The 222917-nt window shown below is 71.2% G+C and carries 222 protein-coding genes, 1 tRNA gene and 2 pseudogenes (1 of these 225 running past the window's edge); 125 read left to right on the top strand and 100 right to left on the bottom strand.

The window, feature by feature from the left end; all coding sequences use genetic code 11:
• The 7 genes from ACFP2T_RS13760 to ACFP2T_RS13730 all read left to right on the top strand — a co-directional run.
• Nucleotides 1–1327, top strand: partial view of a Na+/H+ antiporter subunit D gene (locus ACFP2T_RS13760; protein WP_377421405.1) — the 3' portion only. Its footprint begins 260 nt before the window's first position; only the last 1327 of its 1587 coding nucleotides appear in the window; its start codon lies beyond the left edge, outside the window; its stop codon occupies nt 1325–1327.
• A complete protein-coding gene (locus ACFP2T_RS13755; protein ID WP_377421403.1) occupies nt 1324–1965 on the top strand; it encodes a Na+/H+ antiporter subunit E in 642 nt (213 codons plus the stop codon). Before ACFP2T_RS13760 ends, ACFP2T_RS13755 begins: the two co-directional genes overlap by 4 nt.
• On the top strand, nt 1962–2222 hold the full coding sequence (locus ACFP2T_RS13750) for an MrpF/PhaF family protein (RefSeq protein WP_377421401.1): 261 nt from the start codon (nt 1962–1964) through the stop codon (nt 2220–2222). The genes ACFP2T_RS13755 and ACFP2T_RS13750 overlap by 4 nt, the downstream gene beginning before the upstream one ends.
• A complete protein-coding gene (mnhG, locus tag ACFP2T_RS13745; protein WP_377421399.1) occupies nt 2219–2578 on the top strand; it encodes a monovalent cation/H(+) antiporter subunit G in 360 nt (119 codons plus the stop codon). Before ACFP2T_RS13750 ends, mnhG begins: the two co-directional genes overlap by 4 nt.
• Nucleotides 2579–2720: 142 nt before the next feature.
• Complete coding sequence (locus ACFP2T_RS13740) at nt 2721–3896, top strand: sensor histidine kinase (protein ID WP_377421397.1); 1176 nt, start codon at nt 2721–2723, stop codon at nt 3894–3896.
• Between the two features lie 59 nt (nt 3897–3955).
• Complete coding sequence (locus ACFP2T_RS13735) at nt 3956–4579, top strand: response regulator (RefSeq protein ID WP_377422797.1); 624 nt, start codon at nt 3956–3958, stop codon at nt 4577–4579.
• Between the two features lie 159 nt (nt 4580–4738).
• Nucleotides 4739–5368, top strand: a complete 630-nt coding sequence (locus tag ACFP2T_RS13730; protein WP_377421395.1) for a hypothetical protein — start codon at nt 4739–4741, stop codon at nt 5366–5368.
• Here the strand turns inward: ACFP2T_RS13730 and ACFP2T_RS13725 are convergent.
• A complete protein-coding gene (locus ACFP2T_RS13725; protein ID WP_377421393.1) occupies nt 5325–5705 on the bottom strand; it encodes a sensory rhodopsin transducer in 381 nt (126 codons plus the stop codon). The two genes, ACFP2T_RS13730 and ACFP2T_RS13725, sit on opposite strands and share 44 nt — an antisense overlap.
• Nucleotides 5705–6895: a D-arabinono-1,4-lactone oxidase gene (locus tag ACFP2T_RS13720; protein WP_377421391.1), complete on the bottom strand. Its 1191-nt coding sequence runs from the start codon at nt 6893–6895 to the stop codon at nt 5705–5707. The genes ACFP2T_RS13725 and ACFP2T_RS13720 overlap by 1 nt, the downstream gene beginning before the upstream one ends.
• Before the next feature lie 343 nt (nt 6896–7238).
• Here ACFP2T_RS13720 and ACFP2T_RS13715 point away from each other — a divergent pair, with 343 nt between their 5' ends.
• The 3 genes from ACFP2T_RS13715 (at nt 7239) to ACFP2T_RS13705 (ending at nt 10765) form a co-directional block, all read left to right on the top strand.
• A complete protein-coding gene (locus ACFP2T_RS13715) occupies nt 7239–8591 on the top strand; it encodes a hemolysin family protein (RefSeq protein WP_377421389.1) in 1353 nt (450 codons plus the stop codon).
• On the top strand, nt 8588–9652 hold the full coding sequence (locus ACFP2T_RS13710; RefSeq protein WP_377421387.1) for a hemolysin family protein: 1065 nt from the start codon (nt 8588–8590) through the stop codon (nt 9650–9652). Before ACFP2T_RS13715 ends, ACFP2T_RS13710 begins: the two co-directional genes overlap by 4 nt.
• A 105-nt stretch (nt 9653–9757) precedes the next feature.
• Nucleotides 9758–10765: a sporulation protein gene (locus ACFP2T_RS13705; RefSeq protein WP_377421385.1), complete on the top strand. Its 1008-nt coding sequence runs from the start codon at nt 9758–9760 to the stop codon at nt 10763–10765.
• 79 nt (nt 10766–10844) lie between these two features.
• Here the strand turns inward: ACFP2T_RS13705 and leuE are convergent, their stop codons facing one another.
• Both leuE and ACFP2T_RS13695 read right to left on the bottom strand, forming a co-directional pair.
• Complete coding sequence (gene leuE, locus ACFP2T_RS13700; protein WP_377421383.1) at nt 10845–11531, bottom strand: leucine efflux protein LeuE; 687 nt, start codon at nt 11529–11531, stop codon at nt 10845–10847.
• 7 nt (nt 11532–11538) lie between these two features.
• The gene (locus ACFP2T_RS13695) at nt 11539–12786 is read right to left on the bottom strand and encodes a bifunctional pyridoxamine 5'-phosphate oxidase family protein/GNAT family N-acetyltransferase (protein ID WP_377421381.1); all 1248 of its coding nucleotides are present in this window, start codon (nt 12784–12786) and stop codon (nt 11539–11541) included.
• Between the two features lie 39 nt (nt 12787–12825).
• Here ACFP2T_RS13695 and ACFP2T_RS13690 point away from each other — a divergent pair, with 39 nt between their 5' ends.
• The 9 genes from ACFP2T_RS13690 to rny all read left to right on the top strand — a co-directional run bounded on the left by ACFP2T_RS13690 (nt 12826) and on the right by rny (nt 23064).
• Nucleotides 12826–14166 carry an aminotransferase class I/II-fold pyridoxal phosphate-dependent enzyme gene (locus ACFP2T_RS13690; RefSeq protein WP_377421379.1) on the top strand — a complete coding sequence of 447 codons (1341 nt, stop codon included), beginning with the start codon at nt 12826–12828 and terminating at the stop codon, nt 14164–14166.
• Nucleotides 14167–14195: 29 nt separating this feature from the next.
• Nucleotides 14196–14894 carry a UdgX family uracil-DNA binding protein gene (locus ACFP2T_RS13685; protein ID WP_377421377.1) on the top strand — a complete coding sequence of 233 codons (699 nt, stop codon included), beginning with the start codon at nt 14196–14198 and terminating at the stop codon, nt 14892–14894.
• Nucleotides 14895–15034: 140 nt separating this feature from the next.
• Nucleotides 15035–16177, top strand: coding sequence for an acyl-CoA dehydrogenase family protein (locus ACFP2T_RS13680; protein WP_377421375.1), 1143 nt, complete (start codon nt 15035–15037; stop codon nt 16175–16177).
• Between the two features lie 90 nt (nt 16178–16267).
• Nucleotides 16268–17701, top strand: a complete 1434-nt coding sequence (locus ACFP2T_RS13675) for an MFS transporter (RefSeq protein ID WP_377421373.1) — start codon at nt 16268–16270, stop codon at nt 17699–17701.
• A 61-nt stretch (nt 17702–17762) separates the two neighbouring features.
• Entirely contained in the window at nt 17763–17963 is a 201-nt protein-coding gene (locus tag ACFP2T_RS13670; protein WP_377421371.1) for a DUF3046 domain-containing protein, read from the top strand.
• Between the two features lie 226 nt (nt 17964–18189).
• Entirely contained in the window at nt 18190–19236 is a 1047-nt protein-coding gene (gene recA, locus ACFP2T_RS13665) for a recombinase RecA (protein ID WP_377422796.1), read from the top strand.
• 23 nt (nt 19237–19259) lie between these two features.
• A complete protein-coding gene (locus tag ACFP2T_RS13660; RefSeq protein ID WP_377421369.1) occupies nt 19260–19988 on the top strand; it encodes a regulatory protein RecX in 729 nt (242 codons plus the stop codon).
• 84 nt (nt 19989–20072) lie between these two features.
• A complete protein-coding gene (locus ACFP2T_RS13655) occupies nt 20073–20579 on the top strand; it encodes a tetratricopeptide repeat protein (protein ID WP_377421367.1) in 507 nt (168 codons plus the stop codon).
• Between the two features lie 775 nt (nt 20580–21354).
• Nucleotides 21355–23064 carry a ribonuclease Y gene (gene rny / locus ACFP2T_RS13650; protein ID WP_377422793.1) on the top strand — a complete coding sequence of 570 codons (1710 nt, stop codon included), beginning with the start codon at nt 21355–21357 and terminating at the stop codon, nt 23062–23064.
• A gap of 109 nt (nt 23065–23173) precedes the next feature.
• Here rny and ACFP2T_RS13645 read toward each other — a convergent pair whose 3' ends face one another.
• The 7 genes from ACFP2T_RS13645 to ACFP2T_RS13615 all read right to left on the bottom strand — a co-directional run bounded on the left by ACFP2T_RS13645 (nt 23174) and on the right by ACFP2T_RS13615 (nt 29471).
• Nucleotides 23174–24070 (bottom strand): amino acid ABC transporter permease, encoded by an 897-nt coding sequence (locus tag ACFP2T_RS13645; protein ID WP_377422790.1) that lies wholly within the window; start codon nt 24068–24070, stop codon nt 23174–23176.
• Complete coding sequence (locus ACFP2T_RS13640; protein ID WP_377421365.1) at nt 24067–24741, bottom strand: amino acid ABC transporter permease; 675 nt, start codon at nt 24739–24741, stop codon at nt 24067–24069. The genes ACFP2T_RS13645 and ACFP2T_RS13640 overlap by 4 nt, the downstream gene beginning before the upstream one ends.
• A 75-nt stretch (nt 24742–24816) precedes the next feature.
• Nucleotides 24817–25689: a glutamate ABC transporter substrate-binding protein gene (locus tag ACFP2T_RS13635; RefSeq protein WP_377421363.1), complete on the bottom strand. Its 873-nt coding sequence runs from the start codon at nt 25687–25689 to the stop codon at nt 24817–24819.
• Nucleotides 25690–25751: 62 nt separating this feature from the next.
• Nucleotides 25752–26531, bottom strand: a complete 780-nt coding sequence (locus ACFP2T_RS13630) for an amino acid ABC transporter ATP-binding protein (protein ID WP_377421361.1) — start codon at nt 26529–26531, stop codon at nt 25752–25754.
• Nucleotides 26532–26764: 233 nt separating this feature from the next.
• Nucleotides 26765–26860, bottom strand: a tRNA-Sec gene (locus tag ACFP2T_RS13625).
• 110 nt (nt 26861–26970) lie between these two features.
• Nucleotides 26971–28374 carry a site-specific integrase gene (locus ACFP2T_RS13620; protein ID WP_377421359.1) on the bottom strand — a complete coding sequence of 468 codons (1404 nt, stop codon included), beginning with the start codon at nt 28372–28374 and terminating at the stop codon, nt 26971–26973.
• On the bottom strand, nt 28371–29471 hold the full coding sequence (locus tag ACFP2T_RS13615; protein WP_377421358.1) for a helix-turn-helix domain-containing protein: 1101 nt from the start codon (nt 29469–29471) through the stop codon (nt 28371–28373). The genes ACFP2T_RS13620 and ACFP2T_RS13615 overlap by 4 nt, the downstream gene beginning before the upstream one ends.
• Nucleotides 29472–29616: 145 nt before the next feature.
• On the opposite strand from ACFP2T_RS13615, the gene ACFP2T_RS13610 reads away from it, so the two are divergent.
• The 10 genes from ACFP2T_RS13610 to ACFP2T_RS13565 all read left to right on the top strand — a co-directional run bounded on the left by ACFP2T_RS13610 (nt 29617) and on the right by ACFP2T_RS13565 (nt 35983).
• Complete coding sequence (locus tag ACFP2T_RS13610) at nt 29617–29835, top strand: helix-turn-helix domain-containing protein (protein ID WP_377421356.1); 219 nt, start codon at nt 29617–29619, stop codon at nt 29833–29835.
• Nucleotides 29832–30065: a DNA-binding protein gene (locus ACFP2T_RS13605; protein WP_377421355.1), complete on the top strand. Its 234-nt coding sequence runs from the start codon at nt 29832–29834 to the stop codon at nt 30063–30065. Before ACFP2T_RS13610 ends, ACFP2T_RS13605 begins: the two co-directional genes overlap by 4 nt.
• Nucleotides 30066–30132: 67 nt before the next feature.
• Nucleotides 30133–30390 carry a hypothetical protein gene (locus ACFP2T_RS13600; RefSeq protein WP_377421353.1) on the top strand — a complete coding sequence of 86 codons (258 nt, stop codon included), beginning with the start codon at nt 30133–30135 and terminating at the stop codon, nt 30388–30390.
• A complete protein-coding gene (locus ACFP2T_RS13595) occupies nt 30387–30866 on the top strand; it encodes a hypothetical protein (protein ID WP_377421352.1) in 480 nt (159 codons plus the stop codon). The genes ACFP2T_RS13600 and ACFP2T_RS13595 overlap by 4 nt, the downstream gene beginning before the upstream one ends.
• On the top strand, nt 30863–32131 hold the full coding sequence (locus ACFP2T_RS13590) for a ParB N-terminal domain-containing protein (protein WP_377421350.1): 1269 nt from the start codon (nt 30863–30865) through the stop codon (nt 32129–32131). Before ACFP2T_RS13595 ends, ACFP2T_RS13590 begins: the two co-directional genes overlap by 4 nt.
• Entirely contained in the window at nt 32128–33063 is a 936-nt protein-coding gene (locus ACFP2T_RS13585) for a hypothetical protein (RefSeq protein WP_377421348.1), read from the top strand. Before ACFP2T_RS13590 ends, ACFP2T_RS13585 begins: the two co-directional genes overlap by 4 nt.
• Before the next feature lie 222 nt (nt 33064–33285).
• Nucleotides 33286–34296 carry a hypothetical protein gene (locus tag ACFP2T_RS13580; protein WP_377421347.1) on the top strand — a complete coding sequence of 337 codons (1011 nt, stop codon included), beginning with the start codon at nt 33286–33288 and terminating at the stop codon, nt 34294–34296.
• Nucleotides 34293–35654 (top strand): replicative DNA helicase, encoded by a 1362-nt coding sequence (gene dnaB / locus ACFP2T_RS13575; RefSeq protein ID WP_417629205.1) that lies wholly within the window; start codon nt 34293–34295, stop codon nt 35652–35654. The genes ACFP2T_RS13580 and dnaB overlap by 4 nt, the downstream gene beginning before the upstream one ends.
• Nucleotides 35655–35669: 15 nt before the next feature.
• Nucleotides 35670–35795: a hypothetical protein gene (locus ACFP2T_RS13570; RefSeq protein WP_377421345.1), complete on the top strand. Its 126-nt coding sequence runs from the start codon at nt 35670–35672 to the stop codon at nt 35793–35795.
• On the top strand, nt 35792–35983 hold the full coding sequence (locus ACFP2T_RS13565) for a hypothetical protein (RefSeq protein ID WP_377421344.1): 192 nt from the start codon (nt 35792–35794) through the stop codon (nt 35981–35983). Before ACFP2T_RS13570 ends, ACFP2T_RS13565 begins: the two co-directional genes overlap by 4 nt.
• A 59-nt stretch (nt 35984–36042) precedes the next feature.
• Here the strand turns inward: ACFP2T_RS13565 and ACFP2T_RS13560 are convergent, their stop codons facing one another.
• Nucleotides 36043–36501 carry a hypothetical protein gene (locus ACFP2T_RS13560; protein WP_377421342.1) on the bottom strand — a complete coding sequence of 153 codons (459 nt, stop codon included), beginning with the start codon at nt 36499–36501 and terminating at the stop codon, nt 36043–36045.
• 45 nt (nt 36502–36546) lie between these two features.
• Between ACFP2T_RS13560 and ACFP2T_RS13555 the strand changes: the two genes are divergently transcribed.
• The 4 genes from ACFP2T_RS13555 to ACFP2T_RS13540 are packed head-to-tail and all read left to right on the top strand — an operon-like array spanning nt 36547 to nt 37812.
• Nucleotides 36547–36774, top strand: coding sequence for a hypothetical protein (locus tag ACFP2T_RS13555; protein WP_377421340.1), 228 nt, complete (start codon nt 36547–36549; stop codon nt 36772–36774).
• Nucleotides 36771–37439, top strand: coding sequence for a hypothetical protein (locus ACFP2T_RS13550; protein ID WP_377421338.1), 669 nt, complete (start codon nt 36771–36773; stop codon nt 37437–37439). The genes ACFP2T_RS13555 and ACFP2T_RS13550 overlap by 4 nt, the downstream gene beginning before the upstream one ends.
• Nucleotides 37436–37627, top strand: a complete 192-nt coding sequence (locus tag ACFP2T_RS13545; protein WP_377421336.1) for a hypothetical protein — start codon at nt 37436–37438, stop codon at nt 37625–37627. The genes ACFP2T_RS13550 and ACFP2T_RS13545 overlap by 4 nt, the downstream gene beginning before the upstream one ends.
• Entirely contained in the window at nt 37624–37812 is a 189-nt protein-coding gene (locus ACFP2T_RS13540; protein ID WP_377421334.1) for a helix-turn-helix domain-containing protein, read from the top strand. Before ACFP2T_RS13545 ends, ACFP2T_RS13540 begins: the two co-directional genes overlap by 4 nt.
• Nucleotides 37813–37965: 153 nt before the next feature.
• Here ACFP2T_RS13540 and ACFP2T_RS13535 read toward each other — a convergent pair whose 3' ends face one another.
• Entirely contained in the window at nt 37966–38385 is a 420-nt protein-coding gene (locus ACFP2T_RS13535) for a hypothetical protein (RefSeq protein WP_377421332.1), read from the bottom strand.
• 438 nt (nt 38386–38823) lie between these two features.
• Between ACFP2T_RS13535 and ACFP2T_RS13530 the strand changes: the two genes are divergently transcribed.
• The 20 genes from ACFP2T_RS13530 (at nt 38824) to ACFP2T_RS13435 (ending at nt 56366) form a co-directional block, all read left to right on the top strand.
• Nucleotides 38824–39402, top strand: coding sequence for a hypothetical protein (locus ACFP2T_RS13530; protein ID WP_377421330.1), 579 nt, complete (start codon nt 38824–38826; stop codon nt 39400–39402).
• Nucleotides 39403–39451: 49 nt separating this feature from the next.
• Entirely contained in the window at nt 39452–40960 is a 1509-nt protein-coding gene (locus tag ACFP2T_RS13525; protein ID WP_377421328.1) for a hypothetical protein, read from the top strand.
• A gap of 10 nt (nt 40961–40970) precedes the next feature.
• A complete protein-coding gene (locus ACFP2T_RS13520; protein ID WP_377421326.1) occupies nt 40971–41150 on the top strand; it encodes a hypothetical protein in 180 nt (59 codons plus the stop codon).
• The gene (locus tag ACFP2T_RS13515) at nt 41147–42313 is read left to right on the top strand and encodes a phage portal protein (protein WP_377421324.1); all 1167 of its coding nucleotides are present in this window, start codon (nt 41147–41149) and stop codon (nt 42311–42313) included. Before ACFP2T_RS13520 ends, ACFP2T_RS13515 begins: the two co-directional genes overlap by 4 nt.
• The gene (locus ACFP2T_RS13510) at nt 42310–42972 is read left to right on the top strand and encodes an HK97 family phage prohead protease (protein WP_377421321.1); all 663 of its coding nucleotides are present in this window, start codon (nt 42310–42312) and stop codon (nt 42970–42972) included. Before ACFP2T_RS13515 ends, ACFP2T_RS13510 begins: the two co-directional genes overlap by 4 nt.
• A 143-nt stretch (nt 42973–43115) precedes the next feature.
• Nucleotides 43116–44516, top strand: coding sequence for a phage major capsid protein (locus ACFP2T_RS13505; RefSeq protein WP_377421319.1), 1401 nt, complete (start codon nt 43116–43118; stop codon nt 44514–44516).
• Nucleotides 44517–44594: 78 nt separating this feature from the next.
• Nucleotides 44595–44897 (top strand): hypothetical protein, encoded by a 303-nt coding sequence (locus ACFP2T_RS13500; protein ID WP_377421317.1) that lies wholly within the window; start codon nt 44595–44597, stop codon nt 44895–44897.
• A gap of 9 nt (nt 44898–44906) precedes the next feature.
• Nucleotides 44907–45491 (top strand): phage gp6-like head-tail connector protein, encoded by a 585-nt coding sequence (locus ACFP2T_RS13495; RefSeq protein WP_377421315.1) that lies wholly within the window; start codon nt 44907–44909, stop codon nt 45489–45491.
• Nucleotides 45491–45913, top strand: coding sequence for a hypothetical protein (locus tag ACFP2T_RS13490; protein WP_377421313.1), 423 nt, complete (start codon nt 45491–45493; stop codon nt 45911–45913). Before ACFP2T_RS13495 ends, ACFP2T_RS13490 begins: the two co-directional genes overlap by 1 nt.
• A gap of 3 nt (nt 45914–45916) precedes the next feature.
• Nucleotides 45917–46669 carry a hypothetical protein gene (locus tag ACFP2T_RS13485; RefSeq protein ID WP_377421311.1) on the top strand — a complete coding sequence of 251 codons (753 nt, stop codon included), beginning with the start codon at nt 45917–45919 and terminating at the stop codon, nt 46667–46669.
• A 69-nt stretch (nt 46670–46738) separates the two neighbouring features.
• Nucleotides 46739–47149 carry a phage tail protein gene (locus ACFP2T_RS13480; protein ID WP_377421309.1) on the top strand — a complete coding sequence of 137 codons (411 nt, stop codon included), beginning with the start codon at nt 46739–46741 and terminating at the stop codon, nt 47147–47149.
• Between the two features lie 16 nt (nt 47150–47165).
• Nucleotides 47166–47654: a hypothetical protein gene (locus ACFP2T_RS13475; protein ID WP_377421307.1), complete on the top strand. Its 489-nt coding sequence runs from the start codon at nt 47166–47168 to the stop codon at nt 47652–47654.
• 4 nt (nt 47655–47658) lie between these two features.
• A complete protein-coding gene (locus ACFP2T_RS13470; RefSeq protein ID WP_377421305.1) occupies nt 47659–48090 on the top strand; it encodes a hypothetical protein in 432 nt (143 codons plus the stop codon).
• A 120-nt stretch (nt 48091–48210) separates the two neighbouring features.
• Nucleotides 48211–50301 (top strand): phage tail family protein, encoded by a 2091-nt coding sequence (locus ACFP2T_RS13465; RefSeq protein ID WP_377421303.1) that lies wholly within the window; start codon nt 48211–48213, stop codon nt 50299–50301.
• A 1-nt stretch (nt 50302) separates the two neighbouring features.
• Complete coding sequence (locus ACFP2T_RS13460; protein WP_377421301.1) at nt 50303–53701, top strand: hypothetical protein; 3399 nt, start codon at nt 50303–50305, stop codon at nt 53699–53701.
• A gap of 10 nt (nt 53702–53711) precedes the next feature.
• A complete protein-coding gene (locus tag ACFP2T_RS13455; protein ID WP_377421299.1) occupies nt 53712–54422 on the top strand; it encodes a glycine-rich domain-containing protein in 711 nt (236 codons plus the stop codon).
• 12 nt (nt 54423–54434) lie between these two features.
• Nucleotides 54435–55289, top strand: coding sequence for a peptidoglycan recognition protein family protein (locus tag ACFP2T_RS13450; RefSeq protein ID WP_377421297.1), 855 nt, complete (start codon nt 54435–54437; stop codon nt 55287–55289).
• Nucleotides 55289–55711, top strand: coding sequence for a hypothetical protein (locus tag ACFP2T_RS13445; RefSeq protein WP_377421296.1), 423 nt, complete (start codon nt 55289–55291; stop codon nt 55709–55711). The genes ACFP2T_RS13450 and ACFP2T_RS13445 overlap by 1 nt, the downstream gene beginning before the upstream one ends.
• On the top strand, nt 55708–56067 hold the full coding sequence (locus ACFP2T_RS13440) for a hypothetical protein (RefSeq protein WP_377421294.1): 360 nt from the start codon (nt 55708–55710) through the stop codon (nt 56065–56067). The genes ACFP2T_RS13445 and ACFP2T_RS13440 overlap by 4 nt, the downstream gene beginning before the upstream one ends.
• 119 nt (nt 56068–56186) lie before the next feature.
• A complete protein-coding gene (locus ACFP2T_RS13435; RefSeq protein WP_377421292.1) occupies nt 56187–56366 on the top strand; it encodes a hypothetical protein in 180 nt (59 codons plus the stop codon).
• Between the two features lie 1066 nt (nt 56367–57432).
• On the opposite strand, the gene ACFP2T_RS13430 is transcribed toward ACFP2T_RS13435, so the two are convergent.
• From ACFP2T_RS13430 to ACFP2T_RS13420, 3 genes are read right to left on the bottom strand one after another with little or no spacing between them, the layout of a single operon-like run.
• Nucleotides 57433–57651 (bottom strand): hypothetical protein, encoded by a 219-nt coding sequence (locus ACFP2T_RS13430; protein WP_377421290.1) that lies wholly within the window; start codon nt 57649–57651, stop codon nt 57433–57435.
• Nucleotides 57648–57926 (bottom strand): hypothetical protein, encoded by a 279-nt coding sequence (locus tag ACFP2T_RS13425; RefSeq protein ID WP_377421288.1) that lies wholly within the window; start codon nt 57924–57926, stop codon nt 57648–57650. The genes ACFP2T_RS13430 and ACFP2T_RS13425 overlap by 4 nt, the downstream gene beginning before the upstream one ends.
• Entirely contained in the window at nt 57923–58303 is a 381-nt protein-coding gene (locus ACFP2T_RS13420; RefSeq protein WP_377421287.1) for a hypothetical protein, read from the bottom strand. The genes ACFP2T_RS13425 and ACFP2T_RS13420 overlap by 4 nt, the downstream gene beginning before the upstream one ends.
• Before the next feature lie 296 nt (nt 58304–58599).
• Here ACFP2T_RS13420 and ACFP2T_RS13415 point away from each other — a divergent pair, with 296 nt between their 5' ends.
• Entirely contained in the window at nt 58600–59319 is a 720-nt protein-coding gene (locus ACFP2T_RS13415) for an XRE family transcriptional regulator (protein WP_377422785.1), read from the top strand.
• The gene (locus ACFP2T_RS13410) at nt 59316–59786 is read left to right on the top strand and encodes an NUDIX domain-containing protein (protein ID WP_377421285.1); all 471 of its coding nucleotides are present in this window, start codon (nt 59316–59318) and stop codon (nt 59784–59786) included. The genes ACFP2T_RS13415 and ACFP2T_RS13410 overlap by 4 nt, the downstream gene beginning before the upstream one ends.
• A 55-nt stretch (nt 59787–59841) precedes the next feature.
• Here the strand turns inward: ACFP2T_RS13410 and ACFP2T_RS13405 are convergent, their stop codons facing one another.
• From ACFP2T_RS13405 to ACFP2T_RS13375, 7 genes are read right to left on the bottom strand one after another with little or no spacing between them, the layout of a single operon-like run.
• A complete protein-coding gene (locus ACFP2T_RS13405; protein WP_377421284.1) occupies nt 59842–60348 on the bottom strand; it encodes a hypothetical protein in 507 nt (168 codons plus the stop codon).
• On the bottom strand, nt 60348–60857 hold the full coding sequence (locus tag ACFP2T_RS13400) for a hypothetical protein (RefSeq protein WP_377421282.1): 510 nt from the start codon (nt 60855–60857) through the stop codon (nt 60348–60350). The genes ACFP2T_RS13405 and ACFP2T_RS13400 overlap by 1 nt, the downstream gene beginning before the upstream one ends.
• A gap of 44 nt (nt 60858–60901) precedes the next feature.
• Nucleotides 60902–61126 (bottom strand): hypothetical protein, encoded by a 225-nt coding sequence (locus tag ACFP2T_RS13395; protein ID WP_377421281.1) that lies wholly within the window; start codon nt 61124–61126, stop codon nt 60902–60904.
• Nucleotides 61126–61899: a DUF2637 domain-containing protein gene (locus tag ACFP2T_RS13390; RefSeq protein ID WP_377421280.1), complete on the bottom strand. Its 774-nt coding sequence runs from the start codon at nt 61897–61899 to the stop codon at nt 61126–61128. Before ACFP2T_RS13390 ends, ACFP2T_RS13395 begins: the two co-directional genes overlap by 1 nt.
• The gene (locus ACFP2T_RS13385; RefSeq protein WP_377421278.1) at nt 61896–62207 is read right to left on the bottom strand and encodes a hypothetical protein; all 312 of its coding nucleotides are present in this window, start codon (nt 62205–62207) and stop codon (nt 61896–61898) included. The genes ACFP2T_RS13390 and ACFP2T_RS13385 overlap by 4 nt, the downstream gene beginning before the upstream one ends.
• Nucleotides 62207–62752 (bottom strand): hypothetical protein, encoded by a 546-nt coding sequence (locus ACFP2T_RS13380; protein ID WP_377421277.1) that lies wholly within the window; start codon nt 62750–62752, stop codon nt 62207–62209. The genes ACFP2T_RS13385 and ACFP2T_RS13380 overlap by 1 nt, the downstream gene beginning before the upstream one ends.
• Nucleotides 62752–63906 carry a DUF6907 domain-containing protein gene (locus tag ACFP2T_RS13375; RefSeq protein WP_377421275.1) on the bottom strand — a complete coding sequence of 385 codons (1155 nt, stop codon included), beginning with the start codon at nt 63904–63906 and terminating at the stop codon, nt 62752–62754. Before ACFP2T_RS13375 ends, ACFP2T_RS13380 begins: the two co-directional genes overlap by 1 nt.
• Nucleotides 63907–64071: 165 nt before the next feature.
• Here ACFP2T_RS13375 and ACFP2T_RS13370 point away from each other — a divergent pair, with 165 nt between their 5' ends.
• Nucleotides 64072–64284: a helix-turn-helix domain-containing protein gene (locus ACFP2T_RS13370; protein WP_377421273.1), complete on the top strand. Its 213-nt coding sequence runs from the start codon at nt 64072–64074 to the stop codon at nt 64282–64284.
• 634 nt (nt 64285–64918) lie between these two features.
• Nucleotides 64919–65401 (top strand): hypothetical protein, encoded by a 483-nt coding sequence (locus ACFP2T_RS13365; protein WP_377421271.1) that lies wholly within the window; start codon nt 64919–64921, stop codon nt 65399–65401.
• Here ACFP2T_RS13365 and ACFP2T_RS13360 read toward each other — a convergent pair.
• Entirely contained in the window at nt 65350–65610 is a 261-nt protein-coding gene (locus ACFP2T_RS13360; RefSeq protein ID WP_377421269.1) for a DUF2277 family protein, read from the bottom strand. The genes ACFP2T_RS13365 and ACFP2T_RS13360 overlap by 52 nt on opposite strands.
• Before the next feature lie 80 nt (nt 65611–65690).
• On the opposite strand from ACFP2T_RS13360, the gene miaB reads away from it, so the two are divergent.
• On the top strand, nt 65691–67157 hold the full coding sequence (miaB, locus tag ACFP2T_RS13355; protein WP_377421267.1) for a tRNA (N6-isopentenyl adenosine(37)-C2)-methylthiotransferase MiaB: 1467 nt from the start codon (nt 65691–65693) through the stop codon (nt 67155–67157).
• 54 nt (nt 67158–67211) lie between these two features.
• Here the strand turns inward: miaB and ACFP2T_RS13350 are convergent, their stop codons facing one another.
• Nucleotides 67212–68588: a pectate lyase family protein gene (locus ACFP2T_RS13350; protein WP_377421265.1), complete on the bottom strand. Its 1377-nt coding sequence runs from the start codon at nt 68586–68588 to the stop codon at nt 67212–67214.
• A gap of 319 nt (nt 68589–68907) precedes the next feature.
• Nucleotides 68908–70116 (bottom strand): DUF349 domain-containing protein, encoded by a 1209-nt coding sequence (locus tag ACFP2T_RS13345; RefSeq protein WP_377421263.1) that lies wholly within the window; start codon nt 70114–70116, stop codon nt 68908–68910.
• 248 nt (nt 70117–70364) lie between these two features.
• Between ACFP2T_RS13345 and ACFP2T_RS13340 the strand changes: the two genes are divergently transcribed.
• The 3 genes from ACFP2T_RS13340 (at nt 70365) to dapF (ending at nt 73000) form a co-directional block, all read left to right on the top strand.
• Complete coding sequence (locus tag ACFP2T_RS13340; RefSeq protein WP_377421261.1) at nt 70365–71045, top strand: class III extradiol ring-cleavage dioxygenase family protein; 681 nt, start codon at nt 70365–70367, stop codon at nt 71043–71045.
• A gap of 44 nt (nt 71046–71089) precedes the next feature.
• Nucleotides 71090–72004, top strand: coding sequence for a tRNA (adenosine(37)-N6)-dimethylallyltransferase MiaA (gene miaA, locus ACFP2T_RS13335; RefSeq protein ID WP_377422783.1), 915 nt, complete (start codon nt 71090–71092; stop codon nt 72002–72004).
• 150 nt (nt 72005–72154) lie between these two features.
• Nucleotides 72155–73000: a diaminopimelate epimerase gene (gene dapF, locus ACFP2T_RS13330; protein WP_377421259.1), complete on the top strand. Its 846-nt coding sequence runs from the start codon at nt 72155–72157 to the stop codon at nt 72998–73000.
• 62 nt (nt 73001–73062) lie between these two features.
• Here dapF and ACFP2T_RS13325 read toward each other — a convergent pair whose 3' ends face one another.
• Entirely contained in the window at nt 73063–74544 is a 1482-nt protein-coding gene (locus tag ACFP2T_RS13325; protein WP_377421257.1) for an NAD-dependent malic enzyme, read from the bottom strand.
• A 475-nt stretch (nt 74545–75019) separates the two neighbouring features.
• Between ACFP2T_RS13325 and hflX the strand changes: the two genes are divergently transcribed.
• Both hflX and ACFP2T_RS13315 read left to right on the top strand, forming a co-directional pair.
• Nucleotides 75020–76486 (top strand): GTPase HflX, encoded by a 1467-nt coding sequence (gene hflX, locus ACFP2T_RS13320; protein ID WP_377421255.1) that lies wholly within the window; start codon nt 75020–75022, stop codon nt 76484–76486.
• An 81-nt stretch (nt 76487–76567) separates the two neighbouring features.
• Nucleotides 76568–78295, top strand: a complete 1728-nt coding sequence (locus ACFP2T_RS13315) for a hypothetical protein (RefSeq protein WP_377421253.1) — start codon at nt 76568–76570, stop codon at nt 78293–78295.
• A 238-nt stretch (nt 78296–78533) separates the two neighbouring features.
• On the opposite strand, the gene lexA is transcribed toward ACFP2T_RS13315, so the two are convergent.
• Entirely contained in the window at nt 78534–79319 is a 786-nt protein-coding gene (gene lexA / locus ACFP2T_RS13310; RefSeq protein ID WP_377421251.1) for a transcriptional repressor LexA, read from the bottom strand.
• 317 nt (nt 79320–79636) lie between these two features.
• Here lexA and ACFP2T_RS13305 point away from each other — a divergent pair, with 317 nt between their 5' ends.
• From ACFP2T_RS13305 to ACFP2T_RS13290, 4 genes are all read left to right on the top strand, one after another.
• Entirely contained in the window at nt 79637–79888 is a 252-nt protein-coding gene (locus tag ACFP2T_RS13305; RefSeq protein WP_377421249.1) for a LysM peptidoglycan-binding domain-containing protein, read from the top strand.
• Nucleotides 79889–80146: 258 nt separating this feature from the next.
• The gene (gene nrdR / locus ACFP2T_RS13300; protein ID WP_377421247.1) at nt 80147–80656 is read left to right on the top strand and encodes a transcriptional regulator NrdR; all 510 of its coding nucleotides are present in this window, start codon (nt 80147–80149) and stop codon (nt 80654–80656) included.
• 69 nt (nt 80657–80725) lie between these two features.
• Entirely contained in the window at nt 80726–83584 is a 2859-nt protein-coding gene (locus ACFP2T_RS13295; protein ID WP_377421245.1) for a vitamin B12-dependent ribonucleotide reductase, read from the top strand.
• A gap of 122 nt (nt 83585–83706) precedes the next feature.
• Nucleotides 83707–84657, top strand: a complete 951-nt coding sequence (locus tag ACFP2T_RS13290; protein ID WP_377421243.1) for a DUF2332 domain-containing protein — start codon at nt 83707–83709, stop codon at nt 84655–84657.
• 25 nt (nt 84658–84682) lie between these two features.
• On the opposite strand, the gene ACFP2T_RS13285 is transcribed toward ACFP2T_RS13290, so the two are convergent.
• The gene (locus tag ACFP2T_RS13285; protein ID WP_377421241.1) at nt 84683–85963 is read right to left on the bottom strand and encodes an MFS transporter; all 1281 of its coding nucleotides are present in this window, start codon (nt 85961–85963) and stop codon (nt 84683–84685) included.
• Between the two features lie 124 nt (nt 85964–86087).
• Nucleotides 86088–86582: an SRPBCC family protein gene (locus ACFP2T_RS13280; protein WP_377421239.1), complete on the bottom strand. Its 495-nt coding sequence runs from the start codon at nt 86580–86582 to the stop codon at nt 86088–86090.
• Between the two features lie 147 nt (nt 86583–86729).
• On the opposite strand from ACFP2T_RS13280, the gene ACFP2T_RS13275 reads away from it, so the two are divergent.
• Both ACFP2T_RS13275 and ACFP2T_RS13270 read left to right on the top strand, forming a co-directional pair.
• Complete coding sequence (locus ACFP2T_RS13275; protein ID WP_377421237.1) at nt 86730–87020, top strand: DUF5522 domain-containing protein; 291 nt, start codon at nt 86730–86732, stop codon at nt 87018–87020.
• 153 nt (nt 87021–87173) lie between these two features.
• Nucleotides 87174–87719 carry a hypothetical protein gene (locus tag ACFP2T_RS13270; RefSeq protein ID WP_377421235.1) on the top strand — a complete coding sequence of 182 codons (546 nt, stop codon included), beginning with the start codon at nt 87174–87176 and terminating at the stop codon, nt 87717–87719.
• A 98-nt stretch (nt 87720–87817) separates the two neighbouring features.
• On the opposite strand, the gene ACFP2T_RS13265 is transcribed toward ACFP2T_RS13270, so the two are convergent.
• The gene (locus ACFP2T_RS13265) at nt 87818–88507 is read right to left on the bottom strand and encodes a metal-dependent transcriptional regulator (protein WP_377421233.1); all 690 of its coding nucleotides are present in this window, start codon (nt 88505–88507) and stop codon (nt 87818–87820) included.
• A 97-nt stretch (nt 88508–88604) separates the two neighbouring features.
• Between ACFP2T_RS13265 and ACFP2T_RS13260 the strand changes: the two genes are divergently transcribed.
• Entirely contained in the window at nt 88605–89525 is a 921-nt protein-coding gene (locus tag ACFP2T_RS13260; RefSeq protein WP_377421231.1) for a sulfurtransferase, read from the top strand.
• Nucleotides 89526–89632: 107 nt separating this feature from the next.
• Nucleotides 89633–90814: an acetoin utilization protein AcuC gene (locus ACFP2T_RS13255; protein ID WP_377421229.1), complete on the top strand. Its 1182-nt coding sequence runs from the start codon at nt 89633–89635 to the stop codon at nt 90812–90814.
• Here the strand turns inward: ACFP2T_RS13255 and ACFP2T_RS13250 are convergent.
• Nucleotides 90750–90989, bottom strand: a complete 240-nt coding sequence (locus ACFP2T_RS13250) for a helix-turn-helix domain-containing protein (RefSeq protein WP_377421227.1) — start codon at nt 90987–90989, stop codon at nt 90750–90752. The two genes, ACFP2T_RS13255 and ACFP2T_RS13250, sit on opposite strands and share 65 nt — an antisense overlap.
• On the opposite strand from ACFP2T_RS13250, the gene ACFP2T_RS13245 reads away from it, so the two are divergent.
• The gene (locus tag ACFP2T_RS13245; protein ID WP_377422900.1) at nt 90945–91580 is read left to right on the top strand and encodes a hypothetical protein; all 636 of its coding nucleotides are present in this window, start codon (nt 90945–90947) and stop codon (nt 91578–91580) included. The two genes, ACFP2T_RS13250 and ACFP2T_RS13245, sit on opposite strands and share 45 nt — an antisense overlap.
• 78 nt (nt 91581–91658) lie before the next feature.
• Here the strand turns inward: ACFP2T_RS13245 and sigB are convergent, their stop codons facing one another.
• Nucleotides 91659–92642 carry an RNA polymerase sigma factor SigB gene (sigB, locus tag ACFP2T_RS13240; RefSeq protein WP_377422781.1) on the bottom strand — a complete coding sequence of 328 codons (984 nt, stop codon included), beginning with the start codon at nt 92640–92642 and terminating at the stop codon, nt 91659–91661.
• A gap of 377 nt (nt 92643–93019) precedes the next feature.
• Between sigB and ACFP2T_RS13235 the strand changes: the two genes are divergently transcribed.
• Nucleotides 93020–93808, top strand: a complete 789-nt coding sequence (locus ACFP2T_RS13235) for a sporulation protein (protein ID WP_377422779.1) — start codon at nt 93020–93022, stop codon at nt 93806–93808.
• Nucleotides 93809–93849: 41 nt separating this feature from the next.
• Here ACFP2T_RS13235 and dtd read toward each other — a convergent pair whose 3' ends face one another.
• The 3 genes from dtd to ACFP2T_RS13220 form a co-directional block, all read right to left on the bottom strand.
• Nucleotides 93850–94272 (bottom strand): D-aminoacyl-tRNA deacylase, encoded by a 423-nt coding sequence (gene dtd / locus ACFP2T_RS13230; protein WP_377421225.1) that lies wholly within the window; start codon nt 94270–94272, stop codon nt 93850–93852.
• A gap of 5 nt (nt 94273–94277) precedes the next feature.
• Nucleotides 94278–95762, bottom strand: coding sequence for a DUF7782 domain-containing protein (locus tag ACFP2T_RS13225; RefSeq protein ID WP_377421223.1), 1485 nt, complete (start codon nt 95760–95762; stop codon nt 94278–94280).
• A 124-nt stretch (nt 95763–95886) separates the two neighbouring features.
• Complete coding sequence (locus ACFP2T_RS13220; RefSeq protein ID WP_377421221.1) at nt 95887–96891, bottom strand: CPBP family intramembrane glutamic endopeptidase; 1005 nt, start codon at nt 96889–96891, stop codon at nt 95887–95889.
• 187 nt (nt 96892–97078) lie between these two features.
• Here ACFP2T_RS13220 and ACFP2T_RS13215 point away from each other — a divergent pair, with 187 nt between their 5' ends.
• Together ACFP2T_RS13215 and ACFP2T_RS13210 are read left to right on the top strand one after the other, a co-directional pair.
• Nucleotides 97079–99517, top strand: a complete 2439-nt coding sequence (locus ACFP2T_RS13215) for a histidine kinase (RefSeq protein WP_377421219.1) — start codon at nt 97079–97081, stop codon at nt 99515–99517.
• On the top strand, nt 99517–100176 hold the full coding sequence (locus ACFP2T_RS13210) for a response regulator (RefSeq protein ID WP_377421217.1): 660 nt from the start codon (nt 99517–99519) through the stop codon (nt 100174–100176). The genes ACFP2T_RS13215 and ACFP2T_RS13210 overlap by 1 nt, the downstream gene beginning before the upstream one ends.
• Nucleotides 100177–100317: 141 nt before the next feature.
• Here ACFP2T_RS13210 and ACFP2T_RS13205 read toward each other — a convergent pair whose 3' ends face one another.
• From ACFP2T_RS13205 to ACFP2T_RS13195, 3 genes are all read right to left on the bottom strand, one after another.
• Entirely contained in the window at nt 100318–100989 is a 672-nt protein-coding gene (locus ACFP2T_RS13205; protein ID WP_377421215.1) for a lytic polysaccharide monooxygenase auxiliary activity family 9 protein, read from the bottom strand.
• A gap of 307 nt (nt 100990–101296) precedes the next feature.
• On the bottom strand, nt 101297–101737 hold the full coding sequence (locus tag ACFP2T_RS13200; protein ID WP_377421213.1) for a cupin domain-containing protein: 441 nt from the start codon (nt 101735–101737) through the stop codon (nt 101297–101299).
• Between the two features lie 217 nt (nt 101738–101954).
• Nucleotides 101955–102536, bottom strand: coding sequence for a hypothetical protein (locus ACFP2T_RS13195; protein ID WP_377421212.1), 582 nt, complete (start codon nt 102534–102536; stop codon nt 101955–101957).
• A 407-nt stretch (nt 102537–102943) separates the two neighbouring features.
• Here ACFP2T_RS13195 and ACFP2T_RS13190 point away from each other — a divergent pair, with 407 nt between their 5' ends.
• The 5 genes from ACFP2T_RS13190 (at nt 102944) to ACFP2T_RS13170 (ending at nt 107860) form a co-directional block, all read left to right on the top strand.
• Complete coding sequence (locus tag ACFP2T_RS13190) at nt 102944–103342, top strand: RidA family protein (RefSeq protein ID WP_377421210.1); 399 nt, start codon at nt 102944–102946, stop codon at nt 103340–103342.
• Nucleotides 103343–103887: 545 nt separating this feature from the next.
• Entirely contained in the window at nt 103888–104208 is a 321-nt protein-coding gene (locus tag ACFP2T_RS13185) for a hypothetical protein (protein WP_377421208.1), read from the top strand.
• A gap of 512 nt (nt 104209–104720) precedes the next feature.
• Nucleotides 104721–106448, top strand: a complete 1728-nt coding sequence (locus ACFP2T_RS13180) for a hypothetical protein (RefSeq protein ID WP_377421206.1) — start codon at nt 104721–104723, stop codon at nt 106446–106448.
• Between the two features lie 370 nt (nt 106449–106818).
• Entirely contained in the window at nt 106819–107328 is a 510-nt protein-coding gene (locus ACFP2T_RS13175; protein WP_377421204.1) for a hypothetical protein, read from the top strand.
• Between the two features lie 166 nt (nt 107329–107494).
• On the top strand, nt 107495–107860 hold the full coding sequence (locus tag ACFP2T_RS13170) for a nuclear transport factor 2 family protein (protein ID WP_377421202.1): 366 nt from the start codon (nt 107495–107497) through the stop codon (nt 107858–107860).
• A gap of 135 nt (nt 107861–107995) precedes the next feature.
• Here the strand turns inward: ACFP2T_RS13170 and ACFP2T_RS13165 are convergent, their stop codons facing one another.
• Entirely contained in the window at nt 107996–108421 is a 426-nt protein-coding gene (locus ACFP2T_RS13165; protein ID WP_377421200.1) for a hypothetical protein, read from the bottom strand.
• A 171-nt stretch (nt 108422–108592) separates the two neighbouring features.
• Here ACFP2T_RS13165 and ACFP2T_RS13160 point away from each other — a divergent pair, with 171 nt between their 5' ends.
• From ACFP2T_RS13160 to ACFP2T_RS13150, 3 genes are all read left to right on the top strand, one after another.
• Nucleotides 108593–109213 carry a hypothetical protein gene (locus ACFP2T_RS13160; protein ID WP_377421198.1) on the top strand — a complete coding sequence of 207 codons (621 nt, stop codon included), beginning with the start codon at nt 108593–108595 and terminating at the stop codon, nt 109211–109213.
• A gap of 17 nt (nt 109214–109230) precedes the next feature.
• Nucleotides 109231–109809 (top strand): HhH-GPD-type base excision DNA repair protein, encoded by a 579-nt coding sequence (locus ACFP2T_RS13155; RefSeq protein ID WP_377421196.1) that lies wholly within the window; start codon nt 109231–109233, stop codon nt 109807–109809.
• A gap of 107 nt (nt 109810–109916) precedes the next feature.
• Entirely contained in the window at nt 109917–111242 is a 1326-nt protein-coding gene (locus ACFP2T_RS13150; protein ID WP_377421194.1) for a low temperature requirement protein A, read from the top strand.
• A gap of 59 nt (nt 111243–111301) precedes the next feature.
• Here ACFP2T_RS13150 and ACFP2T_RS13145 read toward each other — a convergent pair whose 3' ends face one another.
• On the bottom strand, nt 111302–111613 hold the full coding sequence (locus ACFP2T_RS13145; RefSeq protein WP_377422777.1) for a hypothetical protein: 312 nt from the start codon (nt 111611–111613) through the stop codon (nt 111302–111304).
• Nucleotides 111614–111701: 88 nt separating this feature from the next.
• A complete protein-coding gene (locus ACFP2T_RS13140) occupies nt 111702–111989 on the bottom strand; it encodes a hypothetical protein (RefSeq protein WP_377421192.1) in 288 nt (95 codons plus the stop codon).
• A 160-nt stretch (nt 111990–112149) separates the two neighbouring features.
• Here ACFP2T_RS13140 and ACFP2T_RS13135 point away from each other — a divergent pair, with 160 nt between their 5' ends.
• Nucleotides 112150–112506 (top strand): DUF3099 domain-containing protein, encoded by a 357-nt coding sequence (locus ACFP2T_RS13135; protein ID WP_377421190.1) that lies wholly within the window; start codon nt 112150–112152, stop codon nt 112504–112506.
• A gap of 60 nt (nt 112507–112566) precedes the next feature.
• A complete protein-coding gene (locus tag ACFP2T_RS13130) occupies nt 112567–112947 on the top strand; it encodes a DUF4259 domain-containing protein (protein ID WP_377421188.1) in 381 nt (126 codons plus the stop codon).
• A gap of 51 nt (nt 112948–112998) precedes the next feature.
• On the opposite strand, the gene ACFP2T_RS13125 is transcribed toward ACFP2T_RS13130, so the two are convergent.
• Nucleotides 112999–113913, bottom strand: a complete 915-nt coding sequence (locus ACFP2T_RS13125) for a carbohydrate kinase family protein (RefSeq protein ID WP_377421186.1) — start codon at nt 113911–113913, stop codon at nt 112999–113001.
• Nucleotides 113910–114830: a pseudouridine-5'-phosphate glycosidase gene (locus ACFP2T_RS13120; RefSeq protein WP_377421184.1), complete on the bottom strand. Its 921-nt coding sequence runs from the start codon at nt 114828–114830 to the stop codon at nt 113910–113912. Before ACFP2T_RS13120 ends, ACFP2T_RS13125 begins: the two co-directional genes overlap by 4 nt.
• A gap of 107 nt (nt 114831–114937) precedes the next feature.
• Here ACFP2T_RS13120 and ACFP2T_RS13115 point away from each other — a divergent pair, with 107 nt between their 5' ends.
• The 3 genes from ACFP2T_RS13115 to ACFP2T_RS13105 all read left to right on the top strand — a co-directional run bounded on the left by ACFP2T_RS13115 (nt 114938) and on the right by ACFP2T_RS13105 (nt 117759).
• Nucleotides 114938–115156: a DUF3039 domain-containing protein gene (locus ACFP2T_RS13115; RefSeq protein ID WP_121159119.1), complete on the top strand. Its 219-nt coding sequence runs from the start codon at nt 114938–114940 to the stop codon at nt 115154–115156.
• 40 nt (nt 115157–115196) lie between these two features.
• On the top strand, nt 115197–115859 hold the full coding sequence (locus ACFP2T_RS13110) for a trimeric intracellular cation channel family protein (RefSeq protein ID WP_377421181.1): 663 nt from the start codon (nt 115197–115199) through the stop codon (nt 115857–115859).
• A 178-nt stretch (nt 115860–116037) separates the two neighbouring features.
• On the top strand, nt 116038–117759 hold the full coding sequence (locus ACFP2T_RS13105; RefSeq protein ID WP_377421179.1) for a DEAD/DEAH box helicase: 1722 nt from the start codon (nt 116038–116040) through the stop codon (nt 117757–117759).
• Between the two features lie 225 nt (nt 117760–117984).
• Here ACFP2T_RS13105 and ACFP2T_RS13100 read toward each other — a convergent pair whose 3' ends face one another.
• Nucleotides 117985–118218, bottom strand: a complete 234-nt coding sequence (locus tag ACFP2T_RS13100) for a DUF7455 domain-containing protein (RefSeq protein ID WP_184533193.1) — start codon at nt 118216–118218, stop codon at nt 117985–117987.
• A gap of 245 nt (nt 118219–118463) precedes the next feature.
• Complete coding sequence (locus ACFP2T_RS13095; RefSeq protein WP_377421177.1) at nt 118464–120107, bottom strand: RNA polymerase sigma factor; 1644 nt, start codon at nt 120105–120107, stop codon at nt 118464–118466.
• Between the two features lie 288 nt (nt 120108–120395).
• On the opposite strand from ACFP2T_RS13095, the gene ACFP2T_RS13090 reads away from it, so the two are divergent.
• Nucleotides 120396–121220 carry an inositol monophosphatase family protein gene (locus tag ACFP2T_RS13090; RefSeq protein WP_377421175.1) on the top strand — a complete coding sequence of 275 codons (825 nt, stop codon included), beginning with the start codon at nt 120396–120398 and terminating at the stop codon, nt 121218–121220.
• A 115-nt stretch (nt 121221–121335) separates the two neighbouring features.
• On the opposite strand, the gene ACFP2T_RS13085 is transcribed toward ACFP2T_RS13090, so the two are convergent.
• Nucleotides 121336–121878: a LytR C-terminal domain-containing protein gene (locus ACFP2T_RS13085; RefSeq protein ID WP_377421174.1), complete on the bottom strand. Its 543-nt coding sequence runs from the start codon at nt 121876–121878 to the stop codon at nt 121336–121338.
• A gap of 423 nt (nt 121879–122301) precedes the next feature.
• On the opposite strand from ACFP2T_RS13085, the gene ACFP2T_RS13080 reads away from it, so the two are divergent.
• Together ACFP2T_RS13080 and ACFP2T_RS13075 are read left to right on the top strand one after the other, a co-directional pair.
• Nucleotides 122302–122598, top strand: coding sequence for a DUF4193 domain-containing protein (locus ACFP2T_RS13080; protein WP_101370510.1), 297 nt, complete (start codon nt 122302–122304; stop codon nt 122596–122598).
• Nucleotides 122599–122797: 199 nt separating this feature from the next.
• A complete protein-coding gene (locus tag ACFP2T_RS13075; protein ID WP_377421172.1) occupies nt 122798–123628 on the top strand; it encodes a hypothetical protein in 831 nt (276 codons plus the stop codon).
• Nucleotides 123629–123669: 41 nt separating this feature from the next.
• On the opposite strand, the gene ACFP2T_RS13070 is transcribed toward ACFP2T_RS13075, so the two are convergent.
• Nucleotides 123670–124161: a DUF3093 domain-containing protein gene (locus ACFP2T_RS13070; protein ID WP_377421170.1), complete on the bottom strand. Its 492-nt coding sequence runs from the start codon at nt 124159–124161 to the stop codon at nt 123670–123672.
• Between the two features lie 92 nt (nt 124162–124253).
• On the opposite strand from ACFP2T_RS13070, the gene dut reads away from it, so the two are divergent.
• The 4 genes from dut to ACFP2T_RS13050 all read left to right on the top strand — a co-directional run bounded on the left by dut (nt 124254) and on the right by ACFP2T_RS13050 (nt 126819).
• Complete coding sequence (dut, locus tag ACFP2T_RS13065; protein WP_377421168.1) at nt 124254–124778, top strand: dUTP diphosphatase; 525 nt, start codon at nt 124254–124256, stop codon at nt 124776–124778.
• A gap of 12 nt (nt 124779–124790) precedes the next feature.
• The gene (locus ACFP2T_RS13060) at nt 124791–125546 is read left to right on the top strand and encodes a DUF3710 domain-containing protein (RefSeq protein WP_377421166.1); all 756 of its coding nucleotides are present in this window, start codon (nt 124791–124793) and stop codon (nt 125544–125546) included.
• A 150-nt stretch (nt 125547–125696) separates the two neighbouring features.
• Nucleotides 125697–126077 (top strand): OB-fold nucleic acid binding domain-containing protein, encoded by a 381-nt coding sequence (locus tag ACFP2T_RS13055; RefSeq protein WP_196202034.1) that lies wholly within the window; start codon nt 125697–125699, stop codon nt 126075–126077.
• Nucleotides 126078–126120: 43 nt separating this feature from the next.
• On the top strand, nt 126121–126819 hold the full coding sequence (locus ACFP2T_RS13050; protein ID WP_377421163.1) for a DUF3159 domain-containing protein: 699 nt from the start codon (nt 126121–126123) through the stop codon (nt 126817–126819).
• 16 nt (nt 126820–126835) lie between these two features.
• Here ACFP2T_RS13050 and ACFP2T_RS13045 read toward each other — a convergent pair whose 3' ends face one another.
• Nucleotides 126836–127525: a potassium channel family protein gene (locus ACFP2T_RS13045; RefSeq protein WP_196202036.1), complete on the bottom strand. Its 690-nt coding sequence runs from the start codon at nt 127523–127525 to the stop codon at nt 126836–126838.
• 1 nt (nt 127526) lies between these two features.
• Nucleotides 127527–128192, bottom strand: coding sequence for a potassium channel family protein (locus ACFP2T_RS13040; RefSeq protein WP_377422775.1), 666 nt, complete (start codon nt 128190–128192; stop codon nt 127527–127529).
• A 245-nt stretch (nt 128193–128437) separates the two neighbouring features.
• Between ACFP2T_RS13040 and ACFP2T_RS13035 the strand changes: the two genes are divergently transcribed.
• On the top strand, nt 128438–130618 hold the full coding sequence (locus ACFP2T_RS13035) for an APC family permease (RefSeq protein ID WP_377422773.1): 2181 nt from the start codon (nt 128438–128440) through the stop codon (nt 130616–130618).
• Entirely contained in the window at nt 130615–131952 is a 1338-nt protein-coding gene (locus tag ACFP2T_RS13030; protein WP_377421161.1) for a class I SAM-dependent RNA methyltransferase, read from the top strand. The genes ACFP2T_RS13035 and ACFP2T_RS13030 overlap by 4 nt, the downstream gene beginning before the upstream one ends.
• Nucleotides 131953–131974: 22 nt before the next feature.
• On the opposite strand, the gene ACFP2T_RS13025 is transcribed toward ACFP2T_RS13030, so the two are convergent.
• Nucleotides 131975–132754 carry an RNA ligase family protein gene (locus tag ACFP2T_RS13025; RefSeq protein ID WP_377421159.1) on the bottom strand — a complete coding sequence of 260 codons (780 nt, stop codon included), beginning with the start codon at nt 132752–132754 and terminating at the stop codon, nt 131975–131977.
• 158 nt (nt 132755–132912) lie between these two features.
• Nucleotides 132913–133164, bottom strand: coding sequence for a hypothetical protein (locus tag ACFP2T_RS13020; RefSeq protein WP_377421157.1), 252 nt, complete (start codon nt 133162–133164; stop codon nt 132913–132915).
• Nucleotides 133165–133620: 456 nt separating this feature from the next.
• On the opposite strand from ACFP2T_RS13020, the gene dxs reads away from it, so the two are divergent.
• Nucleotides 133621–135621 carry a 1-deoxy-D-xylulose-5-phosphate synthase gene (gene dxs, locus ACFP2T_RS13015; protein ID WP_377421155.1) on the top strand — a complete coding sequence of 667 codons (2001 nt, stop codon included), beginning with the start codon at nt 133621–133623 and terminating at the stop codon, nt 135619–135621.
• A gap of 64 nt (nt 135622–135685) precedes the next feature.
• Here the strand turns inward: dxs and ACFP2T_RS13010 are convergent, their stop codons facing one another.
• The gene (locus tag ACFP2T_RS13010) at nt 135686–136876 is read right to left on the bottom strand and encodes a hypothetical protein (RefSeq protein WP_377421153.1); all 1191 of its coding nucleotides are present in this window, start codon (nt 136874–136876) and stop codon (nt 135686–135688) included.
• 199 nt (nt 136877–137075) lie between these two features.
• Between ACFP2T_RS13010 and ACFP2T_RS13005 the strand changes: the two genes are divergently transcribed.
• Nucleotides 137076–139073 carry a DUF6311 domain-containing protein gene (locus ACFP2T_RS13005; RefSeq protein WP_377421151.1) on the top strand — a complete coding sequence of 666 codons (1998 nt, stop codon included), beginning with the start codon at nt 137076–137078 and terminating at the stop codon, nt 139071–139073.
• Complete coding sequence (locus ACFP2T_RS13000; protein ID WP_377421149.1) at nt 139070–141055, top strand: DUF6311 domain-containing protein; 1986 nt, start codon at nt 139070–139072, stop codon at nt 141053–141055. The genes ACFP2T_RS13005 and ACFP2T_RS13000 overlap by 4 nt, the downstream gene beginning before the upstream one ends.
• Before the next feature lie 16 nt (nt 141056–141071).
• On the opposite strand, the gene ACFP2T_RS12995 is transcribed toward ACFP2T_RS13000, so the two are convergent.
• A complete protein-coding gene (locus ACFP2T_RS12995) occupies nt 141072–143000 on the bottom strand; it encodes a hypothetical protein (protein WP_377422770.1) in 1929 nt (642 codons plus the stop codon).
• 127 nt (nt 143001–143127) lie between these two features.
• Here ACFP2T_RS12995 and ACFP2T_RS12990 point away from each other — a divergent pair, with 127 nt between their 5' ends.
• The 3 genes from ACFP2T_RS12990 to ACFP2T_RS12980 all read left to right on the top strand — a co-directional run bounded on the left by ACFP2T_RS12990 (nt 143128) and on the right by ACFP2T_RS12980 (nt 146557).
• A complete protein-coding gene (locus ACFP2T_RS12990; RefSeq protein ID WP_377421147.1) occupies nt 143128–144495 on the top strand; it encodes an outer membrane protein assembly factor BamB family protein in 1368 nt (455 codons plus the stop codon).
• A 102-nt stretch (nt 144496–144597) separates the two neighbouring features.
• The gene (locus ACFP2T_RS12985; protein ID WP_377422769.1) at nt 144598–145284 is read left to right on the top strand and encodes a response regulator transcription factor; all 687 of its coding nucleotides are present in this window, start codon (nt 144598–144600) and stop codon (nt 145282–145284) included.
• Between the two features lie 73 nt (nt 145285–145357).
• The gene (locus ACFP2T_RS12980) at nt 145358–146557 is read left to right on the top strand and encodes a sensor histidine kinase (protein WP_377421145.1); all 1200 of its coding nucleotides are present in this window, start codon (nt 145358–145360) and stop codon (nt 146555–146557) included.
• Between the two features lie 45 nt (nt 146558–146602).
• Here the strand turns inward: ACFP2T_RS12980 and ACFP2T_RS12975 are convergent, their stop codons facing one another.
• Nucleotides 146603–147886 carry an MFS transporter gene (locus tag ACFP2T_RS12975; RefSeq protein WP_377421143.1) on the bottom strand — a complete coding sequence of 428 codons (1284 nt, stop codon included), beginning with the start codon at nt 147884–147886 and terminating at the stop codon, nt 146603–146605.
• 73 nt (nt 147887–147959) lie between these two features.
• On the opposite strand from ACFP2T_RS12975, the gene ACFP2T_RS12970 reads away from it, so the two are divergent.
• Entirely contained in the window at nt 147960–148514 is a 555-nt protein-coding gene (locus tag ACFP2T_RS12970) for an ArsR/SmtB family transcription factor (protein ID WP_377421141.1), read from the top strand.
• A gap of 40 nt (nt 148515–148554) precedes the next feature.
• Here ACFP2T_RS12970 and ACFP2T_RS12965 read toward each other — a convergent pair whose 3' ends face one another.
• Nucleotides 148555–149436: a DUF2637 domain-containing protein gene (locus ACFP2T_RS12965; RefSeq protein ID WP_377421139.1), complete on the bottom strand. Its 882-nt coding sequence runs from the start codon at nt 149434–149436 to the stop codon at nt 148555–148557.
• A 308-nt stretch (nt 149437–149744) separates the two neighbouring features.
• Between ACFP2T_RS12965 and ACFP2T_RS12960 the strand changes: the two genes are divergently transcribed.
• Entirely contained in the window at nt 149745–150125 is a 381-nt protein-coding gene (locus ACFP2T_RS12960) for a VOC family protein (RefSeq protein WP_377421137.1), read from the top strand.
• 23 nt (nt 150126–150148) lie between these two features.
• Here ACFP2T_RS12960 and pip read toward each other — a convergent pair whose 3' ends face one another.
• From pip to ACFP2T_RS12945, 3 genes are all read right to left on the bottom strand, one after another.
• Nucleotides 150149–151114, bottom strand: a complete 966-nt coding sequence (gene pip / locus ACFP2T_RS12955) for a prolyl aminopeptidase (RefSeq protein ID WP_377421135.1) — start codon at nt 151112–151114, stop codon at nt 150149–150151.
• A 137-nt stretch (nt 151115–151251) separates the two neighbouring features.
• Entirely contained in the window at nt 151252–153348 is a 2097-nt protein-coding gene (locus tag ACFP2T_RS12950; RefSeq protein ID WP_377422767.1) for a 3-hydroxyacyl-CoA dehydrogenase NAD-binding domain-containing protein, read from the bottom strand.
• Between the two features lie 61 nt (nt 153349–153409).
• Nucleotides 153410–154606 carry a thiolase family protein gene (locus ACFP2T_RS12945; RefSeq protein WP_377421133.1) on the bottom strand — a complete coding sequence of 399 codons (1197 nt, stop codon included), beginning with the start codon at nt 154604–154606 and terminating at the stop codon, nt 153410–153412.
• Between the two features lie 215 nt (nt 154607–154821).
• Between ACFP2T_RS12945 and galE the strand changes: the two genes are divergently transcribed.
• Nucleotides 154822–155856 carry a UDP-glucose 4-epimerase GalE gene (gene galE, locus ACFP2T_RS12940; protein WP_377421131.1) on the top strand — a complete coding sequence of 345 codons (1035 nt, stop codon included), beginning with the start codon at nt 154822–154824 and terminating at the stop codon, nt 155854–155856.
• A gap of 101 nt (nt 155857–155957) precedes the next feature.
• Here the strand turns inward: galE and ACFP2T_RS12935 are convergent, their stop codons facing one another.
• Both ACFP2T_RS12935 and ACFP2T_RS12930 read right to left on the bottom strand, forming a co-directional pair.
• Nucleotides 155958–157280, bottom strand: coding sequence for a ribonuclease D (locus tag ACFP2T_RS12935; RefSeq protein ID WP_377421129.1), 1323 nt, complete (start codon nt 157278–157280; stop codon nt 155958–155960).
• 153 nt (nt 157281–157433) lie between these two features.
• Nucleotides 157434–158006 (bottom strand): DUF3000 domain-containing protein, encoded by a 573-nt coding sequence (locus tag ACFP2T_RS12930; RefSeq protein WP_377421127.1) that lies wholly within the window; start codon nt 158004–158006, stop codon nt 157434–157436.
• Between the two features lie 191 nt (nt 158007–158197).
• Between ACFP2T_RS12930 and hemE the strand changes: the two genes are divergently transcribed.
• From hemE to hemQ, 3 genes are read left to right on the top strand one after another with little or no spacing between them, the layout of a single operon-like run.
• On the top strand, nt 158198–159280 hold the full coding sequence (gene hemE, locus ACFP2T_RS12925) for a uroporphyrinogen decarboxylase (RefSeq protein ID WP_377421126.1): 1083 nt from the start codon (nt 158198–158200) through the stop codon (nt 159278–159280).
• A 35-nt stretch (nt 159281–159315) separates the two neighbouring features.
• Nucleotides 159316–160794, top strand: a complete 1479-nt coding sequence (hemG, locus tag ACFP2T_RS12920) for a protoporphyrinogen oxidase (RefSeq protein WP_377421125.1) — start codon at nt 159316–159318, stop codon at nt 160792–160794.
• A complete protein-coding gene (gene hemQ / locus ACFP2T_RS12915; RefSeq protein ID WP_377421123.1) occupies nt 160791–161513 on the top strand; it encodes a hydrogen peroxide-dependent heme synthase in 723 nt (240 codons plus the stop codon). Before hemG ends, hemQ begins: the two co-directional genes overlap by 4 nt.
• On the opposite strand, the gene ACFP2T_RS12910 is transcribed toward hemQ, so the two are convergent.
• The 3 genes from ACFP2T_RS12910 to msrB form a co-directional block, all read right to left on the bottom strand.
• Nucleotides 161497–162021: a GNAT family N-acetyltransferase gene (locus ACFP2T_RS12910; RefSeq protein WP_377421121.1), complete on the bottom strand. Its 525-nt coding sequence runs from the start codon at nt 162019–162021 to the stop codon at nt 161497–161499. The two genes, hemQ and ACFP2T_RS12910, sit on opposite strands and share 17 nt — an antisense overlap.
• Nucleotides 162022–162086: 65 nt before the next feature.
• Nucleotides 162087–162347: a Prokaryotic metallothionein gene (locus ACFP2T_RS12905; protein ID WP_192767823.1), complete on the bottom strand. Its 261-nt coding sequence runs from the start codon at nt 162345–162347 to the stop codon at nt 162087–162089.
• A gap of 34 nt (nt 162348–162381) precedes the next feature.
• Nucleotides 162382–162816: a peptide-methionine (R)-S-oxide reductase MsrB gene (gene msrB / locus ACFP2T_RS12900; RefSeq protein WP_377421119.1), complete on the bottom strand. Its 435-nt coding sequence runs from the start codon at nt 162814–162816 to the stop codon at nt 162382–162384.
• A gap of 134 nt (nt 162817–162950) precedes the next feature.
• Here msrB and ACFP2T_RS12895 point away from each other — a divergent pair, with 134 nt between their 5' ends.
• Both ACFP2T_RS12895 and ligD read left to right on the top strand, forming a co-directional pair.
• Complete coding sequence (locus tag ACFP2T_RS12895; RefSeq protein WP_377421117.1) at nt 162951–163412, top strand: hypothetical protein; 462 nt, start codon at nt 162951–162953, stop codon at nt 163410–163412.
• A gap of 46 nt (nt 163413–163458) precedes the next feature.
• Nucleotides 163459–164490, top strand: a complete 1032-nt coding sequence (gene ligD, locus ACFP2T_RS12890) for a non-homologous end-joining DNA ligase (RefSeq protein WP_377421115.1) — start codon at nt 163459–163461, stop codon at nt 164488–164490.
• Nucleotides 164491–164542: 52 nt separating this feature from the next.
• Here ligD and ACFP2T_RS12885 read toward each other — a convergent pair whose 3' ends face one another.
• The 8 genes and pseudogenes from ACFP2T_RS12885 to ACFP2T_RS12850 all read right to left on the bottom strand — a co-directional run bounded on the left by ACFP2T_RS12885 (nt 164543) and on the right by ACFP2T_RS12850 (nt 174233).
• Complete coding sequence (locus ACFP2T_RS12885) at nt 164543–167779, bottom strand: S8 family serine peptidase (RefSeq protein ID WP_377421113.1); 3237 nt, start codon at nt 167777–167779, stop codon at nt 164543–164545.
• A gap of 235 nt (nt 167780–168014) precedes the next feature.
• The gene (locus ACFP2T_RS12880; protein ID WP_377421111.1) at nt 168015–168512 is read right to left on the bottom strand and encodes a GNAT family N-acetyltransferase; all 498 of its coding nucleotides are present in this window, start codon (nt 168510–168512) and stop codon (nt 168015–168017) included.
• A 167-nt stretch (nt 168513–168679) separates the two neighbouring features.
• Nucleotides 168680–168835 (bottom strand): annotated as a pseudogene (locus tag ACFP2T_RS12875) (DUF397 domain-containing protein); the annotation flags it as partial.
• 244 nt (nt 168836–169079) lie between these two features.
• On the bottom strand, nt 169080–169640 hold the full coding sequence (locus ACFP2T_RS12870) for a hypothetical protein (RefSeq protein ID WP_377421109.1): 561 nt from the start codon (nt 169638–169640) through the stop codon (nt 169080–169082).
• A 175-nt stretch (nt 169641–169815) separates the two neighbouring features.
• Nucleotides 169816–170283: a GNAT family N-acetyltransferase gene (locus tag ACFP2T_RS12865; protein WP_377421107.1), complete on the bottom strand. Its 468-nt coding sequence runs from the start codon at nt 170281–170283 to the stop codon at nt 169816–169818.
• 65 nt (nt 170284–170348) lie between these two features.
• The gene (locus ACFP2T_RS12860) at nt 170349–171347 is read right to left on the bottom strand and encodes an NAD(P)-dependent alcohol dehydrogenase (RefSeq protein WP_377421106.1); all 999 of its coding nucleotides are present in this window, start codon (nt 171345–171347) and stop codon (nt 170349–170351) included.
• Nucleotides 171348–171485: 138 nt separating this feature from the next.
• Nucleotides 171486–173048 (bottom strand): alpha/beta hydrolase, encoded by a 1563-nt coding sequence (locus ACFP2T_RS12855; RefSeq protein ID WP_377421104.1) that lies wholly within the window; start codon nt 173046–173048, stop codon nt 171486–171488.
• Between the two features lie 93 nt (nt 173049–173141).
• A complete protein-coding gene (locus ACFP2T_RS12850) occupies nt 173142–174233 on the bottom strand; it encodes an ATP-dependent DNA ligase (protein ID WP_377421103.1) in 1092 nt (363 codons plus the stop codon).
• A gap of 132 nt (nt 174234–174365) precedes the next feature.
• Between ACFP2T_RS12850 and ACFP2T_RS12845 the strand changes: the two genes are divergently transcribed.
• On the top strand, nt 174366–174590 hold the full coding sequence (locus ACFP2T_RS12845; protein WP_377421101.1) for a hypothetical protein: 225 nt from the start codon (nt 174366–174368) through the stop codon (nt 174588–174590).
• Nucleotides 174591–174736: 146 nt separating this feature from the next.
• Here the strand turns inward: ACFP2T_RS12845 and ACFP2T_RS12840 are convergent, their stop codons facing one another.
• Together ACFP2T_RS12840 and ACFP2T_RS12835 are read right to left on the bottom strand one after the other, a co-directional pair.
• Nucleotides 174737–174940 carry a hypothetical protein gene (locus ACFP2T_RS12840; protein ID WP_377421099.1) on the bottom strand — a complete coding sequence of 68 codons (204 nt, stop codon included), beginning with the start codon at nt 174938–174940 and terminating at the stop codon, nt 174737–174739.
• A 192-nt stretch (nt 174941–175132) separates the two neighbouring features.
• On the bottom strand, nt 175133–176314 hold the full coding sequence (locus tag ACFP2T_RS12835; RefSeq protein ID WP_377421097.1) for an FAD-dependent monooxygenase: 1182 nt from the start codon (nt 176312–176314) through the stop codon (nt 175133–175135).
• Nucleotides 176315–176406: 92 nt separating this feature from the next.
• Between ACFP2T_RS12835 and ACFP2T_RS12830 the strand changes: the two genes are divergently transcribed.
• Entirely contained in the window at nt 176407–177105 is a 699-nt protein-coding gene (locus ACFP2T_RS12830; RefSeq protein WP_377421095.1) for a TetR/AcrR family transcriptional regulator, read from the top strand.
• A gap of 130 nt (nt 177106–177235) precedes the next feature.
• Here the strand turns inward: ACFP2T_RS12830 and ACFP2T_RS12825 are convergent, their stop codons facing one another.
• From ACFP2T_RS12825 to ACFP2T_RS12795, 7 genes are all read right to left on the bottom strand, one after another.
• Nucleotides 177236–177394 (bottom strand): hypothetical protein, encoded by a 159-nt coding sequence (locus ACFP2T_RS12825; RefSeq protein ID WP_377421093.1) that lies wholly within the window; start codon nt 177392–177394, stop codon nt 177236–177238.
• Complete coding sequence (gene nrfD / locus ACFP2T_RS12820) at nt 177391–178416, bottom strand: NrfD/PsrC family molybdoenzyme membrane anchor subunit (RefSeq protein WP_377421091.1); 1026 nt, start codon at nt 178414–178416, stop codon at nt 177391–177393. Before nrfD ends, ACFP2T_RS12825 begins: the two co-directional genes overlap by 4 nt.
• Nucleotides 178417–178438: 22 nt before the next feature.
• Entirely contained in the window at nt 178439–179410 is a 972-nt protein-coding gene (locus ACFP2T_RS12815) for a 4Fe-4S dicluster domain-containing protein (RefSeq protein WP_377421089.1), read from the bottom strand.
• A gap of 5 nt (nt 179411–179415) precedes the next feature.
• Entirely contained in the window at nt 179416–182700 is a 3285-nt protein-coding gene (gene fdh / locus ACFP2T_RS12810) for a formate dehydrogenase (protein ID WP_377421087.1), read from the bottom strand.
• A 63-nt stretch (nt 182701–182763) separates the two neighbouring features.
• Entirely contained in the window at nt 182764–183054 is a 291-nt protein-coding gene (locus tag ACFP2T_RS12805; RefSeq protein WP_377421085.1) for a hypothetical protein, read from the bottom strand.
• 191 nt (nt 183055–183245) lie between these two features.
• Entirely contained in the window at nt 183246–184274 is a 1029-nt protein-coding gene (locus tag ACFP2T_RS12800) for a glutathione S-transferase family protein (RefSeq protein WP_377421083.1), read from the bottom strand.
• Nucleotides 184275–184407: 133 nt separating this feature from the next.
• Nucleotides 184408–185226, bottom strand: coding sequence for an isocitrate lyase/PEP mutase family protein (locus tag ACFP2T_RS12795; protein WP_377421081.1), 819 nt, complete (start codon nt 185224–185226; stop codon nt 184408–184410).
• A gap of 93 nt (nt 185227–185319) precedes the next feature.
• On the opposite strand from ACFP2T_RS12795, the gene ACFP2T_RS12790 reads away from it, so the two are divergent.
• A complete protein-coding gene (locus ACFP2T_RS12790; RefSeq protein WP_377421079.1) occupies nt 185320–186381 on the top strand; it encodes an ArsR/SmtB family transcription factor in 1062 nt (353 codons plus the stop codon).
• A gap of 30 nt (nt 186382–186411) precedes the next feature.
• Here ACFP2T_RS12790 and ACFP2T_RS12785 read toward each other — a convergent pair whose 3' ends face one another.
• The 12 genes from ACFP2T_RS12785 to ACFP2T_RS12730 form a co-directional block, all read right to left on the bottom strand.
• On the bottom strand, nt 186412–186831 hold the full coding sequence (locus ACFP2T_RS12785) for a GNAT family N-acetyltransferase (RefSeq protein WP_377422764.1): 420 nt from the start codon (nt 186829–186831) through the stop codon (nt 186412–186414).
• A gap of 257 nt (nt 186832–187088) precedes the next feature.
• Entirely contained in the window at nt 187089–188009 is a 921-nt protein-coding gene (locus ACFP2T_RS12780; RefSeq protein WP_377421077.1) for a DNA-3-methyladenine glycosylase family protein, read from the bottom strand.
• Nucleotides 188006–188887 (bottom strand): GNAT family N-acetyltransferase, encoded by an 882-nt coding sequence (locus ACFP2T_RS12775; protein ID WP_377421075.1) that lies wholly within the window; start codon nt 188885–188887, stop codon nt 188006–188008. The genes ACFP2T_RS12780 and ACFP2T_RS12775 overlap by 4 nt, the downstream gene beginning before the upstream one ends.
• Before the next feature lie 344 nt (nt 188888–189231).
• Nucleotides 189232–190146: a Pecanex-like protein 1 gene (locus tag ACFP2T_RS12770; protein ID WP_377421073.1), complete on the bottom strand. Its 915-nt coding sequence runs from the start codon at nt 190144–190146 to the stop codon at nt 189232–189234.
• A 718-nt stretch (nt 190147–190864) separates the two neighbouring features.
• A complete protein-coding gene (locus ACFP2T_RS12765; RefSeq protein WP_377422762.1) occupies nt 190865–191491 on the bottom strand; it encodes a hypothetical protein in 627 nt (208 codons plus the stop codon).
• Between the two features lie 280 nt (nt 191492–191771).
• Nucleotides 191772–192542 (bottom strand): anti-sigma factor family protein, encoded by a 771-nt coding sequence (locus ACFP2T_RS12760; RefSeq protein ID WP_377421071.1) that lies wholly within the window; start codon nt 192540–192542, stop codon nt 191772–191774.
• Nucleotides 192539–193243 (bottom strand): sigma-70 family RNA polymerase sigma factor, encoded by a 705-nt coding sequence (locus ACFP2T_RS12755; protein WP_377421069.1) that lies wholly within the window; start codon nt 193241–193243, stop codon nt 192539–192541. Before ACFP2T_RS12755 ends, ACFP2T_RS12760 begins: the two co-directional genes overlap by 4 nt.
• Nucleotides 193244–193432: 189 nt before the next feature.
• On the bottom strand, nt 193433–194290 hold the full coding sequence (locus tag ACFP2T_RS12750) for a spermidine synthase (RefSeq protein ID WP_377421067.1): 858 nt from the start codon (nt 194288–194290) through the stop codon (nt 193433–193435).
• A gap of 65 nt (nt 194291–194355) precedes the next feature.
• Complete coding sequence (locus ACFP2T_RS12745; protein WP_377421065.1) at nt 194356–195306, bottom strand: hypothetical protein; 951 nt, start codon at nt 195304–195306, stop codon at nt 194356–194358.
• Nucleotides 195303–197786: an AAA family ATPase gene (locus ACFP2T_RS12740; RefSeq protein WP_377421063.1), complete on the bottom strand. Its 2484-nt coding sequence runs from the start codon at nt 197784–197786 to the stop codon at nt 195303–195305. The genes ACFP2T_RS12745 and ACFP2T_RS12740 overlap by 4 nt, the downstream gene beginning before the upstream one ends.
• Nucleotides 197786–198934 (bottom strand): exonuclease SbcCD subunit D, encoded by a 1149-nt coding sequence (locus ACFP2T_RS12735; RefSeq protein WP_377421061.1) that lies wholly within the window; start codon nt 198932–198934, stop codon nt 197786–197788. Before ACFP2T_RS12735 ends, ACFP2T_RS12740 begins: the two co-directional genes overlap by 1 nt.
• 22 nt (nt 198935–198956) lie before the next feature.
• Nucleotides 198957–200714: an ATP-binding protein gene (locus ACFP2T_RS12730; protein ID WP_377421059.1), complete on the bottom strand. Its 1758-nt coding sequence runs from the start codon at nt 200712–200714 to the stop codon at nt 198957–198959.
• 214 nt (nt 200715–200928) lie between these two features.
• Between ACFP2T_RS12730 and ACFP2T_RS12725 the strand changes: the two genes are divergently transcribed.
• The gene (locus tag ACFP2T_RS12725) at nt 200929–202344 is read left to right on the top strand and encodes a glycerophosphodiester phosphodiesterase (protein WP_377421057.1); all 1416 of its coding nucleotides are present in this window, start codon (nt 200929–200931) and stop codon (nt 202342–202344) included.
• Nucleotides 202345–202398: 54 nt separating this feature from the next.
• Here the strand turns inward: ACFP2T_RS12725 and ACFP2T_RS12720 are convergent, their stop codons facing one another.
• Nucleotides 202399–203142, bottom strand: coding sequence for a pyrimidine reductase family protein (locus ACFP2T_RS12720; RefSeq protein WP_377421055.1), 744 nt, complete (start codon nt 203140–203142; stop codon nt 202399–202401).
• A gap of 149 nt (nt 203143–203291) precedes the next feature.
• Here ACFP2T_RS12720 and ACFP2T_RS12715 point away from each other — a divergent pair, with 149 nt between their 5' ends.
• From ACFP2T_RS12715 to ACFP2T_RS12690, 6 genes are all read left to right on the top strand, one after another.
• Nucleotides 203292–203837 (top strand): plasmid pRiA4b ORF-3 family protein, encoded by a 546-nt coding sequence (locus ACFP2T_RS12715; protein WP_377422759.1) that lies wholly within the window; start codon nt 203292–203294, stop codon nt 203835–203837.
• Between the two features lie 537 nt (nt 203838–204374).
• A complete protein-coding gene (locus tag ACFP2T_RS12710; RefSeq protein WP_377421053.1) occupies nt 204375–205688 on the top strand; it encodes an extracellular solute-binding protein in 1314 nt (437 codons plus the stop codon).
• 125 nt (nt 205689–205813) lie between these two features.
• Nucleotides 205814–206797 carry a carbohydrate ABC transporter permease gene (locus ACFP2T_RS12705; RefSeq protein WP_377421051.1) on the top strand — a complete coding sequence of 328 codons (984 nt, stop codon included), beginning with the start codon at nt 205814–205816 and terminating at the stop codon, nt 206795–206797.
• A gap of 5 nt (nt 206798–206802) precedes the next feature.
• Nucleotides 206803–207690 carry a carbohydrate ABC transporter permease gene (locus ACFP2T_RS12700; RefSeq protein ID WP_377422755.1) on the top strand — a complete coding sequence of 296 codons (888 nt, stop codon included), beginning with the start codon at nt 206803–206805 and terminating at the stop codon, nt 207688–207690.
• Nucleotides 207687–209120, top strand: a complete 1434-nt coding sequence (locus tag ACFP2T_RS12695; protein ID WP_377421049.1) for a GH1 family beta-glucosidase — start codon at nt 207687–207689, stop codon at nt 209118–209120. The genes ACFP2T_RS12700 and ACFP2T_RS12695 overlap by 4 nt, the downstream gene beginning before the upstream one ends.
• 82 nt (nt 209121–209202) lie before the next feature.
• Nucleotides 209203–210246, top strand: coding sequence for a LacI family DNA-binding transcriptional regulator (locus ACFP2T_RS12690; RefSeq protein WP_377421047.1), 1044 nt, complete (start codon nt 209203–209205; stop codon nt 210244–210246).
• 69 nt (nt 210247–210315) lie between these two features.
• Here the strand turns inward: ACFP2T_RS12690 and ACFP2T_RS12685 are convergent, their stop codons facing one another.
• Together ACFP2T_RS12685 and ACFP2T_RS12680 are read right to left on the bottom strand one after the other, a co-directional pair.
• Nucleotides 210316–211551 carry an acyl-CoA dehydrogenase family protein gene (locus ACFP2T_RS12685; protein WP_377421045.1) on the bottom strand — a complete coding sequence of 412 codons (1236 nt, stop codon included), beginning with the start codon at nt 211549–211551 and terminating at the stop codon, nt 210316–210318.
• A 65-nt stretch (nt 211552–211616) separates the two neighbouring features.
• Nucleotides 211617–212714, bottom strand: coding sequence for a phosphotransferase family protein (locus tag ACFP2T_RS12680; protein ID WP_377421043.1), 1098 nt, complete (start codon nt 212712–212714; stop codon nt 211617–211619).
• A gap of 170 nt (nt 212715–212884) precedes the next feature.
• On the opposite strand from ACFP2T_RS12680, the gene ACFP2T_RS12675 reads away from it, so the two are divergent.
• From ACFP2T_RS12675 to ACFP2T_RS12665, 3 genes and pseudogenes are all read left to right on the top strand, one after another.
• Nucleotides 212885–213343 carry a GNAT family N-acetyltransferase gene (locus ACFP2T_RS12675; RefSeq protein ID WP_377421041.1) on the top strand — a complete coding sequence of 153 codons (459 nt, stop codon included), beginning with the start codon at nt 212885–212887 and terminating at the stop codon, nt 213341–213343.
• Nucleotides 213344–213530: 187 nt separating this feature from the next.
• Nucleotides 213531–214238: pseudogene (locus ACFP2T_RS12670) on the top strand (ACT domain-containing protein); the annotation flags it as partial.
• 397 nt (nt 214239–214635) lie between these two features.
• Nucleotides 214636–215715, top strand: coding sequence for a GNAT family N-acetyltransferase (locus ACFP2T_RS12665; protein WP_377421039.1), 1080 nt, complete (start codon nt 214636–214638; stop codon nt 215713–215715).
• Between the two features lie 161 nt (nt 215716–215876).
• Here ACFP2T_RS12665 and ACFP2T_RS12660 read toward each other — a convergent pair whose 3' ends face one another.
• Nucleotides 215877–217454: an aldehyde dehydrogenase family protein gene (locus ACFP2T_RS12660; RefSeq protein WP_377421037.1), complete on the bottom strand. Its 1578-nt coding sequence runs from the start codon at nt 217452–217454 to the stop codon at nt 215877–215879.
• A gap of 599 nt (nt 217455–218053) precedes the next feature.
• Here ACFP2T_RS12660 and ACFP2T_RS12655 point away from each other — a divergent pair.
• Nucleotides 218054–221068: a glycoside hydrolase family 9 protein gene (locus ACFP2T_RS12655; protein WP_377422753.1), complete on the top strand. Its 3015-nt coding sequence runs from the start codon at nt 218054–218056 to the stop codon at nt 221066–221068.
• 120 nt (nt 221069–221188) lie between these two features.
• Here ACFP2T_RS12655 and ACFP2T_RS12650 read toward each other — a convergent pair whose 3' ends face one another.
• The 3 genes from ACFP2T_RS12650 to ACFP2T_RS12640 all read right to left on the bottom strand — a co-directional run bounded on the left by ACFP2T_RS12650 (nt 221189) and on the right by ACFP2T_RS12640 (nt 222853).
• The gene (locus tag ACFP2T_RS12650; RefSeq protein ID WP_377421035.1) at nt 221189–221878 is read right to left on the bottom strand and encodes an SMI1/KNR4 family protein; all 690 of its coding nucleotides are present in this window, start codon (nt 221876–221878) and stop codon (nt 221189–221191) included.
• A gap of 50 nt (nt 221879–221928) precedes the next feature.
• Complete coding sequence (locus ACFP2T_RS12645) at nt 221929–222234, bottom strand: hypothetical protein (RefSeq protein WP_377421033.1); 306 nt, start codon at nt 222232–222234, stop codon at nt 221929–221931.
• A 94-nt stretch (nt 222235–222328) separates the two neighbouring features.
• The gene (locus ACFP2T_RS12640) at nt 222329–222853 is read right to left on the bottom strand and encodes a permease-like cell division protein FtsX (protein WP_377421032.1); all 525 of its coding nucleotides are present in this window, start codon (nt 222851–222853) and stop codon (nt 222329–222331) included.
• Between the last annotated feature and the right edge of the window lie 64 nt (nt 222854–222917).

Below are 222917 nucleotides of genomic sequence, written 5' to 3'. Positions count from 1 at the left end.
GGTGACCCTGTGCGTGCTGCTCTACTCCATCGGCGAGGGCCGGGCGGACCCGGGCCAGCACGCCCCGGTGGTCATCTACCACCCGACCTATCTGGTCCTGACCGCCGGAGTGACCAACGCCTTCCTGTCCGGGGACCTGTTCAACCTCTTCGTCGGCTTCGAGATCCTGCTGGCGGCCAGCTATGTGCTGTTGACCCTCGGCGGCACCGAGGAGCGGATCCGGGCCGGCACCACGTACGTCGTGGTCAGCCTGCTGTCATCGATGATCTTTCTTACCGCGATCGGACTGGTCTACGCGGCGACCGGAACGCTGAACCTCGCCCAACTGGTGGAGCGGCTCGACGCGCTGCCGGCCGACCTGCAACTGGTGCTGCACTTCATGCTGCTGCTCGCCTTCGGCATCAAGGCGGCGGTCTTCCCGCTCTCCGCCTGGCTGCCGGACAGCTACCCGACCGCCCCGGCACCGGTCACCGCGGTCTTCGCCGGCCTGCTGACCAAGGTCGGCGTGTACGCGATCATCCGGACCGAGACGCTGCTCTTCCCGGACGGTCGCGCCGCCGAGGCACTGCTGGTGGTGGCGCTGCTGACCATGCTGGTCGGCATCCTCGGCGCCGTCGCCCAGTCCGACATCAAACGGCTGCTGTCGTTCACCCTGGTCAGCCACATCGGCTACATGCTCTTCGGGATCGCGCTGGCCTCGACGGCCGGGCTGGCCGGGGCGATCTTCTACGTGGTGCACCACATCACCGTCCAGACCACCCTGTTCCTGGCCGCCGGGCTGGTCGAACGCCGTACCGGCAGCACCCACCTGGACCGGATCGGCGGGCTGGCCCGGACGGCTCCGCTGCTCGGGCTGCTGTTCTTCCTGCCGGCGCTGAGCCTCGCCGGAGTACCCCCGTTCTCCGGTTTCCTCGGCAAGCTCGGCCTGTTGCAGGCCGGCGTCGCCGCCGGTGGGGTCCTGGCCTGGCTGCTGGTGGCCGGTGGAACGCTGACCAGCCTGCTGACCCTCTACGCGACGACGAAGGTCTGGAACCTGGCCTTCTGGCGCTCGCCCCGGACACCCGACCCCGAGGCGTCGAGCGGGCCGCCCGAGCCGGAAGCGTCGAGCGGTCCACCCGACCCGGAGGCGTCGAGTGGCCTGCCCGACCCCGAGGCGTCGGAGCGGTTGCCCCGACTGATGGTGGGGGCCACCGTCGCGCTGGTCCTGCTCGGCCTGGGGCTGACCGTGGCGGCCGGTCCGCTTTTCGGAGTCAGCATCGAGGCGGCCGAGGACCTGCGGCGACGTACGCCGTACGTGGAAGCGGTCTTTCCGGGCGGCCCACCGTGACCGGCCGTGACCTGCCGGGACGGTCCGGCCTGCCGGCCGGGCGCCGGAGGGTGCGGGGCTGGCGTGCGGTGCCGGGCTGGCGGCCGGACCGGCGCCGGTTCCGGGACCACCTGTTCACGGTCGCCTGGCTCGTCGCGGTCTGGAGCCTGCTGTGGGGCGAGTTCTCCCTCGGCAACCTCATCGGCGGGGCGTTGGTGGCCATGGTGGTGCTGGTCTTCATGCCACTGCCCCGGGTGACCTTCGGGGGCCGGCTCCGACCGCTGGCCCTGGCCGCCCTGGCCGCCTGGTTCGTCATCGAGCTTCTGGTCGCGAGCGTGCAGGTCGCCTGGGTCGCGGTGCGTCCCGGTGCGGCACCCCGGAACGCGATCATCGCCGTCCGGCTGCGGGTACGGAGCGACCTCAACCTGACCCTGACCGCCGAGGTGCTGTCGCTGGTTCCGGGAACGCTCATCGTCGAGGCGGACCGGGACACCGGAACGCTGTACGTGCACGTCCTGGACGTCCGCGGCGCCGGGCACCTGGCGGAGAGCCGGGCCCGGATCCTGGCGCTGGAGGCCCGCCTGGTCCGGGCGGTCGGCTCCGCCGCGGAACTGCGCCTGCTGTCGTCGCCCGACTCCGAACCGGAGGGATCCACATGACCGTCGCCGTCGTTCTCGTCGCCATCCTGCTCTCGGCCGCGGCGGGGCTGGCCCTGTTCCGCGTCGTACGCGGTCCCGCCCTGCTGGACCGGGTGGTCGCGGTGGAGGTGCTGCTCTCGATCATGATCGGCGCGCTCGGCGCGGAGGCGGCCGTCAACCGGCACGCCACCACCCTGCCGATCCTGATCGGCCTGTCGATGCTGGGCTTCGTCGGGTCGGTGACCCTGGTGCGGTTCGCCGCCGGGGAGGAGGCGTGAGTGGCTCGGAACTGCTGGACCTGCTCGTGTCGGTCTGCCTGGTCGCCGGGGGACTGCTGAGCCTGGTCGCCGGGATCGGCCTGGTCCGGTTCCCGGACGTACTCACCCGGATGCACGCGGCGACCAAGCCACAGGTGCTCGGCGCCCTGCTCATCCTGCTCGCGCTGGCGGTGAGTCTGCGCAACGGTGCCGACCTGGCCACGCTGGTGCTGATCGGCGGTTTCCAGTTGGCCACGGCGCCGCTGGCCGCCCAGATGATCGGCCGGGCCGCCTACCGGACCGGTCGGGTCCGGCGCGAACTGCTGGAGGTCGACGAACTCGCCGACCGGGACGCCGGACCCGGGGGCGCGGGCTGAGCGGGACGCCGTCGGATCCGGGGGTGCCGGCTGAGCGGGACGCCGTCGGATCCGGGGGCGCGGGCTGAGCGGGACGCCGGCTCGGGAGTGTCGCGACGGGCGCCCGGCGAAGATCCTCCGGGCCGCCGTTCCATACTTGGCCATGCCCGTTCCGCTGCCCGCCTGGTTCACCAGTGCCGCCCGGCTTCGGGTCAGGAATCCGTACCTCGCCGACGGCGCCCTCGCCGTCGCCGTCGCGGTGCCGCTGTCGGTGCCCTTCCTGACCTCCCCACCGGGGCACGTGACGCTGCTCGGCGGGGTACTGAACGCGGGTTCGGTGCTCCCGCTGATCTGGCGGCGGCGGGCCCCGTTCACCGTGGCGGTCCTGGTCTTCAGCTTCGCGTCGTTGGTCTCGCTGCACCATCGGCCCGGTCAGATGCTGCAGTACAGCGGGCTGGTCGCGATCTACACCATCGCCGATCTGGGGAAGCGTTGGCAGCGGCTCAGCTTCCTCTGGATGATCCTGCTGACCTTCCCGCCCGCCGCACTCCTGCTGAAGCGCAACACCGCGGCCGAGTTCATGTTCACCATCCTGCTGCCGCTGACCGCGTACCTGCTCGGCACCCTGGCCCGGACGAATCGGGCCCGCGCCGAGGCGGTGGCGGAACGCGCCGCCGAGCTGGAGCGGGGCCGGGAGGCCACCGCCGCCCGTGCGGCGGCGGAGGAACGGAACCGGATAGCCCGCGACATGCACGACGTGCTCGCACACGCGGTCAGCGTGATGGTCGTGCAGGCCGAGGCCGGTCCCGTGGTGCTCCGCAGCGACCCGGACCAGGCCGAACGGTCGTTCGACGTGATCGCCGAGGCCGGCAGGTCGGCGATGGCCGAGCTGTCGAGCACGCTGGGCGTGCTCAAGGAGGAGAAGGATCTCGGGGTACGCCTGCCGCCTCCGACGGTGGCGGCCCTGCCGTCACTGCTGGACCAGGTACGGCGGGCCGGCCTGTCGGTCCAGCTGCACACCGAGGGGCGACCCCGGCCACTGCCCACCGGAGTCGACACCGCCGGATACCGGATAGTGCAGGAGGCCCTGACCAACACGTTGAAGCACGCCGAGACCGCCTCGGCCTCGGTACGCCTGGAGTGGGCCGCCGACGATCTCGTGATCACCGTGACCGACGACGGACGGTGCCGGACCGGCGGGCCCGCTCCGTACGGCGGGCACGGGCTGGTGGGGATCCGGCAGCGGGCGGCCGAGTGTGGCGGGGTGGCGGACGCCGGACCGACCGCCACCGGCTTCCGGGTGTCCGCCCGGCTACCGCTCGGCGGGGAGCACCGGTGAGCCCCGCCATCCGGGTGGTGCTCGCCGACGACCAGGAACTCGTCCGCAGCGGATTCGCGATGATCCTCGCTGCGCAGCCGGACATCAGCGTGGTCGCCGAGGTCGGCACCGGCGTGGAGGCGGTCGAGCGGATCCGCTGGCACCGGCCGGAGGTGGCCCTGCTCGACATCCGGATGCCGAGCATGGACGGCATCGAGGCCGCCCGCCTGGTCTGCGCCGAAACGGATACCCGGGTCATCATGCTGACCACCTACGACCAGGACGACTACGTGTACGACGCGCTCTACGCCGGAGCGAGCGGGTTCCTGCTCAAGAGCGTCCGACGGGACGACCTGGTGCACGCCGTCCGGGTGGTGGCGGCCGGAGAGGCGCTGCTCGCGCCGCCGGTGACCAGGAGACTGATCGCCGACCTGATCCGGCACCGGCCCCGGCAGGGGCACCGCCCGGCGGACCGGCTGCGGGTGTTGACCGTACGGGAGCAGGAGACCCTGCGCCTGCTCGGGCGCGGGCTCTCCAACGCCGAGATCGCCGCCGCGTTCGTGGTCAGTGAACACACCGTGAAGACCCACGTGAGCAACGTGCTCGCCAAGCTGCATCTGCGGGACCGGGTCCAGGCCGTGATCGTCGCCTTCGAGACCGGTCTGGTCGTCGCGAACTCCGAACCCGATGGTGCCGGTACCTGATCCGGCGGCTCGGGCCCGGTGCCACGGCGTCGGGCTCGGCGGGCCGGACTCCGTCGCCCGGGGGAGTCGACCCGGCGAGATCGCTCCGTCGGGCGATCCGTTCCCGGGCGGGACTGCGCAGGATCGAGGTCCGAACCACCGGATCCCGAGGAGTACGACATGTTGATTCCCTACCTCGCCGCACCCGCGCTCCTGTTGGGGTACGGCCTGGTCCGGTTGCTGGACGGCCTGGACGGCAGCCACGGTCCGGGGATCGCCTGGACCATCGGCCACCTGCTGTTCCTGGCCGCCCTGGTGCTCTTCGGAGTGGTCATGGTCGGGCTGACCCGCGTCGCCTCCCGGCTTCGGCTCGCCCGCACGGTGGCGCTCGTCGCCGGCCTGATCGGGCTGATCGCGTTCGTCCGTGTCGTGGTCGTCGACCTCATCGTCGGCATCCAGGCCACGGATCGGGCCGGGATGAACCGGCTCTACCAGCGGTACGAGGACTTCCCCGGCCTGCCCGGCGGGTTCACCGGGGTACTCGACGAGTTCGGCGCGATGCTCTTTCCCCTCGGCCTGCTCGCGCTGGCGGTGCTGGCCGCCACCGTCCGGCCAAGGCGACTGCCCTGGTGGAGCCCGGTGCTGGCCGCCGTCGGGTTCGTCCTGATCACGGTCGACCTGGACCTGCTGCCCCTCGGCGGCGCCGCGTTGCTGATCGCACTGCTGCCGATGACCCGTCAGCGTCCGGCACCGACCGGCGGACCGGTCACGACTCGGCCGGGAAGGCCATGGTGCCGGTCAGCCCGATGACGCCGGGCAGCCGGGTGTCCTGCCGGCTGAACTGGACGACGACCGGGACCTGGGACCGTACGACGCAGCCGAACTGTCGCCCCAGGACGATCGCCTCCGGATCGACGAGGTCGTTGAGGCGTACGTGCCGGACGCGTCGCGCGCCGACCTCGATCGGGTACGGACCCACCGGCTCCCGGTCCTGGTAGTAGACCGTCAGCTCCAGTTCGGCGGTCTCGTCACCCGTGTTGAGCACGCACAACTGGTCGAAGCTGGTGAACTCCGGTTCGTCGCCGCTGCTCGGAAAGGGGATCCGGCCACCCGGGACCACCCACACCCGCCCGCCGAGCCCGGCCATCAGCGGTCCTCCAGCAGCCGGGCGAGGTCGGGGGTGAGGAAGACGTCGTCGGGGTCGAGCCGGCGGCGAACGTCCTGGAAGCTCTCCCACTGCGGATAGAGCCGACTCAGGTCCCGGGCGGTCAGCGAGTGCTTCTTCCCCCAGTGTGGGCGCCCGTCGTGCTGCCGGAACACGGCCTCGACGTCGTCGAAGTACTCCTGGTACGGCAGGGAGTTGTTCTGAAGACAGGCGATCGTCGTGGTGGACCGGTCGTACGCGTTGCTGAGCCAGATGTCGTCCTCGGCGACGGTGCGGACCAGTATCCGCCAGGCCACCCCGGCCCGGTGCCGGTTCAGGACCCGGCGTCGGATCTCCGCGAAGCAGGGATGGAACGCCTCCGACGGGATGGCGTACTCGATCTCGTCGAAGCGTAGTTCCCGGTGCCGGGGAATGGTCCGGTGACTCGGGCCGGTCTCGGTCGTCCGGGACTCCCCGGCGGGGGTGAGTGCCGGTTCCTCGCCGTGCAGGTTGAGCGTGCGGATCTGGGTGGTGTCGGTGCGCGGATACCAGTAGAAGTCCATGTTCCGGTTCTGCCGCTGCAACTGGTGCAGATGTTCGAGGGTCCAGGCGATGGACGAGCACCAGCTCCGGCGCCGCAGGTGGTAGGTCGGCGCGAGCCGAAGCGTCATCCGGGTCACCACGCCGAGGGCGCCCAGGGACAGTCGGGCCGCCGGGAGCAGGTCGGCGTTCCGCTCGGGGGAGATGTCCAGCACCTCACCGGTTCCGGTCACCATCCGTACGCCGGCGACCTGAGTGGACAGACTGCCGAAGCGGAGCCCGGTGCCGTGCGTACCGGTGGCGGTGGCGCCGGCGATCGACTGCACGTCGACGTCGCCGAGGTTGTCCATGGCCAGCCCCGCCTCGTACAGGGCCTCGCCGAGTTCGCCCAGCGGTACGCCGGCGCCCACCGTCGCCAGTTGCGGATCCTCGTGCCGCTGCATCGACCGCGCCAGCCCGGTCAGGCTGACCAGCACATCCTCGGTCCTGACCAGCGGACTTGACGAGTGACCCGATCCGACCGGCCGGAGCTTCGTCGACGTCCGGCGGGCCCGGTCGACCAGCGCCCGGAGCGCGTCCTCGTCGGCCGGCGTGACCTGCTCCCGGGGGGTGAAGCGCAGGCTCCCGGACCAGTTACGCCACTCGTGTCCCAATACCGCCTCCCGTTCTCCGGTGTCCGCTCCGTCGCCGGCCGCGCCGGTGGCTCCGTACGCGGGATCCGGCGGGCCGGCGGAACCGCCCGGGACACGGTTCCCTACCCGGTCACCGGCCCCGGAAACGGTTTCGGCTCCGGGTGGCCGACCTTCGCGCAGGCGCCGGGAGCCGGCGGCCGGAAGCCTGGCGGCGGGGAGCGGTGGTTGTCCGGGCAGGGAACAACGGGCCTGGATAAGATGGTCGGGTGATCGACTCAACTGCCCAGGAGGGCAGCTGTAGCCAGCCGGGTCAGACCCGGCAACCATCGCACCAGTCGCGACAACGGGGAGCGCTGAGCCACCCGTGTTGATCGCGCTCGGTCTTCTTCTGATCATCGTGCTCACCGCGGCGACGGGCTACTTCGTCGCCCAGGAATTCGGCTATGTCGCCGTGGACCGGGGCAAACTCCGCCAGCTCGCCGAGGACGGCGACATCGCCGCCCAGCGCGCCCTCACGGTCACCGGACGCCTCTCCTTCATGCTCTCCGGCGCCCAGCTCGGGATCACCGTCACCGCGCTGCTCGTCGGTTACGTCGCCGAGCCGTTCCTGGGCGACGGGCTGGCCGAGCTGCTCGGGGTGGCGGGGGTCTCGGCGGCGGTCAGCACCCCGGTCTCGGTCGCGCTGGCTCTGGTGATCGCCACCGTCGTACAGATGGTCTTCGGCGAGCTGGCCCCGAAGAACCTCGCCATCGTCCGGGCCGAGCCGTTGGCCCGGGCACTCAGCCGCTCGACCCTGATCTACCTCGCCGTCGCCGGTCCGGTGATCCGGCTGTTCGACGTCGCCGCCACCCGGCTGCTGCGCCGGTTCGGCATCGAACCCGTGGAGGAACTGCCGAGCGGGGCGACGCCGGAGGACCTGGAGCAGATCATCGCCGAGTCGCGCGAGGAGGGGCAGCTCGACGCGGAGATGTCCATCCTGCTGGACCGGGGTCTCGACTTCCGGCAGCTCACCGCCGCCGAGGCCATGGTGCCCCGGGTGGACGTGCACACCGTACGCGCCGACGAACCGGTCAGCCGACTGGTCGAGCTGCTGGACACCGGGCACTCACGTTTCCCGGTCCGGGGCGCGGAGGGGGTGGACGACCTGATCGGCGTGGTCGGCATCGCCGACGTGCTGGGGGTGCCGGCGGCCGAGCGGGCGACCACCCCGGTCGAGGCGGTGGCCGTACCCCCGCTGCTGGTGCCGGCCACGTTGCCGCTGCCGACGGTGCTGGACCGGTTGCGTGCCGGGCACCGCCAGCTCGCCTGCGTGGTCGACGAGTACGGCGGGTTCGCCGGCGTGATCACGCTGGAGGACATCGCCGAGGAACTGGTCGGGCCGATCCGGGACGAGGACGATCCGCCGGAGCGGGCCCCGATCCGCCAGGCCGACGGCTCCTGGGTCGTGCCGGCCCGGTGGCGGATCGACGAGGTCGCCGACAGCACCGGCATCACCCTGCCCGAGGCGCCCGAGTACGACACCCTGTCCGGACTGGTGATGCGGGAACTCGGTCGGGTGCCCGAGGTCGGCGACCGGTTGGAGATCCGGTTGTCCTCGGAGGGGGACGGCGAGCACCAGGAGTCGCTGCCCCGGGCCCACGTCGAGGTGCTGGCGGTAGACCGGCACGTCGCCGACTCCGTCCGCCTCCGGGTGCTGGCCAACGAGGCCGCGTCATGAGTACGACGTGGGCGTTGCTGATCTCCCTGTTGCTGCTCGCGCTCAACGGCTTCTTCGTGGCCGCCGAGTTCGCCCTGCTGGCGAGCAAGCGCTACCGGTTGGAGCAGGCCGCCGCCTCCGGCGGTCGGGCCGCCCGGGCGGCGCTGGACGGGGTCCGGGAGCTGACCCTGATGCTGGCCGGTGCCCAGCTCGGCATCACGGTCTGCACGCTGGGGCTCGGTGCGCTCGCCGAACCCGCCATCGAGCACCTGTTCAGCCCGGTGCTGCACGCGGTGGGCCTGCCGAACACGGCCAGCCACGTCATCGCCCTGCTGCTCGCGCTCGGAATCGTGACCTTCCTGCACCTGGTGGTCGGCGAGATGGCTCCCAAGTCGTGGGCGATCACCGATCCGGAGCGGTCCGCGCTGCTGCTCGCCCTGCCGTTCCGGGCCTTCGCCCGGGTCGCCCGGCCGGTGCTGGCCGCGCTCAACGGGCTGGCCAACGTCACGCTGCGGCTGGCCCGGGTGGATCCCGAGGAGCAGTTGGCGCAGGCGCACGGGCCGGAGGAACTGCGGATGCTGTTGCAGCAGTCCCGCGAGCACGGTCTGCTCGCCGCCGACCAGCACGAGATGCTGACCAGCATGCTGTCGCTCCAGGGCACCACTGTCGCCCAGGTGATGGAGCCGGTGGAGACGATCGTGTCGGTACGCCTGGACGACTCCGCCGAGCGGATCGAGGAGGTCTGCCGGTCCAGCGGCCGGTCCCGGCTGGCCGTCTTCGACCATCCGGGCGAGGTGGCCGGAGTGGTGCACGTCCGGGAGGCGGTCCGGATCACCACCGCCGGCCGTACGGCGACGGCCCGGGATCTGATGACCACCCCGTTCACCCTCGCGGCGACGGCGACGGTCACCGAGGCGGTCGCCGCGATGCGTGCCGACCAGGCGCAGTTGGCCCTGGTCAGCAACGGTGCCGGCACCCGTCGGCCGATCGGGTTCGTCGCCCTGGAGGACCTGCTCGAGGAGGTCATCGGGGAGTTCGACGACGAGACCGATCCGGTGCCACGGGGGCGGCGACTGCGCTGAGCGGTGCCACCGGGGGGTGGCGGCTGCGCAAAGCGGTGCCACGGGGGTGGTGCCCGTACGGCCGGCGGGGGGTCCGGGCGCTCGGGTGCGGAAGGGACGGCGGCGGTGGGCTTCGGAAAGCTCCTGCCCGGCTCGGGCGTGAGTGTGCGGACCGCGCTGCCCAATCCGAGCACCCGGCCGGGGCTGACCCTGCCGGGTCGGGTCGCCGTCACCGCCGGCCGATCCGGGGTGACGGTCGACAGGTTGACACTCGGCCTGGTCACCCGGGTCGAGCCGGCGGACGGTTCGGCCGAGTACGTACCGGTGGAGTTCCATCGGGTGCCCGTCACCGGGCCGTTCGGGCTGGATCCTGACGAGTGCCGGACCGTCGACTTCGGCGTACCGGTGCCCTGGGAGACCCCGGTGACGGTGGTCAACGGGGAGTGCCTGCTCAACCTGAGGATGGGCTTGCGGACCGAGGTCGCGGTCAGTCCGCTGCTGGACCGGGGCGACCTGCGCCCGGTGTACGTGCATCCGCTGCCGGCCCAGGAGGGCGTACTCGCCACGCTGACCGGGCTGGGTTTCCAGTTGCGCCAGGTCGGACTGCTCGCCGGTCGGCTGCCCGGAGTGGACCAGCGACTGCCCTTCCACCAGAAGATCGGCTTCTGGGCGGCGCCGCTGTACGGTGGCCCGTTCAGCGAACTCGAGGTGAGCTTCTTCGCCGATCCACTCGGGGTGGAGGTCGTCTTCGCGCTGGACCGTCGGATCGCGCTCGCCGGAGCCGGCCACGTCAGCCTCAGCCGGTTCCGGGTAGCGCACCAGGGCGCCGCCGAACTCGACTGGACGAGCGTGCTGGACGGCTGGATCCGGTACGCGGTCCAGCGGCATGCCGCGCTGGCCTCCGGCCTTCCGGTCCGGACAACCCGCCGCGACCCGTCCCCACGCCACCCCCCGCCCCCGCCCAGTACCGATCCACTACACCCCGGCCCCTCCGGCACCAACACCCCGGACAGCAACCCACCCGGCGCCGAACCATCCGGACACGCCTCCGGCGACGCGTCCGCACCCGACCGAGGCCCGCGGCAGGCCGACAGCGGCGGGGGCGGCATCGGCGGCGGTGGCGGCGGAACCTGACGGTAAGGAAGGGCCCCTTCTTATCGCTTTCTGTAGAACAAGGGCCCCCTTCTAACGCCTGACGCCGACGCCCGACGCCTCAGCCGACGGTGGCGGTGGCCAGTTTGAGGCTGAAGCCGAGGAAGAGGGCGCCGATACCGGTGGCCACGCCGGCGGTCAGCCGCCGCCGAGCGCGGAACTGGGCCGCCAGGTAGGTGCCGGCGAAGATCAGCGTGGTCAGGTAGAGCGCGCTGGTGACCTGGACGATCAGGCCGAGCAGCAGGAACGACAACGCCGGGTGCGGATATGCCGGGTCGACGAACTGGATGAAGAAGGAGATGAAGAACAGGATCGCCTTCGGGTTCAGCAGGCTGATCGCCGCCGCCCGCCGGAACGGCCGGTCGGCCGCGTCCACGCGCACCTCCACCGGCCGAGTGCCGGCCGGCGGGATGCCGGCCGGGCGCGGCGCCGCCGGGTCGTTCCGGGTACGCCAGCGCCGCCACGCCCCACGCAGCATGCTCAGCCCGAGATAACCGAGGTACGCCGCACCGGCGTACTTGATCACCATGAAGATCGGCGGGTGCGCCGTGAGCAGCGACGCCACCCCGGCGGCGGAGAGTGCCATCAGCACGGCGTCGCCGACGAACACCCCGGCGGCGGCGCGGTAGCCCGTCCGTACCCCGGTCTTGGCGGCCGTGGTGAGCACGAAGAGTGAGTTGGGTCCGGGCAGCAGGATGATGGCCACGGTGCCCAGCAGGTACGTCCAGATGTCGGTGATCCCCAGCACGCCTGGATCATCGCCCGGCCGGGACCGCCGAACGAAGCGATTTCCGCAGCTGAAGCTGTGCTTCCGGCCACTCGTCGGCGATCATCGCGTACTGCACGGTGTCCCGCCACGAGCCGTCCGGACGCTGCCGGTGGCGTCGGAGGACCGCCTCGCGCCGGGCGCCGAGCCGTTCGATGGCCCGCTGTGAACGCTCGTTGCGGATGTCGGTGTGCCAGACCACCCGCTCTGCGCCCAACTCCTCGAAGGCCCGGGTCAGCAGCATCAGCTTGGCCTCGGTGTTGACCCCGGTACGCCACCAGCGGCGTCCCAGGAAGGTGTGTCCGATCGCGACCCTGCGATGCTGCGGGTTGACCTCGTAGTAGGAGGTGGTGCCGATCACCTCTCCGGTACCGGCGTCGAGTTGTACCCAGGGCACCCGCTCGCCCTGCCAGCCGGCGTCGAGCGCCGCCCGGACCAGGTCGGCGACGTCGTCCGGGGTGGTCGGCGGCGCGACGCTCAGGTGTTGCCAGACCTCGGGATCGCGGGTGGCCGCCCAGAGCCCGTCGACGTGCGACTCGGCGAGTGGCTCGAGCCGGACGTGGGCGCCGGCCATCGGTGCCGGGGTGTGCCAGGGGGTCAGTTCCGGACGCAGGTGGTCGGGCAATGGCGCGGTCACCCCGGCGTCCGGCTGCGGTCGGCCGGTGACCATCCGCAGGGGCAGTACGCCGGCCCAGTGCGGCAGGGCGAGGTCCTCCGGCTCCTCGCGTACGCCGCCGGTGCGGGTCCGGACCGAGACCTCGCGCAGCGGCAGTGCCAGTACGGCGGTTTCGGCGAGTTCCCGGCGGTGCGGTGGTCGACTGGCGCCGGATCGTCCCCGGCCGACCTTCTCTACCAGCGCGGTCAGCACGGCCGCCTTCTCCGCCTCGGCGGTGACCAGGTGGGCGCTGCCGTGCACCACCACGGAGCGGTAGTTGGCGCTGTGGTGGAACTGGGAGCGGGCGTAGACCAGGCCGTCGAGGTGGGTGACGGCGACACAGACCGGCAGTCCGGCGTCGCCCCGGGCGGCCAGCAGTGGCCGGCTGCCGGTGGAGCCGTGCAGGTAGAGCGTCTCGCCGATCCGCACGTGCAGGGTGGGTAGCACCCGGGGCTCGCCGTCGACGGTGAACCCGAGATGGCAGTGGTACGCCTCGTCGAGAAGCTCGTGTGCGCTGTTCCGGCGGTAGTCGGTCCGGCCCCGGTCGCGGGTGGCGGTGGTCCGGTGCGTCTGCTCGTACATCTGGCGTCCGCCTCTTTGTTATAGTACAATCCTTTAACTGTGACAGCACATTATCAGATCACCGGCACGACGGCAGCCGAGATTTTGGCGAGCATCGAGACCGGCGTCCGGTTGGGAGAGTTGCCCGCCGGGGCGGCGCTGCCCGCCGTCCGGGCCCTCGCCGACCAGCTCTCCGTCGCACCCGGGACGGTCGCCAAGGCGTACCAGGGGCTGCGCCAGCGTGGCGTGGTGGAGACCGCCGGCCGCAACGGCACCCGGGTCCGGCCCAAGCCACCGGTCACCGCCGGCCGCGCCGAACTGCGGCTGCCGACGCCACCCGGCGCGCTGGACCTCTCCGTCGGCCAACCCGATTCCCGGCTGCTGCCCCCGCTCGGACCCCACCTGGCCGCCCTGGCGTCCGTCGCCGGACCTCCGGTCAACTACAGCGGTGGCCGGGTACTACCGGAACTGGTCGACGCGGCGCGGGAGCGACTGTCCGCCGACGGCGTACCGGTGGAGGCGGTGACGGTGACCGGAGGGGCGTCGGACGCCATCGAGCGGCTGCTCGTCACCAACCTCCGCCCGGGCGACGCCGTCGCCGTCGAGGACCCGGGCTGGGCCAACACCATCGACCTGGTCGCCAGCCTCGGGCTGCGGGTGGTGCCGATGGCGGTGGACGACGCCGGCCCGACCCCGGCCGGGCTGCGCACCGCGCTGGCCGCCGGAGCCCAAGCCGTGCTGGTGACCAGCCGAGCCCACAATCCGACCGGAGCGGCGGTCACCGCGCAACGGGCAGCGGCGCTACGCGAGGTGCTGGGCCGACATCCCGACCTGCTGCTCGTCGAGGACGACCACGCCGCCGAGATCTCGGTGGAGCCCCTGCACTCCCTGGCCGGCGCGACCACGACCTGGGCCTTCGTCCGCTCGGCGAGCAAGCCGTACGGGCCGGACCTGCGGCTCGCCGTCCTCGCCGGTGACGAGGCCACGGTTGCCAGGGTCGCCGGGCGGCTGCGCGTCGGCTCCGGTTGGGTCTCCACCGTGCTGCAACGGCTGACCCTCTCCCTCTGGCGGGATCCGGCGGTCGCCGAACAGATCGCCCTGGCCCGGCGGAGCTACGCCGACCGGGTGGCCGCGCTCCGTACCGCGCTCGCCGAACGCGGGCTGACCGGGCACGGCCGGACCGGCATCAACGTCTGGCTGACGGTGCCGGACGAGACCCGGGCGGTCGCCATGCTGCGCGACGCCGGGTACGTGGTGGCGCCCGGTGCGCTCTTCCGGTTGAACAGCGGACCGGGAATCCGGATCACGGTCAGTCCGCTCGCCGAGCGGGACATCGAGCCGCTGGCCGACGCGGTGGCCCGGGCCGCCGCGTCCGCCACGCCGACCAGCCTCAGTGCGTGACGTCGGGGGTAGCGGGTAGAACATGCGCTATGCCTGAAACGGAGAGCGCGCCCGGAGCGCAGGAGTTCATCCCACCCGGCACCGACGGCCTGGCCGCACTGCGCGAGGCCGCCAGCGGCTGCCGTGGCTGTGAGCTGCACCGGGACGCCACCCAGACGGTCTTCGGCCGGGGTGACGAGCACGCCCGGGTGGTCTTCGTCGGCGAGCAGCCCGGCGACGTGGAGGACGTGCAGGGGCTGCCCTTCGTCGGTCCGGCCGGACACCTGTTGCGCCGGGCCGTGGACGAGGCCGGCATCGACCCGAAGCACCTCTACATCACGAACGCCGTCAAGCACTTCCGGTTCGAGATGCGGGGTAAGCGCCGGCTGCACAAGACCCCCGACCGGGTGCACATCGTCGCCTGCCGCCCCTGGCTGGTCGCCGAGTTCGCCCAACTGCACCCCGAGGTCGTGGTGGTGCTCGGCGCGACCGCCGCCAAGGCGCTGCTCGGCCCGTCGTTCCGGGTCACCCAGTCCCGGGGCGTCCTGCTGCCCTGGCCCGAGTCGGCCCAGCGACCGCAGGACTTCGCCAAGGTACCGGTCGGGCCGACCGGGCAGCGGGAGTCCGTCCCGCCGACCCAGCTCGTCGCCACCATCCATCCGTCGGCCGTGCTGCGCGCCGACGACCGCGACGCCGCCTATGCCGGCCTGGTCGCCGACCTCAAGGTGGTGGCCGGCGCGCTCGGCTGACCGGGGTACGCCCACCCGGCGCCGCCGCTCTCCGGCTGCTCGGTCCGCGGCTGCTCGGTGCCCCGCCCACGGTCACCGTCACGGGCCCCGGTGCTCTCCGAGGGTTGGGTTCGCCGGAGCCCACGGGCAGACTGACCGGCATGGAACAGCACCTCTACGAGCCGGTACACGACGAGTTCCGGGCGCTGTGCCGGGCGTTCCTGGCCCGCGAGGCGGTGCCGCACCACGAGCGGTGGGAGGCCGACGGCATCGTCGACCGGGAGGTCTGGCGCCGGGCCGGTGCCGCCGGGCTGCTGGGCATGGACGTTCCCGAGGAGTACGGCGGAGGCGGCCAACGGGACTTCCGGTTCAACGCGGTACTGGTGGAGGAGGTCGTCGCCGCCGGCTGTTCCGGCCTCGGGTTCGGGTTGCACAACGACGTGGTGGCGCCGTACCTGACCGACCTGGGCACCGAGGAGCAGCGTCGGCGCTGGCTGCCCGGGTTCTGCTCCGGCGACCTGGTCACCGCGATCGCGATGAGCGAGCCGGGTGCGGGTTCCGACCTGGCCGGGATCCGGACCACTGCGGTCCGGGACGGTGACGCGTACGTCCTCAACGGACAGAAGACGTTCATCACCAACGGTGAGCTGGCCGATCTGGTGGTGGTCGCGGTGTTGACCGCCGCCGACCGGGGTGCGCACGGGGTCAGCCTGGTCGTGGTCGAGCGGGGCACGCCCGGCTTCGCCCGGGGACGTCGGCTGGCCAAGGTCGGCCTGAAGGCCAACGACACCGCCGAGCTGTTCTTCGACGACTGCCGGGTGCCGGCGGAGAACCTGCTCGGGATCGAGAACAAAGGCTTCTACCACCTGATGGGCAACCTGCCCCGGGAGCGGCTCGGTATCGCGGTCGCGGCGGTCGCCGCCGCCGAACGACTGCTCGCGGTCACCGTCGAGTACGCCCGCTCGCGGCAGGCGTTCGGCCAGTCGATCGGGGCGTTCCAGCACAACCGCTTCCTACTCGCCGAGCTGGACACCGAGATCACCATCGCCCGTACCTTCCTGAACCACTGTGTCGCCGAGTTCGGTGCCGGGCGGCTGTCCGCCGTGGACGCGGCGAAGGTGAAGTGGTGGACCACCGAGTTGCAGAACCGGGTCGCCGACCGCTGCGTACAGCTGCACGGCGGGTACGGCTACATGCTGGAGTACCCGGTCGCCAAGGCCTGGCTGGACGGCCGGGTGCAGACCATCTACGGCGGCACCACCGAGATCATGAAGGAGATCATCGGCCGCGAACTGGGCCTGTAGAGCCCGATCGTGTTAGGAAGGGCCCCTTCCTATACAGGAAACGCTAGGAAGGGGCCCTTCCTAACAGGGCGGACACACGGGGAGCAGTCGATGGCGACAGAGTTGAGCACCGGAACGGTCGGACGGGCGACGGAGCCGGAACGGATCGACGTCGCCCGGATCCAGCGGCGCACCCTGTGGCTGCTCTGTCTCACCCAGGTCATCGGCGGCATCGGCATGACCATCGGGATGACCGTGGGCGTCCTGCTCGCCGCCCAGGTCGGCGGCACCGCCATCTCGGGACTCGCCCAGAGCGCGTCGGTGGTCGGCGGTGCACTGCTGGCCGTACCGGTGACCCGGATCATGCGGACCGGCGGGCGGCGCCCCGGGCTGGTCGCCGCGTACCTGACCGGTGCGGTGGGTGGGGTCCTGATCGTCGTCGCGGCGGTGACCGGCTGGGTTCCGCTGCTGTTCCTCGGCATGCTGCTCTTCGGCGGCGGCACCGCGGCCAACCTCCAGTCCCGGTACGCCGCGGTCGACCTGGCCGAGCCGAACCGGCGGGGCCGGCAGTTGTCGATGGTCGTCTGGGCCACCACGATCGGTGCGGTGACCGCGCCGAACCTCGCCGCACCGGCCGACGACGTGCTCGGCTGGACCGGGCTGCCGTTGCTGAGCGGCCCGTTCGTGTTCAGCGTGCTGGCGTTCGTGCTCGCCGCCGGCGTACTCCTGGTGCTGCTCCGTCCGGATCCGCTGCTGACCGCGCGCCGGCTCGGGGCCGAGCGGGCCGAGGCGTTGCCGGCCGAGCGGGCCGAGGCGTTGCGGGCCGAGGCGTTGCCGGCCGAGCCGGTCGCCGACGCCGTCGACACCACCGGCGGCGGCGCGGCGGCCGGTGCGGGCGCGACGTCCGCCCGTGGCGCGGCCCGGACCGTCGCTCGCGGCGACGGGCTCCGCGCGGCGCTCCGGGTGGTACGCGAGGTGCCGGCCGCCCGGCTCGGCATCTCCGCCGTCGCAATGGGCCACCTGGTGATGGTCGGGGTGATGGCGATGACCCCGGTGCACCTCGGCGAGTGGCACTCCGATGCCGACGTGCTGCGGGTCGTCGGCATCGTGCTGAGCCTGCACATCGCCGGCATGTTCGCGCTCTCCCCGGTGGTCGGCTGGCTGACGGACCGGTTCGGGCGGCGGCCCGTGATCCTGGGCGGGATCGGCACGCTGCTCGCCGCCTGCGCGGTCGCCGGGACCGCCGGACACAACACCGCACAGGTGTCGGTGGGGCTGACGCTGCTCGGCCTGGGCTGGTCCGGGACCATGGTGGCCGGCTCCACCCTGCTCTCCGAGTCGGTGTCGGCCGACGTCCGGCCCGCCGTCCAGGGGCTCTCCGACCTGACCATGGGGCTGGCCGGTGCGCTCGCCGGGGCACTGAGCGGGTTTGTCATCCAGTTGGCCGGCTATGCCGTGCTCAACCTGCTGGCCGCGGTCGCCGTCGTCCCGCTGGTGGCGCTAGCGTTGCGGACGGCGTCGCGGGAGGAGCGCGCCGGAGCGTGAGGCGCGCCCGACGGGGTGGACCCGGCTCGTCGATGGATGGGATGGGAAGGGAAGTGTCTCGGTGCGGCTGACGGATTTCTGGACGCGCCTGGAGCAGACGTTCGGCCCGGCGTACGCCGGCAGCCTCGCCGCCGACCAGGTGTTGCCGCAGTTGGGTGGCCGGACCATCCGGCAGGCCCTCGAAGCCGGCGAGGAGACGGTGGTGGTGTGGCGGGCGGTCTGCGCCGCGTACCCGGACCGGGTCCCCACTCGGCTGCGGTGAGCGGTAGGGTCCCTGTCGGGATCAACTCCATGGCGTGATCAACGAGGCACTTACGGTAGTTTGGCGTGTCGTGCGTTGAGTCGTACACCTGTTCGGCTATTGTCCACAGCAGGGCGCCCGTCCACGGGTCGTGGCCAGCCGGCTGTTTTCTGTCGGACCGAGCGCCTAGCGTGTCCGCGTGACGAAAAGCTCAGCGAAGATGCCGGCGAAGGCAGGGGTGGCGACGATGGCGGCAGGTCCTGACCGGGAGAAGGCACTCGACCTTGCTCTCGCTCAGATCGACAAGCAATTCGGCAAGGGCTCGGTGATGCGGCTGGGGGAGCGGCCGGTCATCCAGACTGCCGTGATTCCAACCGGTTCCATCGCACTCGACGTGGCGCTCGGTGTCGGCGGTCTGCCGCGCGGCCGGGTCGTCGAGGTGTACGGGCCGGAGAGCAGCGGTAAGACGACCGTGGCACTGCACGCGGTGGCGAACGCCCAGCGGGCCGGGGGGATCGCCGCGTTCATCGACGCCGAGCACGCCCTCGACCCGGAGTACGCGAAGGCACTGGGCGTGGACACCGACGCGATGCTGGTCTCGCAGCCGGACACCGGTGAGCAGGCGCTGGAGATCGCCGACATGCTGATCCGGTCCGGTGCGATCGACATCATCGTGATCGACTCGGTCGCGGCGCTGGTGCCGCGCGCCGAGATCGAGGGCGAGATGGGCGACAGCCACGTGGGCCTCCAGGCCCGGCTGATGAGCCAGGCGCTGCGGAAGATCACCGGTGTGCTCAGCAACACCGGTACCACCGCGATCTTCATCAACCAGCTCCGCGAGAAGATCGGTGTGATGTTCGGCAGCCCGGAGACCACCACCGGTGGGCGGGCGTTGAAGTTCTACGCCTCGGTCCGGCTCGACGTGCGACGCATCGAGAGCCTCAAGGACGGCACCGACGTGGTCGGCAACCGGACCCGGGTCAAGGTGGTCAAGAACAAGGTCGCCGCTCCCTTCAAGCAGGCCGAGTTCGACATCATGTACGGCAAGGGCATCTCCCGGGAGGGCTCGCTGATCGACGTCGGAGTTGAACAGTCGATCATCCGCAAGTCCGGCGCCTGGTACACCTACGACGGTGACCAGCTCGGCCAGGGCAAGGAGAAGGCCCGCGAGTTCCTGCGGGAGAACCCCGACGTGGCGGCCGAGATCGAGAAGAAGATCCTCGAAAAGCTCGGTGTCGGAGCGGGTGCATCCGATGCGGCCGGCGGCCCCGAGCTGCCGCCGGTGGATTTCTGACGGTCGACTGAGTCCACAGAGACGTGGCTGGACGACGTGGTGCCCGTACGGGCCGGGGCTGGGATGCCGCCCCGTCGGCCCGTACGGGCGGCAGTGGCACGGGCCGCTCGCGCCGGGGTAGCTCCGGAGTTCCGGACGGCCCGACCGGTCAGCGGTCCGACGTAGCGGGCCGACCGGCCGGCGAAACGACCGAGCCGGCGAAGCCGCGCGACGAGGCGGAGCTGGCTCGGGAGATCTGCCTGCGCCAGCTCGCCGGACGACCCCGGACCCGGGCCGAGCTGGCGGTGGCGCTGGCCCGGAAGGGCATCTCGGCGGAGACGGCGTCCCAGGTGCTGGACCGCTACGACGAGGTCGGCATGATCGACGACGCCGCCTTCGCCCGAGCCTGGGTCACCAGCCGTCATCAGGGCCGGGGGCTGGCCCGCCGGGCGCTCGCCAACGAGCTGCGCCAGCGCGGGGTGGACGCCGAGACCGCGGCCGAGGCGCTCGGTGAGTTGGACGAGACGGCCGAGGCCGAGACCGCCCGCCTGCTGGTCGACCGGAAGCTGCGTACCGCCACCGGCACCCCGGACGCGGTGTTCCGCCGCTTGGTCGGCATGCTCGCCCGCAAGGGTTACCCGGCCGGGGTGGCGGTCCGGGCGGTCAAGGACGCGCTCGCCGAGCGGGACGCCGAGGCGGCCGAGTTCGCCGAGTACGTCGACGCCGACGCACTGGCCGACGCCGAGACGGAGTTCGACCGGGACGGGCTCTGAGTGGAGCGGCCCCGAGCGGGTGGGCGTGACCGCCCGGGGGAGCGCCACTGATCAGCAGGTTCAGCCGCCGGTTAGGATCGCCCAGTGGATCAAGAGGGCTGGGAACGGCGGTTATCCGATGCCTGGGCATCGATCGACCAGCGGAGCGAGGCGGAGTTCCGGTCCCTGATCGAGGAACTCGTCGCCGAACTGCCCGACGGGAGTGCCATCGGCACCTACGAGCGGGCGTCCTCGTTCGACGCGACCGACCGGCCCGATCTCGCCGTACCGCTCTATCGGGAGGCGCTCGACCAGGGGCTGACCGGCGAGCGGCGGCGCTGTGCGGTGATTCAGCTGGCCAGCTCGCTGCGGAACCTCGGCCGGTCGGAGCAGAGCGTCGCGCTGCTCACCGCCGAACTGGAGGCCGGCTCCGACCACCTGGACGACGCGGTACGGGCCTTCCTGGCGCTCGCCCTGACGGACCTCGGGCGGGAGCGTGAGGCGGCGTCGCTCGCGCTCGCCACGTTGGCCCCGCACCTGTCCCGTTACCAGCGCTCGGTGGCCAACTACGCCGGGCTGCTCGTCGAGCCGCAGCCGCAGCCGCAGTCGTAGTCGTAGCGCGCGACTGAGGCGCCGCTCGGCGGGACGCCTGCTGGGAGCGCTTCCGTCGGCCACCTCGGTCTCCGTCACGGGCCACTCGGGACCAGGTCGGATTCCGGACTCGCCCCCTTATGCCCGGCACGTCATCAGCGCCACGTAAGCGTTCCGGTGCCCTACGTCAGGTGCCGCGCCGGATCATGAGTTTCTTGACCGAATGCCCCATCGCGACCTAGCCTCGCCTTAGACGAGTTTTCCCGACCATCGCAGGCTAAGCGCACAACATAGAACGCGTAACAGTACGGCATCACTTCGGCCAGTTTCATCGGCCAGATAAGCGGTTACCGAGCGGGCCGGCCCGGTGACCGCAGCACCACACCCGGTCGTCAGCGGTGTCCCCGGGGGCACTGCCGGGCGGCCGTACCCTCGGCCAGCCGCCTCGGTCGGGCGTCGTGACAGCCGTAGGGCGCGCGCCTCACCCACAGGCGCAGCCCCTCCGGCGCCGGACGGCAAAGGGGAGGCGGCCATGACCGAGCGGGCCAGGGACAGTAGCGGAGCCAGTGGCGTCGAGGCGCCGGCATGAGCGAGCGCAGCGAGCGAGTCAGCCCGCTCAGCGCCTGGACTCACGGCGGCGCCGAGCGCAGCGAGGTGACGGCGTGAGCGAGCGAATCGGGCTGCTCGGTGTCGGGCCTCGCGGCAGCGCCGAGCGCGGCGGGGTGACGGCGTGAGCACCCTCGAATGGGCTCTGCTGGCCGCGATCGTCGGATTGGCGGTGCTGGTGCTCGCCGCGATGGCGCTGGGCGCCCGCGCGCTCCGCCGGATCGGCACGGTGAGCACCGCACCGGCCGTGGACGACCCCGCGTTCGTCGCCGAGAAGGACCGGCAGGAACAGTCGCTGGCGGCGTTGCGGACCGCCGCCGACGAGGCGTCGTCGAGCGTCGACACCGCCAAGTCCGCAGCCGCGTCGGCTCGGGCGGACGCCGCCGCCGCGAAGGCCGAGGCGAGCGCCGCGCGAGCCGAGGCACAGCGGGTGCTGGACGCGGCCCGCGCCGAGGCGGACACGGTGCTGGACCGGGCGCACCGGCAGGCCGAGACCGATGCCGAGCAGGTACGCGCGGCGGCCCGGCGCAGCGGCGAGCGGGAGATCTCCCTGCTCGCCTCCACCACCCGGGAGCAGGCCGCCGAGGTCGAGCGGCGAGCCCAGCGGATGGACGAGCGGGAGCGGCTGCATACCGAGGAGGTGGAGCGGCTCGCCGAGCGGGAGCGCAGGTTGACCGCGGCGGCGGCCGAACTGGCGGCCCGGGAGGCTGGGTTGGTCACCCGGGAGGCGGCCCTGGCCGAGGCGGAGGAGCAGCAGAAGCGGGAACTGGAGCGGATCGCCGGCCTGACCGCCGACGCGGCCCGGGTCGAACTGGTCGACGCGATCGAGGGCCAGGCCAAGCGGGAGGCCGCGATCCTGGTCCGGGACATCGAGGCCGACGCCCGGAACACCGCCGACCAACGGGCCCGGCACATCGTGGTCGACGCCATCCAGCGGGTCGCCAGTGAGCAGACGGCGGAGAGTGTCGTCAGCGTGCTGCACCTGCCCGGCGACGAGATGAAGGGCCGGATCATCGGCCGCGAGGGGCGGAACATCCGGGCCTTCGAGTCGGTCACCGGAGTCAACCTGATCATCGACGACACCCCGGAAGCGGTGCTGCTGTCCTGCTTCGATCCGGTACGCCGGGAGATCGGCCGGTTGACGCTGGAGAAGCTGGTGCTCGACGGCCGGATCCATCCGCACCGGATCGAGGAGGTCTTCGAGACCGCCAAGCACGAGGTGGAGCGGCTCTGTCAGCGGGCCGCCGAGGACGCCCTGGTCGAGGTGGGCATCACCGAGATCCATCCGGAGATGGTGAGCCTGCTGGGGCGGTTGCGCTACCGGACGTCGTACGGGCAGAACGTGCTCAAGCACCTGGTGGAGACCGCGCACATTGCCGGGATCATGGCGGCCGAGCTGCGCCTCGACGCACCGACGATCAAGCGGTGCGCGTTCCTGCACGACATCGGCAAGGCGCTCACGCACGAGGTGGAGGGCAGCCACGCCCTCATCGGCGCCGACCTGGCCCGCAAGTACGGTGAGGCCGAGGAGGTCGTGCACGCCATCGAAGCGCATCACAACGAGGTGCAGCCGCAGACCATCGAGGCGGTGCTGACCCAGGCTTCGGACGCCTGTTCCGGCGGTCGGCCGGGCGCGCGGCGGGAGAGCCTGGAGGCGTACGTCAAGCGGCTGGAGCGGATCGAGGAGATCGCCGCCGGCAAGTCCGGCGTGGAGAAGGTCTTCGCGATGCAGGCCGGTCGGGAGATCCGGGTGATGGTCAAGCCGGACGACGTCGACGAGATCGGCGCCGCGGTGCTGGCCAGGGACGTGGCCAAGCAGATCGAGGAGGAGCTGACCTATCCGGGTCAGATCCGGGTCACCGTGGTACGCGAGTCCCGGGTCACCGAGATCGCCCGCTGACATCCCGCGCCGCACCGGATCGTCGTACCGGAAGCGGGAAGGGCGGAAGCGGCACTGGCGGCCGACCGGGCTCGCGTCGCGGCGAGCGGGTCGACCGCCAGTACCGGCGTCAGTTGGTACCTGGAGTCGCCACGCTGACGGCGCCGCCGCTCTCCTGCGGCACCACCGGCAGGCCGGTGACCTTGGGCGTGCGTCCGCCCCGCCGGCTGCTCCGCCGGTCGAGCCAGTTGGCGAGCATGGTGAGCAGCGAGTTGATGATGATGTAGATCACGGCGATCACCATGGCGGCGGCGACGACGTTGCCGTAGTTGGCGGACAGGTCGTTGACGCCCCGCTGGAGCAGCTCGGGGAAGGCCACGATGTAGCCGAGCGCGGTGTCCTTGAGCAGGACGACGAGCTGGCTGACGATCACCGGCAGCATCGACCGGGCGGCCTGCGGCACCAGGATGTGCTGCATCACCAGGCTCTTGGGCATGCCGATGGCGTACGCCGCCTCGGACTGGCCCCGGGGGACGGCCCGGATGCCGGCCCGGAACGCCTCGGCGAGGACCGAGCCGTTGTACAGGGTGAGCCCGACGACGACCGCCCAGAAGGCGGAGACCGGTCCCTGGATCAGGAACGGCACGCCGAAGAAGATGAAGAAGATCATCAACAGCAGTGGTACGGCCCGGAAGAACTCCACCACCACGCCGGCCGGCACGCGGATCCACCAGTGCTCGGAGAGCCGGCCCACCGCGAAGATGATGCCGAAGTTGAGCGAGAGCACCATGCCGGTGACGGCGGCGAGGAGCGTCTGCCCGAGGCCGGGCAGGATGAAGTTCATCCAGGTGTTGGACTGGGCGAACGGCTCCCAGAGCGCACCCGCCCACTGGCCGGCCTCGTCGAACTTGCGGTAGATCCACCACAGCAGCGCGAGCAGGGCGATGCTGAAGACGACGGTCAGGACGGCGTTGCGGATCCGCGCGCGGGGGCCGGGGTGGTCGTAGAGGACCGTGTTGCTCATCAGCGCTTCACCGCCAGCCGGTTGGCCAGCCAACCGAAGAAGTATCCCGTCGGCACCAGCAGCAGCGCGAAGGCGCCGGCGAAGACCAGGAAGATGGGTACGACAGCGTCGCCGTTGGCGTTGATCAGGTCCTTCATCACGCTGGACGACTCCAGCAGGCCGATGGTGCCGACGATCGTGCTGTTCTTGCAGAGCGCGATCATGATGCTGCCCAGCGGTGCGACGACGGCCCGGCCGGCCTGCGGCAGGACCACGATCCGCAGGGTCTGGGCGAAGGTGAGACCGATCGCACGGGCGGCCTCGGCCTGTCCGGTCGGCACGGTGTTGATGCCGGAGCGGATCGCCTCGCAGACGAAGGCGGCGGTGTAGGTCGAGAGCCCGATGACCCCGAGCCAGTACGTGTTGCGGGCGAGATCGTCGGAGAGGGTCAGGCCGAGCGTGGTGTAGAGCCCGAAGTAGCAGAAGAAGACGATCAGGGTCAGCGGGGTGTTGCGGAAGATGTTGACCCAGCCGGCGCCGAACAGGCGCAGCACGGGAATGGGCGACACCCGCATCGCGGCCAGTATCACGCCGAGCACCAGCGCGAGCACCGCGGAGGCACCGGTCAGTTTGAGGATCCAGAGGAATCCCGCCACCGTGGCGTCGAGATTCGCCGAATCACTGAATACGTGCATTCCTCGCTCCTGAAGACCACATCAGTCCTGGACAACGACCGGGGCCGGCGGCGTACGCCGCCGGCCCCCGATCGATCAGACGGCGGGGCAGTTGGTCAGCTTGCTGGTGTCCAGGGTCGGGGCGGGGGTGCCGCTCTTGCCGAGGGTGTTGTCCCAGGCGGCTTTGTAGCTGCCGTCCGTCGCGGCGGCCTTGAGGATCTCGTTGACCTTCTCGCAGCCGGCCTTGTCGTCCTTCTTCAGGCCGATGCCGTACGGCTCGCTGGAGAAGGGCTTGCCGACCACCTTGAACTTGCCGGCGTACTGCGGCTGGGCGGCGTACCCGGCGAGGATGATGTCGTCGGTGGTGACCGCGTCGACCTTGCCGCTCTCCAGCTGCGGGAGGCACTTGGTGTACGCGTCGAACTGCTGCAGCTTCGCCTTCGGGTGCTCGGTCTGGATCCGCTTGGCCGGGGTCGAGCCGCTCACCGAGCAGACCGTCTTGCCGTCCAGCGACTCCGGACCGACGATCGTGGTGTTGTCCGACTTGACCAGCAGGTCCTGCCCGGCGACGTAGTACGGTCCGCCGAAGCTGACCTTCTGCTTGCGCTCGTCGTTGATGGTGTAGGTCGCGATGACCAGGTCGACGGTGCCCTGCTGGATGAACGGCTCGCGGTTCGGGGTGGTGGTGGTCTTCCACTCGATGCCGCTCGCCTCGACGCCCAGCCCCTTGGCGATGATCTTGCCGATCTCGACGTCGAAGCCCTCGTACGCGCTACCGGTCTGCAGACCCAGGCCGGGCTGGTCGGACTTGACGCCGATGACCAGCTTCTTGTTCGATTCGGCCTTGCCGATGATTCCGGATGCCGTGCTGCCGCCCGTACCGGTACCGCCGTCGTCACCGCCGCAGGCGGCGACGGTGAACGAGAGTGCCGCGACTGCGGCAATCGCCGCCACGCGCGTGATTCGCATACCCCTACCCCTTCTTCGACTTAGCGCGCCGGTCAACCGACCGGGCGCTCCACACTGGACGCCTAGTGCGTCAGAATCTTCGACAGGAAGTCCTTGGCCCGCTCACTGCGGGGGTTGGCGAAGAACTCCGCGGGCGGAGCGTCCTCGACGAGTTGACCGTCGGCCATGAAGATGACCCGGTTGGCAGCGTGCCGGGCGAAGCCCATCTCGTGCGTCACCACCACCATCGTCATGCCCTCCCCGGCGAGCGACGTCATCACCTCGAGCACCTCGCCGACCATCTCCGGGTCGAGGGCGCTGGTCGGCTCGTCGAAGAGCATCGCCTTGGGCTGCATGGCCAGGGCGCGGGCGATCGCCGCCCGCTGCTGCTGCCCGCCGGAGAGTTGCGCGGGGAACTTGTCCGCCTGGCTGCCGATGCCGACCCGGTCGAGCAGGGCGCGCGCCCGCTCCCGGGCAGCGTCCGGCTTCTCCTTGCGTACCTTGATCGGCCCGAGCGTGACGTTCTCCAGGATCGTCTTGTGGGCGAAGAGGTTGAAGGACTGGAAGACCATGCCGACCTCGCTGCGCAGCCGGGCCAGCGGGCGCCCCTCGGCGGGCAGCGGTCGTCCGTCGAAGGTGATCGTCCCGGAGTTGATCGGCTCCAGGCGGTTGATCGCCCGGCACAGCGTCGACTTGCCGGAGCCGGAGGGGCCGATCACCACGACGACCTCGCCGCGCTGTACCGAGAGGTCGACGTCCTGCAGCACGTGCAACGGGCCGAACCACTTGTTGACCCCGTCAAGCCTGATGAGCGGTTGGTCGGTCGTACCGTTCAATTCGCCCGCCTCGCTCCGCTCGGTCATGCCCCCACCCGTCTCGTCCTTGGTCTGTCACACCGGATTCCGCTGAATCGGTGACGCAACTCTAGGGGACCTGACGTGCTGGAACGCAATCGAGTTCATCACGGGGCGATAACAGCGGCAGCAAAGATCGGCACTGTCTGTTAAGGGCGACAACCCTCAGTAATCATCGATCGGACGCCCACGGAGGAAGGGGTCATCGGCACCGCACCGGGATGCCGCCGGCCGGACGCCGATGGCGGAGGCGTACGGGAATCGAACCCGCCCAACCGAGCTACTCGGTCACATCGGTTTTGAAGACCGTGAGGACCACCAGGCACCTGCCCGCCTCCCTGGCCAGCAGCGATGTTCCGTGCCTGATCGTAGGTGGTGCGCCGTTCCGAAGATCGCCGGGGGTCGAGATCAACCCCGCTGGCTGGACACACCATGGACACAGCGCGCATCAGCCTGTCGCCTTCCTGCGTCGCTGCTGCTTCGGGAGCAGCTCGATCACCGCGTCCGTCGCCTTGTCGAGCACCGCCCGGCGAACGTGCTGGTACAGGTCCCGGGTGATCCCCGTCTTGCTGTGTCCCATCTGCTCGGACACCACCCGGATGTCGGTACCCGCCTCCAACCGGAGGGTCGCCGCCGTGTGCCGACCACCGTGCAGCTTGATCACCGGCAGCCCCAGACCCCTGGCGAGATCCTTGAAGTGTCGGGAAACGTACTCGGGGGAGTAGGGCGTCCCGTCCTCGCGGCACCAGATCAGATCGTTATCTTCGTACGCCTCGCCGAGCAGCAGCCGGTTCCGTGCCTGCTGCGGCCGGAGTGACCGGATCCCGTCGCTCGTGCCCTCGTCGAGGAACAGCACCCGCTCACCGGCCCGGGACTTCGGCCGCGACTCGACCAGCCGCCCACCAACCTGCACCAGGGGCCGGATGACCCGCAGGATCCGCGTCGGGTGGTCGTAGCCAGCCCAGCGGGCGCCGACCGCCTCACCGCGGCGAGGACCGTGCAGCAGGACCAGGCGGTACAGGTCGTGGAGCGGGTCGTCGGTGGTGCCTTCCAGGAAGGTGCCGACCTGCTCCGGGTCCCACGTCAACTCCGGGTCGCGGTACTCGCCCGGCATCTCCACCCCGTCGCACGGGTTGAAGTCGACCAGGCGGACCGGCTTCGCCTTCATCGCCCAGTTGTAGGCGTTCCGCAGGGTGGCGAAGATCCGCCGCTGCGTCGCCACGCCGCAGTTCCTCGGCCGGGGCCGGCGGTCGCCCGGGAGCACCGGCGCCCGACCCTCCTGCTCAGCCTTGACGATCTCGGCGTTCCACTCGTCGATCATGTCGAACAGGTCGGTGATGTGCAGCGCGGACAGCCGCTCGGCCGGGAACTCGCCGAGGAACGGCAGCAGCCAGTTGTCCAGGTGGCCGCGCCACGTGTGCAGCGTCGAGTCCCGTTTCGCCCGCTTCTTCACCGCGTACCACTGCTCCAACAGTTCGGCGACGGTCGAGCTGCGGTCCAACTGGGTGCCGATGCCGAGCCGGCGCTTCACGTCCTCGACGGTGGGGAGCTGCCCGCCGCGCTTCGTCTTCTCGAACACGAAGTCGCCGAGCCGGTTCTCCGTGGCGGTGTCGCCCCGGGCGAGGTCGAGCAGGGCGTAGACGTCGCTGCGGAACTTGCCCGCCGCCGTCTTCGTGGCGAACCCGCGCCGCTGGAACGGCTTCGGCTTCACGCCGTCCGTCGTCGGGAGCCGGTCGCGGTAGGCCCACGATCCATGCTTGGAATCGGACTTGAGCGCCGGGCAGTTCGGGCTGAGCTGCCGGCCGGTGTCGGGATCGGTGCACGTGCAGTAACGCTTGATCGATCCTTTCATGCCTTCTTACGCCTCCGTCTCTCGATGCGCTTCAGATCGAGCTGCCCGCTGTCGATCAATTCGTTGAGTCGGTCAATGGCCGTGTCGACTACCTGATCCCGATCGAGACGCGCACTGTGGACCATCTGGTCGGCATCCTGGAGGGCGTCCATGGCATCAACCAGGCCAGCCCGCACCATGTCCAACTCAGCTTTCAGTCGCGCCAGTTCCTCCGGTGGGCTGCCATTCTCCCGTGCCTTTTCGCGCGCCCCGTACACGGCTTCGTAGAGCGCCGTGACATCCGTGACTCGCCTCTGTGCCTTGGAGTGCGCCGCATCAGCGAGGCGGATCTCCATCTCGGTGAGAAGCTTCCGCGTGTGGTGGCCCCGCGTGGCCTGGATCTGGCGTGGCGTCAGGCTGTCTAGGTCGTCGCCGATCGCCTTCAAGACCCGCTCGTCACGTTCTTGGGTGAGCGACTTCCCCCACAGTGCGGCAGCGATCCCAGCGATAACCGCCTTTGGCTCACCGAACTTCCGGGCCGCCTTTTCCTCGGCCTCACCCGAGAAGGCGGCTGCCCTCTGAAAGGCGTGGTAGCTGAGGTCAGCGAAACCTAGCTCGGCAATTCGCTTGATCGCGGCGTCCTCTTCGTCGGGATCAGGCAGGATGACGCGGGTTCCAGGCGCGACCGGAATCAACCCGAACAGAAGGCCGACTTCGGAGGGGTCCCGTGTAGGCGGGCGCGGCATGCCGCGCAGCATCCAAGCAATCTCCGATGGTCGGACAGGAAATGCCCTCCGAGTGAGGCCAACCATTTGGTCGGGCGGCCCGAATAGTTCCACGATGTCATGGAACTGAACCCCTGCGGTCTTGAGCACGTACGGCAGAAGAATCAGTTCCTCGGCAGTGATCGCCTTCTCGCCCCGCTCCAGCGCGGCCACCTTGGACCTGTCCCACGCCACTCCGGCCTCGCGAGCCGACCGCGCAACGTCGTCTTGAGTCCGGCCGGACTCCTGCCGCAGCCGTCGGATCGCCCCACCGACGGCTTGGCGGAAGGGGACGGGTGGCAGCCCCGGTCCCGACCAGTCCTCGGGGCGTACACCGTCGTCTGCTGCGTTCATGGCGTTCACCGTAGCAAGGTTGAAGCGCCGGGGACAGACCCGCTTGACGTCACGCGGTGAGCATGGTGAACTGATCTAGGTTCGAGCGGGGCTGAGCCTGATGCTTGACCGAGCGGTTCTGTGCGCGACGCCTGAAGGGGACGTTGTGAGCGACAGCGAGACCAGCGAATTGATGACGACAGAGCAGGTCGCGGCGGTACTCAACCGTCCGACCGGCACCCTCCGCCAGTGGCGGAGCCTCGGCAAGGGCCCGCGCGGCTGGTTCCGGATCGAGGGGCGGGTGGCCTACCCACGCACCGAGGTCGATCGGTACCTCGAAGAGGCGAAGGCATCCTCACCGCATCCGGCACCGGCTCAGCCGTGAGCGCCCGTACGGCTCCGACGTTCGAGCAGGTCGAGGCGCTTCCGGTCCGGATCGGCCTGGTCGAGGCGTGCCAGATCGCCCTTGGCTGCGGCAAGAACAAAGCCTGGGAGCTGTACCACGCGGGCGAACTGCCGTTCCCCGCGATCCGGGTCGGTCGCCGTGTCGTGGTGCCGACGTACGCCGTCAAGGCCCTGATCTTGGGCCCGGCCAATGACTCCGCCGCGCAGTAGCCGGCGGGAACGAAACGGCCCGGACGCGGTGTGCCACCACCGGCCGGGCCCAAACAAGGAGTTCGTGATGTCCAAGGTAACTGAAGAACAGCAGCCGGACCAGCGCAACCGTGTGCTGGACGCCCTGCTCGGCCCGGGTCACCCGGTGATGGTGAGCCTGTCGGCGGTGGGCACCGTCATCGCCGCCGTGGTCATCGTGGTGATGCTCGCCAACAGCCCGGACGTGAGCGTGGGCGACGGGATCGCCGCCGTCTTCGTCGGGGCCGCCGCCGCCGTGTCGCTGATCGGCGCCGTCGCCACCTTCTCCGGGCGGCGCGGCCGGTGAACATCACCTGCGACTACAACGCCGCCGACGTCGCCGTCTGGCACGTGCAGGCCGTCGGGGACGCCGACGACCTGCTCGCCAGCCGGTTCGTGTGTGGGTTGCACCTTGACCCCGCGAAGGACGTCGTCGGGCACGGTGGCCGGGAGTACCGGGTCACCGCGCTGGACGGGGACGTCGAGCTGACCCCGGCCGAGAAGTTCACGCGGTTCCACGAGAGCAACCCGGCCGTCTACCAGGTCATGGTCGGTCTGGCGCGGGAGTGGGTCAGCCGGACCGGTCGCCAGAAGCTCGGGATCAACAGCCTGGTCGAGCGGGTCAGGTGGGAGATCGCGATGAAGACCAACGACCCCGACTTCAAGATCAATAACAACCTGGCTCCGTTCTACAGCCGCATGATCATGAGGCAGGAGCCCGATCTGGCCGACCTGTTCGAGCTGCGGAAGTCGATCGCCGACGAGTGGGCGGCTGCGGCATGACGGGCAACGAGCCGTTCCAGGTGATGCCGGAGCTGACGGAGGAGGAGTACGCCAGCCTCCGGCAGGAGATCCAGGAGTTCGGCGTGCTGGTCCCGGTGGTGAAGGACCAGCACGGCCGGATCCTCGATGGCCACAACCGGGCCTGGATCGCCGACGAACTCGGTGTGGAGTACCGGGTCGACGTCGTCCAGGTCGCCGACGACGACCAGGCCCGGACGGTGGCCCGGACGCTTAACCTCGCTCGGCGGCACCTGTCTCGGGAGCAGAAGCGGAGGCTGATCGCCGACGAGATCGAGGCGAACCCGGACCGGTCCGACCGGGAGATCGGCCGGCTGCTGTCCTGCGACCACAAGACGGTCGGATCGGTCCGCCGGGAACTGCGCGGGGAAGTTCCCCAGCAGCCGGTCCCGGTCGACCCGAACCTGATGGCGGTTGCCCGTACCCGCCTGGCCCACCTGGAAGCGGCAATCCAGACGTCCATCCGGCAGCTCGACAAGAAGCTGCTCATCATGCTGATGAAGGGCCACCCCGTCAACGAGGTGGTCGGCTGGCTCACCACCGCGTGGCTCCAGTTCGAGCAGCAGTCCGGCGGGGACGAAGCGTTCCTCGGGCCGGTGCGGAAGGTGTTCTTCACCGACCGGGTGGGCGAGATCCTGAAGTGGCCCAATGGCGCGTATGGCGAGGACTGCCGGAGCCAGAACGACGAGCTGCGGGACATGTACGTGGCCGTCACGGGCGTGACGACCGACGCCGCCGGCGACGCGGCAGCCCGAAAAGATGCAAATTTGCAGGTTAACCAGGCTGCCGCATCCGAAGGTGGGCATACGTCCCGCGTTCAAGCGGCTGTCGACCAGGCCATCCGGGGCGCGCAGCGCATCGAGCAGCGCGGTGGTCGAGGCGGCGGTGACCGCTGCTCGGGCTGCGTGCTGTGCGAGGACACCACTGTCGCGCACTACCTGTTCGGCCGTCCGAGCCGTGACCTGGTCCGGTACGTGTACCGCGACAGCCACGGTGTGATCTTCGACCGGTACCTCCGGCTCGACGACATCCCGGACGACGTGCTCCCGCTGGAGGAGCAGAAGCTGCCCAGCGGGGAGACGTACTACGAGCGCCGCCGGCCGTTGGAGCCCTGCGGGGTCGACGGCTGCGACCCGTGCAAGAAGCGCGCCTTCTACCTGATGTCCCTTGAGACCCGGGACCCGGCGTACGCCCGCGCCGCCGACGCGTTCATCGACTCCACCCCTTCCGGAGGTACCCCGTCATGACCACGATCCTCACTCGGCCGAGCGCCGCACAGACCGCCGCCGACGACGAACTCACCGCCGCGATCACCCGGTACAACGGGATCCAGCGGGCCGAACTGGAGAAGGAGACCGGGCTCCGCTGGCTCGGCGGGATGGGCACGATCTTCGCGGCCGGAACCGTCCGGATCCGGGCGCTGTTCGTGGACCCCGTCGGCCGGCAGTGGGCTGATGCGTGTCTCGCCGTCGAATCCGCGTACCTCCGCCACCCCGCCCACGACTACTACGCGGACCAGCCGGGTGCATCCATGGAGCCCGCTCACGACCTGTGGGTGATGACGCAGTGGCGCGGCATGTGGAACGCGATCCTCGTGCCGATCGACGAGATTTGCTCTCGGCTCGACCTGCCTGATCCGGTCCCGGTGGCGCTCAGGGGGTACGCCCGGACGTGGGACACCATGCCGATGGTGACCGACGCGGAGGCGCTGGCCGCCGCCGCCGATGGTATCGGGCACCTGGTTGGACTCACGGCGCACACGACGCCGGACGGCCAGGAGTCGAACCACTGTCCGAAGTGCGCCAGCAGCAAGGATCGGGAGCGGTTCGACGACGGCAAGACGCTGTGGGCGCTCTGCGACTCCTGCATGGTCCGGTGGCCGATCGGCGCCGGTACGAGCGGCGCCCGCGTGTTCGACAGCCAGCGTCTCTACCTCGCCCAGTTCGCCGACTGGAGCAACTGGGAGGAGAGCACCACCACCGGATGGGTACACGACGCGACCGGTCACGCGTACTGCCGAGGTGAGGCCGGCTACGCCGACGACAACGGAGACGGTACCGCGCTCGTCGCCGTGCCGGCCGAGCCGATGGGCACCGGCCACAAATGCGGCAACTGCGGCCAGCGCATCGGCCAGACGACCACCACCGAGCGTCTGACGCGGTCGACCGACGCGTTCTGACCTGGCCACGGCCTGAGACCGGAGCAGGCCGCTGGAGCTACCTTTCGGCGCCTGTCTCGATTCCTTAGAGACGGATCGGACGGTGGCCCGTTCCACCCGAGCACCACGCCCTGATGCCGGAACCGGCCGGAGCGCCCGCAGTCAAGCTGCGGCAGGGCACGAGCACCACCACAGACGAACCGGTCGGCGGGGACACGCCGACGCAGGAAGCAGGGGGACGCCGTGGCGCGGATCAGGACCATTAAGCCGGAGGCGTTTCAGTCGGAGACGCTGGCCGAGGTGTCGATCGCGGCCGAGCGCACACTCTTCGGACTCTCGACTCAGGCCGACGACCGGGGCCGGCACCCGGACAAGCCGGCGGTCATCAACGGCGCGGTCTGGCCGCTGCGGCCGGAACACACCCCGGTCGACGTCGAGTCGGAGCTTGCCGAACTGGAGCGGGTCGGGCTGCTCTGCCGGTACGTCGGATGTGACGGCCGGCGGTACCTCCACCTCGTGTCGTGGGACCGGCACCAGAAGATTGAGCGACCGTCGAAGCCGAGGATTCCGCGCTGCCCGAACCACCCGGTGAGCGTGACCGGGTTGGTGGAGAAATGCGGGCGGCACGACGGGGACTGCCCTATCACCGAAGGCTCGGTGAACCCTCACCGAACCCTCACCGAACCCTCGGTGAGCCCTCACCGCACCGACGACCCGCCCACGGAAACCAGCAGGTCAGGGCCACCCTCACCGAACCCTCACCGAACCCTCGCTGAGCCGTCGGTGAGCCCTCACCCTCTGGACCTTGGACCTAGGACCTTGGACCGTGGACCTAGGACCGTTCCGCCTCCGGCGGACGCGCCGCAGGTCGACGACGAGAGTGCGGAGACCACTGCCCAGACGATCATCGGCGAGTACGTAGACCGGTGTAAGAAGCGACCGCCGGGTCAGGTGATCAGCCAGGTCGGCAAGTCGGTCAAGGCGATGCTCGCCGAGGGCATCGACCCTGACGACATCCGGCGCGGTCTGTCGGTGTGGATGAACAAGGGCTTGAACCCGTCGGTGCTGCCGTCGGTAGTCAACGAGGTCATGAACAGCCAGCCGGATCAACTGAGGGCGTCACGCCCACAGTTGCCGAACGCTCCGGCCGCGATCCCCCGGGCCGCGCAGTGCCCCGACCACCGAGGCCAGCCGGCCGACCGCTGCGGACTGTGCCGCGCTGACCGGATCACCCGGAAGCCGGTTTCGGCGTGACCGACATCGCGGAGCGGCGGCACCTCCACGTCGTCGACGAGGACACCCACACCAGCCGGGTCATGGCCGACGAGGACGCCGAACGGGTCCTGCTCGGCATGCTGATGTCCAGCAGCAAGGCGGTCGACGAGGCCACCGACATCCTGTCCGGGCAGGACTTCTACCTGCCGAAGCACGCGGTCATCTGGTCGACGGTCGTGGCGATGTGGGCCGACAACCAGCCCACCGAGCCGGGCGCCGTCCGGCGGGTGCTGGAGGAGGCCGGCGAACTCGCCCGAGCCGGTGGCGACCTGTACCTGTTCCGGTGCGTGGAGGACGTCCCGACCGCCGCCGGTACGGCCAGCTACTACGCCAGGGTGGTACGGGACTGGTCGAAGCGCCGGATCGTCGCCGAGTCCGGTATGCGGATCGTGCAGGGGTCGAAGAACCTACAGATCCCGGTGGATGCGCTCGTCGACTCCGCCCAGCGGGACATTCACCAGGCGGTCGTCGGCATGGAACAGCCGAACGTCTCCGCCGTTGCCGACCTGATCGACGACGAACTCGACCACCTGCAAGCCCTCGTGAATGGGGAAGTTCCCCGCGGCATCTCGACCGGGCTCGGTGCGCTCGACGAGCTGATCGGCGGCTGGCAGCCGGGCCAACTCGTGATCCCGGCCGGTCGACCCGGGATGGGCAAGTCGGTGGCCGGACTCGGGTTCGCCCGCTCCGCCGCCCGGCGCGGCATCCCCGCCCTCGTCTTCTCGCTGGAGATGTCGAAGCGGGAGTTGATGCACCGGCTGATCTCGGACGTCGGGGAGATCAACCTGTACCGGATCACCTCCGGCACCCTCGACCAGCACGACATCACCAGGGCCCGAGGCGCCCGAGACCGGATCGCGGGTTGGCCGTTGCACATCGACGATCAGGCCCGGACGGTGGCGCAGATCCGCTCGACCGCCCGCCGGTTCCGGCAGAAGCACGGCGCCCTCGGGGTCATCTTCGTGGACTACCTGCAACTGCTGACCTCGACGACGAAGTCGGACCGGCGGGACCTCGAGGTCGCCCAGTTCTCGAAGGAACTGAAGGCCCTCGCCAAGGAGTTGCAGACCACGGTGATCGCGGCCTGCCAACTCAACCGGAAGAACGAAGACCGGGGCGACAAGCGGCCCCAACTGTCCGACCTACGCGACTCGGGGTCGCTGGAGCAGGACGCGGACATCGTGATCCTGCTGCACCGCGACGACTACTACGAGAAGGAATGTCCTCGCGCTGGTGAGGCGGACTTCATCGTGGCGAAGCACCGTAACGGGCCCACCGACACCGTCCAGGTTGGCGCACCGCTCCACTACTCCCGCTTCGTCGACTACGGCTACTGACCGGAGGAGATCACCATGCCCACACCCACCACGGACCTGCTCGACGACCTGCGGCAGCTCCGTACCGAGCTGCGCGACCTGGCCGAGTACCTGCGCGACCTCGGCAGGCTGCTGCCGGCCGCGCCGACCGAGGGGGAATGACCATGCCCACCGCCGCCACGACCCGGCTCATCACCTGCTCCGTGATCGGACGCCACTCCGGGAACCGGTGCACCGCCGAAGCCCTCGACCCGGACGCCGAGGTGCTCATCTGCGCCCGGCACACCGGCCTCGTGATGGAGATGGTCAACGCCCGGATGCCCACTGCCCGGAAGCGGGTAACCCGGTGAGCGGCGAGATCAGCGGCAGCGTCCCGATGGTGTTCACCAGGAACATGCTGTCGGGATCGTCACGGCTCGGCCCGCGACGGCTGAGTCTCCTGCGCCCCGTCACCCGGACTCCGCAGGGACCCCGGCGGCCGTCCGGTCGCGATCGTCACCACCGCTGCCGCCAACATGCTGATCGCACCGTAGAGCAGCATCCACCGCCAGAAGGTGCTGCTCTGAAGCAATCCGGCAACGCCGAGAAACCCAGCGACGCAGAATTGCGCCAGGTCGAACAGTCGGCGCCCTATCCGACCTCGCGGTACCACCTGAGAGGCGACAACGAAGCCGATGCCTGCCATCCCGAAGATGACGAACAGCGCGCTACCGATGAGACGCGGGTCGGAAGGAAGGACACCGGCGGCGGTACCGAGGAGGTAAATGATCGCGGCGGCGACCAGGTTCGCCAGGACGTTGACGCCGACGTCATAGGCGAACTTCCGCAGTCCTCGGGCGTCCTGCCGTCTGCTGTTCTCGCTGATCACGGCCTCCCAGACTGGTCGCCCCGCTCCGACCGCAATGGTAGGCGGGTGGCGCGATCCCGATCTTCGACCGCCGGAAACATCGCGATGGAGAACACCACCAAGGCGCTGACGGAGCCGGTCGCCAACATGCCGGTGGTGAACACCAAGTCCGTGTTGGCGAACCGGCGCTTCCTGGCCCGCTGCTGGCGATCGTTCTGGTTCGGATTCACCCAGCCCGGGGCCGCGGCCCGGTGGCTGCTCACCGACCGACGAGCCTGGAGGCGCTCCGCATGACCGACAAGGCGTTGGCTGTCGCCAACGACCTCGACGAACTCGCCGATCTCTGGCCGCACCTCGCCGATGCCCTCGAACGCGATCACGCCCCCGGCGGCGGGGACAAGGTTGCGGTGTCGAACGGCGGCAACATCGGCCTGCCCGTCAACTCCGACGTTCTCGCCACCGTCAGGACCCTCGGCGACGAGATCCCGGCGACCGCCCGTTGGGCTGCCGGCATCCTCGGGGTGGACCACAACGCCCGCAGGGACGTCCCGGGGCACCTGATGCATGCACTGCTCCAGTACGACCGGCTGAACGCCCTCGGGGCCGCACAGGAGGCCGGGCAGCTCGCCCGGAAGGTCCGCGGCTGGCGCGACTCCGTCAAGGCCGCGTTGGGGCTGAAGGTCCCCGACCGGAAGCTCCCACAGTTCTGCCCTGTCCACGACGATCCGTTGGTGGCGCTGGTGACCCCCGGCGACGAGGGCTGGATCGTCCCGGGTGGCACCGGGCCGACGGTGACGTGGCGGCGTACCGAGGTGGTCCTCTGCCGGCACTGCGGAACCATCTGGGCACCCGGGCAGTACGCCCTACTGGGCCGACTCCTCCGGGACGCCGATCGCCGTCGAGTGGCCGAGATGCAGCATGCTGGGAAGCAGTACCAGACCGAAGGGACGGCGGCGTGAACGACCTCACCCCCGAACAGCACTACGCCGAAGCGCAACGGCTGCTCCGCATTGCACAGCAACCGATCCTGACGGGCGCCCCGGTCGGCCACAGCACGCACCGGGATGTCGTTGCGCTGGCGCAGTTGCACGCGACGCTGGCGCTGTACCGACCGCCGGCCGACGATCGGGAGGAGGCGCGGCCGTGACGAAGCGGCTCGTGCCTACCGATCTCGCCGCGCTCGCCCTCGGCGTGAAGGAGGCCACGGTGCGGAAGATGGCCAGCCGGGGCACCCTGACGCGGTACGGGACGAAGCAGCGCGCCAGGTACGACCTCGACGAGCTGCTCGACGTCCTCGAACGGCGTGACGCGCCCGCGACGTGTCCTGCTTGACCTTGGGCACGACGCCATGTCACGCTTTGTTACGGCGGAGCATCTTCACCGCCAGACAGTGCCGGCGTGAGGGCTTCGTACTCGCGACGACGAGGTCAAGGCCACCGGATAGGCCCGCCAGCGTGCGGGCCTTCTGCATATCCGCCCGCTCCATCAGCCGGTCAGCAGGTTGATGAAGATTCCAGTTGGGATCGAGGCGGCCCAGCCCGCGAGGAACCACACCAGTTCCATGTTTCGGAAGAGTCCGGACGACTGGGCCGGTGGACCCGCGTGGGTTCGAGTTGGGCGATTCGCCTCGCGAAGTTGACGGCGTACCCGCAGAGTTGCTGATTCGGGGAGCCGGTTGCGGGCCGCCTCACGAAGCCGTTTGGTCCGGGACTTCTTCTTCTTCGGTCGGCCAGTCTGCTGAAGAGAACGTCCGGCAAGAACCGCGAGGGGCGCTAGCAACACCACTAGCGGGCCTGTGAGCAGGTCAGGTTCCTGCGTTACTAAAAAGCTGATGACCAGCCCGGCCGCGAGGCCGACAGTCAACGCCCAAACCCGTCTGAATACGGTCCTTGCGTCCGTCGTCATACTCCCCATTGAATCGGACCACTGCTACCAGTGAGCGAGCGCGTGGGTCGATGTTGTGTCGGGTAGGTGACCGTGAGCCAGCACAGCGAAGACGGGTCGGCCTACCGGAGGATGCGCCGCGACTTCCTGCTCGACCACCCAGTGTGCTGGATCTGCGGACACGCAGGCTCTGACCAGGTTGACCACGCGATCCCTCGCTCGGTGCGCAGGACGAAGCTCGACGTGGACAACTGGCGACCAGCCCATGGGGTCAACGGCTGCCCGACCTGTCGACGTCGATGCAACCAAGAGCGTGGCACGAAGGCGCACGTCATCGTGTTCGTGCCGAAGATCCAGTGGTGACGCGGGACATCGGTCGGTTTTTTCTAAATCGGACATTGCGGAGACCCCGCGCCCAGTCGCCGCTATCTCCCCCCGCGACCGGATCTTGGAGGCGCGATGGTCGACGCGACCGCAGCGGAGCGTCAGCGCAGGTACCGGCGTCGGCAGGCCGCGCACAAGGCTGGTGACCACTCGGAATGCGATCCGGCGCGGTGCGACCCGTCGACCGTCACCGTCACGGCCACCGTTACGCAGGACCCTGTCACCGTTACGGCCCCGATCCTCGGCGTACGCGGCCGGCGGCTGTGGCGCCAGTTCACCGCCGATGGTTCCGAACTCCGCCCGGCCGAACAGGTGCTGCTGGAGGAAGCGTGCCGGCTCGCCGATCGGCTGGACCGGCTCGACGCGATGCTGCGCGGCGACGAGGACGCCTGGGCCCGGTTCCACTCGCTCAACGAGGACGGATCGATCGTCCAGGTCGTCATCAACAACCTCCTGTCGGAGGCGCGGCAGCAGCAGTCGGTGCTGAAGCAACTCCTGGCTGAGTTGAGACAGGCCCGGTCGGTCGGACTGGGCCTTCCTGGCGTCCAGCCGACACCGGAACCGGCGAAGGGAGGCGCAGCGGATGTCCCTGCTGGCGTCGCCAGTATCGCCGCTCGGATTGCCCGTAAGAGGGGCGACCAGGCCGCGGGTTGAGAGCCACCCCGACTACGCCTACAGCTTCGGCGAGGAGGGCGCCGAACTGATGCGACGGGCCCGCCAGCCGCTCGACGATTGGCAGGTCGACGGTCTGACGCTGATGGCCGCGTGTCGGAGTGATGGCCAGTGGGCCTGTTATGAGTACTGCGAGTGGGTGTCCCGCCAGAACGGCAAGGGCGGCATCCTCGAAGCGCGCGTACTGCTCGGGTTCCTCCTGCTCGGCGAGCAGCTCATTCTGTGGTCGGCGCACCTGTACAAGACCGCGATGGAGCTGTTCCGGCGGGTGCGGACGCTGATCCGGGCGTTGGGCCGGAGAGTCAAGCCGCACGACGACAACCTGTGGTTCGTGCCGGCGGTCGTCGTCGATCCGAAGACGGGCGAGCCGCGCGAGGACGTCGTCATCGTCAAAATCTCGAACACCAACGGCGACGAGGGTTTCGAGCGGCTCGACACCGGCGCCCGGATCCTGTTCCTCGCCCGGTCGGCCGGCGGTGGCCGGGGCATGTCCGGTGACGTCAACATCATCGACGAGACGTTCGCCTACACCCGCGATCAGCACGCGGCGCTGCTCTACACCCTGAGCGCCCGACCGAACGCCCAGATCATCTACACGTCGTCTCCGCCGCTCAAGGGCGATACCGGCGAGATCATGTACGACCTGCGCCGCCGTGGCGACCCCACCGCCCTGCGTGACCCGGAGGACGGGGCGTGGGAGCAAGACGACTCGCTCGGCTACCGCGACTGGGGGCATGCGGGCGACCTCGACGACATCCGGGTCGACATCGATGACATGGCGGTCGCCGCCGCCGCGAATCCGGCGCTCGGCGCCATCCGCAGCAACGGCAGCGGCCTGACGCTGGAGACCGTCCAGCGCGAGCTGAAGTCCGACCGGGCCGGGTACCCGCGTGAACGGCTCGGGATCTGGCCGCGCGAAATCCGGCAGGGCCGCCAGTCCGGACCGATCCCCGCCGAGCTGTGGCGGGACCTGATTGTCACCCCGGAGATTCCGGCCGACGTGGCGTTCGCAGCCGTGGTCAACCACAAGCGGACCCACACGGCGATCGTCGCGGTCGGCCGGCGTGAGGACGGCCGGTGGCAGGCGTCGATCGTGGCCTACCAACCGGGCACCCACTGGGTTGTCAACCGGCTGGTCGACCTGCGAAACCAGCGGAATCCGCTCGGTATCGCGGTGCAGGACAAGGGGCCGAGCGCCACGCTGATCGAGCCGCTGTCGGATGCCGGGATTGACCCACCCGAGGACCGCGACGAGCCCAGCCGCCGGGACCTGGCGGTGCCGTACTCGAACGACGTCGCCGTGGCGTACGGCATGACGATCGACGCACTCGCCCAGCGCCAGCTCGTACACCTCGACGAGCACCCGTTCAACGTCGCGGTGGCCGCCGCCGCCACCCGCTCGCTGCCGAGCGGCGGCACGACGTGGGACTACACCGCAGACGGGGCGGAGCTGCTCCAGGCGCTCTCGCTGGCGTACTGGCTGGCGGTTACCTGGGCCGGCGTCGACGACGACTACGAGATCGCGGATTCGTTCGCGTGAGGAGGGCCGGATGCGTGACCTCGTGACCACGATCCTCGACGTGCTCGGCCTGCTCCTGCTCGCCGCCGGACTGGCCGCCGCGGCGTACCTGCTGATCGGCTGGGCGTGCCTGGTCGTTGCCGGCGCCGTGGTGCTCGGCGGGTCGCAGCTCGCCGCGTACCTGACCCGGACTCGGCGGGCGGCGTCGTGAGCCTGTTCCGGCGGGAAGCCACGATCACCGGTCCGGACGGGCTGATTCCGTCCAGGGGCGGCAACAAGCGGTCCGGGGTGCCAGCGGTTACCAACGACAGCGCGATGCGTCACAGCGCCGTCTGGGCCTGCCTGCGGCTACGGGCTGACCTCGTCTCGACGATGCCCGTCGACGTATACCGCCGGATCGACGGCGTGCAGGTGTCCGTACCCCCGCCGCCGGTGCTGGTGAACCCGGGCGGCGAGCGGGTCGGGATCCAGGAGTGGCTGTACTCGACGCAGGTTGACCTCGACCGGGCGGGCAACTGCTTCGGCCTGATCACCGAGCGGAACGCGCTCGACCTTCCGGCCCGTATCGACCTGATCGCGCTGTCCGACGTGACGGTCCGGGCGAAGGGTTCGGAGATCACCGAGGTCCGGATCGCCGGCAAGAAGTACGACGGCGACCAGCTCAGGAACATCTGGCACGAGAAGCAGTTCACGGTGGCCGGCATCCCGCTGGGGCTGTCTCCGGTGACCTACGCCGCCTGGTCGATCGAGGAGTCGCTGTCCGCGCAGCAGTTCGCGCTCGACTGGTTCGGTGGCAGCGCCGTGCCAATGGCCGAGCTGAAGAACACCGCGAAGACGGTCAACCCGAAGGACGCCGCAGTCGCCCGTGACTTCTACCGGGCCGCCGTTACGACCGGGGATCTGTTCGTGCACGGCAACGACTGGGAGTACAAGCCGATCCAGACGGTGGCAGCGCAGACGGAGTTCCTGGAGTCGCGCCGGTTCGGGATCAACGACGTGGCCCGGTTCTTCGGCTGCCCGTCCGACCTGATCGACGGTGCGGTGTCCACCGGCAGCATCACCTACGGATCGATCACGCAGCGGAACCTGCAACTGCTCATCATGAACGTCGGCCCGGCCGTCAGCCGGCGGGAGACCGCGCTCGGTGCCCTGACCCCCAAGCCGCGATACGTGAAGCTCAACCGGTCCGCGCTGCTGGCGATGGACCCGGAGGCCCGCGCGCGGACGCTGAAGATCCGGCTGGACTCGCGGACCCTGACGCCGACCGAGGCCCGCGCGCTGGACGACCTGGCGCCGCTGACCGATGCCGACCTAGCCGAGTTCGACCGCGTGTACGGCGTACCCCGTACGACCCCGACGGGAGCGACAGCATGACCACCACCTTCCGCGATGCCGCCGCCGCCCGCGCTCAGGGTGTGCGGCAGCGGGCCGACCGGCCGTCCCAGCGTCGCTCTGCCGAGCCCGTCGGCTCCCGGGCGACCGCCCGCGCCGCGCTGTCCCGTGTCGAGCTGCGCGCGGCCGGTGACGGCGACGGGCTCGAATTCACCGGACATGCCAGCGTCACGGAGCACGCCTACGAGATGTGGGACTGGTACGGGCCGTACACCGAGGTTGTCTCTGCCGGGGCGTTCGACCAGACCCTGTCCCGCGCCGACCTGGACGTGCCGCTGGTGCTCGGCCACGACCAGTTGCGCCGGATGGCCCGGACCACGACCGGCACCCTGGATCTGACCGTCGATGAGGACGGCCTGGCGGTCGCCGCCCGGCTCGACCCGACCGATGCCGACGTGGCGTACATCGTGCCGAAGCTCCGGTCCGGCCTGGTCGACGAGATGAGCTTCGCTTTCCGGATCGAGCTGGGCACCTGGTCGCCGGACTACACCGAGTACCGCATCGACCGGGTGGACATCCACCGTGGCGACGTCGCGATCGTCGGTTACGGCGCCAACCCCGCCACCGACGCTGGGCTGCGGCAGACGAAGCCGGCATCGTCGCGCGCCCGCGCGTTCCTCGAGCTGGCCATCGCTCGCTGATCCATCCACCGACTACCTGCCTTGCGCGGGTGCTTTGCCCTGCTCTGCCTCGCACGAGTCCACCCGGCGCGTACGCCTCGGGTGGCCGTCTGACCTGGACACGGGCGTCTTCCAACCCAGATCACGAGACGAGGAGTACGAGCATGACGCTCGAACAGATGATCGCCGCCGCGCAGGAGCGAGTGCGGGCCGCGATCGCCACCCGGGCCACGGCGCAGGACGCGCTGATGGCGCTGCGGTCGGACCCAAACCTGACCGAAGAGGCCGTGGCCGAGCGGGTCGCCGCCCGTGACGCCGCCGACGCCGAGATCACCCGGGCGCAGGAGGCCCTGACCGGGTTGGAGGCGGAGCAGGCCCGAGAGACCGAGATCGCGGCGCTGACCGCCCGGGTCTCGCCGACCGGCACCCGCGCCCCGGCGTACGACCGGGTGGCCCGGGTCGGTGCCGAGGAGCGGACCTACCGGCCCGACACCGACAAGCGGGGCGCCGGCTTCCAGCGCGACGTCCTCGGGGCGTTCCTCGGTGACTACGAGGCGCAGAGCCGGCTGGCCCGGCACATGCAGGAGGAGCGGACCGAGCGGGGCGACCGGCTCCGGACGGACACGCGTGCGGTCGGCACCGGCGCGTTCGGCGGTCTGGTGATCCCGCAGTACCTCACCGACATGTACGCGCCGCTGGCACGGGCCAACCGCCCCCTCGCGGACGCGATGCGGCACCACATCCTGCCGGCGCAGGGCATGACGGTGGAAATCTCCCGGGTCACCACCGGGTCCAACGTCGACAACCAGGCCAACGAGAACGACGCGGCGGCCGAGACGAACATGGACGACACCGCGTTGTCGATCCCGGTCCGGACCGCTGCCGGTCAGCAGACCGCGTCGCGGCAGTCGATCGAGCGTGGCGCCGGAGTCGAGGACGTCATCCTGGACGACCTGTTCCGGGCGTACGGCAGCCGTGTGGACACCACGATCATCAACGTGGCGACGGTGGGTCTGTCGGCGGTCGCGGCGGCGGTCGCCTACACCGACGCCACCCCGACCACTGCCGAGCTGTACCCGAAGGTCATCGAGGGCCTGGCCGGTGTGGAGGGCGCGCTGCTCGACCAGGCGTCCGGGGACAACCTCGCGGTGATGCACTCCCGGCGCTGGTACTGGATGCAGAACGCGATGGGGACCAGCTACCCGCTGATCACTCAGCCGGGTGTGGTCGCGCAGACCCTCGGCGCGAACTACGCCGAGGCGTACGGCCGGGGCGTGCGAGGCATCCTGCCCAACGGCACGCCGGTCATCGTCGACAACAACATCGCGATCAACCTCGGCGCCGGCACCAACGAGGACGAGATTTACCTCGTGGACCGGATGGAGTCCCACCTGTGGGAGGACCCGGACGCCCCGGTGTACATCCGCGCCGAGCAGGCGAAGGCGGCGAACCTCGGCATCCTGCTGGTCGTCTACGGCTACTACGCGTTCACGTTCCAGCGGGCGCCGCACGCCCGGAAGATCGGCGGCACCGGCCTGATCACGCCGACCTTCACCGGCGCCTGATCCACCTGCTCCGGGGCTGGCCCGTCGCGGCTGGCCCCGGAGCGCCCATCCATCCAGCAACGAGCAGGAGGCTTCACGATGCCCCGCGGCACGCAGAACCAGAACGCGACCCAGACCGAGGCGCCGGCCACCCCGCCGGAGACGCCGAACCCTGCCGCTGACCCGACCCCGCCCGGCACACCGCCGGCCGCGCCGGAGCAGACCGCGTCCCGGGCCGCAGCCCGGCGGCGCGACGCGTACGAGGACGTCAAGCCGGCCGACCGGAACATGGTCGACGCGCTGCTGGTCGAACGGAACGGCTACGTCCAGCGTGGCGACCAGGCCGACCGGGTGAAGCAGGTCGACGAGCAGCTCAAGCTGCGCGGCTACCGGACCGCCTGAGATACGACGATGGCCACCGAGTACGCCACCCTGCCGGAGCTGAAGGCGTTCCGCCGCAAGTCCGGGGACACGGACGACGGGCTGTACCAGCCCCGGCTGATCGCGGCGTCTCGGGCCATCGACCGCAAGACCGGGCGCCGGTTCTACCTCGACGAGACAGCGACCGCCCGGACGTTCAACCCGCGCGGCCGGACCACCCCCGACGGTCTGCTGCTGGTCGACGACATCGGATCTGCTGCCGGGCTGGTCGTCGAGGTCGGCACCGGATCCTCGTGGACCGCGGTCACGAACTACGAGCCGTCTCCGGACAACGCCTTAGCCCAGAACGAACCCATAACTGGCCTGCTGCGGGCTACCCCGTTCTGGGGGTACGCCCCGGACCGGGTCCGGATCACGGCCCAGTGGGGCTGGCCGACGGTCCCGGACGACATCAAGGAGGCGACGTTGCTGCTCGCCAACCGGCTGCTGCTGCGCAAGGACTCACCCGAGGGTGTCGCGGCGTCGGGCGAGTGGGGCGCGCTGCGGCTGTCCCGATGGGATCCCGACGTCGAGGCGCTCGTCTCGCCGTTCATCCAGCCCGGGTTCGCCGGCTGATGGACCTCCAAGCCGTCCGCCAGGGCCTCGCCGACGCCGCCGCTACCGCCGACCCCGGACTGAACTGCACCGGCTACGTGCCCGACAGCATCAACGAGCCGGCGTTCTTCCCGGCCGAAGTCGACATCGACTACGACCAGACGTTCGGCGGCTCGGACACCATGACGATCACGTGCCGGCTGCTGGTCAGCCGGTCCGACGACGAGGCGGGCCAGAAGAACCTGAACGCCTACCTGTCCCGGGGCACCAAGTCGGTCAAGGCCGCGATCGAGGGCACGCCCGGCGTAGCGCAGACCCTCAGCGGAGCGTGTGACGACGTGCACGTAATGCGCGTGCAGGGGTACCGGTTCTACCAGCACAACGGCAGCGCGTACATCGGCGCCGAGCTGGTCGTCAAAGTCATCGGCGATCCGGAGGAGTAGACCGTGGCCAAGTTCGTGCTCAAGGGTGTCCGGCTGTTCACCGGCGGCGCCGACCTCACCAGCCGAAACAGCAAGCTTGAGCTGGCGTGTGAGGTCGAGTCGAAGGACGTCACAGCGTTCAACCCCGACTCCGACCAGGAAGTCTGGACCGAGCTGCTCGGCGGTCTCGCCAGCACGTCGGCCAGCGCCGAGGGCCAGTGGGAGGCCGGCGACCCGGGGAAGGTCGACGACGTGTCCTGGGCTGACCTGGGTGGCCTGTCGGCGTGGACGGCAACCCCGAAGGCGGCGACGGTCGGGAACCCGGCGTGGCTGCTGAACGCGATGCGCGGCAGCTACAAGGTCGGCGACCAGGTCGGCGAGGTCGCGCCGTGGGAAGCGGAAGCGAAAGGCACCTGGCCGCTGGTGTACGGGCAGATTGCGCACCCGCCCGGCACCGCCCGGACCACGACCGGCGACGGCACCGCCATCGAACTCGGCGAAGTAGCCGAAGGCCGGGCGCTGTACGCCTGCCTGCACGTCCTGTCGGTGGCCGGCACCACCCCATCCCTGACCGTGTCGATCGAGTCCGACGCCGCCGACGACTTCACCGGCGACGAGACCGCGCAGATCACGTTCGCCGCCGCGAACACCCGGGGCGGGCAGATCCTCCGGGCGCCGGGTGAGATCACCGACACCTGGTTCCGGCCGACGTGGACCATCTCCGGCTCCGGCGGCCCCAGCTTCCTCTTTGTCGTCGCCATCGGCGTCGGCGCGTAACCCATCCCTGATCCCGACCCGGCACCGCGTGGTGTCCGGGCTGTTCGTCGTGCCTGAAGGAGGCCAACCGTGGCGAAGATGGTGCTGAAGGCGTCCTACCTGGCGCTGAATGGCGTGGACCGGTCGAGCTGGACCAGCAAGATCGAACTGTCGACGGAGGTCGAGGACAAGGACGTCACGACCTTCGCCAGCCTCGGCTGGGTCGAGATCCTGGGTGGCCTGAAGTCTGGACAGCTCGCGGTCGGGTTCAAGCAGGACGTGGCCGCCTCTCAGCTCGACGCGACGATGTGGGCCCTGTTCGGCGAGATCGTCACGTTCGAGGTCCGGCTGTCCAACGCGGCGGCCGGCGCGAGTAACCCGGCGTGGACCGGGTCGGTGCTGATCAAGGAGTGGAAGCCGATCGCCGGTGCGGTCGGTGACGCGGCCGAGATGGACCTGACGTTCCCGACGTCCGGCGCCGTCGTCCGGGCGACGTCCTGATGGGGAAGTTCCCCACGTGATCGAGCTGTCCGTCGACGCACAGGCGTTGCAGGCGCTCGGCCGGCGGCTCCGCGACGAAGAGGACGGCAAGAAGCTCCGCCGCGACCTGGCGAAGAACCTGCGCGCGGCGCTGGAGCCGGCGAAAGACGAGGTCCGCTCCGCGCTGATGGGCATGGCGACCGCCGGTCTCGAGGTCGACGGGGCGCCGCTGCGGACCACGGTGCTGAAGGGCCTGAAGGCCGAGGCCCGGCTCACCGGCCGGAAGACCGGCGCCCGACTGAAGATCAAGAAGACGCCGGAGCTGCGGAACTTCAAGAACGCCCCTAAGCGGCTCAACAGCAAAAAGGGCTGGCGACACCGCGTATTCGGCCAGGACGTGTGGGTCACGCAGGTCGGCGAGCGGGAGTACTTCGACCGCACCATCCGGACCGGCCAGGGCCGCTACCGGGCCGCCGTTCGCGCCGCGATGGCCGAAACCGCTCGACGGATCACCAGGAAGGTGTGAACAGATGCAGGTCACATACAAGCCCGAGGACGGCGGCGTCCAGTCGTGGGAGTTCCTGCCCGGCCGGGTCCGGTCGATGGAGGCCGCGCTCGTCGAGAAGACGTACGGCAAGCCGTGGGAGCAGTTCTGCGCCGAGGTCCAGTCCGGATCGATGAAGGCCCGTCGGGCGCTGCTGTGGCACCTGATGCGCCGCGACCACCCAACCACCCGCATGGAAGACGTCCCCGACTTCTACGCCGACGAGGTTGTGATCGAGCACAGCCTGACCGAACTGCTGGACGTCCGGGACACGCTGAGCAAGGCCGACCTGCCCGAGGCGGAGCGGACGCAGGCGCTCGCGATGTTGGACGTCGACATCGCCAAGGCCGAGGCCCGGGGCGCTGAGCCCGAGGGAAAAGCGATCTCGAAGACCGCCTTGCTGCCCGAGCCGGCCTGATCTCGCACTACTGCGGTGTTCGGCCCTGGGAGCACGAGCTGCTGACCGTGGAGCAGGCCGAGGGATTGATCGCCTTCGTCGACAAGGCCAACGAGAAGCCAGAAGAGGGGAGCTGATGTCATGAGCGACACCTCCCTGGTGTTCAACATCCTGGCCAAGGACCGGGCGTCTCGGGTCTTCAGCAAGGTCCGCCGCGCCGCACTCGACGGCGGCTCGGCGATCCGAATGGCGTTCGGTCCGGGCGCCGCCCCCGTACTGGCCACGGCGACCGCCGGAGCGATCGGGCTCGGTGCGGCTCTGGCTGGTGCCGGCGCGGCGGCTGGCGTCTTCGGCGCGGTGACCGCCTCGGCGTTCTCCGAGGTGCAGGAGGCCAGCAAGAAGTCGGCCGACCTGGTCGACAAGGTGGCGCTGCTGGAGGAGCGGATTAGGGTCGCGAACGCCACCGGGGTCGGCGACGCCAAGAAGCTGGAGAAGGCCCGGGTCAACGCCCTCAACGAGCTGATGGCGCGGTACAACCAGATGCCGCCCGCGCTGCGTCAGGTCACTCAGGCGTACGACGGAATGGGACTGTCCTGGCAGCGGTTCGTCGACAAGAACAAGCCCGCCACGTACGGGATCATGACCCGAGGCTTCACCCTGATCAGCTCCATCGTGCCGAAGCTGCAACCGCTGTTCGACGTCGCCGCGAACGCTGCCGGCCGGCTGGTCAACTCGCTGACCAAAGCTGCCGGCGGCGGCGGGATCGAACGGCTCGTCGGCTGGCTGACGGCGCAGGCCGGGCCGGCGCTGACGAACCTCGGCACCATCGGGAAGAACTTCGCCATCGTCATGGGCTCCCTGCTGGGTGAGTTCGACTCCACCGGGCAGGGCATCCTGAAGTGGATCGCCGACGCCTCGACGAAGTGGGCAGCCTGGGCGCAGCAGACCGAAGGCGGCGGGCTCCAGGCATTCTCGGCGTACGTGCAGCAGCACGGCCCGCAGGTGTTCGAGCTGCTGTCCAACCTGGCGACCGCTGCGGTGAACATCGCGCAGGCGACCGCGCCGCTGGCTCCGATCTCCCTGGCGATCGCGGGGGCGCTGGCGTCGATCGTCGCGGCCCTACCGCCCGGTGTGATCACAGCCTTGGTCGCCGCGTGGATCTCGTACTCGGTGGCGATGAAGGGGTACCGCGTGGCGGCGACCGCCGCCGGTATCGCAACGAGCGTCGCCAGCAGCAAGGCGGTCACGGCGCTGGGCGGGTGGATGGTCGCTGGTGCCCGCTGGTCGGCAACCATGATCGCGTCCGCCGGGCGGGCAACCGCGACCTGGGTTGCGTCGATGGCCCGGTGGGTGGCCACGTCGACCGTTGCGGCGGCCCGGTCGGTGGCGACGATGGCGATAGCTGTGGCCACGACCGTGGGCGGCTGGATCGCGATGGCGGCGAGCGCGATGGCGTCGGCAGCGGTGATCGCGATTGCGTGGCTGATCTCGCTCGGCCCCATCGCCCTGATCGTCCTCGGCATCATCGCGTTGATTGCCATCTTCGTGTTGCTGTGGAACAAATGCTCTTGGTTCCGCGACTTCTGGATCGGCGCCTGGAACCTGATCAAGGGCGCCGTCATGGCCGCGTTCGGCTGGATCCGGGACAACTGGAAGCTCGTGCTGGCGATCATCACCGGCCCCGTCGGCATGGCGGTCTTCCTGGTCAATAAGTACTGGGGCCAGATCAAGGCGGGTGCCGGGGCGGCGGTCGACTGGGTGAAGACGAAGTGGAACCAGATCACCTCGTTCTTCACCGGCCTGCGGAACAAGATCGCCGGCACCCTGTCCGGGATGTTCAGCCCGTTGTGGAGTGGCTTCCGGAACACGATCAACAAGCTCATCGGTGGCTGGAACCGGCTCAGCTTCACCATCGGCGGCGGCAGCTTCGCCGGGATCAGCATCCCGTCGGCGAGCTTCGGCACCCCGAACATCCCGTACTTGTACGGCGGCGGCACGATCGCCAAGGGCGGCGCGGCGATGGTAGCCGACAAGCGCGGCCGGGGCGGCGAGATGGTGCACCTGCCGAAGTCGGCGCAGGTCACCCCGCTACGCAACGGTGCCGGCGGCGGGGCCGTCCGGGTCGACATGCACATCGAGCCCGGCGCAGAGCGGTTCCTCCACGAGACGATCCGCAAGTTCGTCACCTTCAAGGGCGGCAGCGTGCAGAGCGCCTACGGCTCGGGGAGCTGACGTGGCCTGGCCGTCGTCACCGCTCGGCGTGCGGGTAGAGATTTACCTCGGCCCGGCGCTCGGCTGGGTCGACATCACCGCCGACGTCCGGCTCGGCCGGGCCAACTCCGGCGGTGGGATCACCATCACCCGGGGTCGGCAGAACTGGGGCCAGGACGCTGACTTCTCCACGGTCGACCTGACCATCAACAACCGGACCGGGAAGTACACCGCCCGCAACCCACGTGCCGAGTACTACGGCATCATCGGCCGGAACACCCCGATCCGGATCCGGGTCAACGAACTGGCCGGCTCCGGCTGGGTGAACATCCCGACGGGAGGGCAGCTCACCACTCCCGACGTGGCCGCGCTCGACATCACCGGCGACATCGACGTGCGGGTGGACGCCGCGCTCACCGGCTGGGTCAGCGGCGCCACGCTGGCGAGCAAGTACTCAACCGCCACCGACGAACGGTCGTGGGCGTTCCTCGTCGATACGGGCGGCAACCTGGGGCTGTACTGGTCCCCGAACGGCACGTTCGCGTCCCGGTTGTACGCCGAGTCGACGGCCCCGGTGTCCGTGCAGCCCGGGGCCCGACTCGCGGTGCGGGTCACCCTCGACGTCAACAACGGGGCCGCGGGGAACACGACCACCTTCTACACCGCCCCGACGCTGGCCGGGCCGTGGACGCAGCTCGGATCGCCGGTCGTCAAGGTCGGCACGACCTCGATCCACCCGGGCGGCGACGTGGTCCAGGTCGGTCGCGAGGACGGGCTCACCGACCCGCCCGCCTGCGGCCGGCTGTACGGGCTGGAGATCCGTAACGGGATCAACGGCACCGCCGTGGCCAACCCGACGTTCGCCGACCAGGACCCCAGCGCCTTCACCATCACCGACGCCGCCGGCCGGGTGTGGACCCTCAACGAGGTCAACGTCGTCAACCCGGCGTACCGGATCGCTGGCGAAGTCGTGGCGTGGCCGCCCCGGTGGGACGTGTCGGAAAAGGACAAGTGGGTGCCGCTGGAAGCGACCGGCATCCTGCGGCGGCTCGGCGTCGGGGCCAGGCCCGTCCTGTCGCCGCTGCACCGGTACTGGCAGACACGCCCCATCCTCCGCTTCTGGCCGGTCGAGGACACGGCCGGCGCCGACCAGGTGTCGTCCGGGCTGCCCGGCGGCCAGGCGGCGGTGCCGTCCGGCGGGGTCAACTTCGCCGGAGACGACACCCTGCCGGGCGCGACCCGGGTAGCAACCCTGCCGGAGGGCGCCCAGATCCGGTTCCCCGGCGTGACGCAGGTGTCGGGCACGGCCTGGTCGGTCCTCTGGTACTTCAAGCTGCCGCAGGTGCCGACGTTCACCGCGCCGCTGGTGCAGATCCGGAGCAACGGCCGGGTGACCCGGTGGGAGGTGTCGGCGACCTCGACCGAGTACCTGATCACCGGGTTCGACGTCGATGGCAACTCGGTCACCTCGAACAACACCGGACACGGCACCGCGCCCACCGAGTGGATCGCCATGCAGTTGACGGTGATCCAGGACGGCGCGAACGTCGACTGGTACGGGTACTGGCAGGCCGTCTCCGACCCGGAAACCCTGTACTACACAGGCGACCCGCCACCGACGTACGCCGGTTCGATCGGCGCACCCGTGGAAGCCATGGCCGAAGGCGACGCGGACTCGATCGACATGGCGTTCGGCAGCCTGGTCATCGGCGAGGGCAACATCCCGTGGTCGACGAACCGCCGGGACGCGGCCGGCGGGCACCTGGGCGAGACCGCCGCCGACCGGATCCGCCGGGTCGGCGCCGACGAGAACGGCATCCCCATCTCGATCATCGGTGACCCGACCCATACCGCGCCGATGGGTCGCCAGCGGCCGGGGACGCTGCCCGAGGTGCTCCGCGACTGCGCACGCGCGGACGGCGGGATCCTGTTCGAGGACCGGGGCCGGGTCGGTCTGGTGTACCGCACCCGGGAATCCCTCTACAACCAGTCGTCGCTGACGCTGTCGTACTCGACCGGGCACGTCTCCCCACCGTTCGAGCCGGTCGACGACGACCAACTCACCCAGAACGACATCACCGCCACCCGGGCCGATGGCGGCTCGTACCGGACTGTGCAGGAGACCGGGCCGCTGAACGTCCAGGAGCCCGGCACCGACCCGGACGCGGTCGGCGTCTACGCCGCCACCCCGACGGTGAACGTCGCGGCGTCGAGCCAGCTACCCGACGTCGCCGGCTGGCTGAAACACCTCGGCACCTGGGCTCAGGGTGACCGCTACGCCTCGATCCACGCCGACCTGACGCACCCGTCCTACACCGGCGACATGGCGATGACCCGGGCGGTCGCCGCGCTCGACTCCGGCGACGTGCCGCAGGTCGACGACCTCCCGGACTGGGTTGCACCCGGGCCGGCGCCGGTGATGGTGCAGGGTGCCACCGAGGTCATCGACGCGTACGACTGGGACATCACGTTCAACGCCACCCCGGGCGGCCCGTGGAAGGTCGCGGTCGCCGACGGGGACCAGCGGGCACCGGCCGACGGATCCACGCTCGTCGCCGACATCACCGACACCGACACGGAGCTGCTGCTCGGCAGCACGATCCGGAACGGCCCGTGGCGGGTCGGCAGCAGCATCACCCTGCCCGACACCTTCCCCCTGCCCATGCGGCTGGGCGGGGAGATCGTCACCGTGTCCGAGATCGCGCCGAGCGTGGTCGACGCGTACGGGCGGACCTCCGTCAGTACCTGGGCGAGCCCGGACGTCGGTCCGGCGTACACCACTTCGGGCGGGGCTGCGTCGGACTACAACGTGTCCGGCGGGACCGGCCGGCATAGCAACACCGACGTCGGCATCCTGCGCCGATCGAAGCTCAACATCGGCAGCATCGACTGGGACCACACCATCGACGTGTCGTTCCCGATGACCAACGCGAACACCGCCCCGGTCACCGCCTGGTGCGCCGGGCGGCTGCTCGACGACGCGAACAACTACCTCGCGGTGTTGTCCCTCTCGACCGCCGGGGTGATGTCGCTGCGGATCGACAAGCGGGTGGCAGGTGCGCTGACCAACGTCACCGCGGCGCGCAACGTCGCCAGCAACTCGGCGAACAACTGGTGGCGCGTCCGGTTCCGGGGCAGCGGATCGACGATGTGGGCGACCGCGCAGAACATCACCACCGGTTCACGGTCGCTGTCGATGGCCGCTACCGACACGTCCCTGACCACCGGGACGCAGATCGGCGTGATGTCGCGGTTGGAAACCGGCAACACGAACTCGCTGCCGGTGCTGATCCAGTGGGACAACCTCACGGTCCACTCGCCGCAGCTCGTCACCGTCACCCGGGGCGTCAACGGGTTCACGCGGGCCTGGACCGCCGGCACACCGATCGACGTCGCCGACCCCGCCATCGCCGCCCACTGAGGAGATCGCCATGGTCGACGTCAACATCGCCTCCGGAGATCGGCTCACCCCGCCCGTCCTGCCGTTCCGGACCCCGGACCAGCAGATACTCGTGTCGTCGACCACCTGGGATCCGATCCCAGGAGCCAAGTACTACGTGGTGGAGGTCCAAGGCGGCGGCGGTGCCGGCGGCGGAGCCCCCGCAGCGGGGGCGGGGAATACCTCGTGTGGCTGCGGCGGTGAGGGCGGCTCGTACGTCCGGAGCCTGATCCCGGCGTCCGAGGTGACAGGCCCGGTAACCGTCACGGTCGGGGCTGGCGGTACGCCTGCCTCCGGAGCGACCGGCGGCAACGGCGCCACCTCCAGTTTCGGGTCGCAGGTGTCAGCAGCAGGCGGTGCCGGCGGCACCGTCAACGGGCCGAATACGTCGATCTTCGCGGTTCCGGGACCGCTGACCTCGTCTCCATCCATGACCGGCGACATCCAGATCAGGGGCGGCGGCGGGGGCGCTTCGGTCCGCTTCGGCGCCGCACAGGCTATCGGCGGCGCCGGTGGCACATCCCATCTCGGCGCCCCCGGACCGACGACCGGTAGCGGCAACTCCGGCGCGAACGGCATCGCGGGCGGCGGCTACGGCGCAGGCGGAAGCGGCGCCTGCAACAACGGTGGAGGAGCCGGAGTAGCCGCCCGCTCCGGCGGTGCCGGCGCACCCGGCGTCGTGATCATCACAGCCATCTTCTGAGCGGAGGGATTCATGGCACTGACCTGGCTCGCTGACGAGCTGCGCAAGGCTGGCCTGACCGTGGTCGAGCACTCCAACTGGAAGACCCACGACCGGCCCGGCTCCTGGTCGCCGACGTTCGGTGTCATCCACGCGACCGCCGCGCCGAAGTCGCAGGCGGACAGCGTGCAGATCAGCGTGGTCCGCAACGGCCGGTCCGACCTGCCGGGGCCGATCGCGAACGCAACCATCGACCGGGCCGGCGTCTGGCACGTCCTGTCCGCCGGCCGCTGCAACTCGACGCTGGCCGGCACCGCCGGTCCGTACAAGGGCAAGGGCAACACCTACGCCTTGTCGACCGAGGCGTGCAACGACAACCGATCCGAGCCGTGGCCGGACGTGCAGTACCGGTCGTACGTGCGGGGCTGGGCGGCATGGTGTCGCCGGCTCGGCTGGCCTGCCTCCCGGCTGGTCGGCCACAAGGAGCACACGCCGGGTCGGAAGACCGATCCGAGTTTCAACATGGCCACCTTTCGGCGGGACGTCGCCGCGGTGCTGGCCGGAGGAGAGGACGACGAGATGTCAGTTGAGGACGTAGAGAAGGGCCTGCATCTGGCCCTGATGCAGGCCGCCAACCCGCCCGCCGGGGTCGCCGGCCAGCGGGGGCGGCAGACCCGGGACGCCCTGCGCGCCATCCTCGCAACGGAGTCCACCAACCCGGCCGAGCTGAAGGCGGCGCTGGACGGGCAGGACGCTGACGTGGCGTCGATCGTCGCCGGGGTGCTCGCCGGGCTGTCGCCGGAAGCGATCGCGGCGGCGATCCCGCTGGACCTGGCCGAGCGGGTCGCGAACGAGCTCGGCCGCCGGCTGGCCACCCCGACCGGCTGATGCAGCCCGTCTCGGTCGTCACCGGCCGGCACCCGTACCAGGTCGCGATCCACGCCTCGGCGATCGTCTGCGGGATCGCCCTGGTGCTGACCGACCGGGTGCCGCGCTCGGCGGCCGAGTCGATGCCGTACCCGGTGCAGGTGCTCTGGGTGGCGCTGCTGGTGACCTCCGGGCTCGCCGCGCTGGTCGGCGCCTGGTGGCGGGGCCGGTTCGCCACCGGGCTCAAGGTCGAACTGGGCGGAGTACTGCTGCTGGCCGGCGGCACCGGCATGTACGGCGTCGCCCTGTTCGCTGTCAGCGGATGGGCCGCGGTCGTCGCCGGCTCGTTCGTCGTCGGCATCGCGCTGGGCTCATGGTGGCGGGCCGCCCAGATCCTCCGGGAGCTGCGGCACGTCGCGGACGCGGAGAGGAGCCTGCGGTGACCGGGCCGATGTGGGTGACCCTGATCGTCGGTGTGCTCGGCGGCACGGCCGGGCTCGCCGCGCTGGCGAACGCGTTCTTCGGCCGCAAGAAGACCACAGCGGAGGCGACACAGATCGTCGTCGGCTCCGTGGTCAGCGCGATGAACGAGTTCGAGGAGGCAGCCAAGGAGGCGAACGAGACCGCCCGCCAGGCGTACACCGAGCTGCGGACGGTCCGGGACGAGGCGGTCGAGCTGGCCAAGGAACTGCACCGGATCCGAATGGCCATCATGCGCCCGGACGCCACGATCGAGGGTCTGCGGGCGCTGGTTGCCTCCGGGCCTGGGCCGGGCACGAACGGCCGGTCGTACCCCTGAATTTCGTTACGAACGCGATCTTGGACGGTTATTTCGTTACACGCCCTGGTCAACCCCCCACGCACACCACCGGCCCGGCGTCCGCCCGGTCGGCTTCTGCACGCCCTGAGGAGGGCACCGTGAAGGTAGCGAAGTACGCAAAGACCATCGTGGCCGCGATCGTGGCCGGCGGCACCGCGCTGGCCGTGGCGATGGGCGACGACACCCTGTCCACCACCGAGGGCGTCACCATCGCGCTGGCGGTCCTCGGCGCGCTCGGCGTCTACGTGGTCCCGAACGCCCGGGACACCGACGTCTGATCCATCCGTACACCGACGGGCCCCGGCCTCCCGTGTGGAGGTCGGGGCCCGCTTCTTGCTGTGTCGGTGCCTTCCGAGCCTGGCGGTACCACCTGCCGTCGCCGTGGGCGGAGTGAGCCTTAGTCTAGGATTGGAAATGAAAGGCCGATCCAGTCACCGTTGGCCCACCCTTCCGCAACCACCTCGTAGGTGAATTGAAGGGTCGGTGAGAAACACACTTTCCACGTGCCCGCCGCAACCCCCGATGACGAACATACGTACTCGCCGATGATGGCGCCGCCGTTGTAAATATGGTACAGGCGCACTATTGCTGTCACGCTGGCGAGGGTGGTTCGGCTGTTGCGCACGATGACTGCCCCCTGTATGGAAGGCCCATTTGCCGACCTGATTGCGCAAGGCTGCGCCAACACACCCGCGTCGAACTCAATGGTGGGTCCACACTCCCACCTAGCGGGGCTGGAGCTGATCGGGTTTGTGCGGCCGTAAGCAACCCAGGTGCCGTCGGCCGGCACAAGTGCGGACGGCCGCATGCGGTCGCGCAAGGAGCCGCTTTCTGCACTGGCGGGGGCGGCGGTTGCCAGAGTCAGCCCGGAAACAGCCATGATGACGGCTGCCAATCCTGCGACCACCCGTGAAAATCGCATGTTGATCCCTTCTGAGGCAAGCGAGCCGACCGATCAGCCGCCCGCGTTCGACGCTCGGGAGTTGCGCTGTGGGGAAGTTAGAGGAGATGTGCGCCAGATGGGATCAGCCGCAGGTCGTACTACCCGTGGTTGGATGCGGGGCGCGGAGCCTCCGGGCGATGATGGCTCCGTCTCGCATCCAGCAAACAAGGGCGGCCCCGGCCGATCCCTCCGAAGGGGACCGGACGGGGCCGCATCTGTGTCGGTGCCTTCCGACCGGCTCGCCCCACCTGCCGTGGCCGTGGCCGGCGGACCGGAGGGTGGTCAACCCCGACACCGACAGCCTGCCCGGCCGGCGGCGCGACCGGCCACACCAGACTGCCGCGCTGTGGACAACCGGGGTGCCTGTGGACAAGCGCCTGATCAAGGGCCGCTGTGGTACGTCAGCCGAGCGGGGATCCCTCGGGGCCGCCGAAGACCGGGGGCGGCGGCATCGGTGGCAGGCCGTCGGGCCAGCAGATCGGGCACTCGCACAGCTTGGTCCGTACCTCCGCGCTGTCGCCGATGACGACCGCGCCGGGGCACCCGTGCGGTGTGTCGCCAGCCGTCGCCTGGTCGCCTCGGAAGCAGGGCATGCACACCGCGGCCGGGTCGATGGTCACAGCCGCACCGCGAGCTGGTCGGCCAGGCTCCGCAGGTCGACCGCCGTCAACGACCCGGGGTAGATCCCTCGGGTCAGGATCGCCGCAGCCTGCCCCGGCACCGGTTCCCCACCGTCGAACAGCAGATGCTCGACCGCCCACGACCGCCAGCGGCAGTACCCGGTGACCGGGTTGCAGTGCCAGCAGCGGCGCCCGTCGCGGTGCATGTTCAGGAACCGGGTGGCGGTGAGGTCGTTCAGGGTGGACCAGGCGGCGGGGTTGTACTCGCCGTTCACGACGTCGGCGCCATCGCGTCGAGGATGGCGCCGACCCGGGCCATCAGGGTGATGCACGGGCCGTGGTCCGGCGCGGTGCCGCAGTCGAAGGTATGTCCCCAAACCCGCACCCAGCCGACGTCTTGCCGGTACATGATCGGCAGGACGATGGTCGACACCACGAAGTCGAGCCGGCGGGTGATGGACCGGCCGTGCAGCTCCAGCCAGTCGGATGACTCAAGGTTGAGTTCGAGGCCGACGGGCACGTGCTGGATCACCACGTCTTCAAGCGCACGCCGCTGTGCCCGGTCGGCTTCGGCAGTCTCTTGGGCCTGGGCTTGTTTCAAGGTCCGTGCGGCCCGGTATCGGTCGAGTGCCGCTTTCCAGTTGCCGTACACGCGTATCACCCCTGCCCTGACCGAGGGGCGTGGCGACCAGGCCCTGACGTCGACCGCCACGCCCCCGTATGGGGGCACCGCCCGCGGTGTTGACGGGTCAGGCGGCGCCCGGCTGTTGGCCGTAGCGAGAGCCGGTTGCCGCCGGTCCACGCGCTGCGTCCGTGGGCCGGACGCTACGGACCGCGTCGGGACGGCTGAACGGCGCACAGGACGCATCAACGGACGTTTTGGAGTCCCGGAAACGTCCCGTTCGTAGTTGTACCGTCGTGGGTGTGAACGACAGGCTGCGGACAGCCATGCTGCGGGCCGAACTCGACTCGGCCGCGCTCGGCCAGCGGATCGGGGTCGACGGCAAGACCATCGACCGGTGGATCGGCGGCCGGGTGCCGCACCGCCGGAACCGACTCGCCGTCGCCGAGGCCCTGGGCGAAGAGGAGGCGGCGCTGTGGCCGACCGCCCGACCCGACCAGGCACCCGGGTTCGCATCCACCGGTGAGGTCGTCTCGGCGTACGCACACCGGGCCGAGGTGCCGACCGATCTGTGGGTCGGTCTGCTCACCGGGGCCCGGGAGCAGATCGACATCCTCGGGTACGCCGCGCCGTTCGTGTTCGAACTGACGCCTCATGTCCATGACCTGATCGCCGAGAAGTGCGCGGACGGCGCCCGGGTCCGGATCGCGCTGGCCGACCCGGACTGTGACCACGTCCGGGAGCGCGACGAGCTGGAGCAACTCGGCGGTACCCTGCCCGGCCGGATCCGGAACGCGTTCACGATGCTCGGCCGGATCGCCGACGTCGAGGGCGTACAGGTCGGCACCCACACCGTGCACCTCTACAACTCGTGGTTCCGGTTCGACAACCAAGCCATAGCCACGCCGCACCTGTTCCGGTACCGCGGCTACCAGCATCCCGCGTTGCACCTTCGCCGGCTGTCAGCCTTCGGTATCTTCGAAACCTTCGCCGAGCAGTTCCGTCAGGTGTGGGACACGGTGCAGATGCTGGAGGTCAGCCGGTGAGTCGCCGCGTGGACTATTTCGACGACCCGGACGCCCCGGCGCTGACGTCGCTGGTGCCGGGTGGGTCCGCGCTCGTCGTCGACGAGCAGGGCCGGATCCTGTTGCAGCGCCGGGCGGACTCCGGGAACTGGTCGCTGCCGGGCGGCACGATGGAACTCGGCGAGACGCTCGGCCAGGCGGTGGTGCGGGAGACCCGGGAGGAGACCGGGCTCGACGTCGAGCTGACCGGCATCCTCGGGATCTACACCGACCCCCGGCACGTGATCGCGTACGCCGACGGTGAGGTGCGGCAGGAGTTCGTGGTCGTGTTCACGGCGCGGCCGGTGGACGGCACGCTGGCCGTCTCCGACGAATCCACGGAGGTCGCGTGGATTCACCCGGACGACATGGCGGACATGCCGATGCACGAGTCGGTCCGGCTCCGGATCGGCCACTGGACTGCCGGCGGCCCACCGCACATCGGGTGATGGGGCGGCCAGGCTTTCAGAACTGAAAGCCTGGCCGGGGAACTTCCCCACCCGGTCAGCGGTTGCGCACCTCCCGGACCTCCCGGATCCGGCGCTTCACCGTCGCCTCGGAGATGCGGAACCGCTCCATCGCCTGGCGCACGATCTCGGCGTACGGCACACCCTCCAGGTCGAGGCGGTCGACAAACTCCGCCTGCGTCTCCGGCAGGTTGGCACTGGTGCCAACGTGTGGGTCCTCGTCGTCGAGGGCAAGGTCGATCTCGTCGTCCGGGAGCGACGACCCGGTCCGGAGCACGTGCTCGATCTGCCGGACCCGGCGGCCGTCCCGGTCGACGATCCGCCCCCACCACGAGGTGTCACGGTCGGTGTCATCGGTGTCAGACACCTCGTCGACCAGCGGGTTGATCCCATCGGTGTCGTCGGCCGGCGCGGTAGGGGAGGAGTTCCGGATCTTGAAGTACCGGTGCGCCTCGACGAGTCCCCAGAAGACAGCCACAGCGGCGAGTAGGCCGATCGGCCCGCCCCAGCCACGGTCAACCTGCTCGGCAGCGATAGTCAGCATCACGCAGCTCCAAACAGCCACTCGGGCAACGGGCTCACCAGGTTGGTGAGCAGGTCGATCGACCAGACCGTGACGTCACCGACCGCACCGCCGGGCAGGTCGGACAGCAGGCCGAGCAGGACCGCGCAGATCCACAGCTTCGTGTTGAGCCGGCCGGCGCTGGACGCGGGGAAGGTCAGGGCCGCGAACCTGCCCAACCTCTTGGACGCCTTGACCGGGAGCAGGCAGCCGACGGTGTAGAGGAACAGGCAGCCCACCGCGGCGCCGAGTACGGCGTTCACCGAGGCGCCCGCAATGTAGGCGCTGCCGGTCTTGTCGAGCAGGCCCTCGATCAGACCGGTCAGCGAGTCGACGGTCCACCGATCCAGCGGCGAATCGTTGAAGCCCTCCCTCACCGCCGGTACGGCCATGAGGAACGCCAACCGGTCACGCAGCGAGTTCGGGCCCACCGACATGTAGTCGACGACCAACGCCAACAACAGCAAGACAGCGACCGCAGTCGGGGACATCACGTGCTCAACCGCCGGGGGCGGCGCGGGAGCAGTCAGCACGGTCACGCCCCCGTCCAGTCGAGAACCTTGGTGTCGCCGTCCCACAGCTCGAGGCGCGGCACATCCATCGGCTCGTTGGCGGCGACCGCCTCGCGGGTGAGCGCGACGAGCTGCCGGTCGAGGATGCCGCCGTAGCCGGGACGGTCGAGGTCGACGTCGACCACGTACGTCCGCCCGGACAGCACCTCGTACGCGCCGTCGTAGATCCGGACCCGGTACTGACGCATCAGCCCTCGCCTCCCTGCGTCGCCCCAGCCATCGCCGGCAAGGGTGACGCGGTCTCGGTGGCCGGTGGACCCGATACGGGCGCGACGTCGGCCGGGCCGAGAGCACGCCGCACGGTCGCCTCCGACCGGCCTACCGCGACGCCGATCCGACGCGCGGACCAGTCCGGGTTGGCGACCCGGAGGGCGCGGATGGTGGCTGCCACGTCATCCGCCGCCCGCTCGTCGCGACGCACGCGCTGACCAGCAGTGACGGGCTCCTCGGGTGCGTCGGTCTCCTCGACGTCCGGTGTCGGCGGCTCGGCCGGCGGGTCCGGCTCCGGCGTCGGTGCGGTGACGGGCTCGGCGGCGGCAGCAGGCTGCGCCGTGCCGGCCGAGGTGGCTGCGTCGCGGAGCCGGCCACCCAACTCGACGAGGCAGATCGAGGCGACGACCACCAGCCCGTCGACGGACAGCGGCAGCAGGTACGGCGACGCGTCGGTTTCCCCGTACCGGGCTGCGACGCCGACCATGTGCCAGTACGAGATCCACGCCGCGATCCCGGCGAGGGTTGCCGTGGCGACCCAGCGCGTGAACGCCAGCGATCGGCGGTGCACCGGCACCCGAGAGATCAGCTCGACGGTGAGCAGCAGGGCCAGCGGCGGCCAGGCGGCGATCGCTTGCGAGATCGGGTTGTCGCGGGCATGAAGGACGTTGCCGGTGATCGACACGGCGACGCCGAGCAGCAGCACGGCGCGCACCGCCCACCGGATCCGCTTCAACTGTCGGGGGGTCATCGGGTCGGCTCCTTCGTGACTTCGGACCAGAGCACGTGTCCGTGAGGTAGGCGGGTGATGGCCGGCGGTCCGGGGACCTCGACGGCCAGGGGGTGGCGGTACTCCTGCCACCGGCGCCACGCGGCGCGTACGGCCCGGCGGAGCAGGCGCCAGACCCGGGGCGACAGCCACACGATCGCGGCGGCCAGCGCGATGGCGATCAGCCGAAGCAGTCGGGCGAGGGCGACGAGCAGCCACCAGACGGCCGAGACGAACAGGTTCCTGCCCTTCCCGGCCGGCTGGTGCTGGCACGGGGCGGTACGGGCCATCAGCCGGCCGCCGTCTGTACTGCCGTCCGGAGCTGCCGGCCGAGCGTGGCGGCGGCGTCGAGCGGGAACGACACGCCCCGGCGCTGGAGGCCGAGCATCAGCGTGATGACCGGCTCGGTCACGCGGTGGTCCTGCTGGATCTGGAGGGCGACCGAGCCGGTGACCGGGAACTCGGCCGAGTAGTGCATCGGCTGCTGCTCAGTGCCCACGCACCACGGCGGGTGTACGACCGGGCCAGGCTCCGGCAGCCGCATCGCGGCGAGGTAGGCAGCCACGTCCGCGTCGGTCGGCTCGGTCGGGCCAGTGAGCCGGCGCAGGGTGCCGCACACGGGCGACACGACGTCCTCGGGGTGCGGCTGGTACGGCGTCCGCTGCGGGCTCAGGCCAGCGTCGAAGAGCATCGCCACGACCGCCCCGGTGTGGCTGTCGCACGCGTACGCCACGGCGTCGAGGCTGGCACGGTCGCTGCCCAGTCCCGGGGAGTACACCTCGATCCGCACGGTGGCGGGCTGCCCGCAGCCGGGCAGGCTCGGCAGGGCGCGCATCAGGCACTCTCCGCCGTGTCCGCGTGCCGCAGGATCGCGGCGGCGTGCTGCCGGGCCTCGGCCGGGGTCATCTCGACCCAAGCCTCCTTGTCGACGTCGAGGCTGCGCGGCCCGGACACCTTGACGCACACGGCCGGCTTCCGGTCCTCGGTGATGATCGGGTACGACTCGGCGAGACCGACCCGGATCCCGCCGCCGTCGGTGTACGCCTTGTACCCGGCGGACGCGAGCACGTCGGTCGGGTTGCCCATGCACTCGCCGTCGCAGCCGCCCTCGTGGTGGACGCACCAGGTGGCGCAGTCGGCACCCCGGTTCTCGTTGCGGATCAGCATCGGCGCCAGGGCCGAGATCGCGGCGTTCCGGATCTGCTCGGCCAGCGCGATCGCGTTCTCCGGGGTGATGGTGAGGTCGCCGACCCGGACCTCCGGCGCCTTCCGGGTGCCGGACAGGAAGTCGGTGAACTGCACGACGCTGGCGCTGACCGTGCCGCCCGACAGGGCGGGGATCTCCTCGCCACCGGTCGAGCACTCCCGCACGTACTCCTCGTACTGCTTGGTGTGGTCGATGACGCACCAGTCCGGGCACGGCGTCTTCTGCTTCGCCTCGTCGAACAGGCCGGTGTCCTCGCCGAGGCTGGCCCGGAACGCGGCGTGGTCCTGCCGGCGCAGCTCCTCCTCTGCGATCTCGGCGGCGGGGGCGAGGGCGGCCGACGAGCCGGTGGCGGCGAGCGCCTGGGCGACCACGAGTTGGTCGGTGTACTCGCGGGTCTGGGCGGGGGTGAGCCCGTCGCCGACCTCCGTCATCACGACCGGCTTCGTGCGCTCCCCGGTGGTGAGGTCGTCGTTCACGACCACCGACACCGACGCGACGGTCCGCTCACCGTCCCGGATCGGCGGCAACGCCACCTCGTGGTTCCGCATCCGGAGTTCCTGCTCGATCTCGAAGTTCGCCACGTGGTTCGTCTGGCAGAAGTCGGGGCAGGGCATCGTGAGCCGGCGCAGGAAGGCCGTCACCGTCTCGGCGTTGTCCTCGGCCTCGCGGGAGATGGGCCGGTCGAGCACCCACTCGGCGAGCCAGCCGGCGGACTTCGCCACGTCCGGCAGGTCGACGGCCGGGGACCGTCCGGCGGCGTTCTGGCTGACATACTCCGTCATGGGTCAGGGCTCCATCCTGATCAAGTGGTCCCCGGCCGGCGTTGCGATCGCTTGGCCGGGGGCCCATCTGCATTTATGGGGGAGAAGCAGGGCTTGTTACTGGGTACATGTAAACACTAATGGCGGATGGTTGAGTGTGTCAAGGGGAACAGTTACCCTGAGCGCATGCCGCGACCGACCTTCACGCCCGACGACGCACAGCGGGCCACGCTCGACGCCATCGCCAGGCTCGCCCGCAGACGCGAGAAGCTGGACAAGGAGATGGACGAGTTGATCGCGAAGGCGGCCCAGCAGGAGATCCCGATTGCGACGATCGCGGACCGGGCCGGAGTCGAGCGGAAGACGGTGTACCGGCATCTCGGCCGACCGATGCGGTGATCGTTCGGTGTGCCCAATGGACACACCATGGACACGGACCGCGAGAGACTGGGGAAATCGGGCCGGGATGACCGATGACGGGGGAGTGCCGCTGAGCTGCCGAAACGGTCCCGAGAGGATCTAGCGGGTTTGAGCGGGGATGGCCCTAGCCGGTTTTGAAGACCGTGAGGACCACCAGGCACCTGCCCGCCTCCCTGGCCAGCAGCGATGTTCCGTCCCCGATGGTAGGGCGTGCCCCATCCGGAAGATCGGCCGGGGCGGCGGGCGGGTGGCGTCCCCGGGGTGCGGGAGCGGGCGTGGGGGTCCGGGCGGTTGTCCTGGCTCCAGGTCGGACCACGGCCAGGTCGAAACTGTCCGGTGCCTGACCCCACTGGTCCGAACGGACCACGCTCGGTGAGCGTGTCGGGCGCGCTGCGCTGGAAGGGCGGCATCCTCCGACTACAATAGGTAGTCAAGGGTCGTCTATTTCGGCGGATATGGTCACAGACCGGTAACTTAGCCGCGCTCGACCCGGTGTGCCCGGCACCATCGTGGGTGAGGCCGTACCGTCCGAGGACCGGGCGACCCGGCCCCGACCGGAACCCCGGCCGAACCCAGGCATTCGACCACGACGGAGCGCAGCGAGGAGGCGGCAATGATCGAGCTGTGGAACTGGAGGACCGAGGGGCGCCTCGCCGCCAGGGAGATCCGCCTCGCGCTCGCCGACGCGCTCGACGTACCGGTGTTGCCGCTCGGCGGCATCGACCTCGCGCGGCTGCCGCACGGTGCCCTGCTCGTCGACGTCTGGCACCGGCCGGGCGACTATCCCACCTCCGTCGACTGCTACGGGGTGCCGGCCGAGCTACCGGAGGTGACCGCCATCGCGGCGTTCGCCCGCCGGCTGGGCCGGTGCTGCCTGCTGGCGGACGACACCCTCGACGCCGGGCGGCACCTGCTGGTCTCGGCGAACGGCACGATGCGTCCGGTGCACCTCGACGTGCGGGACACCGAGGACGGGGAGATCCTTTCCAACCAACGGCTCTGTACGGTGCTCAGCCCCCGCTGCCGGGGCTGGTCGCCGTGTCATCAGTCCCGCTGGGTGCCGGACTCGGTCATTCCGGCGCTCGCCGCCGCCTGACCGTTCCCCCGCACCACGAGCTGATCGAGCAGGGTCCGGGTCGCGTCGGTCACCGCGGCCACCGCGGCCTGGAACGCCGGGGCGTTGTGCGCGGCTGGGGCGCGGAATCCGGAGATCTTCCGGACGTACTGCAGCGCGGCCGCCTCGATGTCCGCCTCGGTGACGATCTCGGCGTACGGCTGGCGAAGCGTCTTGATACTCCGACACATGGCGTTCCTCCTCATCCGGGGCTGAGTAGCCGTCCCACGGGACCGGGCTCCCCGGCCGCTACGGATACTCTGTCACTGTCATGACTACCGCAGCCCTCGGCAGCCCGCGTACCTATCAAGTGCGCACCTACGGCTGCCAGATGAACGTGCACGATTCCGAGCGGATCTCCGGACTGCTGGAGCAGGCCGGCTACATCCGGGCCGCCGAGGCCGACGATCCGGACGTGGTGGTCTTCAACACCTGTGCCGTACGCGAGAACGCCGACAATCGGCTCTACGGGAATCTCGGACATCTACGCCCGGTGAAGGACAAGCACCCCGGGATGCAGATCGCGGTCGGTGGCTGTCTGGCCCAGAAGGACCGGGGGGAGATCGTCCGTCGGGCTCCCTGGGTCGACGTGGTCTTCGGCACCCACAACATCGGGTCGCTGCCGGTGCTGCTGGAGCGGGCCCGGCACAACGCCGCCGCCGAGGTCGAGATCCTGGAGTCGCTGGAGGTCTTCCCGTCCACCCTGCCGACCCGGCGCGAGTCGACGTACGCCGGTTGGGTGTCGATCTCGGTGGGCTGCAACAACACCTGCACGTTCTGCATCGTTCCGGCGCTGCGTGGCCGCGAGAAGGACCGCCGCCCCGGCGACATCCTGGCCGAGGTACGCGCGCTGGTCGCCGAGGGTGTGCTCGAGGTCACTCTGCTCGGCCAGAACGTGAACTCGTACGGCGTGGAGTTCGGCGACCGGCTCGCGTTCGGCAAGCTGCTCCGGGCCACCGGCGAGATCGACGGACTGGAACGGGTCCGCTTCACCAGCCCGCATCCCAAGGACTTCACCGACGACGTGATCGCCGCGATGGCCGAGACGCCGAACGTCTGCCACTCGCTGCACATGCCGTTGCAGTCCGGCTCCGACGACGTGCTGCGGGCGATGCGCCGGTCGTACCGGGCCGAGCGGTACCTCGGGATCATTTCCAAGGTCCGGGCGGCGATGCCGGACGCGGCGATCACCACGGACATCATCGTCGGCTTCCCCGGCGAGACCGAGGCCGACTTCGTCCGCACCCTGGACGTCGTCCGGGAGGCCCGGTTCGCCTCCGCCTTCACCTTCCAGTACTCCAAGCGCCCCGGCACCCCGGCCGCCACCATGCCGGACCAGTTGCCCAAGCAGGTGGTCCAGGAGCGTTACGAGCGACTGCTCGCGGCGGTCGAGGAGATCACCTGGGCGGAGAACCGCAAGCTCGTCGGCACCCCGGTCGAGGTGCTGGTCGCGGTCGGCGAGGGCCGCAAGGACGAGCGCACCGGGCGGCTCTCCGGCCGGGCCCGGGACGGCCGGCTGGTGCACTTCGCCGCCGGCTCGTACGCCGGGCAGATCCGACCGGGCGACATCGTGCACACCACCATCGACTACGCCGCCCCGCACCACCTCAACGCCGACGGCGAGCCGCTCGCGCACCGCCGCACCCGGGCCGGCGACGCCGCCGAGGCCGCCCGCGCACCCCGCCCCACCAGCGTCCTACTGGGCCTGCCCACCGTCGGCGTCCCGCCCGCAGTGTAAGGAAGGGCCCCTTCTTATCGCTTTTTGCATAAGAAGGGGCCCTTCCTAACAGTTCTAGAGGCCGATGCGGCCGGTGCCGGCACCGCTGGTCACGATGGACTTCACGTTGCTGGCGGTGTCGAGCTGGTACGAGTACGGAATACCGGCGACGCTCCCGCCGGTCTGCCCACTCCCCGAGTTGACGAAGTGGTTGTTCCGGGCAACCAGGCTGCCCGGCCCCGAGTCACCCTCACCGAGGTGGTACGGGTCGTCGGTGTTCTCGAAGTAGTTCCCCTCGACGAGCACGCCGGCGTTCTCCGTCGAGGCGACGCCGTAGCCGCTGACGTTGTTGTAGTAGTTGTTGTAGACGTGCACGGGGTTGCCGAAGCGGACCCGGGGGTGGCGCTGGCCGGACCCGTCGAACCAGTTGTGGTGGTAGCTGACCCGCAGGTGTCCGTTGTCCTGGCTGGCGTTGTCGTCGCTGTGCCCGAGCAGCATGGACTTGTCGTGGCCGTACACCCGGTTCCAGGAGATGGTGACGAAGTCCGAGGCGCGCTTGACGTCGACCGCGCCGTCGTACCCGTCGGTGAAGCTGTTGTGGTCGATCCAGATGTTGGTCGCCGACTCCTGGACGTTGATCGCGTCGTCGTCCCAGCCGTGGAAGTTGATGTTGCGGATGATGACGTTGCGGTCGCCGTTGATGTTGAGTCCGCAGCCCGAGATGGTGGCGTTGGAGCCGACGCCGAGGATGGTCTTGTTGGACCGGACCCGCAGCATGCCGGAGCAGGAGATGGTGCCGGAGACCCGGATCACCGCCGCGCTGCTGGATCCGACGGCGGTGGTCAGCGCCGAGGCGCTGGTCACGGTCGTCGAGGCGGCGCTGCCGCCACCGGTGGTGCCGCCGTTCTGGGTGGCCCAGCCGACGAGTCCGGTCTGCGGCGGGACCGTCGGGCCGGTCGGCGGAGGCGTGGTGGGGCCGGGTGTGGTCGGCCGGGGCGTCGTCGGGTTCGGCCCCGGCGTGGTGGGCGCGGTCCCTCCGGTGCAGGTCACGTTGTTCACGCTGAAGCTGCTTGGTGCCGGGTTGCTGGAGTTCCAGGTGCCGTTGAACCCGAACGAGGCGGTGCCGTTGGTGCCGACGTTGCCGTTGTAGCCGACGTTGGTGGCCGTGACCTGGCTGCCGCTCTGCGACACGGTCGCGTTCCAGGCCTGGGTCACCTGCTGCCCGGCCGAGTACGACCAGCGAAGAGTCCAGCCGCCCAGCGGATCGCCGAGGTTGGTGATGGTGACGTTGGCACCGAATCCGCCCTGCCACTGCGAGGCGACCGAGTAGCTGACCGAACAGCCGACCGCCGCGTGCGCGGAGACGGCGGTGATGACCCCGACTCCGGCGAGCGCGGCAGTGGTGGCGGCAGTGGCGAGGATCAGCGCCGTCCGGCGCCGTCGTACGAGCATCGTGCTCTCCTTGTCGTCCGGATGCGACGCACGCTCCGCCGATCAGGTCCGGAGTCCGTGCCCAGCGGTTCCGGAGACCGGCTGGTCCGCGCCGCGGATCCAAGCCGTGTTCGAGACGATGGCCCCCGCGCTTGCTGTTGCCCTTGGCAAGCGCTTTCCTGGCAATGAAAGCACGGTTCCCGATGCTTGTAAACGGATGACAGTCGCCCGGCCCCGGCCGTCAACTCCGGCTGTCAGCCTCGGCCCGGCCGTACCCGTCGCGAGTGGACGGTGACGGCCGGGGTGCCCGAGGCTGAGCGGGGGGCGGGACGACCGTCGCTCAGCTCGCCTGCTCGGCGAGCTCGAGGAACCGGCGCTTGGCGGTCAGGGCCTGCTCGGCCTCGCGGATCCGCTTGGCGTCACCGGCGGCCTTCGCCCGCGCGAGTCGCTGCTCGGCCTCGGCGACCTGGTCACGCATCTGGGTCAGCAGCGGGTTGGCCGACGGCTCGGTCCGGCGCCACGCGGAGTCCATGGCCTGGCGGACCTTGTCGTCCACCGCGCGCAGCCGCCGGTCCAGGCTGGCGGCGGCCTCGCGAGGCACCCGGCCGGCCTCGTGCCACTGGCCCTGGATCTCCCGGAGCTTCGCCTGCGCGCCACGCGGATCGCCCTCGACGTCCAGCGCCTCGGCCTCGGTGATCAGGGCCTGCTTGCGGTCCAGGTTGCCGCGCTGTTCCGCGTCCCGGGCGGAGAACACCTCGCTGCGCCGGGAGAAGAAGCTGTCCTGGGCGCCCCGGAACCGCTCCCAGAGCCGCTCCTCGGCCTCCTTCGAGGCACGGGGTGCGGCCTTCCACTGTGCCATCAGCTCCCGGAGCCGGTTGGCGGTGGCCGCCCAGTCCGTCGAGTCGGCCAGCGACTCGGCCTCGACGACCAACTCCTCCTTGGCCGCCTGGGCCTGCTTACGCTGGGCGTCCAGGGTGGCGAAGTGCGCACCCCGGCGACGGGTGAAGCCGTCCCGGGCGGCAGCGAACCGCTTCCAGAGCTCACCGTCGGTCTTCTTGTCGACGCCGCGGATGGTCTTCCACTCGTCGAGGATCTCCTTGAGCCGGTCACCGGCGGTCTTCCAGCCGGTCGACTCGGCGGCCAGCTTCTCCGCCTCCTCGACCAGCGAGGTCTTCCGGGTCACCGCCTCCGCCCGGGCGGTCTCCCGGGCGGCCCGCGCCTCCCCGGCCTTGCCCTCCGCCAGGGTGGCCAACCGGTCCAACCGGGCGGCGAGCGCGTCGAGGTCACCGACCACATGCGCCTCGGCCAGCGAGCCGCGCAGCCGGCGAATGGTCGCCAACGAGCCGGACGGATCGGCGGCCCCGGAGTTGAGCCGGGCCTCGGTCAGATCCACCTCGGTGACCAGATCGGCGAAGCGGCGGGCGAAGTGAGCCAGGCCTTCTTCCGGTGCTCCGGCCTGCCAGGAACCGACCACGCGCTCGCCCTCGGCCGTCTTGACGTAGACGTTCCCGTCCGCATCCACCCGTCCAAAGGCAGTCCAGTCACTCATGAGCCCATCCTCGTTCTCCCGGCGCTACCGGGGTTGGGGGTCCCCGGCGGTCGCCGCCACGGCGCAGCGAAGTTTCTCCCGGCATTGTCACAGGTCCAACCCGGTCCGCGTCGAGCGCCTATCGTCGACCGTGACCATACGGTGTCCTAGACCGCACCCGGATCGCCTGGCTTCCGGGTGTACAGTCCGCTGCCCGCTACGGTGGACCCGTGCCACTGGTCGCCGCAGCCATCTGCCCGAATCCACCAATGATCATTCCGGAGCTCGCCAGTACGGCGTCCCGTGAACTGGACGGTCTCCGTACCGCCTGTGCCGAGGCGATCGGCCGGCTGTTGGCGGCCGAGCCGGACACCGTACTCGTACTGGGCTCCGGAGCCGGGACCATTCGGCACGGGGAGTCCGACCATGGCAGCCTACGGCCGTACGGGCTGGACCGCACCGTGTCACTGGGTGCGGCCGGCGACCCTACGGGCCGACCGGAGCTTCCGCTCAGCCTGCTGGTCGGGGCCTGGCTGCTGCACCGGGCCGGTGCGCAGGGTCGACGCGGCGGGCAGAGCATCGCGCCGGACGCCCCGGTGGACGAATGCCGGCGGATCGGTGGCGACCTGGTCGACGAATCGGACGACCGGGTCGCACTGCTGGTGATGGGCGACGGCTCGGCCTGCCGGGGCGAACGGTCACCGGGGTACGACGATCCGGACGCCGAACCGTACGACGACGCGGTCGCCGCGGCCCTCGCCGGAGCCGACGGTGCGGCCCTGCTCGGGCTCGACCCGGAGTTGTCGGCGCGGTTGCGGGTCGCCGGCAGGACGCCGTGGCAGGCGCTGGCCGGTGCGGTGGCCCGGACCGGACTGCCCTGGCAGGGCGACCTGTCCTACTACGCAGCGCCGTACGGGGTCAGCTACTTCGTCGCGAACTGGACGCCGTGACCGAGCGGAGCGAGGAAATCGGTGCTGAGCGGCGCAGGGACGTCATGACCGGTCGGGGCAGGGTGATCGCGATCGTCGGCCCCACCGCCGCCGGCAAGTCGGGGCTGAGCATCGAGCTGGCCCGGGCCCTCGGCGGCGAGGTGGTCAACGCGGACTCGATGCAGCTCTACCGTGGGATGGACATCGGCACCGCCAAGCTGACCCTGGCGGAGCGGGCCGGGGTGCCGCACCACCTGCTGGACATCTGGGCGGTGACCGAACCGGCGAGCGTGGCGGCGTACCAGGCACTGGCCCGAGCGGCGGTGGACGACATCCTGGCCCGTGGCCGGGTACCGCTGCTGGTCGGCGGTTCCGGGCTCTACGTGCGAGCCGTACTGGACGAGTTCGAGTTTCCCGGCACGGATCCCGAGGTGCGGGCGAGGCTGGAGGGGGAACTGGCCGAGGTGGGGGCGGCTCCGTTGTACGCCCGGTTGCGTGGCGCCGACCCGGCGGCGGCGGCGAACATCCTGCCCAGCAACGGGCGGCGGATCGTCCGGGCGCTCGAGGTGATCGAGCTGACCGGGGCACCGTTCACCGCGTCGCTGCCCCGACCCATCCCCTGGTACGACGCCGTCCAGCTCGGGGTCGACCTGGAGACCACCGCATTGGACGAGCGGATCGCCGTCCGGGTGGACCGGATGTGGGCGGCCGGGCTCGTCGAGGAGACCCGGTCCCTGGTCGGTCAGGGGCTCCCCGCCGGTCGGACGGCCAGTCGGGCCCTCGGTTACCAGCAGGTGCTGCGGCTGCTCGACGGCGAGTTGTCGGAGCCCGAGGCGCGGGCCGACACGGTCCAGGCGACCCGCCGGTTCGTCCGCCGGCAGCGTTCCTGGTTCCGGCGGGACTCCCGGATCAACTGGCTGGACGCGGACCGGGACGATCTTCTCGGGGCGGCACTCGCGGTGCTCGGCCGAACGGACTGAGGATCCGGGGCCGGGACCGGACGGATCGGGGATCCGGGGCCGGGACCGGACGGGTCGGGGATGCGGGGCCGGGACCGGACGGATCGGGCGGGCACGCCGGCCCCGGAGGGCGGCCGGAGGAGCCGGCGGCGGTTCGGGGATGATGGACGGGTGCAGTTCAGCAAGGGCCACGGCACCGGCAACGACTTCGTGCTCCTGCCCGACCCCGACGGTCAACTCGACCTGACCCCGTCGATCGTGTCCACGCTCTGCGACCGACGGCGCGGTATCGGCGCCGACGGCGTACTCCGGGTGGTCCGGGCGGCGAAGCATCCCGAGGCGGTCGAACACGCCGGTACGGCCGAGTGGTTCATGGACTACTGGAACTCGGACGGCTCGTTGGCCGAGATGTGCGGCAACGGGGTTCGGGTCTTCACCCGGTATCTCATCTCCACCGGACTGGCGGACCCGGTCGGCGGCACCCTGCCGATCGCCACCCGGGCCGGAGTGGTCCGGGCCGAGGTGGGGGACGGAGAGATCTCCGTCGACCTGGGGCCGCCCCGGATCGGCGGCGGTGGCGTGGCCACGCTCGGCGGGTTCACCCTGGCCGGTACCGCGGTGGACTGTGGCAACCCGCACCTGGTCTGCGTACTGCCGGCCAGTGTCGACCTGGCGAGCCTGGACCTCACCCGGTCACCGGGGTTCGATCCGGCGCTCTTCCCCTCCGGCGTCAACGTCGAGTTCGTGGCCTCCGCGCCACCGGTCGACGGCGCCGACCTGCACGTGTTGATGCGGGTCTACGAACGTGGTTCGGCGGAGACGCTGTCCTGCGGGTCCGGAACCTGTGCCGTGGCGGCGGTGGCGCTGCGCGACGCCGGACGGACCGCCGGGGTGGTGGCCGTCGACGTTCCCGGAGGCCGGCTGACGGTGACGGTGGACGAGCAAAGCTGCTGGCTCGCCGGTCCCGCCGTCCTCGTGGCGCACGGCGAGATCAACCTAGCGGGCCTGACCGCCTGACAAGTGTTAACAAGGGCCCCTTCTTCTACAGAAAACGATAAGAAGGGGCCCTTCCTTACACCTCAGCTTGAGAGTGGGCTGGCCGGTGCGGCGGCCTCGGCGGCGATCTCGGGCAGGTCGGCCGGACCGGGGTCGGCGGCCGGCGGGGGAGCCGGCGCCTGTGCGGCGGCCCGGACCGCGGCGGCGACCGCAGGGGCCACCCGGGGGTCGAAGACGCTCGGCACGATCACCGTCGGGTTGAGCTTCTCGGCGCCGACCGCGTCCGCGATGGCCCGGGCGGCGGCGATCGCCATCTCCTCGGTGAACTCCTCGGCGTGCGCGTCGAGCATGCCCCGGAAGACACCGGGGAAGGCGAGCACGTTGTTGATCTGGTTCGGCTGGTCCGACCGGCCGGTGGCGACCACGGCGGCGTGCTTGCGCGCCTCCCTCGGGTCCACCTCCGGATCCGGGTTGGCCAGCGCGAAGACGATCGAGTCCGGCGCCATGGTGGCGATGTCGTCGCCGGTGAGGAGGTTGGGGGCGCTCACCCCGATGAAGACGTCCGCGCCGCGCAGCGCGGCGCGGAGGTCACCCGAGAAGCCGCCCGCGTTGGTGTTCTCGGCCAGCCACTGCCAGGCGGGGTTGAGATCGGGCAGCCCGCGGTGCAGGGCGCCCTGGCGGTCGTACGCGATGATGTCGCCGACGCCCTGACGGAGCAGCAGCTTCATGATCGCCGTGCCGGCGGCGCCGGCTCCGGAGACGACCACCCGGACGTCCGCGAGCTTCTTGCCCACGACGCGCAGCGCGTTGGTGAGCGCGGCCAGTACGCAGATCGCGGTGCCGTGCTGGTCGTCGTGGAAGACCGGAATGTCCAGCAGTTCGCGCAGCCGGTTCTCGATCTCGAAGCAGCGCGGCGCGGCGATGTCCTCCAGGTTGATCCCGCCGTACCCGGGGGCGATCGCCCGCACGATGGAGACGATCTCGTCCGGGTCCTGGGTGTCCAGCACCACCGGCCAGGCGTCCACCCCGCCGAAGCGCTTGAAGAGCGCGGCCTTGCCCTCCATCACCGGAAGTGCCGCCGCCGGGCCGATGTTGCCCAGTCCCAGTACGGCCGAACCGTCGGTGACCACCGCCACGGTGTTCCGCTTGATGGTCAGTCGCCGAGCGTCGGCCGGGTTCTCCGCGATCGCCAGACAGACCCGGGCCACTCCGGGGGTGTACGCCCGGGACAGCTCGTCCCGGTTGCGGAGGGACACCTTCGGGGACACCTCGATCTTGCCGCCGAGGTGGAGCAGGAAGGTCCGGTCCGACACCTTCCGGACGTCCACCCCGTCCAGCGCGGTCAACGCCTCCACCACCTGGTCGGCATGGGTCGCGTCGGCGGTGTCGCAGGTCAGGTCGACGATCACCGTGGTGGGATCGGAGTCGACCACGTCGAGCGCGGTGACGATGGCGCCGGCCTCGCCGACGCAGGTGGTGAGGCGGCCGATGGCCGAGGCGTCCGCCGTCACGCTGATCCGGATGGTGATCGAGAATCCGGCACTCGGCAGTCGCGTGATCGCCACGTGGTCCTCCGTCGTCTTCCTGCGGCCTCGCTGCCGCCGTCAGCATTCTGACCTGTGGCCAGGGGTAGCCATCGCCCGGGCCGGCGTAGCTCGCCACCGGGCGACCCGGACCACCCTAGGCGGCCCCGAAACTGCCGCTGACGTCAGCCCTGAGCTGGGTGGTACCCCGGCCTGCCGGTCCGCCGGCTTAGGCGGGCGGGACACCGCCGGCCCAGGTGGGCGGGATATAGCGGGTGCGTCTGGCGGACGGGCATGTCACGATTGATTGCCAACAGAGCACACAGTGGCACCAAAGGGCGCAAAGGGTAACCAGGGCCTCTCCGGTGCCGCCACGTGCACGGAATCGTCGGCGGCGGCAGGGCGTTACACAGGGGTGCGCGACGGTGTCGCGGCCCGAGAGGCCCCACCGGCGCCGAGGATCGCGCGACAGTGACGGAAGCGGTCGCGCGACAGCGACGGAGAGCAGGAGGAACGCTTGCGAGACCAGGAAAGCTTCGTTCGACTGGCGGATGAGGACCTCGACGCCATCGTCATCGACGGCGATGTCAGCAGCGGCGATGTCACCAGCGGCGAGCTGGAACTGGAGGACCGGCAGGCGCTCCGCCGTGTCGCGGGCCTGTCGACCGAACTCGCGGACGTCACCGAGGTCGAATACCGGCAGCTCCGGCTGGAGCGGGTGGTTCTGGTCGGCGTCTGGACGGACGGCACCATGACCGACGCGGAGAACTCCCTGACCGAGCTCGCGGCGCTCGCCGAGACGGCCGGTTCGCAGGTGCTCGAAGGGCTGATCCAGCGCCGTAGCCGGCCCGACCCGGCCACCTACATCGGTCGCGGCAAGGTCGACGACCTCGGTTCGGTGGTCCTTTCGTCCGGCGCCGACACGGTGATCTGCGACGGTGAGCTGTCCCCTTCCCAACTGCGCAACCTGGAGCAGCGCACCAAGGTCAAGGTCGTCGACCGGACCGCTCTGATCCTGGACATCTTCGCCCAGCACGCCAAGAGCAAGGAGGGCAAGGCCCAGGTCGAGCTGGCCCAACTCGAATACCTGCTGCCCCGGCTCCGTGGTTGGGGCGAGAGCCTGTCCCGGCAGGCCGGCGGTAGCGGCCGGGGCGGCGGCGCGGGCGGTGGCGTCGGACTGCGTGGTCCCGGTGAGACGAAACTGGAGACCGACCGGCGTCGGATCCGGATCCGGATCTCCCGGCTGCGTCGTGAGATCAAGAACATGCGCACGGCGCGGTACACCAAGCGGGCCCGTCGGACCCGCAGCGGCGTACCGGGCGTGGCCATCGCCGGCTACACCAACGCGGGCAAGTCCAGCCTGCTCAACCGGCTCACCAACGCCGGTGTGCTGGTGGAGGACTCGCTGTTCGCCACGCTGGACCCGACGACCCGCCGGGCGTACGCCGCCGACGGGCGGGTCTACACCCTGTCCGACACCGTCGGGTTCGTCCGGCACCTGCCGCACCAGATCGTCGAGGCGTTCCGCTCCACGCTCGAGGAGGTGGCCGACGCCGATCTCGTGCTGCACGTGGTGGATGGCGCGCACCCCGACCCGGAGGAGCAGGTGCGGGCGGTCCGGGAGGTGCTGGCCGAGGTGGGCGCGGACAAGCTGCCCGAGTTGCTGGTGGTCAACAAGACCGACGCGTCGGACGAGGAGACGCTGCTCCGGCTCAAGCGGGAGTGGCCGGAGGCGATCTTCGTTTCCGCCCGTACCGGCCGGGGTATCGAGGACGCGCGGGCGGCCATCGAGGCCCGGCTGCCCCGCCCGGCGGTCGAGGTGCGGGCGGTCCTGCCGTACGACCGGGGTGACCTGGTCGCCCGGGTGCACCGCCGGGGCGAGGTGCTCGGCACGGCACACCTGCCGGAGGGGACGAAACTGCACGTCCGGGTGGACGAGGCGCTCGCTGCGGAGTTGGCGCCGTACCGGGAGGTAGCGGGATGACCGGTCCCATCCTTGCCCGATAACGTCAGGTTGATCACGCCGCCTCCCCGGTTAACGGCGACAGCATGCGACACTGGTCGGATGCGGCGAGTCCTCTCTTCCGTGCTGGTTGCCTCCGGCGTGCTCGGGTCGAGCCTTGGCCTGGTCGGGGCGAGCCTCGGCTTCGGAGCTGTCGCGGCCTCCGCCGCTGCCGGCAAGAAGGTCTGCACGATCCCCGACGAGCGGATGACCGAGCTTTCCGGCTTGGTCGCCACCTCGGGCGGTTACGTGGCGGTCAACGACAGCAGTGAGGATTCCGACCGGGAACGGGTCTTCCTGCTGGACAGCAAGTGCAAGGTCAAGAAGGCGGTCCAGTACGCCAGCAGTCCGCGCGACCCGGAGGATCTCGCGATCTCCCCGGACAACAAGACGGTCTGGATCGCGGACATCGGCGACAACGACACGGAGCGCCGGACCAGCGTCGTGCTCTGGAGCATGCCGATCGCCGGCACGTCCAAGCCGGCGCTGCACCGGCTGACCTTCCCCGGCGACAAGCGCCACGACGCCGAGGCCCTGTTGATCGGGGCCGACGGCGTGCCGTTGATCATCACCAAGACGACCGGCAAGGCGGAGATCTTCCGGCCGTCCGAAGCACTGCAGAAGGGCAGCTCCGAGGGGGTGCCGCTGGCCAAGGCCGGCGAGATCACGCTGCCCAAGTCCACCACCGCCAACCGGTTCGGTCCGGCGGGCCGGCTGACCATCACCGGAGCGGCCCGGTCGCCGGACGGTACCCGGATCGCGCTGCGTACGTACGCGGACGCGTTCGAGTGGGACGTCAAGGACAACGACCTCGTCAAGACGCTGACCAGCGGTACGCCCCGGATCACCCCGCTGGCGGATCCGTTCGGCGAGGCGATCGCGTACACCACCGACGGCAAGACCTTCCTGACCGTTTCCGACGTCGACTCGATCGACGAGGAGACGGACGTGACGATCCTGAGCTACACCCCGGCCAAGGTCGTGGCGGCGGCAGCGGCGGACGGGGAAGCGGGCGGGACGAAGAAGGCCGCGGGGTCCTGGACCGACTCGCTGACCCTGGACGACATCACCTACCTCATCGCCGCGGTCGGCGTCATCGGTGCCGTACTCGTCGGTCTCGGCATCTTCGGGATCGTGCGGGCCCGGCGCCGCCCCCGGGAGGACGGGCTGGGCGCCGCCGGTCTGGACGGCGACGACAACGATCCGAGGGCTGGCCGGGGCGCCCTGCCCGGTGACGATCAGGACCCCCGGCGTTCGGGTTACGACAACGGTGACGGGTCGAACTGGGGTCCACCCCAGTCCGGCGGTTACGGCGACGGTTACCGCAGCGACCGACCGGCCGACGACTACGAGCCTGCCGGACGGGGCAGGTCGGCCGGTGGCGGGGTCTACGGCGGCAAGCCGGCCGGCGGTGGGGTCTACGGCGGTCAGCAGCCTGCCGGTGGCGGTGGTGGTGGCGTGTACGGCGGACGGCCCTCAGGGCGTCCCTCCGGACGGCCCCCCGGCGGCGGCGGTGGCGGTGGCGGGGTGTACGGCGGAACTCCCGCCGCTGGCGGTCCGACCCCGGCGGGGCGTCCCCGGGCCGGTGGCGGTGGTGGTGGGGTCTACGGCGGTCAGCCGTCCGGCGGCCACGGCGGTGGCCGGGGAGCCCGGCCGGGCCCGGACGAGCAGCGGGGTGGCCAGCGTGGCGGCCCGCCTCGGAACGGCCAGGGCCCTGTGCCGCGCGGCGCCCAGTACGGTCAACCCCGCCAACGGTCCGGTGGGCATCCCGACGACTACGACTACCGTTGACCGACCGCGTCGACCGGCCGCTCACGGGCGGCAGCACGTCGACCGGCCGCTGACCGGCGGCACCACGACTACCGTCGCCGACCGGCTTCGCCCACGGACTGCCGCCTACTGACCGCGTGACCCGAACCGTGTCATGCGGTCGGTAGCGCGAGGTTCCAGACCGAAGCCGCTGATGCCCTGGCTCCCGGTGCCGGCCGGCCGGAGCTGCGGCACCGCGCCGAAGGGCAGGGCGAGGGCGTCAGATCCGCCGGAGTACCGCCACCACCCGGCCCATGATGGTGGCGTCGTCTCCCGGGATCGGGTCGAAGGCGGGGTTCTGCGGCATCAGCCAGACGTGCCCGTCGCGGCGGCGGTAGGTCTTCACCGTCGCCTCACCGTCGAGCATCGCCGCGACGATCTCCCCCGCGTTCGCCGTCGGCTGCTGGCGTACGACCACCCAGTCGCCGTCACAGATCGCCGCGTCGAGCATCGAGTCGCCCTTGACCTGGAGCATGAAGACCTCGCCCTCGCCGACCAGCTCGCGGGGCAGCGGGAAGATGTCCTCGACGGCCTGCTCGGCGAGGATGGGACCACCCGCGGCGATCTGACCGAGCAGTGGCACGTAGGCCGGGGTGGGGCGCTGGGCGCGGGCGGTCTCGTCGTCGATCATCTCGCTGGGCGGCCGGACGTCCACCGCGCGCGGACGGTTGGGGTCGCGCCGCAGGAATCCCTTCCGCTCCAGTTCCTTGAGCTGGTACGCGACGCTGGACGGGGAGACCAGCCCCACCGCCTCACCGATCTCGCGGACGCTCGGCGGGTAGCCGTACCGCTCCACCCAGTCGCGGATGAACTCCAGGATGCGTCGCTGCCGGGCGGTCAGGTCCGCGGTCACCAGGTCCGGGAACGCGCTCACCACCGGGGTGACGGCCCGCAGGGCGGGCGCGCCGTCCCGAACCTGCGGCCCGGCCGTGCGTCGGCTGGCCCGGGTGCCTGGTACGCCGCTCTTCTGGGGCTTCTGCCGGCTCGTCCGGTCGTCGGTCGACACGTCGTCCTCCTGGTGGCGGTGGGGTGCCTTGGCGGCTCGTGGTGCGTCGTGGGGTCGGCGCCGGAAGCCGCGTCGGCGGATCCGGTGTCGATGTTCACGACCGTATAGGTGAGATCACATAGTTTCAAACATCTGTACGACATCGGCGCGGCGTGTCGCCTCTGAGGGCTCGACTTCGAACGGGTGTTCTGGTAGACCATCGTACGTCCGTTCGTTAGAACTGGTGTTCGATCTTGGAGGTCGCGATGGGTGCGGCGGGAGTGTCGAGGGCTTCCGGAGGTGGCCGGCTGCGGCTGACCCGGCGGGGTCGAGTGGTCGTGACGGTTTTCCTGCTGCTGCTCGTTGCCGGGCTGGCGGCGATCCTGGCGCCCGCGTCCCGGGCCGCCGATCCGCCGGGGCCGGTGCCGACCGCCGTGGTACGCCCCGGGGACACCCTCTGGTCGGTGGCCGAGCGGCACCGGCCCAGTTCGCAGCCGTTCGCCGTGATCGATGAGATCCGTCGACTCAACGGGCTGGAGGACTACACCGTGCACGCCGGGCAGCGGCTGATCCTGCCTACGGAGCGGTAACCGCCCGCCCTGCCGTGGGGTTGAAGATTTGCGTGCTGCGCCACGCCCCGTCAACTTGACCTCGGCCCGTCGGCGACATACGGTCGACCCCTAGATGTAGTAGTGACAAGGGTGTAAGTCGCCTAGAAGTTGGGGTTTAACTACCCGCAGCTCTCAGGTTCACCAACACCGCGGGAGCCACCTGGCGTGGCGGGCCCGCGGCAGGTGGCTGCCCGTTGGGCGAGACGCGATGGTCGTGATGGCGGAAGGAGGTCGGCGATGCGGTGTCCGTACTGCCGGCACGCCGACTCCCGGGTGGTCGACTCGCGGGAGGCCGACGACGGCCAGTTGATCCGCCGACGGCGGTCCTGCCCTGAGTGTGGCAAGCGGTTCACCACGGTCGAGGAGGCCGTGCTCGCGGTGGTCAAGCGCAGCGGGGTCACCGAGCCGTTCAGCCGGACCAAGATCATAGGTGGGGTACGCAAGGCGTGCCAGGGCCGCCCGGTGGACGACGACGCGATCGCGCTGCTGGCGCAGCGGGTCGAGGAGACCGTCCGGGCCAAGGGCGCGGCCGAACTGCCGAGCCACGACGTGGGGCTGGCCATCCTGGGGCCGCTCCGGGAGTTGGACGAGGTGGCATACCTGCGCTTCGCCAGCGTGTACCGGTCGTTCGAGTCGTTGGACGACTTCGAGCGGGAGATCGAGACGCTGCGCGCGGCGGCGATGGCCCGGAGCCAGTCGGGGGACGGCATCGGGGTCGTCGGGGCGCCCGGCGCTCCGACCGGCTAGTTCTTTCAGTTTTCGAATCAGCGACGGACGCACGACGGGAAGAGTCGTGCGCGCAAGGGGGCGGATGAGATGTCGGGGGAAGGTGTGACAGCGAGTAAGTCACGGACCAGGGCGGCGGCGACGACCGGGTTGAAGGTGGAGCGCGTCTGGACCACCGAGGGCGTACACCCGTACGACGAGGTGACCTGGGAGCGTCGGGACGTCGTGATGACGAACTGGCGGGACGGCTCGATCAACTTCGAGCAGCGGGGCGTGGAGTTCCCGGACTCCTGGAGCGTCAACGCGGCCAACATCGTGACCACCAAGTACTTCCGGGGCGCGGTCGGCACCCCGGAGCGGGAGTGGTCGCTCAAGCAGCTCATCGACCGGGTGGTGCGGACGTACCGGGCGGCGGGGGAGCAGCACGGTTACTTCGCCACCGGCGCCGACGCGGAGATCTTCGAGCACGAGCTGACCTGGATGCTGCTGCACCAGGTGTTCAGCTTCAACTCGCCGGTCTGGTTCAACGTCGGCACGGCCTCGCCGCAGCAGGTCTCGGCGTGTTTCATCCTGGCCGTCGACGACTCGATGGACTCGATCCTCGACTGGTACAAGGAGGAGGGGCTGATCTTCAAGGGCGGTTCCGGCTCCGGGGTGAACCTGTCCCGGATCCGCTCGTCCCGGGAACTGCTCTCCAGCGGCGGCACCGCCTCCGGCCCGGTCAGCTTCATGCGGGGCGCGGACGCCAGCGCGGGCACCATCAAGTCCGGCGGTGCCACCCGGCGGGCGGCCAAGATGGTGATCCTGGACGTGGACCACCCGGACATCGAGGAGTTCGTGGTCACCAAGGCGCGCGAGGAGCACAAGATCCGTGCGCTCCGCGACGCCGGCTTCGACATGGACCTCGGCGGCTCCGACATCGTCAGCGTGCAGTACCAGAACGCCAACAACTCGGTCCGGGTCTCCGACGAGTTCATGCGGGCGGTGCAGGACGGCGGCACGTTCGACCTGCGGGGCCGGCTGGACGGCGCGGTGATCGAGAGCGTCGACGCCAAGGGGCTGTTCCGGACCATCTCCCAGGCCGCCTGGGAGTGCGCCGACCCCGGCCTCCAGTACGACGACACGATCAACGACTGGCACACCTGCCCGGAGACGGGCCGGATCACCGCCTCGAACCCGTGCTCGGAGTACCTGCACCTGGACAACTCCTCGTGCAACCTGGCCTCGCTGAACCTGATGAAGTTCCTCCGTGCCGACGGCGGGTTCGAGGTGGCCAAGTTCGTCCGGTCGGTGGAGTTCGTGATCACCGCGATGGACATCTCGATCTGCTTCGCCGACTTCCCGACCGAGAAGATCGGGGAGACCACCCGGGCGTACCGGCAGCTCGGCATCGGGTACGCCAACCTCGGCGCGCTGCTGATGGCGACCGGCCACCCGTACGACTCCGAGAGTGGTCGCTCGGTCGCCGCCGCCATCACCTCGCTGATGACCGGTACGGCATACCGCCGCTCGGCCGAGCTGGCCGGCGTGGTCGGCGCCTACGACGGGTACGCCCGCAACGCCGAGCCGCACAAGCGGGTGATGCGCAAGCACGCCGCCGCTAACGACGAGATCAAGCCGACCGGCACGGTCGCCACCGAGATCGTCCGCGAGGCGACCAAGCAGTGGACCCAGGGCAACAAGATCGGCGACAAGTCCGGCTGGCGGAACGCGCAGGCGTCGGTGCTCGCCCCGACCGGCACCATCGGGCTGATGATGGACTGCGACACCACCGGGGTCGAGCCCGACCTGGCGCTGGTCAAGTTCAAGAAGCTGGTCGGCGGCGGTTCGATGCAGATCGTCAACCAGACCGTGCCGCGTGCGCTGCGCAGCCTGGGGTACCCGGAGGAGCAGGTCGAGGCGATCGTCGAGCACATCGCCGACCACGGCCACGTCGTCGACGCGCCCGGACTGAAGCCGGAGCACTACCCGGTCTTCGACTGCGCGATGGGCGAGCGGTCGATCGCTCCGATGGGGCACGTCCGGATGATGGCGGCCGTGCAGCCGTTCATCTCCGGCGCGATCTCGAAGACGGTCAACATGCCGGAGGCGGCCACCGTCGCCGACGTCGAGCAGATCTACTTCGAGGGCTGGAAGCTGGGCCTCAAGGCGCTGGCGATCTACCGGGACAACTGCAAGGTCGGTCAGCCGCTGTCGGCGTCCAAGCGGGAGCCGGCGAAGGCGGCCCCGCCGGCCGCGCCGGAGAAGACGGTCGAGAAGGTCGTCGAGTACCGCCCGGTGCGCAAGCGGCTGCCGAAGAAGCGGCCCTCCGAGACGGTGTCGTTCTCGGTCGGCGGGGCCGAGGGCTACCTCACCGCGTCGTCGTACCCGGACGACGGCCTGGGCGAGGTCTTCCTCAAGATGTCGAAGCAGGGCTCGACGCTGGCCGGGGTGATGGACGCCTTCTCGGTGGCGATCTCGATCGGCCTCCAGTACGGCGTGCCGCTGGAGACGTACGTCAGCAAGTTCACCAACATGCGGTTCGAGCCGGCCGGGATGACCGATGACCCGGACATCCGGATGGCGGCCTCGGTGATGGACTACATCTTCCGGCGGCTGGCCCTGGACTTCCTGCCCCAGGAGCGGCGGGCGGAGCTGGGCATCTTCACCGCCAAGGAGCGGGCCGCGCAGTTGCGGGCGGAGGCGGAGGCGGAGAGCGCCGTCGACCTCGCCGCGATGGCCGCGTCCGCGCCGGTGGAGACCAGGTCGGAGCCGGCGGTGGAGCGTCAGGTCGAGGCGGCGGCGCCGGAACGGCCGGCGCCTCAGGTCGGCTCCTCGACCGAGCTGCTGGAAGCGGTGCTGGGCAAGGCGCAGGACGCCCCGCTCTGCTTCACCTGCGGCACCAAGATGCGGCCCGCCGGTAGCTGCTACGTCTGCGAGGGCTGCGGCTCCACCTCCGGGTGCAGCTGAGAGCACGGTAGCTGCGCCGTCGAGAGCGCGGTAACGGCAGAGGGGAGTCGGGCTGTTCGCCCGGCTCCCCTCTGCCGGACCCGGTCGTCCGACGCCGGGAGTTCGACTGTGATCATTGGGAGATGACCACCGCCACGATCTACGCCGAATTCGCCGCGCGGGAGGCACACGGCGTGTCGCCCGGGTACGAACGACTGGCCCACGCCGTGTCGCGGGACGACGACATACTGGCTCTGCTCGACACGCTTCCACCGGCCAAGCGCCAGCCCAACCTGCTGTTCGGGGCCGTCCGGCTGCTCGGCGGTCCGATCGACGATCCGACCGCATTTCACCGGTACGCGGTGACGAACTGGCCGGCGATCGAGGCGGAGCTGCGCCACCGGGCCACCCAGACGAACGAGGCCGGGCGGTGTGCCGTACTGCTGCCGGTGCTCGCCGCGCTGCCGCAGCCGCTCGCACTGATCGAGGTAGGCGCCTCCGCCGGGCTCTGCCTCTACCCCGACCGGTACGCCTACCGGTACGGCGAGGTGTCGGTCGGCTCCGGTGAACCGGTGCTGGAGTGCGAGGCGACCGGGGTGGCGCCGCCGGCCGGCGTACCGGAGGTGGTGTGGCGGGCCGGCCTGGACCTGAACCCGCTCGACGTGACGGACCCGGCGGACGTCGCGTGGCTGGAGGCGCTCATCTGGCCGGAGCACGCGCACCGTCGCGCCCGGCTGCGGGCCGCGGCGGCCGTCGCGGCGGCCGACCCGCCGCTGCTGGTGCGGGGCGACCTGGTGGACGACCTGCCGGCGCTGGCCGCGCGGGCGCCGGCCGGCGCGACGCTGGTGGTGTTCCACACCTCCGTGCTGTACCAGGTGCCGGCGCCGCGCCGGGAGGCGTTCATCGAGCTGGTACGCGGGCTGCCCGGCCACTGGATCGCGAACGAGGCGCCGGACGTGGTGTCCCACGCCGCGCTGCCGGAGCCGCCGGGCGACGCGCTGTACAACGTGCTCACGTTGGACGGGACGCCGCTGGCCTGGACCCGCTCGCACGGGCAGGCGATGACCTGGTTCGGGGACGGCCCGGCCCGGTAGCCGGGGCCGACGACGCCGTGACGGTTCAGACGGCCGGCATGTCGCGCATCTTCCGCAGCGGTGAGAAGAGGACGAACAGGGCGGCGCTCCAGGTGCCGATCACACAGATCCAGAGCGCCGGCCGCAGGCCCAACTGGGCACCGAGCGCGCCGCCGAACAGGGCACCGAGCGGAATCACCCCGTAACAGACCCACAGGAACGCGGCGTTCACCCGGCCGAGGAGCCTGGCCGGGGTGACGTGCTGCCGGTACGACATCGCCGCCGCGTTGAACAGCACCGAGTTCGCGGAGAACGCGGCGAGGCCGGCACCGTAGAGCAACAGGCCCCAACCGGGCCGGGCCAGGGGCATGAGCAGGTACAGCGGGCCGGGCGCGAGCATCGCCACCCAGATGATCCGGGCCGAACCGATCCGCTCCGAGATCCGGTTCGTCAGCGCACCGGCCGCCAGCCCGCCGAGCGCGCTGATCGTGAAGACGAAGCCGACCAGCAGGGACGAGGCGTGCAGTTCCCGGACCAGGAAGGTGATCTCGATGGAGCTCGACGCCATCACGAAGAAGTTCGAGGTCGTCGTGCAGGCCAGGATCTTCACCAGGATCGGCTGGCGGCGGATGAAGGCGAGTCCTCCGGTCAGGGCGGTCCGCAACGTGGGCCGTGGGTCGTCCGCCGGGCTCGCGTCCGGCTCGGCCGGTGCCTCCCGGATCAGCCAGAGCGTCACCGCGCTCACCAGGAAGGCGAATCCGTTGCTGAAGAACGTCCTGGTGGCTCCGACGACGCCGATCAGCGCCCCGCCGATCGTCGTACCGACGAGTTCGGCGAACTCCTGGCTCATCCCGAGCTTCCCGTTCGCGTCGACGAGTTGGGAGGCGGCAACGATCTTCGGAAGCGTGCTCCGGTAGGCGACGGTGAAGAGCACGGTGAGGACGCCGGAGAGCCCGACGACGACGTACAGGTACGACAGGTTCAGCCTCCCGCCGATCGCGACCAGCGGTAGCGACACCAGCAGCGCCATTCGGCCCAGATCGCAGACGATCATCAGTTTCCGCTGGTCGACACGGTCGGCGAGGATCCCGGCCGGCAGTGAGAAGAGCAGATACGGCAGCCAGGCGAGGAATGTCAGCAGCGAGATCTGGAAGACGCTGGCATCGAGGTCGTTGGCGGCGAGCAGTGGGATCGCGATGCCGGAGATCCGGGTACCCAACTCGCTGACGGTCTGACCGCTCCACAGCAGCAGGAAGTTCCTGGACCGCCAGAGCGAGCGGCGCTGCGCCCGCTTGGCGGCAGCAGGCGGCGCCAACTGTTGCGTCACTGAGGGTCCTCATCCACGACGGGGAACAGACCTGGCCGCCGGTGTCGGCGCCGAGTTGGCGGTGGCCGGGACGTGGTCGGCGCCGAGTGCCCGCGGCCAGCGGGCCGTCGGACTCTACCGGCGCCTACCGGCCCTCCGCGAGGAGTTTCAAGCGGCTGTTCCACAGGTCGTGAGCCTGGTGCATCCCGTCGGGGTCGGAATTGCGCATCTCGATCGCGGCCGGACCCTTGGCGGCCTCCTCCATGATGACGTGACACCGGTTCGATTCGTCGAGCAGCCGCCAGGCGTGGTACGCGTGAAGACCCGGTGCGTCTCCGTACCAACCGATGCGACTGTCCGGAACGAATTCGAATATCTCGCTGAGGATGTCGATCCCGAAAGTCGTCCACTGGAACCTGCTGTCGTTCCGGAGCACTCCGGTCCGATCGTTGAGGATATGCACGTCGTGGGAGTTCGGATACCACTGCGGCCACTGCTCGGCGGCGATCAGCAGCTGCCACACGGTCGAGCAGGGTGCGTCGATGAACACCTCGTTGTGGGCGAACAGATCGGCATCGTCCGGCGAGAATCCGTCTGGCCAATGTATGTCGCTGAATCGATTCGCCAGGTCGTCGTTCATCGGATTCTCCGTCGAGATGGCGGTGTCGCCGCCGCGATCTCCCCAGTCGACACCCTAGCCGGCCGACCGCGTTTCATTCGCCGGTTGGCAGCCGGTGCGGACACCGCCCCGGTCGACGGGGCACGGCGGTGTCGTAGGGTCGGCGGAATGGACGGTGCCGACGCCAGCGGGCAGGGGCGGCGGCTGCCGTTGGCGCCCCGGCCGTTGGACTCGCCGCATCCGTCCCGGCTGTCGCCGACACATCCGGACCGGGATCGGATCCTGGCGGCCCATTCCGCCGCTCTCGCGGCCGGTGAGGCGGGCTATCCGGATCCGGCCACCGGGCTGTTCGTGCTCAGCGCGGGCTTTCTCGCCCGCCGTGGCACCTGCTGCGGGCGTGGCTGCCGCCACTGCCCCTACGTCGACGATCCGGAGGCGCCGGTTTCGCCATCGCCGTAGCCGGAGGCGCCGGTCCCGAGGCGCCGGCCCCGCCACCGCCACAGTGGGCGCCACCAGGCAGTGCGGAGCACGGGGTTTCGCCAGCCGCGCGGAACCCGTACGGTGGCCGACGGATTCCCCGGCCGCTGCGGCCGGGTGGACGGGAGGTGCGCGGTGCGCAGGCGGCTGTGCCTGGTGGGTGTCGGACTGTTGATGCTCTCCGGCTGCGGTGAGGATCCCGCGCCTGCGCCACTCGGGCCGGCGCCGAAGGTCGTACGGCTTCCGGCGTCGGCAGCCGGCGGCGCGTGCCAGCTACTGGAGTACAAGGTGGTGGAGCAGGCCATCGGCACCCAGTTCGAGGTCTCCGCAGCGAGCCGGCACGGCAAGACCGACACCTGTGTGCTGCGCGCCGAGGCGGACCCCCGCCCTGAACTGGCGCTGTCGGTGACTCCGACCACGGCGGACGCGGCCATCTTCGCCGACGAGGTGGTGCCGAGCGGCGGGAAGTCCGTCAAGGGCCTCGGCAAGGCCGCCTACCAGTCGGCGGTGGCGGCCGCCAAGGGTTCCGGGGTCGGCGTGGAGATCGGCTGGCTCACCGGCGACAAGCGCCTGGCCAGCCTCCGTTACACGTTCCCGACCGGGGAGGACCGGGCCACGGCCGACGCGCTCGCCCCGAAGCTCGTCGCCCTGGCGAAGAAGATCGACACCAGCAGTCTCTGAGCCGGCGGCCGCCCGTGCCGGGACGCCCGACCACGAACCCGCCCGCCTGGCGGAAGCCGACGGGCGGGACGATCAGCCGGGATCGGGGTCGGCGGCGCTCAGTGGGCGGCGACGAAGACCCGGGACGCGACCTCGCGGGGCAGGCGGATCTTGTCGCCGGAGCGGTCGATGGTCACCCCGTCACGTTCCTGCGCGACGGTGACCGTCGCGCCCGGGTCCACCCCGGCGGCGTGCAGCTGGCGTAGCACGTCGCCGTCGGTCTGGACGCTCTCGCAGATCCGCCGGACCACCACGGGACCGCTGAGACCGGGGAAGGCGAGGTTCCGCTCACTGTCGGCGACCGTCTCGGCGGCCGGAACGTCGGGATTGGTGACCAAGGTCTCGAGCCCGGGGATCAGGTTGCCGTACGGTGACCGGGTGGGCCGGTTGAGCAGCTCGTAGACCTTCTTCTCCACCGAGTCGCTCATCACGTGCTCCCAGCGGCAGGCCTCCTCGTGGGCCTCCTCGTAGGGCATCCCGATCACGTTGACCAACAGCAACTCGGCCAGCCGGTGCTTGCGCATGACGGACACCGCGTGCGTCCGACCGAGGGCGGTGAGTTGCAGGTGGCGGTCGTCCTCGACGGTCAGCAGCCCGTCGCGTTCCATCCGGGCGACGGTCTGGCTGACGGTCGGACCGCTCTGGCGCAGCCGCTCCGCTATCCGGGCACGCAGCGGGGGCACACCTTCCTCCTCCAGCTCGAGGATGGTGCGCAGGTACATCTCGGTAGTGTCGACAAGGTCGTTCACGTCAGCGGTCCTCCCAGCAACGATGCTACCTCGGGGGACCGATATTCAGTGTCGCCGAGCCGGGCGGTTCCGTCCCGGATGGTGTTGACTGGACGCCGTGTCCGGACCGGATGATCTTCTTGTGGATGTGACCGGGCTCGCCGCGGAGCTGGCCTCCGCCGAGCCGCCCACCCTGCTGGACGTCCGTTGGCGGCTCGTCGGGCCTCCCGGTCGGGCCGACTACCACGCCGGCCACCTGCCCGGGGCGGTCTTCGTCGATCTCGACACCGAGTTGTGCGGACCACCCGGGGCGGGCGGACGGCATCCGCTGCCCGATCCGGCGGTGTTGCAGCGGGTACTCCGCGCGGCGGGGGTGCGGACCGGTCACCCCGTGGTGACCTACGACGGCGGCGACGGGATGGCGGCGGCGCGGGCGTGGTGGACGCTGCGCTGGGCCGGGCACCACCGGGTCCGGGTACTCGACGGTGGCTTTCCGGCCTGGGTCGGGGCGGGACAGCCGCTCTCGACCGAACCGGCGGACCCACAGCCGGGCGACCTCACCGTGCGTCCGGGCGGAATGCCGGCGCTCGACGCCGGTCAGGCGGCCCGGGTCGCGGCCGAAGGAGTGCTGGTCGACGTCCGGACGGCACCCCGGTACCGGGGCGAGACCGAGCCGGTCGACCCGGTCGCCGGACACATCCCCGGCGCGGTGAACCTTCCGGCCGCCGAATACGTCGGCGCGGACGGACGACTGCCGGCCGCCGATCTCCTGCGCGAGCGGTTCGCCGGGGCCGGCGTCCGGCCGGGGGTACCGGTCGCCGCGTACTGCGGATCCGGGGTGACCGCCGCGCAGGCCGTGCTCGCCCTGCACCGGGCCGGTTATCCCGACGCCGCGCTCTACGTCGGCTCGTGGAGCGACTGGCTCACCGATCCCGCCCGCCCGGTGGCCACCACCGACCCCGGCCCCGACTCCGAGCGCGACCCCGATCCAGGTTCGGGCTCCGATCCGGGTTCGGGTTCTGGTTCGGATCGACCCTGATCCGAACCGTCTGATCCGGCGCCGGGACCTGGTGTCCGGCTCGCGATCCGGAAGCCATCGGGCCGCTCTGGCCAGTCGAGGCCGTTGGACATGCGACCATGAGGGCCATGTCGGACGGCACATTGGTGGTCTGGGACGAGAGTCTGCTGGCGTACGACCTGGGCGACCATCCACTCGACCCGGTCCGGGTGGAACTGACGATGGCGCTGGCCCGGTCGCTCGGGGTCCTCGACCGCCCCGGCGTACGGCTGGTGGCGCCGACCCCGGCCGACGACACGGCGCTGGCCCGGGTGCACCGACCGGACTACCTGGACGCGGTACGGGCGGCACCCCACGACCCGCTCTTCTCCGGGTACGGCCTCGGGACCCCGGACAACCCGATCTTCGACGGCATGCACGAGTCGAGTGCCCTGGTCGCCGGCGCCAGTCTCGCGGCGGCCGAGGCGGTCTGGCGGGGCGAGGCCCGGCGGGCGGTCAACGTGGCGGGCGGACTGCACCACGCCATGCCGAGTCGGGCTGCGGGCTTCTGCGTCTACAACGATCCGGCGGTGGCCATCGCCCGGCTCCTCGACCTCGGCGCGAAGCGGGTGGCCTATGTCGACGTCGACGTGCACCACGGCGACGGGGTGCAGCAGATCTTCTACGGCGACCCACGGGTGTTGACCGTCAGCCTGCACGAGACCCCGTTGGCGCTCTTCCCGGGAACCGGGTTTCCCGACGAGACCGGTGGACCGGGTGCGGAGGGGAGCGCCGTCAACCTGGCCCTGCCACCGGGTACCGGTGACGCGGGCTGGCTGCGGTCCTTCCACGCCACCGTGCCGGCGCTGCTCCGGGCGTTCCGGCCGGAGATCCTGGTCAGCCAGTGCGGTGCGGATGGTCATCGGCTGGACCCGCTCGCCGACCTGCGGTTGACGGTGGACGGTCAGCGGGCCAGCTATCTCGCCCTGCGGGCGCTCGCCGACGAGTTGTGCGACGGTCGGTGGGTCGCCACCGGGGGCGGCGGCTACGCCCTGGTCGAGGTGGTGCCCCGGGCCTGGACACATCTGCTCGCGGTGGCCACCGGTGACCCGGTCGACCCGGCCGCGCTGACCCCACCCGACTGGCGGGCACTGGCTCGGGAACGGCGCCCCGACCGTGAGGTGCCGCTGCGGATGACCGACGACGCCGACGTCTCGTACGAGCGCTGGCAGCCGACGGGCGAGCCGGACGCCGTGGACCGGGAGATCATGGCCACCCGTCGGGCGGTGTTTCCGCTGCACGGCCTGGACCCGCAGGACCCGACGGTCTGACCCTCGAACCCGGACCGGGTGTCTCAAAATCGTCTCTAATTAGTGTCAAAACCGTCTCATTATTGACTGGGGAGGTCGGTACGGCGCCACCACGCAGGTGCCGGTAGACCGTTGCCCGGGAGACTCCCAGGTGCGCGGCGATCTGGTCGACGGTGTGCGCACCCCTGGCGTGCATCGCCCTGGCCGTCCTGATCTGCTCGACGTTCAGGGCCCGAGGGCGACCGGCGCCGCGCCGGCCCACGCCGATCCGGTCGGCCCCGGACCGCTCGCCGGCCGGGCCGGTCGGGCCCACCGCTGCCGCGGTCCTCGCCTCGGGCCGCCCGGCTGGCTGCTCAGTCACCTGCTCTGGGCCGGTAGTGGCACCGTCGCACTGTTGGCGATCGCCGGGGCGAGTACCGGGCTGGGTTACGGACTGGTCGCCGGTGACGTACCGGGTGAACTTGCCCGGCTCACCGCCGCCGGACTGCTCCAGGCACCGGCGGCGCTGGTCCTGGCCGGTCTGACCGTGGTGCTGCTCGGGCTGCTGCCCCGGCTCTCGGTGGCGCTGTCCTGGTCGGCCTTTCTGGTCTGCGTGCTGCTCGGCCAGCTCGGCGCGCTGCTGGAGTTGCCGCAGCCGGTGCTGAACGTCTCGCCCTTCACCCACCTGCCGCTCGTGCCGGCCGCCGATCCGGCCGCCGCCCCGCTGGTCACCCTGCTGGCGATCGCCGTGGCCCTGACCGGCCTGGGGATGGCACTGTTCCGTCGCCGCGACCTGGCGATCGGCTGACCGCACCGGGCTCGCCCGGCCCGGATACGCCGGAGCCCCCGTCCACCGACGCTGGTGGCGGGGGCTCCGGCGTACGTGTCAGCTCGCGTACGACTCGAGCCGGTCGGCGCGCGACGGGTGGCGCAGCTTGAGCAGGGTCACCTTCTCGATCTGACGGATCCGCTCGCGGGACAACCCGAACTCGCGACCCACCTCGTCGAGGGTGCGCTGCCGGCCGTCGTCCAGGCCGAAGCGCAGCCGGATCACCGCCTGCTCGCGGTGCGACAGCGTCGCCAGCACGATCTCCACCTCGTTGCGGAGCATGCCGTGGGAGACCGCGTCGCCCGGCTCGTTGCGCGGGTCCACCGCCGCGACGAAGTCGCCGAGGGCGCTCTCACCGTCCTCACCGACCGCCTGGTCCAGGCTGACCGGCTCCCGGTCGTACGAGATCAGCTCGATGACCTGGAATTCCTGTACGCCCAGCGCGGCGGCGACCTCGGCGACGGTGGGCTCCCGACCCAGTGAGGTGGCCAGGTCCCGACGGGTCCGGACCATCCGGTTGACCTGCTCGACCATGTGCACCGGGATGCGGATGGTGCGGGCCTGGTCGGCCATGGCGCGGGTGATGGCCTGGCGGATCCACCAGGTGGCGTAGGTGGAGAACTTGTAGCCCTTGGTGTAGTCGAACTTCTCGACCGCGCGGATTAGGCCGAGGTTGCCCTCCTGGATCAGGTCCAGGAACGCCATGCCCCGCCCGGTGTACCGCTTCGCGATGCTGACCACCAGCCGGAGGTTCGCCTCCAGCAGGTGGTTCTTCGCGGCCCGCCCCTGGGCGACGATCGTCATCAGGTCGCCCCGGATGTCCACCGGCAACGCCCCGGACGTTCCGCCCGGCTGCCCGCCCTGGAGCAGCCGCTCGTCGGCGGTGAGCTTCTCCTCGGCGTACAGCCCCGCCTCGATCCGCCGGGCCAGTTCCACTTCCTGCACGGCGGTGAGCAGTTTGGTCCGGCCGATACCGTTGAGGTACGCCCGGACGAGGTCGGCCGACGCGCCCCGCTCGTCGGTGGCGTCGAGGTCGACCATGGCCTGGCCGGGTCCGCCGTCGTTGACCGGCTCGTTATCGGTCCCGGCCGTGCTGGCCGGGCTAGTGTGGTTCTCGTTCAAGTGCCGGACCATCATCTGTCGCCTCCCCGCTTCGACAAAGTGACGCCTCCCAGCGGACAACCTCGCTGGTGATAACCAGCTTGGCTGCTGGGGCGTGAAGCCGGGGTGAGGAGATCGTCGGGTTGGCATGAATCCGGGAGACAACCGGGGAACGAATTGGCCGGTTTCCTGGCCCTCCGTCCGATTGATGACTGGCGATCGTCCGGGCGCGGGCTTGCCGACGGTGGCTACTGTGCCAGCCGGTCAGCCGGGTACCGACTGGCCGGGGCGTGATCGAAACACGGATGGAGGACATGGTGGTCTTCAAACGGTTGATGCAGGCGATGGGCGTGGGCGGTCCGTCGGTAGAGACGGTGCTGACCAACCCGAACTGCCGGCCCGGTGGCCAGTTGGAGGGGCAGATCCACGTCGCCGGCGGTGACCACCCGGTGGACATCGAGTACGTCGCACTGGGCCTGGTCACCCGGGTCGAGGTGGAGAGCGGCGACAGCGAGTACAGCAGCACCCAGGAGTTCCACCGCCAGCGCGCGACCGGCCCGTTCCGGCTGGAGAGCGGAGCACGGCGCGACATCCCGTTCCGTTTCGACGTGCCGTGGGAGACCCCGATCACCGAGATCGGCGGCCAGCACCTGCACGGCATGACCATGGGGCTGCGGACCGAGCTGGAGGTGGCCCGCGCGGTGGACAAGGGTGATCTCGACCCGGTCGCGGTCCACCCGCTGCCGGCGCAGGAACGCATCCTTGGCGCCCTCACCCAGCTCGGTTTCCGGTTCACCCGGGCCGACGTCGAGCGTGGACACATCTACGGCGTCCAGCAGTCGCTGCCCTTCTACCAGGAGATCGAGTTCTATCCCGCTCCCCAGTACGCCCGGGCGATCAACCAGTTGGAGCTGACCTTCGTCGCCACGGCGCAGCAGTTGCAGATCGTGTTGGAGATGGACAAGCGGGGTGGGTTGCTCACCGAGGGCCGCGACGCGTTCGGCCGGTTCACCGTGGACTACGCCACCGCCGACCGGACCGACTGGACCGGCCAGCTCGACGGCTGGTTGCGTCAGTCGCTACAGAAGCGTGGCCTGTTCTTCTGACGGTCTGCACGGTCGCGGTGGCGCGACGGGCGTACCGGCGGCTAAAGGTCGAGCAGCACCGTGCGCGGGCCGACGTTCACGCTCTCGACCAGCATGTGGGTGCGGAACCGGCCGGTCTCCACCTTGGCGCCGCGGATCCGGAGCGCCTCGACGAACGCGGTCACCAGCGGTTCGGCCAGCTCGGCCGGGGCCGCGGCGCCCCAACTCGGCCGGCGCCCCTTGCGGGCGTCGCCGTACAGGGTGAACTGGCTGACCACCAGCAGCGGCGCGCCGACGTCCGAGGCGGACCGTTCGTCGTCCAGGATGCGCAGCTCGTGCACCTTCCGGGCCATCGTCTCGGCGGTCGCCGGAGTGTCGGAATGGGTCACCCCGAGCAGCACCAGCAGTCCGTCCGAGATCGCCCCGACCACCTCGCCGTCCACCGTCACGCTGGCCCGGCCGACCGTCTGCACCACCGCCCGCACGACGGTCAGTCTGCCACGGGCGCGATGACGCCGCGCTCGACCAGGTGCGCGATGATCGGCCCGGCCGCGTCGGCAAGATCCTCCGCCGGTACGTCGTGCGCGAGGGCCAGCACCGCGAGCTGCTCGCGCAGCGGCACCTGCCCGTTGGCCCCGCCGACCAGGGCGAGCACCAGTGGATCGACCTCCTCGGTCCAGCGCAGCCCGTGCGACTGGACGAGCACCTGCCGCTCCACCGCCCAGCCCTCGTCGCCCATCGTCGCCTCCTGACGCAGGCGCAGCCCGTCGACCGCCCGGAACCGGGTCGCCAGCAGCGCGTCGTCGTCACGGTCCCGCAGCCAGTCCTGTCGGTCGAACCAGGCGGCGATCTGCTCGCCCATCGGCGGCTGCACCGCCTGCCGAAGGTCCTCGATCCGGATCACCGGATCGGCCTTCCCGCCCCGGCGCAGGTTCACCACGCCGAAGCCGACCGCCTCCACCTTCTGCGCGTCGAACCAGTCCAGCCAGGCCGCCACCCGGTACGGGTCGGCGGCCTCGCTGGCATCGGCCAGCCACAGGTCGACGTACGCCATTGGGTCGGCCACCTCGCGCTGGATCACCCAGGCGTCCAGGCCGGTGCCGGCGAACCAGCCGGCCACCCGCTCGCCCCAGTCCTCCCCGGCCACGTGCAGCCAGTTGGCCAGGTACTGCATGGTGCCGCCCTCGGTGAGCAGGCCCGGCGCGGCGGCGGCGAGTTCGGCCGCGATCCCGTCGCCGACCCGGCCCGAGTCGCGGTAGCTGTGCGTGGTGGTCCCGGGGCCGACCACGAACGGTGGGTTGCTCACGACCAGGTCGAAGCGGCGACCGGCGACCGGGCTGACGAGATCGCCCTGAAGCAGCTCCCAGCGGTGTCCGTTCAGCGCCGCGGTGGTCGCCGCGAACCGCAGCGACCGGTCGGAGACATCGGTGGCGGTGACCGAGCGGGCGTGCTCGGCCAGGTGCAGGGCCTGTACGCCGCTGCCGGTGCCGAGGTCGAGCGCGCTGCCGACCGGGCGCCGGATCGTCGCGCCGACCAGGGTGGTGGTGGCCCCGCCGATCCCGAGAACGTGGTCGGAGGGGAGCGGCAGGCCGGGTCGGGCGCTCGCGGGCACGTCGGAGAGCACCCACCAGGAGTCCCCGTACGGCTCCAGGTCGATCGCCTGCCGGAGGCCGGAGCCGGCCCGTTCGACCAGGCCACCGGCGAGCGCCTCCGCCAACGGCAGCGGTGCGAACGCCGCCCGTACCGCCGCCTCCGGCTCGGTCTGGCCGCAGACGAAGAGCCGGATCAGCGTGTCGAGCGGGTCACGTTCCTCGGTGGCCCGCAGTGCCGCCCGGAAGTCGTTGCGGGCCATCGCGCTGGTCGCCTGCGGCCCGAGCCGCTCGGCGATGCCGCTCGACGTGTAAACCGCGCTGAGAAGGGCCTGCCGAAGCTGATCGACCCCAGCGGGCGACAGCAGCATGTCGTCTCCGTCCACGGCGTCCATCCTGCCCGTCGCCGGTACCGGCCCGACCCGCAACCCCCGTAGATGCCCGGCCGGAACCACCCCGTCGGGTGTAACCGGCGGGTACCTGGGCGGGCGGACCCGCGCACCGCTCGCGTCACCGGCCGCCGGCCGCTGGTGAGGTGGCGGGCGCGGGACCGGCCGGCGCCGGGTAGCAGGGCAGCACGGTCGGCAGCCGCCGGCGGCGGGCGAGCCGGAGCACCACCCCGGTGTACGCGGCGTGTACCAGCACGCTGACCACGAACATCTCCCAGGGGGCGTCCGCTGCCGTCTCCTCGGCGGCGAGTTGGCCGAGCGCGGCGGAGCCGACGAGCGCGACCACGTTGTTCACCACGTGCAGGGCGATCGCCGCCTCCAGGCCACCGGTGCGGATGGTCAGCCAGCCGGTCAGGCTCGCCATGATCACCAGCTCGGCGAACCCCCACCGGGTGCCCCAGCCGTGTGCCGCCGCGAACAGCACCGCCTGGACGGCGATCGCCGGCCACGGCGTACGGAGGAACGCCCCGACCGCCTGTAGCAGCCAGCCCCGGAAGACGTACTCCTCGGCGGCTGCCTGGAGCGGGACCAGCGCAAGCAGCACGGCCACGGCACCGAGGAAGCCCCACCAGCCCGGCCAGCCGCCGTCGGCCGACCCGCCCTCGTCCGCGCTGCCGGTAAGCGTGAGCAGCCCGAGGCTTCCCCCGAGCAGCACCAGCACGGTCGGCACGGCGACCAGGGCGCAGACGCCGAGCCAGCGCCAGCGCAGCCGACCGAGTACCGACGACACCGTCCCCACCGGGCGGTCCTGCACCCATCCGGCCGCGAGCAGCACCAGCGGCAGCGCCACGGCGATGCTGGCCAGGAGCAGTGCGAGGTCGCCCACCGGACCCCAGGTGGGCAGGCCATCGGGACCGGTCGGCCGGTCGGCGAGGCGGCCGGCCGAGTCTGCGACGCCGATCAGCAGGCAGAGCACGGCGAAGGTGCCGCCCAGGATCAGGAGGCTGCCGAGCACCGGTCGCCACCAGCGGTGCCGGTCGGTCCGGGCCAGCCGGTGGTACGGCGTACCCGGTGGGGGTGGGGTGGTCATGCGTTCCAGCGTGCCGGCCAGGCGCACGTCGGACATCGCCCGCCGTCGGGAGCCGGCACCCGCTCCTGCGACATAGCCCGGCCCGAACCTGCGGCATATCCCGGCCCGGACCCTCGGCCTAGCGCGACCAGAACCTGAGATATAGCCCGGCTACCGCCGCCAGCGGATGTGCCGGGTGGGTCGCCGGTCCTATCGTCGGAGCCGTCACGAGATCGGAGCCGTCATGAGACTGGTCCGGGACTGGCTGCTGCCGGTGGTGCTGGCCGGCGCGCAACTGGCGTACTGGCCGGGTGCCCGGCTGGGCGGCGGTGGCCCGGTCGACCCGGAGCTGGTCGCCGGCCTGGTGGCGACCGTCGGATGCGCGGTCGCGCTGGGCTGGCGTCGCCGTGCGCCGGTGGTGGCGATGGGCGTCGTCCTGCTCGCCCAGGCACTCGGCCGGCTCGCGGTGGACCCCGACGCGCTGCTTGTGATCATCGTTGCGGACGCGATCGCGCTCTACTCGGTGGCGGTACGCCGGCCGCTCCGGATCGCCGGTCCGGCGGCCGCGGTCGCCTACGCCCAGATGGCGGTGCTGGGCCTGGTGGTCTACGGGTTCGGCGTCACCTTCCTGGCTGAGGTGCTGTTGGGGCTGGCGGTCTATCCGGTGACGCTGGGTCTCGGGCGGAGCCGGCGGCGGTGGCACGCCGCCCGGGCCGCCGCCGCCGAGCGGCTCGCCGCGGCCGAGGTGGACCGGCAACGGGCGGCCAGCACCGAACGGCACCGGCTGGCCCGGGAACTGCACGACGTCAGTGCCCACCACCTCACCGCGATCGTGGTGACGGCGGGAGCGGCGCTCCGGCTCGCCGACCGTCGCCCGGAACTCGTCGCGGAGGCGGTCGCGTTCTCGGCGCGTACCGGCCGGGAGACGCTGACCGCGTTGCACCGGTTGGTGGCGGTGATCCGCAGCGCCGAGCAGCAGGACCGCCGGCCGCTGGAGGTACGGCTCGCGGAACTCGCCGACGGCTTCCGGCGGTTGGGGCAACCGGTGCGGGTCGAGCCGGACCCGATCCCGGAAGGGCAGCCCGAACTTCCTCCGGCGGTCGCCGAGGCGGTGTACGGGATCGCCCGGGAGGCGCTCACCAACGCCCTGCGGCACGCGCCGGGTTCCGCCGTCCGGCTGCGGATCGCCCGCCACCCGACATCGGTGGAGATCGTGGTGGACGACGAGGGCGGCGTACCGGGGAAGGCGGCGGAACTCGGCTCGGGGCGGGGCGTACCGGGGATGCGGGACCGGGCCGCAGGGGTGGGCGGGACGTTCACCGCCGGGCCGGAACCGACGGGTTGGCGGGTCCGGGCGACGCTTCCGCTGGCCATTCCGACGGAGCCGGCCGGCGGGCCACGGTGGCGTCGTCCGAGCTGGCAGCAGGTGGTGGACGGGCTGATCGTGCTGGGCGCACTGGCGATCGCGGTCTCCCCGTCGCTGCCGGTCGACGGGTTGGACGGTGCCGGATCCGGCTCCGCCGGCCTGCTGGTGGGGCTGGTGATGGCGGCGCACACCGTGCCGCTGCTGTGGCGGCGCCACCGGCCCTGGGCGGTGCTGGCCGGGGTGCTGGTCACCGCCGCCTTGTGGCCGCTGGCCGTCGTCCTCGTGCCGTTGCCGGGCGAGTCGGCCGAGGTGCTGGTGGCCGGGGCGATCGCCGAGTTCGTCGCGGTGTACGCGGTCGCCGGGCACGCCCGTCCGGCCCCGAACACGCTGCTGGCGGTGCCGATCACGGCACTGTCCCTGGCCGCCGCGTTGACGGCGTCGGCCGCGGTCGACGGCTCGGTGGCCGGACAGCGGGTCCAGCCCGATACCGCGATGACCCCGGAGCTCGGTCTGCTGTTCACCCTGATCTTCGTACTTCCTGGCTGGCTGGCCATGGCGGGCCTGTTGACGATTCCGCTCGGCGCGGTCTGGCTGCTCGGAACCGTGCTCCGGCGGCGCCGGGCCGGAGTCCTGGCCCGGGAGGCGGACGCGGTCGCCCGGACCACCGCAGAGGCGGTCGAGGCGGCCCGGCGGGAACGGGCCCGGATCGCTGCCGGTCTCCGCGCCGCCGTCCTGCACCGGGCGGGACAGGTGGTGACGGCCGCCGACGAGGGCCGGTTGGACGTGCTGTTGGAGCAGGCCCGGTCCACCCTCACCGCGATGCGTGGCCTGCTCGACACCTTGCGCGCGGACGCCGGAGCGGAGCGGCGGGCTCCGCAGCCGACCGTCGGGGCGATCACGCTGCTCTGCGCGGCTCAGCGGACGGCCGGGCGGCTGGTCGAGGCGTCCGTGCCGGTCGCGCCGGGTCCCCTGCCGGCGGACGTGGACGTGTCCGCGTACCGGGTCGTCGAACTCGCGTTGGCGGCCGGGGACCCCGGTCCGATCGCCATCGATCTCCGGTACGGTGACGGCGGTCTGCGGATCGTCATGGCCGGCGTGCCGTCCGCCACCGACCCGGTGATCGTGGCGGGACTGCGTGCCCGGGTGGGCGCGCTCGGCGGCGAGGTGACGGTGGACGTACCGGCCGGGCGGCTCGACGTGTGGCTGCCGACGCCCGCCCCGGTACCGCCGGATCGGGTCGGTCCCGTCGGGGAGTCGGTCGGTCCCGGCCGCGTGTTGATCGGGGACGAGGAGGTGGCGACATCGTCGTCCGGGTAATGGTGGTGGACGACCAGCCCGTGGTCCGGGCCGGGTTCGCCGCGATCGTCGATGCCGAGCCCGACCTGGTGGTGGTCGCGGAGGCCGGTGACGGCGCGGACGCGTTGCGCCGGGCCGGCGAGAGCCGGCCGGACGTCGTACTGATGGACATCCGGATGCCCGGGATGGACGGGCTCGCCGCGACCAGGGAACTCACCGCCGCCGCCGACGGTCCGCGGGTGCTGGTGCTCACCACCTTCGACCTCGACGCGTACGTCTTCGAGGCGCTCCAGGTCGGTGCCTCCGGATTCCTGCTCAAGGACGCCCAGCCCGCCGATCTGCTGGCGGCGATCCGGGTTGTCGCCGCGGGGGAGGGGATGCTCGCGCCGGCGGTGACCCGACGACTGATCGACTCGTTCGCCGCCGGCCGGCTGGTGGTCCCGCCGCCGGTGGCCGGCACGGTGTCCAGCCTCACCAACCGGGAGCGGGAGGTGTTCGAGCGGGTCGCCGCCGGCCTCTCCAACGCGGAGATCGGCGCGGAGTTGGGCGTCGCCACCGGCACCGTGAAGGCGCACGTCAACGCCCTGCTGGCCAAGCTCGGTGTGCGGGACCGGGTGCAGGCGACGATCCTGGCGTACGACCTGGGGCTGGCCCGGCCACGTGCGCGCGGGCCGGAGTAGCGGGTCGGAGTAGTCGGTCGGAGTGGTCGGCCGTTCTCGACGGGATACCACGGGGGCTGTCCGTGGTATCCCGTCGAGACCGTCACGGTTCGCCGCGCGGGGGCGGGCCGGGCGACGTGGCTGCGGCGGTGAGGTCGCCGACTAGAAGGTCACGTCCGAGCAGCCGTAGAAGGTCTCCTGGCTGTCGGAGCGGGTCCACACGGAGTAGATGATGTGGTGGCCGCTCTTGCCGGAGGGCAGTCGTCCGCTCCAGTAGTAGTGGCCGCTCTGGCTGCCCACGCTGCCGTTCTGCGGCGGGTTGGTGACCGAGGAGAACGGCGTCGACTCGATGTCGTTCCAGGTCAGCGGGCTGTTGGGGTTCCAGCCGTTCCGGGTGACGTACAGGTCGAACCGGCCCGGGTGGGCGGCCCAGTTGCTGTACCGGAACTGGACGGTCGCGCCGGAGCTGACCCGTGCCTTCGGGAAGTCGCTCCGGGCCAGGTCCCAGCCCCGGAAGGTGGAGTTGCCGCCGCTGCACAGTTGGCCGTCCGGGACGAAGCCCCGGGTCCGGCCGGCGCCGTCGGAGCGGAGCACGCTGAACCAGTTGTAGAGCGGACTGACCCCACTGATGTTGGCCGCGGCGATGCAGCCGGCGTTCTTGTTCACGATGTTGCCCTGCGGGGTCAGACCGTCCTGGTAGCACGCGTAGGTGCGGCTGGCCGGCACCATCAACGCACCGTGTGCTGATGCCGCGTTCGGCGAGATCACGGTCAGGAGCCCGGCGGTCAGTACGGCGGCGACGCCGACGACCGTCAGTTTGCGCAGCAGTTTCACGAAGTGGATCCCTTCTGTTCGACCGCGACCGAGATGTTGTCGGGCGGCGCGGTCGGGTGGGCACCGGAGGGGCGTCTGCCGTGGGTGTGCGTCTGTCGCGCCCGGTCACCGGCATCGGAATCAGCCCGGTCCCGCTGTCCGCAGTGCGGTTGCCCCCGTACTGCGGCGATATGAACCATTGCAGCACGGGTGGGCGAGCTAATCAATAGGTGCCTATCGATATGTGACCGCCGGAAACGCCCGGCATGCCGGAACGGCACCCCTCCGACCGGCCGCAGGTTCCGGGTCAGGCCAGTTGGAAGTCGGGTCAGGCCAGTTGGAAGTCGGCGAAGTCGAAGCCGGGTGCCACCACGCAGCTGACCAGGACCGGCTGGTCCCCGGCGGGCTCTGCCGCCTGCCAGACGCCGCCCGGGACGACCGCCTGCGGGTGCTCACCGCCCGCCACGTCGGGCCCGAGCCGGATCTCCGCCGGCTCCGCGCCGGGCACCTCGGCCGACCCTCCGAGCCGCAGCCGGAGCGGGCCGCCCGAGTGCCAGAGCCACAGCTCGGTCGAGCGCACCACGTGCCAGCGGGAACGCTCGCCCGGCTGGAGCAGGAAGTAGATCGCGGTCGCCGCGTGGCGTGGCCCGGCGTACCCGTCGGGGGTGAAGGTGTGTGTCGACCGCCAGGTCTCCCGGAACCAGCCGCCCTCGGGGTGTGGGGCCAGGTCGAGCCGCTCGGCGAGGTCGGGTCGGCTCGGCGTCGTCACGGGTTGACCTCCATCGGGTACGGCCGGCGGGCGGCCTGCTCCTCGGCCCGCCATCGTCCCTCGGCAGCGTATCGAATCCGTTACCCACCACCGGGACCGTCCCCACGGAACGTCGCCGCCACCCGGACCGGCCACCTTGCCGCTGGGGCCGAGGTGACCGGTCCGCGCCGAGGTGGCCGGCTGATTCCGGGCGGGCGGGGCGGGTCGAAGGCTCTGCTCAGAGTCCGGCGGCGGCGTCGTAGCGGCGGCGGAGGTCGGCCATCTCCGACTCGGACAGGGCCTCCTTCTCCGCCTGCGCCTCGTACGGGTCGGGGAACATCTCACGGAGCCGGTCGATGAACCTGGTGTCCTCCGTCGCCTCGACGACCTGGATGCCCGGCGGATCGATGGACATATCCATGATCAATGGGCCGACCAGCTTGACCGCCCAGTCCCACGGCGTGTCCGGCGCGGCGATACCGCAGAGGTGGAAGCCGTAGACCCGGTCCACGTCGGCCAGCGCGGTGACGTCCGTCGGTTCGAAGCCGTAGACGTGTACCCCACAGACTATCGGGGGCTGCTTGTCGCCCTCCGAGTTGACCTGCGTGGCGTGGTGCTGGTGCTGGTGCTGCGCCGGGTCGGCCTGTTCGAGCACGGTCCGCATCCGGGCCATGATCTGGCTCTTCACGTCCGCCGGGCCAGCCTCCGAACCAGCCGAGTTGACCAGTACGACCGCTGTGGCCGACACCGCCAGCAGGATGACCGCCACCCACACGAAACGGTTGCGGTACCACCCCGCGAAACTGTCACGGGTAAACATGATCGTGTATCACCTCGTCGCCGGTTGATGCGTTGGCAGATCCCGGTTGGACACGTCGGGCCAGGTGCGCGTACGCGTCCGGTGCTGTGAACTCGCGTGGCCGGCCCGCGCGGTGAGCGACATCGATGTTCGCCCGCACGGTAGTCGTCCAGCGGTCGGCTGCTCCCGGTGATGGCCGTTCCCAGTGTGGTTGCCCCCGCACTGCGGCGATATGAGCCATTCCAGCACGCCCCGCCCCACTCCGGCAACATCGATGACCCTCATCGGGTCGCGGGCTTCGCGTTGGCGGCGGACATTTGCGGTTGATCGACGGCTCGGACGTCCGTACCTTGCCAGAGGCGCCCGGGGGCACCCGCGTGTTCTACCGGGCGGGCAGCGATCGAGCATGCCACGACCGAGGAGGACCGATGACCGACGTCGACATCCGGCCGATCAACCCGTCCGTGCTGCCTGAGCCGACCGGCAACTACACGCACGGCACGCTGGTGACCGGCGCAGGCCGTACGGTCTTCGTCAGTGGCCAGGTGCCGTGGGCGGACGAGGCGGGAAAGGTCCCGGAGGACTTCGACACACAGTGCCGACTGGTCTGGCACAACGTCCTCGCCGTCCTCGCCGAGGCGGGGATGGGGGTGCGGAATCTCGCGAAGGTGACGACGTACCTCTCCGACCGGCGATACCGGGAGGCCAACTCGCGCATTCGCGCCGAGGTGCTCGGTGACCACGCTCCCGCGCTCACCATCATCATCACCGACATCTACGCCGAAGAATGGCTGCTCGAAATCGACGCCATCGCCGTCGGACGCTGATCCGGGTGCCGGTCGTCCCGATCCGTCCACAGACTCCGGCGCGGCGGTAGCCGACCCAACGCCGGCCGAGGTTCGGCGGACGCCGCCCGACGGCGGTCAACAGCCAGTAAGTGACGGGGAAGCGGGGCGACGGCCGGGGTTCGGCGGGCGCGGGAACTGCCGTCGGCCCGGACCGTCGCGTTTCCGCCGACGCCCTCCTCGGCTGCCGTACGGTCATCACCGGGCTCTTCTTCCGGCCCGGTGAAGTTTTTCCGCAGAACGAACCCGCAGCGTACGGACTTTTTCCGAGCCCCTGCCGTTCTTCTCCGCCGGCCCGAAGTCGTTGTTCTGAATGCGGAACATATCCATCCGCCGAATCGGAACAAAGCAGACCCATGTGGCACCTTGACGAATTACCTCCGGTTGCACATGATCCCTTTCATCAACGAGATCACCGGACGGGCTGCAACCCGTCCGGAAAAGCCTGTTCTCGTTGCATCGGATTGGATCCTCCGGTCGGTGACGCGGGTCTGGTGTCGCTGTCCGGCAAGTAAGGGAAGGCCGAGATGACTCAGAAGAAACAGGACCCCGATTCCGACTCCGGCGAGACATCGGCGGAACGCGGCCGGTTCGTCGCCGGGGTGGGGATCGTCGGAACACTGCTCGTCGTGGTGCTCGCGATGCTGATGGCCTGCATGGTCATGCTGCTGCGTACCGGAGTACCGCTGTGGACCGCGGTGGCGGTGTCGGCCGTGCTCTGTGCCGTGGCCGTCGTGATGGTTCGCCGGGCGACCGACCCGTCCCCTCCGCCCGGCCGGGGAGGTTGGCTCGGACGGGTACTGCGAGCGTTGATCATGATGGGTCCGGGTTCCGGCGCGGGGCAGTGAGCTGCGGGACTCTCTGGTCGACGGCCCGAGAGAGGTGAATGGGGGCCTTCCGCTGCAACGGAAGACCCCCGCCCGATTCCGCTGGACCCATGGAAGGCCGAATCGGGAACCTGTGATGATCTGATTACGCTTTGTGCGGACCTTACCGTACGTAGCGGGATGACAACAGCCTCCTCGGGGCGTTCCTGGGCGCATTCGCAGAATACGGAATAGATGAACAAGCTTCGGGTTGGTGCACCGGCGATCGGACCGTTGATGGCGCGAATGTTGTCGCGACACATAGCACTTGACCGATTTATCGCTGGATCACGGCCAAAGTTTTGCTTTTTCTGGACTAGCCCCGGCCCCGCTGCGGTGAGATGATCCGAATTGTCGTTCGAGGTCATCCGGATCGGCTGCAACCGCTCCGGAGCAATAAATGATCTCGGACGATGCTCTGAATCCGCTGGACCCGGCGGGTGACGCTTCCCCACTGCGAGGCGTTGCCCGCCCCTCGAAAGGCCACGTGAACAGTGCAGGACAGCCACTGGCATCGACGCCAGCATGAGGCCGAGCGCAGCGCCGAGCCCGACGGCTCCGAGGACGGCGTGGGCGGCACCCGGCGGCCCCGGGCCGAGGGGACGAAGGCCGGTCGGCCCGAGAGCCCGGTGGTCGGGTTCGGCCCGGCAGCCCGGTTTGCGATGCGGCTCCGCGCCATCCACGAAGCGGCTGGCAAACCACCGCTGGACCAGGTGAGGCTGGGTGGCAGGAGCCCTTCCAACCTGTCGGTCGCCAAGAGCGGCCTCAAGGTGCCGACCAGGGAGTGCGTCGAGGCGTTCCTCCGGGGTTGTGGCATCGAGGGCGGCGACATCCACGCCGAGGTGCTCCAGGCCCGGGAGGACACGGTCGCTGCCGCCAAGCCCTTCCGGCAGGACCTGACGCACTGCCGGACCCACGACGCCTTGGTCGACGCCCTGATGGCACTCGCCGACAGCCAGGGGCTGGTCGACGACGGACGGTTGAACACCGCCGAACTGGCCCGGCGCTTGGCCACGGCTGCCGATGCGACCGTAGCGGTGGGGACCGGCGTGCGGACCTGGAAGGTCGAGGCGGTGCCCGAGGCCGAGATCGTCGGAGAGATCGTCCGCCGCACCCTTCCGCTGAGTCAGCGGATACTCGGTCATCTGGTGTTCGCCTGCGGTGGCATCGACAAGGACGCCGCTCATTGGCGTGAACGGCTGCGTCAGATCGACGTACTGGGGGACATCCGGCCAGGCGCGTCGGCAGAACCGTCCGACCCGGCCGGCGAGGCGTCGTCGGACCCGTCCCCGCCCGACACACCCCCATCGGTCGTGCCATCCCGGGTCCTGACATTGTCGGCCTCGTCGTCGCGATATCCCTGGACCCGACGCAAGGTGCTGGTCACCGCAGGCTTGGGGATCGCCGGACTGGCCGTCGGGGGTACTGCCGGAGTGCTGCTGACGAGCGGCCAGCGACGTACGCCACTGCCGGACCTCGGGACCGCGCCGCACAGCCTGCCCACGTCGTCCGCTCCACCCCGGCCGTTGGAGGGTACGGGAACCGCCCAGGACTGGCTCGGCTACCTCGCGGAACTGGTCCGTCAGGGCCCGGACTCCCGGGCGACCGGGCGGTACGCGTACACCCGGGTGCGGCTCTGGGCTCGGGAGACCACACCGGCCGGGCGGGACGGCGCCGCAACCGTCGAGGAGGAGCAGCTCTGGTGGAGCGACGACCTGTCCGGGGTGAAGGTCGTGATCTCCTCGGGTCCCGATGGCGACGTACCCGAACGGCTTCCGTTTCCGGCCGGCGCGTTGTCGGTCGTCGTCAGGTTCCCCTCCGCGGACCCGGCGATCCTGGCCGGGCAACTCGACCGGGAACAGCCGCCCCAGATCGGACCCGTCGGCCGGCTGCGTGCCGTGACCGACATCAACATGTTCCACCCGCTCGACCGGCAGCAACGGGTCGCCGTTCTGATGGTGCTCGCCGACACTCCCGGCCTGAGCTACCGGGGTACGGTCAGGGACCGGGCGGCTCGCAGCGGCATAGCGATCAGCGCCGACGTGGCCGCCAGCGGACTGTACGGCGAACGCGTCACCCTGACCTTCAGCCCGGAGACCGGGGAGCTGCTCAGTCAGGAGACGAGTCGGCTCCCCGGCCAGAGCGGTCCGGACCCGGCCCACGCCGCCACGAGCAGCTACGCGCTCTACCTCGAACGGTCGCGTACCGATCACACCGGTTGACCCGGATTCGCTGAATTCGCGGAACGGTGTCATTTTTCCGTCATAGCTGACCCTGGGAGCGCGGATTCACGGGATATTCGCGCCCCCGATTGGCGGCGACGCCCGTGAAGAGCGGTGACCGGATGCCGGCTCCGATGTGCGGATGGACAGTCTAGAACCCCGACGCCACATCACGATTTTCGGGCAGCTATTCACTCACGTCATTTGCTGGGTATGAGTGGCGATCACGCTCGCCTCGTTCCTACGCTGGGAACAGCGGTAACAGCGGAGAGTGTTGGTACAGCTACCTGACACTCCGGCTCGCCTGTGCCCTCCGATGACCGCCACGCCGGCGCTGCTCTGTCATGCATTCACCCCCGTGAGGTCATCCATGACACTAATTCCCAGACGCTGCTTCGCTGCCCTGTCCAGTCTCGTCGTTGTCGTCGCGGTCGCAATTCCCGCGACACCGGCCGCGAGTTCGTCGGTCCGGCCGGCCGGCGCCCAGAAAGTGATCTCGGAATATCTCTCCGCCCACCCGGGCGGGGTGGTCATCAACGACAACGAAATCAGCTACGACGGCGGCCGGTTCATCGTCACCCTGACCCGCCCCGCACACACCCGCGCCGCGGTGGCCGACTGTCCGCTCGGCTGGTTCTGTTTCTACGACCGCACCGGCTACGGCTATCCCCGGGGGAGGCTGTCCGACTGCGGACGGCAGAACCTGGCGACCTGGGGCTGGCAACTCCGCGTCGAATCCGCGCACTACAACCTCTCCAGCGGGTCGGTTGCGTTCCTGTACAGCGGCAGTCGGCTCTTCTCGGTCGGTGCCGCCGCACGGGCCCTCGGCGACGTCGCGCCGTACCGCAACTGGGCTACCCATGTGGATCGGTACTGCTAGTGCGCCGGCGTGTCGGTAGGACGAAACCGCTGGTCGCAGCGGTGGGCCACTTGACGTCAGAGGTAATCGACAGTCCCGGGTGACGGTGGAAGGTTCGTGGTCGGCGGCGGTACGGATCGAGTCGGACCGCCGCCGCACCCACCCACGTTCGGGAAGGACGTCAATCGTGAACGACTTCAAGGGTCTCGTCGACCAGTACCTCGAGCTGTGGAACGAGCCGGACGCCGAGCTGCGGTCGGCGGGAATCGCGGATCTCTTCGTCGAGGAGGCCACCTACACCGACCCGCTCGCCGACGTCGGGGGACACGGCGGCATCGGAGCGGTGATCAGCGGCGCCCGGGAGATGTTTCCCGGTCTGGTGTTCGAGCCGACCGGGATACTCGACGGCCACCACGACATCGTCCGGTTCGGCTGGCAACTCGTACCTGCCGGTGGTGGGGAGCCTGTCGCCATCGGTTTCGACGTCGCCGGGATCAGCGGCGACGGCCGGATCCGGGCGGTCTACGGTTTCCTGGACAAGGTCCCTGGCTGACCGACCGACCTCCACCGCGCGGCGCCTGCCCGACGCGGCGGACGACACGGCCCGATCCGGCGGACGACGCGGGCCGATCCGGCGGACGACGCGGGCCCGATCCCGGAGCGAGGTCGGGTCCGCAGGCGGATCGGATCAGGCGGTGGGTCTCGGGTCCACTGGCGGACGCCGGTCCGGGACGAGGGCCTGGGCCGCGTTCGCCACGAACAGCAGCGCCGACGGCAGGAACGCGACGCCGAGGCCGCCGAGTGCCAGCAGCAGGCCCCAACCGCCGATCACGGACCCGGCGAGGAGGTCGACCAGTCCGGTCCGCCCGGCGAATCGCTGGGCCAGCAGCGGCAGGGCGGCGGCGACCACCGGTACGCCGAGGAGGAAGAACGCCGCCGATCCGGAGTCCTCGATGGTGAGCGGAGCGAGGGCGGCGGCCACCAGCGCGGTTATCGCCAGCCCGGACCAGCGGACGAACTGGCGCCCATCGGCCGGTTTCCGGACCACCGCCAGTACGCCGACCGCCAGGACGGCGAGCAGAGCAACCAGTGTGGCGACGAGGATCATGGCCATGACCTCTCCGGTCTCTCGGGAGCAATGGGCCCGATACGGGGGCGACCGGCCGGTCCACCGCGACCTGGACCCGTCGACTCCGCTATCGCCTGCCCGGTTAGATTACCGTCGATCGGAGTACTCGCACTCTCCGTCGTCGCGCCTGCCCGGTCGGCGCGGGAGAATTCCGGGATGCTCCTGACCCGCCTGATTGCCGAGGGAGTGGCGGCCGGCACCGTCAGCCTGGTCTTCCGGCGCTGGGCCAGACCCGACGTACGGGCCGGCGACATGGTGATCACCAGCGCCGGCGTCGTCGCCGTCCAGTCGATCGTCGCCGTCGACCCGGCCACGATCACGGATGCCGACGCCCGCCGGGCCGGCGCGGCATCCGCCGCCGCGTTGCTCGCGGCCCTCGGCGGCAGACCCGACGGGACGACGTACCGGATCGAGGTCCGGTACGTGGGCCCCGATCCCCGGGTGGCGCTCAGCGCCGAGGATCAGCTGTCGCCGGAGCAGCATGCCGAGGTGGCCGCCCGGCTGGCCCGGCTCGACCAGCGCAGTACCCACGGTCCGTGGACCCACGCACTGCTCCGACTGGTCGAGGCCAACCCCGGCCGGCGGGCCGTCGAGCTTGCCGGGCAGGTGGGCCGCGACCGGGACGCGGTGAAACGTGACATCCGCAAGTTGAAGAACCTGGGTCTCACCCACAGCCTCGACGTCGGGTACCGGATCTCGCCGCGCGGATCCGCGTACCTTGCCGGCCTGCCCGACGAGAATCACGCTGCCGGGGGCGGTCCGATGATCATCCGGTGAGCAGGCAAGATGGGCGTATGACGCTCTCGCTGCCCATCGACGCCGAAGCCAACGAGCTGCTCCGGCGCGACCCGCTGGCGCTGCTGATCGGCATGGTCCTGGACCAGCAGGTCAGCATGGAGAAGGCCTTCGCCGGCCCGTACGAGTTGGTGAAGCGGCTCGGTCACGAGCCGGACGCGGCCGAGTTGGCCGACTACGACCCGGAGGCGCTGACGGCGATCTTCGCCGAGCGCCCCGCCCTGCACCGGTTCCCCAAGGCCATGGCGGCGCGGGTGCAGGAGGTCTGCCGGACCCTCGTCGAGCGGTACGACGGCGACCCGAGCCGGCTGTGGTCCGAGGCCGAGGACGGCCGGGAACTGCTGAAGCGGATCACCGGGCTGCCGGGGTTCGGCAAGCAGAAGGGGCAGATCTTCCTCGCCCTGCTCGGCAAGCGGTTCGGTGTCCAGCCGCCCGGCTGGCGCGAGGCGGCGGGCGATTACGGCATCGACGGCGCGCACCACTCGGTCGCCGACGTGGTCGACGACACCTCGCTGGCCAAGGTGCGGGAGCACAAGCAGCAGATGAAGGCCGCCGCCAAGGCCGGCGCGGCGAGTTGACCCGCTCGACCTGACCGTCTCGCCGGGCCGTACCCGCGACCGGTCGACGTCCCGCCCCCGACCGCTCGAATCTGGCCAGACCAGCGCCCCGGACCGGCGCTGGCTCGTTGAGTGTTGAGATCGTCGACATTCAGGGGGCGCTGTGGTCGTACCGGCGGCGCCTGCCGGCGTACGCGCGGCAGGGGTGTCGACCGGACGTGCCGGGCCGGCGGCGGATGGGTGAGACGCATCCAGGCCTGGTCCTGCGTGGCGAGGCCAGTTCGCAGCGGGCGACCTTCCTGGAACTCTTCCTGGATCTGGTCTTCGTCTTCGCGCTCACCCGGGTCTCCCAGCGACTCATCGCCGACTTCACCTCGGATGAGCGGATCCTGCTCAGCGAGGCCGGGCAGACCCTGGTGCTCTTCCTGGCGCTCTGGCTGATCTGGGCGACGACGGCGTGGATAACCAGCACGCTGGAACCCGAGGCGCTGGCCGTGCAGGTCGTCGTGGTGATGACGGTCGCCGGCAGCATGGTGATGGCCGTCGCGCTTCCGCAGGGGTTCGGCGACCGCGGGCTCGTCTTCGCCGGTGCGTACGTCATCGTCCAGCTCGGCCGTACCCTGTTCTTCCTGGTCGCGACGCGCGGGCGCCCGATCCCGGCGGACCCGGCGGCAGTGCTGCGGGTGCTGTTCTGGGCCGGGCTGACCGCGGTGCCGTGGATCGTCGGCGGGGTGGTCGGCGAGGGACCGGTCCGGGGCGTGCTCTGGAGTCTCGCCGTGACGGTGGACTACGTCGCCCTGGCGCTGGGCTGGCCGACGCCCCGGCTCGGCCGGGCGCGACATGCCGACCAGCCCATCGCCGGGGAGCATCTGGCCGAGCGCTACCAGCAGTTCCTACTGATCGCGCTCGGCGAGTCGATCTTCGTCATCGGGATCACCTTCAGCGGTGGCGGCGGCGCCTTCCACCTCGACCGGACCGCCGGGTTCGGGGTGGCGCTGCTGACCACCGTGCTGCTCTGGCGGATCTACTTCTACCGGGCCGGGCACGTGCTGCCCGATGCCATCATCCAGGCCCGGGATCCGGCCCGGCTCGGCCTGTCCGCCGCGTATACCCACCTGATCATGATCGCCGGCATCGTGCTCACCGGGGTCGGGTACGAACTGTTCATCACCCGTCCACTCGGATCCAAGCCGTCGGCCTGGCTCTTCGCCATTCTCGGCGGCCCCGCGCTGTTCCTGGCCGGGCGGATGGGCTTCGAGTTCCAGGTGTTCGGTCGGGTGTCCCGGTCGCGGGTGGCCGGCCTCGTGTTGCTGGGCGCGGCGGTACCGCTGGTGCTGGACCTGCCGGCGCTGGCCGTCGCCGGCACCGCCGTCGGGCTACTGGTCGGGGTCGCGTTGGCGGACCTGTGGCGCTCGCAGGGCCGGGCGCCGGAGCCACCGGCACCGCCGATCTGACCGCCGCTGTCGGTCACCGGATCAAGGCGGCGAGTCGGATTCAGGCGGCGGGGTCCGGCTCAGGCGGCCGTCGGGTGGGCGAGCGAGGCCAGCGCCCGGCGTACGTCGGCCAGCGACACGGTCGCCGAGTCGTCCAGATCGGCGAGCCCTGCCTCGATCCACTGCCGCATCAGGGTGGTGACCCCGATTCCCCGGGCGTCGGCAGCCGCGCGTACCCGTTCGTAGGTGTCCAACGGCAGCCGTACGGACCGACTGACCATCGGCACGTCGGTGTCCGGGGTGGGCAGCTCGACCGGCTGCGCATCGTCGATCAGGTCCGCGAGCTGGTCGTCGCCGGAGTGGAACTGCTTCGTCGCGTCGTGTCGGTTCATCGTCACCGCCTCCTCCTCGTCTCCGTGGTCGATCTCGTGACCGATCTCCGTGTCCTGGTACGCGTTGTCGGCCCACCCCGGGGCGGGCTCATCGCCGTCGCCCCTGGACCGCCTCCTCGTAGCGCTTGGACTCGACGTCGGTCAGGTCACGCGCGGAGAGGATGTCCCAGTCGTTGTCAACTTGATCGGCCTCGGCGAGCAGGATGGCCAGCCGTCGCCCGCGTCGTGCGGTCGCGTACACGATCATCACGTCGTCGCCGAGGTGTCGGATGACCCGTCGTGCGCTGTGCAGCGCCTCCCACACCTCGCCGGGAGTGACGTCGTGGACCTTCAGGTTGCCCAGTGCCTCGTCGGTGAAGCTGAACCTGCTGCCCACGCGGGGAGCGTACCACGCACGTAACACGACGAGCAGGGGACAGGACGAGCAGCGGATGGCTGGTCGGCCGCGCTCTGGACGAGGGTGCAAGGATGGGAACGGCGTTACCGGGACGGGGAAGTGCCGGCGACGATGGCCAGATCCGGATGGAGGGGGCCGTGTGAAGCGTCAGGCGTATCAGCCGATCCTGATCACAGACGCCTCGCGTAGCCAGGACGACCAGCTACGCAGTCGCCAACGGCGGTACATCGTGATGATGTCCATCCGGGCGCTCTGCGTCGTCCTCGGTGCCATCCTGGTCGGCGCCAAGGCGCCACTTCTCTGGCTCTGGTTGCCGCTCTGCGCGGTCGGCATGGTCCTGATCCCGTGGTTGGCCGTACTGCTCGCCAACGACCGGCCGCCCAAGGAGGAGCACCGGATCGGTGCCCGGATGCGTCGCTCGCACATCGACGACACCCCGCCGCGCGCCCTGGTCGCCGAGGAGAAGCCACACCGGGTCATCGACGTCGAGCCCTGATCCGGGCGGAGCTGGCACGAGCGGAAGGGCGGCTTGCGGGAGTGGTCAGGAGGACCAGCATTGGGTGACTGGGGCAGCGGCAACTTCGACAGCGACACCGCCGCGGACCATCTGTCGATGATCACCGACCGGTTGCTGAACGAGGTCGCCGAGGCGATGGCGGGCGATCCCGTGCGGATCGAGCCAGACGAGTACTGGGGCGTGGCGGTGCCGTGCAACCTCGAACTGCTCTACCGGTTCGCCGAGCTGGGCTACGTCGGTGTGCAACTGCCGAACCCCGACCTCGCCGCCGAGTGGAAGCGGCGCTACCTGGCCGTCTGGGAGGAGAACATCGGCGAGTTCGGGTCGGCGGAGTACCAGGAGCGTCGGCGGGCCGTACTGGTGGAGACGTTCGACCGGCTGATCGAGGCGTCCCGGCGCGAGACCGTGCACGCCCTCTGACCGGTCATCGGGCCGGCTGACCGGTTACCGCCGGGCTCCGGACCGGTCGCGTCATCCGGGCCCGTCGGCCACCGGCCGGGCACCGAGGGTGGCGACCGCCGCCGCGCCGAGTTCCGCCGCCCGGTCCAGCGCCTCGGCCGGTCCCGCCCCGGTCACCCAGGCCGCGAGCAGGCCGGCCGCGAACGCGTCCCCCGCGCCGGTCACGTCCCGGACCGGTACCCGGCGGGCGGCCGCCTCGACCACGCCGCCGTCCGGCCCGGCCCAGACCGAGCCCTCGGCGCCGTTCTTCACCACCGCGTGCCGGGTCACCCCGGCCAGCGTGCGGGCCTGGTCGGCCGGAGCTCCCGGACCGGCCAGCACCGCCGCCTCGTCCGCGTTGGCGAGGAGCAGGTCGGCATCCCGTACCCAGGCCAGGAACGCCGCCGGGCCGACCCGGCGCAGCGGCTCGGCGGAGGCCGCGTCGACGCTGGTGGTCAGCCCGCGTTCGCGCGCGGCGACCAATGCCCGCCGGCCCGCCTCCCGCGACCCGGCGTCCAACAGGGTGTACGCGGACAGGTGCAGATGAGCCGCGTCGGGCGTTTCCGCCAGCGCGGCGGCGACATCGTCCGGCGCCAGCCGGAGGTTCGCGCCCCGCTCGGTGATCATGGTCCGTTCACCGTTGCCGGCGAGCACTATCACCGTGCCGGTCGGGGTGTCCGGGTACCGGCGCACCGCGCACCGCACCCCCAGCCCGGTCAGTTCGGCGAGCCGGGACCGGCCGGCATCGTCGGAGCCGACCGCACCGACCAGGGTCACCGGATGTCCCCGCCAGGCCAGCCAGGCCGCGGTGTTGGCGGCCTGACCGCCCCCGGTGACCCGGATCCCGGCCGGGGTGTCCGAGCCGGCCGCCAGCGGGCCGGAGAGCATCGCGACGACGTCGGTGACGATATCGCCGACCACGACGATCCGGGCTGACGCCGGAGTCATCCCCGCTCGGCGGCGGCGACGGCGATCTGTGCCGCAAGCGCCGCGTTCCGCAGGATGATCCGGACGTTCACCGCCAGGCTCGCTCCCTCGGTGGCGGAGTGGAAGTGGGCCAGCAGGAACGGGGTGACCGCCTTGCCGGTGATCCCGTCGGCCGCCAGCCGGGCCAGCCCGTCGGCCAGGGTCCGGTCGTGCAACTCCGGATCGAGCTGTTCGTCCACCGGCAGCGGGTTGGCCACGATCACGGCGCTCGGCTGGACCCGGTGCGCGGCCCGGGCCGCCAGTACGGCGGCGGCCTGCTCCGGCGACTCGACCGACCAGTCGAGGTCGAATCCGCCGTCGGTGACGAAGAAGCCCGGGAAACGGCGGCTGCGGTAGCCGACCACCGCCACGCCCAGGGTCTCCAGCCGTTCCAGGGTCGCGCCGACGTCGAGGATCGACTTGACGCCGGCACAGACCACCGTGATCGGGGTCCGGGCCAGGGTGATCAGGTCGGCCGACTCGTCGAAGGTCTGCGCCGCCTCCCGGTGCACACCGCCGAGCCCGCCGGTGGCGAACACCCCGATTCCCGACGCGGCGGCGACCGCGCTGGTGGCGGCCACCGTCGTCGCCCCGTCGGCGCCGGTCGCGGCGGCCACCGCCAGGTCGCGTACGGAGAGCTTGGCCACCCCGTCGGTGCTGGCCAGCCGGGTCAACTGGGCGTCGTCGAGGCCCACCACCAACTCGCCGCCCACCATGCCGATGGTCGCCGGCACCGCACCGTTCGCCCGTACCGCCGATTCGATCTCCCGGGCCACCCGCAGGTTGTCCGGGCGGGGCAGGCCGTGCGAGACGATCGTGCTCTCACAGGCGACGACGGGAAGTCCGGCGCGCAGTGCCTCGGCCACCTCGGCGCCGTACCGGATCTGAAAATCGGTCACGGCTGACCACCGTACGGGTCCGGTCGACGGGGTGTTCCGGTGGACCGTTCGGCAGTGACCTGCCAGACTTGACCGTTGGCGGGGTCACTTAGGGAGGAATCACTGCCGTGAGCACAGAGGTTCTCGAGCGTCCAGAGCTGAAGGACGCGGACACCGGGCCGGAAATGTTCCATTACGTCCGGAAAGAAAAGATCGCCGAAAGTGCGGTCATGGGGACCTTCGTGATCGCACTCTGCGGCGAGACGTTTCCGGTCACCAAGGCGGCCAAGCCTGGGTCGCCGGTCTGTCCCCGCTGCAAGGAGATCTACGACTCCATGCGTGACTGAGCCGGTGCGGCGGGTCCCGCCGGCCGCGTAACATCCTGCGGTGACCCCCGGTGCCGCCTTGCTCCTCGCCGACCTGACCGGTGTGGCGATCTTCGCCGCCTCCGGTGCGTCCGCTGCGGTGGCGAAGCGGCTCGACCTGTTCGGCGTCGTCTTCGTCGGGTTCGTCGCCGCCCTCGGCGGTGGGATCTTCCGCGATCTGGTGATCGACGAGGCACCGCCGCTGGCCTTCGCCGACTGGCGGTACGCCGTGACCGCCGCGGTCACCGCGGTGGCGGTCTTCTGGCTGCATCCCCAGCTTGCCCGACTGCGTACCACCGTGCTGGTCCTCGACGCGGCCGGGCTCGGCCTGTTCACCGTCACCGGCACGCTCACCGCGCTGCGCGCCGGCCTGCCGCCGGTCGGCGCCTGTGTGATCGGCATGCTCACCGGGATCGGCGGCGGGCTCGGCCGGGACCTGCTCACCGGGGAGATCCCGGTGGTGCTGCGGCGCGAGATCTACGCGGTGGCGGCGCTGGCCGGCGCGGTCGCGGTGGTCGGCCTGGACCGTGCCGGCCTGGCCGGCCCCGGGCCGCTGACTCTCGCCGCGCTGTTCGTCTTCGTGGTCCGGCTGGTGGCGCTGCGCCGGAGGTGGTCCGCGCCGGTCGCCGCCGAACGGTCGGCACGCGATCCGCTGCCCGACCGGTCGGGCCCGGACGAGGCGTGACGGCTGCGGCCGGATGTGACGGCCGAGGCCGGATGTGACGGCTGCGGCGCTGGTGTCGGCTGGGTCCACCGGGGCGGGCTGGTTATGCTGATACGGCCTTCGCGCCAGCTCGACTCGATCCGGCCGCGAAGGCGTTTTCGTGCGGTCGGATACGTGCCGTAGGAGGGGAGTGTTCTGCGTGGGAGCCCGGCTGCCGGCCATCGAATCGTTCCCGTCGCTGCGGGCGTGGCAGCGTAAGGCTCTGGTCGAATACCTGCGGCGCCGGTCCGACGACTTCCTGGCGGTCGCGACGCCCGGTGCCGGCAAGACGACGTTCGCGCTGCGGATCGCCGCCGAACTGCTGGCCGACGGCACCGTCGAGGCGGTCACCGTCGTCGCACCGACCGAGCACCTGAAGACCCAGTGGTCCGTCGCCGCCGCCCGGGTCGGCATCCAGCTCGACGCCGCGTTCCGGAACGCCGACCTGCACTCGTCGACAGACTTCCACGGTGCGGTCGTCACCTACGCCCAGGTCGGCGTCGCACCACAGGTGCACCGGCGCCGGACGATGACCCGGCGCACCCTGGTGATCCTGGACGAGATCCACCACGCCGGCGACTCCCGATCCTGGGGCGACGGCGTCAAGGCGGCCTTCGAGCCCGCCGTACGCCGCCTGATGCTGACCGGCACGCCGTTCCGGTCCGACGACAACCCGATCCCCTTCGTGGCGTACGAGCGGGGCGGTGACGGCCTCCAACGGTCCCGCGCCGACTCCGTGTACGGCTACTCCGACGCGCTGAACGAGGGCGTGGTCCGCCCGGTGATCTTCCTGGCGTACTCGGGGGAGACCCGGTGGCGTACCAGCGCCGGAGACGAACTGGCCGCCCGGCTGGGTGAGCCGATGACCCAGGACCTCATCGCCCAGGCCTGGCGTACCGCCCTCGATCCGGCCGGCGACTGGATGCCGCAGGTGCTGCGGGCCGCCGACGCGCGGTTGCAGGTGCTCCGGGCGGGTGGGATGTCCGACGCCGCCGGTCTGGTGATCGCCAGCGACCAGCAGGCCGCCCGCGCGTACGCCCGGCTGATCGAGCGGGTGACCGGCGAGCGGGCGGTGGTGGTGCTCTCCGACGACCAGGGCGCCTCGGCCCGGATCGCGGCATTCGCCCTGTCGGACCAGCGCTGGATGGTCGCGGTGCGGATGGTGTCCGAGGGCGTCGACATCCCCCGGCTGGCGGTCGGCGTCTACGCGACCAGTGCCTCCACCCCGCTGTTCTTCGCCCAGGCGATCGGCCGCTTCGTCCGGGCCCGCCGGCCCGGGGAGACCGCCTCGGTCTTCCTGCCCAGCGTGCCGCACCTGCTCGGACTGGCGAGCGAGATGGAGGCCGAGCGGGACCACGTGCTCGGCGCGCCGAAGCGGGGCGACGGGCTGGACGACGAGCTGCTGGAGCGCGCCCAGCGCTCCGAGCAGGCGAGTGGGGAGCTGGAGAAGCGGTTCGAGGCGCTGTCCGCGACCGCCGAGCTGGACCAGGTGATCTTCGACGGCGCCTCCTTCGGCACCGCCGCCCAGGCCGGTACGCCGGAGGAGGAGGAGTATCTCGGCCTGCCGGGACTGCTCACCGCGGACCAGGTCTCGGTGCTGCTGAACAAGCGCCAGGCCGAACAGTTGGCCGCGCAGCGGCGGCGGAAGGCCGATGAACCGGTGCCGGCACCCCGGGCCGCCAGCGCGCCGCTCAGTGCGGCGGAACGGCGGGTCTCGTTGCGCCGGCAGCTCAACGCGCTGGTGGCGGCGCACCATCATCGTACGGGGCTGCCGCACGGCAAGATCCATGCGGAGCTGCGTCGCCGGTGCGGTGGTCCACCCAGTGCACAGGCCACGATCGAGCAGTTGGAGGAGCGGATCGCCACCGTGCAGACGCTGTGATCTGCGGCCCGACCCCGGCCGAACGGCACAACGGGTGGGCCGGCGGAACGGCGCGACCGTACGGCGCACGGCGGGACGACCAGGATGGCCGGGGCCGACGGTGCACCCCTGCCGGTGGAGCCCGCACGGGACCCACCCGACGCACCCGCTCCGGTACGCCGATCCGGAATAGGCGACCGGAGGTGTCCTTTCGGAGCACCCCCGGTCGGCTATGTCCTGTCTTGGTCAGTTCGCCATCAAATCGGCGCCACGCCAGCTAAATTCCGGGTCAGCCGCGTACCGCACCGTGATCTTCACGAGATCCTCGGCGTACTTGTTCGCGTGATGTCCACAGAACACCAGCTCGCTCCCACCCGCGAGGGTGATCCGGAGCTTGCCGGCTGCGTTACAGCGGTCGCACCGTTCATCGGCGGCTGGGGGAGCCACCGTCTCGGGCGGCGGCGTGAGGGTCGGGGTCATCGCCTGTCCTCCTGCGGTCGTCACCGATGAACTTTCTCTTCGGTCATTGCTCACCTATCGTGCAACACCCTTGTGGGGCGTGGCCTTCCCAGTGTGCCCCCGGGGGACCGATGTCACACGTGGTAGAGACAGTGTGCCGTGCCACCAGGGTGCCACGTCAACGATCACCCGTGGGGAACCAACCGATCACCATGCACCGTTGTACGTCTGGTGATCAGACCGACACGACCGGTTGACTTTTGTGATCAGTCAAGATAATCCCGGAGGACCTGCGAACGGGACGGATGGCGCAGCTTCGACATCGTCTTGGACTCGATCTGGCGGATCCGCTCGCGGGTGACGCCGTACACCTGACCGATCTCGTCCAACGTCCGCGGCTGCCCGTCGGTGAGCCCGAAGCGCAGCCGTACCACGCCCGCCTCCCGCTCGGAAAGCGTCTGGAGCACCTGCTGGAGCTGGTCCTGCAGCAGCGAGAAGGAGACCGCGTCGACCGCGACGACCGCCTCGGAGTCCTCGATGAAGTCGCCGAGCTGGCTGTCGCCCTCGTCGCCGATGGTCTGGTCGAGCGAGATCGGCTCCCGGGCGTACTGCTGGATCTCCAGTACCTTCTCGGGTGTGATGTCCATCTCCTTCGCCAGCTCCTCGGGCGTGGGCTCGCGGCCCAGGTCCTGAAGCAGCTCGCGCTGGATCCGGCCAAGCTTGTTGATCACTTCGACCATGTGCACCGGGATGCGGATGGTGCGGGCCTGGTCGGCCATGGCGCGGGTGATGGCCTGGCGGATCCACCAGGTGGCGTAGGTGGAGAACTTGTAGCCCTTGGTGTAGTCGAACTTCTCGACCGCGCGGATCAGGCCGAGGTTGCCCTCCTGGATCAGGTCCAGGAACGCCATGCCCCGCCCGGTGTACCGCTTGGCCAGCGAGACCACCAGCCGCAGGTTCGCCTCCAGCAGGTGGTTCTTCGCCCGCTCGCCGTCCCGGGAGATCCACATCAGGTCGCGCTGCATCTCCCGGACGAGCTTCTCCTCGCCCTCCTCGGCGGCGCGCAGCCGCTCGGCGGCGTAGAGGCCGGCCTCGATCCGCTTGGCCAGCTCGACCTCCTGCTCGGCGTTGAGCAGCGGAACCTTGCCGATCTGCTTGAGGTACGCCCGGACCGAGTCCGCCGAGGCGGTCAGCTCGGCGTCCCGACGCGCCTGCTTGAGCGCCTCGGACTCCTCGTCGTCCCACTCGAAGTCGTTGTCGGTCGCCGCCTCGGCCGCGTCGGCCTCGGCCGCCTTGGTCAGCTCGACCGGCTCCTCGACCACCACGTCCTCGATCTCGGCGGCAAGCGCCTCCGGATCGATGTCCGCGTCCCCGGGCCCGTCCGGGTCGCCGGGTTTGCCGGTGGCGCCCTTGGCGCCTTTGACCGGTCCCGCGGCCGCACCGGGCTTAGCGGTACGTCCGGCCTTCGCTGGGCCCTTGGCGGCCGTCTCAGTGCCCTTCGCGGCCACCTTGGCGCCGGGGGCCGCGGGAGTGCCGTCGGCGGCGAGCGTGGGTTTGCGGGGCGCGGCCTTCCGCGGTCCGCCCGCCTCTTCGGCGGCGGGCGCCTGTTTGGGGGCAGGCGGAGCCGACTTCTTGGTCGCCTTGGCGGTGGTGGCCCGGGAAGCGGGGGTGGCGGACCGGGCGGCGGCGACCCGGCGGCGGGTGCTCGCGGAGCCGTCGACCACAACGGTCACCCCGGCGTCCGAGAGCGCACGCAGGATCTTCTTGGCCTGGGCCGGAGTCACCTCGGCAGTCTCGACAGTGCGCGCCAACTCGGCCGACGTGAGCTGGCCGCCGGCGTTCTGCGCGTGGGCGATCAGGGTGTCGGTGAGCGAGCGTACGTCGGCGCCGATGTGGCGGGGTTCTGTCACGAATGACCTTCCGGAGGCGATGAGCGGGCACGGCCGGGGTCGGCCGGCGCAGCGCGATGCGTCGTGCCGGGCCGATGTGGTTGAGGAACCCCCGTGTCCCGGGCCGGCCGGTGCTCGGCGGTCCGTGGCGCGTGGGCAGGGGTGAATTGTAACGCCGTCTGCGGCGATCATCCCCCGCCGCACGCCGGAGACGCGGTCCGGGGCTGCCGACTCGATGCGCGTGTGGACTTTGTAAGGATGATACTCGCGCCGGGCACGGTACGTCACAGGCGTGCGGAAGGGGACGTCATGGACGGCACGAGACCGGGTCGGGACGAACTACTGGAGATCGCGGTCGAGGTGGCGCGGCAGGCGGCCGACACCGCCCGCCGGATGCGCGCGGACGGGGTGTCCGGGATCAGCACCAAGAGCACGGCGACCGACGTGGTCACCGCGGCCGACCGCGCGGTGGAACGCGAGGCGGTCGCGACCCTGCGGGCGGCCCGGCCCGGAGACGCCGTCCTGGGTGAGGAGTACGGCGGTGCCGACGGCACCGGGCCGGGCGGTGACGCCGGGGTGCGGTGGATCCTGGATCCGATCGACGGCACCGTGAACTACCTGTACGGGCTGCCGCACTACGCCGTCTCGCTGGCGGCCGAGGTCGACGGCGAGGTGGTCGCCGGAGTGGTCCGCAACGCGGTCACCGGCGACGAGTGGACGGCGATCCGGGGCGGCGGTGCCTACCGGGCCGGCGAGCGGCTGCGGTCCTCGACCGAGACGGACCTCGGCAAGGCACTGGTGGCCACCGGCTTCGGCTACGACCCGGCGCGCCGGGCCCACCAGGCCGGCGTGTTGGCCGAGCTGATCCCGCACGTGCGGGACATCCGCCGGTTCGGCGTCGCGTCGATCGACCTGTGCCTGGCCGCCGAGGGATCGGTCGACGTGTACTACGAGAAGGGCCTCAACCTCTGGGACCACGCGGCCGGTGGGTTGATCGCCACCGAGTCCGGGCTCCGGGTCGACGGGCTGGCCGGGGCCGGTCCCGGGCCGGACCTGGTCATCGCCGCGCCGCCGGCGTTGTTCGGCCCGCTGCACGACCACCTGGCCCGGCTCGACGCCGCGGGCGGGCCGTAGGTCCGCGGCCGCCGGGGCCGGGGGGCCGGGGCCGGGGCTGGGAGGAGCTTTCCGGTCCCCGCTCCGGGCCGGCGGAACCTCACGGCCGCCGCCCGACCGGTCCGACCAGGTCGGCTCAGGTCAGGTTCGGGTCGGCGCAGGTCTGGGCCGGCAGTTGCGGCCCGCCGCCGCCCTGGGCCAGTGCCTGGCTCACCTCGGTGATGGTGGCCAGTTGCTTGAAGTCGGAGCCGATCACCACGTCCACCACGTCGGTCTTGCGCTCCAGCTCGAACTCCGGCTTCGCCTCGTTGAGGAAGTACGCCTTCAGCACGTGGTAGGAGCCGACGCCCTTCGGCCCGTACCGCAGCACGGCGACCTCGTCGTCGACGCCCTTGTTCTTCGGCTCGTTGCCCGCCTTGAGGACCTGGAACTTCCGGTTCTGGAAGTCCTCCTTCACGGCGTTGGCCAGGTTGGGGGTCGAGGTCGCGTTGAAGACGTTGATCTTGATGTCCTCCGGCAGCCGTAACCGCGCGTCGGCCAGCTTGTAGCCGGCCGGGCACGACTCGGCGGTGTCCTTGCCCGCCTGAGTGTCCCGAACCAGGGTGACGGCGACGAACACCAGGGCGATCACCGTGAGCACGCCGACGACGATGAGGGCTCGGACGCGCGCGAAACTCATCTGGTTGGCTCCCCGAGGTTTGTCTGTGACGGATGCCGGCCGCCGGTGCGAGTCGGCCGCCGTGGCTATCGAGTATGCCGGTGACACCAGCCGTTGTCCGACCGGGTGTGGAAACCGCCGAATTTGTCGGCGCGCCGACGACGATCGGCCGACCACTACCCCTATCTTCGTGTCGCCTGAGTCACATTGGGAACAACTCCGCGCGCTCGGACGTACATGCATGCCGCAGGGACGGTATACATGCCTCGCCCGAAGGGGGGTAAGGTACCCCGCTCGCCGGGGGAGTTCCGCCCGGCGGCCGCGACCCGGAGAACGTGCGCCGGGTCGGGCGACCGGAAGTGAAGGCCGGCCAGCGGGAACCGAAACAGCGTCCTCCGGCGTTACAACCGGAAGCGACTATATCGATATGGGAGAGTGAGACCGATGGCCACCGACTACGACGCCCCGCGTCGCGACGAGGTCGACCTCGGCGAGGACAGCCTGGAAGAGCTCAAGGCTCGGCGGGTCGACTCACAGTCGGCCGCCGTGGACGTCGACGAGGCCGAGGTCGCCGAGAGCTTCGAGTTGCCCGGTGCCGACCTGGCCGACGAGGAGCTCACCGTCAAGGTGCTGCCGATGCAGTCGGACGAGTTCCGCTGCGCGCGCTGCTTCCTCGTACACCACCGCAGCCAGCTCGCGGTGGAACGCAACGGTGACCTGATCTGCCGCGAGTGCGCCTGAGCTTCCCGGGGACGGGAAGTGGTTCCCCGGCCAGGGGATCCGATCCTCCGCCGACGGGTTCGGGTTCTCCGGGTCCGGGGAGCGGCGACCTCCACGGCTGGAGGTCGCCGCGGGTGATTCGGCATGCGCAGTGGTGGGTACCTGCTTGACTCGATCCACGTGGCTCGACGCCTAGCCGACCGCCACGCGCATGGAGGTCATGATGAGCCGATCCGACCAGGCGCCGGATGCTCCGTCGCCGGCATCCACCGGGACCGGTGGGGCAGCCGACCCGACCCCGGGCTCGGAACTGGTCCCTCGGGACGAGGAGCTCGGCGCGACGGTCGCCGCGCTCACCGACGACGACCTCGGCCGGGGCGGCCGGCGGCGGCTGTTGGGCCGACTCGTCGGTCAGGTGCGGGCCCGTGGCACCAGCAGCCTGTTCAAACCGAAGGCGGCGCTGCGCTGGCTGACCGACACGGTGGCGGAGATCGCGCCGCACGTTCCGATCCGTGACCGGGAGACCCTGCGCCGGCACTTCGACGGGCTGGACGGCGACGCCCTCGCCGCGCGGCTGGTCCGCAACGCGGTCCGGGCCACGGCCGGGGTGGGCGCCGCCGGTGGCGGCGTGGCGGCGGTGGAGTGGGTGGCGACCCCGACCCTGCTCTCGGCGCCGGTGCTGCTGGCCGCCGAGACCGTCGCCGTGGTCGCCATCGAACTGAAGCTGATCGGCGAACTGCACGAGGCGTACGGCGTACAGGTGCCGGGCACGGCCGGTCAGCGGGCGATGGTGCTGCTCCGGTCCTGGGCCGCCCAGCGCGGGGTCAACCCGCTCGTGCCCGGAGTGGGTGTGGGCGCGGTGCTCGGCACGGCGGCCCGCAACGAACTGCGGGACCGGCTGCTACGGCGCTTCGGGCGCAACCTGACCACGCTCGGCCCGTTCCTCACCGGAGCGGCCGTGGCGGGCTTCCTCAACGGCCGGGCCACCCGTGGGCTCGGCAACCGGATCCGGGAGGACCTGCGGCCGCATCCACCGGCGATCGGCGACTGAGCACCCCGACGAGTGCGGCTCCGGCCGGCTCGTGACGCGGCTCAGGCCGAGTCGCGGGCGGCCAGGATCGCCTCGGCCAGGCGTACGGGGTGGCGTGAGCTGACCACCCAGTAGGGCGTGGGATCGGCCGGGTCGTCCAGGACCACCTGCACCGCGCCGGGTACCCAGGGACGCTGTACCACGAAGGCCAGTGGATCCGCGCCGACGCCGAGCACCTCGCGCCGGCCCGCCACGTCCAGGGCGATCGCGTCCGCGACGAACTCCACCGGCAGCCGGGCGTCGTCGACCAGGAGTTCCCCGTCCCGGACCGCCACCCGGATCCGACCGAGCCAACCGAGCCCGACGGCGGTCAGCGGAAACAGGACCACGAACGGCAACCAGGCCCGGACGCCGGTCGAGCCCAGCCAGAGTTCGGTGGCCAGCAGTCCGGCCACGGCGGCACCGGCCAACCAGAGCCACCACGGCAGGCTCAGCCGTTCGGCGTACCCGGTACGGGCCGGGGCGACGGCGGGATCGGAACTTCTCGGAGCCACGGTGTGAGGGTACGGCGCGGCGTGACCGGTTGACCCGGCAGGATGGTGGCATCACCGACGGAATCCGCGAACCTTGGCAGGAGAGTGACAGCGTGACGTACGTGGTGCCCGTGCCGATTCGGCGGCTCGATCCGGACCTGCCGCTGCCGGCGTACGCCCACCCCGGCGACGCCGGGGCCGACCTGGTGGCCGCGGAGGAGGTCGAGATCCCTCCGGGCGAGCGGCGACTGGTCCGCACCGGTATCGCGGTGGCGCTGCCCGAGGGCCACGTCGGCCTGGTCCACCCCCGGTCCGGGCTGGCGGCCAGGCTCGGTGTGACCGTCCTCAACGCGCCCGGTACGGTCGACGCCGGTTACCGCGGTGAGATCCTGGTCAACCTGATCAACCACGACCGGGTCTCCCCGGCGAAGATCTCGCGGGGTGACCGGATCGCGCAACTCGTGGTGCAACGGGTGGAGCGGGCCGAGTTCCAGGCCGTCGACGAACTGCCCGACTCCTCGCGTGGGGAGGGCGGACACGGTTCGACGGGCGGGCACGCCGGCCTGGTCGCCGCGCGTGACCCGAGTGGCAAGACCGAGGGGGCGAGCGCCCACCCCGCAGCCGTGAGCGGAAGGTAGCAGGTAAGCAAGATGATCTTCTCCCGAGGACGCGGCGGCGGGCGCCATGCCCGCGACGACCGGTCCGGTCGGCAGACCGCCGACACCCAGGACCTCACCGCCTCGGCCGCACCCGACGTCCCGCAGCATGGGCCGTACGACCTCGCCGAGGCGCCGGAAGGGGTGCAGCGACTCGACCTGGGCAGCCTGCAGATCCCGGCCATCGCGGAGGTGGAGGTACGGGTCCAGGCCAATCCCGAAGGCGTGATCCAGCAGGTCGTCCTGGTGTACGGCGAGAGCGCCCTCCAGTTGGGGGTGTTCGCCGCGCCGCGTACGGAGGGCATCTGGGACGAGTGGCGGGAGGAGATCCGGACGTCGCTGGCCGCCGACGGCGTGGTGGCCGAGGAGGTGACCGGCGACTACGGCACCGAGTTGCGAGCCCGGGTCAGTACCCCGGACGGCGGCGTGGCCGACCTGCGGTTCGTCGGCGTCGACGGCCCCCGGTGGATGATCCAGGGAGTCTTCCAGGGTCGGGCCGCCAGTGACCCGGCCGCGGCCGGCCCGCTGGCCGAGTGCCTGGACGGACTCGTGGTCGACCGTGGCCAGGAGGCCAAGCCGGTCCGGGAGCCGCTGCCGCTGCGGCTGCCGCGCGATCCCGACGAGGCCGGGGCGACCACGGAGCAGCCCGCCGAGGGGTCCGCGACGACCGGCCCGCCGGTCAACGGTGTGGTCTCGGGTCACCAGACGCCGCACCGGACCGACCCCCCGCCCCGGCGCCGGAACGCCTGACCGCCCACCCGCCGCGCCGCTGCCCGGCCGGGCCGGCTCGCCCGGCCGGGGCCGGGCGAGCCGGTCCGGCGTACGCTTGCGGTACGGCTCCACGCGAGTCGTGACGAGGACGTGCCGGGTCCGGCACGTCGAGGAGGGTGACACCGGGTCATGGCGACCGACCAGGGCCGAATCTCGTGGCGGGGGTTCCTGCAACGGCTGACCGCGAGTGAGGCCGAGATCGAGGCGGAGGAGTTGCTCCGGGAGAGCGCCGAGTGCGGCAGCACTCCGGCGGGACAGTGCACCCGGGGCCAGGTGGTGTCGGTCTCCGGCCGGCTCCGCACGGTGGTCTACACCCCCCGGACGAACCTGCCGACGCTGGAGGCGGATCTCTACGACGGCAGTGACATCGTGACCCTGGTCTGGCTGGGGCGTCGGCACATCTCCGGGATCGAACCGGGCCGGCAATTGACCGCTCGTGGTCGCATGGCGGTACGTGATGACCGTAAAGTCATCTACAACCCGTACTACGAGCTGGAGTTGCCTCGGTGAGGGTGAGCGTAGGCGACGAGGGCCGCGACCGGAAGAATCCCACATGACCGCTGGACAGCCCCGAATCGACAAGACGGACGGCGGGCCGGACGCCGGCCGGTCCACCGACGACGAACAGCTCCCCAGCATGACCGAACAGATGGCCGAACAGCTCGGTGGCTGGCGGGGGATGGTCGAGTCCAGCATCCCCGTGGTCATCTTCGTGGTGATCAACATCATCGCCGAGCTGCGGCCCGCGGTGATCGCCTCGGTGGCGGTCGCGGTGGCCATCGCCGTCATCCGGCTGCTCCAGCGCCGGCCGATCCGACACGCGGTGAACGGCCTCTTCGGGATCGGCATCGGCGCGCTGATCGCCTGGCGGACCGGTGACGAGCGGGACTTCTACCTCCCCGGCATCCTCTACGGCATCGTCTACGGGCTGGTCCTGCTCGGCTCGGCCGTGATCCGCCAACCGCTGGTCGGCTGGATCTGGTCGATCATCGTCGGCGGCGGCCGCTCGGAGTGGCGCGACGACCCACGGCTGGTCCGCACCTTCACCCGGCTCACCGTGCTGTGGGGCGTGGTGTGGCTGGCCAAGGTGGGTGTGCAGGCCGGGCTGTACCTGGCCGACAAGGACACCGCGCTGGGCATCGCCCGGCTGGCCCTGGGCTACCCGCCGTACGCGCTGCTGCTGGTGATCACCATCTGGGCGGTACGCCGGGTGAACCGGACCCCGGCCGTACCCGCCGCCGTCGGGAGCTGACCGCCGCTCCGGCGGCTCACTTGGTGTTGCGGGTCCGTTCGACGCTGTCCGGACCGAGCACGACCTTGCGGACCTCGTCCTCGACCTCGGCCGTGCAGACGAAGATCAGCTCGTCGCCGGCCTCCAACGGGTCGTCGGGGCTCGGCACGAGCACCCGCTTGCCCCGCAGGATGGCGACCAGCGCCGAGTCGCGGGGCAGCGGTACGGCGTGGATGGGGTGGCCGACGTACGGCGCCGTCGGCGGCAGGGTGATCTCGACCAGGTTCGCCTCGCCCTGGCGGAAGGTCATCAGCCGGACCAGGTCGCCGACGGTGACCGCCTCCTCGACCAGGGCCGCCATCACCCGTGGCTTGCTGACCGCCACGTCGACGCCCCACTGGTCGGTGAAGAGCCACTCGTTCTCGGCCCGGTTGATCCGGGCGACCACCCGGGGCACCGCGAACTCGGTCTTGGCGAGCAGCGAGACCACCAGGTTGACCTTGTCGTCGCCGGTGGCCGCCACCACCACGTCGCAGGTCGCGATGTCGGCTTCCTCCAGGCTGGCCAGCTCACAGGCGTCGGCCAGGATCCACTCGGCGGCCGGCACCCGCTCCGGGCGCAGCATCTTCGGCTTCCGCTCGATCAGCATCACCTGGTGCCCGTTCTCGATCAGCTCCTGCGCGATCGAGCGGCCCACGTTGCCCGCGCCGGCGATGGCTACCCGCATGTCAGCGCCCTCCTTCCGGGGGTGAGCCCGCCACCGTCGTCACCTGGTTGGCGATGTCGTCGGTGACCAGCATCGAGATCTGATCGCCCTCCTGGAGCACGCTCGAGGCGGTGGGCAGGGCGGCGATGCCGAACCGTGTCACGTACGCGACCCGTGCTCCGGTCGCCTCCTCCAGCCCGCGCACCGGTCGGCCGACCCAGCCGTCGTGTACCGGCACCTCGATGATCGAAACGGTGCTGGTCGGGTCGCGGAAGATCTCCACGTGTCCCTCGGGGACCAGGTGCCGGACGATCCGGTCGGCGGTCCACCGGACGGTGGCCACGGTGGGGATGCCGAGCCGCTCGTAGACCTGCGCCCGTTTCGAGTCGTAGATCCGGGCCACCACCCGGGAGACGCCGTACGTCTCGCGGGCCAGCCGGGCGGAGATGATGTTGGAGTTGTCACCGCTGGACACGGCGGCGAACCCGTCGGCCCGCTCGATGCCGGCCTGCCGTAGCACGTCCCCGTCGAAACCGGCACCGGTGACCGTGATTCCGCCGAAGTCCGAGCCGAGCCGGCGGAAGGCGTCCGCGTCCTGGTCGATCACGGCCACCGAGTGACCGCGCGACTCCAGGTTGTGGGCCAGGGTCGAGCCGACCCGTCCGCAGCCCATGATCACGACGTGCACGTACGTCCTCCCGGTGATCACGTGACCGACCCGTCGGATTGGGTGGGTTCACCGAAAGCGTGCCATGCGACCCGTACCCGGTGGCGCCCGACCTCCCGGCAGTGTGCTGTCGGCTTCGTCCGGGCTGTCCTGTCCGGCGCCGTACCGTCCGATCGGGCGTGCCCAGCGTGCTGTCGGGCACCGCACCGGTGAAGATCGCCCCACCGGTCGGCCGGGAAATTCCGGCAGCCGTACCCTTACCGGTTGTGGCCACACCCGCCTCGCTGCTGAAGCGCCTGCTGCTGGGCAGACCGTTCCGGTCCGACAAGCTGCAGCACACACTGCTACCGAAGCGCATCGCGCTGCCGGTGTTCGCCTCCGACGCGCTGTCCAGCGTGGCGTACGCCCCGGACGAGATCCTGCTGACGCTGTCCATCGCCGGCACCTCCGCGTACCTCTTCTCGCCGTGGGTGGCCCTGGCGGTCGTGGTGGTGATGCTCACGGTGGTGGCGAGCTACCGGCAGACCGTGCACGCCTACCCCTCCGGCGGCGGCGACTACGAGGTGGCCACGGTCAACCTGGGGCCCAAGTTCGGCGTCGGGGTGGCCAGCGCGCTGCTGGTCGACTACGTGTTGACCGTCGCGGTCTCGGTCTCCTCCGGCGTGGCCAACCTGGGCTCCGTGCTGCCGTTCGTCTCCGAGCACCGGGTGGGAATCGCGGTGACCGCGGTCGTCGTGCTCACCTCGATCAACCTGCGCGGGCTGCGCGAGTCCGGCACCGCGTTCGCGATCCCGACCTACGGCTTCATCATCGTCATCGTCGGGATGATCCTCACCGGGCTGGTCCGGATCTTCGTCCTCGGGCACGACCTCCGGGCACCCAGCGCGGACCTGGTGGTCAGCGCCGAGCACGCCGACCTGACCGCCGCCGCGATGGCGTTCCTGCTGCTCCGGGCGTTCTCCTCCGGCTGCGCCGCGCTGACCGGGGTCGAGGCGATCTCCAACGGCGTACCCGCCTTCAAGCCGCCGAAGAGCAAGAACGCCGCCACCACGCTGCTGCTGCTCGGCACGGTGGCGATCGTGATGATCGTCGGCATCATCTGGCTGTCCCGGCTGACCGGCCTCCAGTTCATGGAGAACCCGGCCCGCCAGCTCGAACAGGGCCCCGTCGACTACGTGCAGAAGACCGTGACCGTCCAGCTCGGCCAGGCCATCTTCGGCAACGGGATACTCCTCTTCGTGGTCGCCGGTGCGACCGCCCTGATCCTCTTCCTGGCCGCCAACACCGCCTTCAACGGTTTCCCGGTGCTCGGCTCGATCCTGGCGCAGGACCGCTACCTGCCGCGCCAGTTGCACACCCGGGGCGACCGGCTGGCGTTCTCGAACGGCATCGTCTTCCTCGCGGTCACCGCGTGCCTGCTGATCATCGCCTTCCAGGCCGAGGTGACCCGGCTGATCCAGCTCTACATCGTCGGCGTCTTCGTCTCGTTCACGCTCTCCCAGGCCGGCATGATCCGGCACTGGAACCGGTTGCTGCGTACCGAGCGGGATCCGGTGGTCCGGCGCCGGATGATCCGTTCCCGGGCGATCAACACCTTCGGGATGGGGCTCACCGCGGCCGTACTGGTGGTCGTCCTGCTCACCAAGTTCCTGCTCGGTGCCTGGATCGCGATCGCCGCGATGGCCGTCATCTACGCGATGATGCTCGGCATCCGCCGGCACTACGACCGGATCGCCACCGAGCTGACCCCGGCCGAGGGCCGACCGGTGCTGCCCGCCCGCAACCACGCCATCGTGCTGGTCAGCAAGGTGCACCAGCCGACCCTGCGAGCGGTCGCCTACGCCCAGGCCACCCGGCCGGACACGTTGACCGCGTTGACGGTCAGCGTGGACGAGGTCGACACCCGGGCGGTCCAGGCCGAGTGGGAGCGACACGGGATGACGGTCCCGCTGACCGTGATCGACTCGCCGTACCGGGAGATCACCCGGCCGATCCTCGACTTCGTCGCCTCGGCCCGCCGGGAGTCGCCGCGCGACGTGGTCACCGTCTTCATCCCCGAGTACGTCGTCGGGCACTGGTGGGAGAACCTGCTGCACAACCAGAGCGCACTGCGGATCAAGGGCCGGCTGCTCTTCGAGCCGGGAGTGATGGTGACCAGCGTGCCGTGGCAGTTGGCCTCGACCGCCCGGAAGAACCTGGACCGGTACGACGCGACACTGCGTCGCGGACCCGCCCGGGGGCCACGCGGCGCCACCGTCGGCGGCCTGATCACGCCACCGGCACCGTCGAGCACCACCACGACCGCCCCGGCACGGCCGTCGAGCATCAGCACCGCCCCGCCGTCGCCGCCCCCCACCACCGCCTCGCCGCCCCCGCCTCCGCCGCCCGGTACGGATCTCGACGAGCCCCCGCCGGCCCCCGGCGCCGACAGCGCCGGCCCCCGATGAGTCCCGGCGAGGCGGAACGGGTCGAGCGGGCCACGACCGGTCCCGGTGAGGCGGAGCGGGTCGAGTTGACCGTCGGCCCGGTGGCGCACGGTGGGCACTGTGTGGCCCGGCTCGACGGCCAGGTGGTCTTCGTCCGGCACGCGCTGCCCGGCGAACGGGTTCTCGCCGAGATCACCGAGGTACGCCGGGACTTCCTGCGGGCGGACGCGGTGACCGTACTCGAACCGGCGCCGGACCGGGTCGAGCCGCCCTGCCCGTACGCCGGGCCGGACCGGTGTGGCGGATGCGACCTCCAGCACGTCGCGCCCACGGCGCAGCGGAACTGGAAGGCGGAGGTGGTGCGTGAGCAGCTACGTCGGCTGGCCCGGCTGGACCCCGCGGAGATCGCCGAGCTGGACGTCCGGGTCGAGGCGCTGCCCGGCGGGTCGCTGGGATGGCGGTCCCGGGTGCGCTACGCGGTCGACGCGGCGGGCCGGGCCGGACTGCTCAAGCACCGCTCCCACGAGGTCGTACCGATCGACCGCTGCCTGATCGCCCATCCCGCGATCCAGCGACAGCCGGTGCTTCCGGCCAGCGGTCGGAGCTGGCCGGACGCCGACGTGGTGGAGGTGACCGCCTCCTCCGGCGGCGACGTGACGGTGCGCGGACGCCGGACGACCGGGCTGGGCCTCGGCGGCGAACTGGGCGACGCCGCCACCCCGGATGGCGGCGCCACCCCGCCGGACGGCGCGGCTGCCCTCGACGACGCGGGGACGGTACGGGAACTGGCCGTCGACCGGGTCTGGGAGCTGCCGCCGGAGGCGTTCTGGCAGGTACACCCCGCCGCCGCGGACACCCTGGCGGCGGCCGTACTCGAACTGCTGGACCCGCGGGACGGTGAGTCCGCCTGGGACCTCTACGGCGGCGCCGGCCTGTTCGCCGCCGCGCTCGCCGGCCGGGTCGGCCCGACCGGCCGGATAACCCTGGTGGAATCGGCCGCGGCGGCGGTCCAGGCCGCCCGGCAGAACCTGCGCGACCTGCCCCAGATCGAGGTGGTGCGGGCGTCGGTCGCCCCGGCGCTGTCCCGCCGCCGCATCATCGGTCCGGTGGACCTGGTGGTGCTGGATCCGCCCCGGGCCGGTGCCGGCGCGGAGGTGGTCCGGGCCGTCGCCGCGGCCGCTACCCGCGCGGTCGCCTACGTGGCCTGCGACCCGGCCGCCTTCGCCCGGGACGTGCGGACGTTCCGGGAGGCGGGCTGGCGACTCGCCGCCCTGCGCGGATACGACCTCTTCCCGATGACCCAGCACGTGGAACTCGTGTCGTTGCTGGTCCCGGCGGCCCCAACCGCCGGTTGAGCGGCCCGGCCTCCGCCTACCGTCAGCGGGTGCCGCGTCGCTTCAGCGTTCGTTCGTAGTCCTGGAACCGCGCCTTCGCGATCGCCGATCGGGTCTCCGACCGCAGCACGATGCCCTCGGCCCGACCCGGCGTACCGTCCAACGCCACCGTCGTCCGGGGCAGGTACTCACCGAGGAACCGGAACATCTTGTCGAGGTCGGTCGGCAGTTCCGTGGCCTCGATCGCGTCCAGCCGGGGCACGGTCTCCAGCCCCGAGGCGGCGGCGGTGGCCAGCAGGTCGCGCTCGGCGAGGAACCGCTGTCCCGCAGCCTCCCGCCAGGCCGAGATCCGCTCGGCCGGCCAGGCCAGGAGTTCGGCGTGGTTGTCGATGACCGCGACATCGAACAGCCGGGCGCCGACCGTCCGCGCGCTGGTGTAGTGCTTCGACCCGGCGGTGACCTTTCCGCCGTAGACCTCGAGGTAGTGGACCACGATCCGGTCCGGTTCGGCCGGCCGCAGCCGGTCGGCGATCGGGCGGAGCGCCTCGACGATGCCGAGGGCGGGATTGCCGATCAGGTCACCACGGGCGTAGAGCAGTTCCTCCCGGCTACCGATCAGATAACTGCCGTCGGGCAGCGAGACGATCCGGCCGTTCGTGCCGTCGACCTTCTCGGTCAGGAACACCCGACCGGTGAACGGGACGGTCGCGTCGAGCAGCCCGCCGTTGCGCGGGTCGAGAGCGTGGTACGTCGGGATCGACGGGTACTTCGTCATCGAGTTGATGATCGATAGGTTCGCCGTACGGACGTCGAAGTCGGACACGCTGTCTCCCCGTGATCTGCCGCTCCCGGCACCGAGCGGTGGCTCAGGCCACTCTCGGGGATGGAGATCGAGTCGGCAACGCAGATATCGACCTGCGGAGTACCGCAGCCCCGGCACGGCGAGGACTTGCCGGTGTCCTCGCCGTGCCGCGACCGCTATCAGGAGGTGACGTGTACGGCAGTCCGGCGGGCGGTGGAGACAGCCTCCGAATCGCGGCGCGCGGCTCGCGCGGCGGCCCGGTCACGGAACCGGATCCAGGCGATGATCGGAAGAATCAACGGAAGCAGCGGCAGCGCGAGAAGGAACACGATGCCTACCGCGAGTACCTGACCGGCGGCGTAGCGGCCGGACATCGGGTTGCTACGGGCGCCGCCGGGAAAGCGGCTCGGGCGAGGGCCAGCAGGCGACATGTCGAGACCTTAGGGGAGGATGGGGTTACCGGCCATGCTACGGCCCTTCGTGGTATCTGCCCGATTTTTCGTTCGTTTGGCCGAGTCCCTCCCCACCACTCGCGGTGGGCGATCGTCGACCGTCCGCTACCGGCGCACCGTCCGGTCAACGGGACTCTGCTGATCGCCGTCGGGCCGGCACCCGGGTGGCGAAGCGGTTCGTCAGCCGTGACGGTCGGCGTCGGCTACCCTGGCCCGCCAACATGTCGCACTCGGGGTGCGGAAGGCGGCCCAGCACCGATCTTCACCGGATCCACCACCGATCTTCACCGGATCCGACGCACGTGGTTCGGCGGCCCGGCTGCGGGCCGGACCGGCCCCGATAGACTCTGCGGCTATGAGCCTGTGTAGGGAGCGAATCAGCCAGCCCAGTGCCGCGCGGCCCGATACCCCTGCCGAGCGCGGCGAGGTGGTGGCATGAGCGAGCGTACCGAGGAGACGACTTCCACCGGCCGGTTGCTGGGCGCGGTTCGCGGACCGCAGGACGTCAAACGGATGTCCGCCGACGAGCTCGGCCTGCTCGCCGCCGAGATCCGGGACTTCCTGGTCGCCAAGGTGTCCCGGACGGGCGGGCACCTCGGCCCGAACCTCGGGGTGGTGGAGCTGACCATCGCGATGCACCGGGTCTTCGACTCGCCCCGGGACCGCTTTCTGTTCGACACCGGCCACCAGGCCTACGTACACAAGATGCTCACCGGCCGGCAGGCGGGCTTCGACCGCCTGAAGCAGCGCGGTGGCCTGTCGGGCTACCCGAGCCAGGCCGAGAGCGAGCACGACCTGATCGAGAACTCGCACGCCTCGACCGCGCTCTCCTACGCGGACGGGCTGGCCAAGGCGTACGCGCTGCGCGGCGAGTCACGCAACGTGGTCGCGGTGGTCGGTGACGGTGCACTCACCGGGGGGATGTGCTGGGAGGCGCTGAACAACATCGCCACTGCCGGCAATCCGCTGGTCATCGTCGTCAACGACAACGGCCGGTCGTACGCCCCGACCATCGGCGGACTCGCCGACCACCTCTCGACGCTGCGCCTCAACCCCGGCTACGAGAAGGTGCTCGACGTCGTCAAGGAGGCGCTGGGCTCCACCCCGCTGGTCGGCAGGCCGATGTACGAGGTGCTGCACGCGGTCAAGAAGGGCATCAAGGACGCGGTGGCCCCGCAGGCCATGTTCGAGGACCTGGGCATCAAGTACCTCGGCCCGGTCGACGGACACGACGTGGCGGCGATGGAATCGGCGCTGCGCCGGGCCAAGGGCTTCGGCGGGCCGGTGATAGTGCATGCGGTGACCCGCAAGGGTCTGGGCTACCGCCCGGCCGAGGAGGACGACGCCGACTGCCTGCACAGCCCGAGCGCGTTCGACGTCGAGACCGGCACCTCGCTGGCCGCCCCCTCGTTGAAATGGACACAGGTCTTCGCCGACGAGTTGGTCGCGGTCGCCGACGAGCGACCCGACATCGTCGGCATCACCGCCGCGATGGCCGAGCCGACCGGTATCGCCACGCTGGCCCGCAAGTATCCGGAGCGCGTCTACGACGTCGGCATCGCCGAACAGCACGCGGCCACCTCGGCCGCCGGCCTCGCCCTGGGCGGTCTGCACCCGGTGGTGGCCGTCTACGCGACGTTCCTCAACCGCGCGTTCGACCAGGTGCTGCTCGACGTGGCGATGCACAAGCTGCCGGTGACGTTCGTGCTGGACCGGGCCGGCATCACCGGTCCGGACGGCCCGAGCCACTACGGCATCTGGGACATGTCCGTGTTCGGGGTGGTACCCGGACTGCGGATCGCCGCACCCCGGGACGCCGCGACCCTGCGGGCGGAACTGCGTGAGGCGGTGGCGGTCGAGGACGGGCCGACCGTACTGCGGTTCCCGACCGGCTCGGTCGCGGCCGACCTGCCGGCGATCCGTCGGGTCACCGCCGCCGGCTCGGTGTCCGGCGGCGTGGACGTGCTGGCCGAATCCGCCCGTACCGACGTGCTGCTGGTCGCGGTGGGGGCGTTCGGGCACCTCGGGATGGAGGTGGCCACCCGGGTCGCCGAGCAGGGTTACGGCGTCACCGTCGTCGACCCGCGCTGGGTCCGGCCGATCCCACCGGAGCTGGTCACCCTGGCCAGCGCGCACCGGCTGGTGGTCACGGTGGAGGACGGCGTACGGGCCGGCGGTGTCGGCGACGCACTGGCCAAGGCGATGCGGGACGCGGACGTACGGGTGCCGATGCGCGATCTGGGCGTACCGCCGGTCTGGCAGCCGCACGGCACCCGGGCGCAGATCCTGGCCGATCTGGGACTGACCGCGCAGGACGTGGCCCGGGACGTCACCGGCTGGGTCTCCCAGCTCGACGACGAGTCCATCGCGTCGGTCCGGGTGGCCGCCGCAGGCGGTGGCGACCGGACGGCGAAGGGCCGCAACGGGCGCCGCTGATCCCGCCTACCGAACGACGGGCCTGGTCGACCTGACCGGGCCCGTCGTCACTTCACCGGGTTGTTCAGTTGCCGCCGAACGAGCGCTGGACGGTCTTGTCCGAGCTGACCATGAGGCTGTACGTCTGCCTGCTGGTCGGCTTGTCCAGCACGATCAGACCGGGGCGGTCGATCCGGCGGGGCGTACCGGGCGGCAGCGTGAGACTGACCTCCGGGCTGTCCTCCCAGACCAGTACGACGACGGGGCTGGCCAGCGGCAGGACGTACCCCTGGAGCGCCTCGACCCGGTCCGCGGCCGACACCACCGGCGGGCCGGCGGTGGGCCGCACCATCACGGCGGTCATCATGCCGTCGTCGGTGCGCCAGCTGAGCTGCTCGAGTTTGCTCGGCCGTCCGGTGTCGTCGAGCGCGACCTCGGCCAACGTCTTCGACTTGACCTGGTCGATCGGCCACGACGCCGGCACCGATCCGGGGTGGACCCGGCCGTGCACGCGGTGCGCGATGCTGCCGAAGGCCCCGGTCTTCTCGCCGAGTGCGCAGGTGTCGAGCCCGCGCAGCGCCGCCGCCGCCGATCCGGTGTCGTCGGTGACCAGCGGATAGCGCGGCCCCACCGTGCCGGTGCCGAGGTCGACGAGCCGGTCGGCGGACTTGCCGTTCGGCAGCGACTCGCTGGGGCGCAACCGGGCGGTGACGGTGGTGGCGGAGCAGGCCGGCAGGGCGACCGGGCCGGTCAGGCCGTCCGTGACGGCCAGCGTCTGGCGGTCCGGTCCGAGGAGCCGGTCCACCCGGGCCGAGACGAGATAGCGCCGCCCGGTGGGAAGCTGCACCGGCAGCACGTCGGAATAGACCAGGTAGCCCGGATCGGTGTACTCGACCGCCCGCTCGACCCGGAAGTCCGGGCCGTCGCCGGTCAGTTGCAGCAGCCAGGACGCCGATTCGCCCGGTACGTCGGCGGCGACGAGTGCCAGCCGATTGCCGTCCGCCTCGCCGAGCCAGAGGATCCCCGAGGAGGGAAGGTGGACCCGGTCCTCGACCGGCGAGCGCCACTCGTCCACGGCCTTCGCCACGGCGGTGGTCGCTTGTGGATCCCCGGCCAGCGTGCCCCGGGGCGGCCACACCGCGAGGGTGCCGTCCAGTGTGTCGTAGCCGACCCGCAGCGCGACCGCTGGTTCCTTCGGTATGGTGCCGCAGCCACCCGCGAGGAGAGCCAGCACCAACGCCGCGCCGGTGATCCCGGTACGAGGGACTGAACCCACCTCTGTGCCCCCGATCCGCCTCAGCTGTCTACAGAAGCCACATCCTACGAGATCTCGGACGCGGGCCGGGCGTCACCCGGCAAAGCCAGCCGATCGGGTACGCCCCGGCGCGGGTCGTCGCCGGACGCTGCTCGCCCTGCGGTAACCGGCGGCCCAGGCATCCGGGACCAATCGGGTGCTCCTGTAGACTCCGCCGACTGTGACGCTTGCCGAGCCACGTCTCGAAACCACACCGGACCCGGAGGGCCCCGAGCCCGGAGGCCGCACGGCGACCGGAACCGAGGGGGGCGCGGCGCAGTCGGCAGGTTCGGGCGCCGGTCCCGGAACGGGGTCGGTCGCCACGCCCGGCGCCGGCTCGGCCGCCGATGCCGAGGCGGGTTCGCGATCCGGCGCGGCGGTCGAGGATCCGGGTACGCCGGACCGGAACAGCGGTACTCCGACGACCCGCCCGCCACGCTGGCCGACCCGGCGCCGCGATCTCGCGGTGTACGCGTTCTTCCTGGTCGCCGCCTTCTGGGTGACCAGCCAGATCTGGCTCGACCCGGCCGGCCGGGTGGCGTCGCTCTACAGCAGCGACCCGGCCCAGGTGCAGTACTTCCTCGCCCATTCGGTCCGGGTGGTGTTGCACGGCGAATTCCCGTTCTTCACCGACCGGTTGAACTATCCTGACGGCGTCAACCTGATGGCCAACACGGCGATCCTGGGGCTGGGCATCCCCATGGTGCCGCTGACGTTGCTGTTCGGGCCGGCGGTCTCGTTCGTGGTCCTGGTGACGCTCGGCCTGGCCGGCACCGCCTCCGCCTGGTACTACGTGATCTCCCGCCACCTGGTGAAGGCGCCGATCGCGGCCATCGTCGGCGGCTGGTTCTGCGGCTTCTCCCCGGCGCTGCTGTCGCACGCCAACTGGCATCCGAACATCATTTCGCAGTTCCTCCTGCCGTTCATCGTCTGGCGGGTCATGGTGCTGACCCGGTCCACCCGGGTGATCCGGGACGGTGTGATCCTCGCCCTGCTGGTCAGCTACCAGGCGTTCATAAACGAGGAGATCCTGCTCTTTACCGCGATGGCCTGCGGGATCTTCCTGTTCGCCGTCGTGGTGCAGCAGCCGGGTCGATGGGCCGCTGCGTGGCGGCCCCTCGCCGGCGGCCTGGCCGTCTGCGCGGTGCTCGCCGGGTCGCTGCTCGCGTACCCGCTTCTCGTGCAGTTCGCCGGCCGGCAGGCGTACCACGGGCTCAGCGACGCGGTCCGGGACTACGGCAACGACCTCGCGGCCTTCTTCGTGCCCGGCTCCACGACGCTGGGCGGGAACCAGCGGGCCAACCTCGACCTCGCGCCGAACTACTCGGAGGAGAACGCGTTCTTCGGCTGGAGCCTCGCGCTGCTGACCGTGGCGATCGTGGTCTGGCTCCGGCGTGAGGTGATCATCCGGGCCCTCGCGGTCACCGGCCTGCTCTTCGCGGTGCTCTCCCTCGGCGAGCGGATCTCCTGGTGGAACCGGGGTGCGTTCTGGGGGCCGTGGGACGTCCTGGTCAAGGCCCCGCTGCTGGACGCGGTGGTGCCGACCAGGTTCGGCCTGATCACCACCGTCGTGATCGGACTTCTTCTCGCCCTGGCCACGGACCGGGCCTGGGCGATGGAGATCGCCGACCGGCGGATGCTGCGCACGGTGGTGGTGACCGCGCTGGTCATCGCGCTGGTGCCGATCCTGCCGCTGCCGCTGCGCGAGGTCAGCCGGCCACCCGTGCCGACCTTCATCACGTCCGGCCAGTGGCGCCCCTTCGTCGGGCCCGAGCAGACGCTGGTACCGGTACCGATCCCCGCGATGGGACACACCAACGGAATGCGCTGGGCCGCGTCCACCAACCTGGACTTCAAGATCCCTGGGGGCTACTTCCTCGCGCCCCGCAACGGGAACACCGGCGATCCGGGACGGTTCGGCGGACGCCCGAGCGGGCTCAGCGCGGTGCTCGACGACGTGGCCACGACCGGCCGCCCCGCGACCCTGACCGACCGGCAGCGTCGGCGCGCCCTGGACGAACTGCGGCACTGGCGGGCCGCGATCCTGGTACTGCCGGTACGGCAGGACAACGTCGAGGCGTTGCACCGCACCGTCGACCAGATCGCCGGCCCCGCCCAGCGCCGGGCCGACGTGTGGGTGTGGGATGTCCGCCCGCTGACTGACCGTACAGCTGGGTGAGCGGGCCGGGTCGTCCCGCCGAGACCGCGCCGGACGTCGCGGTCCCGACGGACGTGCCCGAATCGCCGCCGGCGACCCGCCGCTGGCGGGTCCGGCCGGACGGCTGGCCGGTCCGCACCGGCTGGTTCCAGGCGTTACGGGCCCGCACGGGCTGGTTCCGAGCCGTACGGGCCCGGGCCGGGCGACGTCCCGGACCGCTCGTCGACGGAGCCGTCCTCACGCTCTACCTCGCCGTCGCGGGCTATGTCACCTCCGCGCTCTGGCTGCACCGGGACCGGATGACGTACGCGGACAACGACATGATGCTCTTCGAGTGGATGCTCGCCCGGGCCGCCCGCGCGGTGACCCAACTGGAGAACCCGCTCTACAGCACGGCGTTGAACGCGCCCGACGGGGTCAACCTGATGGCGAACACGTCGGTGCTGGGCCTCGGCGTGCCACTGACCCCGGTGACCCTGCTGTTCGGGTCGCAGACCAGCTACCTGCTCGCCGTGGTGCTGTCCCTGACCGGTACGGCCGCCGCCTGGTACCTGTTCCTGTCCCGCCGGATCGTCGCGTCCCGGTTCGGGGCGGCGGTCGCCGGGCTGTTCTGCGGGTTCGCGCCGGGAATGATCTCCCAGGCCACCGGTCACCTGCACATGATCTCGCAGTTCCTGGTTCCGGCGATCCTCTGGGTGGTCTTCGACCCGCGCACGGACCGGGTACCGCGTCGGGGCGTACTGCTCGGACTGCTGGTGACCTACCAGGTCTTCCTCGGCGAGGAGGTGCTGGCCTTCCTGGTCCTCGGCTGCGGGCTGTTCACCGTCGGCTACGCGGTGGCGGCTCCGGCGACGGCCCGGCGGCTGGCACCGGCCTTCCTCGGTCGGCTGGGCGTGGGCACGGTGACCGGGGCGGTGCTGCTGGCGTACCCGCTGTGGTTCCAGTTCTTCGGCCCCGCGCACTACCGGGGATTGCCGTTCGATCCCGTCGCGTACGCCCTGGACCTGGAGTCGTTCACCGCGGTGGCCCGGCAGTCGATCACCGGACACGACTCGGTGCCCGGCCTGCTCTCCCCGAACGCGACCGAGGAGAACTCCTTCTTCGGCCTGGGGCTGATCGTGCTCTGCGCGGTGATCGCGATCTGGCAGTGGCGGCGACCCCTGGTCAAGGCGTTGGTGCTCTGCGCGGTGGTCTTCGCCGCGCTGGCGCTGGGCGAGACCGTACGTCTGGGCGGGCAACCGCTCGACCTGCCCGGCCCGTACCGGCTGGTCTCGGGGTTGCCGCTGATCGACCTGGCGGTGCCGGCCCGGTTCCCGCTGATCTGCGTCCCGGTCCTGGCGATCCTGCTGGCGATCTCCTTCGACCGGGTCTTCGACCGAGCCGGGGCGGCCGCGACGACCGAGAGCGCCGTCGGCGAGGGCGCCGGGGAGAAGCCCGCGACCGCCCGGTCGGCTCCGCTGGGCGGACGGGTGCCGATCCGGCTGCTCTGGACCGGTGCGGTCGTCGCCGTGCTGCTTCCGGTGGCACCGGCGCCGCTGGTCACCAAGCCGGTCTGGCCGGTACCGGAGTTCATCGCCAGCGGCCAGTGGCGGTCCTACGTGCCGCCGGGGCGCACCCTCGTGCCGGTGCCGCCGACGACGGGCAGCGAGGCGACCGCCGGGATGTACTGGTCGGCCCGGACCGGCCTGGCGTTCACCGTGCCGGGCGGGTACTTCATCGGTCCCACCGGCCCGGACAACCGGCAGGCCCGGTGGGGCTCGCCGGACCGGCCGACGGCGGTGCTGCTCGGCCGGGTCGCCCGCAGCGGAGAGGTGCCGGTGATCGGCGACACCGAACGCCGGCAGGCGATCGAGGATCTCCGGCACTGGCGGGCGGCGATCGTGGTACAGGGCGGCCTGCACCGGGGTGCTCCGGTCAAGGAGACGCTCGACCGGCTGCTCGGCCCGGGTCGGGACATCTCCGGTGCCTGGGTGTGGGACGTCCGCGCCCAGGTCGGCGACTGAACCGGGTCCCGGCGGGTCAGCCGACCAGCGGGCGGACGTCCCAGAGCCACACGTCGTCCACCCGCTGGCCCGGACCGAGCAGCCCGGCCAGCAGGACGTGCAGTGCCGGGGTGGTCGGATGGTCGCCGAGCACCACCACCGACGCCTTCCAGAACCGCAGGTCCTCGATCGCCTGTCGCCGGTTCTCCTCGGTGACCACCGGCGCCGCGCCCCGGTCCATCGTCCCGTAGATCAACATACTGGTCGGCCGGGACGGGGCGCCGAACACGCCGCTGCCCTCCGCGTTGGGCCCGATGAAATAGCCGGCCGGAATCGGGAACGCCTGCTCGGTCAGGGCGCTCCACCTCAGTGTGGAGAGACCGTGCACGTTGCTCGGAATGGGCACCGGCACCAGGGTGCGGCCCGGCGGTACGTACGGCCGCCAGGCGCCGGAGGTGATGAAGTGCGGCGGCAGGTCGATGTGCTGGGCCGGCAACGGGCGAGGGAAGATCGGCAGCAGCGCGAGCGCGATGGCCGCGTACGCCAGGATCCGCAGCCGTGGCCGGGCCGGCTCCGGCCGCCCGGTGATCCCGGCCGTCGTGCCGTCGCCCAGCGGAACGCTGGCCGGCTTACCGTTGCCGGACACCCCGTTCTCGGGTTTGCCGTTGGCCAGCAGTGGGATACCGGCCGGGCCGGTCGGACCCGTCCGGGTCCGGGCGACCTCGTTCCAGGCCAGTGCGATCAGGATGCCGACGGCCGCGACCGTGACCAGGCTCAGCCGGGTGGGCATCATCATCTCGACCAGCGGAAGGTCCTCCGGCAGCAGGTGCCAGGGACCCTCGATCTCGGTCACCCGGCCGTCGATCCGGACCTGCCGTCCCAGCGAGGCGAGCGCGAATCCCACGGCGAGCAGCGAGGCGATCCGGGCGGTCACCGAGGTCCGCCAGAGCAGTACGGCGACCAGCACGGCCAGCCCGACGAGTGGCCAACCGAGCCAGGTGTTCTGCTCGGTCATCCCGATGGTCCGCTCCACCTCCGGCGAGCCGGCGATGGTGTCCCGGGAGTACGTCACGAAGGCCCGCAGGTCCTCGCCCCAGTTGTGGAAGACCCCGCCCTGCAGTCCGCGGTAGGACTGCGGACCGTTGAACTGGTACCAGATCGGATAGCCGGCCAGCAGCAGCGCCAGTGCGCCACCGACGCCGAGCCCGCGGAGGAAGGTCCACGCCCGGGCCCGGGTCTGCGACCACCGGAAGACGGCGTACAGCAGCACGATCGCCGCGCAGGCCAGCGCGGTGAGCAGCAGCATCTCCTCGTTGATGAAGATCTGGTACGTCACCAGCAGGCCCAGGACCACGCCGCCCCGCAGCCAGCGGCCCGGCTCGCCGAGCCGGAGCACCCGGACCACGATGAGCGGCAGCAGGAAGTTCGACGCGAAGTTCGGCTGGCCGTTGGCGTGGTGGATGATGCCGGGCGCGAAACCGAGGAACGCGCCGCCGACGAACGCCGCGCCCCGGGAGGCGACCAGGTGGCGGGAGAGCACCCAGTACGAGGTCGCGGCCGTGGCGGCGAGCGCACCGCCGAGATAGACCGAGTACGACACCTGCGGGCCGAACAGCAGGGTTATCGGGGCCAGTGGCAGGCTGATGCCGAGCACCGACGTGTTGGCCATCATGTTGACCCCGTCCGGCGCGTTCTGCCGGGCCGAGAAGAGCGGGTTCTCCAGGTGTTGGACCGAGTACGCGCCGTGCGCCAGCAGCCACTCGAACCAGCTGTGGTCGGTGGGCAGGTGCGACGACACCCGGTGCTGGATGTCGGCCCAGTAGTTGGCGCAGACGAACACGCCGAGCAGAACGTACGCTCCGATGACCAGTACGTCGGCCCGCGCGGGTGCCCGGAACCCACGCCACCGGCGGGGTCGACCGGTCTCGGCCTGGCCGGCCTCGGCGTCCGAAGAGTTGTCCACCACCGGAACTGCCACGAGGCGCCATCGTACAGGTGGCTTCGCGTCCGATTTGCCGCTACCCGGGGTGGTCCATCCGGAGTGTGCCGGAGCGCGGCGTCGGGACGCGGCCGGACCGGGGGAAGGGAAGTGCATGCCCACCATCGAGCTGGGTGAACTGGGCGCCGAGCCGCAGCACGATCGGGTGGGGCCCGGCGAGTCGGCGTCCCGGCCCGGACGCCGGCGGTCGAGGTTCCTCCGGGCGGGGCTGCCGGCGGTCCTCGTCGGGCTGCTCGTCACCATGTCCGCCGGGAACCCGTTTCCCGGACCGTGGCGGGAGGTGGACGTCCCGGCCCCGCTCGGCGCGATGGTCCTGGCGGACGGGGACTGGATGTTCGTCGTCTCCGGGGTGGGTACGAGCACGTCGGGCCAGGAACTCGCCGGGTACCGGCTGCCCGAGGGCACGCCGCGCTGGCGGATGACCCTGCCACCCGGCGACGTGGGTCAGCCACTGCTGCTCGGCGACACGCTGGTGCTCGCGTCGTACTCGGAACAGTCGTCGGAAGGACGGAACCGGGTGACGGCGGTGGACGCGACGACCGGGTCGATCTCCTGGGAACGCGAGGCGAGCGTGGAGGTGTTCAGCGGCACGGGTGACCTCGTCGTCTGGGCCGGGCCCGAGGGCTGGCAACCACCGGACGGGCTCGAACCGGACCCGGCGAAGCATCGTCCGGCGGGGACCCTGGAGGTGGTCGACCCGGCGTCGGGAAAGCCGCGCTGGTCGCTGCCGACGCCGGTCGGCGCCCGACGCGCGTACAACTACGCGGCGTTCGGCGAGGTAGCCCAGATGGCGCTGATCCTGCCGTCGGGGCGGGTCGAGATCCGTGACCTCAGCACGAGCGCCGTCACCGGGACCGGCCAGCTACCACCACCGCCCGCCGACCGCCCGGACGTCTACTGGTACGTCGATTTCGTGGGCGACCTTCTCGTCGTGCACGAAGAACGGTCGGTGACCGCGTACGGGCTGGCCGGGCTGGACCGCAGGTGGTCGATGCCGAGGGACGACAGCCTGGAGTACGGGCCGACCACCTGCGGCGCCCACCTCTGCACCTACCTGCGGGACAACGGGGTACGGGTCTGGGACGACCGGACCGGTCAGCTCCGGTGGTCGGATCCCCGCTGGACCAGCCTGTCGCCGGTCGGCGACGTGTTCATCGCCACCGCCGCGCCCGAATCGAGTACGCCCTACCTGCAGTACGCGGTGGATCCCGCCACCGGACGGGTGCTCGCCGAGCTGGGCTCCTGGCAGCTGGTGGACGACGGGTCCGAAGGTCCGCGGCTGCTCGGGATCCGGATCGACTCCGACCGTCGGGCCTGGGTGGCCGAGATCGACACGACGGCCCTGCGGACGCGGTTGCTGACGGTCCTCCCCGGTGTCTCCGGTGAGTGCGGGCTCGTCGCGGAGACGCTGCACTGCCGACGGGTCAACGGCTCGGTCGGACTGTGGCAGCTCCGGAGGTAGCCGAGGCCGGGCGCGTCGGGGCACCCGGCGCAGGCGCGCCCCGGGCGGTGACTTGTCGGCCACGGATAGGTTGTCCCTGGACGAGCGGCCGGGGAGGTCATGGTGCGGGTACTGGTGGTGGAGGACGAGCGCAACCTCGCCGACGCGATCGTCCGGGGGCTGCGTCGGCAGGGCATGGCGGTCGACGTGGCCTACGACGGATCCGCCGGGCACGAGATGGCCTTCGTCACCCGGTACGACGTGGTGGTGCTGGACCGGGACCTGCCCGGCGTGCACGGTGACCAGATCTGTGCCGACCTGGTCACCTCGGGTGCCCTCACCCGGGTGCTGATGCTGACCGCGAGCGGCACGGTCGCCGACCGGGTGGAGGGGTTGCAACTCGGTGCCGACGACTACCTGCCGAAACCCTTCGCCTTCGACGAGCTGGTGGCCCGGGTGCAGGCTCTCGGCCGCCGCGCCACCCCGGTGACTCCGCCGGTGCTCACCGTGGCCGACCTGGTGGTCGACCCGGCCAAGCGGGTCGCCACCCGGGGCGGGGTGGTGGTGGACCTGGCCCGAAAGGAGTTCGGCGTGCTGGAGGAGTTGCTCAAGGCGCGCGGCGCGGTGGTCTCCAGCGAGGAACTCCTCGAACGGGTCTGGGACGCCAACACCGACCCGTTCACCACCACCGTCCGGGTGACCGTGATGACCCTGCGCAAGAAGCTCGGCGATCCACCGCTGATCGAGACGGTGGTCGGTGCCGGCTACCGGGTGCCCGATCCCTACGTACCGGGCCAGGTGAGCGCATGACCGAGCGCAGCGAGGGCATCAGCCTGCTCAGTCGGTCAAGTCGTGCCGACGACGAGCGCAGCGAGGAGGCGGCATGACCGTCTACCTGACCGGACGCCGGCCCCGGCTGCGGCCGACCCTGCGGCTCCGGCTGACCCTGCTCAACGGCGTACTGCTGATCGGCGCCGGGGCCATCCTGCTGCTGCTCGCCTGGTTGCTGGTCGGGGACGCGCTGCGCCCGGCCGACCAGTTGCAGCCCGGCACGCTCGTCGAGCTGACCGATGGCCGGACGATCGACGCGAGACAGTGGCAGGAGCAGGTCGTCCGGGCACATTCGCGGGAGTTGTTGGCCAAGGGCCTGGTGGCGCTGCTGGCGATCAGCGTGGTCGGCGTCGCCGGGGCGTACGCGGTCGCCGGCCGGGCACTGCGGCCGCTGCACCAGGTCACCTCGACGGCGCGCCGGCTCGGCGAGGCCACCCTGGACCAGCGGATCCGCTACTCCGGCGCGGACGACGAGGTGGCCGAACTGGCCGGCACCTTCGACGCCATGCTGGACCGGATCGGTGGCGCCTTCGAGGCGCAGAAACGCTTCGTCGCCAACGCCTCGCACGAGCTGCGTACGCCGTTGGCGGTGATGCGTACCGAGATCGACGTGACGATGGCCGACGACGAGGCGGACGTGGCGGAGTACCGCCGGATGGCGACCGTGGTCCGGGACGCGTCCGAACGGGCCAACAACCTCGTCGACGCGCTCCTCGTACTGGCCCGCAGCGAGGCGCAGGCGGGCCGCCGGCTGGCCCGCAAGGCGCCGACCGACCTCGCCACCGGGGCGAGCGCGGCGCTCTCCGCGATGCGGGCCGAGATGACCCGGCTCAAGCTCCAGGTCGACACGGCCCTGGAACCGGCGCCGGTCGTCGGCGATCCGGGTCTGCTGGAACGGCTGGCCGGCAACCTGGTCGAGAACGCGGTCCGCTACAACCACCTGCACGGCCGACTGTGGGTGCGTACCGGCTCGGATCCCGAGCAGGCCTGGCTGGTGGTCGGCAACACCGGCTTCGAGGTGGAGCAGGGAGACGTACCCGGCCTGTTCGAGGCGTTCCGCCGCGGCGGTCGCGAGCGTACCGGCGCCCGGGGTTCCGGGCTCGGGCTGTCGATCGTCCGAGCGGTGTGCGACGCGCACGGCGGCACTGTCACCGCGGTGGCCCAGAGCGACGGCGGGCTGGAGGTCACCGTGACGCTGCCGGCGGCCGACACCACCCCGGTGGTGGCCGCCTCGGCGGTCGTCCAGGTGTAAGGAAGGGCCCCTTCTTATCGCTTTCTGTAGAAGAAGGGCCCCTTCTTAACGCCTCTGCCGCTCGGCGTCGCGCTCGGCGGCCCGCAGCCGGTCGTCGGTCAGCAGCGGCATGCCGGCGAGCAGGCCGAGGCTCACCAGCGCCATCACGACGAAGACGGTACGCAGCCCGAAGAGTTGGGCCAGCAGGCCACCGGCGGCGGCGCCCAGTGGCAGGGTGCCCCACGCGACGAGCCGATGAACGCTGTTGGCCCGGCCGAGCAGCCGGTCGGGCGTGATCCGCTGCCGCAGCGACACCGTGAGAACGTTCCAGGTGACCCCGCCGGTGGCGCTGACGAAGAGGGCGGCACCGATCAGGAACGGGTTCGTGGTGACGGCCGGGACGCCGACCAGCAGAACGTGCCCGAGGAGGGTCAGGGTGAGCGTACGGGCCCGGCCGAGCTTCCGGCTGATCTGCTCGGCGACGAGTGACCCGAGCACGCTGCCGGCGGCGGCGCTGGTCAGCAGCAGCCCGTAGGCCTGCTCGGAGAGTCCCATCGGGGAGGTGGGGCCGACCGCGTACAGGACGAAGATCGCCATCATCGCGCTGGCGGTGAAGTTGGAGATCCCGACCATGATGGCGAGGGTGCGCAGTAGCCGGTGACGCCGGATGAAGCGCACTCCCTCGGCGATGTCGGCACGGATGGTGCCGCCTCGGGCGCGTTCGACCCGGAACGGGCCAGGTACCAGGAGCAGTGCCGCGACCGCGATCGCCCACAGTGCCGCCGGGATCGTGAAGGCGGCGGCCACGCCCGCCGCGACCAGGAAACCGGCCAGGGGTGGACCGACGAACTCGCTGGTGGTCAACTCGGCCATGTACAGCCGTCCGTTGGCCCGGGGCAGTTGGTCGCGCCCGACGATCTGCGGCAGGATCGCCTGGGCCGAGGTGTCGTAGACCGTCTCGGCGGCGCCGATCCCGAACGCGACGACGTACAGGGTCCAGATCGAGCCGAGGTCGAGGACGACCGTCGCCGCGAGGACACCGAGCAGTACGGCTCGGAGGGTGTTGGCGCCGAGCATCGCCCGGCGGCGGTCCAGGCGGTCGGCGAGGGCGCCGGCCGGCAACGCGAAGAGCAGCCACGGCAGCCGCACCGCCAGGGTCAGTCCCGCGATCAGCAGGGGAGAGCGGGTGAAGCCGACGGCCACCAGCGGCAGTGCGACCTTGATGGTGCCGTCGGCGAGGTTCGACAGACCGGACGAGGTCCACAGGCGCCAGTAGGCCGTGCCCAGCCGTGGTCGTCCGCCGCGGCTCGGAGTTCCGTCGTCGTTCGGAGCGGAGCCACCAGCGCCCATTGATGGAGAATCGCACACCGATGGAGAAAACTCCATCGGTGGGTTACCCCAACCGGTCGACTACGCTTCAGCCATGAGCGAACAGGCCACGCGGCGGCGGCCGGCACCGGGTGGGTCCGACGGCCCACGGGAGCGACGTGAGGCGACGGTCCGCGAGGCGAAGGCCCTGGCCCATCCGCTGCGGTTGCGCATCCTGCGGCTCTGCGGGCAACAGGAGTTGACCAACAAGCAGTTGGCGGACCGGCTCGACCGGGATCCGGGAACGGTGCTCTACCACGTCCGCCACCTGGTCGACGCGGGCCTGCTGGAGCCGGGATCGGTCCGGACCGGCGGCAGCGGAGCCCTGGAAAAGCCCTACCGGTCCACGGGGCAGTCCTGGTGGCTGACGAATGCCCTCCGAGAGTCCCGGCTGGCCCCGATCGAGGCCTTCCAGCACGAGTTGCGCGAGGCGGGTGACGACGCCGTCCAGACGTTGGCACGGTTCGCGCTGCACCTGTCGGCCGAGGACATCGCCGAAATCGACCGCCGGATCGGCGCTCTCCTCGACGAGTACGTCGGCACCGAGAGCGAGCGCCTCGACCAGCCCCTGCACGGCGGCATCTTCGTCCTGCACCGATTCGCCGTGTGAGTCGGGATACCGCCCTCGTGCCGGCGGGAGGCGGTCCGACTCAGGCGACCAGGTCGAGCTCGCGGACCTGCCGCCGGATCGTCCGGAGCCGGGCGGTCGTGATTCCCAGTTCCTGCGCCACGTCGGCATCGCTGGCGTCGGGGCGGGCCGCCTGAATCGCCGCGGCCAGTGCCGCCGTCTCGGTGATCGGTCGACGGGGACGGGCCGAGGCGGAGGAGCCCGCCGTGCTGCCGGACGACGTCCGCTTCCGTGGCGTACCCGCAGCCGCCGCGCGGCCGGGTCGGGCGGCGGGACTGGCCGGCACCGGATTTCCTGGCGCTGAATCGCCCGCAGCCCGACTCTCCGGCCCGGAGTCGCTGGGCAGGGAGTCGCTGGGCGGGGAGTCGCCCGGCCCGGCCGGCGTCGGAACGATCCGAGGGCTCTTCCGGGAGGTGCCCGTCGGAACGACGGTCGCGGCGGCAAGTTGGTCCGCCCGTTCGGCGTTCGCGGCCTGCTCGGCGTTCTCAGCCCGTTCGGCCTTCGCGGCCTGCTCGATGGAAATCCGGCCGCCCAACTCGACCAGGCAGATGCTGGCCACCACGATCAGCCCGTCCACCGAGAGCGGCAGCAGGTACGGCGACGCGCCCGTCTCGCCGTACCGGGCGGCGACCCCCACCATGTGCCAGTACGACACCCAGGCGGCGATCCCGGCGATGGTGGCGGTGGCCGCCATCCTGGCGAACGCCAGCGAGCGGCGGTGCACCGGCACCCGGGAGATCAACTCGACGGTGAGTAGGAGTGCCAGCGGTGGCCAGGCGGCGATGGCCTGGCTGATCGGGTTGTCCCGGGCGTGCAGGACGTTGGCCACCACCGAGGCGGCGACCCCGAGGGTCAGGGTCGCGCGTACGGCCCAGCGGACACGGCGAAGCTGTGGGAGGGGCACCTTTCACTCCTTGCTTGTCGTCGCGCTTCCTCTCGGCCAGTGGACCAGACGGCCCGACCGTCGCTCATCCTTACGGTCAGCGGCGGCCAGCCGGTGCTATAGCGAGATCTCCGGCGTGTCGCTCACAAAGGGTTTGCGATCCGTGTGCTCACCGTGCGAGGCTCGGCCGCCGCCACCCGCGGATGACCTAGGGATGCGCGGTGGACGCTTCCTTCTCCTGTCCGCGCCCCACCCCGGTCCGGTCCGGTCCGGTCCGGGCCGACCGCCCGCACCCGGCGAGGTGCACCTGCCCGCTGTGGAGTAGCCACGTGAGTTCGACGATCTACAACATCAGCTTCGACTGCGCCGACCCGTACGAGTTGGCCGGTTTCTGGGCCGAGGCGCTCGACCGCTCCCGGCACCCGGAGGACCAGCCCGGCGACGACGAGACGGTGCTGCTCCCACCGGGAGGCGTCGGTCCGCAGGTCTACTTCCAGCGGGTGCCGGAGGGCAAGTCGGGGAAGAACCGCCTGCACATCTGCCTGCAACCGACCGACCGGACCCGGGACGCGGAGGTCGATCGCCTGATCGGGCTGGGCGCCACCCACGTCGCCGACCATCGCGAGCCGGACGGCACCGGCTGGGCGGTGCTCGCCGACCCGGAGGGCAACGAGTTCTGCGTCCTACGCAGCGCCGCCGAGCGCGGGTAGGAAGCGCCCCTGCTCGTCCCGGCTCAGTTCGCCGGGTCGGCGAACCTGTCCAGAGCGTCGCGTACCCGCCTCCGGGAGGTGTCGCTGCCGGTGTGTCCGGAGTCCTCGACCACGACCAGTTCGGCGTCGGGCCAGGCGCGGGCGAGCGCCCAGGCGGTGTCGAGGGGGCCGCCCAGGTCGAGGCGTCCGTGGATCAGCACGCCGGGGATGCCGGCCAGGCGATCGGCGTCGCGTAGCAGGACGCCCTCGGCCAGCCACGCCCCGTGCGCGAAGTAGTGCGTGCAGATCCGGACGAACGCCAGCAGCCCGGCCGGCGCCCGGTTGCTGTAGGCGTTGGGTGTTCCGTTGGGCTCCATCGAGATGACCGTGTCCTCCCACGCGACCCAGGAGTTGGCGGCCCGGCCGCGTACGTCGGGGTCGGGGTGCTCCATCAGGCGCGCGTACGCGGCGACGAGGTCGCCGTCCCGGTCGGCCTCGGGTACGCCGTCACGGAACCGTTCCCACTGTTCCGGAAAGAAGCGGCCGACGCCCCGGTAGAGCCAGTCGATCTCCGACCGTCGGGTCGTGGTGACGCTGAAGATGACGATCTCGGAGACCCGGTTCGGGTGGCGCTGCGCGTACGCGAGGATGAGCGTCGAACCCCACGAGCCGCCGTAGAGCAGCCACCTGTCGATGCCCAGGTGCTCCCGGAGCCGTTCCATGTCGGCGATCAGGTGCTCGGTGGTGTTGTGGCTCAGGTCCGTTCCCGGATCGCTGGCGTGCGGCGTACTGCGTCCGCAGCCACGCTGGTCGAACAGGACGAGCCGGTACCGGGCCGGGTCGAAGTAGCGGCGGATCCCCGCGGAGGCACCGGATCCCGGTCCGCCGTGCACGACCAGCGCCGGCTTGCCTCCCGGGTTGCCGCAGGACTCCCAGTACACGCGGTTGCCGTCCCCGACGTCGAGCATCCCGTGGTCGTACGGCTCCACCGGTGGATACAACTCGACCATGTTCCGATTCCTCCGGTCCGGCGCGGCGACAGCGTCGTCACGGTAGCCGGTGATCGGGGACCTGGGCGTACGGCGAGCGACGTGCGCGAGCCGGGACAGGTCCCCGATCACCACGTTCTCGGGGGGATGGACAACGATCAGGAGGGCAGGCTGGCCGCGCCCCGGGGCAGGAAACGGCGGCCGGTGACCCGTTCGGAGGTGCCGGTCCGGTCCAGGTACGGCGTGACGCCGCCGAGGTGGAACGGCCAGCCCGCGCCGAGCAGCATGCACAGGTCGATGTCCTGCGGCTCGGCCACCACGCCCTCGTCCAGCATCAGCCGGGTCTCCTGGGCGAGCGCGTCCAGCGCGCGCTGACGTACCTCTTCGGGGGTCAGCGGCGACGAACCCACCTGGAGCAGCCCGGCGACCTCGGGGTTGACGTCGCCGTCGACCACGAGCGGCTTACCGGACTCGGCGATCCGCCGCAGGTTCTCGCTGACCCCGAACCGGTCCGGGAAGGCGGCGTGCAGCGTCCCGCCGACGTGGTACGCCACCGCCGGTCCGACGAGCTGGAGGAGTGCCAGCGGGCGCATCGGCAGGCCGAGCGGGTCGAGTGCGGCGTCGGCCACCTCCGGTGGGGTACCCGCGTCCACGGCCGCGAAGATCTCGCCGAGGAAGCGGGTCAGCAGCCGGTTCACCACGAACGCCGGGGCGTCGGCGACCAGTACGCAGGACTTGCGCAGCGCCTTGCCGACCGCGAACGCGGTGGCCAGGGTGGCGTCGTCGGTCCGCTCGCCCCGGACGATCTCCAGTAGCGGCAGTACGGCGACCGGGTTGAAGAAGTGGAACCCGACCACCCGCTCCGGGTGCTCCAGGTCGGCGGCCATCGCGCTGACCGACAGCGAGGAGGTGTTGGTGGCGAGCACCGCCTCCGGGGAGACGATCTTCTCCAGTTCCGCCCACACCTGCTTCTTGACGGCCAGGTCCTCGAAGACGGCCTCGATCACGAAGTCGGCGTCGGCGAAGACGCTCTTGTCGACCGAGCCGCTGACCAGGCCGCGCAGGGTGGCGGCCGTACCCTCGGGGAGCCGGCCCCTGCCGACCAGCTTGTCGATCTCGGCGTGCACGTAGCCGACGCCTTTGTCCACCCTGGACTGGTCGAGGTCGGTGAGCACCACCGGCACCTGGAGCCGGCGGGCGAACAGGAGCGCGAGCTGCGAGGCCATCAGGCCGGCGCCGACGATGCCGACCTTGGTCACCGGGCGGGCCAGCTCCTTGTCCGGCGCCCCGGCCGGTCGCTTGGCCCGCCGCTGCACGAGGTCGAAGGAGTACAGGCCGCTGCGCAGCTCCTCGCTGAAGATCAGCTCGGCCAGCGCGTCCACCTCGGCGACCATTCCGGCGGGCAGGTGATCAGGGGCGTCGCCCGGAGTACGCCGGGCCGGCGCCTCCCGGGCCAGTTCCAGCAGCTCCAGCGCCTTGTACGCGGCCGGGACCGCGCCGTGCAACCGCTCGTCCAGCATCTGCCGGGCGAAGTAGAGCACGCCGTCCCACATCTCGCGGTCGACCTCGGGCCTGGCCACCTCGACCTCGCCGCGCACCACCCCGGCCGCCCACTCCAGCGAGCGCTCCAGGAAGTCGGCCGGCTCGAAGAGCGCGTCGGCGATGCCCAACTCGGCGGCCTGCTTCGGCTTGAGCATCTTGTTCTGCATCAGCGGGTTCTGGATGATCACCTGCGCGGCACCGGCGATGCCGATCAGGTTCGGCAGCAGTTGGGTGCCGCCCCAGCCCGGGACCAGCCCGAGGGAGACCTCGGGCAGGGCCAACGCCGCCGCGCCGCCGGAGAGCGTCCGGTAGTGGCAGTGCAGGGCCAGTTCCAGGCCGCCGCCCATGGCGGCGCCGTTGACGAAGGCGAACGTCGGCACGGTGCTGTCTCGCAGCCGGGCGAAGACCCGGTGCCCGAGCAGGCCGATCTCGCGGGCCTGGGCCCGGTCGGCGAGCAGCGGCATGCCGGTCACGTCGGCGCCGACGCAGAAGATGTACGGCTTGCCGGTGACCGCGACGAACGCCGGATCGGCGGCCAGCGCACCGGTGATCGCCTCGTCCAGACTGGACAGTCCCGCCGGGCCGAAGGTGTTCGGCCTGGTGTGGTCGAGGCCGTTGTCCAAAGTGATCAGTGCGACCGGCCGGTCCAGTCCGGGCACGTCCACCAGCCGCAGCAGCGACCGGGTGATCACCTCTTTGGGGTTACGGGGAATCGTCACTGTGCCGCCTCCCAATCGCACTGCGGGGATCGCAAACCCGGCTCACTCTTCGCGCTCATCGACCGTCGCCTTCCCAGGCCGGGTTCTCCCAGATGACCGTGCCGCCCATGCCGATCCCGATGCACATCGCGGTGACGCCGTACCGCACCTCGGGGTGCTCCGCGAACTGCCGGGAGAGCTGGGTCATCAGCCGTACCCCGGAGGAGGCGAGCGGGTGGCCGATGGCGATCGCGCCGCCCCACTGGTTGACCCGGGGGTCCTCGTCGGCGATGCCGAAGTGGTCGAGGAACGCCAGCACCTGCACCGCGAACGCCTCGTTCAGCTCGAACAGGCCGATGTCGTCGATGGACAGTCCGGCGATCCGCAGCGCCTTCTCGGTCGACGGGATCGGGCCGTAGCCCATCACCTCCGGCTCGACCCCGACGAAGCCGTACGAGACCAGCCGCATCCCCACCGGCAGCCCCAGTTCCCGGGCGACGTCCTCGGCGGCGAGCAGGCTGGCGGTGGCGCCGTCGTTGAGTCCGGCCGCGTTGCCGGCGGTGACCCGCCCGTGTGGCCGGAACGGCGTCTTCAGGGTGGCGAGCTTCTCCAGCGACGTTTCCCGGGGCGCCTCGTCGACGCTGGCCAGCCCCCAGCCGGTCTCGGGGTCGCGTACCGCCACCGGCACCAGGTCGCCCTGGAGCTTGCCGTTGGCGTACGCCTTGGCGGTCTTGAGCTGTGAAGCGAGCGCGAACGCGTCGGCGCGCTCCTTCGTGATGTGCGGGACCCGGTCGTGCAGGTTCTCCGCGGTGGAACCCATCACCAGGGCGGACGGGTCGACCAGCTTCTCGGCGAGGATCCTCGGGTTCGGGTCGACGCCCTCGCCCATCGGGTGCCGGCCCATGTGCTCGACCCCACCGGCGATCGCCACGTCGTAGGCGCCCATGGCGATGCCGCCGGCCACGGTGGTGACCGCGGTCATCGCGCCGGCGCACATCCGGTCGATGGCGTAACCCGGCACGGTCCTGGGCAGACCGGCCAGCAGTGCGGCGGTACGGCCGATGGTGAGGCCCTGGTCGCCGATCTGGGTGGTGGCGGCGATGGCCACCTCGTCGACCCGCTCCGGCGGCAGTTGCGGGTTGCGGCGCATCAGTTCGCGGATGCAGCGGATCACCAGATCGTCGGCGCGGGTGTGGGCGTACATCCCACCCGCCTTGCCGAACGGGGTGCGGACGCCGTCGACGAAGACGACCTCCCGGACTTCACGGGGCACTTGAGCCTCCTCCTCGATGTACCCCGGATGCTACTAGCCGGTAACTACTGTCGTTTGCGCCCCCGGTGTGGTCCGGACCACATATGGTCCGGCTGGATGACCGTAATCCCGCTATCAGCCGTTAAACGGCCAGCAATAGCGAAAAGCGACTGAATCAGGGCGCAATCCGTCGTTGACGGTGGCCCGGAGATGGCGGCGCGGGCGGAGGTACGGGGATGAAGGTACTGGTCGCGGGGGGTGCGGGCTTCATCGGCAGCACCATCGCATCGGCCTGCCTGGACGACGGCATCGAGCCGGTGATCCTGGACAACCTCTGCACCGGACGGGTCGAGTTCACCCGGGGCCGGACCTTCTACCGGGGCGACATCGCGGACGGCCCACTGGTCGACCGGATCTTCAGCGAACATCCCGAGATCAGCGCCGTGGTGCACGCGGCGGCGCTGATCGTGGTGCCGGAGTCGGTGGCCGAGCCGCTGCGCTACTACCGGGAGAACGTCGCCAAGTCGCTGGACTTCGTCGACCACGTGCTGCGCAACGGGATGCACCGGTACGTCTTCAGCTCCTCCGCCTCGATCTACCGCACCGGCGACGACTTCTCCGTCGACGAGACGTCGCCGCTGGAGCCGACCAGCCCGTACGCCCGAACCAAGGCGTTGATGGAGATGGTGCTCGCGGACACCGCCGAGGCCACCCCGCTGCGGGTGCTGTCGCTGCGCTACTTCAACCCGATCGGCGCGGATCCCGAGCTGCGTACCGGGCTCCAGGTGGCGCAGCCGACCCACGCCCTGGGCAGGATGATCAGCGCCTGGGAGGACGACGAGGAGTTCCTGATCACCGGCACCGACTGGCCCACCCGGGACGGCTCCGGAATCCGTGACTACGTACACGTCTGGGACCTGGCCCGCGCGCACGTCCAGGCGCTGCGCCGGTTCGACGAGATCCTTCCGGCCGACGGCGACCGGTCCGTGGAGGTGGTCAACCTCGGCACCGGCGACGGCACCACGGTGCGGGAACTCGTCGCCGCCTTCGCCGAGGCGGTGGGGCCGCTGCGGATCCGGGAGGCGCCGGCCCGGCCGGGCGACGGGGCCGGCTCGTTCACCCGCAGCACCCGGTGCCGCAGCTTGCTCGACTGGAAGCCGGAGTTCTCGGTCGCGGACGCGATCCGGCACTCCCTGGCCTGGGCCCGGGTCCGCGACGAGGTGCTCGGCGCCTACTCGGAGGTACCGGCCGAGCGGGTTCCGGCACGCTGACGGCCGTCACCGCCCGATCGTCCCCGGCCGGGCACGCCCGTCGTGGTCGGCACCGGCCACCCGGCCGGTCGGGTCCGACCGGATGGCTGGTGCCGGGGACGTCAGGCGGCCGGTTCGGCCAGCGCCACCGCGAGTTCCTCGGAGATCAGGCCGACCTGCCAGCTCCGGGCGCCGTAGCCGCGCAGCGTCTCGGCGACCGTCTCCGGGCTGATCTCCTCCGGCGGGATCCAGGCCAGCCGGCGCACGGAGTCGGGTGTGATCAGGTTCTCCGGCGGCAGGGTGTGCGCGGCGGCGATCCGGGTGACCACCTCACGGCACCGTGCCAGCCGGGCCGCCGCCACCGGATCGCGTTCCGCCCAGCGGTGCGGCGGCGGTGGGCCGTCGATCGTCGGGCTCACCGGCAGTGCGTCGTCCGGCAGTTGCCGGGCATCGGCCAGCGCGTCCAGCCAGGTGCGGACGAGCCGGCGTACCGACCGTCCGCCGAAGCCGGGCAGCATCAGCAGGGTCCGCTCGTCCTTCGGATCCATCTCGGCGGCGGCGATGATCGCCGCGTCGGGCAGTACCCGGCCGGGCGCGGAGTCGCGGCGGGAGGCGATCTCGTCCCGGGCGTACCACAGCGACCGGACCCGGGCCTGGGCCCGCGCCCCCCGGACCCGGTGGATGCCGGAGGTACGACGCCACGGATCGGGGCGCTGCCGCAGCGGCTGGGCACCCCAGGCCACCAGCGCGGCGAACTCCTCCGCCGCCCACTTCTCCTTGCCCTGGCGTTCCAGTTCGACCGCCAGCGCGTCCCGCAGGTCCGTGAGCATCTCCACGTCCAGGGCGGCGTAGGTCAGCCAGGACTCCGGCAGCGGCCGGCTGGACCAGTCGGCGGCGGAATGGTGCTTCTCCAGGGTGAAGCCGAGTAGCGCTTCGGTCAGCGCGGCCAGGCCGACCCGCTCGAAGCCGGCCAGCCGGGCGGCCAGTTCGGTGTCGAAGAGCCGGCGTGGACGTAGACCGAGATCGGCCAGGCAGGCGAGGTCCTGGCTGGCGGCGTGGAGTACCCACTCGGCCTCGGCGATCGCCTCGTCGAGGGTACGGAGATCGCCCAGGGGCAGCGGGTCGATGAGCACGGTGCCCGCCCCGGCTCGCCGGAGCTGGACCAGGTAGGCGCGTTGGCTGTAGCGATAGCCGGAGGCGCGCTCGGCGTCAACGGCGACCGGGCCGGTGCCCGCGGCGAATCGGGACACCAGCTCGGCCAGGCCGGCGGGTGTCTCGATCGGGGCCGGGGTGCCGTCACGAGGGGCGAGAAGCGGTACGGGCCCGCCGGGCGTTGGGTCGGGCCCCACGGTCTCGGGTTCCGGCGCGGGCGCCGGAAGGCTGTGCGGCTCGTCCCCTGCTCGGCGTTGCGCGGCCCGACGGCGCAGGGGTGGTTCGTCGGTCACCTGACAACCCTAGTCTTAGCCCCGATCCCCCCGACGCAGCCGGTCCGGCGAGTCGGGTCCAGTGCGACGGCTGGGGCGGTTGGAACGATTGGGATTCCGGCCCTGCGCAGGGAAAGCGGTCCGGTCGCGGTCGTACCGGTCGGGGCCGACCGCTCAGGCGGCCCCGGCGGGGCGGGACTGGGGCAGCGCGGTGACTCCGGGCGGCGGCAGGCCGGCGGTGGAGGCGAGCAGGGTGCACCAGGCCAGCAGATGGGCCCGCAGGTCGTCGTCCGTCGGGGTCCAGGAGGCGCGGATCTCGATGTCACCGGCGGCCGGCGGACCGGCCAGGTCGCCGAACCGGGTCGACATGGTCTGCGTCACCGTGCCGCCGAGTGCCCGGTACGCCGCCTCCCGCGCCTGGAGCGCATCGGTCAGCCAGGTCCAGCCGACGCCGGGCAGCAGTGGGTCGGCGGCGAGGTCGATCTCCAACTCGGCGGTGACGAAGGTGACCAGGCGCAGGGTGCCCTGCCACGCCTCGTGTCCGGCGGGATCGTGCAGCAGGATCAGTCGCCCGGTGGCCACCTCCTCGCCGTCGCGCCGCACGGTGGCGCTCAGCGCGAAGGCGTACGGGGCCAGCCGCTGCGGGGCACCCACCTCCTCGAGGAGGATCTCCTCGCGCGGCTCCGCCGAGCGCAACCCCGCCACCGCACGGGCGAAGGTCTCGGGTTGCACGATCGGGGACGCCATATCCGCAGCCTAAGCCGATCGTGTGCGAGGTGGTGGGCCGCCGCGCCGGGCAGGTCGGGCCCACGGGTGCCGACGTCGGATCGACGGGCTCCGGGGATGGCGGTCGGTGGTGGGTCCGGCGCCGGCCGGCTACGCCACAAAACCCGGCGGTGCGCGTCGCCGGCACCGGGCCGCGTGGCACGATTGCGCCGATGAGCACCACGACTGCGGGCAACGCGGCCCGAGACGACAAACCGACCACGGGCGGGCCGGCGGATTCACCGTTCGTCCGGGCCTGCCGGCGCGAGCCGGTACCGCACACCCCGGTCTGGTTCATGCGGCAGGCAGGCCGCTCGTTGCCGGAGTACCGCGAGGTCCGGGCCGGCATCGGCATGCTGGACTCCTGTCGCCGGCCCGAACTGGTCCGCGAGATCACCCTCCAGCCGGTGCGCCGGCACCACGTCGACGCGGCGATCCTGTTCAGCGACATCGTCGTACCGGTGGCCGCCGCCGGGGTGGACCTGGACATCGTGCCCGGCACGGGCCCGGTGGTGGCCGAGCCGGTCCGCACCCTCGCCGACGTCGAGCGGATCCGCACGATCGACCCCGCCGATGTGTCCTATGTGGACGAGGCGGTCCGGATGCTCGTCGCCGAACTCGGGGACACCCCGCTGATCGGCTTCGCCGGTGCGCCGTTCACCCTGGCCAGCTACCTCGTCGAGGGAGGGCCGTCGCGCAACCACGTCCGGACCAAGGCGCTGATGCACGGCGCGCCCGAGGTCTGGCACGCGTTGCTCGCCCGGCTGGCCGAGATCACCCTGGCGTTCCTCCGGGTGCAGATCGCCGCGGGCGTCTCGGCGGTGCAGCTCTTCGACTCGTGGGCCGGAGCGCTCTCCGAGGCCGACTACCGCAGGTTCGTGCTGCCACACTCGGCGGCGGTGCTGAGCGGGCTGGCCGGCGCCGGAGTGCCCCGGATCCACTTCGGGGTCGGCACCGCCGAACTGCTCGGCGCGATGGCCGAGGCCGGGGCGGACGTGGTCGGAGTGGACTGGCGTACCCCGCTGGACGCGGCGACGGTGCGGATCGGGCCGGGCAAGGCGGTGCAGGGCAACCTGGACCCGGCGATCCTGTTCGCGCCCTGGCCGGTGATCGAGGCCGAGGTGCGTCGGGTGCTCGCCGAGGGTGCCAAGACGCCGGGGCACATCTTCAACCTCGGGCACGGAGTGCTGCCGGAGACCGACCCCGAGGTGCTGACCCGGGTCGTCGCCCTGGTCCACGAGGCGTCCGCGAGCTGAGCGGAGAGGCGGGCACGCGTGAGCGAGGTGACGGCGTGAACGACACGGCACGGGACGGTGGCCTGCGGATCGCCGTGGTGGGTGGCGGAATCGCCGGGCTGGCCGCCGCGGTACGGCTGCGCGACCGGCTTCCCCCGGACACCACGATCACCGTGTACGAGCAGTCCGGTGACCTCGGGGGCAAGCTCCGGACCGGATCGCTGGCCGGTTCGACCGTCGAGTTCGGCGCCGAGGCGTTCCTGCTCCGTGACCCGGCCGGTGGAAACTCCGCCGCCGTCGCGCTGGCCCGCCGGGTCGGGCTGGCCGACGAGCTGGTGAACCCGGCGACCGGGCGGGCGGCACTGGCGATCGGTGGCGAGCTGCGGCCGATGCCCACCGGCACCCTGGTCGGGGTACCCGGAAACCTGGACTCGGTGGTGACGGTCGCCCGGCCGGAGGCGGAGCGGGACCGCGACGGCGGCGGCCCGTTGCTCGGGCCGGACGAGGATCCGACGGTCGGCGAACTGGTCCGGCGCCGGCTCGGCGACGAGGTGGTCGACCGGCTGGTCGACCCGATGCTCGGCGGGGTCTACGCCGGCCGGGCCGACGAGCTGTCCCTGGCCGCCACGATGCCGGGGCTGGCCCGCGCGGCGCGGACCGAACCGACCCTGACCGGGGCGGTACGGGCGGCCATGGCGGTGGCTCCGCGTCCGGCCGGTACACCGGTCTTCGCGACCGTCCGGGGCGGGGTGAGCCGGCTGGTGGCCGCCGCCGCCGAGGCCAGCCGCGCGGAGATCAGGCTGAACGCGGCGGTACGTGAACTCGCACCCACCCCGACCGGCTGGCGGCTGGTCATCGGCCCGACCCGCGACCCGGAACTGGTCGAGGTCGACGCGGTGGTGCTGGCCCTGCCGGCCCGTCCGGCCGCCCGGCTGCTGGCCGGCGTCGACGTCGCGATCGGCGCGCTGGTCGGCCGGCTGGACTACGCCAGCGTGGCGCTGGTCAGCCTGGCGCTGCCCGAGGGCGCGCTTCCCGCCGCCGCCTCCGGCGCTGCCGGGCCGACCGGATCCGCCCCAGTGGTGCCGGCGGAGCTGTCCGGTTTCCTGGTGCCGGCGACCGAGGGCACCCTGATCAAGGCGGCCACCTTCTTCACCAGCAAGTGGGCACACCTGCGCCGGCCGGACGGCACCGTACTGCTGCGCGCCTCGGTCGGCCGGTACGGCGAGGAGCACCTGCTGCAACGCGCCGACGAGGAACTGCTCTCGGCCGTACACCGGGAGTTGGCCGCGCTGCTCGGGCCGGGACTGCCCGAGCCGGTCGCCGGCCACGTGCAACGCTGGGGCGGAGCGCTGCCGCAGTACGCCCCCGGTCACCTGGACCGGGTGGCCGCGGCCCGGGCGGCCCTGCGGACCGCACATCCCCACCTCGCGCTGGCCGGTGCCGGCTACGACGGGGTGGGCATCCCGATCTGCGTACGGTCCGGGGAGACCGCGGCGGAGGAGATCATCAAGGTGTTGGGAGTATCGAGGGCATGAGTGCGGAGCAGAGCGGCGGTTCGGAGCAGAGCAACGCGGCGCGGTTGCGTGAGCTGAACGAGAGCATCCGGTACACGATGTGGTCGGTGTTCCGGGCCTCCGGCCCGCTGCCGGAGGTACGCGACGGCGTCGCCGCCGAGGTGGAGTCGCTGTTCGAGGAACTGGCCGGCAAGGACGTGGTGGTGCGGGGCAGCTACGACGTCTCCGGGCTGCGCGCCGACGCGGACCTGATGATCTGGTGGCACTCGACGTCGAGCGACGCGCTGCAGGACGCGTACGGGCGACTGCGGCGTACCGCCCTCGGCCGGAACCTCACCCCGGTCTGGTCGCAGATGGCGCTGCACCGGCCGGCGGAGTTCAACAAGAGCCACGTTCCGGCGTTCCTGGCCGGCGAACCCGCTCGCGACTACATCTGCGTCTACCCGTTCGTCCGCTCGTACGAGTGGTACCTGCTGCCCGACGCCGAGCGCCGGGAGATGCTGGCCGAGCACGGCAGGATGGCGCGCGGCTACCCGGACGTCCGGGCGAACACGGTGGCCTCGTTCGCGCTCGGCGACTACGAGTGGATGCTCGCCTTCGAGGCCGACGAGCTGCACCGGATCGTCGACCTGATGCGCGACCTGCGGGGCTCCCGGGCCCGCCGGCACGTCCGCGACGAGGTGCCGTTCTACACCGGCCGCCGGCGCGGCATCGGCGAACTGGTCAACGCGCTTCCGTAGCGACCGACCCGCCGACTCGCGGCCGGTCCACCGGGTCGCGGCGCATCGGGACGTGCGGGATGCCGTCCTCGACGTACTCGGGACCGGTGGGGGTGAAGCCGTAGCGGGCGTAGAAGTCGACCAGGCGCGTCTGGGCATCCAGCACGCACGTCCGGTGTCCGACCACGGCCAGCGCCTCGGTCATCAGCCGCCCGGCGTGCCCGCCGCCCCGGTCGGCCCGGGCCACGGCGACCCGGCCGATCCGCTCCACGCCGCCGGGATCGGAGAGCAGCCGGAGGTACGCGAACGGCACCCCGTTCCGGGACAGCCACAGGTGCCGGGCGCCCGGCTCGACGTCCCGCCCGTCGAGTTCGGGGTAGGCGCACTCCTGCTCGACGACGAAGACGTCGACCCGGAGCTTCAGCAGGTCGTGCAGGGTCCGGGCGTCGAGGTCGGCGAACCCGGCGACCCGGAACTCGATCCGCTCTGCGGGATGCGCCTGCGGCGGGTGTGTCTGCGGCTGATGCATTCCCGCGATGCTAGTGCGACCGCGCGGGGCCGCCGCTGACCGGTCCGCCGGGCCGTCGCGGACGGTCAGGCCGGTCGGGCCCCGACGGCGTCCCGGATCTCCGCCCCGCGCTCGCCCTCGACCACCCGGGCGCAGTGCGCACAGCAGAAGAACCGGCCGGACACCTCGACGCCGTGTCCGATGATCCGGACCCCGCAGTGTTCACAGACCGGGGCGAGCTTGTGGGCCGCGCACTCGAACGAGTCGAACGTGTGCACGTCGCCGCTCATCGTCCTGACCTCGAACGCCAGCCAGTAGTCGTTGCCGCAGACCTCGCAGGTCGCCATGACAAACCCCCCGTTTCGGACATCTACCCAGATCCTACGTGCCCAACGGGTCGAGGCGCATCGAGACCGAGTTGATGCAGTACCGGGCGTTCGTCGGGGTGTACCCCTCACCGTCGAAGCGGTGCCCGAGGTGGGAGTCACAGTTGGCACACCGGACCTCGACCCGGACCATCCCGAGCGAGCGGTCCTCCACGTAGCGGATCGCGCCGGGCAGCGCCTTGTCGAAGCTCGGCCAGCCGCAGTGCGAGTCGAACTTCGTGTCACTGGCGAAGAGTTCCGCGCCACAGGCCCGGCAGTGGTAGGTGCCGGGGGTGGTGGTCTCCACGTACTCCCCGGTCCACGGGCGTTCCGTGCCGGCCTGGCGCAGTACCCGGAACTCCTCCGGGCTCAGCCGTACCCGCCACTCTTCCTCGCTCGTCGGAAGCCCGCTCTGCCCGTCGGTCCGGGCACTGTTGTCGTCGACAGCCATACCCCTACGGTACGGCGGAGATCTTCGACCCGACGGGCAGCGGCTAATCACCGGCCGGGACATCTGGTCGTTGACAGGACATGCGGGCGGCCACCAGGCCGGGCGGGAACAGTCGGAGGCGGCACCAGGGTCCGGTGCTGGCCGAATTCCGGCTGACCTGGCGGCAGGCGCTGGTCCGGGGGCTCCGCTGGGGCGGGCTGGGCAGTGCCGCCGTGCTCGTGATCGTCACCGCCGTACCCGGCGAGCGCGAGCTGTCGGAACTGGTCTGGGTCGCCGTCCTCGCGCCGCTGCCGCTCGGTGCGCTGTGCGGGACCGCCACCCGGTTCCGGGTCCGCACCCGGCTGGACGAGACGGGAATCCGCAGCCGTTCGTTCGGACCGCGCGCCTTCGTGTCCTGGCACAGCGCGGTCGCCGTTCGGGCGGAGCGCCGTGCCGGCCGTACCCTCGTCGCGGTCTACCTCGTCGACGGCACCACACTGCGGCTCCGGGCGCCGTACGACGGCGGACCGCTCGATCGGGATCCCCGGTTCGAGCAGAAGCTCGTGCTGATCGGCCAGCTCTGGGAGGCACACCTGTACGGCAACCCGCCCGACTGATCCCCATCGGCAGGCCGATGTCGGACCGGTGGCATAGGGTCGCGGAATGGGTGGCAGCGCGAAGGCGAAGCCCGTCGAGGTCGAGGTGGCCGGGCACACGGTACGGCTGAGCAGTCCGGACCGGGTCTACTTTCCGCGTCGAGGGTTCACCAAAAAGGACATGTTCGACTACTACCTCGCGGTCGGTGACGGGATCATGCGGGCCCTCGGCAACCGGCCGACGGCGTTGCAGCGCTTCCCCGAGGGCATCGAGGGGGAGATGTTCTACCAGAAGCGGGTGCCGGCCCGGGGCGTACCGCCGTGGATCCAGACCGCGAAGATCCAGTTTCCGAGCGGCCGGAGCGCCGACGAACTCTGCCCGGCCGACCTGGCGCACGTCGCCTGGGCCGCCCAGATGGGCACGGTGGTGTTCCACCCCTGGCCGGTCCGGGGCACCGACGTGGACCGCCCGGACGAGCTGCGGATCGATCTCGATCCCCAGCCGGGCACGGACTTCGGCGACGCGGTGGAGGCGGCCGGCGAGGTCCGCACCGTGCTCGACGAACTGGGCGCTGTCGGTTACCCGAAGACCTCCGGCGGCCGGGGAGTGCACATCTACCTGCGGATCGAGCCGCGCTGGACCTTCACCGAGGTACGCCGGGCCGTGATCGCCTTCGCCCGGGAGATCGAACGCCGCCGCCCCGACCTGGTCACCACCTCCTGGTGGAAGGAACAGCGCGGCGAGAAGGTCTTCATCGACTACAACCAGATGGCCCGGGACCGCACCATCGCCTGCGCCTACTCGCTGCGGGCCAACGCCCGGGCCACCGTCTCGACTCCGGTCACCTGGGACGAACTGCCGGACGTGGAGCCGGACGACTTCGACCTGCGTACCGTGCCGGAGCGGGTGGCGAAGATCGGCGATCCGCACGCCGGCATCGACGACACCCCCTGGGACATCACGCCGCTCCTGGAGTGGGCCGACCGCGACGACCACGACGGCTCCGGCGACCTCCCCTACCCGCCCGACCATCCCAAGATGCCCGGCGAACCGAAGCGGGTCCAGCCCTCCAAGGACCGCGACCGCAAGGAGAGTTGAAAGGAGGGGGCCCTTCTTATCGCTTTTTGCATGAGAAGGGCCCCCTCCCAACTCACCTGATCGCGTACGCCCGGATGACCGTGCTGGTCACGGTGTTGCCGGCCGAGTCCACCGCGTACGCCCGCAGCGAGACGTGACCGGCCTGCCTCGGGTGCTGGATCGTCGCGACGTATCCTTCGCGCAGTTTCCGGGTCGGCACCTTCTGCCAGGTCCGGCCGTCGTCGAACGAGACCGACACCTCGGCCGAGCGGACCTTGCCGGCGGTGGCCTGCTGGGTGACGACGAGCGGGACCGCCAGCCGGCTCCCGGTCCGGGCCGAGTTGTCGATCGCCAGCTCCGGCGCGAACCCGATCGTGGTGAGCGGCAGTTCACCCTGCTGCTCCGCCGAGGTGCGGAACGTCCACTCCGACTCCAGTCGGGTGACCAGCGGGGTCGGGATGTCGAAGGCGTACCGCATCCGGTATTTCTCCGCCTCCACGCCGACCTGCCAGTTCCCGTACAGGAAGTCGTACGCGCCGAGGAGGGTGTCACCCTGGCGCAGGGTCAGCTCGTGGTTCTGCATCCCGTACGGCAGGCCCAGGTGACCGGCCGCGTCGGTGTAGGTGTCGAAGGTGGTCCGGATGGTGTCGCCCTCCCGTACCGCCGCCGCCCAGCCAGGGGAGCGCTGTGCCACGGTCACCGTGATCGGCATGGCGTTCCAGCGTTCCCGGTAGCTCCGACCGGCCCGGTACTCCGCAGCCGTGGGGTGCGCCCAGGAGGTGACGGTGCCCGGGACGGCCGTTCCCTCCTCGACGACGGTCGACTGCCAGCCGAGGTTCCCGCCGTAGTACTCGGTACGCCGGACCGGTGGCTGCACCGGCGGAAGCGCCGAGCCGGAGAGCCAGACGTCCTCCGGCGGGAGCGGCTGGTTGTACCGGGTCGACTCCACCTCCGGGGCGTTGCGGGCGTACTCGGCGGTCACCGTGGCCAGGTCCCTCGACCGGACCCGCCGGGTGAACCCGGTGACGAAGGAGCCGGGGACGTGCCAACCCAACTGGTAGACGTCCGCACCGCCGGCCGAGGCGCCGTCCCGGGCCGGACCCTGGAACACCGCCTGTAGGTAGCTGCCGATACCGGGTACGTCCCTCGGGCCGAGACCGGCGGTCCGGATCGTGCGGGGGTCACCCTGCACCGACTCGGTCCACCAGCGGCCGTCGCCGGTCTGCGTCAGCGCCACCTGTGCGTCGTAGGGCACCGCCTTCCGGTCGGGCACGGTGATGTCGATCGGACGCGCCCGGCCGGCGTCCAGCGGCACCTCCTGATTGCGGTCGGCCACCACCCGAGGGTTGGCGAGGAAGCTGACCGTTCCGTCCGTCTCGACCACGGCGGCGGTGACCGCCCAGGTGGAGTTGAGCGGGACCCGGTAGTGCTCCGCCGGCTCGTACGTCACGAACTCCTCGCCGCTGGCCAGATCGCGGAGCTTGATGAAGGTGGTGATCGGCGCGGTGTCGCCACGCCCGACCGTGCGGACGTTCAGGCTGGCCGCCGGAGGTTCCCGGAAGGTACTGAACGGGGTGCCGAGGCTTACCCCGTCGGCGGTGGCGACCAACCGGCCGCTGAACACGCCGTACGCCTCGCCGCCGATCCGCTCGTCCACGGTGACGTCGACCGAGGCGGCACCGCCGGCCGGCACGGTCACCGTGGACGCGCCGAGCGCCAGTAGCCCGGCGGGGGCGGTCCCGTCGACCGCCAGGTCCAGCGTGACCGCTGCCGTACCGGAGTTGTGGTACGTCAGCTTCCGGCTCGTCGGCCCGTCGGTGAGCGGCCATTCGAGCGCACCGAGGCCCAGCGACGGCGGGGTGACGGTGACCTGCTGGCCGAGCGCCCGACCGACCTGCACATGGCCGGCGCCCTGGCCGAAGACGTCGGCACCGTCGAGCGGCTCGGCCGAGGCCATCAGCGTGGCCTTGGTCTGGTCGGCCCGCCAGTCCGGATGCGCCTGGGCGAGCAGTGCCGCCGCGCCCGCCACGTGCGGGGAAGCCATCGAGGTGCCGGTGGCCGAGAAGTACTGCCCCTCCGGCAGCGGCGGCAGCCCGGCCGGGGCCCGCGCCGCCATGATCTCGGTACCGGGAGCGGCGATGTCCGGCTTGACGGCGTAGTCGGCGACGCGTGGGCCCGGCAACGACGACGTGTTCAGCTCGCCGGTCTTGGTCCAGTTGGCGACCGAGAGCGCGGCGTCGGCGGTCGACGGCGAGGCCACCCGGTACGGCGCGAACGGGTTGGCGTTGCCGGCGGCCACCACGAACAGGGTGCCGAACTCGGCGGTCAGGTCGTTGACCGCCGCCTCCAGCGGGTCGACTCCGGGTTCGTCGGTTCCGCCGAGGCTCATGTTCACCACCTTGGCGCCGGACTCCGCCGCCCACTGCATGCCGGCGATCACCGCCGAGTCCGGGCAGACCCCGCGACCGTCGTCCAAGCGGTAGCAGACCTTGCCGTCCAGCAGGGCGGCGCCGGGCGCGACCCCCTTGTACCGACCGGCCGAGGCGGCGCCGCTGCCCACGATCGTGCTCGACACGTGGGTGCCGTGCCCGACGAGGTCCGCCGGCCCCTCGTACTCGGGAACGAAGTTCTTCCGCTCGACGACCTTGCCGGCGAGGTCCGGGTGGCTGTCGTCGATCCCGGTGTCCAGCACCGCGACCCTGACTCCGGAACCGTCGTACCCCGCCTGCCATGCGGCCGGGGCACCGACCCGGGGCACGCTCACGTCCAGCGTCGACCTGCGGACGCCGTCGAGCCAGATCTTGCCGTCGGTGAGCGAGGTGCGGGTGGTCTGCCAGGTCCTCGCCAGGTCGCCGATCGGCACCTTGGTGGCGAACCCGTCGACGGCGGCCAGGTCGGGGCCGTCCGCCAACCCGCGTACCCGGGCCGCGTCCGAGACCAGCAGCGGCAGGTACGACAGCTTGTCGAATTCGGAGCCGAGCAGTTCGGTGACGTTGAACAACCGCTCGTCCAACCGGTCCGCCTTCAACAGCGGTAGGGCGTCCGAGGGTACGAGGTAGTCGGACTTCTCCCGCTGGTAGCGGAGGAAGTGCACACCCGAGCGGGGCATGGCGGTGATGCTCCTGCCGTGCACGGTCACCCGGTCACCGGTGAACAGCGTCACCACGCGGGTGCTTTCGCGCTCCGAGGCTGCCGGCACCGAGGGTGTGGGCCGGGGCTCGGCGGACGCGCCGACCGGGGTGGTGCCGACGAGTCCGGCCGCCACGATCAGGGCAGCCGCGCCATACGCCAGATAGCGGCGTTGTCGCATGGGGGTCTCCATTTCAACGCGACAGACCGTGGGCCACGGCCTCGTCGCCGTGGCCCACGGTCCGGTGAAGGAATTCCCCGAGACTTCCCAGTCGGTGTTTCCGAGTTACGAACCGTCGATTTCGGGAGCGTTCCCAGTCGATATTCACCCAGGTCACAGGTGTCGCGGCCAGCGCTGTGACATCCGTCGCACGCGCTCGGGGGCCTGACCGGGCGGCTGGCTGGGGACAGCCGGGTCAGGCGTCCACCTCCGACAGTTGGAGCCGCATGGCGGGGTCGGACGTACGGACGAAGCCCAGCGAGCGGTAGAGCGGCTCGCCCGCCTCGGACGCGCGCAGGTCGACGGTGCGGATCCCCCGGTCGCGGTACCAGTCGAGCAGCGCCGTCACGCAGCGCCGGGAGTGGCCCCGCCGCCGGTGGTCCGGATCGGTCGCGACGTTGAAGACGTAGCCGACCTCGCCGGAGGGGTTGTCCGGCCCGCCGAGCCGGTACTCGACCGTGCCGACCGCACAGGCGGCCAGGGCGCCCGGCTGCTCCGGCTGCTCGGGCTGCTCCACGACGAAGGCGACCAGCGTCGGATCCACCTCGGACAGCCGGGTCCGGAGCGTCTTGCTCGCGGCCCGCCGCCACTCCTCGCCGGCCGGCTCGCGCCCCGCCATGGCGGCCAGCAGCACCCCACGGAGCCGGACCAGTTCTGCGGTGTCCGCCGGGGTCGCCCTGCGTACCTCACCCATCGGCCAGACGTTAGCCTCGCCGACGAGCCCGATGCCAACGGATTCCCGGTGGCTTCCGAGCTGCCGGTTCGACGCCGTCGGCGAGGCATACCGGTTGAGTGATATGCCACCGAGTCATAATTATGCCGTCGGGTCATATCGCTCGACGGCACATCATCCTCGCCGGGTCAGCGATGCGGGACCTCCGTCACGAAGGTTCGCCATGACTCGGGACCGAAGGTCAGCACCGGTCCGTACCGGTCCTTGCTGTCTCGGACCAGCACCCGGCCCGGCAGGTTGTCCGCCACCTCGACGCATTCGCCGCCGCCGGGCCCGGAGCGTGTCCTCGGCGGACAGTCGGCCCAGGGTGACGGCCACCCCGAGCAGGCTGGCCGCCAGGACCAGCACCCCGACGAGGAACAGGAGTGACCGAAGGAAGCCGCCCTCCCGCCGTATGACCTGGGTGCCGAGGTCCCGCGCGTCGGCGTTCCGTTCGGCGGCCGTGCGATGCAGATCCGCCTCCTGTTCCCTGATCCCGGCGAGCCGTTTAGCGATCCGGTCATCCTGCGGTTCCACGGTGCCACCCCGTCAGAGCGGAAGTTCGATGGGCTTCGGGGCCGGGTTGTCGCCACGCAGCGTATCGCCCGCCTGCCCGGTGTTCTGTGCGGTGTTCGACTGGCCCGCACCGCGCGCCGTGTTCTCGATCACCTGTCCGACCGGGCCGTGCACCGCAGTGTGGCCTTGGCCAATCGTGCTGACCGCCTGCCGGTAACCGCTCCAGCTGCGCGTGCTCTCACCGACGGACTGGAGGCGGAACGCCTCCAGACGCAGCGTGTTGCGGCTGGCCTGGCCGATCTGCGCGAGAATGGCGTCGCACTGACGGGTGAGCACACCCATGCGCTTGATCGCCTCGAACAGGCGCTTGAGCAGATTGAGGATCTTGCTGCTGGTCTTGCTCACCAGGATGGCGATCTCGGCGGCGACCTTGGGGATCAGCACCACCGTGAGGGCCTGTAGCGCCTTGGAGATGCAGGCTCCGATGACCTCGGCCACGATGTCGCGGATGGTGTTGCGGATGATGCCGACCATCGCACCGACGATGGTGGTCGCCTTGCTCATGGCGTCGGCGACCGCGCCCAGGGCCTGCACCGACTCCGCGTGCGTACGGGCGCGCTGCCGGTATGCCGTGGCCGCCTGCGACGTCCACGCTGCGGTGCTCCGATTGACCACATCGACGAAGAAGTCGGTGGCCTCGTAGATCCGCTGCTCGATGTTTTACCAGAATAAGTACCTGGCAAAACTCAGCGGCCACAAAGGACAGATGTCAGAGCGACAGTTTCATGCCCTCGTGGCTGGCCCGGAAGCCGAGCGAGGCGTAGAAGCGGTGCGCGTCCGTACGCTGTTTGTCGGTGGTCAACTGGACCAGTCCGCACCCGCGCTCCCGCGCCTGGTCGACCGCCCAGCTCATCATTTCCCGGCCGATCCCGGCGCCGCGCAGGTCGGACCGGACCCGTACCGCCTCGATCTGAAGCCGTTCGGCGCCGCGTCGGCTCATCGACGGAATGAAGGTGAGCTGCATCGTGCCGACCAGTTCGCCGTCGCGCTCGGCGACCACCAGGTCGTTGCGCGGATCGGCGTCGATCGCGTCGAATCCGGCCCAGTAGGCGGCGTCGATCTCCTCGCTCACCGGATGTCCCGGGTACCGCGCGGCGCTGATCGCGTCGTCGTGCAGCATCGCCACGATCGCCGGTACGTCATCCCGGCGTGCCGTCCGGAAGGCCAGGTCTGCCATCCCGACAGCCTGGCACATCGGCCCGGTTGACTGCCGGCTCGGGCCCGCCGACGAGGGGCCGACCGTCACACCGTGATGACGACCTTCGCGCGGGCGTGCTCCACCTCGACATAGCGGATCGCCTCCGGGGTCTCGACCAACGGGTACGTCTGGTCGATGACCGGGACGACCTTGCCAGCCTCGACGAGTTCCCGGAGCGACGCCAGGATCTCGCTGCTCCGGGGCACGTCGGTGAGGGTGAGCACCCGATGGCGGACGAAGCGTGCCCGCATCATTCCGCTGAGGGTGAGACCCATCGGCCCGAACAGGCGGGGACGAGGGCCGGATACGCCTCCACCGGAGAGGATGAGCGTTCCGGTGGGGGTCAGCACCCGTCGGTACTCGCCCAGCGACCGGTTCGCCACCAGGTCGAAGAGCACGTCGTACCGCCGGTTGCCGTGGGTGAAGTCCTCCCGGGTGTAGTCGACGACGTGGTCCGCGCCGATCGACCGGACCAGGTCCACGTTTCTGGTGCTGCACACGCCGGTCACCTCCGCCCCGAGCGACCTGGCGATCTGGACGGCGAACGTTCCCACGCCTCCCGACGCGCCATTGATCAGCACCTGCTGTCCGGGCTGCACCCCTGCCCTGCGCAGGCCCATCAGGGCGGTGCTCCCGGCCAGTGGGATCGCGGCCGCCTGCTCGAACGTCAGGTTCGCCGGCTTGTGGTCCAGCAGGTCGTCAGTGGCGCAGACGTACTCGGCGAATGCGCCGTCGCCGTCGCCGACGTCGCCGTACACCTCGTCGCCGACCCGGAACCGGGTCACCCGGCTGCCGACCGCTTCCACCCGGCCCGCGAAGTCGCTGCCTCGGATCTTCGTCTTCGGCCCGCCAAATCCGAACACCGGGCGGAACATCAGCCGTGCCAGGTACGGGTCGCCCCGCATGATGTGCCAGTCGCGGGCGTTGACGGCGGCGGCGTGTACCCGGACCAGCACCTCGTTGTCGGCAGCCACCGGCCGGTCGACGTCCCGCAGTTGCAACAGATCGGATGAGCCGTACCGGTCCTGGAAGATCGCCTTCATGGTGTCTCCGTAATCCGCGGGAGTGTGCTGGCCCGTGCCTGAAAATCAGGGTAGGAACGCCCGCGTCTCGCCGGATCGGCCCAAAGTACGCCTCGCCAGATCAGTCCAAAGTACGAGGACGAAACCGTCGCCGGCCGCTCACCGGGCCGGGCAACTGGTGTCCTCGCGTGGTGGCTTCAGTTCGATGAGGTAGGCGTCGACGGCGTTGGTGATGCACCTCGTCTGCGGGTAGGCGGTGTGGCCCTCGCCCTGCCAGGTCAGCACCACGCCGACGTCGAGCATCTCGGCCAGCTTGGGAGTCTGCTCGTACGGGGTGGCCGGGTCGCCGGTGGTGCCGACGACCACGATCGGCGGCGCGCCGGTCGCCGGTCCGGTCGGGTACGGGTCGCGCTGCCCCGGCCAGAACTCACAGCTCAGCATTCCGGTCGCCAGCGGGGGGCCGAAAAGCGGGTACTTCTTGCGCCACTCCGACTGGAGGGTACGGATCCGGTCGACGCCGACCTTGTTCTCCTCGTCGGCGCAGTTGACCGCGAGGTTGGCGTCGAAGAGGTTCGTGTACTTGCCGTCGGCGTCCCGTTCGGCGTACGCGTCGGCCAGTTCGAAGGTGCCCTTCGGATCGCCGTCGGCGAGGGTGTCGATGGCGGCGGCCAGTTTCTCCCAGCCCGCCTCCGTGTAGAGCGAGGAGATCACCGCGTAGAAGATCCATCCGGCGGTCGCCTCGCGGCCCTTCGCGCCGCGTACCGGCGAGACCCGGGCCTTCTCGATCGCCTGGGTCACCGCCGTCCGGGCGTCCGGTGCGATCGGGCAGCGGCCGGGCGTGCGCTCGCACCAGTCGGTGAAGTTGGTGAAGGCCCGCTCGAAGCCCTTGGCCTGGCTCTCCGAGCCGGCCACCATGCCCTGCTTCGGGTCGACCGCGCCGTCGAGCACGAACGCCCGGACGTTGCGCGGAAAGAGCTGCGCGTACGTCGCCCCCAGCAGGGTTCCGTAGGAGTAACCGAGATAGCTCAGCTTCTCGTCGCCGACCGCGGTCCGGATCGCGTCCATGTCCCGGGCCGCCTGCTCGGTGGCGAACAGGCGCAGCCGGTCGCCGTACTTCTCGCCGCAGGCTGCGCCGATCTTGCGGTTGAGCGCCACCAGTTCGTCGAACTCGGCCTGGCTCTCCGGGTCGGGTTCGAAGCCGAAGGTGGCGTCCAGGTCGGCGTCGGGCACGCACTTGACGGGGGAGGACCGGGAGACGCCGCGCGGATCGAAGCCGACGATGTCGAACCGTCGGGTCACCTCGTCGGGCAGCCCGCCGAAGGCCGATCCGAACGACAGGTAGACCGCCGAGTCGACGCCCGAGCCGCCGGGCCCGCCCGGGTTCACCAGCAGCGAGCCGATCCGGTCCTGCTGCTTGCTGGACCGGATCCGCAGCAGGGCGATCTCGACCTTGTCGCCGCCGGCTCCGCCCCCCGCGTTCCAGTCCCCGGGTACGGAGATGGTGGCGCAGTCGTACCGCATGTTGGCCGCGCCCCGGCCGACGAGCTTGCGCGGCACCTCCGGACACGGCTTCCAGGTCGGCCCGGCGGCGCTCGACGCCTTCGGGGTGTTCTGGTCGCCCTCGTCGCCCCGGTCGAACACCGGGAGGGTGCACCCGGCGGCAAGCAGGACGACGGCGACGAAACCGACCAGGGGCAGTCGGCGAAGGTGCGTGCGGGCCAAGAGAATCCTCCGTGGTTTTCTCGATCGCCAGGCTACGCGGTCGGGCTGGACGGCGTGGGGCGGCGGACGGCCGGGGCCGGCGTCGGGGACAGGTCAGGCGGTGGTCGCCGGATCGCCCCGGAGTACCTGGTCGACGTCGAACCGGATCGGGCGGTCGAGTTGGTCGTACCCGCAGGAGCGGGGCTGGCGGTCGGGCCGCCAGCGGACGAACTGCGCGGTGTGCCGGAACCTGTCCCCCTCCATCGCGTCGTAGCCGACCTCGACCACGAGTTCGGGCCGCAGCGGCTCCCACTCCAGGCTCTTCGTGCCGGACCACCGGCTCGGTCCGCCCGGAATCCGCTGCCCACTGGTGTGGTCGCCGTGGATCCACGGATGGTCGGCCATCTCGCCCCGGTACGGCGCCAGTTCGTCGAGGAGTTCGGCCCGGCGCGCGGCGGTGAACGACGCCGACACACCGACGTGGTGCAGGGTGCCCGCGTCGTCGTAGAGCCCGAGCAGCAGCGAGCCGACCACGGGGCCGGACTTGTGCCAGCGGAACCCGGCGACCACGACATCGGCCGTACGGGTGTGCTTGACCTTGAACATCAGCCGCTTCCCCGGCTCGTACGGGATGTCGGCCGGCTTGGCGACCAGCCCGTCCAGGCCCGCTCCCTCGAAGATCTCGAACCAGCGGCGTGCCGTTTCCGGGTCGTCGGTGGTCTGGGTGACGTGCACCGGCGGGACGACTCCGCTCAGCGCCTCGACGAGTCGAGCCCGCCGCTGGGCGTACGGCTGGTCCAGCAGCGCCTCGTCGCCGATCGCGAGCAGGTCGAAGGCGACCAGGTCGGCCGGGGTGGTCTCGGCCAGCATGGCGACCCGGGAGGCGGCCGGATGGATGCGCTGGCTCAGCAACTCGAAGTCCAGCCGGGGGGCACCGTCCGGACCGTCCCGGCGGATCACGATCAGCTCGCCGTCGACCGCGCAGCGCGTCGGTAGCTGTTGCCGGGCCTGGGCGACGACCTCGGGGAAGTAGCGGGTCAGAGTCTTGCCGCCCCGGCTGGCCAGTTCGACCTCGTCGCCGTCGCGGAAGACGATGCATCGGAAGCCGTCCCACTTCGGCTCGTAGGTCATCCCCTCGGCCGTGGGAATCTTCGGCACGCTCCGGGCCAGCATCGGTTCGACGGGCGGGTTGATCGGCAGGTCCACCCGGCCAAGTCAACCAGATCGTCGCCGGCCCGTGGTGCTCCTCGTTCGCCTCAACCGTCCCGGCCGTCCCGCCAGCACCGCGCGTATCCCGAGAGAGTCGGCGTTTCCGCAGGTCAGAGCTATCTTCGCCGGATGCGGGACTGGGTCTGCGTCTGCTGCGGCCGGTGGCAGGTGAGCATCGAGCGGATCGGCGGGAGATACCTCTACCGGCTGGGGTACCGCTATCGCCGGGAGGTCGGCGGGATGGACGTACTGGGTGAGGTGGGTAGCGTCGCCGCGCTGGAGCGGCTGCTGCTGACCCGTACGCCGGTGACCCTGGCCGACCTCCGTGAGCTGCCGGCCGGGCATGGTGCGTGAATCCACTTCCTGAGGTCGATCGGCTCACCACCTCGGGTGGCGCGGCAGGGCCTCCGCACGTGCCCGGTGAGCCGATCGGCCGATGTTCTACAGGGCCTTGTCGTCACACGGCCGTCGAGTTACCTGTCGGGCCGTCGAACAGTTACCTACAGTGTTTTCGCAATCTCCGCGAGCACGTCGGCCGGGACCTCCACGGCCGTCTCGTGTGCCGGAATGTCGAGCTGGGCGAGCGCCTCGGGGTCGGAGACCCGCCAGCCCTGCACGACGAAGGTGCCACGGTCGGTGCGGTACAGCGACGGGCAGTTGTTGACCTGGGACTGCGCGGTTTTGCGAACAAAGGTGAGCTTCACGTTTGTGCCTCTCGCTCCTTTTAAGCCACTTTGGGCCTGATGCCTAGTGGTGCTGTGATGCATTATGCGGCTATTCAGGACGATCGGGCACGGATCACAGCAACGTCGTCGAATGAATGTAGATGAATGGCCGATTCATCTCGCGTGGGATCCGGGGATCTCTCGGAAATCGATTTCGGTTGCTACCCAGCGTCAGGTTCCGTCGGGCCGGGGCGGCTGCCAGTCGGCGTACCGGGCCATCGAGCGGAGCGCGGTGCGGGGCGGGATGAACCGGAGAAGAGTGTTACGTAGCGTAACCGCCAACGGATTCTGGAGCTGCTGGCCGAACCGGCCGACCCGGTAGGAGGCGCGGGCCACGTGCTGGCTCCGGGGGCGGCGCTGCCGGTCGTACCGGATCAGCCCGGCGGCCAGGTCACCGGCACCCTCGCCCACGGTCGCGCCGAGCACCACCGCGTCCTCGATCGCCTGCGCGGCGCCCTGGCCCAGATTCGGGGTCATCGCGTGGGCGGCGTCGCCGAGCAGCACGACCGACCCGCGCCGGTAGCACGGCAATGGGGTACCGAGGTGGTAGATGTCGTTCCGGAGCACCGTCTCGGCGCTGGTGGCGGCCAGCAGGTCCGGGATCGGCGCGTGCCACGACCCGAACCGGTCCCGGACGGCGCGCAACTCGTCCGGGTCGCTCCCGCCGGCCGGGGCGTTGACCGCGCCGAACCAGTAGACCCGGCCGTCGCCGAGCGGCACCATGCCGAACTCCGCGCCCGGTCCCCAGCTGATCGCGACGTACAGTTCGCCGTCCCACGGCTCGTCGGTGACCCCGCGCCAGGCGGTCGAGCCGGCGTACACCGGCGGGGGAGCCGCCGGCCACAACCGGGCCCGCACGGTGCTGCGCAGGCCGTCCGCGCCCACCACCAGGTCGGCGCCGACCGTGATCCGGGTGCCGTCCGTCCGGTAGCTGACCTCGGCCGGTGGCCCGGCGGCCACGTCGACGACCTCCGCCCCGGTGACCAGCGTGCTGCCGGCCGGCAGGGCGTCGCGGAGGATGCCGTGCAGCGTCGCCCGGTGGATGCCCAGCGACTCGGTGCCGAGCTGGTCGGTCAGTTCGGTGGCCTCGATGCGGAACAGCCAGCGGCCGTCGGCGGTACGGCTGCCGCCGGGCGCCTCCACCTGGCCGGCGGCCCGGATCCGGTCGCCCACCCCGAGGGCGTCGAGCCCGGCCAGTGCGTTGGACATCAGCGTGAGCCCGGCGCCCACCGCGCCGAACGCCGGCGCCCGCTCCAGGATGGTGACCTGCCAGCCGTGCCGGGACAGCGCCAGCCCGGCGCAGAGCCCGCCGATGCCGGCGCCCACGACCACGGCGGTCCGGTTCTCCGTCATCCTCCACCTCCGCGAATCCGTCGTGCCTCGGTTCTTCTACAACTGTAGAAAGGCATACTACAGCCGTAGAAAAGTGGGGTGAAGGAGCGCGGATGGCTGTCCGGCGGAACCGGTTCGCCGTCATCACCGACGCCGCGATCGAACTCGTGGCGGAGTTGGGCATGCGGGGACTGACCCACCGCGCGGTCGACGCCCGCGCCGGACTGCCGCTCGGCTCCACGTCCGCGTACTTCCGGACCCGGAAGGCGCTCATCGAGGCGGTCGTACGCCGACTCGCCGACCTCGACCGGGCCGACCTCGAAGCCACCGAACCACCCGCCGACGGGGCGGCCGACGGGCCGACCGCTTCCGCCCCGGCCACGTCCATCGCCGGGGTGGAACCACTCGGACCCCGGGACCTCGACCTGCTCGCCGGCCGGATCGCCGGCCTGCTCGACCGGTGGCTGACCATCGGCCGTACCCGGACGCTGGCCCGGTACGCCTGCCTGCTCGAGGCCACCCACCACCCCGAGCTGCGGGACATCCTGTCGTACGGGACCGCGTCCCGGACCCAGGCCCGTGCGCTGCTCGCCCGGGCGGGTGCGGCAAACCCGGAGCAGCGCGGCAACCACCTCGTCGCCTGCGTCGACGGACTGCTCTTCGACCGCCTCGTCGGTGCCGGTTCCCTCACCGCGCCACCGCCGGGCAGCGAGCAGAGCCGCGCGGACTTCCACCAGGCCGTCCGGACCGTCCTGTTCGCGATGGCCGGTACCGACCTCCCGGAGACCGGCGCCGCAAGCGTCGGCGGGTGACCGGTCCACGGCCAACCCGGCCGGGGACCGGGCGGTCGGGATCGGCGCCGTCACCCAGCACGTACGGCCGTCACCCAGCGGGTACGGCCGTCATCGAGCGGGTACGGCCGTCACCCAGCGGGTACGGCTGTCATCGAGGGGGTGCGCCGGGTCGTCGCAGCTGTCGCCAACCCGCTCGGCGGCGGGACCGGCGACCGTCCGGACCGTCGCGCCGTCCGGCGAGGATGGCCGCGGCACAGGTGCCGAGCACGATCCCGGCGAACGGCAGGTATCTCGTCACGGCCCTCATGGTCGGCTCCTCCGGCTTCCGCCCCTGGCTTCCAGCCGCTCCCGTTGCGGCGTCACGGTGTACTTCGGATCCCGCGCCGACGCCACGCCGGCCTGGAAGATCCCGAACCGCAGGCAGACGGAGCCGGCGATCATCGCCGCCGCGCCCACCCTCGTCGCCACCCGGTTCCGGCCGGGGACGGTCAGCGCCAAGGCTCCGCCCGCCGTCAGCACGCGGCTGGCCCGCAGCAGCGCACCGCCGATGCCTCGGCGCAGCGGTTCGCCCACCATGCCCAGCCGGCGCTCCATCCGGCGGGCCGTCGCCAGTTCGGTGACGGCGCCGAGCAGCGCGGCACGACGGGCCGGGCCCGCCTCCGAGTCCGGCGCCACGAGCAGGCCCAGCGCGCCGGCCGAAGCGGCGGCCGAGCCCACGAAGACGACCGGCAGCTCCCGGTGTGCCTCGTGCCAGACCGGTACGGCGGTGTCGGAGATCAGCGTCGCGGTGTACGTGGCGATGGCCGGACCGACGACGCCGGCGCCGAGGGTGCCGAGCCGGCCGAGTCGAGGCAGCCACCCGGTGACGGCACTCCCGGCGGCGAGCAGTGCCAGCGGGCCGTACCCGGTCAGTAGCCAGGAACCGATGCTCATCGGGGAGGTCACCTTGACCACCCGGAGCATGTGGAGAAAGCGCTCGGGGCGGCCCAGGTCGTGCACCAGTGAGTAGAGCGACCCGGCGACGGCGACGGCGGCACCGGCCTTGAGCCCTCGGGCCAGGTGCGGCCGGCCGGTGAGTTCGGCCGCGGCGGCCAGGGTCGAGGAGGCGCCGGCCAGCCCGCCGAAGAACAGGTATCCGCCGATGTCGGGCGCCTGCCAGGGCGGCGGCTTCAGTACCGGCCGGCCGTAGTACGAGCGGAACTCGGCCTTCGACACCATCAGCCGCTCGCCGCGCTGCCGGCGCTCCGGCCGCCCGGCCGAGCCGATCAGGGCATCCCGTTCCGCCGGCAGGTCGAGCGAGGTGTCGAGTGGGACATCCGTACGGCTCATGGCGTTTCCTCACTGCGCTGGCTCATCGTCGGGCTCCCGGGATCGCGACGGCGGCGAGGGCGGCCAACAGACCCACGGCGGCCAGCCCGGCCCGTCGCCACATCGCGGGCAGGTCCCGGGTGGTGACGACCGGGTCCGGCGGCAGGCCGTACACCTCGGGCTCGTCCAGCAGCAGGAAGAACGCGCCGGCACCGCCGACCCCGTCGTGCGGATCGGCGCCGTAGAGCCGGGCGCTGGTCACACCGGCGTCGTGCAGGTCCCGCACCCGGCCGGCCGCCCGCTCGCGAAGCTCGGAAAGTTCGCCGAACTGGATCGAGTCGGTGGGGCAGCTCTTGGCGCAGGCGGGCTCCTGGCCGACCGAGAGCCGGTCGTAGCAGAGGGTGCACTTCGAGACCAGCCCGTTCGACGGGCGCTTCTCGATCACCCCGTACGGGCAGGCCGGTACGCAGTAGCCGCAGCCGTTGCAGATGTCCTGCTGGACCACCACCGTGCCGAACTCGGTGCGGAACAACGCGCCCGTGGGGCAGACGTCCAGGCAGGCGGCGTGGGTGCAGTGCTTGCACACGTCGGAGGACATCAACCAGCGGAAGTCCATCTCGGCCGCGGCGGAGACGTGTCCGTCCGGCGGTGCCGAGGCGGGCATGCCGAGCGAGACGGCGGTCCGTCCGCCGGCCGACCGGAGCAGGTCGGGTGGCAACTCGGTCGGGGCCAGGTGGGTCTCCTGCCGGCCGAGGCGGCGCGGCTGTTCGACGAAGGCGACGTGTCGCCAACTGTCGGCACCGAGGCTGCCGGTGTTGTCGTACGACATGCCGGTGAAGAGCAGCCCGTCCTCCGGAACCGCGTTCCATTCCTTGCAGGCCACCTCGCACGCCTTGCAGCCGATGCAGACGCTGGTGTCGGTGAAGAAGCCGACCCGTTCCGGGGGCTCCGCGTAGCCTCCGGCGCTGGCCGGATCCCGCTCCCCGCCGGTCGCCTCACGCAGATCGAGAGCCATCGCGGCTACGCCTCCGTTCCGGTGCGTTCGGTGATCCCGGCCCGACGCTGGTAGTCCCGGACCAGCGCCATCCGGTCCGGCCCCCGTGGCCGGCGACCCGGGCGGATGTCCGCCGACAGTGCCTTGCTCTCCTGGATGTGCGAGTTGGGGTCCAGCGAGATCGAGGTGAGTTCGTTGGCCGCGTCGCCCCGGCTGTAGCCGTTCGGTCCCCAGTGGAACGGCAGCCCGATCTGGTGGATGATCCGGCCGTCGACGTGCAGCGGTGCCACCCGCTCGGTCACCAGGACCCGGGCCTCGATCACGTTGCGGGCGGTGACGATGGTGGCCCAGTCGGCGTGCACGAGGCCCCGCTCGGCGGCCAGTTCGGGGGAGACCTCGCAGAAGAACTCCGGCTGCAGTTCGGCCAGGTACGGCGTGTGCCGGCTCATCCCGCCCGCCGTGAAATGCTCGGTCAGCCGGTAGGTGGTGACCACGTACGGGAAGATCTGCGCACCGCGCTGGGAACCGTTCGGGTGGTACCGGTTGTGTTCGTGCGGCCGGAGCAGCCGGGCCGGATTGCGCTGCTGGCGGTAGAGCAGGTTGTCCATCGGGGAGTCCTGCGGCTCGTAGTGGGTGGGCAGCGGCCCGTCGACGACCCCGGTGGGCGCGTACAACCAGGCGAGCCCGTCGGCCTGCATGATGAAGGCGTCGGTGCCGCGCAGTGCGGCGATCCCCCGGGCGCCCTCCGGCGGCTGGTAGTCCGGTCGCTTCGTCGGCTCGAAGTCGGGTATGTCGTACCCGGTCCACCGGTCGGCGTCGTCGTCCCACCAGACGTACTTCTTGCGCTCGCTCCACGGGCTGCCGTCCGGCCGGGCCGAGGCCCGGTTGTAGAGCATCCGGCGGTTCGCCGGCCAGGCCCACGCCCACTCCGGGGAGACCCAGTGCTGCTCCTCGGCCGGCTTGCGGCGGGCGGCCTGGTTGACCCCGTCCTTGTACACCCCGCAGTAGATCCAGCATCCGCAGACCGTCGAGCCGTCGTCGGCCAGTTCGGTGTACGTCGACAGCGGCCGGCCGTCGGAGTCCCAGCCGTTGATCTCGGCCAGCACCGCCTCGGCGACCGGCTCGGCGGTGCTGCCCGTCGTCGGGTAGTCCCAGGTCAGGTCGAGGATCGGCCGGTCCATCGGATCGGTCGAGCCGGCCAGCTTCTGCCGGATGAGCCGGCCCAGGTGGTACATGAACCACAGGTCGCTGCGGCGGTCGTCGGCCGGCTCCACGGCCTGGTGGTGCCATTGGAGCAGCCGGTTGGTGTTGGTGAAACTCCCGGCCTTCTCGGTGTGCGCGGCGGCCGGCAGTACGAAGATCTCCGTGCCGATCCGTTCGGTGGCCAGCTCGCCCGATTCGATCTCGGGGCCGTCCTTCCACCAGGTGGCGCTCTCGATCATGGTCAGGTCCCGGACGACCAGCCAGTCCAGGTTGGCCATCCCGAGCCGCTGCATCCGGGAGTTCGCCGAGCCGACCGCCGGGTTCTCGCCGAGCAGGAAGTAGCCCTTGCAGGTGCCGCCCAGCTGTTCCAGCGTGGTGTCGTAGTGGGAGTGGCTGCCGGTGATCCGGGGCAGGTAGTTGAAGCAGAAGTCGTTGTCGGCCCGGGCGGCCGGGCCCCACCAGGCCTTGAGCAGGCTCACCGTGTAGGCCCGCATGTTCGCCCAGAACCCCTTGCGGGCGGCGTCCGCGACGATGAAGTCGTCGAGGGTCTGTGCCTTGTGCGCGTGCGGCATCGGGATGTAGCCGGGCAGCAGGTTGAACAGGGTCGGGATGTCGGTCGAGCCCTGGATGCTGGCGTGCCCGCGCAGCGCCTGGATGCCGCCGCCGGGCCGGCCGATGTTGCCCAGCAGCAGTTGCAGGATGCTGGCCGAGCGGATGAACTGCGACCCGTCGGTGTGCTGGGTCCAGCCGACCGCGTAGACCAACTCGCTGGTGCGCTCGGGCCCGGAGTTGTCGACCAGGTGCCGGCAGACCTCGGCGAAGACCTCCGGCGGGATGCCGCAGATCCGTTCGACCATTTCCGGGGTGTAGCGGGAGAAGTGCCGCTTGAGGATCTGGTAGACACAGCGGGGGTCCTGCAACGTCGGGTCCCGCCGGGGTTGGCCGTCCAGCGCGGCGCTGCCGGAGCCGTGTTTCTCGCCCTGGCCGGATCCGTGCTCGCCGGCGTCGCGTCCGGGGGAGCCGGGCCGGTCGATCTGGGCCGCCTGCCGGGCGAGGTACTGGCTGTCGCGCTCGCCGCTGGCCGAGACCAACTGGACGCCCTCGTACTGCCAACTCTCCTCGGCGTACTGGTGGCCCTGCGGGTCGAATCCGGAGAAGAGCCCGTCCAGGTCCTCGGTGTCCTGGAACTGTTCGTTGATGATGGTCGAGGCGTTCGTGTACGCCAGCACGTACTCCCGGAAGTCCTTCTCCTGCGTCAGTACGTGGTTGATGATCCCGCCGAGGAAGGCGACGTCGGTGCCGGCCCGGATCGGCACGAACAGGTCGGCGAGGGCGCTGGTCCGGGTGAACCGGGGGTCGACGTGGATCACCGTGGCGCCCCGGGCCTTGGCCGCCATCACCCACTGGAAGCCGACCGGGTGCGCCTCGGCGAAGTTGGAGCCCTCGATCACGATGCAGTCGGCGTGCTGCATGTCCTGCATGAAGGTGGTCGCGCCGCCGCGCCCGAACGACGTACCGAGGCCGATCACCGTGGAGCTGTGGCAGACCCGGGCCTGGTTCTCCACCTGGATCACCCCGAGCGCGCTGAACAGCTTCTTGATCAGGTAGTTCTCCTCGTTGTCCAGAGTGGCGCCGCCCAGGCTGGCGATCCCCATCGTCCTAGCGAGCAGGCTGCCGTCCTCCTCCTCCCACTGCCAGGTCTCCCGCCGGGTCCGGATCACCCGTTCGGCGATCATCTCCATCGCGGTGGCCAGGTCGAGGTCCTGCCATTGCGTGGCGTACGGGGGGCGGTAGCGGACCTTGTCCAGCCGGCCCGAATCGGTGGTCAGTTGCAGCGAGGCGGCACCCTTCGGACAGAGTCGTCCCCGGCTCACCGGCGAATCAGGATCTCCCTCGATCTGCACCACCCGCTCGTCGCGGACGTACACGTTCTGGGCACAGCCCACGGCGCAGTAGGGGCAGACCGACTTGACCACCCGGTCCGCGCTGGCGGTGCGAGCCTGAAGGGCATCGCTCTGTCGCGACTTCACCGAAGCCGCCCGGCCGGTCCGGTCCGGCCCGGTGAGCTGGCGCCACACCGGCCACGAACCGATCGGAAGTTGGCGCACGGCGGGCTCCTGTCCTCGATGGCTGGTCCGGGGCGTCGGTCGGGGCGCGGGCGGCCGGTCGGGCTACCGCCCCGGCCGGGTCAGCTGGTCGCCGTGAGCCCGGCTACGCATCCACTCGTGCACAGGTTCGGCCGGAGGCGGGGGTGCCTCGCGCGGGTTGACCAGGCGCTGGGTTCGGGACGGCAGGATCCCCGGGCGCTCGCGCTGGGCTCTGGTCACCGTGCCGCCGCCGTCGGCCGGAATCCCGGTCCCGATCAGGTACGCCTGACCGGGTGGGATGCCCAGCGTCGCGCCGATCTCCTGGTAGCTCCGGCCGAGCCCGACCAGGCGCAGCACCGCTGCCTTGCTCGCCATGCCGACCCCCCGTCGCGCACCTGCCGGCGTCCGTGCACTACCGACGCCCAACCAGCAATAATCCTCTCATTTCGCCTGTAGCCGTGCGGTCGGTTTGGCCGTGCTGGTGGTCCGCCGGGCCGGTACCGGCCGGGAATCCCTGCCCGGTACCGGCCGGGAAACCCTGGCCGGCACCGGGGACCTATCGGCGGTCAGGCCGCCAGCGGGGTGTGCCCGGCCGGGACGGTCTCGTCGGACCGGGGCGGTGCCGGCGGGCTGCCGGCGCCGAAGGGACTCCCGCCGAGCGCCTCCCGACCGTGCGGGTCGAGCCAGTTGGTCAGGTCCGGGCCCTCCGGCACGATGCCGCTCGGGTTGATGTCCCGGTGCACCTCGTAGTAGTGCCGCTTGATGTGGTCGAAGTCGATGGTGTCGCCGAAGCCCGGCGTCTGGAACAGGTCCCGGGCGTACGCCCACAGCACCGGCTGCTCGGTGAGCTTCTGCCGGTTGCACTTGAAGTGGCCGTGGTAGACGGCGTCGAACCGGACCAGCGTGGTGAAGAGCCGGACGTCGGCCTCGGTGATGGTGTCGCCGACCAGGTAGCGCTGGCCCTCCAGCCGGGCCGACAGCCAGTCGAGCCGGTCGAAGAGTCGGTGGTACGCCCTCGCGTACGCCTCCTGGCTGCCGGCGAAACCGCACCGGTAGACCCCGTTGTTCACGTCGGCGAAGACCACGGCGTTCACCTCGTCGATCTCGGCCCGCAGCGCCTCCGGATAGAGGTCGGGGGCGCCGGAGCGGTGGTGCGCCCGCCACTGCGTCGACAGGTCCAGGGTCATCTGGGCGTAGTCGTTGGTCACCACCTGCCCCGTCGGTACGTCCACGATCGCCGGGACGGTGATCCCCCGCTCGTAGCCGGGGAACCGGGCGAAGAACGCCTCCTGGAGGCGCTCGATGCCGAGTACCGGATCGCGACCGCCGGGGTCGAGGTCGAAGGTCCAACTCCGGGCGTCGTGGGTCGGCCCGGCGACCCCCATCGACAGGACGTCCTCCAGCCCCAGCAGCCGGCGGACGATGATGACCCGGTTCGCCCACGGGCACGCCCGACTCACCACCAGCCGGTACCGGCCGGGCTCCACCGGGTAGCCGTCCCGCCCGTCCTCGGTGATCCGTGTCGCGATGTAACGCTGGTCGCGGGTGAACTCCCCGCCGGCACTGAGGTAGCTGCCGTCTTTGGTGTTCGACATGTCGCTATCGTTCCCCAGCCACTCCGCTCCGCAACCGCCGCCCCGCCGCCCCGCCGCCCCGCCGTCCGGTCGTCCCGCCGTCCGGCCGCCCGGTGCCCGGTCGCTCGCCGGTTGTGGTTCGTCGCCGGGATCGTCAGGGTCGCAGAAGCGCGTTGATCGTCCCGTAGTCCAGCGCTCCGGCGAGTGCCCCGTACGTGCCCGGCCCGAACGCCTCGTCGGCGGCCCGCTGCGCCACCGCGTACGCGCCCTCGGCCACCGCCGAGCCGAGGCTGACCCGGGCCACGCCGAGCCTCGCGAGTTCCGGCACCGCCGGAGCGCCCGGTCCGGCCAGGATGTTGACCGGCGCCGGGATGTTCGCGACGAGCTTTTCGATCGTGTCCGGATCCACCAGCCCGGGTACGAACACCCCGTCGGCGCCGGCCGCGAGGTAGGCGGCCGCCCGGTCGACCGTCTCCGCGACGCCACCCAGGCCACGCAGGAAGGTGTCGATCCGGGCGTTGACGTACAGCGGCACCCCGGCCCGGTCGGCGGCGGACCGCGCGGCGGCCAGCCGGGCCGACTGCTCGGCGACATCGCGTAGCGCCGGGACGTCGCCGGCAACGGCGTCCTCGATGTTCACCCCGACCGCGCCGACGGCGAGTACCGCGCGGACGGTCTCCGCCACCTGCTCCGGCGTTGCCCCGTAACCGGCCTCGATGTCGGCGCTCACCGGTACCGACACCGTGCCGACGATTCGACCGACGACGTCGGTGGCCAGGTCGCGGCCGAGGACGTCGCCGTCGGGCGCCCCGAGGCTCCACGCCACGCCGGCGCTGGTCGTCGCGACCGCGCGCGCCCCGGCCGCCGCCACGATCCGGGCACTCGCCGCATCCCAGGCATTGACCAGGACAACCGGGGTACCGGGGACGTGCAGCGAACGGAACAGGTCGGCCCGGCTCTGTTGATCAGTCATGCCAGGTAGTTTCCGCTGGTACCGGCGACAGCCGTACTCTTTCAGCTCTGGCTAAAACGGAAGCGGTTCGGACCGGAACGGAAGGTCGTCGTCGTGGTTGCCATCGGTCTGTCGGCCGGCGCTGTCGCCCGGATCCGGTTCGCGGTCTCCTGCGTGTGGGAGGTCGCCGCCAGCGTCCGGGTGCTGCGGGACACCGGTGACCACGCCGTGCACCTGCCGTGGGTGAACCGGGTACGCCCTCGGCTCCGCGCCGCCGGCCTGGTCGGCACCGACCGCACCCACGGTCCCGACGCGGCCGACGGCGGTCTGCTCTGGCAGCTCATCCCGGCCGGGCCCGGCTACCTGCCCGACTTCCTCACGCCGCCGCCGGGTGGCCTGACCCCGGACCTCGACGCCGAACTCGCCGTGCTGCGGGCCACCCCGCCCGAGGTCGTCCGCGCCGACCTCGACCTGTACGGCGGCGCCCGGTCGGCGGCGGTGCGTGCCCTGTACGCCGATCCGGCGGCCGGGCTGCGCCGGATCGCCGACGAGATCGCCGAGTACTGGCGGATCGCGCTCGCGCCGGACTGGCCCCGGATCCGGCTGCTGTTGGACGCCGAGGTGCAGCACCGGGCCCGGATACTGGCCGAGAACGGTGCCGCCGGGCTCCTCAACGATCTCCATCAACAGGTGCGCTGGGAGGACGAGACACTCTCGATCGCCCAACGCCACTGCACCGCCGTCGACGTCGCGGACGGCGGGGGCCTGGTGCTGATCCCGTCGGTCTTCGTCTGGCCGTCCGTGCTCAGCGTCGCCGGGAGTGCGAGCGTCGCCGGGAGTGCGAGCGTCGCCGGGGGTGCGAGCGTCGCCGGGGGTGCCGCGGCGCAGCTCGCTTATCCGGCTCGGGGCGTCGGCACCCTCTGGGAGGCCCCACGACAGGCGTCCGACACCCTGAGCGCCGTGCTGGGGCGGGGCCGGGCCCGGTTGCTCGTCGAGATGCGGGCGCCGATCTCCACCACCGAGCTGGCCCGGCGTACCGGGATCTCCGCGGGCGGGGTGTCCCAGCATCTCGCCGTGCTCCGGGCCGCCGGGCTGGTGTCCACGTACCGGAGCGGCCGTTCCGTCCTGAACACCCGGACCACCGTCGCCGACGCGCTGCTCACCGTGGCCGGCTGAGGCGGGGCGGTCCGGGGCGGGCAGCACCTGCTACCGGTGTTTCTCCAGGTACAGCAGTCCCGGGCCGGTGTCGATCGAGCGGTGCGCGAACACGACGTACCCGTGTCGGCGGTAGAGCCGCACGGTGTTCTCGCTGTCGGCCCCGGTGAACAACTCGAATCGGCGTACCGAGGCCGGGCAGGCGGCCTCCACGGCGCGCAGCAGTCTGCTGCCGATGCCCAGACCGTGCAGATCGGGGGCGACGGCGAGCCGGCCGACGTGGCCGGTGCCGTCCTCGATCCTGGCCCGGACCGCGCCGACGAGCCGGGTACCGAGCCGCGCGACGAGCACGATGCCGCCATCGGCCAGTACGGCGCGGACCTCGTCCAGCGTCTCGGTGAGCGGTGGCAGCAGCGGCTCCCGGTAGCGCTGCGCCTCGCTGACGTACGCGGCCCGCTGAACGGTCAGGATCTCGCCGGCGTCCGCGCGCCCGGCCGGCCCGACGGTGACGTCGGCACTCGCGGCAGAGAGATCGGCGCGGACGACCGCAGACGGATCGACGCGGACGAGGGGCGACGGATCGGCCGAGGAATCGGAGCGCTGAGTGGACACGTTCGCCAGGCAACCACACACCGACTCCGGGCCGGTCCCGGCACCCTCCTAGCCTGCATGTTAAGAAGGGGCCCTTCCTATACAAAAAGCGATAAGGAGGGGCCCTTCCTTACCTCTCAGAAGCGGGCGAAGGACCGGATCGGCATCCGGGGCCCGAACCGGGGAGCGTGCTGGCCATCGGCTTCGAGCAGGAGACAGACCCGGCCACGGTGTCCCCGGAAGGGCTCCAGCAGGGCCAGCATCCGTGCGTCGTCGCCCCGGACCTCGCCGGCCAGCGCCCAGGCGACGGTGTTCGGAATGTGGTAGTCGCCCACGCTCACCGCGTCCGGGTCGCCGAAGGCGATCCGTACCACCTCGGCCGCCGTCCACGGGCCGATCCCGACGATCGCGGTGAGCCGGCGGGTCGCCTCGACCGGATCGACGCAGCGTTCCAGCCGGTCCGCGACGGCCGCCGCCCGGCGTAGGGTGTCGGCCCGCCGCTGCTCCACCCCGAACGGATGGAACACCCAGTACGGCGCGGCGGCGATCACCGCTGGTTCCGGTGGTGTCCATAGCCCTGGTACCGGGCCGGGGGCGGGCGCGCCGAAGTGCCGGACCGTCGCCGCGTACGCCCGGAACGCCTCCTTGCCGGTGACCTTCTGTTCGAAGATCGCCCGTAGCAGTCGGGGGAAGATCTGTCCGGTGGCCGGAAGCCGCAGTCCACGGTGGGTACGGGCCAACCGGGCCACCACCGGATGGCCGGCGGCGAGCCCGTCGAAGCCCGTCACGTCGTCCCGGAGCCCGGCCACGGCGTCGGCCCGTTCCAGCACCCAGTCCGCGCCCGGTCCGTAGCCGTCGGCGACCAGTTCGTCGGAGCGCCGGCGAAGTGCGAGGGTCCCGGGTCCGGCCGGGGTGCGGGTGGCCCACCAGAAGGTTCCGTCGACGAACCGGGCACAGGGGTCGTGTGCCCCCATCGCCAGGAGCCGGACCGAGCCGGCGAGGTGGTAGCCCGCCGGTGGGCGCAGCACCCGACTCGCCGTCGGCCCGGTTCCGGTCACCCGGACACTCTGCCACGCCGTCGGCGGTAGCTGACCGTCCGGGCGTGCGGGGCGAAGCCGAGCGCCGCATAGAGCTGCTTCGGAACCGGATAGGCGTCGTCGCCCCGGGCGTACACCACGGCCGTCTCGGCTCCGGCGTCGCGGAACGCCCGCAGCACCGCGATCCCGGCGGCGCGGCCCAGGCCCTGCCGGCGGAACTCGGCGAGCGTGCCGACCGGCTCGAACAGGCCGGCCCGGTTCACCTCGTCGTACCAACCCAGGCAGTACGCGACGAACCGGCCGTCCGGCGCTTCGACGACCACGTCAAAGGCGGACCGGTACGGCCAGCGCCGGACGAGGGTGCGGTACCGCTCCTCGGTCAGGGCCGAGGGATGCCAGACCTCCCGGTGTACGGCCACCCGGCGGGTCAGGTCGGCCTCGCCGCGTACCGGGCGGACCACGAAACCGGCCGGCAGCCTCGGCACCCCCGGCAGTACGGCGAGGTCACGGCGGTGGGCGAGGAAGTACGGGCCTTCGGTGTCGGCCGAGTACCCCCGGCGGCGCAGCGCCGCGTCGAGGTGCCGCTCGCTGTCGAAGACGGTGACGGTCGGCGGCGCGGACGTTACGCCCTCGGCCCAGTCCAGCACCTGCTCGGCAAGTTCCGGACGGGCGGGATCGACCAGCAGGGCCAGTTCGTCCGGCGCCTCCAGCCAGCCCCACGCCACCGGTTCGGCGCCGATCCGCCACAGCGCCATCGGCCGGCCGGCAGCGGTGGTCGGCGCCTGGCCGAGGTTCCAGGCCAGATCACCGATGTGCCAACGGCTGCCTGGCGACCAGATCCGCTGCGCGAACCGTTGCAGGTCCTGAAGATCGGCCTCGCCGCCGTAGTCCCGTCGCATCGGGCCACCATGCCCGGCTCGGCGGCCGGGGGACAAGCACGATTCCGGCCGATCGTCGCCGTCGCCGGGACGGGCTGGCCGGGGGCGCCGTCGCCGTAGGGACGGCTGGCCGGGGGCGGGCACAGACGGGACGGCACCGGAACGCCCGTGCGCGTTCCGGTGCCGTCCGGCCTGTAGCGGTTCAGGTGTTTCCCGACCTGGCCCTCGTGCCGTCCTCCCTCCGGATGTACGTCGTCGGATTCACCTGGCGGCGGTGGGTTGGGGACCAGTCACCACCGGTTCGTGCGGGATTGGCGGGAGCGTCGACCGCTCAGGCCATCGGCCGGCTTTCCAGCCGGCCGGGATCACCGGACGGTGATCCGGACTACGTCGAACGCCGGCACCTGGTTGGCGCGGGCCATCATCGGGATGCGGTGCGAGCCGTCGCCGGCCCAGATCGCGCACTGCGCCTGGCCCCGCTGGGTGAGACCGGGGACGGTCACCGTGACGGTGTCCGGCGTCGCGCCGCCGTTGCCGTCCTCGGTCGCCACGAAGAACGCCGGTACCGGCGCCGGGTCGGGCGCGTTGCGGTTGCTGGTCAGCATCCGGCAGGCCGAGTGGAAGTGGCCACGGACCAGTCCGTCCTCGGTGAGGAACGAGCTCTCCTTGTAGTAGCCGCCCTGCGCGGCCGGCAGGAACCGGTCCCGGACCAGGTTGCGGGTGCTGACCCGCAGCGTGAACTGCTGGTTGACCCGTACCGAGGTCGGCGCCTGGGTGATCAGCAGGCTCGGGTTGTCCTCCGGAGCGCCGACCTCGCCGAACTCGGTCCCGACGCAACGCTCGCCGTTCTGGAAGCCGTCGTGTGCCTGCAGGTCGCTGCCGGAGCAGTCGGCACCCAGCGGTTCGAGGGCGGTCGGGTTGCCGGGCGCGGTGCTCGTCGTCGGGCCGGTGCTCGGCGTGCAGTTGCCGCTGCCGTTCTGGTTGCCGCGGCCACGCTGGGCCAGGGTGCCCGCCTGCTGCCCGTCGCCGGGGTGCTGGATCGCGCCGTGGTCGTGGTACGACCGGGTCTCCGGCTTGGTGGCGGTGCCCGGCCCGCTGGCGGTGCCGGTGGGGGCCGGGGTCGCGCTCGCGTCGGCCGAGGGGGTGGCCGCGGGCGCGGTGGTGGCGGGCGGGGCCGTGGTCGGGCAGGCCCGTGCCTTCGTACGGCCGCCCCAGACGTCGGCGTTGGAAACCTGCGTCACGGCAACGATCGCGCCGAACACACCGAGCGTGGCAAGCACGGCAATCAGGCGCTTGTTACGTGGCGGGCGGTTCGAGCGCCGTGAGGAGCGGACGGGGGTGTTCACGTGGTGCCACCTCTTTCTGGAGAGGGTTCGGTCAGCGAGGTCGGATCAGCGGACCAGGCTGGGGGTGCCGACGACCAGGAGGTCGTCAGCCTGGGCGGGTGCTGGGCGGGCCGATGTGACGGACCCGGATGTCGGTGCCGGCGATCGGCGCGCCGTGGACCCGGCGGGGGTCGCCTTATGTGGCGCTGACCAGGGGTAGCGACGGATCGGGTGACGATCCTGAGCGCCGGGTGGCAACCCGTCTATCGTCACCATCTTCCTGCCTTTCCGAATAATCAACCGGTAACACTGCGAAAAACCGTACGGAATGCGTTGCCTGAGAGTCAAACCGTGGTAGAGAAGATAGGAATCTCTTGAGGCCCACTTAAAAGGAATTTATGTTTTGGGTGGTGAACGAGCGGCATCAGCCGTTCGGACGATGCCCGGGGTTCAACGGCGGGGTGGACGAGGTCGGCGGAGTTGCCGGTCGGATCGGTGGCGCACGCCGGTCGGATCGGTGGCGGACGAACCGCGACGCCGGCCCCGACCAGGGCCGGCGTCGCAGCCGGAAGGCGACCGTTGCCGCGCGCCGCGTTCCGGATCACGGCGGCGACCGACCGCGCCTACCCTGGCAACGGCCGGCCGCCGGGACTGTGGGGTGACGGCGGTCGGGTCAGTAACTGGGAGCCCCCGTGTCGCCGCCCTGCGCGTCGTCGATCGGCGGCGGGGCGACCGCCTTGGGCGTTCCGGTCGGCAGGCAGCTCAGGTTCTTCGTGCCGGTCGGTGTCACCACGAACCAGGTGCCGCCGACGCCCTGACCGCGCCACTGTCCGGCCTTCTTGTCACCGATGTAGCGGTAGATCGGCCAGCCGCCGATGGTGACCTGCCTGGTGCCGTCCGGTCGGGTCACCGTGCCGACCTTGTCGTCCGCGATCCCTTTGAGATCCGGCTTTCCGTCGGTGAGCACCGGCGGCCAGACCAGGGCGCAGTCCCCGACGCAGGTGGTCTTCGACGGCTTCGCCGAGTCCCGGTCGAACCGGTAGAGAACCCAGCCCTTCTCATCGGTCACGACCTGGCCCATCCGGGCGACCTTCTTGCCGATCAACCCGTCGGTGAGGTCGACCTCCGCCACCTCGACGGGCTCCGGGGTGGGCGACGCGCTCGGCTCCGCAGTGGACTCGGCTCCGGCGTTGGCCACCGGCTTGACGTCGGAGGCGTTGTTCGGGTTGGCAGGCGTCGGCGCGCAGGCTGTCAGCGTCGCCAGTGCCCCACCGGCGATGACGACGCCAGCCCGCTTCATCAGTGCCACGTGCCCTCCTTAGCTGGACGGGTCGCCGGGAAGTACGGGCTGCGGGGTCGGCCGGATGAGGCAATTGGCAGTGGACAATTTCACAGCCAAACGTTGAACCCGGCCGATGCGTGCTGCGTGGGAAACGGGAACGGCTGTCTCTTTGTCGTTTCGTACCGGGGTCGGCGAGTGACGCCGAGTCGTTTTGGCCGCGCAATTGTTCGGGCTGTGGTCGCCCGGGAACATTCCGTGTTCCGGCGGTGTCCGGCCGTCGGAAATCGTCGCGAACCGATCAGAGCGGAACGGTCACCAGTTCGCTGGTCACCTTGCCGTCGTCGTCGATCACCTGTACCTGCATCTGGTCGATCTCGTCCAGCGGGGTGACGGTGGTCGCCTGCAACGTCAACGGCCTGGGCTGGGCCGCGGTGCCGTATCCGGCGGGCGGCACCTTCCAACTGGAGATGACCTCGGGCGGACCGTCCTTGCGGAGCAGCACGAGCTGGCACTTCCGGGGGCCGGTCAGCTTGCTCAGCGCGAAGGAGACTCCGGTACCGAACGGCGTCGACGCGACGATCAGGTCGGCCTGCACCCCGCTGCTCCGGTCGGTGACGCTGAACCGCTCGCCCTTCGGCAGGTCCGGGCCACCGATACCTGGCACGGAGGAACCCCTGGCCGACGGAGTGCTGGTCGCCGGCGGCTGGGCGGTCGTCCCCTGCGGGCCGCCGACCCGGGTCCCGACGAACAACGCCAGACCGGTCACCATTGCCAGGAGTACGACGCTCGCCGCGAGGCTGTAGAGCCGCCTGCTCCGCGCCCGTCGCCGCTCCGCGCCCACCGCCGCCACGACCCGGTCGAAGAGTGCGTCGTGCGGGTCGGCGCGCTCCACCACCAGAAGATCGCGGCCGTCGACCTCGGCGAGCAGGTCCACCACCGGCAGGAACGACTCCAGTTCCTCGATGCACTGGGTGCAGGTCGCCAGATGTTCCTCGAACTGTTCGGCGTCCCGCTCGTCGAGGACGCCGAGTGCGTACGACGCGACCTCCCGGTGGCTCTCCCCGGTCATTCCGTCACCCCCCGCTCCCGCAGGGCCGTGCGTAACGCCCGGAGGGCGTAGTAGACCCGGGACTTCGCGGTGCCGAGCGGGAGCCCCAACTCCTCGGCGGCCTCCGGCACCGTACGTCCCTGGAAGTACGTCGCCACCAGGACCTCGCGGTGCGGCTGACTCAGCGTCCGCAGCGCGTCGGTGATCGTCATCATCCGGAGCACCCGTTCGGTGTCGTCGGACTCGGAGAACCCTTCCAGGTCGCGGTCGTACGTCTCGGCTGGCCGCGCCTGCTCGCTACGGTGGTCGTCGATGACGATCCGGCGGGCGACGGTGACCAACCAGGGACGCAACGAGGACTGCCCCTGGGCGCCCAGCCGGTGTGCGTTGCGCCAGGCGCGCAGCAGCGTCTCCTGCACGACGTCCTCGGCCCGCTGGCGGTCGCCGCCGGTAAGCCGCAACACGAACATCAGCAGGGGCTTGGCGTGTTCCTGGTAGAGCAGTCGAACGAGCTCGTCTGAATGCCTCGTCTCGGCCCTCGTCTCGGCGGGTTCGGCATGGTGGCGGCCGGCAGCCGATCGCGGCGTCACCGGCCCATCATTGCGGTCCGTGGGCCGCGCGTCGAGACTTTTTCGGTACCGATTTGACCGCCGTTGCGAAGTGGCGCACATTCGCCCCGGCATGATCTGGCCGCCGTGCCAAGCGCCGGCTACCGCCTGCATCGCACCCATACCTCCGCGTCGAACGCGTCGCACCCGGGCCACCGGCGATCCGGGCCGAGTTGTGCCGCCACCCACAGGTACGGATTCCATACCGGGCCGGATCAATGCGGGTCGGGGAAGTTGCCGGGTCACCGGGTCGGCCTGGACGATCGGCCGGATCGGCCGGTTGCGCCGAGGCGGCCGGATGGGCTAGATCGCGACCCCGAAGGTTCCCGGCGGCGGCGGAGCCGACGGTCGGGCGGCCGCGTCGCCGACCACCCGGGCGCCGCCCGCGAAGCGGTCCAGGTCGGCGCCGTACAGCACGCGGCCGGGGAACCAGTCACCGGCGGTACGGCGGATCAGGTCGGCCACCGGCAGTTCGGTCCGGCCGGCGACCAGCACCAGGTTGCCGTACCGCCGGCCGCGCAGCACCGCCGAATCGGCGATCAGGCAGGACTCCGGCAGCACGCTGCGGACGGTGGCGACCTGGGCCCGGGCATGCCGCAGCGGCGGCCCGTCCGCGATGTTCACCAGGTAGGTGCCGCCCGGCCGCAGCACCCGGGCCGCCTGGGCGGCGAACTCCACCGAGGTCAGGTGCGCGGGTGTCCGGGCACCGGCGAACACGTCGGCGACGATCAGGTCGTACCCGGCGTCGGGGGACGAGCCGAGCACCTCCCGGGCGTCGCCCACCCGGACCCGTAGCCGTGGGTCCGCCGGCCAGGGCAGCTCCCGGCGGACCAGCTCCACCAGGGCCGCGTCGATCTCCACCACCCGCTGGGTGGAACCGGGCCGGGTCGCGGAGACGTACCGGGGCAGGGTCAGCGCCCCGCCGCCGAGGTGCAGCACCTTCAGCGGTGCTCCGGCCGGCGTGACGAGGTCGACGACGATGGCGAACCGGCGGACGTACTCGAACTCCAGGTGGGTCGGGTCGGCCAGGTCGACGTGCGACTGCGGTGCCCCGTCGACCAGCAGGGTGTACGAGCGGGGCCGGTCCGGATCGGGGCTCACCTCCGCCAGGCCGGTGTCGACCTTGGCCGCGATCAGGTTGGTCTTACGGTTGCGGCCCACCCGACAATTATCAGGGAAGGCCTCCGGCTTATCGCATCCGGTCGTGAACGGCCCCTTGCCCGCTCCTATGACGCGTGGCTGGCGAAGGTGAGGGCCCGGTGCAGCAGCCGGCCGTCGCCGAGCCGGGCGCGGAGCCGGCGCTCCAGCCCGGCGATCGGAATCAGGTTCTGTGGCGCCCTCGGATCCTTGTACGGCGTGGAGGCGAACCGGGGCAGCGTGACCAGGGACAGGTGGGCGAGTCCGACCGCCTGCTGCTCCGCCAGCTCGGCCGAGCACTCGACCCGGACGATCCCGGCCCAGGGTCCCCGGCCGCCCCCGGGCAGCCGGAGGTACCAGGAGTAGCCGCCCCAGGCCGTACCGAGCCGGAACACCGGGGAGCGTTCGCCGGCCCGCAGCCCGGTGACCAGCGCGGTGTGCCGGGCGTCCAGATACTGGCTGTGCTGCGTCTTGATGTAGCCGAGCGTGCGGGGGAGTTGGCGCCGGTTCCGCAGCGGTCCGTCCACCACCAGCAGGTCACCGTCGTCCCGGACTGCGCCGGAGACCTTCACCTCCAGCGCGGTCAGCGGCCCCTGCACGGCGGCGGGCAGCTTGCTCAGCTCGCCGGTGCCGCCGACCCGGTGCACCGCGTACCGGATCTGCCCGGCGACGACGTCCCCGGCGGACGGGCTGGCGGTGAACAGGCCCCGTTCGACCTCCGCGCCGGCCAGTTCCGCGGCACCCCGGCGCAGGTCGCACCGGACCACCCCGGCGGCGTACGACGCGGCGACGCCGGGAAAGGACCCGCCGTCCGGCTCCTCGGTCCAGACGCTGGCGTCGATCCGGCGCACCCCGTCGACCAGCAGGACGACGTCGGGCGGCTCGATCCCGTCCGGGGCGGTGAGCGGTCGCCACTCGTCCGGAGGCAGCTCGACGTCGGTCTGCACCTGGGCGCTGCTCGGTGCGGCGGGGCCGCCGGCCGCCTCGAACGAGGCGCCGTACGCCGGGTCCCAGGCGTCGACGAAGAGCCGGGCGCTCACCGGCCGGTCCGTTCGACCCGGGAGCTGCGGGCGTCCTTGCGCACCTCGAACCGCACCGGTATCCGTTCGGCCAGCGCCGGTACGTGGGTCACCACCCCGACCATCCGGTCACCCCGGGCGGCCAGGTTCTCCAGGGTGGCGGCGACGGTGTCCAGGGTCGCCGCGTCCAGGGTGCCGAAGCCCTCGTCGAGGACGATCGACTCCAGGCTCGCGGTGGTGGTGGACAACCCGGCGAGTTGCTCGGACAGGGCGAGCGCCAGCGCCAGCGAGGCCTGGAAGGTCTCCCCGCCGGAGAGGGTCCGCACCGCCCGGCGCAACCCGGCGTCGTGGTGGTCGACCACGAAGAACTCGCCCTTGTCGTGCCCGAGGTCGTACTGCCCGCCGGTGAGTTCGCGGAGGATCCCGGAGGCGCCGTCGACGAGCAGGTCGAGCGCCTCCGCCAGCAGCCACCGCTCGAAGTTGTTGGCCCGCAGGTGCCCGGCCAGGGCGCGGGCGACCCGGCCCTCGCGTTCGTGCCCGGTCCGCTGCTCGGTCAGCTCCCGGGCCTGCTCGCGGCGCTCGACCAGCCGGCGGTGCGCGGCCTCGGCCCGTTCCACCGCGACCGCCGCCAGCCGGACCGGGTCGTCGTCGCCGACCGGCCCGCCCTGCCCGACGGCGCCGAACAGCCCGGCGATCCGGGCCGCGACCGCCGCGACCATGTCGTGCGCCTCGGTCACCGCCGAGGCCACCTCGACCCGGTCGCGCCGCCGTTCGTCGGCCGCCCGGGTCGCCCAGTCACAGAGTCCGGCCCACGCGGCGGAGACGTCGTCGCGGTCGGCGGCCGGTGGGCTGAGCCGGGCCACCCCGTCCCGGACGGTGTCGAAGGCACGCCAGGCGCCCCGGAGCCGCTCCTGGGCCGCCTCGGCCCCGGCCCGGGCCCGCCGGGCCGCCTCCCGGGCGGTCCGGACCGCCGTACCGGCGCTCTCCAGGTCGCGGCGGAGCCGGGTGAGCGTTTCGAGTTCCTGGCGCAGCGCGGCCGGGCCGGGGGAGTCGGCGAGCCGGACGTCCAACTCGGCCAGCCGGGTGGTGAGTTGTTCGTGCCGGGCACGGGTCTGGTCCAGGGCGCGTTCCAGATCCCGGGCGGCCCGCTCCCGCTCGGCGACCAGTCGGGTGGCGGCGTCGGCGGCGGTGCGGGCGGTCTTGCCGGCAGCCTCGGCGGCGGCCACCGCGGAGCCCTTGGGCATCGCCGGCACCTCGGCGACCGGCTGGGTGCAGACCGGGCAGGGCGCCCCGGCGTGCAGGTGCGCCCGTAGCGCGGCGGCCCGGTCGGCGGTCTGTGCCTCCTGGTACGCGACCCGGGCCGACTCCAGTTCCGCGGCGGTCCGCTCGGCCGCCGCGCGGGCCTGGTCGAGGGCGGCCACCGCCGCGTCGTGGTCGGTGCCGGCGCCGGCCAGCGCGCCGGCCAGGGCGGCCGCCTCGTCGGCGACCTGCTTCCGGTCGGCGTGCGCCTGCTGCAACAGCCGCAACGCGGCCGGGTCGCCGGCACCGGCCAGCTCGCCGCGGAGCTTCTCCTCGCGTTCCTCGGCGAGGGTCACCGCCGCCGTCGCCTCGGTCGCCTCGTCCCGGGCGGTCGCGACCGCCTCGGCGAGCCGGGCGAGATCGGCCGGCGGCCGGACCGCGACCAGTTCCGCGAGTTCGGCGTCCAGGGCGGCCAGCCGGGCCTGGACCGCCGTCGCGGCTGTCCGGGCCTGCCGGAGTTCGGGTACGGCGGCGTCCACCTCGCCGGCCAGCTTTCGCATCGCCTCGACCTGGTCGGTGGCGGCACCGAGCGCGTCGTCGTCGATCCCGGTCAGCCCCTCGAGTACCCGGTCGACGGCGGCCAGCGCGGCGTCGGACCGAGCGGCCCGGCCGGTCGCCAACTTCTGGACCTCCTCGTAGACGCCGAGTCCGAGCAGGTTGACCAGGATCTGCTGCCGGGTCGCCGGTTTGGCGTGCAGGAAGTCGGCGAACTGCCCCTGCGGCAGCAGCACGCAACTGGTGAACTGCTCGTAGGGCAGTCCGACCGCCTCCAGCACCGCGTCTTCCATCTCGGCCGGGGTACCGGCGAGGACCTCGCCGAGATCCTCGGGGGTCAGCCCGGTGTCCAGTTTGGTCACGTCGAAGCCGGGGGGCATGAGCTGGAGCCCGGCGTTGCCGGTCTTCACGTTGCCCCGGCCGTCCCGCCGGACCACCCGGGTCGCCACGTAGCGGGCGCCGGCCGACTCGAAGACCAGCCGCACCCGGGCCTCGGTCGCCGACGGGGCCAGCGCGTTGGCGATGCCCCGGGCGCCGCCCCAGCGCGGCACCGTGCCGTAGAGGGCGAAGCAGATCGCGTCGAGCACGCTGGACTTGCCCGAACCGGTCGGACCGACCAGGGCGAAGAAGTCCGCGTCGGTGAAGTCGACGGTGGTGTCGTCCCGGAAGGCGGTGAAGCCGGCCAGGTCGAGCCGGAGCGGACGCACTATTTGGTCGCCTCCTCGAACAGCTCGTCGAACAACTCCCGGACGCCGTCGTCGGCCTGTCCCCGGGTCTGGAGATAGTCGCCGAACAGCTCCCGGGGGGACCGTCCGGCCCGCTGGGCGGCCCGGGCGGCGGCACCCGAACTCGGCAGCATCTCCGGGTCGATCCGTACCTCCAGGGCCCGGGGGAGCAGGTCCTGCACCTCCTCGCGCAGCCCGGCCCGGGGTGCCTCCCGGACGTACACCCGGAGCCAGGCCGTGGTGTCGGCCAGGTCCGCGAGTTCGGCCAGCGTGCCGCGTACGGTGCGCAGCGGCGCCGCGGCCGTGATCGGGATCTCGCGTACCCGGGCGGCGGTCCGGGCGGTCACCTCGACGATGGTGACCGACGGGCGGTTCTCCTCCTCGCCGAAGTCGACGGCGAGCGGGCTGCCGCTGTAGCGGATCGGGCACGGCCCGAGCACCTGCTGGGCCCGGTGCAGGTGACCCAGTGCCACGTAGTGCGCGCCGGTCGGGAAGACGGTGGCCGGTACGGCGTAGTTGAGCACCGTGTGCGCCTCCCGCTCCCCGCCGCCGGTCCGGGCACCGACCACGGTCAGGTGACCGGTGACCAGGTGCACCCGGTCGGGTTCGTCGAAGCCCTCGGTGAGCCGGCCGAGCACCCGTCCGACGTGGTCGGCGTACGTCTGGACGGCCTCGGCGGCGGTCAGCTCGTACATCTCGACGGCGCGGACCGCGTACCGCTGGGAAAGGAACGGCAGCGCGACCAGCCGCCACGCCTCGCCGTCGGCGGTGCTGCCGTCGATCACGTGCTCGGTCGGGTTGTCCCGGACGCTGCCCCGCAGCGCCACCCCGGCGGCCTCCGCCCACGGCCGCAGTGCGTCCAGGGCCGGGCCGTTGTCGTGGTTGCCGCCGATCGCGACGACCTGTGCCCCGGTCCGGCGCAGCGCGGAGAGCGCCCGGGTGACCAGCCGGGTGGACTCCGGGTTCGGTGCCGCGGTGTCGTAGAGGTCGCCGGCGACGATGACCAGGTCCGGGGACTCGGCCTGGGCGACCTCGACCACCTGGGCCAGCGCGTCCCGGTGCTCGCCGACCCGGGACTGTCCCTTGAGGACCTTGCCGACGTGCCAGTCGGAGGTGTGCAGGATCTTCACGGCGCAACCGGCCTAACGGGAACTAGAAGGGGATGTCGTCGTCGGAGAGCGTGTTGACCCGGGAACCGACCACCGCGAACGGATCGGCCGCCTGGGTGATCGAGCGCAGCGTTTCCGACGGGGCGGTGCCGGCCTCCGACACCCGGGTCGCCCAGGCCGGGAACGGGAAGTCCAGGCAGAGCGGCACCGGGATGTCCGGCTGGTTGACGAACATGGTGCCGGGCTTGGCCAGCAGCGCCCGCTGGCGCTGGGCGGCGGGGAGGAAGCCGTACTCCGGGCGGGACGCCTCGGCCGGGTCGAGCCGGCCGACCACCCGGATCGCCGAGTTGGTGACGATCCGCCGTTCCACCTCGCTCGCGGTCTGCTGCGCCCCGATCAGGATCACCCCGAGGGAGCGGCCCCGCTCGGCGATGTCGAGCAGCACCTCCTTGATCGGGGAGGAGCCCTCCCGGGGGGCGTACTTGTTGAGCTCGTCGAGCACCACGAAGAGCAGCGGCTTCGCCGTACCGGCCTTCTCCTTGCGCTCGAACTCGGCCTTAAGGGTCACGCCGACCACGAACCGCTGCGCCCGGTCCGGCAGGTTGTGCAGGTCGACCACGGTCACCTGGGCACTCTCGGCGGTGTTCACGCTGTGCGGCCGGCGGGTGGCCAGGTCGCCCCTGATCAGGCGGGCCAGGTCCTTCTTGCTGCCGATCAAGCGGCGGGCGAACGCGTTGACCGTGCCCATGTTGACCGCGCTGCCGGCCCAGTCCGACCGGGTCTCGTCGTCGGTCAGCTGCTCGACGACGTAATCCACCAGGTCGGGGTAGGAGTTGATCCGGGTGCCGTCGATGCTCACCCCGCCGTCGGCGGGCTGGGTGTACCGGTGAAGGTGGGCGGCGACCGAGTGCACCACCATCGTGTACTGCTGGCGTTCGTCGTCGGCGTCGGCGAAGACGTACGGCAGGAGCCGGTCGGCGCAGAACTCGGTCAGCGTCCAGTAGAAGCTGTCGACCCCGGCGAGCCGGCTGCTCACGTCCGGGGTGCCGGAGGAGTCGCCGGGCCGGGGCGGCGCGTAGACCCGGACGTCCGGGAACGCCCCGGCGGTCAGCCCCAGTTTCGCGTACGTCGCCCGGGTGGGCTCGTCGAGCCGGCTGTTGGGGTGGTCCAGGAAGAGCAGGTCCTCGCCCTTGACGTTGAAGATCAGCGCCTTGGCGTTGACCGCGTCGCCGCCGAGCACACCGGAGCGGAACACCGAGTAGAGCAGGAAGGTGGCGAAGCTGGTCTTGGTCGCCACCCCGGAGATGCCGGAGATCGAGACGTGTGCGCCCCGGCTGCCGTCCAGGAAGTCGGCGTTGAGGTAGACCGGCACGCCGTCCCGGCCCATCCCCATCGGCACCCGTCGTTCCATCCGGTCGAAGTGCAGCGCCGCCGACCGGGCCTCGCCCTCGGCCCGGTAGACCAGCGCACCGGGGGAGGGCGGCACGTAGAACTCCGGGTCCACCCGGGTGGTGGTGATCTCGGCCGCCTCCTGCACCAGTGCCGGCAGCGTGCCGTCGGCGATGGCGAACACGTCGGAGTCGAACTGGGCACCCTCGTGCCGGGCCCGGACCTGGGTGACCACTCCGGCGATGGTGACCGGCTCCCGGTCCGGCAGCTCACGCCGGGTCACGACCACGTCGTCGAGTTGCAGGTAACAGCCGGGTGTGACGGCGGTCCAGAACTGCAGCGGGGTGGCGTCGGCGGTGCCGAGCACCCGGCCGACCTCCGCCCCGGGGTCGCCCGGTCGAGCTTCGGTCACGGCGCGAGCCCGGTCAACGGAAGAATCTGCTCAAGACACACGAGTCGCATCCTGCCTCACTAGTACGACACCGTGCCACGCGACGCGGCGATGGAGCTGCGGGATCGGGCTGGCCCGCCCGGTTCGTCCGTGGTCGGCGGTACACGGCTCCTTTCCGCCGCATTAACCAAATCTTGCCAGTTGGCGCCGGATCGCCCTCGTAACATGCTGGCCTATGACGATCTTCCATATCCGGGCGTCCGTCGCGGCCCTCGCCCTGGCCGTCTCCCTCGGCACGGTCACCGCCTCGGTCAGCGCCGTCGGGCCGGCGTCGGCGGAGCCGGGTCGGGTGCACGTCTCGGAGAACTTCGACTCCGGCGTACTGCCGGCGGGCTGGCGGGCGATCGACGGAACCTGGCGGGTGCAGAACGGCCGGCTCTACGGCACCTCCGCCAGCTCCAGTCAGAACAACAAAATCACCTTCGGTGCCCATCTGGAGCACTACCGGTTCGAGGCGACCGTACGCTTCGAGTCGGTCACCGCGAGCACCAGGTGGGCAGCCCTCGGCCTGGACGTACCGGCCGGCGGTGCCACCCCGTGGTGGATCGCCACCATGCGGAGCGGCACGACGGCGGCCAACGGACTCGAGTTCGCCGAACGCACCACCGGGAACACCTGGAACGTGACCGACACCGCCGCCGCCCCGACGGCCGCCGGCACCGGCCGGGACGTCCAGGTCGCCGTCGAGGTGCACGGCAGCCAGGCCCGGTGGTTCTTCGCCGGCCGCGAGGCGCTGCGGACCGGCAGCCTGCGCCGGTCCGGCACCGCCGGTCAGGCACTGTTCGTCAACGGCGCCACCGTCTCCTTCGACAACGTCCGGGTCACCGAGCTGGCCCCGAGCGCCCTGATCCGCCCGCCGGGCAGCCCGCTGACGGTGATCGCCCACCGGGGCGCCTCGGCGGCGGCACCGGAGAACACGCTGGTCGCGCAGGAGATCGCCCGGCGCGGCGGCGCGGACTGGATCGAGAACGACGTGCAGCCGAGCAGCGACGGTGTGCCGTTCGTGCTGCACGACGCCACCGTGGACCGGACCACCAACGGCACCGGGAACATCCGCGCGCTCACCAGCGCCCAGCTCAAGGCGCTGGACGCCGGTTCGTGGTTCGCCCCGCAATACGCCGGGGTCCGGATGCCGACCCTGGCCGAGCAGTTGGCGGACCTGCGCACCCGGGGTGGCCGGTTGCTGCTGGAGATCAAGGGCGCACACACCCGGGCCGAGGTGTCCCGGATCGTCGCGCTGGTACGCGAACAGCAGATGACCGACCGCGTCCTTGTGCAGAGCTTCGAGGTCGACGTCCTGCGCTACACCCGCGAGCTGGCCCCGGAACTCCCGCTCGGCCTCCTCCGCAGCACCCTCGACCCCGACCCCGTGACAATCTCCACCGAACTCGGCCTCGCCACCTACAACCCCTCCGCCGCCGCCCTGCTCACCCGACCCGCCATCGTCGCCGACCTGCACCGCGCCGGCATCGCCACGATGGTCTGGACCGTCGACACCGCCACCGCCTGGCAGCAGCTCGAGGCGCTCGGCGTCGACGGCATCATCACCAACCGGCCTGCCGAGCTTGTCGGGTGGAACACCAGAGGGTAAAGGAAGGGCCCCTTATTAGCGCTTTTTGTAGATGAAGGGGCCCTTCTTTACACCTCAGCCGCGGGCGTAGCGCAGCAGCAGCGAGTCCTCTGCGGTGAGTACGTGCCGTAGCGCCATGCCCTGCGGCGAGGTCGTCGGGCCGGCGGTGATCCGTCCGGCGCCCGGCCCGGTGATCAGCGGTGCCACCGTCAGACACATCTCGTCGACCAGATCGGCCGCGGTGAGCGAGCCGAACAGGTGCGGTCCGCCCTCGCAGAGCAGTTGCCGGTGGCCACGGCGGTGCAGTTCGGCCAGGCCGGCGGCCAGGTCGACCCGTTCGGTGCCGACCCGGACCAGGTCGGCGACGTCGGCGAGCCCGGCCGGTGCGGTGGCGTGCTCGGAGGTGAGCACCACGGGCCGGACCGGCGCGTCGGCGAAGACCGCGGACTCCGGGTCGAGGTTCAACGCCAGGCTGGCCACGACCAGGGTCGGGTACGCGGCCAGCCCCTGTTCCTCACGCCACGCGCGTCGCCGCTCGTCGAGCCGGACCGCCCGGTAGCCCTCGTGGCGCAGGGTCCCGGCGCCGACCACGAGGGCGTCGCAGAGCATCCGCAGCAGGCCGAAGACCCGCTTGTCGGGCTTGCCGGAGAGTCCCTCGGAATGGCCCTCCAACTCCACCGCGCCGTCGACGCTGGCGACGAAGTTCATCCGCAGGCTGGGCCCCTGGTCGCGGGGATAGAGTGCGATCAGTGCCTCGTCGTCCAGCGCCGTCGCCATGGGAGCGGGCCAGAGGCGGGTTATTCCGACATTCCCGGTCATTCGCTGGCCGGACCGGTGACCGGAGGGACAGGTGCGGGGGTACGGTGCTGGCAGTCGCACCAGTTGCGGCCCCGGCAGTCGTCGTGCCTGCTGTCTCGGCACGCTCGGCAGATCATGCCGGTAAGCCTATGCCGAGAGGATGGGAGATGATGAGCCGCCAGATCTTCCAGCTCAAGGTGTCCCTTGCCGACGTCACGCCGCCGGTCTGGCGGCGGGTGCTGGTGCCGGGCGGTTACACCCTGGACCGGGTACACCGGCTGTTCCAGTGCGTGCTGGGCTGGCAGGACTGTCACCTGCACTCGTTCGACATCGACGGCTCCCAGTACGGCGAGCCGGATCCCGATGGGGAGTTGACGCTCCGGGACGAGTTGGACACCCGGCTGGACGCGGTGGCGACCAAGGGCGGCCGCTTCCTCTACACGTACGACTTCGGTGACTGGTGGGAGCACGAGGTCACCGTCGAGGACGTGTTCGGGGCCGACCCCGAGGAGCGGTACCCGCTCTGCTCCGCCGGCCAGGGGGCGTGCCCGCCCGAGGACGTGGGCGGTCCGTTCGGCTACCGCCAGTTCCTGGCCGCGTTGGCCGATCCGGGGCATCCCGAGCACGAGTCGATGCGCGGCTGGCTGGGTCGGCCCTTCGATCCGTCGATTTTCGACCCGGGCCGGGCGACCACCCTGGCGCGCCGGCTCAGCTGACGTCCGCCGCACCGCAGGTCCAGGTGAAGATCGCCTGAGCCCGTCGGCGTTCCGTGCCGACGCCGCCACTGTGGATCGACCGTACCGGAGGCCGTCGGCGCGACCGTGCGGCGTCGTACGGGCGCGGCGCGGTCGGGTTCGGGCAGGTTTTTTCCGCTCCCGCGCCAGCCGACGCGAGACCGAGTGGCGGCCCGCTCATTACCTCGGGGATAACGTCCGCTTTGCGGGTGAGTGACCCCGCGCGGTCGGTAACGAAATGGGAACGCTCCCACTCGACCATTGACACCTCGGAAACCCGCCGGCAATCTCATGGGAGCGCTCCCGGAGGTTTGTGGCCCAGGCCACAAACCCGCCGCCGCAGCGTCAGACGAATCCCACCGCACGGCACCGGGCCCGCTCTCCCATGCCGGTCGGCGGGCAGGGCATGCCGCACACGAGACACCGCAACACCCTGAGGAAGGCAAGGCACCAGCAGCACCGTCAGGCACACCAATCTCAGCCACCACAACACGAGTTACCCACCTGAGAGGGGTCAGGATGAGCGTCATCAGGCGCCGGCTCCGCACTGTCGCGGTCGCCGCGCTCGCCGCGGGCGTGGCTCTCGGCAGCACGGCGTGCAGTAAGAGCAACGACAATGAGGGGTCGACCGGCGAAGGAGGGGAGGTCAAGCTCGTCCTGCAGACCTTCCAGAACTTCGGCTACGACCAGGCCCTCAAGGACTTCGAGGCGGCCAACCCGAACATCAAGGTCGAGCACCAGAAGATGGGCGAGCTGCGGGACTTCCAGCCCAAGCTGGTGCAGTGGCTCGCGGCGGGCAGCGGTGCCGGCGACGTGGTCGGCCTGGAAGAGGGCGTGCTGCTGCAGTACGTGCAGAACCACGACAAGTTCGCCAACCTGCTGGAGCTCGGCGCCGACGAGCTGAAGAGCACCTTCCCGGAGTGGAAGTGGAACAACGCCCTGACCCCGGACGGCAAGAAGCTGATCGGGCTCGGGACCGACGTCGGCGGCCTCGCCATGTGCTACCGCAAGGACCTGTTCCAGGCGGCCGGTCTGCCGACCGACCGCGAAGAGGTGTCCAAGCGGATCACCACCTGGCAGGACTACATCGCGCTGGGCAAGGAGTTCAAGGCCAGCGGTAAGGCGAAGGCGGCCTGGCTGGACAGCGCGACGAGCCTGATGCAGCCGTACATCATGCAGAACTCGGAGACCTTCTTCTTCGACCGGGACAACAAGTTCATCGGCGAGACCAACCCGGTGATCAAGCAGACCTGGGACATGGGCCTGCAGATGGCGGCCGACGGCCTGACCGCCAAGGCGCAGCGCTGGAGCGGCGACTGGGACGCGGCGTTCAAGAACAACGCGTTCGCGACCCTGCCCTGCCCGGCCTGGATGACCGAGGGCGTCATCAAGCCGCGGTCCGGCCCGGCGAACGCCGGCAAGTGGGACATCGCCAAGATCCCCGGCGGTGGCGGCAACTGGGGTGGGTCCTACCTCGCGGTGCCGGCGCAGACCAAGCACCCGAAGGAGGCGTACCAGCTGGCGAAGTTCCTGACCAGCAAGGCGGGTCACCTGGCGGCGTTCAAGGAGGCCGGTGCGATGCCGTCCGACATCGCCGGCATCGAGGACCCGGCGTTCAAGGACCAGAAGAGCGAGTACTTCAGCGGCGCCCCCACCGGCCAGATCTTCGGCGAGAGCGTCAAGAACATGAAGCCGGTCTACCTGGGCCCGAAGCACCAGCAGCTCTGGGAGACCATCGTCGAGCCGCAGATGCAGGCGGCCGAGCGTGGACAGCTCAGTTCCGCTGCCGCCTGGAAGAAGGCGATGGACGAGGCCAAGAAGGCGACCAGCTGAGTCGTCGGTGACCTGTCGAGTCCACGGGCGACCCGTGCCCGTGGTCCGGCGGGGGCGCCCACACCCGCCCGGGTGGGGGCGCCGCCGCGAGGTCACCCGCCGCCCACACCCCGGAAGGACCTGCAATGAGTTCTGCTGTCGGCGCGGCACCACCACGGCACGCTGCCTCGCCATCCCCCTCCGAACCGGTGCACCGCCGGCGGTCGTACCGCCTCGGCCGCTGGGACATCAAGTACTCCCCATACCTCTACGTCGCCCCGTTCTTCGTCCTCTTCGGGATCTTCGGCCTCTTCCCGGTCCTCTACACGGTCTGGGTCTCGCTCTTCGAGTACGACCTGCTCAGCGACACCAAAGAGTTCGTCGGCATGGAGAACTACCGCGTCGTCCTGGGTGACGCCCAGTTCTGGAACGCGGCGTACAACACCGTCGGCATGTTCGTGGTCAGCACGGTGCCGCAGCTCGTCGTGGCGCTGATGATCGCCAACCTGCTCAACCGCCAGATGCGGGCCCGTACCCTGCTCCGGATGGGGATCGTCATCCCCAACATCACCTCGGTCGCCGCGGTCGGCATCATCTTCGCGCTGATCTTCGCCGACCGGTACGGCCTGGTGAACTGGGTGCTCGGCACCGTCGGCATCGATCCGATCGCCTGGCGGGACAACCGCTACGCGTCCTGGTTCGCGATCGCCACGATGGTCGACTGGCGGTGGACCGGCTACAACGCGTTGATCTATCTGGGCGCCATGCAGGCTATTCCCAAGGACCTGTACGAGTCGGCCGCCCTGGACGGCGCCTCCACCTGGCGGCAGTTCTGGAAGATCACCGTGCCGCTGATCCGGCCGACCATCCTCTTCACGATCATCATCTCGACCATCGGCGGTCTACAGCTCTTCACCGAGCCCCTGATGTACGGGTACGGGCTGATCCGTGGTGGCGCGTCGAACGAGTTCCAGACGCTGGCCATGTACATCTACGAGCGGACCTTCACCGGCAACTTCGAGTACGGGACGGGTGCGGCCATGTCCTGGCTGCTCTTCCTGATGATCATCATCTTCGCGCTGATCAACTTCGCGCTGGTCCGCCGCTCGGTCAAGGGGGAGCAGAAGTGACCACCATGCAGACCCTGCCCCGGTCGGTGACCCCGGCTGCGCCGCCCCGCCGCCGCCGGGCCCCCGGTGCCCGGCTCTGGGAGGCCAGCCCGCTGACCTACCTCGCGTTGATCATGGGCAGCGTGCTCTCGATCTTCCCGATCGTGTGGTCGTTCATCATCGCCTCCCGGGACAACGGCGCGGTGTACGAGATGCCGCCGACCCCGGGCGGTCAGCTCTTCAACAACATCGACCGGATGCTGGCCAACGAGGACGCCGCGTTCGTCTACGGCCTGGTCAACTCGGTCGTGGTGTCGAGTGTGGTCACCATCTCGGTGATCTTCTTCTCCACCCTGGCCGGCTTCGCCTTCGCGAAGCTCAAGTTCCGGGGCAGCAACGCACTCCTGCTCCTCATCATCCTGACCATGATGGTGCCGACCCAGCTCGGCATCATCCCGCTCTACCTGATGATGGTGGAGTTCGGCTGGACGGGCACCCTGCAGGCGGTGATCGTGCCGTTCCTCGTCCAGGGCTTCGGCGTGTTCATGATGCGCCAGTACGCGATGTCCGCGATCAGCGACGAGCTGATCGAGGCGGCCCGGCTCGACGGCTGCTCCACCTGGCGGGTCTACTGGAACGTGGTGCTCCCCGCGCTGCGGCCGGCGGCGGCGGTGCTGGGCCTGCTGATCTTCATGCAGACCTGGAACGAGTTCCTCTGGCCGTTCATCGTGCTCACCCCCGACACGCCGACCGTGCAGTACTCGTTGAAGATCCTTTCGTCCGGGCCGTACCAGACGGATTATGTAGCTCTGTTCGCCGGCACCGCGCTGGCGACCCTGCCGCTGCTGATCGTGTTCATCATTTTCGGCCGCCAGATCATCGGCGGCATCATGGAAGGCGCCGTCAAGTCGTGAGCAACCCCGCAAGCCCACAGTCCACGCAACTGCTCGAGGACGGCGCCGGGTCGACCTTCCCGTCCGGCTTCGTCTGGGGCGCGGCCACGGCGGCGTACCAGATCGAAGGTGCCGTGGCCGAGGGCGGCCGTACCCCCTCGATCTGGGACACGTTCAGCCACACCCCGGGCCGGGTCCTGCACGGGCACACCGGGGACGTCGCCTGCGACCACTACCACCGGTTCTCCGACGACGTGAAGCTGATGGCCGAGCTGGGGCTGAAGGCGTACCGGCTCTCGGTGGCGTGGCCCCGGATCCAGCCCGACGGGGTCGGTCCCGGCAACCAGGAGGGTCTGGACTTCTACCGTCGGCTGGTGGACGAGCTGCTGGAACACGACATCGAGCCCTGGATCACCCTCTACCACTGGGATCTGCCCCAGTCGATCGAGGACGCCGGTGGCTGGCCCGCCCGGGACACCGCGTTCCGGTTCGCCGAGTACGCCACCCTGACCCACGCCGCCCTCGGCGACCGGGTCCGGAACTGGATCACCCTCAACGAACCGTGGTGCTCGGCCTTCCTCGGCTACGGCTCCGGGGTGCACGCGCCCGGTCGTACCGTCCCGGCCGAGGCGGTCCGGTCGGCGCACCACCTGATGCTCGGGCACGGGCTGGCCACCCAGGCGATGCGGGCGGCCCGGCCGGACCACGAGGTCGGGGTGACCCTGAACCTGTACGCGGTCTCCCCCCAGACCGACTCGCCCGGCGACGCCGACGCGGCCCGCCGGATCGACGGGCTGGCCAACCGGTTCTTCCTGGACCCGATCCTGCGCGGCAGCTACCCGGCCGACGTGGTCTCCGACCTCGCGGCGGTGACCGACTTCGGCCACGTCCAGGACGGCGATCTCGACACCATCTCCACCCCGCTGTCGTTCCTCGGCATCAACTACTACAGCCGGCACGTGGTCGCCGCGCCGCTCGAAGGGGTGGCGCCGGAGCCGTACTGGCGGGCGCAGTCGTGCTGGCCGGGCAGCGAGCAGGTCCGGTTCGTCACCCGGGGTGTGCCGGTGACCGACATGAACTGGGAGATCGACGCCCCGGGCCTGGTGGAGGTCCTCCAGCTCGTCCACCGGGACTACCCGGAGCTGCCGCTCTACATCACCGAGAACGGGTCGGCGTTCGTCGACGAGCTGGTCGACGGCCAGGTCGACGACGGCGACCGGCTGGGCTACTTCGACGCACACCTGCGGGCCTGCCACACGGCGATCGCCTCCGGGGTGCCGTTGCGAGGCTATTTCGCCTGGTCGTTGCTTGACAACTACGAGTGGGCGTGGGGCTACACGAAGCGCTTCGGCATGGTCTACGTCGACTACGACAGCCAGCTTCGGATCCCCAAGGCGAGCGCCAGGTGGTACGCCGGCGTGATCCGACGTAACGGTTTGACCGCACAATAGGCGTGGTCAGCCAGTATTGGGGGTGCTCGGCACCGACCCGCCCCGGGTCGGTGCCGGGTGCCCGACGTCGGAGGGACAGACGATGACAACCCAGCGCACCCGCTCGCTCGGGCGGCCCACCCTGGATGCGGTCGCCGCCCGCGCCGGTGTGGGACGGGGCACCGTGTCCCGCGTCGTCAACGGATCACCCCAGGTGAGTCCGGAGGCCCGGGCCGCGGTGCAGCGCGCGATCGCCGAGTTGGGCTACGTGCCGAACCGGGCCGCCCGCGCGCTGGTGACCCAACGGACCGACTCGGTGGCCCTGGTGGTCTCCGAGTCGGAGGAACGCGTCTTCGGCGAGCCGTTCTTCGCCGGCATCGTCCGGGGGATCAGCTCCGCGCTGCTGGAGACCCCGATGCAACTGTGGCTGGCGATGGCGCAGTCCCCGGCCGAGCGGGAACGGGTCGAGCACCATCTCACCAACCAGCACGTGGACGGCGTACTTCTGCTCTCCCTGCACGATGCCGATCCGCTGCCGACGCTGCTGGAGCAGCGCGGGCTGCCGACCGTGCTCGGGGGTCGTCCGGCCCGGATGCTGGCCGACCCGGCCGGGGCGTACTTCGTCGACGTGGACAACGCCGGTGGCGCCCGGCAGGCGGTGGACTACCTGGTCGGCCAGGGCCGCAAGCGGGTGGCCACCATCGCCGGCCCGCAGGACATGGGCGTGGGCGTGGCCCGGCTGACCGGCTACCAGGACGCGGTCCGCAACAGCGGCGGGATGGTCAGCGACGCCCTGATCGCGTACGGCGACTTCAGCGAGAGCAGCGGCGCCGCGGCGATGCGGCGGTTGCTGGACAGCTGTCCCGATCTCGACGCGGTCTTCATCGCCTCCGACCTGATGGCCTGTGGCGCGCTGCGGGCGCTCCGCGAGGCTGGCCGGCGGGTGCCCGAGGACGTGGCGGTGGTGGGCTTCGAGGACGCCCCGATCGCCCGCCAGACCGAGCCGCCGCTGACCACGGTCTTCCAGCCGATGGAGGAGATGGGCCGACAGATGGCCCGGCTGCTGGTCTCGCGGATCCGGCGGGAGGAACGCGAGGTGCCGCACATCCTGCTCGACACCCATCTCGTGCACCGGACCTCCGCCTGACCCGCGGCCCGGAGGCGGGTCGGGCCGGCGCCGCCCGGAGGCCGGTCGGGCGGGCGCGGCCCGGCACCGTCAGGCGGGTGCCCACCGCCGCAGCTCGCGCCGGGCCAGCGCGGCCCGGTGCACCTCGTCCGGGCCGTCGGCCAGCCGGAGGGTACGGGCCTGGGCCCAGAGCGCGGCCAGCGGCGTGTCCTGACTGACCCCGGCCCCACCGTGTGCCTGGATCGCCTTGTCGATCACCCACTCGGCCATCGCCGGAGTCACGATCTTGATGGCCTGGATCTCGGTGTGCGCGCCCTTGTTGCCCACCGTGTCCATCAGCCAGGCGGTCTTCAGCACCAGCAGCCGGGCCTGCTCGATCCGGACCCGCGACTCGGCGATCCAGTCCTGCACCACACCCTGCTCGGCCAGTGGGCGGCCGAACGCGACCCGCCCGGCGACCCGCTCGCAGAGGAGTTCGAGGGCGCGTTCGGCCATCCCGATCAGCCGCATGCAGTGGTGGATCCGGCCGGGACCGAGCCGCGCCTGCGCGATCGCGAAGCCGTCGCCGGCCTCGCCGATCAGATGGTCCGCCGGCACCCGTACCTCGTCGAAGCTCACCTCGGCGTGCCCGCCGTGCGCGCCGTCGGTGTAGCCGAAGACCGTCAGGCCGCGCCGCACCGTCACGCCCGGGGTGTCCCGGGGCACCAGCACCATGCTCTGCTGCCGGTGCCGGGGCGCCTCCGGATCGGTCTTGCCCATCACGATGAAGATCCCGCAGCGCGGATCCATCGCACCGCTCGACCACCACTTGCGTCCGTTGATCACGTAGTCGTCGCCGTCGGCGACGATCCGGGTGGCGATGTTGGTCGCGTCCGAGGAGGCCACCTCGGGTTCGGTCATGCAGAACGCGGAACGCAGCTCGCCGTCGAGCAGCGGGCGCAGCCAGCGTTCCCGCTGGGCGGGGCTGCCGAACTCGGCCAGCAGCTCCATGTTGCCGGTGTCCGGGGCGGCGCAGTTGAGCGCCTCCGGCGCGAGGTGCGGGCTGCGTCCGGTCAGCTCGGCCAGCGGTGCGTACTGGAGGTTGGTCAGCCCGGCGCCGTAGTCGGAGTCCGGCAAGAAGAGATTCCACAGGCCACGTCGACGGGCCTCGGCCTTGAGCTCGTCGAGGACGGGTGGCCGGGTCCACGGGTCGGCCGGCGTCGACGGGTCGGCCGCCGCGGCGACCTGCTCCTCGTACACCGCCTCGGCCGGGTAGACGTGGTCGAGCAGGAAGTCGTGCAGCGCCTCGTGCAGTTCGGCGGTACGCGCGTCGAACCCGAAGTCCATCGCTACTCCTCGGCAGTTCAGCTTGGTGGCGGTGAACCGGGGTGTGGTCTCGCCCCGGCGGTGGGTCAACCCCGTCTGACCGCGGTCAGGCCGTGCTCGACCAGCGGGGCGACCAGGTCGCCGATCCGGTCGAATCCCTCGCCCACGGTCTGCCCGAGGGTGTGGCGGTAGTGGATGCCCTCGCAGATGACGGCGAGCTTGAAGCAGCCCAGGGCGACGTGCCAGTGCAGCGGGCCGACGTCGACGTCGCTGCGGCCGGCGTACCGGTCGATCAACTCGGCGCCGGACGGGAAGCCGGCGCGCGGCCCGAGCCCGTCCGCGACCGCGTTGCCGTCCGCCGCATCGGAGTCGCCCAGCACCTCCCAGTACGTCAGCAGCAGGCCGAGGTCGGCGAGCGGGTCGCCGAGGGTGGCCATCTCCCAGTCCAGCACCGCCCGGATCGTCACCGGTCCGGACGCCGGCCCGGGTGGGCAGTCGGCGATCAGGTTGTCGAGCCGGTAGTCGCCGTGCACGATCCGCCCCGCGTTGGCGCCCTCGGGGGTGGTCGCGGCCAGCCGCTCGCGCAGTTCGTCGATGCCGGGCAGCGCCCGGCTCCGGGAGCGGTCGAGCTGGCCACCCCAGCGGCGTACCTGCCGGCCGAGGAATCCCTCCGGCCGACCGAAGTCGGCCAACCCGACCGCCGCCGGATCGACGGTGTGCAGCGTGGCGAGCACGTCCATCATGACCAGCGCGAGTTCCCGGCGCTGGGCCGGTGCGAGCGGATCGGTCTGGGCGCGGCTCCGGAAGACCACCCCGGGTACCCGTTCCATCAGATAGAACGGCGCGCCGAGCACCGTCTCGTCGGCGCAGTGCAGCAGGGCAGCGGGCACCGGGACCTCGGTACCGGCCAGCGCGGAGATCACCCGGAACTCCCGGCCCATGTCGTGCGCGGTGGCCAGGACGTGCCCGAGCGGCGGCCGGCGCAGGACGAACTCCCGGTCCCCGCCGCGCACGAGATAGGTCAGATTCGACTTCCCACCGGCGATGAGCGCGGCCCGTGGCGGGCCAGCCAGCAGGTCGGGCCGGTGCTGGGCGAGGTACCCGACCAGGCGGTCGAGGTCGAGCCCGGACGGCGACCCGGAGGGCGGCTCCGGCCGGACGGCGGTGGCCGGCGGATCGGTCATCCGAACAGTTGATGGCATCTGGACCATCGGAGTCAAGTGGGGGACAGGCGGACTACAGTCGCTCGGGTACGCGACGCCTCCGCCGGACGCACGACTGCCGGCGGGTCCGGTCCAGGGGAGGATCCTTGGGAACGACGCCAGCCGCCGTGCCACCACCTCGGCTGGTACCGATGACCGACGAGGAGTACATGTCCCGCCGCGCGCTGATGATCGACATACACGCGCAGGGGGTTGCCGCGGCCACCGGGGTCTCGGCCGACGAGACCCGGCAGACCTCCGAGCGGCAGACCGACGAGTTGCTGCCGCAGGGCGTACAGACCCCGGGCATGCTGCTGTTCGTCGGCGTGGTCGCCGATCAGCCGGTCGGCTGGGTCTGGATCGGGCTGCCCCGGATGCCGGACCGGCCCGATACGGCCTGGGTCTACTACGTCGGGGTGGATCCCGGGCACCGCGCCAAGGGGTACGGCCGGGAACTGCTGCTCGCCGCCGAGCGGGAGCTGACCGGGCGCGGCGTGCGCCGGCTGGCGCTGAACGTGCACGGGCACAATACGGTGGCGATCGGCCTCTACCAGAGCCTCGGCTTCGAGGTCACGGCTCAGCAGATGGCGAAGCCGCTGCCGGCGGCGTAGCCCGGCGGTCCCGCCGTCGGCCCTCGCCTCCTTCCTCCGGGTGACATCAGCACACTGCGTGTGCAGGCCAAACACGGGTTGTTGCGGTAGGGACATGCTGCGGCAACAGGGGCGAAATGGTCATCGGGCACCCTGGTCTACAGCTCGCCGGCGGTACGCGCGCCGGTCCGCCGACGGAGGGACGGACATGTTGCTGAGGGTTCGGGTGACCCTGCCGGATCGACCCGGAACGCTCGGTCAGGTCGCTCGCACGTTGGGCGTCGCGGGGGCCGACATCGTTCAGGTGGTGGTTTTGGAGCGGTTGGGCGGCCGAGCCGTGGACGACTTCACGGTCGTCTGGCCCGGCGCGGCCCGGGTCGACCGGCTCTGCGCCGGACTCGGCGCGATCCCCGGCGTACGGGTCAACGGGATGTGGCGGGCGATCGGCGCGCCGAGCGGCGGAGGGCAGGACGCGGAACTGCTGGCCCAGATCGCGGCGAACCCGGCCGACGGGCTCGCCACCCTGGTCGACGCGATGCCGAACCTGCTGGCCGCCGAGTGGGCCGCGGCGGCCGTCGTACCGGCGGACTGGGCGGTCCGCACCGGGACGGGCGGCGGGGCGGTACGCGGCAGTGGCGCGCCCGCGGTGGCGTACGCGAGCTGGCGGGCGCCGACCCCGCTGGTACTGCCCGAGGTGACGCCGTTGCGGGCCCGGGCGATGGACGGCCCGGCGGGTGTCCACTACGCGGTCGCGCCGTTCGGGCGGGCCGGGCTGGTGCTGATGCTGACCCGGGTGGATGCCGACGGCCTGTCGGCGGCCGGGTTCCACGTCACCGAGGTGGACCGGATCGCGCAGTTGGTCCGGGCCGCCGCGACGATTCTCGGTGACCGGCTGGACCTGGTCAGCGCGCCGCCGCCGGACACCACAGTCGCCACGGCCGGATCGATGGCGACGGCTGCGGCCGGGTCGACGGTGATCTCCGCGGCCGGATCGACGGTGACCACCACGGCCGCGCAGTCGGCGACCACCGTGACGGGACCGACGACGCCGTCGGCAACCGTGACGATGTCGACGGCGAACCCGGCGGCGGCGCTGACCGCCCCGGAAACGACACGTACCGCACCGACGGCGACGCACACCACACCGTCGGCGTCGGCAACCGGGACCGCGGGGCCGGCGGTGATGACCTCCGGGGCGGCCGTGGCGCCGCTGCGTGTCCCGGCCGTGCCGACCCCGGCGATCATGGCACGTCACCGCTGAGCAACCGGCGGGAAACAGGCAGCGGGCAGGCTGGACTCGGGAAGGAGTTCACATGACGCTATGGCGGATCAGGGCGACGGTGGCGGACCGGCCGGGATTCCTCTCCGTACTCACCGCGAGCCTCGCGTTGCGCGGGGTCAACATCCTCACCGTGCAGGTGCACACCACCGAGGCGGGCGCGGTCGACGACTTCCTGGTTGACGCGCCGGCCGAGCTGACCGCAGCGGACCTGGTCGCGGCGGTGGAGCGGGGACGGGGACGGAACTGCTGGGTGGCCCGCAGCGAGGCGCAGGGCCTGGCCGACCAGCCGACCCGGGCACTCGGCCTGGCCAGCCGGCTGGTACGCGACCCGGATGCGCTGGGGGCGACGCTGCGTACGCTGCTCAGCGCCGACTCGGTCACCTGGCGACCGCACCCCGGCCAGGACGGTCCGGGGCACGGTGCCGGGACGATGCGGCTGCCCGACCCGGACGGCGGATCCTTCGAGGTGCTCCGGTCGGCGCCGACCTTCACCCCCGCCGAGTACGCCCGCGCCCAGGCGCTGGTGGACCTGGCCGGTGCCGTGGCGCGGCAGGCGGCCGACCGGGTGACCCTGGTGCTGCCCGACGGCGCCGAACTGGCGGTACGTCCGGCGGCTCCCGACGACCTCCCCGCGCTCCGGGCGATGCAGGAGCGCTGCTCGCAGCGGACCCTGCACCGGCGCTACCCGGCCGGGTCCGCGCCGGGCACCGCGCGGTTGCGGCGGCTGGTCGCCCCGGCGCGTGGAGTGACCCTGCTGGCGGTGACGGGCGGCTCGGACGGCCTGTCGGAGCAGGTGGTGGCGGTGGCGAACCTGGTGGCCGAGGGGGCGGTCGCCGAGGTCGGGCTGCTGGTCGAGGACGGCTGGCAACGACGGGGCGTCGGTGGCGCGTTGCTGCGCCGACTGGTCGCACACGCCACCCGGGCCGGGTACGCGGCGCTGCTGGCGCATGTTCCGGCCGACAACGTGGGAATGCTCCGCATCCTGGACCGGCTGTACCGGCCGGGTTCGGTCGACCGTGACGAGAACCTGCTGACCATGACCGTGCCGCTCACCCAGCGGCGGGCCGAGCCCGTGCCGGCCGACAAGACTCCCGCCGTCGCGCAGGTGTAGCGGAGCGGGGTACGACCCTGCGGCGCCGGTCCTGGTTCAGGGCCGGGCCGCGGGAACCGCCTGATTGGGGCGAGTTGAGGGGTCCCTCCGGTAGGACGGCCGGAGGGGCCCCTTTCCATGCCGTCCGGCGGCCCCGTCAGGTCGTCAGGTCGTCAGGTCGTTCAGGTCGTCGGGTAGCTGCTGTAGTCGGGGAAGTTGCCGTACAGCCGCCGGGTCGAGCCGCCGACGGTGACCGCCTGCACCAGCAGGTCGCCGCCGACGAAGGCGCCCTTCCAGGAGGCGCCCCGGCCGCCGAACGGCTCGTCCCGGTCACCCCGGGACCGGGGCTTGTTGATGCCCACCTTGAACGCCTGGAGATCGACGGCGAGCTTGGCGGCCTCCTCCTCGTCGTCGCAGGCGAGGCTGGCGACCAGGGCACCGTTGCTGGCGTTCATCGCGGCCAGCAGTTCGTCCTGGGTGTCCACCACCACGATCGTGTCGACCGGTCCGAACGGCTCGGCGTGCATCAACCGGGACCGTCCGGGTGGGGCGAGCAGCACCGACGGGGCGACGTACGCGGAGGTGTCCTGGCCGTCGAGGAACGGTGCCCCGTCGAGTCGGCCCCGGTGCAGCGGTACGGCGCCGCCGCGGACCGCCTCGTCGACCTTGCGGCGCAACTCGTCGGCCTTGGCACCGCTGATCAACGGGCCGAAGTCGAGTTCGGGCAGCGGGTCGCCCTCGGTCCAGGCGTCGTCGACCGCCAGCGGGTGCCCGAAGCGTACCGAGCGGACCACCGGCAGGTACATGTCGAGGAACTGGTCGACCAGGTCCCGCTGCACCACGAAGCGCGGGTACGCGGTGCAGCGCTGCTTGCCGTACTCGAAGCCCTTCTTCAGGTGCTTGGCGAGGCTGTCCCACTGGGAGAACTCCCAGATGCCCCAGGCGTTCAGGCCCTCCTGCTCGATGAAGTGCCGCTTGTCGGAGTCGAGCAGCGCGGCGGCCACCTTGCCGCCGTTGGAGCGTCCGCCGACGAACGCCACCGCACCGATCTCGGCCGCCCGGACCAGCACCTCGGACAGTTCCTCGCCGCTGCCGGAGAGCAGCGTGGCGGGCAGCCCGGCGCGGCGCATCAACGCGTGCGCGACGGTGAGGCAGACCGCTCCGCCCTGCGACGGGGTCTTGGCGATCACCGCGTTGCCGGCGAGCAGCTGCACCAGTTCGGCGTGGACCAGGACGCTCATGGGGTAGTTCCAGCTTGCGATGTTGCTGACCGGTCCGGAGAGCGGCTCGCGGCCGTCGGCCAGCATCCGGTCGATCTCCTCGACGTACCACCGGACGCCGTCCAGGGCGCGGTCGACGTCGGCGCAGGCCAGTCGCCACGGCTTACCGATCTCCCAGACCAGCAGCAGGGCGAGCAGGTCGCGGTGCAGGGTCAACTCGTCGAGCGCGGACACGACCCGGGCCTTGCGGTCGGCGAGCGGCATGTCGGCCCAGTCGCGGTGCTCGGCGGCGGAGAACGCGACGGCGGCCCGGGCGGTCTCCGCGTCGAGCCGGGGCAGGTTCACCAGTACGGTGTTGTCGACCGGGGTGCGCACCGGGGCCGGGGTGCCCACCGACTGCCAGGCCCCCTCCACCAGATTGCGCAGGGTGATGGTGTCGCCGGTGCGGCCGGAGTGGACATCGAACGCCTCGGGGGTCGCCTCCACCGCGCGGGCCAGGGTCTCCTGCCAGGTGGTGCCGTCGGCAATGCGCAGTGCCATCGCTGTCTCCTTGGTTCGGCGGCCCGGTCCGGCGGGTGGTCGCAGGCAGGGCCGTTGAGCAGCGCGGCGGCGTCGGTGGCACCGCTGATCTGGGCGTACTGTCCCCCGGTGCGAGGACGGGCGGCAACCGTATGCCCGTATTCCAGGATGGGAAGCCCACCAGGTGGCGGCCGGGCGTGCCGTGCTGACCGGCCACTCAGGGGCGTTGAGCTGCGGCAACACTGCTTTCTGATCGACGTACTCGGATGATGTGAGTAGCATCAAAGGGTGGGAAAGGGCTTTCCTCTGGAAGTGGAGGCCTCCGCCCCCCGTCCGGGGGCGGTACGAGTGCCGCCGGTTTGGGTCCTTCACAAACCGGCAATGGCGCGGTTACATTGTTGCCTATCCATGGGAGCGCTCCCGGGGCTCCGATGGCCACCCGACCCGATCTTCCTGAACCAGCGCCCCACCGCCGTCGACCAGAGCCCTCAACCCCCGCCACCCGCGTCGTGCACCGCGCAGGGGGAGGGGCGGATGCGCCCACATCCGCCCCTCGTGTCCTCCGCTACGCGTCGCCGCGCGCGGCTCCACGGACAGGAGCAATTCTAGTGCGTGACCGCATGGCACCGGCCCGGCCGAACGGGCAACGTCCCCGGCCCGGTCCCCGGCCCAAACCAGGCGCCCGGCAACGCCTCGACGGCCGGCAACGACCCGACGGCCGGCAGCGGCCCGACCGCGGCCAGCGGCCGGGCCGCTGGTACCAGCGCATGGTGGCGGCCGGCGCCGCGGCACTGGCCGCCGCCGGCCTGGTCCTCACCGGCCCCGCCCCGGCGATCGGCGCCCCCGCCCCGGCGACCGACGCCCCCGCCCCGACGACCGGGAACGCCTCGGACGTCCTCGCGGCGGCGCCGCCCTACAACTACGGCGAGGCACTGCAGAAGTCCCTGTTCTTCTACGAGGCGCAGCAGTCCGGCGCGCTGCCCGACTGGAACCGGGTCTCCTGGCGCGGCGACTCGGCCCTCACCGACGGCTCCGACGTCCGGCTGGACCTCACCGGCGGCTGGTACGACGCCGGTGACCACGTCAAGTTCGGCTTTCCGATGGCGTTCAGCGCCACCATGCTGGCCTGGGGAGCGGTCGAGTACCGCAGCGGCTACCAGGCGTCCGGGCAGCTGACGCACCTGCTCAACAACCTGCGCTTCGTCAACGACTACTTCATCAAGGCGCACCCCTCGGCGAACGTGCTCTACGGACAGGTCGGCAAGGGCGACGACGACCACAAGTGGTGGGGACCGGCCGAGGTGCTGCCGATGGCGCGGCCGGCGTACAAGATCGATGCGAGCTGTGGTGGCGCGGACCTGGCCGGTGAGACGGCGGCGGCGATGGCCGCGTCCTCGATGGTGTTCCGCCCGACCGACCCGACCTACGCCGACCGGCTGCTCACGCACGCCCGCCAGCTCTACACCTTCGCCGACACCGTGCGCCGGGCCTACCACGAGTGCATCACCGACGTGACGAGCTTCTACCGGTCCTGGAGCGGCTACCAGGACGAACTGGTCTGGGGCGCGATCTGGCTGTACCGGGCCACCGGCGAGGCCAGCTACCTGGCCAAGGCGGAGAGCGAGTACGACAAGCTCGGCACCGAGCCGCAGCAGAGCACCCGGCTCTACAAGTGGACGGTCGCCTGGGACAACAAGCAGTTCGGCGCGTACGTCCTGCTGGCGAACCTGACCGGCAAGCAGAAGTACGTCGACGACGCCAACCGGTGGCTCGACTACTGGACCGTCGGGGTGAACGGGGAGAAGGTGCGCACCTCCCCCGGCGGGATGGCGGTGCTGGACACCTGGGGCGCCCTGCGGTACGCCGCCAACACCGCCTTCGCGGCGCTGGTCTACAGCGACAAGACAACGGACGCGACCCGGAAGACCCGCTACCACGACTTCGCGGTCCGGCAGATCAACTACGCGCTCGGCGACAACCCGCGCAACTCCAGCTACCAGATCGGGTTCGGCACGAACTCGCCGAAGAACCCGCACCACCGCACCGCGCACGGCTCCTGGTGGGACAGCCAGCAGGTGCCGGAGGCGACCCGGCACGTGCTCTACGGCGCTCTCGTCGGCGGCCCGTCGGCGCCGAACGACGCGTACACCGACAGCCGGGCCGACTACGTGATGAACGAGGTGGCGACCGACTACAACGCCGGCTTCACCTCCGCGCTGGCCCGGCTGCACACCGAGTACGGCGGTACGCCGCTGGCGAACTTCCCGCCGACCGAGTCGCCCGACATCGACGAGATCACCGTCGAGACCACGGTGATGCAGGCCGAGCCGAGGGCCACCGGAATCAAGGCGATCGTCTACAACAAGTCCGCCTTCCCGGCGCGGGCGCTGACCGACTCCTCGTTCCGGTACTACTTCCGGCGCGAGGGCACCAGCGCGATCCAGGTGACCAGCGGCTACACGCAGGGCTGCCCGGCGCCGACCACCGCCACCCAGCTCTCCGGTGACATCTGGTACGTCGAGGTCGACTGCGGTGGCTACACCATCGCCCCGGCCGGTCAGTCGGCGCACCGGATGGAGGTGCAGTTCAAGATCGGCGTACCCGAGGGCGGCACCTGGGATCCGACCAACGACCCGTCGTACCAGGCGACCGCCGGGCCCAACCCGAAGGTGGCGCTCTACGAGGGCGGCACGCTGATCTGGGGCGCCACGCCGGGACCGGCCACCCCGGACACCACCGCGCCGAGCGCGCCGGGCACGCCGACCGCCTCGGCGGTCACCGCTACCGGAGCCACGCTGAACTGGACGGCCGCCACCGACAACGTCGGGGTCGTCGGCTACGACGTGTACCGGGAGAACGGCGCGACCGACGTGCTGGTCGGCTCGCCGGCCGTCGCGTCGCTGGCGCTCACCGGCTTGTCCGCTGCCACCACGTACCAGTTCTACGTCGTGGCCCGGGACGCCGCCGGCAACCGGTCGGCCGGCTCCACACCGGTCACCGTCACCACCGGCAGCGGCGGCGGGGACACCACCGCACCGAGTACACCCACCAGCCTGACCGTCTCGGCGATCACCCCGACCGGGGCGACACTGGGCTGGACGGCGTCGACCGACAACGTCGGGGTGACCGGCTACCGGGTCTACCGGGAGGCCGGTGCCACCGACGCCCTGCTGGCCACGGTGGCCGGCACGTCGTACCCGGTCACCGCACTGACGTCCGGCACGACGTACCAGTTCTACGTGGTGGCGGTCGACGCCGCCGGCAACGTCTCGGCGGCCTCGACGCCGGTCTCGGTGACCACCAGCACCGTGCCGGCCAGCGGCTGCCAGATCGGGTACGCCACCAACGACTGGGGCACCGGCTTCAGCGGCACCATCACCATCACCAACACCGGCACGACCGCCGTGAACGGCTGGACCCTCGCGTTCGGCTTCGGCGCCGGACAGCGGATCACCCAGGCCTGGTCGGCCACGGTGACCCAGTCCGGCACGGCGGTGACCGCCACGAACCTGTCCTACAACGGCACCCTCGCCCCGGGAGCCTCGACGAGCTTCGGCTTCAACGGCTCCCACACCGGCAACAACCCGAGGCCGACGTCGTTCACGCTGAACGGCGCCGCCTGCGCGATCGGCTGATCCGTCCCTGAGCCGGTCCCCGCCGGGGCCGTCGGGCCGCACCCAGCAGGGCTGCCCGACGGCCCCGGTCTGTAAGGAAGGGCCCCTTCTTATCGCTTTTTGTAGAAGAAGGGCCCCTTCTTAACCTCCGATCGGCGTCGTGTGTGGTTGGTGGGACTGGTCGTGGGCCTTGTCGAGCCAGTCGAGATACCAGCGGGCGAAGCCGACCCGGTCGCCCCGGGCGTCGGTGAGCGGCTTGAGGCCGCCGTCGTCGGCGGTGTCGTCGGCCCACATCGCGCCCCGCTCCGGGCCGCTCACCACCAGCAGATGCCGGTACGCGCAGCCGAGGTGGGACAGATAGATCGTGCCCACGGTGTGCCGCGGGTCGTACGCCACCTTGTCGTGTGTCTCCCAGTAGGCGTCCTCGGCCGCGTTGAACTCCTCGGTCGAGGCGTAGTCGTCCTCGTCCGGAGGATCGGGCAGGCCCTCGGCCGGATTGAAGAACTCGGTGTACGGGAACGGCTCGCCGAGCGTCGCCGGATCGGTCAGGTCCGCGCCGTCGCCCTCCCACCGCCAGCGGCCGTCGACCCGGCGCAGCGGAAAGAGCCCGTACGCCGGCCCCGCGCCGCCCGAGCTCACCTCGAGGAGAAACGACCGGTACTCCTCGGGCAGTTGAACGCCGACCTGCTCCTCCAACTCCGTGAGCTCGTCGGGACTCAGCGGCGGTTCGAGGAGGAAGTGGTGGCTGTTGGCGCCGAACACGGACCCCTCGGGTCGGTCGGCCAGCTCGGCGACCCGGTCGCGTACGCCGGACCAGTCGATGCTTGTCATGCGCGGCACCATAACCGGCCGGTCCCTGATCGGCATCCGGGCGGGACGGGTCAGAGCCCGCGTTGCTCGGCCATCCGCTCCACCGCGTCCTTCGCATCGCGCAGGCTCTCCCCGGTCGCCTGCCGGTACGCCTTGATGGCGTGGATCTTCTTGCCGTTCTGCAAATGGCGCAGCACTTCCGGCAGAGCCGGCTCGGGTTCCACGATCCCGAGGTGGTCGACGACCAGTTGCAGCTTGCGCTCGATCCGGGCCAACCGGACGGAGGTATCCCGCTGACGCCTGGCGGCCGACGACGATTCGGCCAGCAGGATGAGCAGTGCGGGAAGGCCGACGATGAGAAACGCCCACGAGTCCATGGGGAGTATTGAAGCAGCAAACCGTCAGGTCAACGGGCGTCCAGGGTTTCGACGCCGAGGTGTTCGACGCGGAGGTGTTCGACGCCGGGCGGAGTCAGGAGCAGTCGACGATGGCCCCGGGGCGGCCGTCCGCCGGAAGTTGGAACACGGTGATCTCGTCCACTCCGGAGAGCTTCCGCACCGGCGCCAGCGCCCCGCAGTCGAACGTCTTCCCGGTGCTCCGGAGCCGGAACGACTCGGGCATCGACCCGGGCTGGGCGCTGTTCAACAGATCGGGTTGGTCCTTGTACTGCTCCTTGAACTTCTCCCAGGTCTCCTCGCGGCTCTGCAACCGGATACCGTCCACCGGCCGCAGCGCGGCCAGCGCCGCCTCGATCGTACTTTTCTGCTCGGCGGTGACGTCGAGGTCCAGGATCACGCCCACCTCGTACCGCTGCTCCGGCTGTCCGACCTGGACGACGACCAGCAGCACCGTCGTGGCGATGGCCGCCCCCACGAGCATCGCGGCTGCGGCGACGGCCGCCAGCACCGCCCAGTACCGCCCGGGAACGGACCGAGCCGGTGGGGAGTCGGCGGCCGACGGGGTAGCCGTCGGAGGCGCAGGCGCTGGGTCGGACATGTTCACCATTTCACCATTCTCACCCACCGATGCCGATGGGTGCAGGAGCAGTGGACCGCGCCCG

The organism is Plantactinospora solaniradicis (assembly GCF_042658085.1).
In the GTDB taxonomy this organism is placed as follows: domain Bacteria; phylum Actinomycetota; class Actinomycetes; order Mycobacteriales; family Micromonosporaceae; genus Plantactinospora; species Plantactinospora solaniradicis.
Note: the sequence above shows the minus strand (reverse complement) of the source record. Positions and strands in the feature narration are given on the sequence as shown.

What these genes read in the sequence shown, in the direction of transcription:
- ACFP2T_RS13415 (WP_377422785.1), top strand. Translation starts at nt 58,600, where the DNA reads ATGCTGCGGGCCGAACTCGACTCGGCCGCGCTCGGCCAGCGGATCGGG.
- ACFP2T_RS13075 (WP_377421172.1), top strand. Translation starts at nt 122,798, where the DNA reads ATGATGAGCCGATCCGACCAGGCGCCGGATGCTCCGTCGCCGGCATCC.
- ACFP2T_RS13050 (WP_377421163.1), top strand. Translation starts at nt 126,121, where the DNA reads ATGACCGCTGGACAGCCCCGAATCGACAAGACGGACGGCGGGCCGGAC.
- ACFP2T_RS13505 (WP_377421319.1), top strand. Translation starts at nt 43,116, where the DNA reads ATGACGCTCGAACAGATGATCGCCGCCGCGCAGGAGCGAGTGCGGGCC.
- ACFP2T_RS12655 (WP_377422753.1), top strand. Translation starts at nt 218,054, where the DNA reads ATGGCACCGGCCCGGCCGAACGGGCAACGTCCCCGGCCCGGTCCCCGG.
- ACFP2T_RS13600 (WP_377421353.1), top strand. Translation starts at nt 30,133, where the DNA reads ATGTCCAAGGTAACTGAAGAACAGCAGCCGGACCAGCGCAACCGTGTG.
- ACFP2T_RS13585 (WP_377421348.1), top strand. Translation starts at nt 32,128, where the DNA reads ATGACCACGATCCTCACTCGGCCGAGCGCCGCACAGACCGCCGCCGAC.
- ACFP2T_RS12825 (WP_377421093.1), bottom strand. Translation starts at nt 177,394, where the DNA reads ATGAGGGCCGTGACGAGATACCTGCCGTTCGCCGGGATCGTGCTCGGC.
- ACFP2T_RS13060 (WP_377421166.1), top strand. Translation starts at nt 124,791, where the DNA reads ATGATCTTCTCCCGAGGACGCGGCGGCGGGCGCCATGCCCGCGACGAC.
- ACFP2T_RS13500 (WP_377421317.1), top strand. Translation starts at nt 44,595, where the DNA reads ATGCCCCGCGGCACGCAGAACCAGAACGCGACCCAGACCGAGGCGCCG.
- ACFP2T_RS12800 (WP_377421083.1), bottom strand. Translation starts at nt 184,274, where the DNA reads ATGTCGAACACCAAAGACGGCAGCTACCTCAGTGCCGGCGGGGAGTTC.
- ACFP2T_RS13280 (WP_377421239.1), bottom strand. Translation starts at nt 86,582, where the DNA reads ATGAACGACGACCTGGCGAATCGATTCAGCGACATACATTGGCCAGAC.
- ACFP2T_RS13695 (WP_377421381.1), bottom strand. Translation starts at nt 12,786, where the DNA reads ATGTACGAGCAGACGCACCGGACCACCGCCACCCGCGACCGGGGCCGG.
- ACFP2T_RS12725 (WP_377421057.1), top strand. Translation starts at nt 200,929, where the DNA reads ATGACGATCTTCCATATCCGGGCGTCCGTCGCGGCCCTCGCCCTGGCC.
- miaB (WP_377421267.1), top strand. Translation starts at nt 65,691, where the DNA reads ATGACTACCGCAGCCCTCGGCAGCCCGCGTACCTATCAAGTGCGCACC.
- ACFP2T_RS12835 (WP_377421097.1), bottom strand. Translation starts at nt 176,314, where the DNA reads ATGACGGAGAACCGGACCGCCGTGGTCGTGGGCGCCGGCATCGGCGGG.
- miaA (WP_377422783.1), top strand. Translation starts at nt 71,090, where the DNA reads ATGACCGGTCGGGGCAGGGTGATCGCGATCGTCGGCCCCACCGCCGCC.
- ACFP2T_RS12975 (WP_377421143.1), bottom strand. Translation starts at nt 147,886, where the DNA reads ATGGGCGCTGGTGGCTCCGCTCCGAACGACGACGGAACTCCGAGCCGC.
- ACFP2T_RS12680 (WP_377421043.1), bottom strand. Translation starts at nt 212,714, where the DNA reads ATGACCGATCCGCCGGCCACCGCCGTCCGGCCGGAGCCGCCCTCCGGG.
- ACFP2T_RS13510 (WP_377421321.1), top strand. Translation starts at nt 42,310, where the DNA reads ATGACCACCACCTTCCGCGATGCCGCCGCCGCCCGCGCTCAGGGTGTG.
- ACFP2T_RS13085 (WP_377421174.1), bottom strand. Translation starts at nt 121,878, where the DNA reads ATGAGTTTCGCGCGCGTCCGAGCCCTCATCGTCGTCGGCGTGCTCACG.
- ACFP2T_RS13710 (WP_377421387.1), top strand. Translation starts at nt 8,588, where the DNA reads ATGAGTACGACGTGGGCGTTGCTGATCTCCCTGTTGCTGCTCGCGCTC.
- ACFP2T_RS13315 (WP_377421253.1), top strand. Translation starts at nt 76,568, where the DNA reads ATGCGGCGAGTCCTCTCTTCCGTGCTGGTTGCCTCCGGCGTGCTCGGG.
- hemQ (WP_377421123.1), top strand. Translation starts at nt 160,791, where the DNA reads ATGAGTGCGGAGCAGAGCGGCGGTTCGGAGCAGAGCAACGCGGCGCGG.
- nrdR (WP_377421247.1), top strand. Translation starts at nt 80,147, where the DNA reads ATGCGGTGTCCGTACTGCCGGCACGCCGACTCCCGGGTGGTCGACTCG.
- recA (WP_377422796.1), top strand. Translation starts at nt 18,190, where the DNA reads ATGGCGGCAGGTCCTGACCGGGAGAAGGCACTCGACCTTGCTCTCGCT.
- ACFP2T_RS12865 (WP_377421107.1), bottom strand. Translation starts at nt 170,283, where the DNA reads ATGGCAGACCTGGCCTTCCGGACGGCACGCCGGGATGACGTACCGGCG.
- ACFP2T_RS13530 (WP_377421330.1), top strand. Translation starts at nt 38,824, where the DNA reads ATGGTCGACGCGACCGCAGCGGAGCGTCAGCGCAGGTACCGGCGTCGG.
- ACFP2T_RS13450 (WP_377421297.1), top strand. Translation starts at nt 54,435, where the DNA reads ATGGCACTGACCTGGCTCGCTGACGAGCTGCGCAAGGCTGGCCTGACC.
- ACFP2T_RS12910 (WP_377421121.1), bottom strand. Translation starts at nt 162,021, where the DNA reads ATGCATCAGCCGCAGACACACCCGCCGCAGGCGCATCCCGCAGAGCGG.
- ACFP2T_RS12765 (WP_377422762.1), bottom strand. Translation starts at nt 191,491, where the DNA reads ATGAAGCGGGCTGGCGTCGTCATCGCCGGTGGGGCACTGGCGACGCTG.
- ACFP2T_RS12640 (WP_377421032.1), bottom strand. Translation starts at nt 222,853, where the DNA reads ATGTCCGACCCAGCGCCTGCGCCTCCGACGGCTACCCCGTCGGCCGCC.
- ACFP2T_RS13250 (WP_377421227.1), bottom strand. Translation starts at nt 90,989, where the DNA reads ATGCACGCCAGGGGTGCGCACACCGTCGACCAGATCGCCGCGCACCTG.
- ACFP2T_RS12645 (WP_377421033.1), bottom strand. Translation starts at nt 222,234, where the DNA reads ATGGACTCGTGGGCGTTTCTCATCGTCGGCCTTCCCGCACTGCTCATC.
- ACFP2T_RS13725 (WP_377421393.1), bottom strand. Translation starts at nt 5,705, where the DNA reads ATGGCCGGGCTCGGCGGGCGGGTGTGGGTGGTCCCGGGTGGCCGGATC.
- ACFP2T_RS12905 (WP_192767823.1), bottom strand. Translation starts at nt 162,347, where the DNA reads ATGGCGACCTGCGAGGTCTGCGGCAACGACTACTGGCTGGCGTTCGAG.
- ACFP2T_RS13375 (WP_377421275.1), bottom strand. Translation starts at nt 63,906, where the DNA reads ATGACGGAGTATGTCAGCCAGAACGCCGCCGGACGGTCCCCGGCCGTC.
- msrB (WP_377421119.1), bottom strand. Translation starts at nt 162,816, where the DNA reads ATGGCTGTCGACGACAACAGTGCCCGGACCGACGGGCAGAGCGGGCTT.
- ACFP2T_RS13055 (WP_196202034.1), top strand. Translation starts at nt 125,697, where the DNA reads ATGGCGACCGACCAGGGCCGAATCTCGTGGCGGGGGTTCCTGCAACGG.
- ACFP2T_RS13400 (WP_377421282.1), bottom strand. Translation starts at nt 60,857, where the DNA reads ATGTCCCCGACTGCGGTCGCTGTCTTGCTGTTGTTGGCGTTGGTCGTC.
- ACFP2T_RS13155 (WP_377421196.1), top strand. Translation starts at nt 109,231, where the DNA reads ATGACGCTCTCGCTGCCCATCGACGCCGAAGCCAACGAGCTGCTCCGG.
- ACFP2T_RS13570 (WP_377421345.1), top strand. Translation starts at nt 35,670, where the DNA reads ATGCCCACACCCACCACGGACCTGCTCGACGACCTGCGGCAGCTCCGT.
- ACFP2T_RS12980 (WP_377421145.1), top strand. Translation starts at nt 145,358, where the DNA reads ATGACCGTCTACCTGACCGGACGCCGGCCCCGGCTGCGGCCGACCCTG.
- ACFP2T_RS13360 (WP_377421269.1), bottom strand. Translation starts at nt 65,610, where the DNA reads ATGTGTCGGAGTATCAAGACGCTTCGCCAGCCGTACGCCGAGATCGTC.
- ACFP2T_RS13730 (WP_377421395.1), top strand. Translation starts at nt 4,739, where the DNA reads ATGTTGATTCCCTACCTCGCCGCACCCGCGCTCCTGTTGGGGTACGGC.
- ACFP2T_RS13395 (WP_377421281.1), bottom strand. Translation starts at nt 61,126, where the DNA reads ATGCGTCAGTACCGGGTCCGGATCTACGACGGCGCGTACGAGGTGCTG.
- ACFP2T_RS13470 (WP_377421305.1), top strand. Translation starts at nt 47,659, where the DNA reads ATGCAGGTCACATACAAGCCCGAGGACGGCGGCGTCCAGTCGTGGGAG.
- ACFP2T_RS12805 (WP_377421085.1), bottom strand. Translation starts at nt 183,054, where the DNA reads ATGGCGAGCAAGGCAGCGGTGCTGCGCCTGGTCGGGCTCGGCCGGAGC.
- ACFP2T_RS12685 (WP_377421045.1), bottom strand. Translation starts at nt 211,551, where the DNA reads ATGGACTTCGGGTTCGACGCGCGTACCGCCGAACTGCACGAGGCGCTG.
- ACFP2T_RS13080 (WP_101370510.1), top strand. Translation starts at nt 122,302, where the DNA reads ATGGCCACCGACTACGACGCCCCGCGTCGCGACGAGGTCGACCTCGGC.
- ACFP2T_RS13740 (WP_377421397.1), top strand. Translation starts at nt 2,721, where the DNA reads ATGCCCGTTCCGCTGCCCGCCTGGTTCACCAGTGCCGCCCGGCTTCGG.
- ACFP2T_RS13640 (WP_377421365.1), bottom strand. Translation starts at nt 24,741, where the DNA reads ATGCACGTATTCAGTGATTCGGCGAATCTCGACGCCACGGTGGCGGGA.
- nrfD (WP_377421091.1), bottom strand. Translation starts at nt 178,416, where the DNA reads ATGAGCCGTACGGATGTCCCACTCGACACCTCGCTCGACCTGCCGGCG.
- ACFP2T_RS12705 (WP_377421051.1), top strand. Translation starts at nt 205,814, where the DNA reads ATGAGTTCTGCTGTCGGCGCGGCACCACCACGGCACGCTGCCTCGCCA.
- ACFP2T_RS12650 (WP_377421035.1), bottom strand. Translation starts at nt 221,878, where the DNA reads ATGACAAGCATCGACTGGTCCGGCGTACGCGACCGGGTCGCCGAGCTG.
- ACFP2T_RS13615 (WP_377421358.1), bottom strand. Translation starts at nt 29,471, where the DNA reads ATGAACGCAGCAGACGACGGTGTACGCCCCGAGGACTGGTCGGGACCG.
- ACFP2T_RS13620 (WP_377421359.1), bottom strand. Translation starts at nt 28,374, where the DNA reads ATGAAAGGATCGATCAAGCGTTACTGCACGTGCACCGATCCCGACACC.
- ACFP2T_RS13390 (WP_377421280.1), bottom strand. Translation starts at nt 61,899, where the DNA reads ATGACCCCCCGACAGTTGAAGCGGATCCGGTGGGCGGTGCGCGCCGTG.
- ACFP2T_RS13550 (WP_377421338.1), top strand. Translation starts at nt 36,771, where the DNA reads ATGACCGACAAGGCGTTGGCTGTCGCCAACGACCTCGACGAACTCGCC.
- ACFP2T_RS13590 (WP_377421350.1), top strand. Translation starts at nt 30,863, where the DNA reads ATGACGGGCAACGAGCCGTTCCAGGTGATGCCGGAGCTGACGGAGGAG.
- ACFP2T_RS13405 (WP_377421284.1), bottom strand. Translation starts at nt 60,348, where the DNA reads ATGCTGACTATCGCTGCCGAGCAGGTTGACCGTGGCTGGGGCGGGCCG.
- ACFP2T_RS12700 (WP_377422755.1), top strand. Translation starts at nt 206,803, where the DNA reads ATGCAGACCCTGCCCCGGTCGGTGACCCCGGCTGCGCCGCCCCGCCGC.
- ACFP2T_RS13185 (WP_377421208.1), top strand. Translation starts at nt 103,888, where the DNA reads ATGACTCAGAAGAAACAGGACCCCGATTCCGACTCCGGCGAGACATCG.
- ACFP2T_RS12660 (WP_377421037.1), bottom strand. Translation starts at nt 217,454, where the DNA reads ATGGCACTGCGCATTGCCGACGGCACCACCTGGCAGGAGACCCTGGCC.
- ACFP2T_RS13145 (WP_377422777.1), bottom strand. Translation starts at nt 111,613, where the DNA reads ATGAACCGACACGACGCGACGAAGCAGTTCCACTCCGGCGACGACCAG.
- ACFP2T_RS13630 (WP_377421361.1), bottom strand. Translation starts at nt 26,531, where the DNA reads ATGACCGAGCGGAGCGAGGCGGGCGAATTGAACGGTACGACCGACCAA.
- ACFP2T_RS13465 (WP_377421303.1), top strand. Translation starts at nt 48,211, where the DNA reads ATGAGCGACACCTCCCTGGTGTTCAACATCCTGGCCAAGGACCGGGCG.
- galE (WP_377421131.1), top strand. Translation starts at nt 154,822, where the DNA reads ATGAAGGTACTGGTCGCGGGGGGTGCGGGCTTCATCGGCAGCACCATC.
- rny (WP_377422793.1), top strand. Translation starts at nt 21,355, where the DNA reads ATGGCGCTGGGCGCCCGCGCGCTCCGCCGGATCGGCACGGTGAGCACC.
- ACFP2T_RS12710 (WP_377421053.1), top strand. Translation starts at nt 204,375, where the DNA reads ATGAGCGTCATCAGGCGCCGGCTCCGCACTGTCGCGGTCGCCGCGCTC.
- ACFP2T_RS13685 (WP_377421377.1), top strand. Translation starts at nt 14,196, where the DNA reads ATGCCTGAAACGGAGAGCGCGCCCGGAGCGCAGGAGTTCATCCCACCC.
- ACFP2T_RS13210 (WP_377421217.1), top strand. Translation starts at nt 99,517, where the DNA reads ATGGTGGTGGACGACCAGCCCGTGGTCCGGGCCGGGTTCGCCGCGATC.
- ACFP2T_RS13535 (WP_377421332.1), bottom strand. Translation starts at nt 38,385, where the DNA reads ATGACGACGGACGCAAGGACCGTATTCAGACGGGTTTGGGCGTTGACT.
- ACFP2T_RS12775 (WP_377421075.1), bottom strand. Translation starts at nt 188,887, where the DNA reads ATGCGACGGGACTACGGCGGCGAGGCCGATCTTCAGGACCTGCAACGG.
- ACFP2T_RS13520 (WP_377421326.1), top strand. Translation starts at nt 40,971, where the DNA reads ATGCGTGACCTCGTGACCACGATCCTCGACGTGCTCGGCCTGCTCCTG.
- ACFP2T_RS13175 (WP_377421204.1), top strand. Translation starts at nt 106,819, where the DNA reads ATGACACTAATTCCCAGACGCTGCTTCGCTGCCCTGTCCAGTCTCGTC.
- ACFP2T_RS13125 (WP_377421186.1), bottom strand. Translation starts at nt 113,913, where the DNA reads ATGACTCCGGCGTCAGCCCGGATCGTCGTGGTCGGCGATATCGTCACC.
- ACFP2T_RS13340 (WP_377421261.1), top strand. Translation starts at nt 70,365, where the DNA reads ATGATCATTCCGGAGCTCGCCAGTACGGCGTCCCGTGAACTGGACGGT.
- ACFP2T_RS12990 (WP_377421147.1), top strand. Translation starts at nt 143,128, where the DNA reads ATGCCCACCATCGAGCTGGGTGAACTGGGCGCCGAGCCGCAGCACGAT.
- ACFP2T_RS13750 (WP_377421401.1), top strand. Translation starts at nt 1,962, where the DNA reads ATGACCGTCGCCGTCGTTCTCGTCGCCATCCTGCTCTCGGCCGCGGCG.
- ACFP2T_RS13190 (WP_377421210.1), top strand. Translation starts at nt 102,944, where the DNA reads ATGACCGACGTCGACATCCGGCCGATCAACCCGTCCGTGCTGCCTGAG.
- sigB (WP_377422781.1), bottom strand. Translation starts at nt 92,642, where the DNA reads ATGGTCGACCTCGACGCCACCGACGAGCGGGGCGCGTCGGCCGACCTC.
- ACFP2T_RS12845 (WP_377421101.1), top strand. Translation starts at nt 174,366, where the DNA reads ATGCGGGACTGGGTCTGCGTCTGCTGCGGCCGGTGGCAGGTGAGCATC.
- ACFP2T_RS12665 (WP_377421039.1), top strand. Translation starts at nt 214,636, where the DNA reads ATGACGCTATGGCGGATCAGGGCGACGGTGGCGGACCGGCCGGGATTC.
- ACFP2T_RS13275 (WP_377421237.1), top strand. Translation starts at nt 86,730, where the DNA reads ATGGACGGTGCCGACGCCAGCGGGCAGGGGCGGCGGCTGCCGTTGGCG.
- pip (WP_377421135.1), bottom strand. Translation starts at nt 151,114, where the DNA reads ATGGTCGAGTTGTATCCACCGGTGGAGCCGTACGACCACGGGATGCTC.
- ACFP2T_RS13215 (WP_377421219.1), top strand. Translation starts at nt 97,079, where the DNA reads ATGAGACTGGTCCGGGACTGGCTGCTGCCGGTGGTGCTGGCCGGCGCG.
- ACFP2T_RS13735 (WP_377422797.1), top strand. Translation starts at nt 3,956, where the DNA reads ATGATCCTCGCTGCGCAGCCGGACATCAGCGTGGTCGCCGAGGTCGGC.
- ACFP2T_RS12860 (WP_377421106.1), bottom strand. Translation starts at nt 171,347, where the DNA reads ATGAAGGCGATCTTCCAGGACCGGTACGGCTCATCCGATCTGTTGCAA.
- ACFP2T_RS13455 (WP_377421299.1), top strand. Translation starts at nt 53,712, where the DNA reads ATGGTCGACGTCAACATCGCCTCCGGAGATCGGCTCACCCCGCCCGTC.
- ACFP2T_RS12690 (WP_377421047.1), top strand. Translation starts at nt 209,203, where the DNA reads ATGACAACCCAGCGCACCCGCTCGCTCGGGCGGCCCACCCTGGATGCG.
- ACFP2T_RS13495 (WP_377421315.1), top strand. Translation starts at nt 44,907, where the DNA reads ATGGCCACCGAGTACGCCACCCTGCCGGAGCTGAAGGCGTTCCGCCGC.
- ACFP2T_RS13565 (WP_377421344.1), top strand. Translation starts at nt 35,792, where the DNA reads ATGACCATGCCCACCGCCGCCACGACCCGGCTCATCACCTGCTCCGTG.
- ACFP2T_RS13030 (WP_377421161.1), top strand. Translation starts at nt 130,615, where the DNA reads ATGAGTCCCGGCGAGGCGGAACGGGTCGAGCGGGCCACGACCGGTCCC.
- ACFP2T_RS12830 (WP_377421095.1), top strand. Translation starts at nt 176,407, where the DNA reads ATGGCTGTCCGGCGGAACCGGTTCGCCGTCATCACCGACGCCGCGATC.
- ACFP2T_RS13385 (WP_377421278.1), bottom strand. Translation starts at nt 62,207, where the DNA reads ATGGCCCGTACCGCCCCGTGCCAGCACCAGCCGGCCGGGAAGGGCAGG.
- ACFP2T_RS12795 (WP_377421081.1), bottom strand. Translation starts at nt 185,226, where the DNA reads ATGACTGATCAACAGAGCCGGGCCGACCTGTTCCGTTCGCTGCACGTC.
- ACFP2T_RS13295 (WP_377421245.1), top strand. Translation starts at nt 80,726, where the DNA reads ATGTCGGGGGAAGGTGTGACAGCGAGTAAGTCACGGACCAGGGCGGCG.
- ACFP2T_RS13445 (WP_377421296.1), top strand. Translation starts at nt 55,289, where the DNA reads ATGCAGCCCGTCTCGGTCGTCACCGGCCGGCACCCGTACCAGGTCGCG.
- ACFP2T_RS13380 (WP_377421277.1), bottom strand. Translation starts at nt 62,752, where the DNA reads ATGCGCGCCCTGCCGAGCCTGCCCGGCTGCGGGCAGCCCGCCACCGTG.
- ACFP2T_RS13045 (WP_196202036.1), bottom strand. Translation starts at nt 127,525, where the DNA reads ATGCGGGTAGCCATCGCCGGCGCGGGCAACGTGGGCCGCTCGATCGCG.
- dxs (WP_377421155.1), top strand. Translation starts at nt 133,621, where the DNA reads ATGAGCGAGCGTACCGAGGAGACGACTTCCACCGGCCGGTTGCTGGGC.
- ACFP2T_RS12880 (WP_377421111.1), bottom strand. Translation starts at nt 168,512, where the DNA reads ATGGGTGAGGTACGCAGGGCGACCCCGGCGGACACCGCAGAACTGGTC.
- ACFP2T_RS12760 (WP_377421071.1), bottom strand. Translation starts at nt 192,542, where the DNA reads ATGACCGGGGAGAGCCACCGGGAGGTCGCGTCGTACGCACTCGGCGTC.
- hemE (WP_377421126.1), top strand. Translation starts at nt 158,198, where the DNA reads ATGAGCACCACGACTGCGGGCAACGCGGCCCGAGACGACAAACCGACC.
- ACFP2T_RS13490 (WP_377421313.1), top strand. Translation starts at nt 45,491, where the DNA reads ATGGACCTCCAAGCCGTCCGCCAGGGCCTCGCCGACGCCGCCGCTACC.
- ACFP2T_RS13100 (WP_184533193.1), bottom strand. Translation starts at nt 118,218, where the DNA reads ATGACCCCGACCCTCACGCCGCCGCCCGAGACGGTGGCTCCCCCAGCC.
- ACFP2T_RS12815 (WP_377421089.1), bottom strand. Translation starts at nt 179,410, where the DNA reads ATGGCTCTCGATCTGCGTGAGGCGACCGGCGGGGAGCGGGATCCGGCC.
- ACFP2T_RS13290 (WP_377421243.1), top strand. Translation starts at nt 83,707, where the DNA reads ATGACCACCGCCACGATCTACGCCGAATTCGCCGCGCGGGAGGCACAC.
- ACFP2T_RS13160 (WP_377421198.1), top strand. Translation starts at nt 108,593, where the DNA reads ATGCTCCTGACCCGCCTGATTGCCGAGGGAGTGGCGGCCGGCACCGTC.
- ACFP2T_RS13345 (WP_377421263.1), bottom strand. Translation starts at nt 70,116, where the DNA reads ATGAGTGACTGGACTGCCTTTGGACGGGTGGATGCGGACGGGAACGTC.
- ACFP2T_RS13370 (WP_377421273.1), top strand. Translation starts at nt 64,072, where the DNA reads ATGCCGCGACCGACCTTCACGCCCGACGACGCACAGCGGGCCACGCTC.
- ACFP2T_RS13680 (WP_377421375.1), top strand. Translation starts at nt 15,035, where the DNA reads ATGGAACAGCACCTCTACGAGCCGGTACACGACGAGTTCCGGGCGCTG.
- ACFP2T_RS13635 (WP_377421363.1), bottom strand. Translation starts at nt 25,689, where the DNA reads ATGCGAATCACGCGCGTGGCGGCGATTGCCGCAGTCGCGGCACTCTCG.
- ACFP2T_RS12755 (WP_377421069.1), bottom strand. Translation starts at nt 193,243, where the DNA reads ATGCAGGCGGTAGCCGGCGCTTGGCACGGCGGCCAGATCATGCCGGGG.
- ACFP2T_RS12930 (WP_377421127.1), bottom strand. Translation starts at nt 158,006, where the DNA reads ATGGCGTCCCCGATCGTGCAACCCGAGACCTTCGCCCGTGCGGTGGCG.
- ACFP2T_RS12715 (WP_377422759.1), top strand. Translation starts at nt 203,292, where the DNA reads ATGAGCCGCCAGATCTTCCAGCTCAAGGTGTCCCTTGCCGACGTCACG.
- ACFP2T_RS12675 (WP_377421041.1), top strand. Translation starts at nt 212,885, where the DNA reads ATGACCGACGAGGAGTACATGTCCCGCCGCGCGCTGATGATCGACATA.
- ACFP2T_RS13350 (WP_377421265.1), bottom strand. Translation starts at nt 68,588, where the DNA reads ATGCTCGTACGACGGCGCCGGACGGCGCTGATCCTCGCCACTGCCGCC.
- ACFP2T_RS13255 (WP_377421229.1), top strand. Translation starts at nt 89,633, where the DNA reads ATGTCGGACGGCACATTGGTGGTCTGGGACGAGAGTCTGCTGGCGTAC.
- ACFP2T_RS13220 (WP_377421221.1), bottom strand. Translation starts at nt 96,891, where the DNA reads ATGTCCGACGTGCGCCTGGCCGGCACGCTGGAACGCATGACCACCCCA.
- ACFP2T_RS13020 (WP_377421157.1), bottom strand. Translation starts at nt 133,164, where the DNA reads ATGTCGCCTGCTGGCCCTCGCCCGAGCCGCTTTCCCGGCGGCGCCCGT.
- ACFP2T_RS13365 (WP_377421271.1), top strand. Translation starts at nt 64,919, where the DNA reads ATGATCGAGCTGTGGAACTGGAGGACCGAGGGGCGCCTCGCCGCCAGG.
- ACFP2T_RS13675 (WP_377421373.1), top strand. Translation starts at nt 16,268, where the DNA reads ATGGCGACAGAGTTGAGCACCGGAACGGTCGGACGGGCGACGGAGCCG.
- ligD (WP_377421115.1), top strand. Translation starts at nt 163,459, where the DNA reads ATGGGTGGCAGCGCGAAGGCGAAGCCCGTCGAGGTCGAGGTGGCCGGG.
- ACFP2T_RS13195 (WP_377421212.1), bottom strand. Translation starts at nt 102,536, where the DNA reads ATGTTTACCCGTGACAGTTTCGCGGGGTGGTACCGCAACCGTTTCGTG.
- ACFP2T_RS12885 (WP_377421113.1), bottom strand. Translation starts at nt 167,779, where the DNA reads ATGCGACAACGCCGCTATCTGGCGTATGGCGCGGCTGCCCTGATCGTG.
- ACFP2T_RS12720 (WP_377421055.1), bottom strand. Translation starts at nt 203,142, where the DNA reads ATGACCGGGAATGTCGGAATAACCCGCCTCTGGCCCGCTCCCATGGCG.
- ACFP2T_RS13165 (WP_377421200.1), bottom strand. Translation starts at nt 108,421, where the DNA reads ATGGCCATGATCCTCGTCGCCACACTGGTTGCTCTGCTCGCCGTCCTG.
- ACFP2T_RS13525 (WP_377421328.1), top strand. Translation starts at nt 39,452, where the DNA reads ATGCGACGGGCCCGCCAGCCGCTCGACGATTGGCAGGTCGACGGTCTG.
- ACFP2T_RS12970 (WP_377421141.1), top strand. Translation starts at nt 147,960, where the DNA reads ATGAGCGAACAGGCCACGCGGCGGCGGCCGGCACCGGGTGGGTCCGAC.
- ACFP2T_RS13090 (WP_377421175.1), top strand. Translation starts at nt 120,396, where the DNA reads ATGGACGGCACGAGACCGGGTCGGGACGAACTACTGGAGATCGCGGTC.